This window comes from Amnibacterium setariae (genome assembly GCF_003581425.1).
GTDB classification, from domain to species: domain Bacteria; phylum Actinomycetota; class Actinomycetes; order Actinomycetales; family Microbacteriaceae; genus Amnibacterium; species Amnibacterium setariae.
The window spans coordinates 276,390-500,610 of sequence record NZ_QXTG01000001.1 but is presented as its reverse complement, the minus strand read 5'-3'; the positions used below and the strand labels follow the sequence as shown (position 1 = coordinate 500,610).

The following is a 224,221-nucleotide window of genomic DNA, read 5'->3' as shown; positions in this document are numbered from 1 at the left end:
GAGGCATGCTTCGCTACTCCTACTTGCGCTTCTTGCCGACGGTGCGACGGCGGACGATGAGCTTGTCGCTCTCCTTGTTGGGGTGCCGGGTGCGGCCCTCGGCCTGACCCCAGGGGCTGACCGGGTGGCGACCACCGGAGGTCTTGCCCTCGCCACCGCCGTGCGGGTGGTCGATCGGGTTCATCGCGACACCGCGGACCGTCGGACGCACGCCCTTCCAGCGCTTGCGGCCGGCCTTGCCCCAGTTGATGTTCGACTGCTCGGCGTTGCCGACCTCGCCGATCGTCGCGCGGCAGCGCGCGTCGACGTTGCGGACCTCGCCCGAGGGGAGGCGCAGCTGCGCGTAGGGGCCGTCCTTCGCCACGAGGCGCACGGAGGCGCCCGCGGATCGGGCCATCTTCGCGCCGCCGCCCGGCTTCAGCTCGATCGCGTGCACGACCGTGCCGACCGGGATGTTCTTCAGCGGCAGGTTGTTGCCCGGCTTGATGTCCGCGCCGGGGCCCGTCTCGACGACGTCGCCCTGCTTGATGCGGTTCGGCGCCAGGATGTAGCGCTTCTCGCCGTCCACGAAGTGCAGCAGCGCGATGCGCGCGGTGCGGTTCGGGTCGTACTCGATCTCCGCGACGCGGGCGTTCACACCGTCCTTGTCGGAGCGGCGGAAGTCGATGACGCGGTACTGGCGCTTGTGGCCGCCGCCGATGTGGCGGGTGGTGATCCGACCCTGCGCGTTGCGGCCACCGGTCTTCGGCAGCGGGCGCAGCAGGCTCTTCTCAGGGGTCGACCGGGTGATCTCGGCGAAGTCGGCGACCGAGGAGCCGCGACGACCGGGCGTGGTCGGCTTGTAGTTGCGGATTGCCATTCGTCTGTTCCTCCGTGCCTCAGCCGACAGCCGTGAAGATGTCGATGGAGCCCGACTTGAGCGACACGATGGCGCGCTTGGTGTCCTTGCGCTTGCCGGTGCCGAAGCGGGTGCGGCGGGTCTTGCCCGTGCGGTTCGCCGTCGTGACGGACTTGACCTGGACGCCGAAGATCTTCTCGATGGCGAGCTTGATCTCGGTCTTGTTGGCCCGGGGGTCGACGAGGAACGTGTACTTGCCCTCGTCGATCAGGCCGTAGCTCTTCTCGGAGACCACGGGACGCAGGATCACGTCGCGCGGGTCCTTGTAGTCGATCGCGCTCACGCGGAGACCTCCTCGACGGCCGCGCCCTTCGCCTCGATGAAGGCGTTCAGCGCGGCGGGGGTGAAGACGACGTCGTCGCTGCGGAGGACGTCGTAGGCGTTCAGCTGGTCGACGAACAGCACGTCGACGCCCTGCAGGTTGCGGACGCTCTTGATCGCGACCGTCTCGGCGCGGTCGAGGACGACGAGCTGGCGCTTGCCGTTCTTCGCCGCGGCGAGGGCCGTGACCGCCGCCTTCGTGGACGGCGTGGCACCCGCGAGCTCGACCTCGTGGATGCGGCCGGCGCGAGCGCGGTCCGAGAGGGCGCCGAGCAGGGCCGCGGCGATCATCTTCTTCGGGGTGCGCTGCGAGTAGTCGCGCGGCGTCGGGCCGTGCACGACGCCGCCGCCGCGGTGCTCCGGGGCGCGGACCGAACCCTGACGGGACCGGCCGGTGCCCTTCTGCTTGAACGGCTTGACGCCCGAGCCGGAGACCTCGCCCCGGTTCTTCGTCTTGTGCGTGCCCTGGCGAGCGGCGGCGAGCTGGGCGACGACCACCTGGTGGATCAGGGGGACGTTGGTCGGCACGTCGAAGAGCTCGATGGGCAGGTTCTTGGGAGCGGCCATGGTCAGTTCCCCTTCACGGCGTCGCGGACGAACACGAGACGGCCCTTGGCGCCGGGGACCGCGCCCTTGACGAGCAGCAGGCCCTTCTCGGCGTCGACGGCGTGGACGGTCAGGCCGAGCACGGTGACGCGCTCGTTGCCCATGCGGCCGGCCATGCGCATGCCCTTGAAGACGCGCGACGGCGTCGAGGACGCGCCGATCGAACCGGGCTTGCGGTGGTTGCGGTGCGAACCGTGGCTCGCGGACACGCCCTTGAAGTTGTGGCGCTTCATGACACCGGCGGTGCCCTTGCCCTTGCTGGTGCCGACGACGTCGACCTTCTTGCCGGCCTCGAAGACCTCGACCGAGAGCTCCTGGCCGAGCGTGTACTCGGCGGCGTTCGCGGTGCGGACCTCGGTGAGGTGGCGGCGCGGGGTGACGCCCGCGGCGGCGAAGTGGCCGGCCTCCGGCTTGTTCGCCTTGCGGGGGTCGACCGCGCCGGCGGCGATCTGGACGGCCTCGTAGCCGTCCTTCTCAGTCGTGCGGATCTGGGTGACGACGTTCGGGGTCACCTGGATGACCGTGACCGGGACGAGCTTGTTGCCCTCGCCCCAGACCTGGGTCATGCCGAGCTTCGTGCCGAGAAGCCCGGAGAACGTGCGGGTCGCGGTGGACATCCGTTCCTCTCCTAGAGCTTGATCTCGATGTTGACGTCGGCCGGCAGGTCGAGCCGCATGAGCGAGTCGACGGCCTTGGGCGTCGGGTCGATGATGTCGATGAGCCGCTTGTGGGTGCGCATCTCGAAGTGCTCGCGGCTGTCCTTGTACTTGTGCGGAGAGCGGATCACCGCGATGACGTTCTTCTCCGTGGGCAGCGGCACCGGGCCGACGACCGTGGCGCCGGCGCGGGTGACCGTGTCGACGATCTTCCGCGCGGAGCTGTCGAGCCCGGCGTGGTCGTACGACTTCAGTCGGATGCGGATCTTCTGTCCCGCCATGGATTCCTCGTTCCGTGCGCGTTCGAGACGCGCGGCTCGTGGGTGGCTTCCGGGCCGACCCGCCGCTCCCCCGCGAGGAGGCGCAGCGCGATCCGCACCGCTGTTCTGCTGTGGATGCCCGGGCTCCTGTCCGCACGTGCGCGACCCGCCCTGGCGGACCGTGTCCGCAGCGCGTCAGCGCACGCCCCCGCCACGGCCCGCAGGCCGAGGCGCCGGAGCGCCGAGGTGTTCTGCTGCCCGCGGCCCGACCCTTCGATCGTGCACTGCCTGACAGTGATCCGGAGGCGTCGGCGCACTCGGTGCACCGCTCCGCCCGGAATGTGGAACCCCGACATCTTGCCACGCCCCGGAAGAGGGTGCAACCCGGGCGTGTCGCGCTCGGCGAACGCGCGGCTGGATCCGGCGCGGTGGTCCCACCCTCTCGCGCGGTATCAGCACCTCCGCGCGGTGGGTGGACCCACCGCGCAGGGGTCGGAGCACCGCGCGTCGTGGCTCGGAGGCGGACCCGAGCGCGGATCGGGTCCTCCCCAGCCGGCGGACCGTGCGGATCTCGCAGCGAGCGGGCTCCCGCGCCGAGCAGGGGGCTGCCGATCGCCACGCTCCACGGCATGAGCGACGAGCGACTCTTCACCAGGCCCGAGATGCTGGGCTCGACCGGCGTGCGTCCCGAGCGGGATCCGGGCTCGTTCCGAGCGCGCCGGAACGTCTACCTGCCGGCGGACTCGGTGCCCGTGGACGCCGTCGACCGGTACCTGCTCCGCGTCCGTGCGGCGCACCGGACCCTCACCGGCGAGCACGTCTTCTCCCACGAGTCCGCGCTCGCCCTCCTCGGGCTGCCATCGCTGCACCGCTGGCCGGAGGTGGTCCACCTGGTCTGCGAGCGCCGCTCCGGCGGGCGGTCCCAGCTGGACGTCGTCCGCCACTGCATCGGGCTCGAGCACGTGACCCCGGTCACGGTGGAGGGGATGCTGGTCACGAGCCCGGGACGGACCGCGTTCGACATCGCGCTCAGCCGGTCCTTCGCGGAGGCGGTCGTCGTCGCCGATGCCGCGTTCCGCCTGTACCCGGAGTCGCGAGCCGAGTTCGGGACGCTGGTGGACGCGTACGGCAGGCGGCGCGGCTTCCAGCGGGCGCAGGCGGTGCTGCGCTTCGCCGACCCCCGCAGCGGGTCGGCGGGCGAGTCGCTCAGCCGGGTGGAGATGGATCGGCTCGGCTTCGTCGCGCCCGACCTGCAGGTCCGCGTCGTGACCGGCGACGTGGAGGACTTCGCGGACTTCGGCTGGCGGGCGGTCCGGGCGCTCGGCGAGTTCGACGGCGAGGTGAAGTACCGCGAGGACCGCTACCGGAGGGGCGGCTCGGTCGAGGACGTCGTCATCCGCGAGAAGACCCGCGAGAACCGGATGCGGCGGCAGTACGCGAGCTTCGCCCGATGGGACTGGTGGGACCTCCGCGGACGCCGGCTGGAAGGGATCCTCGTGCGCGCCGGCGTCCCGAAGCGCCGAGACGCGGTCACCCGCCCCGACGTCACGCAGTACTCCTCGCCGGCACGCGGCAGGTAGACCTACCGCGGGCCGGCGGGAGCACCGCGCGACGGGGTGGGAGCACCGCGCGACGCGGCGGGGTCAGCCCTTCAGGCCGCTGCCCGTCACGCCCTCCACGATCTGCCGCTGGAAGATCACGTAGAGCACCACCAGCGGCAGGGCGCCGAGCACGGCGCCGGCCTGGATGTCGGAGTAGCGCTGGCCGAAGCTGCCCTGCACCGTCGCGAGGCCCACCGGGATCGTCATCAGGTTCGGGTTCGCCACCACGAAGAGCGGCAGCAGCAGGTTGTTCCAGACGCCGACGAACGTGAGGATCGACACCGCCGCGATGACCGGCCGCGACAGCGGCATGATCACGGACCAGTAGACGCGCCAGCGGCTCGCGCCGTCGATGCGCGCCGCCTCCTCCAGGTCCTTCGGGATGCCGTCGAAGAACTGCTTGAAGATGAAGACCGCGATCACGGCGGGCACCTGCGGCAGGATCACGCCCCAGTAGGTGTTGAGCAGGTTCACGGCGCCGAGCAGCTGGAAGATCGGGACGATCAGCACCTGCGTCGGGATCATGATGCCGAGCACGATCAGCAGGAACACGATGTTGCGCCCGCGGAACACGAGCCGGGACAGCGCGAACGCCGCCATCGAGGCGAACAGCACCGTCAGGACCGTCGTGATGACGCTCGTGATGCCGCTCGCGATGTACCAGTTCCAGATGTCGCCGGCCTGGAACAGCGACGCGTAGGAGTGCAGCGTCGGCGAGAACGACGAGATGATCTGCCCCGCGCCGAGGGCGGACGTGCCGTTCTCGGTGAGCGAGGTCTTCAGCGCGAACAGGCTCGGGATCAGCCAGAGGATCGCGAGCACGATGAGGACGATCAGCGCGACGACGTTGAAGATCCGGTCGCTGCGCTTCGAGGCCTCCGCCGGCAGGGCCCGCGCCGGCGCGGCCGGCGAGACCGCGTTGCGGACGGCCGACGAGCGCCGGGTGGTCGTGGTGGGCGTCGAGGTCATCTCACGCCTCCTTCGTGCGGTCGGTGAGCTGCCGGATCACCGCGATGGCGACGATCAGGACGAAGAGGATGGTGGAGGCGGCGGAGGCCGCGCCGATGCGGTTGTCCGTGAACGCGGTGCCGGTGACGAGCTGCAGCGCGACCTGCGTCGCCGTGCCCGGTCCGCCCTGGGTCATCAGGTACACCTGGTCGAAGATCTTCAGGCTCGCGATGATCTGCAGCAGGATCACCAGCGTCGTCGTGCGGGTGAGCAGCGGCAGGGTGATGAAGCGGATCTGCTCCCACTGGCTCGCTCCGTCGACGGCCGCGGCCTCGTACAGCTCGCGCGGGATCTCCTGCAGCCCGGCGAGGTAGAGCACGAAGTTGAAGCCGAGGGTCCACCAGACCGTGGCGAGCGCGACGCCGATCATCGCGGTGCCGGGTCCTGCGAGCACGCCGGGACCGGGGGTCAGCCCGATCAGCTGCTCCCCCAGCGCCCAGAGCCCGGTGCCCGGCGTGAAGATGAACAGCCAGATCAGCGAGATGGTCGCGGACGGCAGCACGAACGGCAGGAAGAACGCGAGGCGGAAGAACCACTGCCCGCGCCGGATCCGGTTCGTGAGCACCGCGAGCACGAAGCCGAGGATCACGAGGGGCGGCGTCGTGTAGATCGTGAACTGCACGGTGTGCCACATCGCGTCCCAGAAGTCGGCGCGGCCGAACATCTCGATGTAGTTGCCGAACCCGGCGAAGGTGCCGAGGCCGGACTTGACCGTCGAGCTGTTGAAGAAGCTCACGACGAGCATCACGATCGCCGGACCGAGCAGGAACAGCAGGTAGAACAGCCCGAAGGGGGCGATGAACCCCCAGCCGGCGCGTGCGCCGCCCCGGTCGATCGGACTGCTCCGGGACGGTCGGGCGGCGACTCCCGCGGGCGGGACGGAGATGGCTTGCGTCATTGCGGTGGCCTTCCGGTGGTCGAGCGGATCAGAGCGGGGACGGGGTCTTCAGGTAGGTCTGCAGCTGATCGCTCGCCGACCTGAGCGCACCGTCCGGCGACGAGGCGCCCTGCTGCACGAGCGCGAACTGCGAGCCGACGATCGTCTCGAAGGTCGAGCCGGAGCCCGAGTACCAGGCCGTCGGGTCGTACGCGGCGTTGTCCGCGGCCTTCGCGTAGTCCGCCTGCGGCTCGAGGTCCTTGTACTTCTGGCTGTCCCGCAGCGGGAGGTAGGCGGGGACGTGGCCGCCCTGAGCCCACGTGTAGCTCTGGTCGAGCATCGACTTGATGAAGCCCATCGCCTGCTTGCGCTGCTCGGGCGTGCGGTCCTTCTTCGGCAGCACGAACGTGTGCGAGTCGGCCTGGCTGGCCGGCTTGTCGAAGAGCTGCGGCACCGGGGCCATGCCGAACTTCAGGCCCTTGATGGACTGCGCGGTCGTGATCTCCCACTCGCCCTGGAGGTAGAAGCCCGCCTTGCCGGTGAACATCGGCGTCTGGCTGCCGGCGTAGTCGAGCGCCTTGTTGAGCCAGCCCTTCTGGCTCCACCTCGCGATCGTGCCGAGCACCTCCTTCGCCGCGTCCTGGTCGACGGTCAGCGTGCGGCCGTCGTCGCCGAGGTAGGGCGGCACGTCGCTGAACTGGCTGTAGAGGGTCTGGAACAGGCGCCACGGCGTCGCGGTCTCGTTGACGTTCGCGGACGTGATCGCGACCCCGCCGGTGACCTTGCTCACCTCGGCGAGCGCGGCCTCGAAGTCCTTCAGGCCGGTGATCGCCTTCAGCTTCCCGCCCTCGAGCAGCCCCGCCTTGTCGATGACGTCCTGGTTGAAGAACATGACGAACGGGTGGGTGTCGAGCGGGATCGCGATGTTCTTCCCGTCGGTCTTCTGCGTCGCCCACGACTTCTGGTCGAGGTCGTCGGACGAGAGGCCGACGGAGGACAGGTCCTCCTCCGTGATCTCGTCCAGCACCCCGCCCTGGGCGAGCAGCTTCGCCCGCGTCAGGTGGGCGACCGCGACGTCCGGCGGCTTGTTCCCGACGGTCGCGAGCGTGAGCTTCGAGTAGTACGGGTTGCCCCAGGCGAAGACGGTCGCCTGGAGCGACGACGGCCCGCCGTGGGTCTTCTGGTAGCCCGCCTCCATCTCCTGCATGCGGCTGCCGTCGCCGCCCCCGAACAGGTTCCAGAAGACCAGCGTCCTGGGGTCCAGCTCGCTGCCCGTGAGCCCGGCGACCGCGGGCGTGGAGCACGCGGCCAGCGCCGGCACCGTCAGCGCCGCGAGCCCGGCACCGAGCAGCCCCCTCCGCGTCAGCACCGCTCGTTCGAATGATGATCCGGCCATGTGGTCGACCTCCTCGTCGTCCTCGCTGGAGTATGCGCCTGTCGGCGGTCCGCGTCAGCCCCTGGAACCCAGCCCGATCGCGGTCCACGACACCGGCGGCAGCGTCACCGTCAGGGTCGAGCCGTCGACCGACGCGGAGTCGTTCGGGGCGGGCGTCACGCGGTCCGGGTCGTCCTTCGTGTTGACCGCGTCCGGGTCCTCGTCGGCGATCGTGTGGGTCTCCGCGATCTCGAGGCCGGCGAGGCCCTCGAGGCCGACCTCGACCGTGATCGGCTCGGTGCGGTTCCGGTTCACGAGGAAGACGGCGACGGCGCCGGTCTCCGGGTCGCGCGTCACGACGCCGTCGACGGCCGGCACGTCGCCGAACTTCGCGGTGGCGATCGTCGGAGCGGACACGACCGCGTCGAGGGCCTCGCCCCGGGCGAGCCGCGAGGTGATCGCGAACGGGTGGAACGTCGTCTGCTTCCAGGCGGGGCCGCCCGGCTCCGTCATGATCGGCGCGATCACGTTCACGAGCTGGGCGAGGCTGGCGGCCTTCACCCGGTCGGCGTGCTTCAGCAGCGAGATCATCAGGCTGCCGAACACCACCGCGTCGGTGACCGTGTAGACGTCCTCGAGGAGTCGCGGCGCCTTCGGCCACTCCTCGAGCGCCGTGATGCGCTCCTCGTCCTCGTAGCGCTTCTGGTACCAGACGTTCCACTCGTCGAACGAGATGTGGATCGTCTTGTCGCTGCGCTTCTCCGCCTTCACGTGGTCGGCGGTGGCCGCGACGACCTCGATGAAGCGGTCCATGTCGACCGCGGAGGCGAGGAAGCTGTCGACGTCGCCGTCGATCGGCTGGTAGTAGGCGTGCGCCGAGATGAAGTCGACGTCGTCGTACGTGTGCTCGAGCACCACGCGCTCCCACGTGCCGAACGTCGGCATGCCGGAGCCGGAGCTGCCGCAGGCGACGAGCTCGAGGTCCGCCTGCATCTGGCGCAGGCCCTTGGCGGTGCGGCTGGCGAGCTTGCCGTAGTCGGTCGCGTCGCGGTGGCCGAGCTGCCAGGGACCGTCCATCTCGTTGCCGAGGCACCACATCTTCACGGCGAAGGGCTCGGGCGACCCGTTCGCGGCGCGCTGGTCGGACAGGGCGGAGCCGGTCGGGAGGTTCGAGTACTCGAGCAGGTCGAGCGCCTCGAGCTCGCCGCGGGTGCCGAGGTTGATGGCGAGCATCGGCTCGACCTCGGCCTTCTTCGCCCAGTGCGCGAACTCGTGCAGCCCGACCTCGTTCGTCTCCGTGGAGTGCCAGGCGAGGTCGCGGCGGACGGGGCGCTGCTCCTTCGGGCCGATCCCGTCCTCCCAGCGGTAGCCGGAGACGAAGTTGCCGCCCGGGTAGCGGATCGTCGTCGTCCCGAGCTCGCGGACCAGGGCGAGCACGTCCTCGCGGAAGCCCTGCTCGTCGGCAGCGGGGTGGCCGGGCTCGTAGATGCCGTCGTAGACGCAGCGGCCGAGGTGCTCGACGAACGAGCCGAAGACCCTGCGGTCGATGGCGCCGACGGGCGCCGAGGTGGAGACGGTGATCCGGGCGGCAGTCACGGGTTCTCAGGTTCCCTCTCGTGGACACGACGGTGTGCGGACCCACCGTTACATCGTTGGAACGGCGCGTCAAGCCTCGGGGTGAGCGCTCATGGGACTCTCGGCGTGTCGTGCGCCGGCGGCGCCCCCGCCGGGCCGTCAGGACCCGGTGCGGGCCCGCGTGCTCTCGCGCGCGACGACCTCGACGGGGATCGCGACGCGGGCCGCCGGGGCGTCGGACCCGTCGATGCGGGCGACGAGGTGCTCCAGCGCCGCGGCCGCGTAGGCGCGCTTGTCGAACCGCACCGTGGTGAGGGGCGGCGAGGCGTACGCGGCCTCGTCGACGTCGTCGAAGCCCGCGACCGACACCTCGTCCGGCACCCGGACGCCGGCCCGCCACAGCGCCGAGAGCGCGCCGAAGGCGATGGAGTCCGTCGCGCAGAACACGGCGTCGGGGCGCTCCCCCGTCGCCAGCAGCGCGGCCATCGCGTCGTGCCCGCCCCGCGCGGTCCACCGGTCGCAGGCCGTCTCGAGCGCCGGGTCCGCCGGGATCCCGGCCTCGGCGAGCGCGCGGCGGTAGCCGTCGCGGCGCAGGCCGCCCGTCACCGTGTCCTTGTCCGGGCCGGGTGCGCCGAGCATGGCGATCCGGCGGTGCCCGAGGGCGAGGAGGTGCCGGGTGATCCGGAGGGCCGCGTCGACGCTGTCGACCCAGACCTGGTCGACGTCGTCCTGCAGCACCTCGCCGAGCATGACGAGCGGCACCGCGCCCGCGCCGCCGGTGAGCACGACGTCGCGCTGCTCCACGGTGATCGGGTTCATCACGACGCCGTCGACGAGGTGCCGACGGGCGAGCGCCATCACCTCCCGGGTCCGGTCGAGGTCGTTCCACGACTGCTCGATCTGCACGGCGAGCCCGCGGGCGTGCGCGAGCTCGACGAAGTCCTGGGCGACCTCCGCGGAGAAGGGCGTGCGGAGGTCGGGCATGACGAGGGCGACGATCCCGGTGCGGCCGGAGCGGAGCCCGCGGGCGGAGAGGTTCGGCACGTAGCCGAGCCGCTCGATGGCGGACTCGACCCGGGACCTCGTGCCGGGCGCGACCACGACCGTGCCGCCGAGCACGTTCGAGACGGTCTTCGGGGAGACGTTCGCGAGCGCCGCCACGTCCTTGACCGTCGGGCGCACGCGCTCAGGCTATGCGGTCGCCGCGCCGCTCGTCCCCAGCTCGGACTCCGCCTCCGCACGGGGACTGCCCGGCTCCTGGATCGGCTCGTCGGGGCCCTCGAACAGCAGCGCCCGCACCTCCGCCTCCGCGGCGCGGGTCCGCGCCGGGTCGATGGTCTCCCCCGCGCGGTAGTGGTCGACGAGCCGCGGGTCGACGTAGCTCGCCTTCGCGACCGTCGGGGTGTTCGAGAGCTCGGCGGCGGCGGCGCGCATCGCGTCGGCGATCGCGCGCTTCTGCAGGCCCTTCTTCTCCTCGGGACCGTGCTCGGCGAGGCTGATCGCCGCCGACACCGTGCCACGCAGGGTGCGGAAGTCCTTCGCGGAGAACTTCCCGTGCAGCCGCTTGCGCACGTACGCGTTCACGTCGGACGGGGTGATCGTGCGCCACTCGCCGTCGCGGCGGTAGGCGAGCAGGCGCTCGTCGTCGCCCCGCCCCTTCAGCTCCGCCAGGAGCGCGGCGAGGTCGGGGTCGCGCATCGTCGACTCCCAGACCTTGTGGCTCTTCGCCGGGAACCGGAGGCGCACCTCGTCGCCCTCGACCTCGACGTGCTCCCCGTGCAGGGTGGTCAGGCCGTAGCTGCCGTTCTCCTCCTCGTACTCGGAGGAGCCGATCCGCAACCCGCCGAGGTCGAGCATGCGGAACGCGGCCGCGAGCACCTGCCGCTTCGGCCGCTCGGGGTCGCGGAGGTGCCGGCGCACCGTGCCGCGGGCGCCGGGCAGCGCCTCCGCGAGCAGCAGCATGCGCTCGTACTTGCGCTTGTCGTTCCGCTCGCGCCAGGTCGGGTGGTAGATGTACTGCTTCCGGTTCGCGGCGTCGTAGCCGACCGCCTGGATGTGCCCGTTCTCGTAGGGCGCGATCCACACCTCGCTCCAGGCGGGCGGGATGCCCAGCGCCTCGAACCGCGCGCGGAGCGCCCGGTCCTTGACGAGCGAGCCGTCGGGGGCGCGGTAGCTGAACCCGCTGCCCGCGCGCACGCGCTTGTAGCCCTTGCCGAGCGGGTTGCTCTTGCGCAGGCGCGTCTTCGGCGCGGTCGGGGCGTCGGTCACGGTCGGCGAGTGTATGGACGCCGGGCTGTGCATCAGGGATCGCGCAGCGGAACCGCGGCGGACATGGAGAAGGGGAGGGCCGCCGAGCCCTCCCCTTCTCACCCACCCGGTCCGAGGATCGGACCGGGCACCCGGAGTCGATCCGATTGCCCGTCGGATCGGGGTGCGAACCGGCCCGGGGAGCTCCTCGGACTGTCCGGGATCGATGATGGGCGGCGGGTCTCGGAGGAGCCCCGGCGCACGGCAAGAACCGCCTATGCGGCCGGGTCAGGACTGCAGGTCGCGGGAGGGAGCCGCCTCGTACCCGGCCTCGCGGAGCGCGGCGCGCGCCTCCCGGCGGGCGGAGTAGTCGGTCCGGACGCCGCGGATGTCGCGGTAGTTCTGGTGCCCGGGGCCGGCCCAGAGGATCGCGTCGCCCGGCTCCGCGAGCGAGACCGCGAGCCGGATCGCCTTCTCGGGCTGCCCCTCCTCGTGGAGCGGATGGTCCGGCGCCGCCTCGCGAGCCGCCGCGACGAGCACGGCGCGGATGGACGCGGGGTCCTCGAAGCGCGGGTGGTGGTCCGTGACCACGAGCACGTCGCTGCCGGCCACCGCCGCACGGGCCATGTCCGGGCGCTTCGTGGTGTCCCGGTCGCCGTCGGCGCCGAACAGCATGATCACCTTGCCCGGCGTGACCGCGCGGACCGCCGCGAGGGTCTCCTGGAAGGCGTGCGGCGAGTGGCCGAAGTCGACGTAGACGGCGGGCGCGCCGGGACCGGAGACCAGCTCGGTGCGGCCGGGGAGCGTCGCGTCCATGCCCCGCGGTCCCTCGAGCACCGTCTTCAGCCGGTCGAACGCGTAGCCCGCCTCGAGCAGCATCACGATCGCCAGGCCGGCGTTCGCCGCCATGTGGGCGCCGAGCACCGGGATTCGGGTCGCGATGCGCCGGTCCCCCGTGCCCTCGAGCACGAAGGCGGTGTGCGCCTGGGTCTCCTCGGTGACCGTGACGGTCCACTCGGCGGCCTCGCCGCCCGCGAGCGCGATGGTCGTGGTCGGGACGCCGGCGTCGGCGACGACGCGGGCGCCCCAGGCGGTGTCGAGGGAGACGACCGCCCGGCGCGACCGGTCCGGCTGGAAGAGCACCGCCTTCGCGGCGTAGTACTCCTCCATGTCGGCGTAGTCGTCGAGGTGGTCGTGGCTGAGGTTCGTGAAGCCGGCGACGTCGAAGACGATGCCGTCGAGGCGGTGGCGCGAGAGGCCCTGGGCGCTGACCTCGATCGCGGCGGCCTCGACGCCCGCTTCGACCATGCGGGCGATGAGCGCGTGCAGCTCCGTCGCCTCCGGGGTGGTGAGCCCGGCGACGCGGCGCTCGGGACCGACCCGACGCTCCGCCGTGGAGCTGAGCCCGTTCGGGACCTCGAGCAGGTCGAGCAGCCCCGCGAGCAGGTGGCTCGTGGAGGTCTTGCCGTTCGTGCCCGTGACGCCGAGGAGCAGCGGGTGGTGCTCGCGCGTGCGGTAGACCGCGGCGGCGAGCTCGCCGAGCAGCGGGCGCGGCTCCGGCGTCGTCAGCACCGGGACGCCGAGCGCGAGGTCCGCGTGCCCGGGGTCGGTGAGCACGGCGACGGCGCCGCGCGCGACCGCGTCGGCGGCGTGGTCCGCGCCGTGGCTGCGGACCCCCTGGAGGGCGATGAAGAGGTGCCCGGGCCGCACGGCGGCGGTGCCCAGGCTGATGCCGGTGACCGCGACGTCGCGGGGGTCGCCCGCGAGGTCGAAGCGGCCGGCGAGGTCGGCGAGGGCGACCGGTTCGGTCGACTCGGGCACGAACGGGGACGGGACCGGGGCAGGCATGACCGGACCACTGTAGGTGCGCGGACGCTCCCGGCGCCCCGCCCTGCCGGGGCTACGGTCGCTCCGTGGACGTCGGGGTGGACCGCAGCGACGTGATGGCGTCCCTCGGGCAGGTCGCGGTGTGGTCCCTCGACCTCGCCGCCTGGGGCGAGTGCGCGCAGGCGGAGACGGAGGCGCTCGCGCTCGAGGCCCTGCGGCGGCGCACCGGCGCGGACGGGGTCGTCGTCACCGAGACGCTGCGCGGCGAGGACCAGCTGTTCGCGGCGGATCGCGCACCGGCCACCGACGCGCACGTCACCAGGACGCTCGCGGTGCTGCGCGAGGAGCGGACGAGGACGATCGAGCAGCTGCGGACCGCCGGCCCCGAGCGGTGGGACCGGGAGGACCCGGACGTCGACCAGCCCGGGTGGATGCCGTGGCGGACGCCCGCGGCGATCGCCCGGCACGTCGTCGACACGGAGTCGCGTGGCTACGCGCGCCGGCTGGGGCTGCCCGAGCTGGAGCCCGTCGACGACCTGCTCGAGGAGCTCTCGCGGTCCGCGGCCCACGTGCGCGGCCTGCTCGCGTCGATGCCGCGCACCGGCGTGCACCGCTACCGCGACGAGCTCTGGACCCCGATGAGGCTGCTCCGCCGGCTCGCGTGGCACGAGCGGGTGGAGGGCGTGTTCCTCCGTCGGCGGGTCCGGGCGCTCGTCTGACGGAGCGCCCGGGTACGACGAAGGGGCCGGGCCCGAAGGCCCGACCCCTTGTCGATCGGTGAGGCTCAGCTCACTTGATGATCTTCGTCACCGTGCCGGCGCCGACGGTGCGGCCGCCCTCGCGGATCGCGAAGCGCAGGCCCTCCTCCATGGCGACGGGCTGGATCAGCTCGACGTTCATCTCGGTGGTGTCACCGGGCATGACCATCTCGGTGCCCTCGGGCAGCGAGATGACGCCGGTGACGTCCGTGGTGCGGAAGTAGAACTGCGGACGGTAGTTCGCGTAGAACGGGTTGTGACGGCCACCCTCGTCCTTGGACAGGATGTACGCGTTGGCCTCGAACTGCGTGTGCGGCGTGACCGAACCCGGCTTCACGACGACCTGGCCGCGCTCGACCTCCTCGCGCTTGGTGCCGCGGAGGAGCAGGCCGACGTTCTCGCCCGCGCGCGCCTCGTCGAGGAGCTTGCGGAACATCTCGACGCCGGTGACCGTGGTCTTGATGCTCGTCGGCTTGATGCCGACGATCTCGACCTCGGAGTTGACCTTGAGGACACCGCGCTCGACGCGCCCGGTGATGACGGTGCCACGACCGGTGATCGTGAAGACGTCCTCGATCGGCATCAGGAACGGACGGTCGACGTCGCGCTCGGGCTCCGGCACGAACTCGTCGACCTTGTCCATGAGGTCGGCGACCGTGTCGCCCCACTTGGCGTCGCCCTCGAGGGCCTGCAGCGCCGAGACGCGGACGATCGGGGCGTTGTCGCCGTCGAACTCCTGGCTCGAGAGCAGCTCGCGGACCTCGAGCTCGACGAGCTCCAGGATCTCCTCGTCGTCGACGACGTCGGCCTTGTTCAGCGCGACGACGATGTAGGGCACGCCGACCTGGCGGGCGAGCAGCACGTGCTCGCGCGTCTGCGGCATCGGGCCGTCGGTGGCGGAGACCACGAGGATCGCGCCGTCCATCTGCGCCGCGCCCGTGATCATGTTCTTGATGTAGTCCGCGTGGCCCGGGGCGTCCACGTGCGCGTAGTGGCGCTTCTCGGTCTGGTACTCGACGTGCGAGATGTTGATGGTGATGCCGCGCTGGCGCTCCTCGGGAGCGTTGTCGATCTGGTCGAACGCGCTCGCGGTGTTCAGCGTCGGGTACTTGTCGTGCAGCACCTTCGTGATGGCGGCGGTGAGCGTCGTCTTGCCGTGGTCGACGTGCCCGATCGTTCCGATGTTCACGTGCGGCTTGGTGCGCTCGAACTTGGCCTTGGCCACTGATGTCCTCCTCGGGACTGTTGGTCGAGGTGTCCTACCTCGGTCGTAGAGGCGCGGGTTTGCGCAGGAAACGACCGGTCGAGGATACCCGACTGGATTTCGGTTTGTTACACGCTCGTTGCGAACGACCAGGTCCGTGGACCGCTCGCGGAGAGGGCGCGGGAGCGCCCCGCCGGCTCATGCCGGCGAGCCCGTCGCACGGCGAAGCCGTGCCGCGGAGGCGCGCCGGCGCCGGAGCAGGGCGTCGGACGGGGCCGGCGAAGCCGGTCGCGCCCGACGCCCTCCCCGACTAGTCGGCCTTGTTCTTCTGGACGATCTCGTCGGCGACGTTCTTCGGGACCTCGGCGTAGCTGTCGAACTGCATCGAGTAGACGGCGCGGCCGGAGGTCTTGCTGCGGAGGTCGCCGACGTAGCCGAACATCTCGGACAGCGGCACCTTGGCGGTGACCACCTTGACGCCGGACGCGTCCTCCATCGCCTGGATCTGCCCGCGGCGGGAGTTCAGGTCGCCGATGACGTCGCCCATGTACTCCTCGGGGGTGCGGACCTCGACGGCCATGACGGGCTCGAGGAGGGCCGGGGACGCCTTGCGCGCGGCCTCCTTGAACGCCATCGAGCCGGCGATCTTGAACGCCATCTCGGAGGAGTCGACCTCGTGGTAGCCGCCGTCGAGCAGCGTCGCCTTGACGCCGACCGTCGGGTAGCCCGCGAGGACGCCGACCTGCATCGCGTCCTGGATGCCCGCGTCGACCGAGGGGATGTACTCGCGCGGGACGCGGCCACCGGTGACCTTGTTCTCGAACTCGTACGTCGTCTCGGCCGTGACCTCGAGCGGCTCGAGCGCGATCTGCACCTTCGCGAACTGGCCGGAACCACCGGTCTGCTTCTTGTGGGTGTAGTCGTAGCGCTCGATCGTCTTGCGGATCGTCTCGCGGTAGGCCACCTGGGGCTTGCCGACGTTCGCCTCGACGTTGAACTCGCGCTTCATGCGGTCGACCAGGATGTCGAGGTGGAGCTCGCCCATCCCCTTGATGATGGTCTGGCCGGTCTCGCGGTTCTGCTCGGTGCGGAAGGTCGGGTCCTCCTCGGCGAGCTTCTGGATCGCCGTGCCGAGCTTGTCCTGGTCGGCCTTGGTCTTGGGCTCGATCGCGACCTCGATGACGGGCTCCGGGAAGGTCATCGACTCGAGGACGACCTGCTCGTTCACGTCGGACAGGGTGTCGCCGGTCGTCGTGTCCTTGAGGCCGATCACCGCGTAGATGTGACCCGCGGAGACGCCGTCGACCGGGTTCTCCTTGTTGGAGTGCATCTGGAAGATCTTCCCGATGCGCTCCTTCTTGCCCTTGGTCGAGTTGATGACCTGGCTGCCGCCCTCGATGTGGCCGGAGTAGACCCGGACGTAGGTGAGGCGGCCGAAGAACGGGTGCACCGCGACCTTGAACGCGAGGGCCGAGAACGGCTCCGACGCGTCGGCGTGGCGGAGGATGACCTTCTCCTCGTCGCGCGGGTCGTGCGCCTCGATGGCGGGCACGTCGAGCGGGCTCGGCAGGTAGTCGACGACCGCGTCGAGCATCGGCTGGACGCCGCGGTTCTTGAACGCGGAGCCGCAGAGCACCGGGTACAGCTCGCTGCTGACCGTCATCTTGCGGATGGCGCCCTTGATCTCGGCGACAGTGAGCTCCTCGCCGCCGAAGAACTTCTCGAGCAGCGCGTCGTCGGACTCGGCGACCGTCTCGATGAGCTTCTCGCGGTACTCCTGCGCGCGCTCGAGCAGGTCCGCGGGGATCTCCTCGATGGCGTACTCCGCGCCCATCTTGACGTCGCCCTTGGCGTCGCCGCGCCACGTGAGGGCGCGCATCTCGACCAGGTCGACGACGCCCTCGAAGGTGCTCTCGGCGCCGATCGGCAGCTGGATCACCAGCGGCTTGGCGCCGAGGCGGCTGACGATGGTGTCGACGGTGAAGTAGAAGTCCGCGCCGAGCTTGTCCATCTTGTTGACGAAGCAGATGCGGGGGACGTTGTACTTGTCCGCCTGGCGCCACACGGTCTCGGACTGGGGCTCGACGCCCTCCTTGCCGTCGAAGACGGCGACCGCGCCGTCGAGGACGCGGAGGCTCCGCTCGACCTCGACCGTGAAGTCCACGTGGCCCGGGGTGTCGATGATGTTGATCTGGTTCTTGTTCCAGAAGCACGTCGTCGCGGCCGACGTGATGGTGATGCCGCGCTCCTGCTCCTGCGCCATCCAGTCCATCGTCGCGGCGCCGTCGTGCACCTCGCCGATCTTGTGGGTGATGCCGGTGTAGAAGAGGATGCGCTCGGTCGTCGTCGTCTTGCCGGCGTCGATGTGCGCCATGATCCCGATGTTGCGGACCTTGGTGAGGTCGGTGAGGACGTCCTGGGCGACTGCCACGGGGGAACCTTTCGAAGAGGTGGTGGGCTCTGCAGCGTTTCTGTGCCTGCTGGGGCAACGCTTCAGGGCCCCGTTTCATGCCCGAGGCCGCGGACCCCGTCCAGGTGGACGGAGCCGCGGCCGCGGTGGAGTGCTGTTCTTCTCGGACTACCAGCGGTAGTGCGCGAAGGCGCGGTTCGACTCGGCCATCTTGTGCGTGTCCTCGCGGCGCTTGACCGCGGCGCCGAGGCCGTTCGACGCGTCGAGGATCTCGTTGGTGAGGCGGTCCGTCATCGACTTCTCGCGGCGGGCCTTGGCGTAGGAGGTGAGCCAGCGCAGCGCGAGCGTGTTCGCGCGGTGCGGCTTGACCTCGACCGGGACCTGGTACGTCGAGCCGCCGACGCGGCGGCTCTTGACCTCGATGGTCGGGCGCACGTTGTCGAGCGCCTTCTTCAGCGTGGCGACGGCGTCCTGGCCGTTCTTCGCCGCGACCTCCTCGAGCGCGCCGTAGACGATGCGCTCGGCGAGGCCCTTCTTGCCGTCGACGAGGATCTTGTTGACGAGCTGGCTGACGACCGGAGCCTGGTACACCGGGTCGGCGACGACCGGGCGCTTCGGGGCGGGACCCTTACGAGGCATTACTTCTTCTTCTCCAACTTGGCGCCGTAGCGGCTGCGGGCCTGCTTGCGGTTCTTGACGGCCTGGGTGTCCAGCGCGCCGCGGACGATCTTGTAGCGCACGCCGGGCAGGTCCTTCACGCGGCCGCCGCGCACGAGCACCATCGAGTGCTCCTGGAGGTTGTGGCCCTCACCGGGGATGTAGGCGGTGACCTCGGTGCCGTTCGAGAGCTTCACGCGCGCCACCTTGCGGAGCGCGGAGTTCGGCTTCTTCGGCGTCGTGGTGTAGACGCGGGTGCAGACGCCGCGCTGCTGCGGGTTCGCCTTCAGCGCAGGCGCCTTGGTCTTGACGACCTTGGGCGTGCGGCCCTTGCGGACCAGCTGCTGGATGGTGGGCACTCTGCTGACTCCTTAGCCGCCTTGCGGGGCGGGCTGCTTTCCGGACGGCATCCCTCGCGGGATGCGGGGCGCCGGGTTCCGGCGCCGGACGGTCGAAGCGGATGACGCGCATCCGCAGCGGTCCCAACAGCGCCTACCCGCCTGGCGGCCGGAAGCGTTCCGAGGGACGAGCCGTGCGCCGGGAAGCGGCACACGTGCCCACCATGATAACCGCACTCGGGAGGTCGTGTCGAACACGCCCGGCGATCACGGGTCCCCGTCCTCCTCCCACGGCCAGCGCGGGCGCCCCGCACCGGCCGCCCGCGCGCGCACCACGAGGAGCACGACGAGCCCCGCGACCGCGGCGAGCACGGCGTCGACGAGCGTGAAGGCGGACACGGCGGCGCTGCCGAGGGTCAGGAACCCGTCGCCCGGCCCGTTCATCGCGAGGGCGACGAAGCCCGCGACGACGAGCAGGGACGCGGCGGCGAGCAGGGCGGTCTCGAGCGGCAGGAGGACGCTGCGCGATGTGGCCCGTGCGCCGCGCAGCACGATCAGGAGCGCCGCGACCGCGACGCCGAGCGGCTCGGCGAGCGGACCGGCGCCGCGCACCGGGACCACCTCGAGCCCGGTGCCCACGCTGATCAGGCCGTTCGCCGCGACGACGGCAGCGGCCCAGCCGAGCCCGGCGAGGAGCGCCGGCGCGAGGCCGGCGCGGCCGTCAGGCGCGGCCGTCGCCCAGCTCCTGCTCGTACCGGCGACGGGCCTCCTTGTCGCGGCGGCGCACGCGGGTGCCGCGCGCACCGATCGCGAACCCGGTCCAGAGCATCACCTCGCGGGCGACGAGGCCGGTGAGCACGAACACGGGGCTCAGGAAGGCCTGCACCGCGGTGTTCCGGTCCGGGGCGGACCCGCCGGCGACGAGCGGGACGAGGGAGGCGGCCAGCGCGTAGACGAGCACGCCGACGATGAGGCTCGCGACGACGTAGGCGAACCGGCCCGCGCGGTTGAACAGCAGCACGGTCAGCTCGAACAGCAGGAAGAAGAACAGGGCCGGCAGCCAGGCGAGGACGCCGCCGCCGGTCGTCGCGAACACCTGCAGCTGCGGCGCCACCGCCTGCGGGCCGGCGATGAGCAGCTCGAGCAGCGCGACCGCGGCGAAGTACACCGCGACGAAGAGGCCGGTCGCGAGCAGCACCCACGCGGTCGCCGCGAGACGGTTCCCGTGCTTCTTCGGCGCGGGCGGAGCGGTTTCCTCGGCCGGCGCGAGCACGGGCTGCTGCGGCGCGGGCGCGGGCGGCACCGGCGTCGTGCGGGCGGGCTCGGCGCTCCCCCGGTCCTCGCGCGGAGGCGTCTCGAGCGGGCGGGTCGCCTCCGGGCGCGTCCGGTCGTCGTCGCGCCCGTCGAGGCGATCGGTCGCGGCGCGCGCGTCCGCGCGCTCCTGCTCGAGGGTCCGGTCCGTCGTGGCGCGGTCGGCCGCGGGCACCGCGGTACCGGGGCGCTCCTCAGCGACCGCGGACGCCTCCCGCTCCCCGGCGGGCACGGCGGTCGCCGGGCGCTCCTCGGTGCGGTCGGCCTCGGGGTCGGCGCGGCGGCCGGGGTCCTCCGACGGCTCCTCGACGGGACGGTTCGGCTCGGCCATGTCGGGGGTTCCTCTCGTCGCGGCGCGGAGAGCCTACGGGAGCCGTCAGCGAGGGATCCGGCGGGCCGGGCTGGTCGCCGTCGCGGCGAGCGTCCCGCCCCGCACCGCCTGCACGCGCACGGCGATCCGGTGGCCGGCGTCGCGCGGGCGGAGGCGGTACGCCCGCCCGGTCGCACCCGCGACGGGCTTCCCGTCGCGCAGCCAGCGGTACCGGACCGCGGTCGGCGACGGCTTCCACGAGCCGGACGTCGCGGTCAGCCGCTTGCCGACCCGTGCCGTCCCGGTCGTCCTCGGCGCGGCGGTCTGCAGGAAGACCCGTTGCGCCCCGACCAGGTCGCCGGCGTTGACGATGCCCTCGCCGCACCGCGCCTCCGTGCAGGTGGATCCCGCCGGGAAGGGCGTCGCGGTCGCGGCGAGGCGCTGCATGACGTCGGCCGGGTCGAGGCCGGGTCGCACGGACAGCAGCAGCGCGACGGCGGCGGCGACGCGGGGCGTGGCCATGCTCGTGCCCTGGTCGGCACCGATCGCCGCGCGGTTCCCCTGGTCCGTGAACGCGCCGGCCGCGGTCCAGACGTCCCCGACGACGGGGTTCGCGTCGGACCCGCCCGGCGCCGCGATCGACGGCGTGATGCTCGCGTCGCCGCGGTTCGAGTACCCGGCCAGCATCCCTGTCCGCGTCGTCGCGACGACGCTCACGACCCCGGCGCAGTTCGCCGGCGAGGTGTCCGCCATGGTCGCGCCGTCGTTGCCGGCGGCCGCGACGACGACCGTGCCGCGGTCGATCGCGTCGTCGATCGCCGTCTGCAGGGCGTCGGAGCACTCCCCCGTGTCGGACCCCAGGGAGAGGGAGAGGACCTGCGCGGGGTTCGGGTTGGCGGGCACGCCCGGCACCCGGCCGCCGGAGGCCCACTCGATCGCGGCGATCGAGTCGCCCTCGGAGCCGCCGCAGCCGCCGAGCACCCGCACGGGCAGCACGGAGACGCGCGGCGCCGCGCCGATCACGCCCGTGCCGTTCCGCTGGGCGACGATCTCGCCGGCGACGAACGTGCCGTGCCAGGAGGAGTCGGTGCCGAGCTCGGCGCACGCGTCGCCGGGGTCGGACGGGTCGCCGTCCCAGCCGCCGCCGTCGCCCGTGTCGATCCCCTCGATGTCGGAGACGAAGTCGTAGCCCGGGAGCACGGAAGCGCCCCGCAGGTCCGGGTGGGGCGTGATGCCCGTGTCGAGCACGGCGACGACGACGTCGCGGTCGCCGCGCGTGCGCGTCCAGGCGCGCGGCGCGTCGATGCCGAACCCGCCGGCGCGCGCCTGCGACGACGCGTCCCAGAGGTCCCACTGCTCGCTGGTCCACGGGTCCGCGTCGGCGACCGGCGCGCGGGTCGAGGCGACGGTGAACCGGCGGTCGGGCGACGCCGCGTCGACGAGCGGCGAGGCGTCGAGGGCGCGCTCCTGCTGCGTCTCCGTGCCGCGACCCGTGACCTCGACCGCGGCGAGCCCCTCCCCCAGCGGACGGACGGACTCGACCTGCACCGACGGCAGGCTCGCGTCGAGCTGCGCGGCCGTCGGCAGCGCGCCGTCGACCTGCACGACGAAGCGGCTCGGGTCGCCGCCCGCGTCAGCGGCGACGGCCGCTCCTCCGAGCCCGACCGTCATGGCGACGGTCGCGACGAGCGCGGCGCATCGGCGCAGGCCGGCTCCGGCGCTGCGGTTCACGGGTGCCTCCCGGCGCGGACGAGCGGAAGGCGGGCGCACAGCGCGCCCGCCTCCCGACGTGGTGCTGATGTCAGCGCTTGAGCGTGTAGATGAAGCCGCTGAGCGTCGAGGAGACGCCCGATCCGGTGTCGCTCTTGCTGGTCTGGACGCTGTTGATCGCGAACACCCGCTCGTCGTTCTGGATGTCGTGCGTGAACTGCAGCACGGCGTCGGGCTGGCCACTGATGGCGACCGTCACGGGGACGACGGTGAAGTTCGCCGCGCTGATGGCCGGATCGGTCGTCCCGAGCGCCAGCGAGGAGGCCCCGACGCCGGAGATGCCCTCCGGTGCCGTGTAGGCCGCGGAGTCGCCCGGGCTGATCGAGACGACGTCGACGGAGTCCAGCGCCGCGACCTCGTTGATGCGCCGGATGAACGTGTTCGGCTTGAGGATGGTCGGCACCGACTTCAGCAGCTTCGCGTTCTCCGCCTCGAGCGCGTCGGACTTCGCCGCCGCCTTCGAGAGGGACGCGATCCTCGCCGTGGTCGCCGTGTTCTGCGCGTCGACGCTCGACGCCGTCTGCGCCGACTCGGTCGCGGAGGCGAGCGCGGGCTGCACCCCGACGAACCAGCCGCCCGCGAGCAGCGCGACGACGGCGGCGCCGGACGCCGCGCCCCAGATGCGGATGTCGATGCTCACTTCGTCGTCTGCTTCCCGTTGATCAGCGCCTTCGGCGACAGGTGGATCGTGAGCTGCACGGTGTAGCCCGAGTCCTGGTCGGAGAGCACGGACGCCGTCGCGTCGGCGTAGGCCGGCACCGATCGGAGCTTGCGCAACCAGGGCGGGAGCGTCGTGATGTCGGACGTGGTGAGCGACAGCTGGAGGCTGGCCGCGCGGGGCATCTCCAGCGGCGTGGATCCCTGGGGGTACGCCTGGACCGCCGACGCGGAGTCCGCCTGGATCGAGGTCACGGAGTAGCCCGCGGGCATCTCGGCCTCGATCGCGTCGATCTGCGCCTGCCAGTCGATCTCGGTCGACGAACCGACCTTCACCGCTGCCTGCCCGACGGCGATGCTCTGCTGCAGCGCCTGGACGTCCCGGAACTTGGCGAGCTGCCGGCTGAGGGTCTGCGTCCGCGAGTTCGCCGCGTCGAGCTGCGCCTGGGACGCCCCTGCGAGGGCGGTGGCACCGGCCGTCGCGCCCGCGGCCACCACGGCCGCCGCCACGACACCCACGACGAGCAGGCGTCGCACCGATCGCCCGCGAGCCGCGGCCTTCAGCTCGCGCGGGATCAGGGAGACGGTCGGGAGGCCGCCTACGACGACGACGGGCGTCCGACGGAGCTCGAGCCCACGCCTCGGAGCCGGCAGCGTGTCCGGAGCGGACACGACCGCGTCGAAGTTCGTGCTCATGCCGCGCTCCGGATGGTGAGGCCGAGGGCCACCGCGGGAGCGGCGCCTGCAGCGAGGAAGGAGGCCTCGTCGACGTGACCGCCGACGGTGAAACGGCCGGCGGGGCGGCTGATGACCACCGGCAGGCCGGTCGCGGAGGCGATGGCCTCGGTCAGCCCGCGCAGCATCGAGCCGCCGCCGGAGAGGACCACGCCGTCGACGCGGGACTCGGGATGGTTATTCTGCCAGAACGCCGCGGTCGTGCGCACCGCCTGGACGAGATCCTTCGCGGTGTCGACGCTGATGGTCGCGGTCGCCGTGGACTCGGGGTCGTCGGCGTCGCCGATGAGGCCGTGGCGCCGCTTCAGCTCGTCCGCGCGGTCCGCGCGGATCTCGAGACGCTCGGCGAGCGCCGCCGTGAGGTCGGCGCCGCCCGTCGGCAGCATGCGGATGAACTGCGGCACGCCCTGATCGGCGACGATGACGCTCGTCGAGACGGCGCCAACGTGCAGGTAGACGTTGACGCCCGACTGCTCCTGCTCGACGTGCGAGCGGACGATCGCGAACGGGATCAGGTCGACGTCGACCACCTTGAGACCAGCGGCCTCGATCGCACGCGTGTTCGCGAGCACGGACTCCCGGGTCGCGGCGACGAGCAGGCCGCGGATGTGGGCCTCGCCCTCGTGCTCGACCTCCTCGATGCCGTAGAAGTCGAGCACGGCCTGCTCGGCCGGCAGCGGCAGCAGGTCCTGGACGCGGAAGGGCAGCGTCTCGCGGATGTGCGAGAGCGGCATGCGGGGCAGGATCAGCTCGCGGATGAGCACCTGCTGGCTGCCGATGCCGGCCACGACCTTCTTCGTGCCGAAGCCGCCGACCTTCCAGAGCCAGGTCAACGCGGAGACGACGGCGTCGAGGTCGGTGACGACGCCTTCCTTGATGGCGTCGAGGGGCACCTGCACCTCGTGGTACCGGTGCAGGACCGGCTGGCGCTTGCCGTCGGCGCTGACCTCGGCGGCACGGATGACTCCGTGGCCGAAGTCGAGCCCGACGATGGTGTTCGGCATGGGGATTCGGGTCCTTCGATTCGGTGGACGAGTGCAGTGTGTCGATCAGGCGGGGGCCGCGTCAGGCCCCAGAGGGAGTGCGCCTCGCGCGGGTCACGCGAGGCCGACCAGGCGCAGGTAGGCGTCGGCGAGCGGCTTCCCGGCGAGCACGCCGACCCACGCGCCCGCGAGGATCCACGGGCCGAACGGGATCGTCGACTTGCGGCTCCTCCGCTGGAGCACGATGAGTGCGACGCCGACGAGGGCGCCGATCGCGAAACCGGCTGCGATGCCGACGGTGAGCTGTGCGACGCCGAGGAAGCCGAGGAACAGCCCGACCACGCCGGCGAGCTTGACGTCACCGAGGCCCATCCCGCCGAGCAGGTGCAGCAGCCCGAAGAACCCTGCGGCCGCTGCGGCGCCGACGCCGGCGACGGCGAGAGGCGCGAGGTCGCCGCGCAGGATCGCCGTCGCGCCGAGCAGTGCGGCGCCCACCGCGTACCCGGGGAGGACGATGCGGTCCGGCAGGCGTCTCGTGTCGAGGTCGATCACCGCGAGGACGACCGAGATCGCGGCGAGGTAGAGGAACGCGATCAGCTCGATGACCGATGCCAGCGCGATCGTCGGATCCGATGAGACCTGCAGCCCGGCGAACGGGAGCGCGGCGACGACGAAGGCGACGCCCGTGCCCGCCTCGACGAGCGGGTAGCGGACCGGGATCCGCATGTCGCAGTGCCGGCAGCGGGCGCGGAGCAGGATCCACGACAGCAGGGGGACGTTGTCGCGAGCCGTGATGGCGTTCCCGCATCCTGGGCAGGCCGACCCCGGGGACACGATCGAGAGCCCGGCGGGGACGCGGTAGGCGACGACGTTCAGGAAGGAGCCGATCAGGAGGCCGAACACGCCGGCGCTCACGAGGACGAAGGCGATCATGGCGTGCCGCCTCCCGAGGGGTTGACGGTGGCGTAGCCGATCACCGTGTAGTTGCTGTCCGTGGGGTTGAGGAACTTGGGCGGGCTGATGGTCTTCAGCACGGTGTCGTACTGGTACGCCTTGGAGTAGCCGGTGTTCACCGTCGTGTACGTGCCGTCGGCGTTCTGCACGTTGTAGCCGCCCGCGACCGTGCCGCGGAACTTCTGGGCGATCGACCCGAAGACCACGAGTGCGCCCCGCGTCGCGCCACGGTTGTAGTTCTGCACGCGGAACGTGTGCAGGACGGAGATGATCGCGGCGTCGATCTCGAAGTTCACCTGGATGCCCGTGTGCCCCGGCTTGACCATCGGCTGGTCGCTCGCCAGGGACATGGGGTTCCACACCACCACGGAGCTCTGGCCGACGAGTCCCAGCAGGTCCGCGGACTTGTTCTCGTAGGTGAGGTCGTTGGTGACCCAGACGTAGTTCTCGGACGCCGCGGTCGTCTGGATGGACGCACCCGCCGAGCCGCCCGAGAGCTGCCCGGAGATGTAGAGGTCGCCGTTCCGGCAGCCGTACGCGGGCGCTCCCGTGCTCCACTGGGCCGGCGTCGACGTGGTCATCCACGACGTCGCCGGCGCCTCGCCCGCGAGCGGGTACCGGATCTGCGACGCCCCGGAGCCCACCGACCACCCGATGCCGTTGTACGCGCTCGCGTCCGGGTCGCCGCCGGGGCCGATGCAGGTCAGCGTGCTCGGCCTCGTGGTCGACGTCCACCCGTTCGCCGGGTCTTCGGCCGGGGTGCGGACGTTCTGGACGTAGACGAGCTGTCCGTTGAACTTCGCCTGCGAGAACGTCGCCCCCTGCGGCTGCCGGAGGTCGGCGGCCGCGCCGCACGAAGCGGCGGGCCCCGGGTTGCGGGACCACGGCGACACGACGGTGACCGTGTGGGCAGGACCGTTGTAGGTGATCTGGGTGGGCCCCGTGTACAGGCACGTGGCGTCGCTGCGCATCGAGGAGTTGGTCGCCGGCATGCTCACGGTGTCCGCATGCACGAGCGGGATCTTGGGCGAGCAGTTCTTCGCGGTCGTGAACATCGGGTCGGTCGTCGGCGCGCCGGTCTCGAAGGTGCCCTCGACCGTCATCCCGCACGCGAGCACGGGCGTGTCGTTCGTGTGCACGTCCCCGTAGAGGACGTCGCTCTTCTGGAACTGGACCCGCATGTCGGTGGTCTTCGTCGTCGCCGGGTCGGTGTTCGTGTCCCGGTAGCTGCACGCCTTGGGGCGGCCCTGCCACGCGTAGACCGCGCAGGTCTTCGGGTCGAAGGTCTTCACCGCGGGGGGATTGACCCAGGTCTCGGGGTCCTTGATCTCGAGGTCGGTGAAGTAGCCGAAGTCGGTGAAGCCCTTGACGCGGAGCGTCGCGACGATGGTCCTGGTCCTGTTCCCGGCGCGGCCGGTCGACTGGAGCCGGATGATGCCGGCGGAGTCGAACTTGGACAGGTCGGCGGCGTACCGGTACTGCGACGGCGTGTCCGAGGTCGACTTGTCGCTGTCCTTCACGGTCGCCCAGGTCGCGCGCGCATCATGCGTGGCGCTGCCGTTCGGCTCGCCGAGCCCGAAGGCCTTGTTCCACGGGTCCGCCCACTCGACCTTCTTGGTCGTCGAGGTGTTGAAGGTGGACTCGGGGTTGCCCTGCAGGTAGTAGTTCGAGTCGACGTTGAGGCGTGCGACGTAGTCCTGGACGCCCGCGTAGGCGGCGTCCAGGGCGCTCGACGAGCGCTGGACACCGACCGCCTGGCTCCGGCCGGAGGTGGCGACGGTCAGGCCCGTCGCGACGAGCATCATCATCACGAAGCCGAGGATGACGACCGAGATGAGAGCGGCGCCCTCGTCAGTGCTGCTGCGGAGTCTCAATAGTCGATCACCTGCGGAGGAGTGGGCTTCTGCGTGGGCGTCTTGGTGGGCGTGGGCGTGGTCGTCGTCGTCGCGGTGGGCTTCGGGGTCGACTTCGTGGGAGCAGGCGTGCTCGTACCGCTGCCGCCGCCGGCGGTGCCGCCGGTCCCTCCCGAGCCGGCCCCGGGGCTCGAGGTGCCGGGTCCCGTCCCGCTGCCGGAACCGGTGCCGGTCCCGGTGCCGGACCCGCCTCCCGAGGTCGTGGGCGACGGGCTCGAGCTCGTCGGCGTGCTCGGAGCGGAGGTGGCGGTGGCCCTCGGGATGGTCGGCGTGGGCGTCGGCGTCTCCGTCGGGGTCGGGAGGTTCGGCACGGTCGCGGTCGGGTCGACGTCCCGCTTCACGCCCGGCATGCCGATCGCGCTGCTGACGATCACCGGCCGACCGCTGCCGCTGGTGGTCGTCGAGTCGAGCGTCGCCACGACCTGGACGAACGTGACGTTGTCGCGCCGGTCCGCGTCGGCCAGCTGCGGCGGCTGACCGCTCATCGCGATCGGGCGCGACGCCGTGTTGAGGTAGGCGAAGAAGGGAGAAGCGCCCGTCGTGGAGAACCCGGTCGCGACGACCTGCCAGTCCGAGGTCTTCGAGCAGTCGCCGGTGTAGGCGAGCGAACGGGAGGGGAAGGACCACACCTTCGTGCTCGGGTCCTGCGAGGAACCGAGCTGGCGGTTCTCGCTCAGGACGCCGTCCTGCAGGCAGTACGTCACGAGCACCGGATTGGATCCGGGGTTGGTCACGTCGGAGTACGCGATCAGCGACACGCGCGTGGCCGACCCGTACTGGATGGCCGCTCCCGCGGGCGTGTCGGACGTCTTCGCGGCCGTTCGGATCGTGGCGCGGATCGCGTCCATGGCGATCGCGGCCTGGCCCGTCGCGTTCCGATCGTTGCCCGACCAGTTGGTCAGCCGGGAGATGTTCGCGAAGAAGGTGCCCATCATGGCGAGCACGATGCCTGTGACCACCATCGTGACGAGCAGCTCGATGATCGTGAAGCCGCTGTCACGGCCTCCCGACTCCCCGGTCGCGTCGGTGAGCTTCATGGACTTCATCTCAGGGTCCTCGGGTCGAGGGTCACGGTGCCGTCGGTCGACACCCCGGGAAGTGCGGTGTTGGTGACGACCTGCTGCGCGGACGCGACCAGCGGGACGCCGTCGGCGGAGATCGTCCAGGACCCGTAGGGCAGCGCGAGCGCGACCCAGTTGCTGCCGCCCGCGCCGGAGACCGACCAGCTGAGGGTGCTCCGGACGTCGCAGCCCGGATTGCCCGCGCCCACCGGCGTGGTCTGGATCGCGGTGAGCGCCGAGCCGACGGGCGCGTTGACGAGCACGACGCCCATCGGGACCTTCACCGTGGACGAGACGTTCACGAGGGACGTGACGGTCGAGGTCACGCCGGCCTTCAACGGGACCCCGTTCACCGTCGCGGCGACCCAGGCCTGCGGGTCGACCGCGGGGCACGTCTTGGTGCCCGCCTTCGCGACTCCCGCCGTGACGGCATAGGGGGTCGAGGACGGGAAGAGGCCGGAGACGAGTGACAGGACCGACGACGTGGCGCCGTTGACCGTGTAGTTGATGGGGAGGTTCGCCGGTACCGCGGCGTTCGCGTTGTAGGGCGCGAAGTCGAGGTCGACCGCGACGCCGCCCGCCTGGTCGTAGACGAACTGGACCGAGGCGGTCTGCCCGGCTGAGACCGAGACCGTCTTCTTCGGGTTGGTGTCGCCGGACGGGTCCCGGTAGCCCTGCCGGAAGATGGAGACCGAGTAGGCGCCGGGCTTCACACCGTTGGCGTAGGTGCATCCTTCGGACGTCGTCGCCTTCGTCCCGGTCGGGGTCTCCCCCGTGCTGCCGGCGACCACGGTGATGGTCGGGATGATGCCCGCGATGGGCTGGCCGGAGTACCCGACCACCGAGACGGCGATGGCCCCGAGCGCGCTCGTCGTGCTCGAGCCGGTCGGAGCGAACAGCGTGTCGTTCTGCACGCCCTTGTCGGTGCTGATCATCCCGTCCCAGGTGACTCGGACGTTGACGTGCAGCTCGAAGAGGTTGGTCTCGCTGTTGCACGAGACGCTCGCGCCGGCCGACGAGATCCAGGACGCGGTCCGCTTGACGGAGTAGTGCCGGCCGTTCACCAGGCGGTCCTGGGCGGGCTGCGACGTGATCGAGTAGATCGCGCTCGTGTCCTTGCCGTTCGCCACGGCTCGGACGCTGTCGATGTCCTGCGCAGCGAGGTTGGCGGCGACGACGCGGGCCCGGCTGTCGTCGGTCATCCGCACGATGGTCGTGGTGCCGGCGACGATGCCGGAGCTGATGATCGCGAAGACGAGGAGCGCGACGAGGGCTTCGATGAGGGTGAAGCCGCTGTCGGGAGCGGATCGCTCGTTCACGTCGTCCTTCGAAGCCGGGGAGGTCTTGGGGAGGGGGTGCGGAGCGGGCGGCCGGGCCGAAGCCCGACCGCCCGCATCAGGGTCGGTTCAGATCACCAGGCGCCGGTCGGGCACGCGGCGGTGTTCACCGGCGTGACCTGCGTGTTGCTGGTGATGGCGAAGAACTTGCCCGTCGTGCTCGTACCGAGGACGCACCAGAGGCCGGCGTTGGTGCCGGTGCCCGGGGTGAACTTCAGGTCCTTGGAGTTGGTGCTCTTGGACCAGCCGTAGGTCGTCAGGTTGACGGTGCCGGTGGGCGTGGTCGCGGAGCCGGCGGCGGTGACGGCCGAGGGGACCGCGCCGTTGGCGTCGGTGCCGTAGGCGGCGAGCGCGGTCTTCTCGTTGACCAGGTCCGACTTGACGGCGGAGTCCTTCGCGTTGTTCTGCACACCGAGGTACACCGGGATCGCGATCGCGGCGAGGATGCCGATGATCAGGACGACGACCAGGAGCTCGATGAGCGTGAAGCCGGCCTCGCGGTCGCGCAGGGCGTCGCGTCGGGCCGAAAGGGCGGTGGTGATGGACATGACGGGTTCGTTTTCCGTTTCAGGAGGTGGAGTGGTGTTCGACCGTTCCGGATAGGCCGGAAAGGCCATGACCTGAAGATAAAGAATTGAAGAAGGCAATAGCAGACCCCGAGCGGGGGTATTTCGATATCGAAATGACCCCAAGCCGGGGTGCACTGAATTCGGTGCGTCGTTGCACGGGAGCCTTCTCGATCCCGCACCCCAAGGATGAGCGCCGGCGACGCCGGCGCACCGAGCGAAACACCCCCCGTTCTCGGGGCGGACACGCCGCGCGTCAGTGGATTCGCGGCCGGCGTCACCGCCGGCTCGGCCGCTCCGCTCGGCCTGGACACGGTCGGGTGCCCCGGCAGAGCTCGCGGCCTGACGCCGCCCTCGTCCTCCCGGACGCACGAAAGGCCCCGACCGGAGGATTCCGATCGGGGCCTTTCGAATTGCAGGACTCAGTGCACCGCCGACGCGATGCTGAAGATCGGCATGTAGAGCGCGACCACCATGCCGCCGACGACCACGCCGAGCACGCAGATCAGGAGCGGTTCGATGAGCGACGTCAACGCCGCGGACGTGGCTTCGATCTCGTCGTCGTAGAAGTCGGCCACCTTGCCGAGCATCACGTCGACGGAACCGGACTCCTCGCCGACCGCGACCATCTGGACGACCATCGCCGGGAAGATCTTCTCCTCGGCGAGCGGCTCGGCCATCGACCCGCCGAGTCGTACCGACTCGGCGACCCGGAGCGCGGTCTGCTCGATGACCCAGTTGCCGGACGCCTGACCCACGATCTGCAGGGCTCGCAGCAGCGGCACCCCCGCCTGCGTCATGTTCGCGAGGTTGCGTGCGAACCGCGAGATCGCGACCTTGCCCATGAGCGGCCCGAAGATCGGGACCTTGAGGAGCAGCGGATGGACCACTCGCCGGACGCCCTCGGTGTCCTTCTTCGCCCGCCACAGCGAGCTGAGGGCGACGATGAGCACGATCCCCGTCGGCAGCAGCCAGATCATGTTGTCCGAGATGGTGACGAGGATCTGCGTCGGCAGCGGCAACGATTTGCCGAACCCCTCGAACATCTTCTTGAACACGGGGACGATGAAGAGCAGCATCGCGATCACCGCGATCACCGCGATGCCGAGCACCGCCGCGGGATAGGTCATCGCCGACTTGATCGTCGCTTTGAGCTTGGCTTCCTTCTCGAACGTCGTCGCGACGGCGGCGAGTGCGATGTCGAGGAAGCCGCCCGCCTCGCCGGCACGGAGCATGCTCACCATGATGAGCGGGATCTCCTTGTGCTTCGCGAGCGAGTCGGAGAACGAGTTGCCGATCTCGATGTCGCGCGCCACGTCCTGCAGGAGCTCGCGGAGCTTGTCGTTCTCGGTCTGGTCGCCCACGACCGACACGGCGCGCAGCAGGGCGAGCCCGGAGTTCGTCATCGTCGCGAGCTGACGAGTGGCCACGGCGAGGTCGGTCGTCTTGATGCCCTTGGACAGGAAGCCGAGCGAGATCTCGCGGTTGAATCCCGTGCCGCCGGCCTTCTCCGAGATCGACACGGGCGAGAGGCCCATGCCGATGAGGCGCGTCGCGACGGCCGATTCGTTGGGCAGGTCGAACGAGCCGCGGACGATGCGGCCCTGCGCGTTCCGGGCCCGGTACTCGAAGTCCTTGCCGCCGTTGCGCGTGGGGGCCTTGGCGGTGGCGCCGGCCATCAGCGCACCATGCCCATCGACGAGTTCGCCGCGCCCATGGAGCCCATCCCGAAGAAGTCGTTGGTCTGCTGGAAGCGCGGGGTGGTGACGAGCTGGCGCATCGTCTCGACGTCGTGCGCCTTGCCCTCGGCGGCCTCCATGGTGATGGTGCCGTCGGAGACGAGCGCCGCGAGGTGCTGGTCCATCGTCTGCATGCCGAGGTTCGAGCCGGTCTGCATCGCGGTGACGATCTGGCTCGTCTTCGCGCCGCGGATCAGGTTGCCGACGGCCGGCGTGATCTTCAGGACCTCGACGGCGACCGTGCGGCCCTTGCCGTCCGCGGTCGGGACGAGGGTCTGGCAGACCACGCCCTGCAGCACGAGCGACAGCTGCATGCGCACCTGCTGCTGCTGGAAGGCGGGGAACACGTCGACGATGCGGTCGATCGACTGCGGCGCGTCGGAGGTGTGCAGGGTCGCGAACACGAGGTGGCCGGTCTCGGCGGCGGTCAGCGCGACCGAGATCGACTCGAGGTCGCGGAGCTCGCCGAGCAGGATGATGTCCGGGTCCTGGCGGAGGACGTGCTTGAGGGCGGACTCGAAGCTCTGCGTGTCCGCGCCGACCTCGCGCTGGTTCACGAGCGACCGCTTGCTCTGGTGCACGAACTCGATCGGGTCCTCGATCGTCATGATGTGGTCCGCGCGGGTCTCGTTCGCGCGGTCGATCAGCGCCGCGAGGGTCGTCGACTTGCCGGAGCCGGTGGGGCCGGTGACGAGCACGAGCCCGCGGGGCAGGTCGGCGAAGCCGCCGATCGACTCCGGCAGGCCGAGCTGCTCGAGGGTCTTGATCTCGGTCGGGATGAGCCGGAAGGCCGCGCCCCAGTGCTCGCGCTGCTGGTAGACGTTCACGCGGAAGCGGCTCTCGGCGGAGAGCGTGTAGGCGAAGTCGAGCTCGAGCTCCTCCACGAAGGTCGCCCGCTGCTTCTCCGTCATCGAGGCGGACAGGATGCGCTCGACGTCGTCGTGGTCCCAGACGCCGACGGCGTCGACGGGGTGCAGCTCGCCGCGGAGCCGCACGGCGGGCGTGCGGCCGGCGGCGATGTGCAGGTCGGAGCCGCCGTGCTCGACCACGAAGGCGAGCGCGCGGTTGAGCAGGCTGATCGGGTCAGCGGTGGCGGTGGCGTTCAACAGGGATCCAGTCGGTTCGGGTGGAGCGGTGGCCGGGTCGCTAGACGGCGACGCGGAGGACTTCTTCGATCGAGGTGAGGCCGGAGGCGACCTTGTTCCAGCCGTCCATGCGGAGCGAGACCATGCCCTCCTTGACGGCGGCGCGGCTGATCTCGCTCGCGCCGGAGCGGGCGACGGTGAGCCGCTCGATCTCCTCGCTGACGGACATCACCTCGTGGATCGCGATGCGGCCGCGGTAGCCGGTGTTCGCGCAGTGCGAGCAGCCGACGGGCACGTACACCTCCTCGTCCTCCTCGATGAGGAGGCCGATGCGGGCGAGGTAGTCCTCGTCGTACGTGGTGGGCTGCTTGCACTTGTCGCAGAGCCGGCGCGCGAGCCGCTGCGCGACGACGCCGACGAGCGCCGACGCGACGAGGTAGGGCTCGATGCCCATCTCGACGAGGCGCGTCACGGCGGACGGGGCGTCGTTCGTGTGCAGGGTCGACATGACGAGGTGGCCGGTGAGGGCGGCCTCGACGGCGATCTGCGCGGTCTCGTGGTCGCGGATCTCGCCGATGAGCACGACGTCGGGGTCGGAGCGGAGGATCGAGCGGAGCGCGGAGGCGAACGTCAGGCCGGCCTTCGCGTTGATCTGCACCTGGTTGATGCCCGCCATCCGGTACTCGACCGGGTCCTCGACCGTGATCACGTTGACGGTCGGCTTCGCGACCTCCTGGATCGCGGTGTAGAGCGTCGTCGACTTGCCGGAACCGGTCGGGCCGGTGACGAGGATCATGCCGTTCGGGCGCGAGTAGGCGTTCTTGAACGCCTCGAAGTTGCGGCCCATCATGTTGAGGTCCGCGATGTTCTTCGCCGAGCCGGACGAGTCCAGGATCCGCATGACGATCTTCTCGCCGTAGACGGTGGGCAGCGTCGCGACGCGGAGGTCGATCTTGCGGCCCTGGTGCATCACCGAGATGCGGCCGTCCTGCGGCTTGCGGCGCTCGGAGATGTCGAGCTCCGCCATGATCTTGAGGCGCGAGATGACGCCGTTCTGGATCGCGGTCGCGACCGACTGCGTCTCCTTGAGCACGCCGTCGATGCGGTAGCGCACGCGGAGCTGGCTCTCCCCCGGCTCGATGTGGATGTCCGAGGCCCGGTCCTGGATCGCCTGCGAGATGAGCAGGTTCACGAAGCGCACGATGGGCGCGTCGTCCTCCTCGGCGGCGTCGTCGTCGACGCTCGTGACCTCGCTCTGGTCCTGGAGCGCGTTGGACAGGTCGGTGAGCTCGTCGTCGGCGCGGTGGTAGCGGTCGATCGCGGTGGCGAGGTCCTTCGCGTCGACGAGGACCGGGCGGATGCGCATGCGCGTCGCGGCCGAGACGTCGTCGAGGGCGAGGATGTCGTTCGGGTCCGCCATCGCGACGATGAGCGTGCCGCCCTCGCGCCCGATCGGGAGCAGCCGGTGCCGGCGGCAGAGGTTCGCCGAGACGGACACCGCCGCCTCGCGATCGATCGGGTACTCGAGGATCTCGACGAAGGGCGCGCCGAAGACGTTCGCGCCGTTCGGTGTGATGATCGACATCGCCTGCTCCTTCCCTGCCGACGCCCCGCGGCGTCGCCCGGGAGGCATGGCCCGCCCGGGTGCTTCAGGCTAGGAAACGGCCTCCACGCGCCGGAACACCCAAAGGGAGGCGCCCCAGACCAGGGGTCACCCCTCGGCGAGCAGGGCGCGGTGGAAGGCGATCGCCGCGTCGAGGGCGGCGATCCGGACCCGTTCGTCGGCCCCGTGGATCGCCGCGAGCTCCTCCGCGGTGATCGCGAACGGCATGAAGCGGTAGACGTCGCCCCCGAGACCCGTGAAGTGGCGCGCGTCGCTCGCCTGCACCATCACGTAGGGCACGGGCAGCGCCTCGGGGTGGGAGGCGGCGAGCGCCGCGGTCATCCGGTCCCAGGCGGGGCCGGCGGCGCGGGACAGCGGGGACGGGTCCTCCCCCTCCGCCTCGACCGTCACGGAGGGGTCGCCGATCACGCGGGCGAGCCGCTCGGTGACGCCCTCGAGGTCGTCGCCCGGCGCGATGCGGACGTTCAGCACGGCGGTCGCCTCGGCCGCCAGCACGTTGGTCGCGGTGCCGGCGGCGAGGCGCGTGACCGCGACGGTGGTGCGCACGAGCGCGCCCGGCACGCCCCCGAGCAGGCCGAGCAGCGGCCCGAGCGCCGGGGCGGCGGCGCGGGCGCCGAGGACCGCGGCGACCGGGCGGCGCAGGCGCGGCCGCAGCGCCGCGGCCATCGCGGCCACGGCGGGGTTCGTGCGCGCGGGGAAGGGCCGCGCCTCGATGCGGGTCAGCGCCCGCGCGAGGCGCACCGTCGCCTGCCCGCGCGGCGGCACGGAGGCGTGCCCGCCCGCCGAGCGCGTCGTGAGGCGCACGGTCGCGACGCCCTTCTCGCCGAGCCCGATCATCGCGAGCGGACCGCGGACGCCCGGCACCACGCCCTCGACGACGGCGCCGCCCTCGTCGAGCACGAGCAGCGGCCGGACGCCCTCCGCCGCCAGCGCCGCCGCCACGGCGCGGGCGCCGCCGCCCCGCACCTCCTCGTCGTGCCCGGAGACGACGTGCACGTCGCCGGCGGGGACGACGCCCTCCGCGAGCAGCCGCTCGACGGCCTCGAGGACGGCGACGAGCGGCCCCTTGTCGTCGAGCGCCCCGCGGCCGTGCAGCACGCCGCCCTCGACGCGGCCGCCGAACGGGTCCTCCCGCCACGGCTGGTCCGTGACCGGCACGACGTCGTGGTGCGCGAGCAGCACGATCGGCGCGGCGGGGCCGCCGCGCCACACGAGGTGCAGGGTGCCGCCGTCGACGACCCGTCGCTCGAGCCGCTCGTGCACCAGGGGGTACAGCTCGCCGAGGCGCTCGCGGAAGGCGGCGAACGCCGCCTCGTCGCGGACCGCCGGGTCGGAGACGGTGGGGATGCGGACCAGCGCGGCGAGGCGCTCCGCGGGCGTCACGCGGTCACCGCCCGGCGCGGGAACGCGGCGGCGGGCACGACGAGCAGCACGAGCGCGCCCACGACGGCGGTACCGCCGCAGATCGCCCACGTCGTGAGGTAGCCGCCGTAGCTGCCCGCGGTGCCGCCCGCGGGCGCGCCCGTGGCGAGCGCGACGGCGAACGCGCACGAGGCGAAGGCGCCGCCGAGGCTCTTGCCCGTGTTCGTGAGCCCGGTCGCGACCGCGGTCCGCCCGATCGGCGCGACCGCGGCGGCCGCAGCGGGCAGCGCGGCGACGAGGGCGCCCGAGCCGAGCCCGGCGACCGCCATCGCGCCGATCACCTGCCCGAGCGTCGCGTGCAGCGGGATGAGCGCGAGGTAGCCGACGCCGACGACCGCGGAGCCGGCGACCAGCGTGGCGCGCGTCCCCGTGCGTCGGGAGACGGGGCCGAGCAGGAGCGCACCGACGAGCAGCGACAGCACGTAGACGCCGATGACGACCGACAGCATCCCGGAGCCCAGGCCGAGCCCGTAGCCGACCCGGGCCGGGTCGGTGCGGACGAACGTGGACAGCGGCCCCTGCGCGCCGAGCACGCTGACGCCGAACAGCAGGGCCGCGAGCTGGACGGGCCAGACCGCGGGTCGGGCGAGCACGCGCATGTCGACGAGCGGGTCGGGCGTCCGCCGCTCGACCAGCACGAACACGGCGACGAGCGCCAGGCCGGGCAGCAGGATCGCCCAGCCGATCGCCGAGCCCGGCTGGAGGCGCAGGAGGCCGAGGGCCCCGGTCAGCACGGCGAGCGCCACCCCGAGCAGCACCGCGCCGCGCGCGTCGAGCCGGCCCGGCGCCCGGTCCGGCACCTCCCGCACGCCGATCAGCACCGCGAGGAACGCCACCGCCACGAGCACGCCGGGCACGAGGAGGGCGGCACGCAGCGAGCCGAGCAGGGCCTGCGCCGAGCCGCCCGCGAGCGCCCCGGCGATCGCGCCGGCCTCGAGGGCCGCGACGACGACGCCGGCTCCGGCGCGGGTCGTCGCCTGCGGGTCGGGGCGGGTCCGCGCGCGGTGGGCGATCAGCGCGACCTCGAGCGGCAGCCACGCCGTGTACAGGCCCTGGACCGCCCAGAGGGCGAGGAAGAGGGGGAAGGAGGCGGTCGCGAAGGCGAGCCCGAGCGAGGCGAGGGCGGTGCCGGCGAGCGCGGCGAGCAGCACGCGGCGGTGCCCGAGCAGGTCGCCGAGCTTCGCGAGGATCGGCACGGCGACGACCGACAGCGCGAGCTGGCCGCCCTCCAGCCAGTTCACGTCGGCGTCCGGGATCCGCAGCGCCCGCGCGATGTCGGTGAGCTGGGGGACGTAGTAGCCCTGCAGCACGCCGGATGCGAGCTCGACCACCGCGAGGACGCCGACGACGCCGATCGCGCCGCGCGCTCCGACGCCCGCCGCGCTGCTCACGGTGTCATCCTGGCGCACGGGCGGGGGTGGTCTCGAGGCTCGCTGCGCTCGCACCTCGACCAGCGGGAACGGCCGGCGGGAGACGGCAGCGGGGCCGGCGGAGGAAGGCCGGGGGCGCGGCCGGGAGGATGGAGGCGTGATCACCGCCGAGTACACGATCCCCGGGCTGCACGTGCGCGAGCACGAGGTGGAGGTCCCCCTCGACTGGGACGCGCCCGGCCCGGAGACGCTGACGCTGTTCGCCCGCGAGGTCGTCGCGGCGCACCGGCGGCACGACGACCTGCCCCTCATGCTCTTCCTGCAGGGCGGCCCGGGCGGCAAGGCACCGCGGCCCGACGGCGCGGACGGCTGGATCGGCGCGCTGCTCGAGCGCTACCGGCTCGTGCTCATGGACCAGCGGGGCACCGGGCGCAGCAGCCGGGTCGACGCACGGCGGATCGCCGCGTTCCCCGACGGGGAGGCGGGCGCGGAGTTCCTCGCGCGGTTCCGCGCCGACTCGATCGTGCGCGACGCCGAGCACCTCCGGGCGACGGACTTCGACGGGCGGCGCTGGGCGACGATCGGGCAGAGCTACGGCGGATGGCTCACCCTCACCTACCTGTCGCTCGCGCCGGAGGCGCTGACCGCCTGCCTCGTCACCGGGGGCCTCGGCTCCCTGACGCCGTCCGCGGCCGAGGTGTACCGGCGCACCTATCCGCGGGCCCTGGCGAAGAACCGCGAGTACGAGCGCCGCTACCCGGGCGACGCCGCGACGATCGGCCGCATCGCCGACCTGCTGGCGGCGGAGGACGTCCGGCTGCCCGACGGCGACCGGTTCACGGTGGACCGCCTCCAGCTCCTCGGGTCCGGCTTCGGCATGAAGCACGGCTTCGAGGACGTGCACTGGCTCGTCGACGAGGCGTTCACGGGCTCGGGCGACGGCCTGTCGGACGGGTTCCTCGCCGAGGTGCAGGCGCGGACGGCGTTCGCGGGCGACCCGCTGTGGGCGGCGCTGCAGGAGTCCATCTACGGCGACCCGGACTCGGGTGCGACGGCGTGGGCCGCCGACGCGGAGCACGCGCGGCACCCCGAGTTTACGTCGGACGCGCGTCCGCTCCGGTTCACGGGGGAGATGATGCGGCGCTGGATGTTCGACGAGATCCGGCTGCTGCGCCCGTTCGCCCCCGCGGTGGACGCGCTCGCGCGGCGCACCGCGTGGGGCCCGCTGTTCGACCGCGAGCGGCTGGCGGCGAACGAGGTGCCGGTGGCGGCCGTCGTCTACTTCGACGACCTCTACGTCGACGCGGGGCTGTCGACCGCGACCGCGGAGCAGGTCGGGAACGTGCAGCGCTGGGTCACGAACGAGTGGGAGCACGACGGAATCCGCGACAGCGGCGACCGCGTGGTGCGGCGCCTGCTGCAGCTCGTCGACGAGCGGGGCGGGCCGCTCCCGGAGCGGTAGGCCGGCTCAGCCCCGCGGCCGGGGCGGCGTCGGCTTCGGCGCGGCGCCGGGCGAGCGCGGGGCGGGCGGCGTCGTCGGCGCCGCCGCCTCCGGAGCCGAGGGCGCCTGCGGCGCGGCCTCCGGCTTGCGCGCGCGGTTGAGCAGGCCGACGAGGAGGTCGGCGCCCTGCGCGGCGGACGCGGCGGCGCCGGTGTTCGCCTCGCGGACCGCGTTCACGACCTCGGCGCGCTGGATGCTGACGCCGCGAGGGGCGTCGAAGCCGATCCGGACGCTGTCCCCGCGGACGTCGATGACGGTGACGACGATGTCGTCCCCGATCATGACGCGCTCACCCTTCTTCCGCGTGAGCACCAGCATCGCGCCAGCCTAGCCAGCGCCGCTGTTCCGTTTTGAAGGAGTTCCTGCGCGCGAGCCGCGGGAACTCCTTCAGAACGGAGTCGGCGGGCGGGTCAGCCGGCGAGCTCCCGGTACGCCTCGGGCAGCCCGATGACCTCGAGCGCCTCGTGGCGCACGCCGCGCTGGGCGCGGAGGCTCGCGACCGCGTCGACCTGCAGGCGACCGCGCAGGCGGCCGGTCCACTCGAGGGTCTCCTCGGGCTCGCACGCGGCGTCGACCACGAGCCAGGCCTGGTCGCTGTCGATGGAGAGCAGCCCGTCGAGCTCCTCGTCCTGCATCGGCCCCCGCGGCACGCCGTAGGCGACGATGACCGGCTGGTCGCTGCGGACGCCGTAGGCGCGGGCGGCGACCGCGCCGCGCCGGTCGTCGACCCGGCGCCGCGTGTTGCCCTCGATCGTGCCGCCGTCGCAGACGTAGCCCTTCTGCATCCGGTCGCGCAGCGCCTTGGCCACGCGCATCGGGTCGTCGCCGAGCCCGACGAGCAGCAGCAGGTCGCCGGCGCGGGTGCGCTGGGGCGGCGGCGCCCCCGGGGTCGTGCGGCCCATGCGGGAGCGCGGCGTGCTCGTCGCCCACACGAACTGCTGAGCGGCCGCGATCTCCTGCGGCGTCGGCGGCGCGGGCGGCGACGGGACGACCGCGGCGGGCGGGCTGACGACGGGGCGGCGGACCGGCGCGGTCTCGATCGCCTTCAGGGGCACGGAGGCCGTGACGGCGCGCATCGCGGGCCGCGTCGCCCGCTCGGGCCGCGCGGGGCGCTGCTGCGGCACGGCGGTGAAGACCGCCGGCGTGACCGGAGGCTCCGCGGGCGGCCGCTGCGCCTCGCGGCGGCGGAGCGGGCGGGCGGGCGTGCCGCCGGCGGCCTCCCCCGGCTCGACGTCGATGCGGAGCGCGTCGAGCACGGACGCGAAGTCGCCGCCCTGCGTCGAGACCTGCTGCGGCGGGGCCGACGGCGCCGCCCACGGGTCGGGCCCGCTCGCGGACGCCGGGCCGAGATCGGCGGCGTCCGCGTCGTCGAGCAGAGCGGCGAGCCCGACGCGCGAGCGCATCGAGAACTCGTGCGCGCCCTCCGGCGCAGCCCGGTCGGGCAGCTCGACGGTCACGTCGATCACCCGTCGGCCGAAGATCCCGGCGATGCCGCCGACGATGTGCTCCTCGGTGTCGAGGATGCGGGCGTCGGGGCCGTACTGCGCCGCCACACGGGCGGCGAGCCCGTTCAGCGTCGGCTTCTCAAGCCGAAATCGGATCGAGGGCACGAACCACTCCAACGGTCTCGATGATGACGTCGGCCGACGTCACCTCCTGGTAGGACAGCACGGGCAGGCCGTTCGTCTGGGGAGCGACGAGCCGGCGGACGGCGGGCCGCAGGGCGGGCGCGCAGACGAGCACGGGCGACCACCCGCGCACCTCCGCGGTCTGCACGGCGTCGCGGAGCGACTCCACGACCCGGGCGATCAGGTCGGGCGTCATGAGGATCTGCGTGCCCTGCTCCGACGGCCGCAGGTTCTCGAGCATCCCCTGCTCGAGCTGCGGGTCGAGCATCACGACGCGCAGGGTGCGGTCGTCGAGGTGCGGCGCGACGAGCACGGGACCGAGCGCGGCGCGCGCGGCCTCGATGAGGCCCTCCGGATCGGTCGACACCTTCGCGCGCAGCGACAGCGCCTCGTAGATGCGGGGCAGGTCGTTGATCGGCACGCGCTCCGCGAGCAGCCCCTGGAGCACGCGGTGCACCTCGGCGAGGGTCAGCAGCCCGGGGACCAGCTCCTCGACGAGGGCGGGGCTCACGCGCTTGACGCCCTCGGTCAGCACGCGCACGTCCTCGCGGGACAGGAGGCGGCCGGCGTTGTCGGTGATGACGCTCGACAGGTGCGTGACGAGCACCGAGCCGCGGTCGATGACCGTCGCGCCCGTCGTCTCCGCGGCGTGCCGGAGCTCGGCCGGGATCCACTTGCCGGCGAGCTGGAACACCGGCTCGACGGTCGGGGTGCCGGGCAGCGCGTCGAGGTGGTCGCCGAGCGCGAGCACCTTGCCGACGGGCGCGATCCCGCGGCCCATCTCCACGCCGGCGACCCGGATGACGTAGGTGGAGGGCGGCAGGTCGACGCTGTCGCGGGTGCGGACCGGGGGCACGACGACGCCGTACTCCATCGCGATGCGGCGGCGGAGCGCCTTCACGCGGGCGAGGAGGTCGTCGCTGACCCCGGAGACCAGGTCGACGAGGTCCGGAGCGAGCTGCACCTCGAGCGCGTGCACCCGCATCTGCTCCATGAGCTCCTCGGGGGTGTCCGAGGGGGGCGCCTGCGACGTCGCGGCCTCGGCGAGCGCGGCCTCCTTGACCTTCGCCTCCTCCGCGCGGCGCAGGCGGACGGACACGAAGATCAGCACACCGCCGACGAGGAAGAACGGGATCTTCGGCATGCCGGGGATCAGGGCCAGCAGGCACGCGGTGACGCCCGCGATCATCAGCGCCATCCGCGACTGGGTCAGCTGCGCGCCGGCGTCCTTGCCGAGCTCGCTGTCCGAGTTGGACCGGGTGACGATCATGCCCGTCGAGACGGCCATCAGCAGCGCCGGGATCTGCGCGGTGAGGCCGTCGCCGATCGTCAGCAGCGTGTAGGTGTTGACCGCGTCGCCGATCTGCTGGCCGTGGATCACCACGCCCATGACGATGCCGCCGAGGATGTTGACGAGCACGATCACGATGCCCGCGATCGCGTCGCCCTTGACGAACTTCGAGGCGCCGTCCATCGCGCCGTAGAAGTCGGCCTCGGCGCTGACCTCCGCGCGGCGGCGACGCGCCTCGTCCTCGGTGATGAGGCCCGAGTTGAGGTCGGCGTCGATCGCCATCTGCTTGCCGGGCATCGCGTCGAGGGTGAACCGCGCGCCGACCTCGGCGACGCGCTCGGCGCCCTTCGTGACCACGACGAACTGGATGACGACGAGGATCACGAAGACGACCGCGCCGATGACCATCGAGCCGCCGACGGCGACCGACCCGAAGGCGTGGATGACGGCGCCCGCCTCCCCCTCCCCCAGCACGAGCCGGGTGGAGGCGACGTTGAGGCCGAGCCGGAAGAGCGTCGCGATGAGCAGCAGCGACGGGAAGACCGAGAAGTCGAGCGGCCGCTTCGCGAACATCGTCGTGAGCAGGATCACGAGCGCGAACAGGATGTTCACGGTGATCAGCACGTCGAGCAGCCATGCCGGGATCGGCACGACGAGCAGCATGATGATCGCCACCAGGCCGAGCGGCACGGCGACGGCCGACGCCGTCCTGCCGAACTCGAAACGTCGCACGGTTCTCCGATGCGGCCCGGTCGACCCTGCCCGGCTCCGCCGCGGTCGTCCACGTCCCCGGCTCCGCCGGGCGTCGCGCGGGGCCGCACGTCCCGTGCGACGCTCCGCGTGAGGGCCATCATCCGGGCGCAGGCCCTCCGGCCCCGCCGCGCCACGCGCGCTCCCCCCGGAAGGGGGGCACCTGGCCGGGGGTGCCGACCGGACGCGGGTGCTGTCGGGGCGGAGCGCTGTCGGGGCCCCGGCCTAGCCTCGTCGGGCCGGTCGCCGCACCCGGCGGAGCGGAGGGCACCCGATGCCGCTCCCGGACCCCCCGCGCGGGCGCCGCGCTCGCGGGCCTCGCCCTGTCGACCTTCGTGTGGATCACGGTCGAGTCGCTGCCGATCGGGCTGCTCCCGGTGATCGCCGCGGACCTCCGGGTCCCGCAGACCGCGGTCGGGCTGCTGGTCAGCGCCTACGCCCTCGTCGTCGTCGTGGCGACGGTCCCCCTCACCGCGCTGACGACGCGGGTGCCGCGGCGCCTCCTGCTCATGGCGCTGCTCGCGGTGCTCGTGCTCGGCGGCGTCGCGAGCGCCGCCGCGCCCTCGTACGGCGTCCTGCTCGCCGCGCGGGCGTTCACCGCGATCGCGCAGGCCGTCTACTGGGCGATCGCGATGCCGGTCGCCGCGACCCTGGTGCCGCCGGAGCGGCGGGGTCGGGCGGTCGGCCTCGTGTCGGCCGGCAGCTCCCTCGCCGTCCTGCTCGGGGTGCCGCTCGGCACCTGGATCGGCCAGGTCGCGGGCTGGCGGGCCTCGTTCCTCGGCACGGCCGCGCTCGGCGCCGTGGCGCTGGCGGTGATCGCCCTGACCCTCCCCCGCGTCGCCGCCGCCGGTCCGCGCGAGGCGGAGCGCGGCGCGGAGCCCGACGCCCGGCGGTTCTGGCTGCTCGTCGCGGTGACGGCGATCGCGGTCACCGGCGGGCTCGTCCCCTTCACGTACATCACGCCGTACCTGACCGAGGTGAGCGGGGTGCCCGCGGTCGCGGTCGGCGGGCTGCTGCTGGTCAGGGGCGCGGTGGGCCTCGTCGCGGTCCTCGTCGTCGGGCGCCTGATCGACGCGCGCCCGCGGGCGGCGGTGCTCGGCTCGCTCGGCATCGAGGCGGTCGGCCTCGCGCTCCAGTGGGCGGGCGCGCCGGTGCCGGTCCTGGGCGTCCTCGGCGTGGTGCTCGCGGGCGCCGGCCTCAGCGGCTTCGCGACCGCGGTCGCCGCCCGGGTGCTCGTGGTCGCGCCGGGATCGGTGGACGTCGCGAGCGGCGGCACCTCCAGCTCCTGGAACGTCGGGATCATGGCGGGCTCGGCGGCGGGCGGTGCCGCGCTGCCCCTCGTCGGCGTGGCCGGGCTGCCCCTCGTGGGCGGCGTCCTCGCGGCGGTCGGGGTGCTGCTGGTCGTCGTCGAGCCGCGGCTCGCCTCGGGCCGTGCCGCCGCTCCGGCCTGATCAGCCGAGCGCGCCCGAGGCGAAGGTGTCGCAGCGGGCGGGGTCGCCCGACTCGTACCCGGTCGTGAACCACTGGCGCCGCTGCGCCGAGCTGCCGTGCGTGAAGGACCGCTCGTCGACGGAGCCGTTCCCGAGCTCGCGCTGGATGTAGTCGTCGCCGATGCGCCCCGCGGTGTCGAGGGCGCGGTCGACGTCGTCCTGCGTGATCTCCTCGATCAGCGGCGCACCGCCGTCGTCCGGGACGGTCGTCGCGTGCTTCGCCCAGGCGCCGGCGTAGCAGTCGGCCTGCAGCTCGAGCCGCACGCTGCCGCTCGTCGGGCCGGTCTCGCCCTGCCGCACGCGCTCGTCGGTGCCGAGCAGGTCCTGCACGTGGTGGCCGTACTCGTGCGCGAGCACGTAGGCGTCGACGAACAGGCCGCCCTCGGCGCCGAACCTCGTCCGCAGCTCGTCGTAGAACGAGAGGTCGATGTACACGAGGCGGTCGGCGGGGCAGTAGAACGGGCCCACGCCGCTCGTGGCCGACCCGCAGCCGGTGTCGGTGCTGTCGCTGAAGAACACGGTGTCGGAGCGCTGGTAGCGGTCGCCGAGGCGGCCGGCCCAGTAGTCCTGGATCGACTCGATGTCGGCGACGACCGCGCACTCCGTGCTCGAGTTCGCGTCCCGGCCGGACCGGCAGGACTGCTGGAGCTGCTCGCCCGACGCCGTCCGACCGCTGCCGAGCCCGTCGAGGATCGGGCCGAGCGCGTCCGGGTCGCTCCCCGTCGTGCCGCCGCCTCCCCCGCCGCCGAGCAGCTGCAGGAGGAGCACGACCACGACCCCCACGACGCCGAGGCCGCCGCCGCCGATCGCGACCGCGCGGCCGCCCGGTCGACCCCGGCGGTCCTGCACGTCGGACGTGTCGAGGTCCGCGTCCTCCCTGTATCGCACCTGACTGTTCTTCCACCGCCGCCTGGGCGATCGCCCCGCAGGACGGCGGTCGAGGGCGGGTCAGGGGCGCGCGAGCACCAGGTGCCGCCTCGAGTGCGCGGGGTTGTCCGGCTCGAGGTCGGCCTCCGCCACGACCGCGAAGCCGTTCGCGCGCAGCACGGCCGCCGACGCCGGGTTGTCCGCGTGGACCGGCACGACGATCGGGGCCGGCCCGATCGCCGCGAGCGCGGCCCGTACCAGCGCCGTGCCGACGCCGTGCCCGCGGTGCCGAGCCGGGCCGACGAGGTGGTCGAGGCTCCAGGCGCCCTCGGGGACCGCGAGGAAGGGCACCAGCTCGGCGACGTACTCGGGCTCGTCCGCGAGGGGGTACCACTGCACGAAGCCGACCGCCTCCCCGCCCAGCTCGCCGATGCGCAGCGCCGTGCGGTCGCGGCCGTCGATCGACGCGCCGTACTGCCGCTCGAGCGCCTCCGGCGCCGGGTCGTCGTGCCACCACTCGTGCACGAGCGGCTCGCGCAGCCACTCCCCGAGCAGCGCGAGGTCGGACCGCGCCAGCGGCCGCAGCGCCACGTCCACGGCGCGATCCTCCTCCGCGGCGCCGTCGCGCGACACCGGTGGCGTCGCGCGGTCGGCATGCGGACCGCGCGACGCCGCAGCGACCGCGCGAGGTGGGCGGGTCAGGAGGCGAGGCGGTGCACGCCGAGGGCCGCGCCGCGGCGCTTCAGCGACATGACGAAGGCGAGCACGCGGGCGACCGCGCCGTACAGCTCCTCCGGGATCTCCTGCCCGATCTCGCACGCCGAGTAGAGGGCGCGCGCGAGCGGGACGTCCTGCACCATCGGCACGCGGTGCTCGGCGGCGCGCTCGCGGATGCGCGCGGCGACCTCCCCTGCGCCCTTCGCGACGACGCGCGGCGCCGACTTCCCGGGCTCGTACTTGAGCGCGACGGCGACGTGGGTCGGGTTCAGCATCACGACGTCGGCGCCGCCGATCGCGGCCATCATCCGGTTGCGCGAGATCTGCATGGCGCGGCTGCGGCGCTGGGCGCGCACGTGCGGGTCGCCCTCGGTCGACTTCGACTCGTCCTTGATCTCCTGCTTCGTCATCATCGTGTGCTGCCGGTTGCGCCGGACGACGACGAGGAGGTCGACGGCGCCGAGCACGATGCCGGCGACGATCGCGGTCTGCAGGATCGCCACGACGACGCCGGACGCGGTCGACAGCACCGCGGAGACGGGCAGGGCGCCGGAGGCGGACAGCAGCGGCAGCGCGCCCTGGATCGCCACCCACACCGCGATGCCGACCACGCCGGTCTTCAGGAGCGCCTTCGCCCCCTCCCACAGCGCCTGCCGGCCGACGAGCCGCCCCGCGCCCTTGACGAGGTCGAGCTGCTCGAAGTGCGGCTTGAACCGCTTCATGTGGATGCCGCCGGAGGCGAGCGAGCCGACGATCGCGCCGACGACGGACGCGGCGAGGATCGGGGCGAGCACGCCCGGCAGCACGCCGAACGCGCCGAGGAACATCGCCTGCGCGCGCTCCGCCGTCGGTTCCGCGATGACGTCGCGGAGGTCGAGCACGAGCGTCCGCACCGCGGCCGTCCCGTTGCCGAGCACCATCGGCAGCGTGAGCGCGGCCGCGCCCATCGACAGCCAGCTCGGCATGTCGCGGGAGCGCTGGATGCGGCCTTCGCGCCGCGACTCCTCGAGGCGCTTCGGGGTCGCCTTCTCGGTGCGTTCGCCGGAGGGCTGATCGGGCATCAGCGATCACCCCCTCGCGCCGGTTGAGAAGCGGTGGTCTCGAGGCTCGCTGCGCTCGCACCTCGACCAGCGGAAGCAGGGACGCGGGCGGGCTTCGAGACGCGAGCGGGAGCGGAGGCGGAGGCGTAGGCGTAGGCGTAGGCGTAGGCGGAGACCGTCACGTGACGGAGCCCATGAGCCGGAGGGCGTCCTCGAGCAGCGCCGAGACGATGCGGGGCAGCGCGATGAAGATCGTGCCGCCCGCGAGCAGCACGATCAGGATCTTCAGCACGAAGCCGAGCGAGAAGGCGTTCAGCGCGGGCGCGACGCGGGTCAGCACGCCGAGGCCGACGTCGGCGAGGAACAGCACGACGACGATCGGGCCCGCGATCTGCACGGCGGCCACGAACATCTGCCCGAGCCCGGGCAGCAGCCGCTCCCCCGCGTCCTGGCTGAGGAAGCCGGTGACGGGCAGCGCGCGGAAGGTGCGGAACAGGCCGCCGAGCACGAGCTCCGCACCGCCGGACACGAACAGCAGCCCGAGCGCGACCATCTGCATCAGCCGGGTCATCTGGGCGCCGTTCACGTTCATGAGCGGGTCGAACGCCTGGCTGAGCTGGAAGCCCGCGAACAGGTCGATGAGGCTGCCGGCCGACTGGATCGCGGAGAACACGAGGAAGACGAGGAACCCGAGCAGCGCGCCGACGACGAGCTGCGCGATGAGCGAGACGACGAACGCGCCGCTCTCGAGCGACCCCGTCATGCCGGAGGCGGCCTGGGGCGCCACGAGGATCGAGAGCGCGACGGCCAGCATCCCCTTGATCCGCAGGGGGACGCCGGAGAACGAGAACGGCGGCGCGAGCACGAGGAACGCGGTGATCCGCACCGCCGCCAGCATGGCCGCCTCCACGAACGTCTCGTTCAGGACGACGGACCCGAAGACGTTCACGGCGCGTCGAGGTAGCTCGGGATCATCGCGAACAGCTGCTCGGTGAAGGTGACGGCCTCGGAGATCATCCAGTGCCCGCACACGACGAGCGCGATCGCGACCGCGATCGCCTTCGGGACGAAGGAGAGCGTCGCCTCCTGGATCTGCGTGATCGACTGGAACACGCTGATCGCGAAGCCGACGACGAGCGCCGTGACGAGCAGCGGCGCGGCGAGCTCCGCAGCGAGCACGAGGGCGCGCAGCGCGAGGTCGACGACCTGGTTCTGGTTCACCCGCGCCCCTAGGTGTTGTAGCTCTGCACGAGCGACGTGATGATCAGGCTCCAGCCGTCGACGAGGACGAAGAGCAGGATCTTGAAGGGCAGCGCGATCATCGTCGGCGGCAGCATCATCATGCCCATCGCCATCAGGCCGGACGAGACGACCAGGTCGATCACGAGGAACGGCACGAAGATGACGAGCCCGATGATGAACGCGCTCCGCAGCTCGGAGAGCATGAACGCGGGCACGACGGTGAAGAACGGCGTGCTGGCGGCCGATGCCGGGTTCGGCTGGTTCGCCGCCCGGCTCATCAGCGCGATGTCGCTCTCGCGGGTGTGCTGGAGCATGAAGTGCTGCAGCGGCACGGCGGCGCGCGCGAGGGCGGTGTCGAACTGGATCTTCCCGTCGAGGAACGGCGTGAGCGCGTGCGTGTTCACGGTGTCGAGCACGGGCCACATGATGAACAGCGACAGGAAGACCGCGAGGCCGGCGAGCACCTGGTTCGGCGGGATCGTGTTCAGGCCGAGGGCGTTCCGCGTCATCGCGAGGACCACGAAGATCTTCGTGAACGACGTCATCATCAGCATCAGCGCGGGCGCCACCGAGAGCAGCGTGATCGCGATGAGCGTCGTGATCGACGTCGACGGGGCGCCGACGCTGATGTTCACGTCGCCGGAGGGGGACGGCGTCGGCTTCACCGGCGCGATCGGGTCCGCGTGGGCGATGCCGGGCACCGCCACGACGAGCCAGACCACGGCGAGCAGCGCGAAGCCGGCGAGGACCAGGCGGGGCCAGTGGTCCCTCGCGAGCCGGACCGCGCGGGTGGCGCGGCCCGGTAGGGCGACGGCGGTCACCGCAGCTTCTTCAGGGCGTCGAACGTCTGCCGCCACGTGGTCGGCGACAGCACCGAGCCCGCGAGCGGCCCCTGCGCGCCGGGGCGCTGCTGCTGGAGGGCGGCCTGCTGCTGCACGGCCGCGGCCTGCTCGGCCTCGCGGGCCGCGCGGCGGCTCGTGAAGACCGGCCGCGCGGCGGGGGCCGGCGCGAGGCCGCCGGGACGCGTGAAGGACACGGCGGGCTCGAGCCGGATCGACTCGGTCGCCGGGCCGAGGGGCCGCTGCCCGGCGGCGGGCAGGATCGCGACCGTCTGCGTGATCGGCCCGGCCGGGTCGTCGGGGTCGGTCGCGCCGTGCACGACCACCGGGACGTCGGCGGTCGCGATCGTCACCGTGCGCAGCTCCTGCTCGAACCGCGCGACCGAGATCGGCTGGGAGGCGACGAGCGCGGGCTCCCCCGTCGGCGCCTCCGCCGCCCCGAGCGTGTCGAGCACGGTCACCGCGTGCTCGGTGACGCCGAGCAGGTAGCGGCGGCCGCCGGCGTCGACGACCGCGATGCCGGCCTTCGCGCCAAGACCCTGCCGGGCGACGACGGAGATCTGCTTGTTGCGCGGCTGGCCGCCGGGTCGCCCCTTCGTGATCCAGCGGTGCGCGAACAGCAGCGCGCCGAAGACGGCGCCGAGGGCGACGACGACGCGCAGCGCGAGGAAGACGGTGTCCATGTCCACCCGGGCCTACGTCTCGTCCTGCGGGTCGAGCACCTCGGTGACCCGCACCGCGAACCGCCGGTCGACGACGACGATCTCGCCGTGCGCGATCATGCGGCCGTTCAGGAAGACGTCGGCCTCGCTGCCGACGGCGCGGTCGAGCTCGATGACGGTGCCGGGCTGGGCGTCGAGCAGCTCCTGGACCGACACGGTCGCGCGGCCGATCTCCACCGCGAGCGTCATCTGCACGGTGCTGATGCGGCCGAGGCGCGAGGAGACGTCGCGGAAGGCGCGCGGCGGCGCCGGGGTCCGCAGCGCGATCGCGAACCAGCCGGCCACGCCCTCCTCGCCGATGAGGTCGAACACGACCGCGTCGGCGGACTGGAACAGGCTCGCGGGCACGCCGTCGCCGACCTCGCCGAGCTGGCCGCCGCCGATGACGTCGGACGCGGCCTCGAGCGCGGGGCGCAGGACGTCGCCGAGGCGGACGCGCGCGTCGCCGCCGCCCGCCGCGATCAGCTCGGTGCGGTCGAGCACGATGAGGGACAGGTCCGCGGAGCGCGGGCCGACGTAGGTCGCGGAGACGCCGGTCTCGAGCGCCTGCATCGGCACGAGGTCGGAGCCGTGCGGCTGCGCCATGAGGGGCGGGCCGGGCAGGGCGGACACGAGCGCCTGCGCGACCACGAGCTCGTCCTGGCCGGTCGAGGTGCGCTGCACGCCGTCGAGGGACATGGTCATGAGGGGCCTCCGTTCGACTCGACGACGACGCAGGCGAGGCGCTCGCCGTTGCCGCCGACCGCGGCGCGCAGCACCGGCTGTCCGTCGAGCGTGATGACGAGGGGGACGTCCGCGGCGTGCGCGAGGGGGATGAGGTCGCCGGGGGCGAGGTCGAGCACGGTCTCGGGGCCGACCCGCGTCGGCGCGAAGCGGAGGGCGACCTCCACGGGCGCGAGCGCGAGGTGCCCGCTGACGCGGGAGGTCACCTCCGCGCGGTCCTGCGCCGGCGCGACGGCGCCGAGCCGCTCGAGCACGACGTCGACGTCGAGCGCGACGGCGAGCTGGCGGCGCACGCCCTTCCGCAGGGTGCCGATGACGACGACGACCGCCTGCGCGTCGCGGTCGAGCGCGGGCGAGGGCTCCGCGCCGAACGCCTCGACGACGCCCTCGGGCAGGAGGGCGTTCGTGGCGGGCGCGAGCTCGGCCAGGTGCTCGGCTGCGGCGGAGCGCGCGAGGCCCTTCTCGACCGCGGTGAGGGGGCGGTCGCCCGCCCGGTCCTCGCCGGAGGCGCCGAGCATCCGGGCGCCCCAGTAGCGCGCCTCGGCGACGGGCACGCGGTACAGCGCCCGTGCGGCGCCGAACGCAGCGGTGACCCAGACCGTCGGCTCCTCGGCGGAGGCGACGAACGCGCCGAACGACTGGATGCGCGACGGCGCGGTGGCGACGTCGACGACGGCCCGCGTCGTCGCGGTGATCTGCATCCCGACCTGGCGCCCCCACGCCTCGAGGGCGGCGTCCAGCCGGTCGCGGTCCGCGCCGGTGATCAGCTCGGGGCTCTCGAAGTCGTACGGGAGCACGTCGAGGACCTCGCCCGGTGCGTGCACGCGGGCGCGGTACGGCGTCCGTTCCGTCACGGGTGGTATCAAACACATCCGTCACCCGAACGGGGGCGCGCCACTCCGGTGAACTCTCGACCACGGGTCGAAGCCCGAGGCGGAGCGCGTCAGTGGTGCGCGGCGCCCGCGTCGGCCTCGGCCTTCTGCTCGCCGTGCCCCTCGGTCTTCGTCGCCGCACCGTGCCCGGAGGACTCCGACGATCCGGACGAGTGACCGCCCTCCGCCGTCGAGGCGGCCTCGGCCTCCGCGCCCTCGTCGATCGCGGTGCTGACCTGCACCGAGTGGAGCACGATGTCGACGCGTCGGTTGTGCTCGATCGCTTCCGAGGAGCTGCCGGGCTTCGCCTTCTCCGAGCCGAACGACACGAGCGAGATGTTCGCCGGGTCGACCGCGTGGTGGTCGGTGAGGTAGCTGAGCACGCTCTCGGCCCGGGCCGCGGCGAGCACCCAGTCCGTGCCCCACTTGCCCGCCGATCCGCGCGGGTCCGCGTGGCCCTCCACGGTCACCTCGCCGGCGTGCTTCTCGAGCGTCGGCGAGAGCGCCTTCAGCACGTGGAGCGCGTTCCCGTTCAGGTCCGCGTCGTTGCCGGCGAAGTACGTGCTGGAGCCGACGAGCGAGATCGTGATCGCGTTCGACCCGGACTTCACCGAGACCTTCCCCGTCAGCCCGGCGGTCTTCAGCTCGTCCTGGATCTCCTTCGCCACCTGCACGAGCGCGATGGTGCTCTTGGAGAAGCCCGCGCCGTTCTTGGTGACGAACTCCTTCGGCACGACGCCCTTGTTCTCGTCGACCTTCGTGCTCTTCGTCACCCCGAAGCCGGTCGCGAGCGAGTTCTTCAGCTCGTCGAACTTCTTCTGGTCGACCGTCGACATCGCGTAGAGCACGATGAAGAGCGCCATGAGCACCGTGATCATGTCCGCGTAGGACACGAGCCACCGCTCGTCGACGTGGTGCTCCTCGTGGTGGCCCTTCCCGCGGCGGCGGCCGCTCACCTCACGCCGCCGCTTCCGCGGCCTTCGGCGCCTTGCCGCTCTTGGCGGGCGCGCTCTTGGCGGCGGCCTTGGGCTGCTCGGAGGCCGGCAGCATGGCGTACAGCTTCTCGGCGAGGACCCGCGGCTGGGCCCCGGACTGCACGGCGAGGACGCCCTCCGTGATGACGGTGAAGCGCTCGGACGCGAGGTCGGTCATCTTGCCGATGCGGCCGCCGATGGGCAGCCAGATCAGGTTCGCGGTCAGCACGCCCCAGAGGGTCGCGACGAACGCGGCGGCGATGGAGTGCCCGAGGCTGGACGGGTCGTCGAGGTTCTCGAGCACGTGGGTGAGCGAGACGACGGTGCCGAGGATGCCGACGGTGGGCGCGTAGCCGCCGAGCCCGGCGTAGAACTTCGCCGCGGAGCGGCCGGACTTCTCGAGCGAGGCCGCCTCGTCCTCCATGAGCACGCGCAGCTCGTCCGCGTCCATGCCGTCGGCGACGTTCTGGAGCGCCTTCTTGAGGAAGGGGTCCTTCACCTCGCCGGCCTTCGCCTCGAGCGCGAGCAGGCCGTCCTTGCGGGCGACCTCGGCGAGCTCGACGAGGGTCTCGACGTCCTTGCCCATCTTGACGGGCTTGTAGAGCAGCGCCTTCGGGATCATCTTCAGCGACGCGATGGAGTCCTTCAGCGTCGTCGAAGCGATCGCGGCGCCGAGCGCGCCGCCGAAGACGAGGATCATCGGCGCCGGCAGCAGCAGGCTCATCGGGTTGGCGCCCTCCATGAGCGCCATGACGATGAGCGATCCGAGTGCGACGACGATGCCGCCCAGGGTCGCGGGATCCATCAGCGGCCTCCGACCGGGCGCACGGGCGACTTCGCGCCGTCGACCACGCCGAACCGGCGCGGGCCGGTGGCGGTCGCGGGCACGGGGGCCGGGGCGGACTCGAAGTGCATGGCGTGCGCGAGCGCGATCACGCGGGCGCGGTACTCCGCGATCTCCTCGATGACCTCGTCGATCGACTCGGACACGATGAACGTGGTCCCGTCGACGAGCACGACCGTGGTGTCCGGCTGCTCCTGGATCCGCTCGATGAGATCAGGGTTCACCGCGAAGGTCGAGCCGTTCAGGCGCGTCAGCAGAATCATCGTCTCCCCGTCCGTGGGGACGGCATCGGACTCCATCCGTGGAGTCCTCCCCGCCGTCACAGCAGACAATCGGCATCCTGCGCCGCGCCGTCAGTGCCCGTCTGTCCCCACTCCGGGTCCCGCATCCCGTGCACGCACGGCGGAGTCCGTTCTGAAGGAGTTCTCGCGCGATCAGCGCGAGAACTCCTTCAGAACGGAAGCGGGATCAGCGCTTGAGCTGCGTCAGCTCCTGCAGGATCTCGTCGGAGGTGGTGATGATCCGGGCGTTGGCCTGGAAGCCGCGCTGGGCGACGATCAGGTTCGTGAACTCCTGGCTGAGGTCCACGTTCGACGCCTCGAGCGCGCCGGACACGACGGCGCCGTAGCCGTCCGAGCCGGCGGTGCCGAGCCGCACGCCGCCGGAGTTCAGCGTCTCGGTGAGCATGGAGTTGCCCGCCTTCGCGAGGCCCTCCGGGTTCGTGAAGGTGCCGACGGCGAGCCGCGCGATCGCGATGGTGGCGCCGTTCGTGAACGTGCCGGAGAGCGTGCCGTCCGCGCCCATGTTGACGGTGAGCAGCGTGCCGGCCGCGTTGCCGTTCTGGCTCGCGAACCCGACGGTGGTGAGGTTCGCGAAGCCCGACATCTGCGAGAGGTCGACCGTGATGCCGTTGACGACCGGTTTCAGCGTCGAGGCGCCGCCCGAGGTGCCGGTGATCGTGCCGGAGCCGCTCGTCTGCACCGTGCCCGTGACCGGGGTCGCGCCGGAGCCGTCGCTGATCGAGTAGTTCCACTTGCCGGGCGTCGTCGCGTCCGCCGTGTAGTCGATCGAGAGGCCGCGAGCGGTGCCGTCGGGCGAGTAGACGGTGATGTCGCGCTGCAGGGTGGTGCCCGGCTTCGCGTCGGAGGGGAGGTTGCCGGTCATCACGGCCGAGGTGGTCGTGTTCGCGGGCGCGACGGTGCCGGAGGGCAGCGTCAGCGTGGTCGGCTTCCCACCCGTCGACACGACGCCGTTCACCGCGTTCCAGCCCTGGACGAGCGAGCCGTCCGCAGTGGCGAGGCGGCCTTGCGAGTCCCAGTGGAACTGGCCGTTGCGGCTGTAGAGCGTCTGCGAGCCGGTCTGGGTGACGAAGAAGCCGTCGCCCGAGATCATCGCGTCGAGGTTGTTGCCGGTGTTCGTCTGGGAGCCCTCGGTGAGGTTCGTCGTCACGCCGGCCACGCGCACGCCGAGGCCGACCTGGTTCGGGTTGGTGCCGGCCTTCGCGGAGGTCGCGAGACCCGCCGCGGAGACCATCTGGGACAGGGCGTCCTCGAACTGCACGCTCGACGACTTGAAGCCGACCGTGTTCACGTTCGCGATGTTGTTGGACGTCACGTCGAGCATGGTCTGCTCGGCGCGGAGGCCGGAGATCCCGGAGTAGAGGGAGCGGAGCATTTCGATTCCTCGTCGGTGTCGAACGGTCCGGACCGCTGAAGTGGTCCGGATCCGGAAGGAGGCCGTCCTGGCCGAAGGAGTCGCCGTCGTGGCTGCCGCTCGCGCGGCGGGTGGGGGTCTAGGAGGCGCTGACGCCGGTGATGGAGGAGAGGCCCACGGTCGTGGACCCGATGGTGAGCTGCGGGGTGTCCTTGCCGGAGAAGGCGACCGCGGTGACCTTCCCGGTCTGCGCGACGCCGTCCGCGTCGGTCCAGGTGACGGTCTTGCCGAGCATGCTGGTGCCGGTCGCCTGCATCTGCGTCTGGTAGGTGCTCGTCGTCGTCGCGTTGAGCGACGTCATCTGCTCCATCGAGGCGAGCTGCGCGGTCTGGGCCACCATCTGCCCGCTGTCCATCGGCGAGCTCGGGTCCTGGTTGGCGAGCTGGGTGACGAGCAGCTTCAGGAAGAGCTGGCTGTTGTACTCCTGGTTCGCCTTCGGCACCGCGGAGGTGCTGCCGGAGTGCAGCGACGCCCCGGCGGGGACGGTCGCGCCGGGGGCGGTCGTGCCGGTTGTGGTGGTCATCGGGAGTCCGTTCAGGCGAGCACGTCGAGCAGCGCGGTGCCGGGCGTTGGCGGTCGGAGGGCGGAGGGGGTCTCGGTGGCGGCGACCCGCGCGGCGGAGGGCGCCCACTGCGGCCGCTCGTCCCGGGCGGCGCCGCCGCCCGAGCCGCCGCCGGGGCCCGCACCGACCCACGCGGCCTGCTGACCGCGCGGGTCCTGCTGGGGCGCGTCGCCGGTGCCGAGCGACAGCGTCGTGGCCGTGCCGGCGGTGCCGGCGCCGAGGTCGCGGCGGAGGTCGGTGAGCATCGTCGAGAGCGCGTCGCGCCCGTCGCGGGTCGCGGCGAACAGCTGCACCGAGAGGTCGCCGTGGGAGACCGTCGCGTGCACGGTGACCGGGCCGAGGTGGTCGGGCGACACCCGGACCACGAGGACGTGCTCGCCCTCGGGAGCGCTCCGCAGCGAGAGCAGCGGCCCCTGGAGCTGCTGCGCGACCGTCGGGTCGTCCGTGGCGACGAGCGCCGGAGCGGCGACGGGCTGCGGCGCCGCGATCGGAGCCGGCGCCACGGGCGCCGGGGCGGGAGCCGCCGCGGTGACCGTCGTCCCCGCGTCGACCCGCGCCGGCTGGTCGGCCACGACGGGCTGCGCGGGCGCCGGTGCGCTCGCCGCCGCACCGGGATCGGCCGGCGTCGGCGGGGTCGCGGGCGCCGCCGCCGTCGGCTCGGGCTCCGCCCGGTGGGTCCGGTCCGTGGACGCCGGGAGCGCGGACGCGGCGGCGGCGACCGGTGCGGTCGGTGCGGTCGGTGCGGTCTGCGCGCCCTTCGCGGAGGGCGTCTGCTGCGCCGCGGCGGCCGCGACGGCGGGCGGCACGATCGGGGCCGGTGCGAGCACGAGGGCGGCGGGGTCCGCTGGAGCCGACGCCGCGTCCGGACCGCTCGCGTCGGGCTCGGCGCCGTCCTGCTCGGCGCGGCCGGGCCGTCCTGCGGGCTTGCTCGAGCCGGGCGCGCCCGCCTCGACCGCGAGGCCCGCGTCGATCGTGGTCGCATCGGCCGGCTGCGGGGCGGGCCCCGGCTGCGGCGGGACGGCACCGGGCGCGGTCGACGAGCCCGGGGTCGTGGGCGTGGCCGGCTGCCCCGCCGTCGCTGCGCCGGACGACGAGGCCGGTGCAGCAGCGGCCTGCGCGGCAGCCCCGGTCGCGCGGCCGAGGAGCGCGGCGAGCGCGGCCGCGGCGCCGCCGAGCAGGGCGGTCGCGGCGGGCTCGGTCGCTGGCGTCTCAGGCGCGGCGGGCGCGGCTCCGATGGTTGAGGGCTGCTGGGCGGCGCCCACCGCGGCGTCGAGCGCGGACCCGAAGGCGCCCGCGGCGCCGGGGTCGGCCTTCGCGCCGCCGGAGGCCGGGGCGGGCCCGGCGGCTACGGGTGCGGTGGTCACGGTGGTCATGCGGCACTCGATCCGAGGAGGGCCGCGCGAGCGGCGGCGATCTGCTGGGCGGCCGCGGAGTTCGCCCCGGTGCCGCCTCCCGTCCCGGAGAGGCCGAAGGAGCCGAGCAGGCCGGACAGGGACGTGCTGCCCGAGCCGCCGGACGGGTCGTAGAGCCCGACGTCGGCGCCGTAGGTGCTGAGCATGGCGGCGGCCTTCAGCGACGCGGCCTGCGACAGGCCGCTGCTGCTCCCCGTCGCCGAGAGGCCCGTGAGCGCGTCGAGCGAGGGCGCGGCGGTCGATCCCGTGCTGCCGACGACGCCCGCCGACGCGTCGCCCGTGGCGGGCACGATGCGGCGGATCGTGACGACGTCGGCGTCGTCGAACCACGCCTTCTGCACCGACACGCTGCGGCCGGGGTACGGCGCGTGGATCACGGTGTCGTTCCCCATCCACACCGCGATGTGATCGCCGCCGTTCAGCACGATCAGGTCGCCGGGCTTCGCGTCCTTCAGGGAGTCGATGGGCTGCCCGAGCACCTTCTGCTCGTGCACGGTCCGCGGCATCGTCACGCCGACCTTCGCGAACGCGGCCTGGACCAGCCCCGAGCAGTCGATGCCGCTCTTCGACTCGCCGCCGAGCACGTAGGGCACGCCCTTGTAGTCGAGCGCGGCGTCGACGACCGCGTCGCCGGTGACGCCGTTCGGCGACACCAGGCCGCCCGTGCTGGACGCCGAGCTCGACGCGGAGACGGCGGGCGTCGCGGAGGCGTCCTGCAGCGCGGAGGCGAACGACGACGCGGAGGCGCCGGAGGTCGCAGCGGGAGCCTGCAGGAACCCGAGCTGCGCGAGCTGCGTCTGGATCGCCTGCATCTGGTTCACGACGTCGGCGTAGCTCATGGCTCCCCCTCGCGGTGGAGGCGCCCGCGCGCGCGGTTCGCGAGCTCGTCGAGGATCGTCTGCTCGCCGCGGAGCTCGGCCTCGCGCTCCGCCTCGTCGTGCTTCTCCTCGAGCTTCTCGACGGTGCGCACCTCGCGGCGGGCGGCGCGGTGGCTCTCCTCCGCCTCGGCGAGCAGCCGCCGCTGCGTGAGCGCGAGCGCCTCGAGGTCGGCGAGCATCGTCGAGGTCGACGCGCGGGCGGCGGAGAGCGCGTGGATGCCGCGCACGTCCCGCGCCTCGTGGGCGTGGTCGTCGAGCTGGTCGAGCAGCTGGTGCCGCTCGGCCGCGAGCTCGGACGCCCGCGAGCGCGCGCGCACGACCTCGTACGCGGCGCGCTCCTCCTTCAACCGCCGGATGCGCAGCAGCCCGGCCAGCCCGAACACCACCACTACCGCAGCCCCATCCTCGCGACGAGGTCCGCGAGCCGCGCCCAGGCGGCGTCGGCCGGCGTGACGTCGTCCATGTCCTGCTGCAGGAACGCGTCGATCTCGGCGGCCAGCGCGACGGCGGCGTCGACCTTCGAATTCGACCCGGCGGCGTAGGCGCCGACGTCGAGCAGGTCCTGCACGTTCCGCTTCGCCGCCAGCGCGCTGCGGAGCGCGGTCGCGACGGCGCGCTGCTCGCGGCTCGTGACGCGGGAGGCCGACCGGGAGACGGAGCCGAGCACGTCGATCGACGGGAAGTGGCCGGCGGTCGCGAGCTTGCGGTCGAGCACGACGTGCCCGTCGAGGATCGACCGGGCGGTGTCCGCGATGGGCTCGTTGTGGTCGTCGCCGTCGACGAGCACCGTGTAGACGCCGGTGACCGAGCCGACCGGGCCGGTGCCGGCGCGCTCGAGCAGACGGGCGAGGAGGCCGAAGACGCTCGGCGGGTAGCCCCGGGTGGCCGGGGGCTCGCCCGCGGCGAGGCCGATCTCCCGCTGCGCCATCGCGACGCGGGTGAGCGAGTCCATCATCAGCAGCGCGTGGGCGCCGGCGTCGCGGAACGACTCGGCGATGCGCGTCGCGGTGAAGGCGGCCCGGGCGCGGGTCAGGGCGGGCTGGTCGGCGGTCGAGACGACGACGACCGACCGGGCGAGGCCCTCCTCCCCCAGGTCGTCCTCGAGGAACTCCCGGACCTCGCGGCCGCGCTCGCCGATGAGGGCGATGACGTTGACCTGCGCGTCGGTGCCGCGCGCGATCATCGACAGCAGCGACGACTTGCCGACGCCGGAGCCGGCGAAGAGGCCGATGCGCTGGCCGCGGCCGACGGTCGTGAGCGTGTCGAGCACGCGGACGCCGAGCTCGACCGGGGTGTCGATGCGGGCGCGCTCGAGGGCGGACGGCGCCTCCGCGTCGACGGGGACGCGGGCGTCGAACTGCAGCGGCCCGCGGCCGTCGATCGGACGACCGGTCGCGTCGAGCACGCGGCCGAGCAGGCCGAGCCCGGTCGGCACGGTCATCCGGCGGCCGGTCGCGCGCACGGGCGCACCGACGCGGAGGGAGTCGATGCGGTCGACCGGCATGAGGGTCAGGCCCTCGCCGCCGACCGCGACGACCTCGGCGCGAGCGCGCTGCTCGCCGACCTGCACGATCTCGCCCATCGACGCGTCGATGCCGCGGACGGTGATGCCGAGCCCGACGACGGACACGACGGTGCCGAGCCGCTCCGGGCGGGCGGCCTCCCGCAGCGCCTCGAGGCGCTCGGCGGAGACGGCGGCGGTCACTCGTCGCCGCCCTGCAGCGCGCGGCGGACGCGGTCGACCGCGTTCGCGATGCTCGCGTCAACGACGCCGTCCGGCAGGTCGACCATCGCATCGCCGCGGGCGATCCGCGGGTCGGCCTGCAGCTTCAGCCCCGGCTCGTCGGCGGAGACCATCGCGACGAGCTCGAGGTCGTCGGGGTGCATGCGCACGGTGCGGACGGGCACGGGGCCGGCCGCCTCGAGCGCGCGGCGGAGCGCGGCGACGGCGGCGCCCTCGCGGTCCTCGCTGATCGCGCGGCCGAGGATCATGCCGGCGATGTCGATCGCGGCGGCGAGCACGGCCTCCTCGGTGCCCTCGAGCGACATCGCGGTGTGCGCGTTCAGTTCGCCGGCGGCACGGTGCACCGCCTCGAGGGCGGAACGGAGCCCGTCGATCTGCACGCCGAGAGCACGGTCGGCCTCGGCGCGGAGCGCGGCGCGGTCGGTGGCGAGGGTCTCGGTGGCGGCCTTGCGACCCGCCGCGTAGCCGGCGGCGTGGCCCTGCACGCGGGCGCGCTCGCGCACCTCCGGCGTCTCGTCCTTGACGAGCTCCGGGTAGGCGAGCGGCGTCATCCGCACCGCGACGGGGCGGGTGGCGTCGTCCTCGTAGAGGCTGCCGGGGGCCACGCGCGGAAGGGGCCGCTCGGGCTGCCGCGCGGTCCCCATCTCCGGGAAGGCGATGGGCGCGAACGAGGCGTTAGTCGACATACTCTTCCTCTTCTTCGGCGGCCTGCTCCGCGGGGAGCTCCGGCTCATCGGCGTCGCCCGAGGCGGGCGACGCCGTCGTCTTCAGCTCGAGCCCGGCGGTGCCGGCGAGCGCGCGCACCGCGCGCACCAGCTCGTTCCGGGCCTCCTCGACCTGGCTCTTCTTCACGCGGCCCAGCTCGGCGGCCTCCTCGGCGAGGGCCTCGCGGTTGCGCTCGGACATGTTCGAGGTGATCGCGGTCGCGAGCTCGGGCGGCGCGCCCTTGAGCGCGAGGGCGATCGTGCCGAGCTCGATGCCGCGCAGCACCTGCTGCACGTCGCGGTCCTGCAGGCGCGCGATGTCCTCGAAGGACAGCAGCTTCGCGCGCACCTCATCGGCGAGGTGCCCGTCGCGGTCGCGGAGGCCCTCGAGCAGGGCGCCCTCGTCGGCCGGGGCCGCGTGGTTCATGATGTCGACGAGCGGCTGCACCCGGAGCGGGGCGGGCCCCTCGGTCTCGTCGTCGTCCTCGACGAACACCGTCTCGGACGCGGCCTTCCTGGCCCGCGTCTTGAGGATCCCGGCGACGATGCCGCCCGCCTCGGGCGCCGGCGACCCCATGGTCGCGATCGCCTGGGCGATGTCGACGCGGCGGTCGGCCTCGTGCTGCATGAGGATCTTCGCCGCGAGGTCGGGCCCGAGCTGCACGAGCACGAACGCGATCGTCTCCGCCGTGTCCGGCTCGAGCAGCGTGACGATGCGGCCCGGCTCGAGCTCCTCGAAGAAGGCGAACGACGCGCTCGCCTCCGGGGAGGAGATGCGCTCGAGCAGGTCGGCGGCGCGCTCGCCCTCGAACGAGGCCTCGATCAGCTGCGTGGCGACCTCGCGCCCGGTGCGCTCCTGCGGCGTCTCCGTCCGCGAGGCGACCTCGCGGAACGCCTCGAGCGCGCGCTCGGCCTCGGCCCCGGAGACGCTGCGCATGCGCGCCATCTCCGCGGTGATCTCCTCCTGCTCCTCGAGGCTGAGAGTCTTCAGCACCGCCGAAGCGCGCTCGGTGCTCATGTTCATGAGCACGAGCGCGGCCTTCTGCGTCCCCGTGAGCTCCGGGGTCAGGGTGTCCGTCACACGCCCGCCCGATCACCCATGAGCGCGCGCAGGTACCCGGCGGTCTGCTCGGGGTCGGAGCCCGCGAGCGCGTCGACGTCGGCCTGCATCGCGGCGAACGCCGGATCGCCGGAGGCGGGCAGCGCGACCGTCGGCGCGGTACCGGAGCCGCCCGCGCCGAGCACGCCCGCACCGCCCAGGCCGCCGAGCTGCGCGGTCGGCGCGTAGCCGCCGAGGGCCGGGTCGCCGCCCATCGGCAGCACCGTCATCGTGCCCGGCTCCGGCAGGGTCGGCTCAGGCCGCTTGAACAGCTTGCGGAGCAGGCCGACCACGAGGACGAAGAGGACGAGGCCGCCGACGACCTTGATCGCGGTCGTGATGATGTCCGTCATCTGGGCGCCGCTCTGCGCCGCCTGCGACTGGGCGAGGGCCGACGCCGCGGACTTCGCCGCGGAGTTGGAGAACGGCAGGCTGGTGACGGACACGGTGTCGCCGCGGCCCGCGTTGTAGCCGGACGCGTTCTGGACCATCTGCTGGACCTGGAAGGCGGAGATGCCGGTGACCTTCGCGTTCAGCGCGACCGCGATGGTCTGCCGGTTGAGCGTGCCGGGGACGATCGTCTCGTTCGTCGTCGTCTTGTTGACCGCGTTGCTCTTCGAGACCTGGGTCTGCTCGTAGCTCGGCGAGCCGCCCGAGCCGCCCGCGCCCGAGGTCGAGCTGTTGCCGCCCGTGGAGGTGTCGGTCGTGTCGTTGCCGAGCACGCCGCTCGCGCCGTTCGCACCGGAAGCGCCCGCACCGCCGCCGTTCGCGTACTTCGTGCTGTTCGAGCTCTCGGCGAGCGCGGGGGCCTGGCTCGGCGACGTGTAGGCCTCGGTCTGCTTGGTGCCGCTGGAGCTGGAGACGTCGGCCGCGACGGTGACGACCGCGTTGCCCGGGCCGAGCACCTTGTCGAGCATCGCCTGCACGGCCGTCTTGGTGGTCGCCTCGTAGTCGGCGGCCGCGTCCGAGCCGCTGCCGGCGGTGCCGCCGCCGACGGCGGACAGGGTGTCGCCCTTCTGGTCGACGACGGAGACGTTGTCGGTGGTGAGGCTCGGGTAGGCCGCGGCGACCAGGTGCACGATCGCGTTCACCTGGTCGGTGCTGAGCGGGGTCGACGCGTTCACGAACACGGAGGCGGTGGGGTCCTCCTTCTGGTCGGAGAACACGGACTGCTGCGGGATCGCGAGCTGCACCGACGCGGAGGAGACCCCGTCGATCGCCTCGATCGTCTTCGCGAGCTCGCCCTCGATGGCGCGCTTGTAGGTGACGTTCTGCTGGAACTCGCTCGCCGTCACGCCCATGTCGTCGAGCAGCGAGTAGCCGCCGGCGCCGGAGGAGAGCAGGCTCGCGGTCGCGAGGCGCTCGGAGGCGACGTTCGCCTCCGGCACGAAGATCGTGGTGCCGTCGCTGGAGAGCTGGTAGTCGACCTTGTCCTTCGCGAGCTGGGCGGTCACGCCCGACGCCTCGGAGGCGGAGATGCCCGAGTAGAGCACCTGGTAGGTCGGCTTGCCGAGCCAGTTCACGAGGGCGACGCCGCCGAGCACGAGCACGGCGACGCCGATGATCGCGATGGTGCGCTGCGCGACGGTGAACTGCTTCACCGTCTCCAGCAGGCGGGAGCCCGCGCCGTTCAGCCGCTTCATCAGGCCTGCATCCGCATGATCTCGTTGAACGCGTCGACGCCCTTGTTCCGCACGGCGGAGACGAGCTCCATCGTGACCTGGGCGCGGGTCGCCGCAAGGGTGGCCTGGTGGATGTCGGTCAGGTCACCCGTGACCGCCTTGACCGCGAGCTGGTCGGCCGAGCTCTGCAGGTTCGACAGGTTCTGGACCGCGCCGCCGAGGACGGAGGAGAAGCTCGCGCCCGACGTGCCGTCGGTCGCGGGCAGCTGCGCCTGGGTCGCCCCGGTGATCCCGGTGAGGCTGTTGATCCCGGAGAGCGCGGAGATCGAGTTCGTCATCAGCTCCTGCCGATCTGCAGCGCGGCCTCGTAGGTCGTCTTCGCGCGGTCGACGACGGCGGCGTTGGCCTGGTAGCCGCGCTGGGCCATGATCAGCGTCGACATCTGCTCGCCGAGGTCGATGTCGGGCATGCGGACGTACCCGTCCTTGTCGGCGACCGCGTTGGTCGGGTCGTAGACGAGCCGGCCCTTCGGGTCGCCGTGCACGACGCCGGTGACGGCGACGCCGTCGTTGCCCGCCTGCTCCTGCACCGCGAGGTACTCGGCCTGGAACGCGTTCCCCGAGGCGGGCTTCGCGGTGTTGACGTTCGCGATGTTGTTCGAGATCGCGTTGAGCCACGCCTGGTGGGTGTTGAGCGCCGTGGCGGCGATGTTGATCGCGTCCATCAGGCGGTCTTCAGCGCGGCCTGGGTGGCGGAGAAGTCCATGTTCACCGCGCGGGTGGCGAACTGGTACCGCAGCACCGTCTCGATGTTGTTCAGCGTCTCGGAGTCGAGGCTGACGTTGTTGCCGTCCTGCCGCGTCGGCGCCTCCGACGTCGTCGTCGTGGCGAGCGCGGTGCCGTCCCCGGCCTGCACGGACTGCGCGAGGGCGTTCTCGAACGAGACGACCTTCGCGTGGTAGTTGGGTGTGTTGACGTTCGCGATGTTCTGCGCGATCGTCCGCTGGCGGAGCGCGAGGCCGTCGAGCGCGCTCGTGAGCGCGTTCAGGGTGACCGAATCGAACACGGAGGAGTCCGTCCTTGCAGCAAGGGGGCGGCCGATCCGTGGCCTGATCACACCGAGCGATCCGTGCTCGGTTCGAGAAAAGTAAGCGGAAACCTTCGACCAGAGGTGGAACCGGCGTACCCCCCGTTCGGGTGTGTCGCGCCCCCCGTTCTGGAACCGACCTCTCCCGCCGCCCCTCTCCGAGCGCAGCGAGCCCTGAAACCACCCGCCTCGCACCCGTTCCGCTGGTCGAGGTGCGAGCGAAGCGAGCCTCGAGACCACCACCCCGTACCCGACGGAGGAGGATCCCCGCATGCCCGATCAGGTCGTCCGCCGTCTGCTCCTCGAGCAGGACCTCGACTGGGGTCCGACCGGTCGCGTGGAGACGCGCCGTATCACGATGGCGCCGAATGCCGCCGCAGGGCGGCACCGGCACAACGGCCCCGTCTTCGGCACGATCGAGCGCGGATCCGTGCTGTTCCAGCTCGAGAGCGGCGCTCCCGTGGTGCTCGGCGCGGGCGATCCGTTCGTCGAGCCGGCCGACGTGGTCGTCGAGCACTTCGACGCGACGGACGAGGGCGCGACGTTCTTCGCCGTCTTCCTCCTCCACCCGGGCGAGCCGGGCGAGCTCACGCCGCTCTGATCCCGGAGAAGCGGGGCTCAGCCCACCCGGTCGACGTAGACGGGCGGCGCGGTCGCCGGCCGGTACTGCGGCCGCCGCACCGTGCGCATGGAGGCCGCGACGACCTGCTGCTCCTCGCGGAGCCGGCCGAGCAGCGCGCGCTGCCGGTTCAGGATCCCGTTCGCCCGGTGCTGCTCCGCCGACGTCATCGGTGCGGGCTGCACGGCGGGCGGCTCCCACCCGTCGAGCGCGGCCAGGTCGCCGCTCTCGGCGGCGTCGACGCGGTGCTCGAGGTCGTCGAGGATCGGCGCCCAGGGGTCCCAAGGCTCCGCGGGAGTGTGCTCCGGGAGCGGCTCAGCCAACCGCGTCCCTCCGCAGGGCCGCCTCGTGCATCGAGACCTTGAGCGCCGCCTCGTGCCACGCGAGCCGCAGCGGCTCGAGCAGGGTGATGCACTCGCGCGTCTTCGTGACGTCGCGCTGGATGTTGGCCTGCACCATGTCGTTCAGCACGAAGTTGTAGACAGCGAGCAGGCCGGGGCCGCCGTCCCAGACCTCGGGCTTCAGCGAGTTGATCAGCTCGGTCACGATCTCCTGCGCGTGCAGCAGCTGCGCGGACGCGAGCGGCCAGTCCTCGCCGAGCTGCGCCGTCTCGGCGCGCGCGAGGTCGAGCAGCAGACGGTCGTAGAGCATGACGAGCAGCCGCGCGGGCGAGGCGCTGAGCACCGAGTCGCGGTTGTAGAGGCTGCGCGCTGCGGCGAGGTTCGAGGGAGGCATGGTCAGTTCGCACCCTGGTAGTTGGTCGTCAGACCGCCGATCTGGCTGGTCAGGTAGCTCGCCTGCGAGCTGAGGCTGTTCAGCGCCGTCTCCAGCGCGTTGAACTGGGAGGTGTACTGCGCCTGGATCGCCGCGAGGCGCGTGTCCCAGTCGCTGATCTGCTTCGTGAGGCTCGACTCGGTCGACTGCTGCGACGTGATCTTCTGCGTCAGCGTGCCGGTGTAGGAGTCGCTGGCCCCGCTCGCCGCGGCGGAGACGCGGCCGGCGATCGTCTGGAACATCGACGTCGTGCCGGCCGGGTCGGCGGCCATCGCGGCGGAGAACTTCGCCTTGTCGAAGGAGATCGTGCCGTCCTTCGTCAGGTTGATCCCGATGGACGACGGCGACCTCCCGCCGACCGGGTCGGTGGCGGCGGAGAGCAGGGAGTCGTTGACCGCGCGCACGATGCTGTCGCCGGTGAAGATGCTGCCCGACGTCGCGGAGGTGGAACCGCTCGAGCTGGTGGTCGTCGTGACCGCGCTGGCGGCCGAGATGCCCGAGAAGAGGGTGATGAGGCTCGAGGTGAGGGCCTGCGCGGAGGTCGTCGCCGCGGTCGAGTCGGCCGCGACGCTCACCGTCGCGGTCGCGGTGGACGCCGCGGAGACGGTCACGTCGACGCCCGTGAGCAGGTCGTCGAAGGTGTTGCTGCTCGACAGCACCTGCTGCTCGGCACCGGCGACGCCCTTGTAGAGGGTGATCTGGGCGCTCTGCGCCGTCTGCGTCTGCGTGGTGGCCAGCGCGGGCGACGCGGTGCTGTCGCCCTGGTACACCGCGAACCCGTTGCCGTCGCCGGTCGCGCCGCGCAGCTGCAGGCGGTACTGCGTGGCGCCGTTGCTGCTGCCGACGGCGACCTTGGTCGCGGTGACGCCGGTGCCGGAACCGTTGATCGCGGCGACGACGTCGTCGAGGTTCGTCGACGCGGCGGTCACGGTCTTCGCGGTGCCGCCACCGACCTGCAGCGTGATCGACGGCTTCGCGCTGCCGTCGGCGGGCGCGGGCCAGGCGGCGATCGTGCCGGTGACGGAGACCTGCGCCTGCGCGAGGCGGTCCACGGTGAACGAGACCGAGCCGGCGGAGGCGGAGCTCGACGCCGTGGCGGTCACGCCGGCCGCGTCCGAGGTCGCGGTGAAGGAGCTGAGGGCTCCCGCGGCGGTCGCCGACTTCGCGCTCGCGGCGATGGCGGCGACGGAGCTGTTCAGCGACTGCAGCGCGGTGCGGTACGTCGTCGTGGTGCTGAGCTGGGTCTTCAGCGCGGTCTGCGGCGCGGCCTCCACCGACATCAGCTTCGTGATGATGCCGGACGTGTCGAGCCCGCTCGAGAGGCCCGAGAGCCCCAGCCCGGTCGTGGACGTGGTGGACAGCGCGGCGGTGGCCATCGGTCAGTCCTTCCTCGTCCGTCGCGGGTGGAACAGGCGGAGCCGCGGTGGTGCGGGGGCCTGGATCGGCCCCGCACCACCGCGGCTCGGGTGGATCAGCCCAGCAGCTTCAGCGCCAGCTGCGGCAGCGAGTTCGCCTGGGCGAGCATCGCGGTACCGGCCTGCGACAGCACGTTCGCGCGGGTGTAGTTGACCATCTCCTGCGCCATGTCGACGTCGGTGATGCGGCTCTTCGCGGCGGTCAGGTTGGTGACCGACGTGGAGATCGTCGAGACGACGTTGTTGAACCGGTTCTCGATGGCGCCGATGTTCGCGCGGGCGGTCGAGACCGCCGCGATCTGAGCGTCGATCGCGATGATCGAAGCCTGCGCGGACTCCGCGCTGTCGAAGGCCAGCTTGCCGACGTTCGATGCTGCGGCGCCGGTCAGGGTCGCCTGCGTTCCGGTGGGCGTCGCAGCGCTGGTCTGCGTCACCGCACCGCCGTCCTTTGCGGTCACCGCGACGCTGTAGGTCGTGACTCCCGCTGCCGTCGTGCTGTAGACGCTCGCCGAGAAGTTGGCGCTGAACGCACTGTTCCCGTTCAGCGCGCTCACCGCATCCTGCGTCTTCTGCAGGTCGGTGTACCCGGTCGTCGTCGAGCTCGCGGGGACCGTGATCTTCGCCGACGTGTTGACGGCACCCGTGGTGTTGTTGGTCGAGGTGAAGACCAGCGTCTTCCCCGCGACATCCGTGGTGGCGAGGCTCGTGCCGGAGCCGCCGACGTTCAGCTTCGACGCGATGCTGACCAGGTTGGAGCTGCTCAGGTCAACGGCGATCTGGCTCTGCGAGTTGCCGTCCGCACCCACCTGGAACTTGAAGGTCGGCGTGGTGCCGTCGAGCAGGTTCTGACCGTTGAAGTTGACGGAGCTGCCGATACGGGCGAGCTCAGCGGTGAGGCTCGTGGCCTCGGACTGGATCGCCGTACGGGCGGCCGGGCTGTTCGAGTCGTTGCCCGCCTGGACCGCGAGGTCGCGCATGCGGTTCAGGATCGACTGCGCCTGCGTCAGCGCGCCGTCGGCCGTCTGGACGAGCGAGGTGCCGTCCTGGGCGTTCCGCGAGGCCTGCTGCAGACCGGAGACCTGCGACGCGAGCTGCGTGGAGATCGTGAGACCGGCAGCGTCGTCACCCGCCTGGTTGATCCGCAGACCGCTCGAGAGCTTCTCGAGCGACTTGCTCAAGGAGTTCTGCACGCCGGTCAGGTTGCGATACGTGTTGAGCGCATCGTTGTTGGTGTTGATTGCGAATCCCATTTGAGTTCCTCCGTGAGTCGGGATCTGGTCTGCGGTCCATCCGTGGTCCGACGCGAATGACCATCGGCCTGCAGTTCGTGGCCGTTAGCCGTTCGCCCCGAAGTAGGGGCAGAACAGGTGCAAGTGCGTTATGCGGTTCGTTCGGTGATGAATGCGGGCGCGGCCGGCTGGGCCATCCGCGCGGTCGAAGTCTCAGCGAGGCGCGCCAGGTAGGCCGCGCGGCGCGCCGGAGCGGCGGACGGCTGCTGCTCGAGCCGCGGGACCGGCCCGGTGGCGTACTGGGTCTCGAGCCCGTGCCGCATGAGCCGGATGCCCTCCGAGCGCTGCTGCGACACCGCCGAGTGGGTCAGGCCGAGCTCCGCGGCGAGGTCGCCCACCGACCGGTCGTGGAAGTAGATCTGCTCGACGATGTACCGCATCTTCGGCGGCAGGCTCGTCACCGCCGCCTGCACGTAGCGGGTGCGCTCCGTCTCGAGGACGACGTCCTCGGGCGTCGCCGCCTGCGTCGCGATCGTGTCCGCCATCGACTCGTCGAGGGAGGCGACGGAGTGGCTCGCGCCGGACAGCGCCTCGAGCGCGGCCTTCCGGTCGACGCCGAGGGACTCCGCGATCTCGTCGACGCTCGGCGCCCTGCCGAGCGCGTTCGTCAGCGACTCCTGCACGGTGAGGGAGTCCTTGATGCGACGGCGGGCCGTCCGCGACGCCCAGTCTGCCGACCGCATCTCGTCGGCGATCGCGCCGAGCACGCGGCGGCGGGCGAAGGCGCCGAACGGCACGCCCTGCGCGGGGTCGAAGCTCTCGGCGGCCAGCACCAGGCCGAGCGCGCCGGCGGAGGCCAGCTCGTCGCGCGACAGGTGCGTCGCCTTCCGCGCCACCTCGTTCACGAGGTAGCCGACGATCGCGAGATTCTCGCGGACGAGCGCGTCGCGCTCGGCTCGTGTCGCCATGGGATTCCTTGTCGTACCGGGCCGTCCGTGGCACCTCGTCCTCTGCCTGTGGACGCTATGGGCGGCGGCGTGTCCGCGCCCCCACCGCCGCGCCCCCAGTAGGGGGACCTCCGCGATCCGTGCAGCCCCTCCCCCGTTCGGGGGCGCGTGGTGCTCCCGGTGCCGGCCCCGGGCGCCGCCTACGCTCCGGCGGGAACGCGTCCCTTACATCCGTGCGGCAGTTGCCGATGGTGAAGGGGGACAGAGCCCCACGGACACGGCGGAGGAACCGATGAGCGTGAACGACCTCTCGACCCTGCTGTGGCGCGAGCGCGAGCTGCTCGACCTGCTCGTGTTCAAGCTGGAGGAGGAGCAGCTGCTGCTCACCGCCGGCCGGTCGAAGTGGCTGCACCACGCGACCCGCGAGGTCGAGCAGGTGCTCGGCCACCTGCGCACGGCCGGCATCGAGCGCACGGTCGAGGCCTCCTCGGTCGCGGTCGCCTGGGGCCTGCCCGAGGACGCGACGCTCCGCCAGCTCGCGGAGGGCGCCCCCGACGAGGTGTGGCGCGACCTGCTGCTCTCCCACCTCGGTGCGCTGACCGCGCTCACGACGCAGATCTCGAGCCTGCGCGACAGCAACCTCACCTACCTCCGCGCGGCCACCCGGGCGACGCAGGAGACGCTCGCGAACCTCGGTACGACGCCGGGCGCCGACCCCTTCGGGTACGGCTCCCGCGGCACGGCCCGCGTGCCGGTGGCCGCCGGCGCGAGCCTCTTCGACCGGCAGGGCTGACATGGCCAGCAGCTTCAGCGGGCTCAACACCGCGTACACCGGGCTCAGCGCCGCTCGCGCCGCGCTCGAGATCACCGGTCAGAACGTCGCGAACGCCAACACCGAGGGCTACACCCGGCAGCGGATCTCCCAGTCGCCGATGGCGCAGACCACGCTCGCCACCTACTCGACGCCCAGCAGCGTCGGCGACGGCGTGCTCGTCACGGGCGTGCAACGCATCAACGACGCGGTCGTCGACGCGCGCGTCAACAGCACCGCCGCCAGCGCCGCCTACTGGAACGCCGCCGCGAGCGCCGCGTCCGCCGTCGAGACGGCCCTCAACGAGCCCGGCAAGAACGGCCTGTCGCAGGTGATGAGCGACTTCTGGGCCGACTGGCAGCAGATGGCGAACAACCCGGGGAACGCCGCCATCGGGAACGCGCTGATCGGGCAGGGCAAGCTCGTCGCGTCGACGCTCTCCGCGGGGTACTCCGCGGCGGACGCGGCCTGGTCGGACGCCCGCAGCGCGGCGGTCTCCACGGTCGCCACCATCAACGCGACGGCCGCGAAGATCGCCGATCTGAACACGTCGATCCGGTCCCTCACCGCGGCGGGCGGGAACGTCAACAGCCTGCTCGACCAGCGCGACGCCGCGATTACGACGCTGGCGAAGCTGACCGGCGCGAGCTCGCGGGGCAACCCCGACGGGACGATCGACGTCATCGTCGGCGGCAACGCCCTGGTGTCGGGCAGCACGACCAGGGCCGTCGAGCTCGCGGGCAGCCCGAACATGGCCGGCGCCGCGGGTTCGCCGGTCCGGCTGGGCTGGAAGGACATGCCCGGCTCGACCGTCTCCATGGACGGCGGCGAGATGGCCGCCCGTCTCGCCTCGCTGCAGGCCGCGAACGGCGGCAACGGCGGCGTGTACGCCGAGGCCGCGCAGGCCTACAACGACGCGGCATCGAGCATCGCGGCGAAGGTGAACGCCCTGCACGAGCAGGGCACGACCTCGACCGGCCTCACCTCGACCCCCGGCGCCCCGCTCGACTTCTTCCGCTTCGACTCCCCGACCGGGCCCCCCGCGACGAACCTGCAGGTGGTCCCGACCTCCGTCGCCGGCATCGCCGCGGCGGACGGCACGAAGGGTCGGCTCGACAACTCGATCGCCGACCAGATCGCGCAGATCGGCACCGCGGCCGACTCCCCCGACCGCGCCTGGGGCACCTACGTGGCCCTGATCGGCTCGCAGTCCGCGACCGCGGACGGGCGCGCCATGACGGCGGGCACCGCCGCGACGGCGGCGACCACCGCGCAGACCTCCGTCGGCGGCGTGGACCTCGACGAGGAGACCGCGAACCTGGTGATCTACCAGCACGCGTACCAGGCGTCGGCGCGCGTCATCAGCACGATCAACGACGTGCTCGACACCCTGATCAACATGGGGACGCGATGAGCATCGGCCGCGTGACCACGTCGCAGATGTGGACGAGCTCGACCGCGAACATGCAGGCCGCGAAGGCCCGCGTCTCGCAGCTGAGCGACCAGTCCTCCTCCGGCCTCGCCGTCAGCAAGCCCTCCGACGACCCCATCGCAGCCGCGGGGATCCTCCGGGTCCTCGGCCAGCAGAACGCGAACACGCAGTACGCGACGAACATCGGCGACGGGATCGGCTGGCTCAGCACCACCGACAGCGCGATGACCGCGTCGGAGAACCTCATCCGGCAGGCGAAGGACCTCGCGATCCAGGCCGGCAACAGCGGCACCGCGACCGCCGCGTCGCGGGACGCGATCGCCAAGCAGCTCGAGGGCATCCGCGACGACCTGCTCAGCCAGGCGAACACCCGCTTCAACGGGCGGTCGATCTTCGCCGGCACGTCCGACGCCTCCGCCGCCTTCGCGACGGGCAGCTACGACTACGCGGGCGCGACCGTCCCCGCCGGCAGCCCGGCCGGCACCGCGCCGGTCAACGCGCTCGGCCCCGTCACGCGACGCATCGGCCCCTCCGCGACGGACGTCGTGACCGTCTCGGCGGACGGCATGGCCGCCTTCGGCACGGGCACCTCCTCCGTGTTCGCGCAGATCGACACCGTGATCGCGGCGCTGCGCGACCCCGGCTACGACTCGGACACCGTCGACGCGACCACCGGGAAGACCCCGAAGGAGACGGTGACCGCGGGCATCGACCGGCTCGGCTCCGCGCTCACGACCCTCTCCGCGCAGCACGGCGTCGTCGGAGCGAACTACGCTCGGATGACCAGCGCGAAGACCCAGAACGCCACGACGGCGACGGCCCTGGAGACCCAGCGGTCCGGACTGCAGGATGCGGACACGACGAAGACCCTGCTCGACCTCAAGACGCAGGAACTCGCCTACCAGACGGCACTCCAGGTGACCGCGACCGTGCTCCAACCGACCCTGATGAGCTTCCTCCGATGATCTCTGCACTCCACTCCCCCTCGGCCACCGGCCGCGACGGCCGCCTCGTCTTCACGACGCCGCCGCCCGGGTTCGCCCCGCTCACCGACTTCGACCTCGCCGCCGTCGACGGGGCTCCCGGGCTCTACACGCTGCGCGACACCGCGGGCGCGGACCTCCGGCTCTTCCTGCTCGACCCGACGTTCTACGTGCCCGAGTACCTGCCGGCGATCGCCGACGAGGACCTGGCCGCGCTCGGCGCCTCCTCACCCGCCGAGGTGGACGTCTACGTGGTCGCGAACATCGCGGACGGCACGCCCGTCGTGAACCTGCTCGCGCCGATCGTCGTCAACCCGGTCGCCGGATCCGCGACGCAGCTGATCCTCGACCAGGACTGGCCGCTGCAGGCGGAGCTCACGTCCGAGGCGGCCTGACCGCCCTACGGATGGAGAAAGGCCCCCGGTGGACTCCACCGGGGGCCTTCGTCGTGCATCGCGGGTCGGTCCTTCCGGCCACTCCTCCATCCGGACCGGCCCGCGGGTCTGTGGGACGGCCCTAGACGCCGCCGAGGTCCGCGAGCAGCAGCGCGGCCATGTGCTGCACCTTCGGCTCCACGTAGGCGTCGAGCGCCCGGAGGATGTGCGAGTGCTGGCGGTTGACCCACGCGATCGCCTCGCGGCGGAGCTGGTCGCGGAGGCCGTCGATCGCCTCGTCGGAGAGGAACGGCTGCAGGGAGACCGAGCGACGGACGTGCTCGGTGATCACCGCGTCGAGCGACGTGGTGAGGGCGTGGAGCGCGCCGTGCGGCACCTCGTCGAAGCCGAGGTCGTCGGCCCACGCGGGGCAGGTGGCGCAGGGGGACAGCCGGCGGCGAGCGGTGGCCGGGTCCCAGCGGGGCAGCCAGCCGAGCCACTGGGCGACGGCGCGGTCGAGCTCGCGCTCGAGTCGGTAGGGACGGAGCATCAGCGCGCCTCGCGATCGGCGTGCGAGGGCATGGGGAGGAGAAGGGTCACCGTGGGTCCGGTACGTGAGGGGGCAGACCGCGCGGGTACGCGGTGGCCGGCTGGGTGACCGGCGTCCTTCAAACCTATGGATCCGCGTGCATTCCCTGTATCCCCCGTCCGGGGGCTCCCTCCCTGCTCTGTCTTCTCAGACGACGGAACAGGACACCGACGGGAGCCGCCTCCCGACCCGGGACGTGCGGGTCTGACGGCAGCGGGGCCTAGTCGTCGGTGATCCGAAGCAGGTCGCTAGTACGCACTCAATCGATCGTTTCGAGGCTGCGGAGGGTTGAGCGGTGACCGCACGTCGTAGCCCATCTCACGTAGAAGATCCGCCACCGCTTCAAGATCATCAGTGGCTGCGACCCGAAGTTGCTGCACCCGGTAGCGCTTGCGCCCTTCGTCCAGCGCCGCCTGATAGCCAGGCACTCGATCCAGGCCGAATTCGACAAGCAACATCTGCAGCACGTCCTCGAGACAGGGCCTGAATCGATGACCGCCGAGGGGGATGTGAAGTTCACGCATCGAGGGAACACGGCCTTCCGCGATGGTCCGCGACCGGTCTCGGCCTCTATCGCGATCACCGGCTCGCATCATTGCGAACACCACTTCGTCTCGATGAGCGTGGACGTTCACATGGGCACTCGGAACCGACGCCGCGGGTTGCCGCAGATAGTCGAACCGCATCAACGGCACGCTTGAGCCGGCAAGAAAGACCTTGAACTGCGAGGACTCAACGGCGGTGTAGCGCTGGGTGCCGTTCCAACTGAGCCGGTAGGTGACTACCAGCCGCATCAGCGGAACGCCGTTCACGCTGAGGACGAGCCCGCTCCGCTGGTGCTGACGGAGAGCGATTCGCTCGTTGCCCCTGCCCGAACTGACCAGCACGGAAAAGCGGCCATCAACATCGGGTAGTACTGCTTCGATGGTCGCGGTCATCTGATCCGCGAACGACTCGACCTCCTGTCGCAGCAGCGCGAGCGAATCCGGGTCGTCAGCGGTCACCGTCGAGGTACTCGAGATCTTCGAGCTCATCCAATAGACCGAGCTTGTTGAAGTCCAGCAACCCCTGGTCTCTGCGGAGGCGCAACTCCTCCAGGTCGGCACCTGCTTCTCTCACCAGCGCATCCCGGCGGCGTGAGATGTCCTCCGACGTCAGAAATTGAATGATTGAGGACACGGCTTCTCGATTCTGCTGGCGCCTGCGGTGTAGCACTTCGTTGCTCCCGTGGCGACAGTATGACCGCCCACCGACAGCGTCGTCATGGCTCGTCGGGGGCACGTCTGTCCCGCGGCACCGGTCGTGCAACCGATCGCGGCTGATGCAACGCCGCTCGCGGTGACACGAGCCGCCGCGCGTCGCACGATGCGCATACGAAGCGAAGCGGCCCGCCTCCCTCTCGGGAGACGGGCCGCTTCGGTTCAGCGCCGGATCAGTTGTAGGTGCCCGGGCTGTAGTCGTCGCTCGAGAACGAGTCGAAGTCGACGAACGACAGGTCCGCGTCGTTGAACATCGAGTCGTCGCCGAAGGACCGCAGCGGGTACCGCTCGGCCTTCGCCTCCTCCGTCGGCTCCACCGTCACGTCGCGGTAGCGGGGCAGGCCCGTACCGGCCGGGATCAGCTTGCCGATGATCACGTTCTCCTTGAGGCCGAGCAGCGGGTCGGACTTGCCGTCCATCGCCGCCTGGGTCAGCACGCGGGTCGTCTCCTGGAAGGAGGCGGCGGACAGCCACGACTCCGTCGCGAGCGACGCCTTCGTGATGCCCATGACCTCCTGGCGCGCCGACGCGGTCTTGCGACCCTCGGCGAGCGCGGCCCGGTTGACGTCCTGGTAGCGCGAGCGGTCCACGAGCTCACCGGGGAGCAGGTCGGTGTCGCCGTGGTCGACGACGGTGACCTTGCGCAGCATCTGCCGCACGATGACCTCGATGTGCTTGTCGTGGATCGGCACGCCCTGGCTGCGGTAGACGCCCTGGACGCCGTCCACCAGGTGCTTCTGCACCTCGCGGACGCCCTTGACCCGCAGGACCTCCTTCGGGTCGATGGACCCGACGTGGAACTGCTGGCCGAGCTCGACGTGCTGCCCGTCCTCGACGAGGAGGGTCGCGCGGCGGAGCACCGGGTAGGCGAACGGCTCGTCGCCGTTGTCCGGCGTGAGGATGATCTTCCGCTGCCGGTCGCTGTCCTCGATGGTCACGACACCGGCCGCCTCGGCGATCGGCGACGCGCTCTTCGGGGTGCGGGCCTCGAACAGCTCCTGCACGCGGGGCAGACCCTGCGTGATGTCGTCCGCGGAGGCCACACCGCCCGTGTGGAAGGTGCGCATCGTGAGCTGGGTGCCCGGCTCGCCGATGGACTGCGCCGCGATGATGCCGACGGCCTCGCCGATGTCGACGAGCTTGCCCGTGGCGAGCGACCGGCCGTAGCAGGCCGCGCATACGCCGACGGCGGACTCGCAGGTGAGGACCGAGCGCACCTTGATGTGCTCGACACCCGCCTCGACGAGCTTCGCGATCAGCACGTCGCCCACGTCGTCGCCCGCCTCGGCGAGGACCTCGCCGGCCGCGCTGACGACGTCCGTCGCGAGCGTGCGGCCGTAGACCGCGTTCTCGACGTTCTCCTGCGTGGAGAGGTCGAGGCCGCGCGAGGTGCCGCAGTCGTCCTCACGGATGATGACGTCCTGCGAGACGTCGACCAGACGACGGGTCAGGTAGCCGGAGTCCGCGGTGCGGAGCGCCGTGTCGGCCAGACCCTTGCGGGCGCCGTGGGTCGAGATGAAGTACTCGGCCACGGTGAGGCCCTCGCGGTACGAGTGCACGATCGGGCGCGGGATGATCTCGCCCTTCGGGTTCGACACGAGGCCGCGCATGCCGGCGATCTGACGCACCTGCATCCAGTTGCCTCGAGCGCCGGAGGAGACCATCCGGTTGATGTTGTTGTCGACCGGCAGGTTGTCCTGCATGGCCGTCGCGACCTCGCTCGTGGCCTTGTTCCAGATCTCGATGAGCTCCTGGCGGCGCTCCTCGTCGGTGATCAGACCGGTGTCGTACTGCGACTGGACCTTCGCGGCCCGCGCCTCGGCGCCCTCGAGGATGGCGCCCTTCGAGGGGGGCGTCAGCACGTCGGACAGCGAGACCGTCACACCGGACCGCGTGGCCCAGTAGAAACCGGCGTCCTTGATGCGGTCCAGCGTCGCCGCGACCTCCACCTTCGGGTAGCGCTCCGCGAGGTCGTTGACGATCGCGGAGATCTGGCCCTTGTCGGCGAGCGCCTCGACGAACGGGTAGTCCGTCGGGAGCGCCTCGTTGAAGATCGCGCGGCCCAGCGTGGTCTCGAGCAGCACGGGCTGCCCGGGCCCCCAGCCCTCCGGCGTCTTGCCCTCGGGGGGCACGACGCCCGTGAGGCGCAGCGTCGCCTTCGCGTTGAGGTCCAGCGTGCCGGCGTCCTTCGCCATGATCGCCTCGGCGACCGAGGAGAAGACGCGACCCTCGCCGACCGCACCGGGCTTGACCGTGGTCAGGTGGTGCAGGCCGATGATCATGTCCTGCGAGGGCAGGGTCACCGGGCGGCCGTCGGACGGCTTCAGGATGTTGTTCGAGGCGAGCATCAGGATGCGGGCCTCGGCCTGGGCCTCGACGGACAGCGGCAGGTGGACGGCCATCTGGTCGCCGTCGAAGTCCGCGTTGAACGCGGCGCAGACGAGCGGGTGCAGCTGGATCGCCTTGCCCTCGACGAGCTGCGGCTCGAACGCCTGGATGCCGAGGCGGTGCAGGGTCGGCGCGCGGTTCAGCAGGACGGGGCGCTCGCGGATGATCTCCTCGAGCACGTCCCAGACCTGCGGACGCGAACGCTCGACCATGCGCTTGGCGGCCTTGATGTTCTGCGCGTGGCTCAGGTCGATGAGGCGCTTGATCACGAACGGCTTGAAGAGCTCCAGCGCCATCTGCTTGGGCAGACCGCACTGGTGCAGCTTCAGCTGCGGGCCGACGACGATGACCGAACGGCCGGAGTAGTCGACGCGCTTGCCGAGCAGGTTCTGGCGGAACCGGCCCTGCTTGCCCTTCAGCATGTCGGACAGGCTCTTCAGCGCCCGGTTGCCGGTGCCCGTGACCGGGCGGCCGCGGCGGCCGTTGTCGAAGAGCGCGTCGACCGCCTCCTGCAGCATCCGCTTCTCGTTGTTCACGATGATCTCCGGCGCGCCCAGGTCGAGCAGGCGGCGGAGGCGGTTGTTGCGGTTGATGACGCGGCGGTACAGGTCGTTCAGGTCGGAGGTCGCGAAGCGGCCGCCGTCCAGCTGGACCATCGGGCGCAGCTCCGGCGGGATCACCGGGACGACGTCGAGCACCATCGCGGCCGGCGAGTTGCCGGTGGCGAGGAAGGAGCTGACGACGCGGAGGCGCTTGATCGCACGGATCTTCTTCGCGCCCTTGCCCTCGGAGATCTGCTGGTGCAGCAGGTCGCTCTCGGCCTGGAGGTCGAACGCCTCGAGGCGGCGCTTGATCGCCTCGGCGCCCATGTACGCCTCGAAGTACGTGCCGTACCGGTCGACGAGCTCGTTGTAGATCGCGTCCTCGGGCTTGAGGTCGCCGACCTTCAGGTTGCGGAAGTCGTCCCAGACGCGCTCGAGCGTCGCGACCTGGTCGTCGAAGGAGCGGCGGATCTGCGCCATCTCCTTCTCGCCCACGTCGCGGGTGCGGCGCTTCTGGTCGCTCTTCGCGCCCTCCTCCTCGAGCGCGGCGAGGTCCGTCTCGAGGCGCTGGAGGCGCTCGTTGATCCGGGCGTCGCGCTGGTCGGTCAGGGCCTTGATCTCGAGCCGCAGCTCGTTCTCGAGGTCGGGGAGGTCGTCGTGGCGACCCTCCTCGTCCACCTCGATGATCATGTACGCCGCGAAGTAGATGACCTTCTCGAGGTCCTTCGGCGCCATGTCGAGGAGGTAGCCGAGCCGGCTCGGCACGCCCTTGAAGTACCAGATGTGCGTGACGGGCGCGGCGAGCTCGATGTGGCCCATGCGCTCGCGGCGGACGGAGGACTTGGTGACCTCCACGCCGCAGCGCTCGCAGACGATGCCCTTGAAGCGGACGCGCTTGTACTTGCCGCAGGAGCACTCCCAGTCGCGGGAGGGCCCGAAGATCTGCTCCCCGAAGAGGCCGTCCTTCTCCGGCTTCAGGGTGCGGTAGTTGATGGTCTCCGGCTTCTTGACCTCGCCGTAGGACCAGCGACGGATGTCGTCGCCGGTGGCGAGACCGATGCGGAGCTCATCGAACGTGGTGACGTCGAGCACTGAATCTCTTCTCTACTGATTCGTCTTTATGCGTCTGAGTGGGGGCCGGATCAGATGTCGTCGATGGAGGACGACTCGAACCGGGCGGAGATGTTGATGCCGAGCTCCTCCGCCGCGCGGAACACCTCTTCGTCGGTGTCCTTGAGGCTGACGACCTGGCCGTCGGCCGAGAGGACCTCGACGTTCAGGCAGAGCGACTGCATCTCCTTGATGAGCACCTTGAACGACTCGGGGATGCCGGGCTCCTGGATGTTCTCGCCCTTGACGATCGCCTCGTAGACCTTCACGCGGCCGAGGATGTCGTCGGACTTGATCGTCAGGAGCTCCTGCAGCGCGTAGGCCGCGCCGTAGGCCTCGAGGGCCCACACCTCCATCTCGCCGAAGCGCTGGCCGCCGAACTGCGCCTTCCCGCCCAGCGGCTGCTGGGTGATCATCGAGTAGGGGCCGGTCGAGCGGGCGTGGATCTTGTCGTCCACCAGGTGGTGCAGCTTCAGGATGTACATGTAGCCGACGCTCACCGGGTCCGGGAAGGGCTCGCCCGAACGGCCGTCGAACAGGCGGGTCTTGCCCGTCGAGTCGATCAGGCGCTCCCCGTCGCGGTTCAGCGTGGTCGAGTCGAGCAGACCGGCGATCTCCTCCTCCGCGGCGCCGTCGAAGACGGGCGTCGCGAGCTTGGAGCCGGCGGGCGCGGAGAACGCGGCCTCCGGCAGGCGGCCGGCCCACTCCGGGGTGCCCTCGACCTTCCAGCCCTGCTTGGCGATCCACCCGAGGTGGATCTCCAGCACCTGGCCGAAGTTCATGCGGCCGGGCACGCCGAGCGGGTTGAGCACGACGTCGACCGGCGTGCCGTCCGCGAGGAACGGCATGTCCTCGACGGGCAGGATCTTCGAGATGACGCCCTTGTTGCCGTGACGACCGGCGAGCTTGTCGCCCTCGGTGATCTTGCGCTTCTGGGCGATGTAGACGACCACGCGCTGGTTCACGCCGGAGCCGAGCTCGTCGTCGTTCTCCGCGGAGAACTCCTTGACCGCGATGACCGTGCCCTGCTCGCCGTGCGGCACCTTCAGGGACGTGTCGCGGACCTCGCGGCTCTTCTCGTTGAAGATCGCGCGGAGCAGGCGCTCCTCGGCCGACAGCTCGGTCTCGCCCTTCGGCGTGACCTTGCCGACGAGGATGTCGCCGGGGCTGACCTCGGCGCCGATGCGGATGATGCCGCGCTCGTCGAGGTCGGCCAGCAGGTCCGGCGCGACGTTCGGGAGGTCGCGGGTGATCTCCTCCTTGCCGAGCTTGGTGTCGCGGGCGTCGACCTCGTACTCCTCGATGTGGATCGAGGAGAGGACGTCGTCCTTCACCAGGTTCTGGCTGAGGATGATCGCGTCCTCGTAGTTGTGGCCCTCCCACGGCATGAACGCGACGAGCAGGTTCTTGCCGAGCGCGAGCTCGCCGTTCTCCGTCGCCGGGCCGTCCGCCAGCACCTGGCCGACCTCGACCCGCTGGCCGGCGTCGACGACCACGCGGTGGTTGTACGACGTGCCCTGGTTCGAGCGGTCGAACTTGCGGAGGTAGTAGGTCTCCGTCCCGCCCTCGTCGAGCTGGATGGTCACGTAGTCCGCGGCGACCTCGGCGACGACGCCCGCACCGTGCGCGGTGACGACGTCACCCGCGTCGATGGCGGCGTAGCCCTCCATGCCGGTGCCGACGACCGGGCTCTCCGAGCGCAGCAGCGGCACGGCCTGGCGCTGCATGTTCGCGCCCATGAGCGCGCGGTTCGCGTCGTCGTGCTCGAGGAACGGGATGAGGGAGGTCGCGACCGACACCATCTGGCGCGGGGAGACGTCCATGTAGTCGACGCGGCCCTTCGCGACGAGCTCCACCTCGCCGCCCTTGGGACGCACGAGGACCTGGTCCTCGGCGAAGGACATGTCCGCGTTCAGCGGGGCGTTCGCCTGCGCGACGAGGTACTCGTCCTCCTCGGACGCCGTCAGGTAGTGGATGTCGTCGGTGACGACGCCGTTCTCCACCCGGCGGTACGGGGTCTCGATGAACCCGAAGGAGTTGATCCGCGCGAACGACGCGAGCGAGCCGATCAGGCCGATGTTCGGGCCTTCCGGGGTCTCGATCGGGCACATGCGGCCGTAGTGGCTCGGGTGCACGTCGCGGACCTCGACGCCGGCGCGCTCGCGGGACAGACCGCCCGGGCCCAGCGCGGAGAGACGCCGCTTGTGCGTCAGGCCGGCCAGCGGGTTGTTCTGGTCCATGAACTGCGACAGCTGCGAGGTGCCGAAGAACTCCTTGATCGCGGCCACCACGGGGCGGACGTTGATCAGGGTCTGCGGCGTGATCGCCTCGATGTCCTGCGTGGTCATGCGCTCGCGGACGACGCGCTCCATGCGGGACAGGCCGGTGCGGACCTGGTTCTGGATCAGCTCGCCGACCGCGCGGATGCGCCGGTTGCCGAAGTGGTCGATGTCGTCCACGTCGAGCCGGATGTCGGCGGCGGCGCCGTCGCGGGTGCCCTCGAGCGCCCAGATCTTCTCGCCGACCTGCTTGACGGCCGGGGCCGCCGTGTCGTGCAGGGCGACCAGGTACTTGATCGTCGCGATGATGTCGTCGACCGTCAGCACGCTGTCCGTCAGGGGCGCGTCGATGCCGAGCTTGCGGTTGATCTTGTAGCGGCCGACCTTCGCGAGGTCGTAGCGCTTGCTGTTGAAGTAGAAGTTGTCGAGGAGCGCGCGAGCGGCCTCCGCGGCGACCTGCTCGCCCGGACGCAGCTTGCGGTAGATGTCCTTGAGCGCCTCCTCCTTGGTGAGGATGTTGTCCTTCTCGAGCGTCAGCTCGATGGACGCGAACCCCTGGAAGTGCTCGAGGATCTCCTCGCTCGTCAGGCCGAGGGCCTTGAGGAAGACCGTGACGGACTGCTTGCGCTTGCGGTCGATGCGCACGCCGACCTGGTCGCGCTTGTCGATCTCGAACTCGAGCCACGCGCCGCGGCTCGGGATGATGCGCGCCGAGTAGACGTCCTTGTCGGAGGTCTTCTCCTGCTGGCGCTCGAAGTAGACGCCGGGCGAACGGACGAGCTGCGACACGACGACGCGCTCGGTGCCGTTGATGATGAACGTGCCCTTGTCGGTCATGAGCGGGAAGTCGCCCATGAAGACCGTCTGCGTCTTGATCTCACCCGTGAGGTGGTTCATGAACTCGGCCTCGACGTACAGGGGGGCGGCGTAGGTCTTGCCGCGCTCCTTGCACTCCTCGAGCGTGTACTTCTTCTCCTCCAGGAACGGGTTCGTGAAGGAGAGCTGCATCGTCTCCGAGAGGTCCTCGATCGGGGAGATCTCCTCGAAGATCTCCTCGAGGCCGCTCTGGGCGGGCAGGTCGTTGCGACCGGCTGCCTGCGCCTCCTCGACGCGGGCGCGCCACGCGTCGGAACCCACGAGCCAGTCGAAGCTCTCCGTCTGGAGGGCCAGCAGGTCGGGGACCGTCAGCGTGTCGGTGATCTTGGCGAAGGAGAGGCGGGACGCCCCTCGACCGTTGATGGGAGTGGTGGCGTCAGGCGCGGAAACCAAGGAGATGTGACCTTTCGGCGGGACCGCGCATTCCGGGTGCGGTCCCGATTCCTGTCGTGTCGAGCAAGAGGACGTGTGGCGCGTGCCGAGCGCTCCCCCGATGGCGTACCGTCTGCTGGCAGACCGCACGCCGAGCCGCCGACCGCAATATGAGGGCGAGAGGTGTCGGTCCGGGTCCCGTTGCAGGGGTCGACCGACGAGCGCAGAGAATCAGCGTACCCCCGCTCCAGGCGTTTGTCCAGCCGGGTGCTTGACCCTGCGCGCGCTCGTCCGCTATAACCGCGCGCCGCGCGCACCTGTTCCGCTCTCTCGCGGATCCGGAGGTCCACGAGCACCCCGGCGCCGAGTCCTAGGGTCGGACCGTGGCGAAGTCGGATTCGGTGCTGCTGTCGGGCGGCCAGGTCGCCACGCTCGAGGTCGACCGGTGGAACCCGGCGCGCACCGAGCTGGTCGTGGACGGGACGCCGCAGTCGAGCGTCAACCTCGGGGACCCGACCGACCTCGCCTTCGAGTACGTCGAGCGGATCGGCCACGCGATCGACCTGATCGGCGACCCGGGCGAGCCGATCACGGCCGTCCACTTCGGCGCGGGCGCGCTCACCATCCCGCGGTACGTCGCGTGGACCCGCCCCGGCTCGCGCCAGCAGGTGGTCGAGCTCGAGCCCGCGCTCGTCGACCTCGTGCGCGAGCGCCTCCCGCTCCCGAAGGGCGCCTCGATCCGCGTGCGCTACGGCGACGCCCGCGAGGTCGCGGAGAAGCTGCCGGCCGGCCTGCAGGGCGCCGCCGACCTCGTCGTCGTCGACGTCTTCGCCGGCGCGACGATCCCGGCGCCGGTGACGACGGTCGAGTTCTACCGGCTCGCCGCCGGGCTGCTGAACGCCAGGGGCATCCTCGCCGTCAACGTCGCCGACGGCGCCGGGCTCCCCTTCGCGCGCACGCAGATGGCGACGGTCGCGGCGGTGCTGCCGCACGTCGCCGTCCTCGCCGAGGCGCAGACCATGAAGGGCCGCCGCTTCGGCAACCTGGTGCTCGTCGGCACCCGCGACGCCGCGCTGCTCGACTGGCTGCCGCGCCTCGTCGCCGCGGGCCCGCACCCCGCCCAGGCCGTGTCGGGCGACGACCTGACCTCGCTGATCCGCGGCGCGGCGGTCGTGACCGACGCGACCGCGAGCCCCTCCCCCGACCCGGGTCGCGGCATCTTCTCCCGCTGACGTCGGAGCGCGCGGCTACCCTCCCCGCCGTGCTCGCCCCCGACGTGGTCCGCCTGGCCGAGGCGCTGCTCGCGCAGCACCTGCCGGGCCGCGGATGGACGTTCGCCTTCGACCGCGCCGTGCGCCGCGCGGGCGCGTGCCACCACGTGGAGCGGCGCATCACGCTGTCGCGCCACCTCGCCGAGCGGGCGGAGGAGGACGAGGTGCGGCAGGTCCTGCTGCACGAGGTCGCGCACGCGCTCGCGGGGCACCGCGCCGCGCACGGCCCCCGCTGGCGCGCCCGCGCCGCGGCCATCGGCTACACGGGCTCGCGGCTCCACGACCGCCCGATCGCGGAGGACCGGGCGACCTGGGTCGGCACCTGCCCCGCCGGTCACGAGCACCGCCGGTTCCGGCGGCCGACCCGCGAGACGTCGTGCGGGCTCTGCTCGCGCCGCTTCAGCCGGGCGTCGCTGATCGCGTGGCGCCCCGCGGCGGTCGAGGTCCGCTGATCGACGTCCCCGCCGGTCGAGGTACGACGCGGCGGGCCTCGAGACCACGCGGCGCGGTCTCGAGGCCCGCTGCTCCGGCACCACGATCAGCAGGTGCCGACGGTCCGGGTCAGTCGGTGACCCGGACCTCCTTCCAGAACGCGACGTAGTCGCTGAAGTCCTTGCCTACGCGCTGGATGCCGCTGTCGTACGGGTGCGGGTAGCTCCAAGCGCGGTCCTGCAGGCGCTGGCCGTCCACGTCGACGGTGAAGTACTGGCACTCGCCCTTCCACGGGCAGGTGTACGGGGTGGGGCTCTTCTCGAGCAGCTCGCCCTTCACGCTCGACGGCGGGAAGTACCAGTTGCCCTCGATCGAGATGAGGTCCTCCTTCGGAGCCTCCGCGATCACGGTGTCGCCGACCACAGCCTTCATGTCGTCCTCCTCGATGGGTCTCGTCCTCGAGCGAACCCTGCCGCACGCCGCCGCATTCCGCCTGGGCCGCGAGGATGGCGGCATGCAGCGGTCCTCCCCACGGCCCGAGTGGCTCGACGTCCCGGCCCCCCTCCGCGCCGCGGTGGAGGGGCTGCTCGGGTCGCGGGTGACGGGAGCGGCGAGCCGCGCCGGCGGCTGGTCGCCGGGCACCGCGGACGTCGTCCTGCTCGAGGACGGGCGGCGGGCGTTCGTGAAGACCGCGAGCGCCGCCGTGAACGCGGTGACCGTGGACATGCACCGGCGCGAGGCCGCGGTGCTCGAGGCGCTCGCCGGCAGCGGCGTCGCGCCGCGCCTGCTCGGCCGGGTCGAGGACGACGGCTGGATCGCGGTGGCGGTGGAGCACGTCGACGGCCGCCACCCGGATCCGCGGTCGCCGACGGACACGGCGGCGGTGCTCGACGCGGTCGCCGCGCTGCCCGTGCCCGCGCCCGCCTCCGTGCCGCGGGCGGAGGAGACCGCCCGCGACGCGCTCGACGACGGCGCCGCGGACTGGACCCGGCTGCTCGACGAGGGCCGGGCCGACGCCGTGCCGGGCGGCGCGGCGGCCGTCCGCGCGCTGGCCGCCCTGGCGGCGCCCGCCGGCGACGCCGTCGCGGGCGACGGCCTGGTCCACGGCGACCTGCGGCCCGACAACGTGCTCGTCCGGCCCGACGGCACCGCGCTGCTCGTGGACTGGCCGAACGCGATCGAGGGCGCGGCGTGGTTCGACGCGCTGACCTACGCGCTCGACGTGCGCCGGCTCGGCGGCGACGCCGACCGCGCCCTCGCCCACCCGGTGCTCGCCGCGGTGGACCCGCTCGCGGTGGACGCGGCGCTCGCCGCGCTCGCGGGCTACTCCGTGCGGCGGTCGCTGCTGCCCGAACCGGTGGGCATGGCCGGGATCCGGGCGTTCCAGCGGCTGCAGGGCGGCATCGCGCTCGACTGGATCGCGGAGCGCGCCCGGCGCTGAGCACCGTCTCCTGCTCCCGCCCGGGCGCGCCCGCGATACTGGCGCCCATGCGGATGGTCGTGATGCTGAAGGAGCGGCTGGAGTGCGCCCCGGAGGCCGCGTGGCGCGCCCTGCAGTCGCCGACGGTGATGCGCGAGGTCGCGGGCCCCTGGCTCTCGTACGCGTCGAAGGAGGACGGCGGCTTCCCGCCGCGGTGGACGCCGGGCGACCACCCCGTGCAGCTGCTCGGCGCCGGGTTCGTGCCGTTCGGCGACCAGGAGATCTCGATCTCGCTCGACGAGACGACCCACGAGGGCGTGCGGATCGTGCGGGACGCGGGCCGGGGGCTCGACGGGCTGCCCGGGGTGATCCGCTCCTGGTACCACCGAATGGCGGTCGCGCCGCACCCCGACGACCCGCGGGCGACGCTCTACCGCGACCGGCTCGAGTTCGACGCCGGGCCGCTCACGCCCGGCCTGTGGGCGGGGCTGTGGCCGCTCTGGCAGTGGCGCGGCCTGCGGCTGAAGCAGCTCGCGCCGGGCTTCGACGAGGAGCGCGTGCCCGACGCCGCGTGAGCCGGGTCCTCGCGGATCCGCAGTTCCTCCCCGACACGCCGACGCGTGATGGTCCGACCGCGGCGTGTCGCCCGGATCCTGCGGATCCGCGAACGATCTGCGGATCCGCGGAGTGCGCGGGTCAGCCGACCTTGAGGAAGGCGATCACCGCGGCCGCGCCGCAGACCAGCGTGGCGACGATCGTCAGCCAGAGGATCCCGCTCTTGCGCGCCGCCTTGACGAGCAGCTCGACGAGCAGCACGACCGTCACCGCGACGGAGAGGTACAGGACGGGGATCGACGTCGACACGTACTGCTGGACCGGTCCGAACACCCGGACGAGCAGCAGCAGGCCGAGCACCAGGGCGACGATCGCGAGGATCGCGTTCCCGCCGGGCCGCCGGAACCGCAGGGCGGAGTCGACGACGGCGAGCACGCCGGCCGCGATCGTCACCGCCGAGGCGACCGAGACGGTGAAGGTCGGGGTGGCGGCAGCGGCGGTCGTGAGCACGACGGTCGACCGTAGCCGCGGCGGAGGAGCCGCTCGCGGGCGAACCGCGGCGACGCCCCCGAAGAAGGGGGACCGCTCAGACGAGGCGGCCGACGGAGGCGAGCGCGGCGCGGACGAGGCCGCCGCGGCCGCCCTCCATCTCCTGCGCCACCGACGGCGACGACGCCTCCTCCGGCGTCATCCAGGTGAGCTCGAGCGCGTCCTGCCGCGGGTCGCACGTGCCCGTGACCGGCACGACGTAGGCGAGCGCGACGGCGTGCTGCCGCTCGTCCGTGTACTGCGAGGGGCTCGGCGTCGGGAAGTACTCGGCGACCTGGAACGGCACCGGGCTCGCCGGCAGCTGCGGGAACGCCATCGGCCCGAGGTCCTTCTCGAGGTGGCGGAAGAGCGCGTCGCGCAGCGTCTCGCCGTACAGCACGCGACCGGAGACGATGGTCCGCGCGATCGTGCCGCTGGCGCCGACGCGGAGCAGCAGCCCGACCTCGGTGACCCGGCCCATGCCGTCGGTGCGCACGGGCACCGCCTCGACGTAGAGCAGCGGGAGGCGCTGCCGGATGGCGGCGAGCTCCTCCTCGCCGAGCCATCCCGGGTTCGGATCGGGCGTGCGCACGCTGCTCATGCCCCCTTTCTACCCGGCGCGTCGCCGTGCACGGGCAGGATGCGGGGATGACCGACGACCGGATCCCGCTCCACGCGGTCGCCACGCGTGCGATCGACCGCCTCGAGGGGCGCCGGCTGCTCCTCCTCCTGCACGGCTACGGCGCGGACGAGCAGGACCTGCTGGAGGTCGGGGAGGCCGTCGCCGCCGAGGGCGACGCCGTCGTCTCGCTGCGCGGGCCGGTGCCGGTCGGGCCCGGCGCGGGCTGGTTCGACGGGCCGCGCGAGGCCGTGCTCGCGGGCGCCGGCCTCGTGGACGCGGCGACCGCGGTGCTCGGGACGCTCGACGCGCTGACGGCGAGCGCGGGCGATCCGACCGCGGTTCGGCTGCTCGGCTTCTCGCAGGGCGGCGCGGTGACCCTCGCCCTGCTGCACGCGGCCCCCGAGCGGTTCGACCGCGCCGCCGTGCTCGCGGGGTTCCTGCCGGAGGACCTGCCCGCCCCGCCGCCCGGCCCGGCGCTGCTGTGGGGCCGCGGGGACGTCGACGCCGTGATCCCGCCGGAGGTCGTCGCCCGCACCGCCGCGGCGCTCGCGAACCGGCCGGGGACCGAGGTCCGGGTCTACCCCGGGCTCGGGCACGGCATCGACGCCGCCGAGCTCGCCGACGTCGCCGCCTTCCTGGCCTGAGGCGCCCTCGCCGACCGAGGGTCGACCCGGGGGCTCCGTGCGCTCGCGCCGGAGTGTCGGCGGGAGGGGGCACAATCCTTCGACCATGCCTGATGTCCTCGACGCGTTCGGCGCCGCGACCCGCGAGTGGTTCGTCGGCGCCTTCCGCGCGCCCACCGCGGCGCAGTCGGGCGCATGGGCCGCGATCGCGAAGGGGCAGCACGCCCTCGTGGTCGCGCCGACCGGCTCCGGGAAGACGCTCGCGTCCTTCCTCTGGGCGATCGACCGCCTCGCGAACCGGCCCGCCGACGCGGTGAAGGGGACGCGGGTCCTCTACGTCTCGCCGCTCAAGGCGCTCGGCGTCGACGTCGAGCGCAACCTCCGCAGCCCGCTCGTCGGCGTGACGCAGACCGCGAAGCGTCTCGGGCAGACCCCGCCGCCGATCCGCGTGGGCGTGCGCTCCGGCGACACGAGCCAGGCGGAGCGGCGCGCGCTGTCGAACGACCCGCCCGAGATCCTGATCACGACGCCCGAGTCGCTGTTCCTCATGCTCACCTCCGCGGCGCGCGAGACGCTCGCGACGGTCGACACGGTGATCGTCGACGAGGTGCACGCGGTCGCGGCGACGAAGCGCGGCTCGCACCTCGCGCTGTCGCTCGAGCGCCTCGACGCGATGCTCGAGCGGCCGGCGCAGCGCATCGGCCTGTCGGCGACGGTGAAGCCGGTGGAGGAGGTCGCCCGGTTCCTCGGCGGGCGCTCGCCCGTCACGATCGTGGCGCCGAAGGCGCAGAAGACGTTCGACCTCACCGTCGTCGTGCCGGTCGACGACATGTCGGACCCCGATCTCGGCAGCGGATGGCCTGGGCCCACGGACGCCGGTTCCGACGCGCCGCGAAGCGGTGTGGCGGCCGTGCGGATGGTGAAGGAGGACGACGCGCAACCGCACGAGGGCTCGGCGGCGCAGGACGTGTTCGATCCCGACGACCCGCTGCCGCAGCGCACCGGGTCGATCTGGCCGTACGTCGAGTCGACCATCACGGACCTCGTGCTCGAGCACCGGTCGTCGATCGTCTTCACGAACTCGCGGCGGCAGGCCGAGCGCCTCACCGCGCGGCTCAACGAGGAGTACCAGGAGCGCGTCGAGGCGAAGGAGGCCCGCGAGGCGGTGGAGGCGGAGCAGCCCGTGCTCGCCACCGCGCTGGCCGGCCGCGGGACGCCCGCCCCCGCCGCGGTGATGGCGCAGTCCGGGTCCACCCGCGGCGCCACCGAGGTCCTCGCCCGGGCGCACCACGGCTCCGTGTCGAAGGAGCAGCGCGGCATCATCGAGGACGACCTGAAGTCGGGCCGGCTCCGGTGCGTCGTCGCGACGTCGAGCCTCGAGCTCGGCATCGACATGGGCGCGGTCGACCTCGTCGTGCAGGTCGGCGCTCCGCCCTCGGTCGCGAGCGGCCTGCAGCGCGTCGGCCGCGCCGGCCACCAGGTCGGCGAGATCAGCACCGGTGTCGTCTTCCCCGTGCACCAGGCCGACCTGATCCACGCCGCGGTCGCGACCGACCGCATGCTGCGCGGCGAGATCGAGGCGCTGCGCATCCCCGCGAACCCGCTCGACGTGCTCGCGCAGCAGACGGTGGCCGCCTGCGCGATCGACGAGCTCGAGGTGGAGGCCTGGTTCGACACGGTGCGCCGCAGCGCGCCCTTCGCGGCGCTGCCCCGGTCCGCGTACGAGGCCGTGCTCGACCTGCTCGCGGGCCGCTACCCCTCGGACGAGTTCGCCGAGCTGCGCCCGCGCATCGTCTGGGACCGCGACGCCGGCACGATCACGGGGCGCCCGGGCGCGCAGCGCCTCGCGGTCACCTCCGGCGGCACGATCCCGGACCGCGGCCTGTTCGGCGTGTTCCTGGTGTCGGGCGGAGACGGCGGCGGCAACCGCGTCGGCGAGCTCGACGAGGAGATGGTCTACGAGTCGCGGGTCGGGGACGTCTTCAGCCTCGGTGCGACGAGCTGGCGGATCCAGGAGATCACCCACGACCGCGTCCTCGTGCTGCCCGCGTTCGGCGAGCCGGGCCGCGTGCCGTTCTGGAAAGGCGACGGCCTCGGCCGCCCCGCGGAGCTGGGTCGTGCCGTCGGCGCGTTCCAGCGCACGCTCGCCGGCGCGAAGGACGACGAGACCGCGGCGATCACCGAGCGGATCGGGCTCGACGAGCGCGCCGCCACCAACCTCGTGCGATTCATCCGCGATCAGGCGGAGGCGACGGGCTCGGTGCCCTCGGACCGCACGCTCGTCCTCGAGCGCTTCCGGGACGAGCTCGGCGACTGGCGCATCGTGCTCCATTCCCCCTTCGGCATGCAGGTGCACGCGCCCTGGGCGCTCGCCGTCGGTGCGCGGCTGTCCGAGCGCTTCGGGATCGAGAACGGCGCGATGGCCGCGGACGACGGCATCGTGCTGCGCGTGCCGGACACGGACGCGGAGCCGCCGGGCGCCGACCTGTTCCTCTTCGAGCCCGACGAGCTCGACCAGGTCGTCACGACCGAGGTCACGTCGTCCGCGATCTTCGCCTCGCGCTTCCGCGAGTGCGCCGCCCGCGCGCTGCTCCTCCCCCGCTACAACCCGGGCCGCCGCTCGCCGCTCTGGCAGCAGCGCCAGCGGGCGAGCCAGCTCCTCGACGTCGCGAAGAAGTTCCCGACCTTCCCGATCATCTTCGAGACGATCCGCGAGGTGCTGCAGGACGTCTACGACCTGCCCGCGCTGAAGGAGCTCGCGGCGGGGCTCGAGTCGCGGGCCGTCCGCGTCGTGGAGGTCGAGACGCCGACCGCCTCGCCCTTCGCCCGCAGCCTGCTGTTCAGCTATGTCGGCGCGTTCCTCTACGAGGGCGACAGCCCGCTCGCCGAGCGCAAGGCGCAGGCGCTCGCCCTCGACTCCACGCTGCTGTCCGAGCTGCTCGGCCGGGTGGAGCTGCGGGAGCTGCTCGACCCCGGCGTCGTCGAGCAGACGGAACGCGAGCTGCAGCGCCTCGCCGCCGACCGGCGCCTGTCGGGCGTCGAGGGCGCGGCGGACCTCCTCCGACTCCTCGGCCCCCTCACGGTCGACGAGCTGGCCGCCCGCCTTCACGTCGCCGTCCCTGCCGGCACGGCCGCCACGTCGCTTCGCGACGCGTCGGAACCGGCTGACAGGGGCCCAGTCCCCGCGACGAGCGAGCAGGCGGCGGCCTGGGTGGCCGAGCTGGTGAGCACGCGGCGCGCGATCGAGGCGGGCTGGGCGGGCGAGCAGTGGGTGGCCGCGATCGAGGACGCGAGCCGCCTCCGCGACGCGCTCGGCGTCCCGCTGCCCATCGGCGTGCCGATCGCGTTCGTCGAGCCCGTCGCCGACCCGCTCGGCGACCTCGTCGGTCGCTACGCCCGCACGCACGGCCCGTTCACCGCCGCGGCCGCCGCGCTGCGCCTGGGCCTCGGAGTCGCCGTCGTCACCGACACCCTGCGTCGCCTCGCGGACGAGCGCCGCGTCAGCGAGGGCGAGTTCCGCCCGGGCGGCACGGGCACGGAGTGGTGCGACGTCGAGGTGCTCCGCCGGCTCCGCCGCCGCTCGCTGGCCGCGCTCCGCAAGGAGGTCGAGCCGGTCGAGCAGCCGGCGTTCGCCCGCTTCCTGCCCGAGTGGCAGCACGTCGGGCAGAAGGCGCTGCGCGGGGTCGACGGCGTCGCGACGGTGATCGAGCAGCTCGCCGGGGTGCCCGTGCCGGCCTCCGCGTGGGAGTCGCTGATCCTGCCCGCCCGCGTCCGCGACTACTCCCCCGCCATGCTCGACGAGCTGACCGCGACCGGCGAGGTCGTCTGGTCCGGCACCGGGCGGCTCGCGGGCAACGACGGCTGGATCGCGCTGCACCTCGCCGACGCGCTGCCGGTCACGCTGCCCGACCTCGAGGAGGGCGATCGCACGCCGCTCGAGCAGGAGGTGCTCGCGACCCTCGGCGGCGGGGGCGCCTACTTCTTCCGTCAGCTCGCGGACACCGTCGGCGCGACGAACGACGACACGCTCACGACGGCGCTCTGGAACCTCGTCTGGGACGGGCTCGTCACGAACGACACGTTCGCCCCGGTCCGGGCCCTGACGGGCGCCGGCCACACCAGCCATCGCACGCAGCGACGAGCGCCGCGCGCCCGCTCCTACCGGGGGCGGGGCCGCCCGGCGATGCCGGTCCGGTCCGGACCGCCGACGGCCGCGGGCCGGTGGGCGATCCTCCCGCTGCCCGAGTCCGACGCGACGGTGCGGGCCGCCGCGACCGCGGAGGTGCTGCTCGACCGGTACGGCGTGGTGACGCGCGGTGCGGTCCAGGCCGAGCAGGTGCCCGGCGGCTTCGCGCTCGTCTACAAGACGCTCGCGGCGCTCGAGGAGGCGGGCCGCGCCCGCCGCGGCTACTTCGTGGAGCACCTCGGCGCCGCCCAGTTCTCGACGGCCGGCACGGTGGACCGCCTCCGGAAGCACAGCCGCGAGGCCGGTGCCGAGGTGGACGACCCCGCCGTGCTCGCGCTGGCCGCGACCGACCCGGCGAACCCGTACGGCGCCGCGCTGCCGTGGCCCGAGAACGACGGCGGTCACCGCCCGGGCCGGAAGGCGGGTGCGCTGGTCGTGCTCGTCGACGGCGCGCTGACCGCGTACGTCGAGCGGGGCGGCCGGACGGTCCTGCTGTTCGACGCGGACGAGACGAACCGCAGGCGCGCCGCGGAGGGCCTCGCGGCCGTCGTGCACGCGGGCGGCGTGCCGCAGCTCGTGGTCGAGAAGGTCGACGGCGAGTTCGCGCTCGGCAGCCCGTTCGGCAGGCTGCTCGAGGGCGCCGGGTTCGCCGCGACCCCGAAGGGGCTCCGGCTCCGTGCCTGATGCATAAGCGCAGCGGGACACCGTCCGGCGAGAGGAACGAGTGCCGCCGTGCCTGAGGGCGACACCGTCTACCGCACGGCCCGCAACCTCCACACGGCGCTCGCGGGCGAGGTGCTGACCTCCTGCGACGTGCGGGTGCCGAAGTACGCGACCGTCGACCTCACCGGCGAGCGCATCGAGTCGGTCGGCAGCCGTGGGAAGCACCTCCTCCTCCGCACCGAGACGGCCGTCATCCACTCCCATCTCAAGATGGAGGGGACCTGGCACCTCTACCGGCCGGGCAGCCGCTGGCGCCGACCGGCGTTCGAGGCGCGCATCGTGCTCGGGACCGAGCCGTGGCAGGCGGTCGGCTTCGCGCTCGGCGTGCTCGAGGTGCTGCCCCGCGACCAGGAGGAGGACGTGGTCGGCTACCTCGGCCCCGACCTGCTCGGCCCCGACTGGGACGCCGAGGAGGCGCGTCGCCGCATCGAGGCCGAACCCGACCGCGCGATCGGGCTGGCGCTCCTCGACCAGCGGAACCTCGCCGGGGTCGGCAACGTCTACCGAAACGAGCTCTGCTTCCTGCGCGGCGTCCTCCCGACGCGGCCCGTCGCCGAGGTCGCGGACCTGCCCCGCATGATCGACCTCGCGAAGCGGACGCTCGAGGCGAACAAGAACCGGGTCGAGCGCACCCTCACGGGCGACACCCGCCGCGGGAAGCAGGACTGGGTGTACGGGCGGACCGGCCAGCCGTGCCGCCGGTGCGGCACCCGCATCCTCGGCGGCACGCTCGGCGACCCCGTGCAGCCGGGGCGCGGGGCGATGGACCGCGAGATCTACTGGTGCCCCCGCTGCCAGTCGTGACCCCAGGTGCGACCGGGGATGATCGGCGGATGACGAAGAAGCCGCCGACCACCGCGGCGACGCAGGCGCTCGACCGCCTGGGCCTCGCCTACGTCCCGCACCCGTACGCGCACGACGCGGCGGTCGAGGGGTACGGCATGGAGGCCGCGCGCGAGCTCGGCGTCCCGCCCGAGCGCGTGTTCAAGACCCTGGTCGTCGACGCGGACGGCCGCCTGGTGGTCGCCGTGGTGCCGGTCTCGTCGATGCTCGACCTGAAGGCGCTGGCTCCGGCCGTCGGCGCGAAGCGGGCCGCGCTGGCCGCGCCGGACCTCGCCGAGCGGAAGACCGGCTACGTGGTCGGCGGCATCAGCCCGCTCGGGCAGCGGACCCGGCTGCCGCTCGTCCTGGACGCGACGGCGGAGGCGTTCGACACCGTCTTCGTCTCGGGCGGGCGCCGCGGCTTCGACATCGAGGTCGCCCCCCGCGACCTCCTGACGGCGACCAGCGGCACGGTCGCACCGATCGGGGTGCGGACGTGAGGCCGTCCGCCGCCGTCGGCGCGGTCGCCGCGGCGGGACTGGCGGGCTACCTCGTCTGGCTCGCCCGGCACCGCTCGGCGTGGACCGTCCTGCTGACGAACCGCATCCCCGACCACCACGTGTACTGGGGCGAGCGCGGGAAGGCCGACCCGGAGTCGGTGCTCTACGTGGCGCTCGGCGACTCGGCCGCGCTCGGCCTGGGTGCGTCGAAGCCGGGGCGCGGCTACGTCGGCATCGTCGCGGAGGAGATCGCGCGGATCACCGGCAAGCGGGTACGCGTGCGGAACCTCTCGATCGACGGCGCCACCTGCGCGGTCGTGCTCGCCGACGAGCTGCACCGCATCCCGAAGGCACCGGCGATCGTCGTCACGCTCGACGTCGGCGCGAACGACGTCTGGTCGTTCGCGCCGGAGCGGTTCCGCGACGAGTTCGACCGCATCTGCGCCGCGCTGCCGCCGGGCTCGATCGTCGCCGACCTCCCGAGCTTCAGCTTCCTGCCGGTCGCCGGGAGGGTGCGCACCGCGAACCGGATCGTCCACGAGGTCGTCGCCGCGCACGGCCACGTGCTGGCGCCGCTGAACGCCGTGACGCGTCGCGGCGGACCCGTGATCGCGATCCGCAACGCGGCCGGCGACCTGTTCCACCCGAACGACCGGGGTCACCGCGTGTGGGCGGAGGCGTTCCTGCCGGCGGTGCGGTCGCGGCTGGCCGAGGTCTCCGCCTCCGCCTGATCAGAGCATCGAGGGCGCCGCGGGCCCGTCGGACGACCCTCGGCGGGCGCCCGCGGCGAGCGTGCGCACCGCGGCGACGAGCAGCCAGACCGCCGCGCCGATCAGGGCGCCGAGCGCGACGTCGAGGGCCGGGTTCGGCGACGACGGAGCGGAGGGCGGCGATGCGGCGTCGACGATGGTCACGCGCTCCGGTCCGTCCCGGTCGGCTCCCGTCGGCATGAGCCTGTCGGCGACGCGGACGAGCTGCTGAGCGAGGGCGTTCGCGATCGCCGCGGCCCGCGTCGGCGACGGATCCGCGACGGCGATCTCGAGCACGACCGAGTCCTGCGCGACCCGGGCGTCGACCCGCTTCGCCAGCGCGGACGGCGAGGCGCCGAGGCCGAGCTCGGCGATGACCGGCTCCAGCACGACCGGTCGCGTCACGACCTCCGCGAACGACCGGGCGACCTGCTGGACGTACGGACCCTGGTCCGCGAGCAGGGTCGCTCTACTGCCGGTGCTGGACACGAAGGTCTTCGTGACCGCGGTGTAGACCGGCCGCGCGACCAGCCCGGCCGCGAGGCCGACGAGCGCACCGACGACGACGAGCACCACGAGGGTTCGCAGGCCTCGGCGGGCCATCGGCGTCGAAGCCGTCTCGGACATGCGGCGAGAGTACGACTCGGGGCGCTCCCCCGGCACCCCGGTTCCCGCTCGGGGATCAGCGGGCGCGGACCACCCGGTCGAGCCACTCGGCGAGCAGCTGCCGCTCGGGCGCCGTCAAGCCCGGCAGCTCCGGCGCGGCGGCGCGCAGCGCCACCGCGGCGGCGACCGTCGGATCGTCCGCTGCGGGCTCGCCGCCGTGGAGGATCTGCGCGAGGACGGCGTCGAGCATCGCCTCGCTGAGGCCGCGGTCGCGGTCCCCTTCCTCGTGCGCGAGCAGGTTCTGGATGACGCCGATCCCGGCGGCCTGCATGAGATCGGCGGCGCGCTCCTCGTCGACGCGGAGCCGGCCTGCGGCGGCGATGCGGTGGATCCGGGCGTCGAGCACCTCGCGGCCCGCTCGGGCCGCAGCGGAGTGGCGGACGCGCTCCGGGTCGCTGAGCAGCCGGAACAGGGCGGGGTTCTCGAGACCGAACTCGATCTGCGCCGCCCAGGCCTCGCGCACGTCCTCGACGGGTTCGACGCCCTTCGACGCGGTCGTCTCCGCGTACCGGGCCTTCGCCTCGACCTGCGCCGCCATCGTGTGCTCGGCGACCGCCTCGAGCAGGCCGTCCTTGTCGCCGAAGAGGCGGTAGATGGTCGGTGCCTGCACGCCGGCCGCCTCGGCGACGCCGCGGGTCGTGACCGCGCCCGGCCCGCCGTGCGCGAGCAGCGCCCCCGCCTCACGCGTGATGCGCTCCCGCAGGGCGTCCCTGCTCTCCACTGCCACGGATCAACGATAACGAAACTTCGCTAGCGACGGTGTTATCGTTGGAAGCGCAATTAAACTTCCAGCGGAAACGGACGAACCATGATCGTGATCACCGGCGCCACGGGCGCCCTCAACGGCGCCACCGCCGACCACCTCCTCGAGACCGGATCCGCGAGCGACCTCGTCGTCGTCGCGCGCGACCCCGCTGCCGCGCAGCGCTTCGCCGACCGGGGCGTCGAGGTCCGCCGCGGCGACTACGCGGACCCGGGCTCGCTCGCCGCCGCCTTCGCAGGTGCGGACCAGCTGCTGCTCGTCTCGACCAGCGACCCGGCCGCGGACGCCGTCGCGCTGCACGGGGCGGCCGTCGCCGCGGCGGTCGACGCGGGCGTCGGCCGGATCCTCTACACGAGCCATCAGGGCGCGGCCGCGGACACCCCGTTCGGACCGGGGCGCGACCACGCCGCGACCGAACGGCTGCTCGCCGAGTCGGGGGTCCCGTGGACGGCGCTGCGCAACGGCTTCTACGCGCACAGCCTCGCGTGGCTGACGGGGCCGTGGCAGCAGACCGGCGAGATCGTCGTCCCCGCCGATGGCCCGGTGTCGTGGACGTCCCGCGCGGACGCCGCGGAGGCGGCTGCCGCGATCCTCCGCTCGGAGGGCGCGTACGACGGCCCGATCACCCTCACGGCGCCGTCGGCGCCGACCTTCGAGGAGGTCGCGGCGGTCGCCTCGGAGGTCGGCGGTCGACCGATCGGGTTCCGCGTCGTCGACGCGGACGAGTGGCTCGCCGCCCAGGTCGCGGCCGGCCGGCCGGAGTTCGTCGCCCGCTTCACGCTCGGCATGTACCGGGCCGCGGCCGGAGGGTTCTTCGCCGGCACCGATCCGCTGCTCGGCCAGCTGCTCGGCCGCGCCCCGCGGAGCGTGCGCGACGAGCTCGCCTCCCCCGAGGCGCACTGAGCCGGTCGACGGGAGGGGCCCTCGCTACGAGGACCCCTCCCGTCGACCGACCTGCTGGCGTGCCGCCCGTGCGCTCTCTCACCGCGTGGCGGATGGTGCTCGCGCAGCGGGCCCTGCGCGATCCCGAGGTCCGCATCGGGCGCCTCGCCTTCGAGCTCGGCTTCGGCTCCGAGAGCGCGTTCAGCACCGCGTTCAAGCGGGAGGTCGGCGTGGCCCCGTCCGACTACCGCCGTCGTCTCGCGATCGGCGCCTGAGCCCCTGCTGGTCGGGGAGCCGGCGACTTCCGCGATCCGCGTGGATCCCCTACTCGCTGCCGTCGCCCGTCATGGCGCGGCTCCACGCCGAGATCGCCTGGACCTGATCCGGCGCCAGGCGATCCAGCACGAGCCGCCGGATCACGCGTCCGTGGCCGAGGACGGCCCGATCGACCCGCTCGGCTCCCACGGCCGTGAGGGTGATCCCGGTGCGACGCCCTGCAGCGCCGGCCTCCTCCCGCTCGAGGAAGCCGCGCGCCTCCATCCGGGTCAGCAGGTGCGCGACGCGCCCCTTCTCCCACCCGAGGGACTCCGCCAGCTCGGTGACCCGCATCGCCCCGCCGGGAGCGGCCCGCAGGGTGACGAGGATCCCGAACTCGGACTTCGAGATGTCGAAGTCCTGCTGCAGCGCCCGGTCGACCTCGCGCTCCATCCGGCGCTGCGCCCGCATCCACGAGTCCCAGAAGGCCCAGTCGGCGTCGGACATCGGCTGCGGCTCCGGCACCCGGGAACCGTAGCAGGAGTTGACAACGCAACTCTCGACTCTTAAGTTGCAGCATCAACTCTAGGAGGCATCATGACTGGACGAGTGATCGTGGTCGGCGGCGGGTACGCGGGGACGATGATCGCGAAGGAGCTCGATCGAGACGCCGACGTCACGCTGATCGACCCGCGCGACGCGTTCGTCAACGTCTCGAGCTCCATGCGGGCGATGGTGCGGGGCGACTGGGCGGACCGCCCGTTCTTCCCGCTCGCCGGTCTGCTCGAGCACGGCCGGATCGTCCGCGGCCTCGTGACGTCCGTCGACCCCGGCGGCGTCGTGCTCGAGTCCGGCGATCGCATCGAGGGCGAACACATCGTGCTCGCCACCGGCTCGAGCCATCCGTACCCCGCTCGGCCGCGCTCGATCAGCGCCGACGCCGCGGTCGCCGCGGCCGCGCTCCGACAGTCCGGCGAGCAGCTCGCGCAGGCGCGGCACGCCCTCATCCTCGGAGCCGGACCCGTCGGGCTGGAGCTGGCGGGCGAGATCCGCGAGGCCTGGCCGGCCACGCGCATCACGGTCGTGGCCCCGTCCGCCGAGGTCCTGCCCGGCTACCTGCCGGAGGTCCGCGCCGACCTGCGCCGCCAGCTCGACGACCTCGGCATCGATCTGCGACTGCGCACCTCCCTGCTCGCCCCGCCGCCCGTCCCCGACGGCGTCCACGCCCCGTTCACGGTGCGGACGAGCAGCGGCGAGGAGATCAGCGCCGACATCTGGTTCCGGACCTTCGGAGCCCGGCTGCACACCGCCTACCTCGAGGACGGAGCGCTCACCGCGCTCACCGAGCGGGGCGCCGTCCCGGTCGACGCCCACCTCAACGTCGTCGGCTTCGACCACGTCTCCGCGGTCGGGGACATCGCCGATCTCGCCGACGCGAAGATGGCGACCTGGGCGCAGACCCAGGCGCCGGTCGTGGTCGAGAACGTCCGCGCCCGCCTCCACGGGGAGCCGGCGACCGCCGAGTACCGCTCGAGCGCGGCCGCGCGAATCCTGCTCCCCCTCGGCACCCGGCACGGCGTCGGGCAGCTCCCGACCCCCGACGGAGGCGTCACCGCGGCGCCGCTCGACGCCGTCATCGCGCGGAAGGGCGCGGACCTGTTCACCAGCCGCTTCGCGGAGCGGTTCGGCGTCGTGCCGGTCTGACCCGATCCGCTCCTTCGCTCCGCGCCTCGCCGCATGCGAGAGGACGACCGGCCGGCTCGCCCGGATGCGCGCGGACCGGCGTCCCGGGCGGACGACGAACCCCCTCGACCCGCATCAGCGGATCGAGGGAGTTCGTCACACGCGGTGGCGGTGGGATTTGAACCCACGGATGGCTTGCACCATCACATGTTTTCGAGACATGCTCCTTCGGCCGCTCGGACACGCCACCGCGGACGAGTGTACGGGACGCCTGGCGGCGCGGACGAACGGCGGGATGCGGCGATCCCCGGCGGTGGGAGCGGGCGCCGCTCAGACGTCGGAGCGGGTGCCGTGCTGCGGGTCGACGTGCTGCAGGACGCGCTGCCAGGCGGGCGCGATCACCAGGTGACCGGCCCGCGGCACGACCGTGAGGTGCGTGCTCGCCCCGTGCAGGTGCCGGCGGTACCAGCGGCCGTGCGCGCTCGGGACGACGCGGTCCTTCGCGCCGTAGACGAGCAGGGTCGGCGCCTTCACGTCGTCGAGGTCGAAGCCCCAGTCGTCCCGCGCCGAGGAGAGCAGGTCGTCGGCCTCGCCGACCGTGCCCTGGTCGTAGGCGTGCTGCAGCATCCGCTCCAGGCGCCCGCGGAGGCCGGGCGCGTCGAGGAGCGCGAGGTCGGCCTCGCCGCTGGCGAGCAGCTCGACGCCCGGGCGGCCGCCCGGCAGCCGGCCGCTCAGCAGCTCGCGCAGCCGCCGCTTGGCCTCCGGGACGGGCAGGCGGAGCAGCTCCTCGATCACCGTCCGCTGCTCCTCCGGGACCCACGGGACCGCCGAGTCGGGGGCCGGGGTCGCGACGACGGCCACGCGGTCCACGAGGCCCGGGTGCCGCGCGGCCATCGCGAGCGCCACGCGGCCGCCCGCGTCCCAGCCGACGACGCCGATCTTGTCGAGCGGGGTCCTGCCGGTCTCGCGGGCCTGCTCGATGACGAGCGTCACGTAGGCGGCCAGGTCGTCCGCCCAGGTGCCGATGCCGGGGCGGACCTCCTCGTCGAGCGGGGTCGACGACCCGTAGCCGGGACGGTCCACGGAGATGACGTGGACGCCCCAGTGAGAGGTGACGGGCGGGTCGGGGTCGAAGCCGCCCGCTCCCGGCGCCGGGTGGCAGAGCACGACGACGCGCTCCATCGCCGGGTCGCCGAACGCCGTCAGCCCGAGGCGTCGACCGTCTCGCAGCGTGACCAGGCGATCCGCCATGCCGGGCTCCTTCCTCCAGGGCCCCTGATCCTCCCGCACCCTTTCCGTGTGCGCCTCGCGAGGATGTCGGTGCCCGCACATATCTTCGAGGCATGGCCAGCACCCGTCCCCGCCCGACGCCCGCCGGGTACCGCTGCGCGGAGTGCGGGTGGCGCACGGCGAAGTGGGTCGGTCGCTGCCCGGAGTGCCAGGGCTGGGGCACGGTGCAGGAGGCGGAGCCCGCGGCCGCGGGCCGCGTCCAGGCCGCGACGGTCACGCCCGGCCGGCAGGCGAAGCCGATCACCGAGGTCCCGACCGACCCGGTGCAGCGCCGGCGCACGGGCGAGAGCGAGTTCGACCGGGTGCTCGGCGGCGGCGTCGTCCCGGGCTCGGTGATCCTCCTCTCCGGCGAGCCGGGCGTGGGCAAGAGCACGCTGCTGCTCGCCGTCGCCTCCCACGTCGCGGCGATGGGCGCCCGCGTGCTCTACGTCAGCGCGGAGGAGTCGCTCGGGCAGGTGCGGATGCGCGCCGAGCGCACCGGCAGCCTCAGCCCGAACCTGCTGCTCTCCGCCGAGACCGACCTCGCCGTCGTGCTCGGCCAGATCGACCAGGTGCAGCCGCAGCTGATCATCGTCGACTCGGTGCAGACCGTGTCGACGGCGGACGCGACCGGCATCGCCGGCGGTCCCGGCCAGGTCCGCGAGGTCGCGGCCTCGCTCACCCGGGTGGCGAAGGAGCGGAACATCCCCGTCCTGCTCGTGGGCCACGTCACGAAGGACGGGCAGATCGCCGGGCCGCGCGTGCTCGAGCACCTCGTCGACGTCGTGTGCCACTTCGATGGCGACCGCTCGACGGCCCTCCGCTTCGTGCGCGCGGTCAAGAACCGGTTCGGCCCCACGGACGAGGTCGGCTGCTTCGAGATGACGGGCGAGGGCATCGCCGGCGTCCCCGACCCCAGCGGCCTCTTCCTCTCCCGCTCGATCGGCACCGAGCCGGGCACGTGCGTCACCCTCGCGCTCGAGGGGCGCCGCGCGATCCCCGTGGAGGTGCAGGCGCTCGTCGTCGACTCGCACGCGCCGAACCCCCGGCTCGTGGTGAACGGCGTCGACAGCGCACGGGTCGCGATGCTGATCGCCGTGCTCATCAAGCACGCCCACATCCAGCTCGCCGGCAAGGACGTCTACGTCTCGACCGTCGGCGGGGTGCGGCTGACCGAGCCGGCCGTCGACCTCGCGATCGCGCTCGCCCTCGCATCGGCGGTCACGGACCGCCCGCTGCGCCCCGACCTCGCCGTGTGCGGCGAGATCAGCCTCGCCGGCGAGATCCGCCCGGTGCTGCAGGCGGCGCGCCGGGAGGCGGAGGCGAAGCGCCTCGGCTTCGGCACGATGCTCGGCCCGGATCTCGCGAAGCTCCGCGACGCGATCCTCGAGGCCGTCACCTCCTGACGCGCGAGGCGCCTCCGCTCAGCGGGGCACCCGACTCAGCTCTGGCCGTCGACGTCGGGCACGTCCCAGTCCGGCACCGTCGGGATGCTCGCGGTGAGCAGCGACCCGTCGTCGCGACGCGTCTTCGCCCACTGCTGCACCGTCGGCCGCCCCTGCAGGAGCGGGCCCTGGCCGAGCAGCCGGACGCGCAGCACGGACCCCTCGCGCGCCGTGTACTTCTCCCCGCGCACGGACAGGTCGACGTCACCGCCCGACTGCACCGCGATCGTGAGCTCGGTCCGGCTCAGCGTCACGAGCAGCCGGCTGCCCTGCCACCGCAGCCGGAACCTCAGCGAGGTCCAGTCCGCCGGGAGGCGCGGGTCGAAGGTGAGGTGACCGCCGGAGTCGCGCATGCCGCCGAAGCCGTAGACGAGCGCGCTCCAGACACCGCCCGTCGAGGCGACGTGCACGCCGTCGCTCGCGTTGTTGTGCAGGTCGTCGAGGTCGACGAACAGCGCGTGCTCGAAGTACTCCATCGCGAGGTCGCGGTAGCCGATCTCCGCCGCGATGATCGACTGCACGACCGCGGAGAGCGTCGAGTCGCCCGTCGTCAGCGGGTCGTAGTAGTCGAAGTCGGCGCGCTTCATCTCGTCGGTGAACTCGTCCGCGAGCAGGAACAGCGCCAGCACGACGTCCGCCTGCTTCAGCACCTGGAAGCGGTAGATGACGAGCGGGTGGTAGTGCAGCAGCAGCGGCAGCTTGTCCGCCGGCGTGTTCTCCAGGTCCCACACCTCGCGGTCGAGGAAGTGGGCGTCCTGCGGGTGGATCGTGAACGCCTTCGAGTAGGGGATCACCATCGCCTCGGCGGCGCGCTCCCACTCCCCGATCTCGGACTCGTCGAAGCCGACGCGCTCGACCATCCGGGCGTACGCCTCCGGGAACTGGTCCGCCACGACACGCACGCTCTCCGCCGCGTACCGGAGGTTGAAGCGGGCCATCACGTTCGTGAAGAGGTTGTCGTTCACGACCGTCGTGTACTCGTCCGGACCGGTCACGCCGTGGATGTGGAACGAGCTGCCCTCGGTGTGCCGCCAGAACCCGAGCGTCGTCCAGAGCCGCGCGGTCTCCACGACCATGTCGATCGCGCCGCGGGCGAGGAAGTCCGCGTCGCCGGTAGCGCGCACGTACTTCGCGACGGCGTAGGTCACGTCGGCGTTGATGTGGTACTGCGCGGTGCCGGCGGCGTAGTAGGCGGAGGCCTCCTCGCCGCTGATCGTGCGCCACGGGAAGAGGGCGCCGCCCTCGTTCAGCTGCCGCGCCCGCTTCCGGGCCGCGGGCAGCATCCGCTCACGCATCTTCAGGGCGTTCCGGGCGAACAGCGGGCTCGTGTACGTGAGGAACGGCATCACGTAGATCTCGGTGTCCCAGAAGTAGTGGCCGCTGTAGCCGCTGCCGGTGAGCCCCTTCGCCGGCACGCCGCTCGAGTCCGCGCGGGCCGCGGCCTGCGCGAGCATGAAGAGGTTCCAGCGCGTCGCCTGCTGGATCTCCGGCTGGCCCTCGATCTCGACGTCGCTGCGCTCCCAGAACGCGTCGAGCCACTCGCGCTGCAGCTGCCGCTGCTCGTCCGCGCCCGACTCGAGGGCGCGGTCGAGCAGCCGCTCGCCGCGGTCGATCAGCTCGCGCGGCGGCACGCTGCGCGAGCTGTGGTACGCCGCGAACTTCGTGAGCTTGATGGGCACGCCGGCCTTCGCGCGCACCTGGTAGACGTTCTTCGCGATGTCCGGCGCGATCGAGGGGCGCATCCGCACCTCGTTCTCCGTCTCGATCACGTGGTCCGTCGCGACGGAGAGCGTCATGTGCGAGTGGGTGACCCGGTAGCTGAGCACGCTGCGGTCGCCCTGCTGCCAGTGCTCGACGGGCTGCAGCACCCGCTCCGCGAGCCGCTCCGCACGGCGCGGGTCGAAGGCGCCGGTCGCCTGGGCGGCCGGGATCGTGCGGCCGAACTCGTCCTCGCCGTCCTGCCGGTTGAGGATCTGGCTCGACAGCACGACGGTCGCGTCCGCGTTCTCGACCGTGACCTCGAACGACATCACCGCGAGGTGGCGCTCGACGAACGAGACCATGCGGTCCGACCGCACCCGGACGCGCTTGCCCGACGGCGTCAGCCACAGCAGGTCGCGGCGCAGGACGCCGTCGCGGAAGTCGAGGGAGCGCTCGTAGCTGAGCAGCTCGGCCACGTCGAGCACGAGCGGCTCGTCGTCGACGTACAGCCGGATGATCTTCGTGTCCGGCACGTTGACGATCGTCTGCCCGACCTCGGCGAAGCCGTACGCCTGCTCGGCGTGCCGGATCGGCCAGACCTCGTGGAAGCCGTTGATGAACGTGCCGTGCTCGTGGGCGTCGCGGCCCTCCGAGCTGTTGCCGCGCATGCCGAGGTAGCCGTTGGCGACGGTGAAGATCGTCTCGCCGAGGCCCATCCGGTCCTCCGACCAGATGCGCTCGACGAGTCGCCACTCGTCGACGGGGAAGCGGTCGCGATCGATCACCGGGATGCACCCTCCTGGCCGGCCAGCAGATCGGCGAGGTCGCCGACCACGACGTCGGCGCCCGCATCGCGGAGCGCCGTCGAACCCACGCCGCGGTCGACGCCGACCACGAGCCCGAAGCGGCCGGCGCGGCCCGCGGCGACGCCGGAGACGGCGTCCTCCACGACGACCGCGTTCGCCGGATCGACCTGCAGGCGCGCGGCGCCCGCGAGGAAGATGTCCGGCTGCGGCTTGCCCGGCAGGCCCTCGCTCGCGGCGACGACGCCGTCGACGACGACCGGGAAGCGGTCGGCCAGGTGCGCGGCGGCCAGCACCGGGCCCGCGTTCTTCGAGCTGGAGACGACCGCGGCCGGGATCCCGAGGGCACCGAGGCGGTCGAGCACGGCGAGCGAGCCCGGATAGGCGGCGATGCCCTCGGCCTCGAGCAGGGCGGAGAAGACGGTGTTCTTGCGGTTGCCGATGCCGCAGACGGTGTCCGCGTCGTCGGGGTCGGCCGGGTCGCCCCACGGCACCTCGACGCCGCGGGAGGCCAGCAGGCTCGCGACGCCGTCGTAGCGGGGGCGTCCGTCGAGGTGCCGGAAGTAGTCGACGTCGGAGTAGGGCGGCTGCACGCCGCGCTCGGCGAAGAGCCGGTCGAACATCGTCGCCCACGCGCGCATGTGCACCTCGGCGGTCGGCGTCAGCACCCCGTCGAGGTCGAAGAGCACCGCTGCGGCGTCGAAGAACTCGAGGCGTTCGGTGGTCAACGCGCTCCCTGGGCGAGGCGCGGCTCATCGGCGATCGCCGCGACCCGTCCGCGCTCCGCGCCGCGCTCCACAGACTAGGGCGTGCGGGCCGCGCGGACGGTCAGTCCGCGCTGGGCAGCACCTTGAGCATGCGCGTATTGCCGAGGGTGTTCGGCTTCACCCGCGCGAGGTCCAGGAACTCCGCCACGCCCTCGTCGCCGGAGCGCGCGAGCTCGATCACCACGTCGGGCCCGACGATGCCCTCGCCGACCGGCGCGTAGCCGTGCGCGGAGAAGAAGTCGACCTCGAAGGTCAGGCAGAAGAGCTTGTTCACCCCGAGGTCGCGGGCGTCGTCCTCCAGCCGCTCGACCAGCGCGTGGCCGACGTGCCGCCGCCGCCAGGCGGCGTCCACGGCGACCGTGCGGATCTCCGCGAGGTCGTCCCACATCACGTGGAGGGCGCCGCAGCCGACGACGGCCCCGGTCGCCGCGTCCTCCGCGATCCGGAACTCCTGGACGGCCGCGTAGAGCACGGCGGCGTCCTTGCCGAGCAGGATGCGCTGCTCGACGAGCGGCGCGACGAGCGCCTGGATCTGCGGCACGTCCTTCACGCGGGCCCGGCGGACGCGGAACGACGGCTCGGGCATCCGTCCATCCTTCCACCCCGTCGCGCAGGCGACGCCTGCCGACGGAACGACGAAGGGCGCCCCACCCTTCCGGTGGAGCGCCCTTCGATCGAGCGGGCGGAGCTACTCGCCCGCGGTCTCGCTGCCGTCGGTGATCGCACCGGCGGTCGCGCCGACCAGCTCGCCGCGCTTGCTCGTCGTGAACACGAACTGCCCGTCGGCGAAGTCGACGTGCACGTGGTCGCCGGGGTTCAGCTCGCCGTGCAGGATCTTCTCGCTCAGCTTGTCCTCGACCTCGTGCTGGACGGCACGACGCAGCGGACGGGCGCCGAGGGCCGGGTCGAACCCGACCTCGATCAGCCGCTCCTTCGCCGGGACGGTCAGCTCGACGGTCATGTCGCGGTCCAGCAGCCGGTCGCTGAGGCGCTTCACGAACAGGTCGACGATCTGCAGCAGCTCGGGCTTGGTGAGCTGCGGGAAGACGATCATCTCGTCGACGCGGTTCAGGAACTCCGGCTTGAAGTGGCGCTTCAGCTCCTCGTTGACCTTCGCCCGCATGCGGTCGTAGTCGGTCGAGGTGTCACCCGCGGCGACGAAGCCGACCGGACCGCCCGAGATCTGAGCCGTGCCGAGGTTCGTCGTCATGATGATGACGGTGTTCTTGAAGTCGACGACGCGGCCCTGACCGTCCGTCAGACGCCCCTCCTCCAGGATCTGGAGCAGCGAGTTGAAGATGTCCGGGTGGGCCTTCTCGATCTCGTCGAAGAGGACCACGGAGAACGGCTTGCGGCGCACCTTCTCGGTGAGCTGGCCGCCCTCCTCGAACCCGACGAAGCCCGGAGGGGCACCGAACAGGCGCGAGACGGTGTGCTTCTCGCCGTACTCCGACATGTCGAGGGAGATCAGCGCGTTCTCGTCGTCGAACAGGAACTCGGCGAGCGCCTTGGCCAGCTCCGTCTTCCCGACGCCGGTGGGGCCGGCGAAGATGAACGAGCCGGAGGGGCGCTTCGGGTCCTTCAGACCGGCGCGGGTGCGGCGGATGGTCTTGGCGAGGACCGAGATGGCCTCCTCCTGACCCACGACGCGCTCGTGCAGCGCCTTCTCCATGAAGATGAGCCGGCTCGACTCCTCCTCCGTGAGCTTGAACACCGGGATGCCGGTCGCCTGGGCGAGCACCTCGGCGATCAGGCCCTCGTCGACCTCGGCGGTCGTCTTGACGTCGCCCGAGCGCCACTGCTTCTCGAGGCGCAGGCGCTCGCCGAGGAGGTTCTTCTCCTCGTCGCGCAGGCCGGCGGCCTTCTCGAAGTCCTGGTCCTCGATCGCGGCCTCCTTGGCCGCGCGGACCAGCGCGATCTTCTCGTCGAACTCCCGCAGCTCCGGCGGCGCCGACAGGATCGACAGGCGCAGGCGGGCGCCGGCCTCGTCGATCAGGTCGATGGCCTTGTCCGGGAGGAAGCGGTCGGAGATGTACCGGTCGGCGAGGTTCGCCGCGGCGACGATCGCGCCGTCCGTGATCGACACCTTGTGGTGCGCCTCGTAGCGGTCGCGCAGCCCCTTCAGGATGTTGATCGCGTGGGGCAGCGACGGCTCCTGCACCTGGATCGGCTGGAAGCGGCGCTCGAGCGCGGCGTCCTTCTCGAAGTGCTTGCGGTACTCGTCGAGCGTCGTGGCGCCGATGGTCTGCAGCTCACCGCGGGCGAGCAGCGGCTTGAGGATCGACGCGGCGTCGATCGCGCCCTCCGCGGCACCGGCCCCGACGAGGGTGTGGATCTCGTCGATGAAGGTGATGATGTCGCCGCGGGTGCGGATCTCCTTCGTCACCTTCTTGAGGCGCTCCTCGAAGTCGCCGCGGTAGCGGGACCCGGCGATGAGGGAGCCGAGGTCGAGCGTGTAGAGCTGCTTGTCCTTCAGCGTCTCCGGCACGTCGCCGCGGACGATCGCCTGCGCGAGGCCCTCGACGACGGCGGTCTTGCCGACGCCGGGCTCGCCGATCAGCACGGGGTTGTTCTTCGAGCGGCGCGACAGGATCTGCATCACGCGCTCGATCTCCTTCTCGCGCCCGATGACCGGGTCGAGCTTGCCGTCGCGCGCGGCCTGCGTGAGGTTGCGCCCGAACTGGTCGAGGATCTGCGACCCCTGCGCCTGCTGCTGCTGCTCGCCGCCCACGGCGACCTGCTCCTTGCCCTGGTAGCCGGAGAGCAGCTGGATGACCTGCTGGCGGACCCGGTTGAGGTCGGCGCCGAGCTTCACGAGCACCTGGGCCGCGACGCCCTCGCCCTCGCGGATGAGGCCGAGCAGGATGTGCTCGGTCCCGATGTAGTTGTGGCCGAGCTGCAGCGCCTCGCGCAGGGACAGCTCGAGGACCTTCTTCGCCCGCGGCGTGAAGGGGATGTGGCCGGTCGGCTGCTGCTGGCCCTGGCCGATGATGTCCTGGACCTGCTCGCGGACGGCGTCGAGGGAGATGCCGAGCGACTCGAGCGCCTTCGCGGCGACGCCCTCCCCCTCGTGGATCAGGCCGAGCAGGATGTGCTCGGTCCCGATGTAGTTGTGGTTGAGCATCTTGGCCTCTTCCTGGGCCAGGACGACGACTCGGCGGGCTCGATCGGTGAAGCGCTCGAACATGCTGTGGCTCCTCGCTTGCCCGGCACGGACCGGGCGACGTCTGGACGGTCGACGGGATGCCCGTCGGCGTCGCATCGAGGCTACGGCGCGCCCCGGGGCCACCAGGGCCCTGTTCGCCCGGGGCTTATCCCGCGTCGCCCCGGCTCAGAGGATCGGGTGCCGCAGCGTGAGCCGCGCGTTGTCGATCCAGCCGACCTTCCCGCGGATGCGGACCAGGTAGCGCGTGCGCATGCTGTCGATCACCTCCACCTTCGTGCCCGCCCGGTAGCGGCCGAGCACGCGGGAGTGGCGCGACACCGCGGCGGTGAGCACGAGGGCGCCCGTCGCGCGCATCTGCTGCCGGTCGTAGACGAACGAGGGGCCGCCCCGGCCCTGCAGCTCGCGGTACACGACCCGCGAGATGCGCGTGATCGCGCCGGTGGTGGCGCCGTTCGAGCCCATGACCACGAGCACGTACCGGGACCGAGGACCCCAGACGATCGCCGAGTCGGTCTCGACCAGCCCCGTGCTCGTCCAGAGCGTGCCGGGCTTCGACGCCTGGCGGACGCCGTCGGGCAGCCCCGGCGGGATCGCCTCGCGCCAGACCTGGGTCTCGAGCAGACGGATGAAGCGCTTCGACGACGTGGACGACACGAGCTGCCCCCGTGCCAGGCGTGTCAGCACGGCGGCGACGTCGGCGGTGGTGGTCGTCTTCGTCCGGTGGCCGTCGTACCAGAAGGTCGTCCCGGTGAGCCCGTGCTCGTGCAGCAGGCGGTTGAGCCACTTCGTGCCGATCCGCTGCCGCAGGTCCGTCGCGCAGTAGTTGTCGGACGGCTCGATCATCGCGCGGAGGCAGGTGCGCACCGTGAGCCCGGACGCGAGGCGGTCGTCGTAGGAGAGCGTGCCGCGGTCGATGCGGGTGAACACCCCGTAGGCGACGAAGAGCTTGAAGATCGAGGCCGGCTCGCGGTGCTTGGAGGCGGCCACCCGCACCAGCCGCCTGCCGCCGTCGAGCTCGCGCGCCTCCACGGTGTACCGACCGGGCAGGGCCTTGAGCAGCGCCGCGAGGCTCGTGCGCAGCCGCTGCTCCGACGTGGTGCCGGGCTGGACCGCGTGCGGTGCCGACTTCGCGACGACCGGCTGCTCGGCGACGACGGCGGTCGCCCGCGCGGTGACGCGGTGCCCCACGTCGGCGGCGCGGAGGCGCAGCGTCCCGCCGGTCGCGCCGGCGATCGGCGCGTCGTCGCGCAGCCACTGCACCGCGGTCCCCGTCGGCGCGCCGCCCCAGGCGACCGAGCCGACCGCGGCCGTCAGCACGCTCCCGTCGCGGTACGCGCCGCGGACCGCGAGCGGGACGGGCGCCGTACCGCCCGTCCCGTCCGCGAACGCCGGGACCACCCCGCCGAGCGTCAACGCTGCGGCGAGGAACCCGGCCATGAGCGTTCTGCGCATGGTGTCCCCCCATCGGCGGCGGATCCCCCGATCCCGCTGCCGTGAAGGAGCATGCCCGGTGCGGCATGTCGCACACGGCTGCGACAGAGGCCCAGTCCGGGGGCTCCCCGAGCGGGTGCCGCGGAGCGCCCGGGCGGGTCAGGCCGTGCGGCGGAGCAGCGGCGTGGAGCCGCCGAAGACCAGCAGCCAGGCCAGGTACAGCTCGAAGACCGTCTTGCGCATGTCGTCCCCCTCGATCCCGCCCGCCCCGGGCGCGCTTGCGACTGGGACGAGCCTCGCGGACGGCCGCGGGGGCCGCACGATCCCAGTCGGAGTGCGACGCGAGGGGGTGCGACGCGAGGGGGTGCGACGAGTTCGGGGATCCGCCGAACGGGGGGGGTCCGGCGCGCTGCGACACGCCTCGCGGTCACCGGCGCGTGCTGCAGCGGATGCAGGTGTCCGCAGCCGGCGCGACGGGCGGGCCGAGGAGCGGATCGGCAGAGCCGGCCCGACGGGTCAGGCGGAGCGGTCGGCCTCGCGGCGCTGCGCGTCGGCGAGCAGCCGCGCGTCCTCGTCCGCCTCGATGCGGGCCTGCGCCTCGCGCTCGGTGCGATCGGCGCGGAGGATCGCGCGCAGGGCGAACCAGAAGATGGCGAGCACCGCGATGGTGGGCACGATCGCCCACAGGCCCTCGTCCCAGCCGCCGATCGCTCCCACGGGTCCAGCCTACGTCGGGCCTCCGGTCTCAAGGCGCCCGCGGGGTGGATCGCGAAGAGCGGCGCCGCGGGCTCGTGGTCTCGAGGCTCGCTGCCCTCGCACCTCGACCAGCGGAAGAAGCGGGCGGGGCGGATCACCCGCGGGGACGACGAAGGGGCCCGCGCCGGTGGCGCGGACCCCTTCGACCGGGTCGGTCAGCGACCGAGCAGCACGTTCCGCAGCACGGTGTGCACGTGGGTGTTCTGGTACGAGCCGACGAGACCGCTCGCGCCGTAGCCGGCGGCGGTGACGGGGGTCGGGACGCCGGTGTGGCCGCTCGTGGTCCAGTCCAGGTCGAACGTGTACTTGCTGCCGGCCACCGTGAAGGGGCCGTCCTCGGCGGAGATGCCGTCGCCGGACTCGTCCGTGGTGCCCGTGTCCTCGACGGTCAGGCCGCCGCAGTCGTGGTCGCCCGTGACGACGAGCAGCGTGTCCGGGTGCTTCGCGACGTATTTGCGCAGCATCCCGACCGTCTGGTCCAGGGCGGCCATCGCCTTCAGCATCTTCTCGCCGTTGTTCTCGTGCGAGAACTCGTCGACGCCCTCCTCCTCGACGAACAGGAAGAAGCCCTTCTTGTTCTTCGAGACGGTGCTGAGCGCCTTCTCCGTCATCGCCTGCAGCGTCGGCTTCGGCGCGTAGAGGTCGCCCTCGCCCTCCGGGCGCTGCTCGAACATCTCCTCGTTCGAGAACAGGCCGAGCAGCTTGCCGCTCTTCGCCTTCGCGAGCTGCTCAGGGCTCGAGACGTACTGGTAGCCCTTCGACTTCGCCTTCGCGACGAGGTCGCCCGCCGTGCTCTTGCTCTGCTCGGTCGGGTCCTTGGCCGGGTTGTCCTGGAACTCCCCGGGGTTCCCGGCCGGGTACCACCAGTCCTCGCCGCCGCCCAGGATCACGTCGGGCTTGCTCACCTCGAGGTACTGGCGCGCGATCTCGCTCTGCTGGCTGCGCTGCGCCGTGCTGGAGAAGAACGCCGCCGGGGAGGCGTCCGTCACCTGGGCGGTCGTGACGAGGCCGGTCGCCTTGCCCGCCTTCTTCGCCTCGGCGCCGAGGTAGGTGAGCGCCTTGCCGGACGGGTCGACGCTGATCGCGCCGTTGTAGGTCTTCTTCCCGGTCGCCCACGCCGTCGCTGCCGCGGCGGAGTCGGTGATGACGGTGCTCGGGTCGTCGGGCGTGGTCGCCTCGAAGCCGGCGGCGGGCAGCTTGTTCATCTCCAGCTGGCCGAAGCGTCCCTTGAGGTTCAGGCGCGCGGCCTCGCGGTGCGCAGCGCTCATGCCGTCGCCGTTGACGAAGATGACGCTGCGGTGGTTGCCGTGGTGGCGACCGGCCTCGTCGGCGGTCGCGAGCGGGGCGGCGGCGAGGGCGACGCCGGCGGCGGTGGCGCCGGCGATGCCGGCCACCAGGAGGCGGCGGGATCGGGTCTTCATGCGAGCTCCTTCGTTCACGCGCGCCGGACCGGCGCGCTGCACCGCTTCTCTTGGAAGCGGCCAGGAGCAGCACATGGTTCGAACATGAACGCCCGGTGACGCCGGGGCGGCATCGGGTGGAACTCCGCCGGGGTCGGCGGCCGCCCGCTACTTGACGAGCGGGAAGAGGATCGTCTCCCGGATGCCCTCGCCGGTCAGGGCCATGAGCAGCCGGTCGATGCCCATGCCGAGACCGCCGGTCGGCGGCATGCCGAACTCGAGCGCGCGGAGGAACTCCTCGTCGACCCGCATCGCGTCCGGGTCGCCGCCCGCCGCGAGCACGGCCTGCTCGACGAAGCGCTGCCGCTGCACGATCGGGTCCGTCAGCTCGGAGTAGCCCGTGGCGAGCTCGAAGCCGCGCACGTACAGGTCGAACTTCTCGACGACGCCGGGGATCGAGCGGTGGTCGCGCACGAGCGGCGAGGTGTCGACCGGGAAGTCCATGACGAACGTCGGCTTGACGAGCCCCGGCTTCACGAAGTGCTCCCAGAGCTCCTCGACGTACTTGCCGCGGATCGGGTGCGCGACCTCGATCTCGAGCCGATCGGCGAGCGCGACGAGCTCCTCGAGCGGCGTCTCCGGCGTGATCTCGACGCCGGCCGCCGCGGACAGCGACGGGTACATCGAGATGCGGTCCCACTCGCCGCCGAGGTCGAACTCGGTGCCGTCCGTCCAGGTGACGGTCGTGGAGCCGCCGACCGCGACGGCCGACCGCTGCACGAGGTCCTGCACGAGGTCGGCGATGCCGTTGTAGTCCGAGTACGTCTCGTAGGACTCGAGCATCGCGAACTCGGGCGAGTGCGTGGAGTCGGCGCCCTCGTTGCGGAAGTTCCGGTTGATCTCGAACACCCGCTCGAGGCCGCCGACGACGGCGCGCTTGAGGAACAGCTCCGGCGCGATGCGGAGGAACAGCTCGGTGTCGAACGCGTTCGAGTGCGTCACGAAGGGGCGGGCAGAGGCACCACCGTGCTGCGTCTGCAGCATCGGGGTCTCGAGCTCGATGTAGCCGCGCTCGGCGAAGGTGGCGCGGAGGGAGGCGACGGCGGTCGCGCGGGTGCGCACCATCGTCCGCGCCGCGGGCCGCGCGATGAGGTCGAGGTAGCGGTTGCGGACCCGCGTCTCTTCCGACAGCTCGGAGTGCAGGTTCGGCAGCGGCAGCAGCGCCTTCGCCGCGATCCGCCACTCGTGCACGAGCACGGAGAGCTCGCCGCGACGGGAGGTGATGACCTCGCCGCGGACGAAGAGCTGGTCCCCGAGGTCGACGACCGCCTTCCAGTCGACGAGGGACTCCTCCCCCACCTGGTCGAGGCTCACCATCGCCTGGATGCGGCTGCCGTCGCCCGACTGCAGCGCGGCGAAGCAGAGCTTGCCGGTGTTCCGGAGGTGCACCACGCGGCCGGCGAGCCCGACGACGTCGCCCGTCGCCGTGTCGGTGGCGAGGTCGGCGTACCGCTCGCGGACGGCCGGGATCGTGTCCGTCACGGGGACCGCGACGGGGTAGGCCTCCTCGCCGCGGTCGAGCAGCCGGGCGCGCTTACCGAGCCGGACCTCGCGCTGCTCGTTGGTGTCGTCGGCGGCGACGTCCGTCACGCGGTGCTCCTGATCGGCTCGGTCGGCGCGTCGTCGCTCAGCCGAGGTGGACGAACCGGTTGTCGATCAGCCGGGTTCCGCCGACCCGGGCGGCGACGAGCACGAGGGCACGGCCACGATACCCGTCGTCCACGGGCCGGAACGTGGCCGGGTCGACGACCGCCAGGTAGTCGAGGTCGGCGCCGTCCTCCCCCGCGAGCGCGCCCTGCGCCGCGGCGACCATCGCGTCGACGCCCCGGTCGGCGGCGGACCCGGCGGCGTCGAGCGCGGCGGGCACCGCGCGAGCGAGGGCGCGGCCGTGCGCGTCGAGGTAGGCGTTACGGCTGGAGCGGGCGAGCCCGTCCTCCTCGCGGACGGTGCCGACGACCTCGAGGGCGACGGGCACGTCGAGCTCCGCGATCATCCGGCCGACGAGGAAGACCTGCTGCGCGTCCTTCTGCCCGAACACGGCGACCTCCGGGCCGACGACGTGCAGCAGCTTCAGCACGATCGTCAGCACGCCGTCGAAGTGGCCCGGCCGGATGCGGCCCTCGAGCACGTCGCCGATCGGCCCCGCCGCGACGCGGATCCCGGTGCCGCCGACCGGCAGCAGCTCGGCGGCGTCCGGCGCGAACAGCACGTCGGCGCCCGCGGTCTCGAGCAGCGCGGTGTCCGCGGCGAGGTCGCGGGGGTAGCGCGCGAAGTCCTCCTTCGGCCCGAACTGCAGCGGGTTCACGAACACGGAGACCACGACGACGTCCGCGACCTCGCGCGCCCGGGCGACGAGCGCGAGGTGGCCGGCGTGGAGGGCGCCCATGGTCGGCACCAGCGCGACCCGCGCGCCACGGCCGTGCGCCGCCGCCACCTCGGCGCGCACCGCCGCGATCGTCGTGGCCGTCGTCGTCATGCCCCGTCGTCCTCCCTGCCCGCTCGCCGCGCGGACAGCAGCGCCCGCTCCAGCGCCGAGCGCGCGACGGGCCCCAGCACCGCGTCCGGCTCGTCGATCCCCAGCCGCGCGAGCGCGGCCGAGGCCGCACGGAGCGCCTGCTCGAGCGGTCGCACGGCCTCGTCGAGCGCCGTCGCCCAGGCGGCGCGGTCCTCCTCGGCGACGACCACCGGCTCGCAGCCCATCTCGACCGCGAGGGCCTGCCCGATCGGCAGCACAGGGGCGGGGGCGGTCACGGCGCAGCGCGCCTCGCGGAGGCGTGCCAGGTCGACGCTCGTCCCCGTGAACGCCATCGCGGGCGCGAGCGCCACCGGGATCGCGCCGCGGCGCACCGCGGGCAGCAGCACGTCCGTGCCGTACCGCGGGGACGTGTGCACGACGAGCTGGCCGCCGACCCAGACGCCCGCCTCCGCGAGCCCGTCGACGAGCCCGGGCAACTCGTCGTCGGGCACCGCGAGCAGCACGAGCTCGCTGCGCTCCACCACCTCCGGCACGGTCAGCACGGGGACGCCGGGCAGCATCGCGTCGGCGCGGTCGCGGCTCTGCTGCGAGACCGCCGCGATGCCGATGAGCGCGTGCCCCGCACCCGCGAGGGCGGCGCCGAGCACCGGACCCACCCGCCCTGCGCCGACGACACCGACCCCGAGCCGTCCGGCGGGCCTCACGGGGCCGTCCCCCCGTCGCCCCAGCGGTGCGAGACGTCGGAGCGGCGGGCGCCCGCGCCGATCTCCTCGAGCTCGAGGAAGAGCCGCTGCGCGCGGTCGACGTCGACGAGCCGCAGCCGCGTGCTCACCGGCCCGCCCACGACGTGCGGGTGCACGGTCGCGACGCGCAGCAGCCGTTCGACCGGGCCCTGCTTGAGCGACACGCTCTGCATCCGCGCGTCGGGGACGACGACGAGCTCCCGGTGGAGGAGCCCGCCGCGCGCCAGCACCGAGTGGCGGGTGAGGCGGAAGCCGGTCCGTCGCCAGGCGAGCGGGCGCAGCCACGCCGCACGCCGCGGTGCGGGCGTGAAGTCCTGGCCGTCGCCGCGCCCGACGAGGCCGGCCATCAGCACCTCGGGGTCGTCCGCGAGGTCCGGGACGAGCAGCGGCAGGAGCTCCAGCACCTCGGCGGTCGTCGCGACGGGCGCCAGCGAGCGCTCCGAGTCCGCGTTCCGGCGGCCGGCCGCGTGGCCGGCGCGGTTCACCGAGACGCGCCACCAGCCGAGGGGGCGCCAGAGCAGCGGCTGCTCGATGCGCAGCGCGTGCACGCGGCCGGGCGGGAGCGCCTCCGTGCTCGTGCTGACGACGCCGGACGCGACGCGCACGCCGTCGGCGGTGGACTCGACGGAGAAGCGCAGGTTGCGCCCGACCCGGCGGATCAGGACCGTGATCGAGCCGATCACGAGCGGCACGAACGACACGGTCGCGACGGCGGCCATCCCGAACGCCCCGAGCACCGGGATCACGACGCCCGCGACGATCACGAGCACGACCAGGGTCTCGGAGAGCACCACCGAGCCGATCGCCCGCCCGGGCGTGACGCGCACGACGGGGCGCCCCGGCTCCGCGAGCACCGCCGCCTCGACGCCCTCCTCCGGTGCGCGCTGCTCCTCGCGACGTCCGGACGCGAGCACGAGCACATCGCGCCGCAGGTCCTCGGCCGCGGGGTTCGACAGGTACTCGAGCCGGACGTTCGCGTTCTGCCCGGCGACGTCGAGCTCGACGCGGGCGGCGCCGACGATGCGCGCGAGCAGGGGCCGCTGGATCGTGACGCCCTGGATCCGGTCGAGCTTCGCGGTGCGGGTGCGGCGGAGGAGCACGCCGTAGCGCACCGTGACGGCGTCGCCGTCGATCCGGAACTCGCTGTTGCGCCACGACACGTAGAACAGGCCGATGCCCACGACGATCACCCCGAGCACGACGAGGCTCGCCTGGCCGACGAGGTGGTGGCGCCCGATCTCGTCGACCGGGTCGCCGCTGACGTCCGGCAGGCCGAAGACCCAGGCGACGAGCCGCTCGCGGAGGTTGCCCGCCACGTAGATCAGGACGGCGACGAGGCCGATGCCGCCGCGCAGCAGGGGCGTCGCCGGGTGGAGGCGGTGCCAGAGGCCGTCGACGTACCGGCTCCTCGGCGGCGCTGCCGGGGTCGTCATGGCCCTACAGTCCCACGCGCCGCTCCTCCGCCCGCTCCACGAGCGCGTCGCGGAGCTCGGCCGCCTCCTGCTCGGGCAGGCCGGGGAGCGTGACGTCGGACGTGGCGGCGGCGGTGACGAGCCGCAGCTCGGCGAGCCCCAGCAGGCGCGCGACCGGCCCGCGGTTCACGTCGACGAGCTGCATGCGGCCGTAGGGGACGGCGACGAGGCGGGAGAGCAGGATGCCGCGGCGCACGACGAGGTCGTCGTCGCGCAGGATCCAGCCGATCGCGCGCACGCGGCGCGGCGCGATCACGAGCCGGATCACCGTCACGACCGCGACGGCGGCGAGCACGACCGGGCCGATCCAGCCGTCCGGGAAGACGAGCAGGAGCAGCGCCAGGCCCACGAACGCGCCGAAGACCGCGGACATGAGGATCGCGGCGACGTCGACCCAGACGAGCCGGTTCGAGACGCCACGCCACCCGGCGATGCCCGCGTCGAGGGCGCGGGGAGGAAGGACGGTCATCGCTGCTCCGGGATCTGGTCGGGCCGTCCCGGGCCGTCGGCGCGGTCCTCGGGCGGGATGCGGCACCACCACTCGACCACCAGCCCGGCGATCAGCAGCGCGAGCGCGCCGATCGCGGTGAGCACGTCGGGCCAGAACGCGGGCGTCGCCGTGCTGCCGGCACGGGAGACGGCGTAGGCCGCGAGCGCCGCGGCGACGCCGACGAGCAGCGCGCCGGTGAGGCTCGACGCCTTGGCCAGCACGAGGACGCGCATCGCGAAGAACGGATCCACCGGCCGCCGGGCCTTGCCCCGGACGAGCCGGCGGACCGGACGGCCGAGCAGGATCAGGCCGAAGGCGAGGATGAAGAGGACCGAGTAGAGGGTCGCCGGGGGGATGAACGACGGGGCGCCGCCGGTCGTCAGACCGACCTGCAGCAGCCAGCCGATCACCGCTCCGGCGATCGCGATCCCCACGAGCGCCGCGGGACTCGTGCGCCGCACGGCCGATCAGCCTCCGGAGCCGGGGGACCGCACCGCCGCCCCCGCCATCAGGCGGTGGCGGGGCGCGGCTTGATCCGCGGAGCGCGCTTGCGGGCCGGGGCGCCGCCGTCCGAGTCGACGCCGCCGTCCACGGCACCGGCGTCGACCGGGGCCTTCGGCGTCGGGATCGCCACGGCCGGCAGGTCGGAGACCGGTCGACGGTCGCTCGACAGCCACTGGGGGCGCGGCGGCAGCTTCTTCACGTCCTTGAAGATCTCCGCGAGCTCGTTCTGGTCGAGCGTCTCCTTCTCGAGGAGCGCCGTCGCGAGGCGGTCGAGCACCGCGCGGTTCTCGAGGACGAGCTTGTAGGCCTCGTCGTGCGCCGCCTCGATGAGGTTGCGCACCTCCTTGTCGACCTGCTCCGCGAGCTCCTCCGAGTACTCCCGGCTGTGGCCCATGTCGCGACCGAGGAACATCTCGCCCGACGCGGCGCCGAGCTTCACCGAACCGATGACGGAGCTCATGCCGAACTCGGTCACCATCCGCTTCGCGGTACCGGTCGCCTTCTCGATGTCGTTCGAGGCGCCGGAGGTCGGGTCGTGGAACACGACCTCCTCCGCCACCCGGCCGCCCATCGCGTAGGCGAGCTGATCGAGCAGCTCGTTGCGGGTGACCGAGTACTTGTCCTCGAGCGGCAGCACCATCGTGTAGCCGAGGGCGCGGCCGCGGGGAAGGATCGTCACCTTCGTCACCGGGTCGGTGTGGTTGAGGCTCGCCGCGACGAGGGCGTGGCCGCCCTCGTGGTACGCGGTGATGAGCTTCTCCTGGTCCTTCATCACGCGGCTGCGGCGCTGCGGGCCCGCGATGACGCGGTCGACCGCCTCGTCGAGGGCGCGGTTGTCGATCAGCTGCGCGTTGCTGCGCGCGGTGAGCAGCGCGGCCTCGTTCAGCACGTTCGCGAGATCCGCTCCGGTGAAGCCCGGCGTCTTCCGCGCGAGCACCTCGAGGTCCACGCCAGCGGCGAGCGGCTTGCCCTTCGAGTGCACCTCGAGGATGCGGCGGCGGCCGTTCAGGTCCGGCGCGTCGACGCCGATCTGGCGGTCGAAGCGGCCCGGGCGCAGCAGCGCGGGGTCGAGGATGTCGGGCCGGTTGGTCGCGGCGATCAGGATGACGTTCGTCTTGACGTCGAAGCCGTCCATCTCGACGAGCAGCTGGTTCAGCGTCTGCTCCCGCTCGTCGTGCCCGCCGCCGAGGCCGGCACCGCGGTGACGGCCAACCGCGTCGATCTCGTCGACGAAGATGATGGCCGGCGCGTTCTGCTTCGCCTGGTCGAACAGGTCGCGGACGCGGGAGGCGCCGACGCCGACGAACATCTCGACGAAGTCCGAGCCGGAGATCGAGTAGAACGGCACGCCCGCCTCACCCGCGACGGCGCGGGCGAGCAGCGTCTTGCCGGTCCCCGGAGGGCCGTACAGCAGCACGCCCTTCGGGATGCGGGCGCCGACGGCCTGGAACTTGGCGGGCTCCTTGAGGAAGTCCTTGATCTCGCCGAGCTCCTCGATGGCCTCGTCGGACCCGGCGACGTCGTTGAACGTGACCTTCGGGGTCTCCTTCGAGACGAGCTTCGCGCGGGACTTGCCGAACTGCATCACCCGGTTGCCGCCGCCCTGCATGGAGGACATGAGGAACCAGAAGATGACGCCGATGATGAGGAACGGCAGCAGGATCGAGCCGATCGAGAGCAGCCAGTTCGGCTGCGGGACCTCGTCGGTGTACGTCAGCTTCGAGTCCTTCGCCGCCGCATCGTCCACGGCCTGCACGATGTCCTCGCCGCGGGCGGTCACGAAGTTGAACTGGACGTTCTTCCCGTTGGTGCCGTCGGCCTGCTTCAGCACGAGGTCGACCCGGTTGTCGGTGTCGACGATCTTCGCGGACTGGACCTGCCCGTTCGCGAGGTACTGGAGGCCCTGCTCCGTCGAGACGGAACGGAAACCGCTGCCGGTCAGCAGGCTGCTGCCCACCCACACGACCACGATCGCGATGACGATGTAGACGAGGGGACCGCGGAAGATGCGCTTGAGGTCCATAGTCCGCACAGGCTAACGCCCGGCGGAGCCACGCCGAGCGGCTGTTCGCCCTGGGGGGACGCCTGCGCGGCCTCCCTCAGGGATCTCTTGGTCGCCGCTCAGACCTCGGGGGCTACTGGTAGACGTGCGGAGCGAGCACCGCGACGTCGCGCAGGTTGCGGTAGCGCTCCGCGTAGTCGAGGCCGTAGCCGATGACGAACGCGTTCGGGATGTCGAACCCGCAGTACTGCACGTCGACCCGGATCTTCACGGCCTCGGGCTTGCGGAGCAGGGTGCAGACTTCGACGCTGGCGGGCCCGCGGGACCGCAGGTTCTCCACCAGCCAGGAGAGCGTGAGGCCGGAGTCGAGGATGTCCTCCACGATGAGCACGCGGCGCCCGGCGAGCTCGGTGTCGAGGTCCTTGAGGATCCGCACGACGCCGGAGGAGCGGGTGCTCGAGCCGTAGGAGCTGACGGCCATCCAGTCCATCTGGACCGGGATCCGCAGCTCGCGCGCGAGGTCGGCCATGACCATGACCGCGCCCTTCAGCACGCCGACGAGCAGCAGCGGCGTGCCGTCGGACGCCTCCGCGTCGCGCGCCTCGATCTCACGGCACAGCTCGGCGATCCGCTCGTGGATGCGCTGCTCGGTCAGCAGCACCTCGGCGAGGTCGCCCCGGACGTCGTCGGAATCCACGCGCTCGTTCCCCCTCAGGCGCCGGTGAACTCCAACCGGCCGCCGGCGCGGACCACCCTAATGCCGGGCAGGTCGACGCCCTCCTGCCCGTGCCAGGCGAAGACGAGTCGCGCGACCGCCAGCGTCTGCGCGCGGGAGAGGGTGCGGCCGAACTCGTCCTCGACGGCGAGGCGGATGAGCCGGTGCACGATCGCGGGCGGGTTCGCGGCGAGCGCGACGACCGGCAGCGCGATGCCGCCCTCGGCGAGCTCCGCCAGGTCGGGCGCGAGCTCCTCGGCGATCGCGTCGAGCGCGGTCGCGTCCTCCTGCACCTGCGCGGCGGTGCGGGCGAGCGCCTCCGCGACGCCCGGGCCGATCGCCTCCTCGAGCGCCGGCAGGGCGGTGCGCCGCAGCCGGACGCGGGGATGCGCGAGGGCCGCGTTCATCGGGTCGTGCCACGGGTCGAGCCCCTGGTCGGCGCAGGCGGCCTCGGTGGCGCTGCGCCGCAGGCCGAGGAGCGGCCGGAGGTACGGCGGCGCGGCGACGCGCATGCCGGCGAGGGCGTCCGGTCCCGAGCCGCGGGCGAGGCCGAGCAGCACGGTCTCCGCCTGGTCCTCGAGCGTGTGCCCGAGCAGCACGCGGGCGCGGCCCGTCTCCGCCATCGCGCCCTCGAACGCGGCGTACCGCGCGACGCGCGCCGCCGCCTCCGGGCCGCCGTCGCGCCCGACCGCCACGCGCCGGACCAGGACCGGGGCGAGCCCCAGCGCCGTCGCGGCGGCCGCTGCGCGCTCGGCGGCCTCGGCGGACCCGGGCTGCATGCCGTGGTCGACGACCACCGCGCCCATCGGCACGCCCGCCCGCGGCGCCTCGAAGGCGGCGGCGGCCGCGAGCGCGAGGGAGTCGGGGCCGCCGGACAGCGCGACGAGCCCGCCGGAGGAGCCGACCTCCGGCAGCACCTCCCGCACCGCGCTCCGGGTCTGCGCGACCGCGGGCGTCAGGCGGGGCCGATCGGGCATTCGCTAACGTTATGGCCGCTTCAGCCAGGAGAGGACGGACCGCCGTGGCCGCGTACGACGTGATCATCGAGATCCCCAAGGGGAGCCGCAACAAGTACGAGGTCGACCACGTGACCGGTCGCGTCACGCTCGACCGCGTGCTCTTCACCTCGTTCGTCTACCCGACGGACTACGGCTTCTTCGAGAACACCCTCGGCCTCGACGGCGACCCGGTCGACGCCCTCGTGCTGCTCGAGTACCCGGCGTTCCCGGGCGTCGCGGTGAAGGTGCGCCCCGTCGGCGTGCTGAACATGAGCGACGAGGCCGGCTCCGACGCCAAGGTCGTCGTGGTGCCGCACAAGGACCCGCGCTGGCAGCACATCCAGGACCTCGCCGACGTGCCGGAGCAGACCCGGAACGAGATCGAGCACTTCTTCCGCCGCTACAAGGACCTCGAGCCCGGCAAGTTCGTGAACATCGAGGGCTGGGGCGACGCCTCGGAGGCCGAGAAGATCGTGCAGGACGGCTTCACCCGCCTGTCCGAGGCCGGCGCCGACCACAGCTGATCCTTCGCGGATCCGCACTTCCTCCGCGGATCCGCGATTCCGACGCGACACGCCGTTCCGCGGAGGTCGGATCCCGGCGTGTCGCCGAAGAACTGCGGATCCGCGATCAGGAGGCGGAGGCGGTGGGCCGCGCGACCTGTCCGACCCGCTGGTAGGACCGCACCGGCACCTCGCGCACCTTGACGCCCGGGTAGGGCGCCTCGATCATCATCCCGCTGCCCGAGTAGACGGCGACGTGGTACATGTCGCCGCCGCCGTCCGTGTAGAAGATCAGGTCGCCGACCTGCACACGGCTGTACGGGACGAGCTGCCCCTGCGCGCGGGCGAGGTCGTACTGCGCCGTCGCGGAGTGCCCGCCGATGCCGATCCCGACGGAGCCGTAGGCGCGAATCGTCAGGCCCGAGCAGTCCCACCCGTTCGGCCCGGCGCCGCCGAACACGTAGGCGTCGCCGATCTGGTCGCGCGCGTAGGCGACCGCGCTCGCGGCCTGCGCGGAGTTCGGCGGTCCCGCGGACGGCGGCTGCACAGGCGGCCGCGAGGGCTCGACGGGGGACGGCGCGGAGGGCGCCGACGGCGCCGGGTCGGACGGGGCGGAGGACCCGCCGCCGGACGAGCCGCCGCTCGGCACGCCGCCGGCCGCCCCGCTCCCGGACGAGGACCCGCCCGAGGAGGACCCGCTCGACGGCGTCCCGCCGCCCGCGGACGCCGCTCCCCCGCCGCCCTGCGCGGGCGCTCCGCTCGACCCGCCGCCGGACGAGGGAGCCGGCTCGGCCGCCTCCTGCCGGGCGATGACGCCCGCCGCGTACTGGGCGGCGACGCGGGTGGACGTGCCGCGCAGCTCGGCGAGCTGGGCGACCAGGCGGTCGGCGTGCTGCTGCTCCGCCTCGACCGCGCGGCCCGCCTCGCTCGCCGCGGCCTGCGCCGCGGCGAGCGCCTCCTGCGCGGCGGCGGCGCGGTCCGCGAGCTCGGTCGCCGCGGAGTCGGCCTGAGCGCCGAGGGCCGCCGCCTCGTTCTGGTCGGTGAGCGCCTGACGGGTGATCTGCTGCGACTGCGCGGAGAGCTGCGTGACCGTGGCGAGGCGCTGCAGGAAGTCGTCCGCACCCGAGGCGTCGAGCATCAGCTGGAGCCCGCCCGCGCTGCCCCGCGCGACCGACGCGGCGAGGAGGCCCGCGCGCATCCGCGAGGTGCGGGCCCTGGCGCCGGCCGCGTCCGCCTGCTGCGCGAGCGCGGCGTGCCGGTCGCGCGCCGAGTCCTCGGCGAGCTTCGCGCGGTGGAAGCGCTCCGCGGCGATCGCCGCGGTCCGGCCCGCCGCGTCGGCCTTCGCCTGCAGCGTGCCGAGCAGACCGGTGATCCGCGCGCCCTCGGCCTCCGCCGCGGCCCTGTCCGCCTTCGCCCGCTGCACGTCGTTCCAGGTCGGGTACTGCGGGTCGTCCGCCAGCGCGGCCGGCGCGACGAACGTCGCCGTGACCGCGCCGATCGTCACCGCACCGACGACGCCGAGGGCGCCGTCGCGCCGGCGACGCGGCGGGTCACCAGCCAAGGGAGATGCCCCTCGCGGCCATGAACGGCACCGCGTTCACGGCGACCTCGTTCAGACGCACCTCGAAGTGGAGGTGCGGGCCGGTCGCCGCGCCCGTGGAGCCGACTGAGGCGATGTTCTGGCCCGCGGACACCCGCTGCCCGACGCGCACGAAGATGCCGCCCGGGCGGATGTGCGCGTAGCCGGTCTGCACGCCGTCGCCGTCGTCGATCTCGATCCAGTACCCGTAGGTGCCGAACCAGCCCGCGTAGGTGACCGTGCCGGCGTGCGCGGCGTAGATCGGGCTGCCGTAGGCGACCCCGATGTCGGTGCCCCGGTGGAAGAAGTTCGCGCCGGCGGGCTGGTCGGGCCGGGGGCCGAACCCTCCGGTGATCGGGCCGCCGACCGTGGGGCGGGCCCAGCCACCCGAGCCGACGGCGCCGCCCGCGCCGGCGCCCTGCGCGGCCTGCGCCGCGCGCACGCCCGCCTGGTACTGGCGCGCGACGGACTCCGACTTGGCCTGCAGCGCCTTCAGCTGCGCCTGCAGCTCGACCTGGCGCTTCTGCTCCTCCTGGACCTTCGCGTTCGCGGCCTCGCTCGCGCGGATGGCGGCCTGGAGGGCGAGCCGCGCCTTCTCCTTCAGCGCGGTCAGCTCCTCCTTGACCTGCTGCATCTGCGCCTGCGTGGCGGCGGCGGCGTTCTTCGCCGCGGCGGCCTCGTCGGCGATCGCGCCGTTCGACTCCGTGAGCTTCGAGAGGCTGCCGAGGCGCTTCAGGAAGTCGGTGGCGCTCGCGTCGGTGCCGGAGAGCAGCAGCGTCGTCTCGACGTCGGCGCCGCCCGTGCGGCTCAGCTGCGCGGCGAGCTGGCCCGCGCGCTGCTTCGCCTGCGCGGCGCGCTTCTCGTCGGCCTCGACCTGCTTCTCGATCGTCTTCAGGCGTTCGTTCGCCGCGTCGACACGGGCCTGCGCGGTCTGGTACTCGGTGCCGCGCTGCTCGGCGACCTTCTGCGCCGCGTCCGCGACCTGCTGGGACCTCTGGAGGAGCCCCTCGATCTTCCGGACCTCGGCCTGCTGGTCCTTGACGTTCGACCGCGCCTTGAGCACGTCCTTCCAGGACGGGTACTCGTCCGCCTGCGCGGACAGCGGCACCGCGACGAGGCCGGCGACGCCCGCGGCACCGAGCGCGAGCATCCCGCGGCGGGTGTAGACGCGGCGCTGCCGTCGGGAGAGGCCGGACATGGTCGGGACCTCCCTCGAGCCGTGAGCACGCCGCGGCGGACCGAGGACCCGCGGCCGAGCGGAGAGGCTAACCCGGTGCCCGCGGATCCCCGGGCAGGCGCTCCGCGTGGCGCGGCGCGTCGCCGCTCCGCACCGTCCGCAGCGTCGTGATCGTCCGCTGATGCGCGCGCCGGTCCCAGATGCGCGCGAGCGCTCACGCGCATCTGGGACTGCGGCGCGCACTGACGCCGGAGGCGCCGAGGCGGTGGAACCTGCCCCTGCCGACCGCCGCGCGGCGCGCGGTTTCGCCTTCCTCCGCGGATCGCGTATGCTCGTCCCCCGGTGAGCCCGGCAACGGGGGAATCCGGCCCCATCGTTTAGCGGCCTAGGACGTCGCCCTTTCACGGCGGTAGCACGGGTTCGAATCCCGTTGGGGTCACGACCCCGGCGGGGGAGCTCACCACAGCAAGGCCCTGTAGCGCAGTTGGTTAGCGTGCCGCCCTGTCACGGCGGAGGTCGCGGGTTCAAGTCCCGTCAGGGTCGCGAAGGTGCGACGAGAGTCGGACCTCTCGGCTCTGTAGCTCAGTTGGTAGAGCGTTCGACTGAAAATCGAAAGGTCACCGGATCGACGCCGGTCGGAGCCACATCTGAAACCCCCGGTCAGCCGGGGGTTTTTCTTTGTCCACGTTCACGCGTGATACCTGGCAAGGGCCCTGCTGCCCACGAAATGCCCACAACTTCTGCATGAGTGTGGTCATCGAGCGCTGCTGCAACCGCGTCCAGATCGTCATCGAAGAGGTCGGCGTACACGTCGAGGGTCATCGCAGCGGAAGCGTGCCCGAGCATCCGCTGGACGGCCTTGACGTTCGCGCCGGCACTGACCGCGAGGCTGGCGGCGGTGTGACGGAGGTCGTGCGGCGTGATCCTCGGGAAGTCCGTGTCTCGTTCCCGCACCCGCTGCACTGCCGCAGCGAAGAATCGCGCGCGAAAGTTGCTCCCGCGGAGCACGCCGCCATCTGCTCCGGAGAACACGAGGTCGTCGCGCGACTTGCCAGCACACCGCTGCGCCAGCGGGTCAACGAGCAGGGCGGGGAACGGCACTGATCGACGCTCATGGGTCTTCGGAGTGCCCCACACCAGCGATCCTCGTGGTTCCGAGACGGCCTCGTCGACGCTGAGGCGACGGCGGGCCAGATCGACACGGCCGACTCGAAGGGCGGCCATCTCACCCCAGCGCAGACCCGTGTAGGCAAGAAACCGCACGACGTCGCCGTTCTCCCCAAGCTCCGACGAGAGCTCGGCCACCTGAAGGTGGGACAGATAGCCCCGTCGGTGCTTGGTCAGTCGCGGCAACCGCACGTCCTCGCACGGGTTTCGAGGCAACCGCCCATCACGAACCGCGAACTTCAGCACGCCGGAGAGCACGAGGTAGGTCTGGCGCGTTGCCGACGGCCCGAGCGTCGTCGAGAGCCCGGTGACCCAGGCCTGCACGTCGGCGTGCGTCACGTCGAGCAGCCTGACGCGCCCCCACCTGGGGAGCACATGCTTGTCGAGGGCGTGTCGATACCCAGACAGCGTCGTCGGCTTCAACTGCACCTGCGCGCTAAACCAGGCGACCGACCACTCCTCGACTGTGACCTTGGACCGGGTCGGATCGACCCACTCTCCGCGCATCTTTGCGACCTCCACCGTCGCGAGAAAGTCCTCCGCTTCCCGCTTCGTTCGGAAGCCGCGCTTGTCGGTCTGGCGTCGATCCGGGGTGCGGTAACGCACTCGCCAAAGCTTCACGACCCGCGAGGGTCGACCGCTCGCCGCCGGCGCCCTGCCTTCCGGGTAGGTGAGGTACGAGCTGACCGACCCCATCAGCGACCACCGTTCGTCTGCTGGACCACCACGCGAGCGTGGCATTCGCTGCGACCACTGCCGGCGCCTTGTATGCGGACAAGGCGGGAGGTCACGTCGACGCTCCTGTGGATGAAAGCCAGGCGGGCAGAACGTCGTCGCCCCAATGAGCGGTGCGGGGGTCAAATACCTCCCGGACATCAACTAGGTCGGCGACGCGCTTCGCGCTCGGCTGCCGCAACGCTGCTCGAACGGTGTACGCGCTGTCGGGGTTGCAGAGGAAGACGACCCTGTCCGCGGCGCCCGCTTCGATCCGGAGCCGGAACCTCGCAAGGATCATCGCGTACCGGTCGGCCCGCTTCGGCGTCAGCTCGACCTCGATCAACGTCAGCTGGTCGCCCTTGATCGCGACGCCGTCCGCTACATGGCTGCGAACTCGCGGAGGGCGCTCGTCCCTTGCCCACGAATACCCCGCGGCGAGATACCGGGTGGACGCCGCGGACACCGCGATCTCATGCCGCGTCGTCTGCGCGAACAGATTGGGGCGCCGCGATCCAGTCACCGCCGGTGTCGCCCAGACGGCCGACCCGTCCGGGCCACCGAGGTTCGTCCGATCCACTTACCCGACGCGCGTCATGCGGGACACCCACCGCTGCGCCTGCCGGAGCGCGACCGGTCGGTCAAGCGAAGGCCAAGTACGCCCAGCGTCAACCTCGACCGCGACCGGCTCCGGACCGTCCGTTCGACCGTGACAGACGAAGACTCGGACTGGGGGAGGTGGGAGCGGTGCCCGCTGGAGCCGCTTCCCAGATGACTCCAGCGGACAGACCGGCTCGCTCGCGGGGCGAGCAGCGCTGGTCCTGGCAAAGCTACCCGCGCCGATGATGCAACGGGTAGCCCGGCATCGCTGCCAGACGGGGATGCGTCACCGGCGGATCCTGCGCCGCCGCTCCTCCTCCTTGGCGCCGACATATTCGACAGCGAACATGGCCGCCCCGGTCTGACCAACAGCAGCAACAATTGGATCCGGATCGCGGGCGAGGACGTCCATCTGTCCTGACAGCGATGCCAGGTATACCGCTCGCAACCCCGCCTACCTGCTTGACCGTGCCGGGCCGGCCCCGGAAGCGCTGGAGCAGCAACTCGAGTTCCTCCGGCAAGTCCGGATGCGCGAAGTTCGGCTCTACGCCACCCGCAAATTCGGCAACGTCTCCCCCGAGGCGCTGCAGGAGATCACGCGGATCCTCGGCAAGACCGAGGAGGGACGAATCGGGGCAGGCACCCGATCACGACCGCTTACGGCTGGGACGACCGGCATCGCGATCTCGGCCAGCGCGATGTCGGCCCCGCGCGAGTCGCCTCGGCGCATCAGCAGCCTCGGCCGCCCGTGCGGCAGGATCGCCTGGATCGGTCGAGGGCGGGGAGCGGGCATGGCGTCGCGACGCGGCCTCGTGGCCGCCACCGTCTTCTTCGCGCTGACGGCGGTCCTCAGCGTCGTGCTGTTCCGGCCGCTCGGTCCGACGGGATGGGCGGTCCTCGTGGCGAGCATCGCCTTCGTCGCGGCCGGCTGCGTCGCGCTCTGGAAGGGCGAGGCGCTCGCAGCGTCGGGAACCCGGCGGCGAAAGGAACGGTCGGTGCGGGCCCCCGCCGCGGCGACCGGCCGAGCGGCTCCCGGTCCCGTCCTCGTGGGCGAGCAGCCGTCCATCGACCTGCACGCGGAGGTCGGCGAGCCGTCGGCCGAGGAGCGCGAGGTGCTCGCCACGACGCTCACCGCACTCCAGGACGTCGAGCTGCTCCGGGCCGGCGAGGTCGACGTCCCGCAGATGTGGCGGGCCGCCCACGCCTCCGATCCCGGACGCCCCGTGGACGTCTACGGCGCGCTCGGCTCGCTCGCCGTGCTGCAGGAGCTCGGGGTCCTCGCGCTGCGCCGACTCGTCTTCGTACCGGTGCACGTCGAGTACGACGTCGACCTCCTCGCCGAGGTCGCCGCAGCCCTCCTCGCCGCCCTCGGGCACGAGGTCGACCCGGAGGACGTCGTGGTCACGCTGGCGGCGGACGACCGCGGGACCGCCTCCACGATCGCCGTCCCGCTCGAGGGCCGCACCGAGACCGTCCCGTTCGCCTTCCTCCCGAAGGACCCGCCGCCCGACCTGCTCGAGGCGCTCGCGCGGTTCCCTCGGGCGGACGACCCGCGGGAGCTCGTGGTCGCGGTGGTCGACCAGTACCTGCTCCACGCCGCGATCCGCCCGGGCCGCCTGGCCGCGCTCAACCGCCGCTTCGACGCGGCGAACCGCGGCATCCCGCCGGAGTACGCCTTCTCCTTCGACCCGCTCTGACCCCGGTCCCGCCCAGGCCTGCTGCGAGCCGAGAATCGCCACGACTGTCCTCGTCGGGCGTCCTCGTCCGTCGTAGGGGTGACGCGACAGAAGGAGCACGCGATGAAGTACATGATCCTGATCTCGACGGACGAGGACGCCCGGAAGCAGTGGGAGGCGGACGGGTCCGTGTTCGACGACGCGCACCGGGCGGTCTTCGCCGAGCTGCGGCGGACCGGCGAGCTGGTCGACGGCAACGAGCTCGATCCCGAGGACGCGACGGTGATCGGGACGCACCGGGGCGAGGCCCTCTCCATGCGGGGCCGTTCACGGAGGGCGTCGAGGTCGTCGGCGGCTACTACGTCGTCGATGTGGCATCGAAGGACCGCGCGATCGAGATCGCCGGCATGCTCGCCGAGACGCGCTTCTCCCCCGTCGAGATCCGGCGCCTCATGCACTGAGGCGCTCGAGCGCTGCATCGACGCGGTCGCCCTAACCTGACCGCGTGCGCGCACCCGTGCTGGACCTCACGTCGTTGACCGAGCCGGTCACGGCCGAGGAGGTGTCGGTGCACCGGCGGGACGCGGTCGCTCGCGGCGAGGCGCCCTCCACAGGCGCGCTGCTGCGCCGGGTCGGCGTACCGGCGGTGACCGCGCTCGTCGCGCTGGTCGCGCTGGTCGTCGTCGCGGCCACCGGCCGTCCCGCGTGGACGGTCGTCGTCGCGCTGCTGGTCGCCCTCGTCGGCACGCTCTCGGCCGTCCGCACCGCGGCCGCGAGCCGTCGCTCGTGGCGCACCTGGGCGGTGCTCGACCGGTTCGCGACGCGCAACGGACTCCGGCTCGTCCCCGAGTACGCGGCGCCGGCCGACCTCGCCGTCCAGCTGCGCCGCGGGAAGCAGCGCCGGCGCACGGAGTGGATCCGTTTCCCCGGCGACCGGATCCAGGTCGCCAACCACCGGTACTCGGTCACCAGCGGAGGCGGCGACGCCCGCAGCACGTCGGTGTACCGCGTCGGCCTCGTCGTCGTGCGCCTCGACCGTGCCGGCCCGCGGCTCGTGATCGACGCGATGGAGCACGACCGCCACCGCCGCGCGACCGGCTCGCACGCGCCGCGCGGCGCGCTCGACCAGGTGGTGCTGCAGCGGCCCGACTTCGACCGCTCCTACCGGCTCTACCTGCAGGCCGGGACCGGGCAGGAGGCGATGGCCGCGCTGTCGACGCGGCTCGTCGACGCGCTGGCCGCCGCGGCGGCGACGGGCACGCCGTGGGACCTCGAGGTCGTGGAGGGCACGGCGTACTTCATGCAGCCCCGGTTCCTCGACCTGACCGATCCGGCGACCTGGCGACGCATCACCGACCTGGTCGCCGCGGTCGGCTGATCCGCGCCCACGACCGCCGGCCGGCCGTCACGGCCCGCGGACGCTCGGGTGCGAGGACCCGTCTCCGGGACGTCGACCCCTCGACTCAGGTGCCGCGTCCCTGATCCGGCGCGGACTCGTCGCTTCCGCCGGCCAGCACGGCCGCAGCCCGTGCGGCCGCATCGGGATCGGCGCGCGCCGCCTCGAGCGAGGCGTAGCGGATCGACCGCCGCCCCGCGGCCTGCGCCAACAGCTCGTGGAGCCCGGAGACGGGGAGGCCTCCGTCGGACCCGTCCGTCATCGGACCAGAGCAGGAGGAGCCGGTGACGGGGGCGCCGTCCCGGGCACGGGCGCCGGTCGGGGCGGTCAGGGCGCTCCGGCCCACCCCAGCGGAGCGGCGCCGCGCGGGTCCTCGGGCAGGGGTTCGAGACCGGCGATCACGTCGACGGCCCGCCCCACGCCGTCCTCGGTCCGCATCGCGGCGGCGACGACGGCCGCCCTCGATCGGCGACCGAGCGCGTCGGTGATCGCCGGCACGAGGGTGCCGACGCGCAGCCGCCGCGGCGGCACCGGCGCGGCCGAGATGCCGAGCCGGTGGAGGCGACCGGCCCAGAACGGCTGGTCCGCGGCGAACGGCACGACCACGGAGGGCACGCCCGCGCGCGCGACCGCGTGCGTCGTCCCGGCGCCGCCGTGGTGCAGCACGACGTCCGCCGCGGCGAGCAGCGGGCGGAGCGGCGCCGACCGCAGAGCGAGCACGTCCGGGGCCCGCAGCGCCTCCGGCAGCGCCATGCCGCCCCAGCCCGTCAGCAGCACCGCTCGCAGCCCGTGCGCCCGCGCCGCTGCGACGACCACCTGCGCCCTGCGCGCCGCGTCGCCGCCGGCCATGGACCCGAACGACGCGACGAGGTGGCGTCCGTCCCGCAGGAACGCCGCCACGTCGGGCGCGAGGGCCTCGCTCGAGGCGTCGTCGAACCAGGCGCCGGTGAGGTGCACCCGCTCCGGCCAGTCCGCGGGCCGGGGCAGCAGCTGCGGGCTCACCGCCATCAGGACCGCCCGGGACGAGGAGCGGGCAGCGGGCGCGGTCCCGCCCGGCAGCAGCGCCGCGGCGCGGGCGGCGTCGGGCTGCAGCAGGCGCGCGCCGGCCCTCGGCACGGCGTAGGTCCACCGGTTCGCGCGACCCAGGTCCCGGGTCGCGGTGGGCCCGCCCGCCGCCGGGAACGCGGCGGTCGGGGTGGCGACCGGCGACAGCTCGACGAGCACGCGCGGGATCCCGAGGGCGTCGGCGACCAGCGGCGCGCTCAGGAGGAGCGGGTGGTGCACCACCACGTCGGGCGCGAACGCGAGCGTCTCGCGCACGCCGGCCGCGAAGAGGCGGCGCAGGCCGGGCCGCGCGTCGCGCAGCGCTCGGACCACCGCCCACGGCCGCGTCGACGGTCCCGGGACGAGGCCCTGGAACCGCAGGTCGAGGCTCACCGCGTCGATCCCGGCCAGCTCCGCGCCGGAGTCGTCCGGGACGCCGAGACGGACCTCGTGGCCGGAAGCGGCGGCACGCCGGGCGAGGGCCGCGAACGGCTCGACGTCCCCCCGGGTGCCGGCCGTCAGCAGCATCATCCGCACCCCCGCAGTCTGTGGCCCGACCTCGAAGGACCGCCGTGCGCCTGGGAACCGGGCGTCCACTCGGACGGCAGGCGCCAGGCTGAGGTGCCGGCGGAGCCCGATCCCGGCCGATCCTCGAGGAGCTGGCCGTGACGCCCTACCGGATGCCGCCCCAGTGGACCACGTCGACGGCGCCGCACCCGCCGTGCCGGTCGCGATGACGGCGGCGGCGGCGTCGGCCGCGCCGGTGATGCGGCTCGTGCGGCTGATCCACATCTCGCGCCCCGTGCTCTGGATCAACACGATCGGCACCGGCCTGGTCGGCATCTGGTTGACCGGGCGGCTCTTCGACCTGCAGGCCCTGCCGGTGATCCTCTGGCTGACGCTGCCCTTCAACCTGCTGATCTACGGCGTCAACGACGTGTACGACCAGGAGACCGACGCGCTGAACCCGCGCAAGGGCTCCATCGAGGGCGCGCGCATCGAGCCGCGCGAGGTGCGCACGATCGCCTGGTCGGTCGCGGTCGTCAACCTGCCGTTCCTCGTCTACTTCCTCGTCGCGCTCCCGCCTGCCGCGGTCGCCGTGATGCTGCTCTACGCGGGGGTGTTCGTCTTCTACTCGGCCCCGCCGCTGCGGTTCAAGACCCGCCCCTTCCTCGACTCGCTGAGCAACGCGGCCTACGCGCTCCCCCTCCTCTTCGTGCCGCTCGCCCTCGGCGCGACCCCGGTCTGGCCGGCGCTCGCCGGGCTGCTCGCATGGAGCGTCGCCAAGCACGCCTTCGACGCGGTGCAGGACGTGGAGGAGGACCGCGAGGCGGGCATCGCGACGACGGCGGTGCGCCTCGGCCCGCGCGGCACCGCGGTGTGGAGCGGTGCGTGGTGGCTGGTCTCGACGGGGCTCTTCGCGGTCGTCAGCCTGCCGGTGGCGGCGGTGAACCTCGCGATCGCGGGCGCGCTCGTGGTCCGGCTGCTGCGCCGTCCGACGCCCGCGACCGGGCATCGGCTCTACCCCCTGTCGGTCGCCTTCCCCTACATCGCGGGCTCCGTCGCCGGCGCCCCGCTGACCTTCGGGATCGTCATGGGGCTCTACCCGTGAGCGGCCGCAGCGCCGTGATCGCCGGAGGTCGCCCGTGAGCCGGGTCGTCGTCGTCGGCGGCGGGATCGGCGGCCTCGCCGCGTCCGCACTGCTCGCCCGGGCCGGTCACCGCGTCGTCCTGCTCGAGGCCGCCGAGGTCCTCGGCGGCAAGAGCCGCCGGCTGGAGCTCGACGGGGAGCGGATCGACAGCGGGCCGTCCCTCGTCACCTTCCCTGCGGTGTGGGACGAGCTGCTGCGCCGGCTCGACGCCGGACGGCGCCCGATCGCCGCTGCGGGGCGGCTCGACCTGATCCGGCTGCCCGAGGTGAGCCGCTACTACTTCGCGGGCGAGCAGGTCTCCCTCCCCGTGCCCGAGGACCACCCCTGGTACCCGGCCTGGCGCCGCTTCAGCGACGAGCACGCCCCGCTCGCGGACGACGTCACCGCGCTGCTGCTCGCCGACCCGCTGTCCCGCTCGGCGCTGCCGGCCGTCCGCCGCCTGCTCCGCACCTACGGCAGCCGCCTGACGACCCGCGCCTACCTCGACTCGCTGCAGTGGCTGCCCGACGGCCTGCGCGAGATCCTCGCGATCCACACGCTGAACGCGGGCGTCGCTCCCGAGCGCACGCCCGCGCTCTACGCGAGCATGCCGGCGATCATGGCGGCCACCGGCGCCTGGGTCCCCCGCGGCGGCGTGTACGAGATCGTGCTCGCGCTGCAGCGGCTCGCGGAGGCGGCAGGCGTCGAGGTGCGCACCGGCGAGGAGGTGACGCGCATCGAGCGAGGGCGCGTGCGGAGCACGACCGGCGAGCACCCGGCCGACCTGGTCGTCAGCGGGCTCGACGCCGACCGTCTGGACGGGCTGCTCGACCGGCCGGCACCGCGCAGGCCGCGCACCCTCTCCTGCTCCGCGATCGCGATCCACGGGGTGCTGCAGCAGGACCTGCCGGCCGAGATCGCGTCGCACAGCGTCGTGCTGCCGCGGCGCCCCGCGGCGCTGCACCGCAGTCTCGCGGCCGGCGACGAACCGGCCGACACGATGGCGTTCGTCACCACCTACCGCGCGGGCGAGGTCTACCCGAACGATCGGAGCACCCTCGCCGTCCTGCTGACCGCGCCGGCGAACGACGAGGAGTACACGCTCGAGCACCCGTTCGTCCGCCGCGAGGTCGAGCGCATCTCGGCCGCGATGGGCCTCGCGCGACCGCTCACGGACGGCCTCGCCGAGGCGGTCGTGCTCGACCCTCGCCACTACGGCTCGTTCGGCGAACCGCACGGTGCGCTGTACGGCGCGGCACGACCGCCCTGGCTGAGCGGCCCCTTCCACCGTCCGGCCTACTCGGACCGCCGGCGGCCGTGGCTGTGGCGCGTGGGCGCGTCCGTCCACCCCGGGGGCGGCGTCCCCGCCGTCCTGGGCGGGGCGATGATCGCCGTCGCCCGGCTGCTCGCGCAGCATCCGCCCACGGCGGATGCGCGAGCGTCAGGGCATGGGCCGCGGCTCGAGCGCTGAGCTCGGGCGGCAGCCGTGCCCATGGCGGGTGGCGCTCAGCGGTCCGGACGCGCCGGCGCCTCCTCAGCACCGGCCGCGGCGCCCAACCGGCCGCCCAACGAGGCCGTCTGCGGCACGAGCGTCCGGGATGCGATGCGCCACCCGGCGGCGGTGCGCCGCAGGACGTCGTGGTGCGAGACGCTGCGCACCGCGCCTTCGACGGTCAGCATGAAGCCCTTCGACTCGACGACCGCTTCGTCCTCGTCGGCCTCGAGGACCACGACGTCGGTCGTGTGATGGGCGACGGGGTTCTGCGGACCGAGCCGCATCGCGCCGTCCGCCAGCGCCTGCACGCCGATCATCACCGGCAGCCCGACCGCGCTCATGTCGTAGCGCACGTCGAGCGTGAAGACCGTGTCCAGCCGGTCGAGGTCGCCGCGGTCGACCACGTGCCCGTATCGCGCCAGGGTCTCGACGATCTGGTCCCGCTCGTGGGTGCTCATCTGCTGCTCCTTCGTCGGCTCCATCTGAGCCTGCGTTCCGAACGGTACTCCGTACCGCGCGGAACGCAAGCCCTGCCCAACGTCGTTCTGGCCTACCCTCCTCATGTGCCCGAGGACCTCTCCCTGATCGAGCGGAAGCGGCGACAGGCTCGTCGGCGCATCGTCGCCGCGGCCGACGAGCTGTTCGCCGCTCGCGGGTTCGACGCCGTGTCGGTGAACGACATCGCCGAGCGCGCCGAGGTCGGGCGGACGACCTTCTTCCGCCACTTCGGGGACAAGCAGGAGGTGGTGTTCGCCCGCGAGCAGGAGCTGCTCGACCTCATCGCCGCGGAACGGGTGGAACCCGCCGCGGCCGGTCTCGGCACGCTCCTCGATGCGGTTCGCGCGCTCGAGCCGGTCCTGCTGCGCCTCCTGGACCGCATGACCGCGGACCTCGCCGGCTACCGACGTCACCTGCAGCTCATCGAGCAGCACGCCGAGCTCGCGGCGCGCGACGCCGTCAAGATGCAGGGCGTGGCGCTCCGGCTCCGCGACCTGCTGACCGCGCAGGACTGCCCGGACGGCACCGCCACGCTCGCGGCGGAGATCGCGATGGCCTGCTACTGGACGGCCCGTCGCACCGCGCCCGACCCTGCGGACCTGGTCGGAGCGACCCGGCGCGCGCTCCGGCAGGTGCTCGAACCCGGCACGGCCGGCTGACCCGGCACCCCACGGGCCGAGGAGCCCGAGCGCCGCCTACTGCGAGAGCTGCTCCTCGATGGTCTTCGTGCCCTCGACGACCACCGACCCCGTGTGCGCGGTCGTCACCGTCTCGACGAGCACGATGTGCACCTCCTCGTCCGCGATCGGGTTGTGCCGGACACCGCGCGGGACGACGAAGAACTCCCCCGGGCCGAGCCGCACCTCGTCCCGCCCCTCGAGCTCGATGCGGAGGCGCCCGGAGACCACGAGGAACAGCTCGTCCTCGTCGTCGTGCGCGTGCCATACCAGCTGACCGAGCAGCTTCGCGACCTTCACGTACTGGTCGTTGACCCGGCCCACCACCTTCGGGGACCAGTGCTCGACGACGCCCTCGAGCGCCGCCGCGATGCCGACCACGTCCTGCTGCATGCCGGGCAGTGTCGCACCGCTCACGGAAAGCAGGGCCCGTCGTCGAAGCGGACGTGCATCAGCGCGCTGCCGTCGAGCCACGCCTCGAGCGGATCGACCGGCTGCGCGATGTACGCGCGGTGCCGCGGCTGGTCCAGGTCGTCGACGATCGACGCGAAGACCCGCCGTCGCCGGTCCGCGTCCAGCACGGGCGTCCCGACCGCGGGCAGGTCGGCGCTACGCGGACTGCGGACCGTGCGCCTTCAGGACGAGCCCCAGCAGACCGACCAGCTGCTCCTGCTGCTCGCTCGTCAGGCCCGCGAGGAGCGCCTCCTGCACGGCGGCCGCATGGGCCTGGAGGCCGCCGAGATGCGCCCGACCGGAGGGGGTCAACGTGAGGACCTTCCGTCGCCGGTCCGCCGGATCCGTCCGCCGATCGACGTGCCGGGCCCCGTCGAGTCGAGTCGCGACCGCGTTGACGTCGTTGCGATCGAGGCCGAGGCGGCGCCCGATCTCCGCCTGACTGAGGTCGCCGAACTCGTCGAGCGCGGCCAGGACCGCATAGTCCCCGCGCTCCGCAGCCGTCATGCGCTGCAGCGTGAGGCGCGAGCCGATCGTTCCCACCTTGTTCGCCTGCCAGCTCACCAGCTGCCGAAGACGCCGTGGCGGGCCCGCTTCGGCACCGGTCTCGGACATCGACACACCATAACGGTTGGTCGCGCCAACGAACGTGTATGTTGGTCGTGCCAACGTTGGTGAAGCCAACATTTTCTGCACGAGGAGTGAACATGGAGCCGAACCCGCTGCCCGACCTGATGGGCCGTCGCGTCGTCGTCCCCGGCGGCACCGGTGCCGTCGGGGAGGGCGTGGTGCGCCGCTACCTGGCGGCCGGTGCCGATGTCGTGGTGCCGACGCGTTCGGAGCGGCGCTCGAGCGAGTTCCGAGCACTGCTCGGGACCGCCGAGGCGGAGCGCCTGCACGTGGTGGTCCACGACTACACGACCTTCGCCGGCGCGGAGGACCTCATGGATCAGACGGCGCACCACCTCGGCGGGGTCGACGACGTCGTGGCCCCGATCGGCGGCTGGTGGGCCGGCGGCCCGCTGTCGGCCATCACCGAGCAGGACTGGGGCGACGCCTTCGTCGGTCTGGCATCGACGCACATCGCAGTCCTGCGGGCCGCTCTGCCGCGGATGAACCGCACCGGCGCGTACTCGGTCGTCGTCGGCGACTCGGCGAGCTTCCCGGTCCCGGGCAGCGGGCTGGTCAGCATGGAGCAGGCCGCCGTGCTGATGATGCAGCGGGTGGCGGCTGTCGAGTCCGGCGACAGCAGGCGGATCTTCGCCCTGACGCTGGGACCGGTTCGCACGCGCGACGTCGAGGGCGACCCGACATGGATCAGCAGCGACCAGGTCGGGGCGGCCGCCGTGGCGCTCTCCGCCTCGACGGCGCAGAGCGACATCGTGCCGCTGCACGGCGCGGACGAGGTGACCGACCTCCTGCGGACCATCCGCGCCGCCGAGCGGAGCTGACCCGGGCGGTGGTCACCGCGACCGGGGAGCCGATCGCAGTGCCGCGACGATCAGCTCGAGCAGGCGATCGGTCTGCGCGTCGGCGGCGGTCGACGCGTCGCCGAGGCCGTGCTTGCTCCTGGCCTGCGCGGCCAGCTGCCGAGCCCCGGCACGGCGCTGCGCTGAGCCGGGCCCGACCATCGCGGCGATACCGGACCGCAGAGGCGGGCCGCGCTCGAGATCGACTCGCGCGCGGCCCGCCTCGGGCGCTTGATCAGACCGCGGCGTGCTCGGGCTCCGCGGGCGCCGGCTCCTCGGTCGCGCGGGAGTCGGTCAGGGTCAGGGCCCCGATCGTTCCGATCGTCGCGACGAGCACGGCGACGACCAGGAACACGACCCGCTCGCCGGTGAAGAAGGACTGCACCAGGGAGGCGCTCCAGGCGCCGACGGGCAGGGCGTTCGTCACGAGCGCCGCGATGAGCGTGCCGACCACGGCCGTGCCGAGGCTGGTGCCGATCTCCTGCGCCGTGTCGTTGAGCGCGGCGCCGATCGAGGTGCGGTTGGCCGGCATCGCCGCGACGAGCGCGACCGCGCAGATGGTGAGGATCGTGCGCAGGCCGATCGTGAGGACGACCATCATCACGGCGATCGCGAGGTAGCCGCGGTCCACGGCCCACGCCATCCCGAGCATCGCGCCGACGAGCAGCCCGACGCCGACCAGGCAGGCGAGGCGGTGCCCGAGACGGGCCGCCAGCTGCTCCGCGACCGGGGTCGCCGCGATCATCGTGACGATCAGCGGCAGGTTGGCGAGGCCCGCGACCATGGGGCTCCAGCCGTAGGCGTACTGGAAGTGCAGGGTCAGCGCGAAGAGCACGCCGGCCATCGCGACGTTCGACGCGAGCTGGGTGAGCGCGGCTCCACGGACGGGTCCGGTCCGGAACAGCGCGAGATCGATCATCGGCGCGGCGGCGCGACGCTCGCGGACCATGAAGCCGATCACGGCCGCGACGGCACCGAGGGCGGAGGCGACGGTCGCGGGGGCGAGCCACCCGAACTCGACGCCGCTGGTCAGCGTGTAGCAGCCGAGCCCGATCGCCGCGACCGTCAGGGCCGCGCCGATCAGGTCGAGGCGCCCGGTGGTGAGGTCCGCGCGCCGGTCGGCGGGGACGCCGGCGCGGACGCCGAGCCAGGCGATCAGCGCGACCGGCGCGTTGACGACCAGCAGCCACTGCCAGCTGAAGCTCGCGAGCACGGAGCCGCCGAGGACCGGGCCGAGGACGAAGCCGGACATGCCGACGACCATCACGATCGTGATGGCACGCATGCGCAGCTTCTCGTCGTCGAAGAGCCGGAAGATCAGCGACATCGTCACGGGCGCCATCGCGGCGGCGGCGCATCCCAGCGCGGCGCGCAGCGCGACGAGCTGGCCGATGTCGGTCACGAGGACGACGGCCAGGCTGATCAGGCCGAAGGCGGCGAGACCGACGAGCAGCACCCGGCGCCGGCCGAACCGGTCCGCCGAGGAGCCGGCAGTCAGCAGCAGGCCGCCGAAGGTCAGGGAGTAGGCGCCGGTGACCCACTGCAGCCCGGTCGTGCCGCTCTGCAGCGCGCGACCGATCGTGGGCAGGGCGACCTGCAGCAGCGTGTTGTCGATCATCTCGACGAAGAAGGCCAGGCAGAGGGCCGCCAGCGGGATCGCCGCGGCGCGGAGCGAGGCGTAGGTGCGCGGGGCGGTGGCAGCGGTGTCCGGTGCGCTCATCGGTGCACCTCCTTTCTCGAACGCCGTTCGAGTCTCGAACGACGTTCGAGAAGATAGAACAACGTTCGATAAGATGCAAGACGTGGCGACGGATCGATCGACGGAGGCGGAGACGGCGAGCCCGGCCGCCCGCGCTCGAGGACGTCAGCGGGCGTCGCACTCGCTCGACACCGTGCTGCGCGAGGCGATCGCGATCCTCGACGAGTCGGGCGAGCCCGCCCTGACGTTCCGTGCCCTGGCCTCGCGGCTCGGTGGCGGCGTGGGGAGCATCTACTGGTACGTCGGCAGCCGGGACGAGCTGCTCGACCTGGCGGTCGAGGAGGTCATGGGGCAGGTCGTCGCCGGCAGCGAGCCGCTGACGCACGGCCCGGATCCGATCGCGAACGTGCGGGCGATCGCCCTGGCGCTGTTCGACGAGTTCGTCCGGCGCCCGTGGTTCGGCCAGCTCATGCTCCGCAACAACGGCATGCAGCCGAACTCCATGGCGATGCTCGAACGGCTCGGTCAGCAGCTCATGCGGCTCGACCTGACGCCGCGCCAGCAGTTCCACGCGGTCTCCTCGATCATCAGCTACGTCGTCGGCGTCGCCATCGACCTCGCGGAGCCGCCGCCGAAGGAGTACCTGGAGAGCGGGATGGCCCCGGCCGAGTTCCTCCGCGTGCTCGGCGACCGCTGGCGGGCGCTCGATCCGGACGAGTTCCCGTTCGCCCACGAGGTCGCCGACGAGATGGCGACGCACGACGACATCGACGTCTTCCGATCGGGGCTCGACCTGCTGCTGGACGGCCTGCGTCTGCAGGCGGGGCTCCGGGCCGAACCGTCGCAGGACCGCCGAGCGGTCCTGCCGCAGGGCGACCGACCGGCGTAGGGGGCCGTTCGCCCAGCGAGCCGATCCGATCCGAGCCGATCAGAGCGGGAAGCGCACCCCCGTCAGCTGCTCCGACACGGTCCAGAGCCGGGCGGCGAGCGCGGGGTCCTTCGCCTGCTTGGACGTCCCGATGACCTCCGCGCCGCCGCGCATGTGCACCAGGTGCTCCGGTCCGGTCATGGATCCGCCGGGCACATCCCCGATCGCGGCGAGGAGCACGGGCAGCGCGCCGTCGTCCGGCGACTGCGCGAACGCGCGGGTGACGAGCTGCGCGAGCCCGGTCGAGCCGCCCGTCATGTCCGTGGCGACCAGGCCGGGGTGGGCGGCGACCGCCGTGACCGCGGAGCCCGCGGCCGTCAGCCTGCGCTGCAGCTCGACGATGAACAGGAGGTCGGCGAGCTTCGAGGCCGCGTAGGCCGTGGACTCCTTGTAGGCGCGACGCTCCATCTGCAGGTCGTCGAAGTCGAGCCGGCCCATCCGCTCGACCTGCGACGCGAGCGAGACGACGCGGCCGGTGACCTGCGGCAGCAGCAGGTTCGTCAGGGCGAAGGGGCCGAGGTGGTTGGTCCCGAGCTGCAGCTCGAAGCCGTCCTTCGTCAGGCGTCGGGTCGGCACCGAGACGCCGGCGTTGTTCACGAGCACCTCGATCGGCCCCTCCCACGCCTCGGCGAAGCGGCGGACGGAGGCGAGGTCCGCGAGGTCGAGGGCGCGCACCTCGGTCCGCCCCGGCATCGCGGACGCCACCCGGCGGCCCTTCTCGGCGTCGCGGACGGCCAGGACGACGCGGGCGTTCGCGGTCGCCAGCGCCCGCGCCGTGGCGAGGCCGATGCCGCCGGTCGCGCCGGTCACGATCACCGTCCTGCCGGCGAGGTCGGGGAGGTCGGATGCGGACTGCAGCGTGGAGGTCATGCCGGAGACACTAGACACTGTCTAGAAAGTTGGCAACGTCTAGTTCCCGCTAGTCTGTCCGTGTGACGTCGCAGCCGTTCCACCACGGCAACCTGCGCGCGGTGCTGCTCGAACGCGCGGAGGCGGTCGTGCGCGAGCGCGGCGCGGACGCCCTGTCCCTCCGAGAGCTCGCCCGCGAGGCCGGCGTGAGTCACGGGGCGCCCCGCAGCCACTTCATCGACCGGCAGGCGCTGCTCGATGCGCTCGCGGTGCAGGGCTTCGACCGCCTCACCGAGCGCCTCCGTGCCGCGCGGGAGGCGGGGCGGTCGTTCGAGGACCGGTTCCACCGGCTCGCGCGCGCCTACGTCGGCTTCGCGGTCGACGACGCGGCGCTGATGGAGCTGATGTTCTCCATGAAGACGACCGGGTCGACCCCCGCCGTGGCCGACGCGGCGGGCCGGATGTTCGACGTCCTCGGCGACGCGCTGGCCAAGGGGTCCACGACCCCTCCCCACCCCGTCGACGGCGAGCGCTTCGGACTCGTCTTCGCGGCGGCCGTCCAGGGCGCGGCCGCGCTCGTCACGACCGGTCGCGTCAGCCGTGAGCAGGGCGAGCGCATCGTGGACGACGCGGCGTCGATGCTGCTGCGGTCCGAGCTCGGCGCCCGAGTGCTGGGCGGCCGGAGCGACGCGCGCTGATCCGAGCGGCGCGCCGGAGCACGCGCGACCCGAACGCCCCCGGCCGGTTCCTCGCCGAGGGCGCCCTTCGGGTCAGCAGCAGCCGGTGCCGCCGCAGCAGGTCTGGTCGTCCACGGGTCACCTCCTCCCGTCGATCGGGGTCGTCAGCCGCGGAGGCCCTCCAGCAGGGCCTCGACGCGGCCGCGGATCTCGTCGCGGATCGGCCGGACCTGCTCGAGCGGCCGCCCGGCCGGGTCGGTCAGCTCCCAGTCCTCGTAGCGCTTGCCCGGGAAGACGGGGCAGGCGTCGCCGCATCCCATGGTGATGACGACGTCGGAGGCGCGCACGTCGTCGACCGCGAGCACCCGCGGCTGCGTCCCGGTGATGTCGATCCCGACCTCCGCCATGGCCTCGACGGCGACGGGATTGATCCGGTCCGCGGGCTCGCTCCCTGCGGACAGCACCTGCACCCGTTCGCCCCCGAGCTCGCGGGCGAACCCGGCCGCCATCTGGGACCTGCCGGCGTTGTGCACGCAGACGAACAGGATCGACGGACGCTCGTCGTTCATGGCTCTCCTCCATCGATGGATGTCGATGAACCATAGACATAGACGTTCATCGATGTCTATGGTCGGACCATGCCGCTGATGGAGCTGCCGATCACCGCGTCGACCAGCGCGGCGTGCTGCATCGGCGACAGCTGCGCCTCGTTGACCCGGGAGGCGATCGACGAGCGCGGAGCACGCGACCTCGCCCTGGTGCTGAAGGCGCTCGCCGATCCCGTGCGCCTCCGACTCGTCTCGATGATCGCCGCGCACGACGGCGGGGAGGCGTGCGTCTGCGACCTCACGGAACCGCTCGGCCTCGCGCAGCCGACGGTGAGCCACCACCTCAAGGTGCTCGTCGACGCCGGCTTCCTGACGCGCTCCAAGCGCGGCACCTGGGCGTACTACGCGCTCGTCCCGGGAGCGCTGGACGCCGTCGCCGCCACGCTCGTCACGGTCTGACCGAGCCGCGGCTCAGATCGTGCGGCTGCGCAGCGCCTCGTTCCACAGGTGCTGCTCGACCCGCGCCGCGGCGTCGCGCAGCCCTTCGAGCTCGCTCGGCCGGAACGTCCGGGGGTTCGTGCCGTAGATGCAGACCATGCCGATCCGGTACCCGTCGGGCGAGTGCACCGGGTAGCCCGCGTAGAACCGGATGCCGGCCGGCCCCTGCACGAGCGGGGCGTTCCTCGTCCTGCCGTCCAGCAGGGTGTCGTTGACGAGCGTCAGCTCGTCGGTGCCGACGGCGATGTGGCAGAGGCCCGCCTCGCGCGGGATCACGAGCAGCTCGTCCCGGGTCGAGGCCTTCGACCACTGCGCGGCGCCGTCGATCACGGTGAAGGCCGCGCCGCGGACGCGGTACCGGCTGCGGACGGCCTCGACCTCCTTGTCGAGCACGAGGTCGCGCTCCCCGCGGCGGAGGCGGAGGGCGTCGACGGCGCGCTGCCGGAACGCCTCGTGCTGCGGGCGGTTCCGGAACGCGCGCGGCGACTCGTCGCCGGCGCCGTCGACCGCGGCGAACGCGGGCTCGAGGCGGCCCGCGACGAAGTCGGCCCAGTCGTCCCAGGCGGTGTCCGAGAAACGGCCGGCCGGCTGCTGCGCCCCGAGGATCGGGCGGAGCTCCGCGAACCGCACGCGACCGGTCAGGGAGCAGACCTCCTCCGTCACCTCGACCCGACGCGCGGCGTGGCCGACGGACCGCGCGGCGCGGTAGGCCGCGACGGGGTCCGCCACCGCCCGACCGGACTCGTAGACGAAGAGACCGGCGGTCGGGCAGGTCTCGGTGACGAGGAGGCGGGTGAGCCCGACGACGGCGCCGCGCCACTGGTCGAGGGGCTGCTGGCCCCCGTCGTCGCCGAGCACGATCACGACGGCGTCGTAGCGACGGAGCCGGAGCCCGGCCAGCCCCGCGAGGGCGGCGGGCTTCGTCGGCTCGGACTCGACGACCACGTCGAGCTGGACGGCGCGGCCCGTGCGCGCCGTCACCCGGTCCGCGAGCCGACCGGGCAGGCCCGACTCGTGGTCCCGCAGCCCGGCTCCCCGGAGGACGCCGCCGCCGAAGCAGAGGACCCGGTAGGGATTCGCCCCCGAGCGCCGGATCGTCGCGACCGGGTCGGGTCGCACCTCGAGCACCACCCGCGCCTCGTCGGTCGAGAGGGCGTCGAAGGTGCGCCGCACGATCCCGCCGATCCGAGCTCGCGGTGCGGAGGACGCCGCGTCGGTCCAGCCGGTGGTCGTCATGCCGTCCCCCTCCCCGGACCCGGGCGCCCCGTCAGTGCGTGCGAACGATTCCAGGCCCGAGGAAACCCCTCGTGAAGCCCGTCTTCGGGGGATCCGAGCACCTTTTCCTGCCGGACAGACGGGCGGTCCGGCCCGTGCGCAACCGGGCACCGGCGCGGCGGGACGGATCCACAGCCGATTCCCGGCGAGCGGCGCCGCCGAGGCCCCTGGTCGGGGACTGTCGCGAGCGCGCCGCATCCGAGCGTCCGCAGCCGGGCCCGACGCGCAGCCGGCCCGCCTACAGTGCAGCGGTGCCTGCCCAGTTGCTCGAGGACGCCGCCGTGCAGCAGCGGCCCATGGCCCCGCCGACGCCCCGGGGACCCGCCGGCGAGGCCGTCCTCGCCGCGCTCACGGACCCCGCGGCCGAGGCCGGCGTGGTCGCGGCGGTCGACGAGGCCCTCGCCGCCACCCCGGACGTCCTGCTCGACGAGGACCTGCAGCTCGCGCTCTTCTGCCTCTACGAGCTCCACTTCGGCGGCATCGAGGGCGTCGCGGAGGACCTCGAGTGGTCGCCGGAGCTGAACGCCGCGCGCATCCGGATCGAGCGGCCCTTCGAGGCCGCGATCCGCGCGGCGGTGCCGATGCCCGAGCGGCCCGCCTCGACGTCCGCCGGCGACGTCGCCGCGACCCTCTTCGCGCTGACGAGCGCGGACTCGGGCCCCAGCCTGTCCCGCTGGCTCGCGCGCAAGGCGACCCTCGAGCAGGCCCGCGAGTTCCTGGTGCAGCGCTCGATCTACACGCTGAAGGAGGCGGACCCGCACTCCTGGGGCATCCCGCGGCTCACGGGCCGGGCCAAGGCGGCGCTGGTCGAGATCCAGTCCGACGAGTACGGCGGCGGCCGGCCCGGCCGCGTGCACTCGAGCATCTACGCGCGCACCCTGCGGTCGCTCGGCCTCGACGACGCGTACGGGGCCTACATCGACCTCGTGCCGGCCGTGACCCTGACCTCGGTCAACATGATGTCGTTGTTCGCGATCAACCGGCGGCTGCGCGGCGCCCTCGTCGGGCACCTCGCCGCCTATGAGATGACGTCGGCCGTGCCGAGCCGCCTGTACGGCAACGGGTTCCGCCGGCTCGGCTTCGGCGAGGAGACCACCTGGTACTTCGACGAGCACGTGGAGGCGGACGCGGTGCACGAGCAGATCGCCGCGCGCGACCTCGCCGGCGGCCTGGTCGAGGGCGAGCCCGCCCTGCTCGACGACGTCCTGTTCGGCGCCGCCGCCTCGCTCACCGTCGACGGCTGGCCGGCCGCGCACATGCTCGAGCGGTGGGGCGCGGGCGCGTCCTCCCTCCGCAGCCCGCTGCCCGACGCCGGGAGCACCGATGCCTGAGCGGGAGGAGCCCGTACGGATCGTCGCCTACCCGAACGGCCCGCTGCTCGTCCGCGGCCCCGTCGAGATCGTCGGGCCCGACGGCGCCCCGCTGCCCCGGCGGCGCCGCACCGTCGCGCTGTGCCGCTGCGGCAAGTCGACGATCAAGCCCTACTGCGACGGCACGCACAAGGTCATCGGCTTCGTCACCGAGCCGGAGGAGCCCGCCGAGGACTGACCGCTAGCGGCGGGGCCGACGGTGGTCGAAGACGGCCCGCGGGTCGAAGAACGCGTCGAGCACGGACCGGCGCCGGGCCACGGCCTCGCGGAGGCGGATGCCGTCAACGTCGATCCGCGCCTGGCGGAGCGACGAGCCGTGCAGCTGCTGCCAGTGCGTGGTGGTCGCGTCGATCGGGAAGAAGTACCGGAACCCGTGCTGCTCGAGCAGGCGGTACTTCGGTCCCGAGTAGGGCGCGACGCCGCCGATGTCCGCGCCGAACGGGTAGACGTAGAGGTCGGTCCTCCCGACGATCGGCCGCACCTCCGCGTCCCATCGGGCGCTGTCCCGCTGCAGGGACCCGACCGACGCCGTCGTGTCGTCGATGTGGCCCCAGCTGTGGGAGGCGAACTCCCACCCCTCCGCCTTCAGGGCCGTCGCCACGCGGGACGCCGCCGCGCGGTCGCGGGCGCGATGCGGGTTCCGCGCGTCGGCGGTCGGCGAGGTGCGGTACCCGAGCACGCCCTCGTAGCCGGTGACCGCGAGCACGCCCTTGTGGCCGTGGTACGCGAAGTCCGGGTGCTGCTCGACGAAGGCGTCGACGACCGGGGCGACGTCGTAGGCGCCGTGGTGGACGCCCGTGCCGTCGCGGTAGGTGCTGACGACCCGGCCGTTCCGCAGGGTGAGGTCCTCGGCCAGGCCGTCGCCGCGCTCGTAGCGGTAGTAGTCCACGTCGTCCTGCGAGAGGACGATCGGCGTCCTCCCGCGCGGCAGCAGGATCGGCCGGTACCGCATCCGCCCGCGGTCGTCGACGGCGGCGACGTCGTGCGGGCTGACGAGGACGAACCCCCGCGCGTGCAGGGAGCGCAGGATCCGGTCGAACTCGACGGCCGTGACCATGTAGTCGTCGTACCCGGCGGCGTCCGCGTCGCCGTCGAACGCGCGACGCGGGTCGACGATCAGGCTGTGGAAGAAGAGGTGGCTGATCCGGGAGTCGTCGTGCCATCGCACGGCCGTCGCCTCGCGGGTCCGCACCTCGGCCGCCAGCCGGCCGGCCTCGGCCGATCGCAGCGGGGCGAGCAGCTCGCCCGCTCGGCCGTAGTCGTACTGCTCGAGGGCGAGCCGGGCCTCGGCGACGACCGGGCGCTCCGCGGCGAGGGGGTCCGGCGTCGCGCTCCGGGTCGGGCTCGGCGCAGGCGGCAGCGCGGGCGGACCGCTGCAGGCGGTCAGGGCGAGCACGCCGACGACCGCGAGCGCGGCGACGAGGTGCGCCGCCGTCCGCCGCCCGTCCCGCATGGTCGTCCTCCGTCCCCGCCGTCGCGGCACACTCTGCTCCGGCGCCGGCCGCGAACGGCACTCCCCGAAGCGGTGCCAGGGGCTCCGGTGTGCGGACGCGGCCTCCCGCGCCGGAGCGCGCCGGTGCGGGAGGGTCCGCGGTGCCGGGGTCAGTCCTGTCGGGCCTCGACGCGGAGCAGGGCGTCGCACGAGCTCGCGCGAGCCTGCGCGACCCTCGGGTCCGAGGCCTTCAGCCCGGCCCAGCGCACCTCCTTCGAGTCCTTCCGCTGCACGGCGGTGCGGCCGTCGGCGCTGACGTCGACGAGCGTCCATGAGACGTCGAAGCGGCCGCCGCTGCGGGCGCGCAGGCCGGCCCGCACGAGGAGCGTGCCGCCGTTCCGGTCGTTGCACGCGACGCCCGTGCCGGACCCCGTCCTCGCACCGATCGTGAACGCGTAGGCGCCGCCGTCGCGATGCGTCGTGGCGACGAAGCGGCAGCCCCGGAACGCGTAGAGCCTCGCGGTGCGCTGATCGTCGAGCACGGTGATGGTGCCGCCCGCGCTGTCGAGGTTCGCGGTCCAGCCGCCGTGCACGCCGACCCCGCGCAGCGGGTCGGTGACGGTGACGACGCCGCCCGCGCCCGTGCGGACGCCATAGACCCGGCGGTCGCCCACCGCAGCGGTGAACTGCGTGTCCTGGAGCCCGTCGCGGTCGACGTCCACCGTCGCACCGACGACCGCGCCGGCCGGCACGGTCCGGCTGTTGACGCACCCGCGGGTGCCGTTCGCCTCGCCCACCGGATTCGTGTCGACGTAGCCGGCGACGCCCCAGTGCACCGACGAGGCGCACGCCCACTGCGGCGCCGCGACGAAGACGGCGCGGAAGGAGTGCGGCGGGGAGATGCGGTAGCCGTCGGCGCGCTCCGCCCGGCAGGCGCGGTCGAACGGGCCGCCGCCCTCGTCGACCGCGGTGTACTGCAGGTCGGCGCGGGCCGCGTCGCCGGGACGCAGCATCACCTGCACCGGCACGCCCTGCTGCCGACGGTCCGCGGGTTCACCGATCCGCGTCCCGTCCCCGCCGCTCACGAGGCTGACGCCGGGCGCGCCGGCCAGCCGGCACACGGACCGGCCCGTGTTCTCGAAGACGATGTGCGCCAGCCGCTGCCCCGCGCCGGACCCCTCGGGATCGGCCAGCACCGTCGTCGCGATCGCCGAGTCCGCGCACTGCCGGTACGGCGCATCCGGGTCCACGCGCGCCGCGGCCTCCGCGCCGCTCGCGGCGCCCACGAGCAGGCCCGTCACGAGCGTCGCGGTCGTGAGGACGGCCCCCGCGCCCCGGGCGGCGCGCCCGCCTCCGTCGATCCGTCGGCTCCACATGGTGCATCCCCTCCGTCGCGGTCCGGCGCCCGAAGAGGAGCCGTCGATCGGGGATGTCCGCCGGGCGCCGCGGTGTCACGCCGACCGGCGCGCCCGGCGGGGTTCCGCCTCAGGCGGCGGCGCCGGCCCGATCGACCCGGCGGTGGTACCGCATGCCGGCGAGGCCGCCGAGCAGGGCGCCGATCAGCGTGACGACGAGCACGGCGAGCGCGCTCACGATGCCGCCCACGGTGAGCTGCGAGGAGGAGAACGGCAGCTGCGCGACGCTGCCGAGCTGGTTCACGACGCCGGACTGCGCACCGGCGATCGCGCCGACGACGCCGAGGACGACCGCGACGATCACCGCCCACAGCCACACGGCGATCCCCTGCTTGAGGCCGCTGAAGCGCGCCATGCGGCCGGCGACGTAGCCGCCGCAGAAGTAGGCGATCAGCAGCACCACGAGCAGCACGATCGCGCCGCCGATCCCGACCGCGGACGGCTGCGAACCGGCGGCGTCCTGCACGCCCGCCAGCGCGGCGATCGCGCTGACGACCGCGAGCAGCAGCACCGTGAGGCCGGTCGCGGTGAGCCAGCCGAAGAAGCCGAGGAAGAAGCGCATGCCGGAGAACTGCTCGCGCTCGCGCGCCAGGGCGCGGTCGCGCTCCACCGCGGCGTCGGTCCGCGGCGAGGACAGGCGAGCGTCCCCTCCCGCTGCCACCGCGGTCGTCCGCTCGCTCGGGCGGTCGTCGTGCTCGTCGCTCATGGCCGGACCGTACGACCGGAGCACCCGCCGCCGCGGTCTCCGCGGCGCTTTCGGAGCCGACGACCGGGCCGGGCCCAGTCTCGAGCGACCGATCGCGCACGCCCAGGCGGTGCACCCCGGACGCCCAGCAGACGTGCGGCCGCGACTGGGTCAGTGGACCGAAGAGCGGCCCGCCCGGATGAGGCCTGACCGCGGCACGACCCGAGGAACGAAGGAGACCCCCATGGTCGACATCAACGACATCGACGCCCTGTACCACTCGACCGCCGTGGACCGCGACGGCGACCGGCTCGGCCGCATCGGCCAGGTGTACGTCTCGGACGACGGCCGCCAGCCGCTGTTCGTGACCGTGCACACCGGCCTGTTCGGCACGAAGCAGTCGTTCGTCCCGCTCCAGGGCGCCGCCCTCGAGGGCGACACCCTGCGCGTGCAGTACGACAAGGACACCATCAAGGGCGCGCCGAACATCGACGACGACGGGCACCTGGCGGACGAGGAGCAGGCGAGCCTGTTCGACTACTACGACGGCCGCGCGGGCGGTGCCGCGGCCGGCGTCGGAGGCACCCCGTCCGGCATCGGCACGGACCGCGGCGCCGGCTTCGACACGACGACCGACCGCGGCACGGTCGGGCACGACACCTCCGGCCCGACGACGGACGACGCGATGACGCGCTCGGAGGAGCGGCTCAACGTCGGCACCCAGAAGGTCGAGACCGGCCGCGCCCGCCTCCGCAAGCACGTCGTGACCGAGCAGCAGAGCGTCACCGTGCCGGTGCAGCACGAGGAGGTGCGGCTCGAGCGCGAGCCGATCACCGATGCGAACCGCGGCGAGGCGCTCGCCGGCCCGGACCTGTCGGAGGAGGAGCACGAGGTCGTCCTGACCGAGGAGCGCCCCGTGGTCCAGAAGGAGACCGTGCCGGTCGAGCGCGTGCGCCTCGACAAGGAGACGGTGACCGACCAGCAGCAGGTCACCGAGGACGTCCGCCACGAGGAGATCACGACGGACGACGACGGCCGGACCACCCGCGAGACCCGCTAGCCCGGAGGACCGAGGAGGGGCGTCGCGCCGCGGCGCCCCTCCTGTCCACCGCAGGAGCGGTCTCCCGCGCTCCCGCTAAGGTCCGACGATGATCGACAGCCTCCTCCGGCTCACCTACACCGCGACGGACGCGAGCGCGGCGACGACGGCCGCTCGCGCGGTGCTCGGCTCCGCCGAGGTCACCATGCGCGGCGCCGAGATGGCGTGGAAGCAGGCCTCGATCGTCGACGACGGGATCTCCGTCTCCCGCATCCAGATCGCCGGGGACGCCGTGCACCTCGGCATCGCCCGCGCGACCGAGCTGCTGGTCGTCCACGTCCGCGAGGGCCGCGTGCAGCTGCGCAACGGCGACTTCGACGCCGAGCTCGGCGCGGGCGGGCTCGGCCTCGTGCCGATCGACGCGAACGCCCAGCTGCGGACGAACCGCGCGGACATCGAGGTCTTCTCGTTCCCGCCGGCTCCCCTCGCCCGCCTGCTCGGGGTGCCGAAGCACCGGGTGCAGCTGCACGCGCCGCGGATCGAGCCGCGCTCCCCGGAGCTCGCGGAGTACTTCCGCCGCGCGGCGCACCTGCTCACCGCCGACGTCTTCGGGGTCCCAGAGGTGTACGACCGCGACCTCGTCCGCACGCACGCCATCGACCTGCTGAGCGCCGTCACCGTCGAGGCGTTCGAGCTCACGAACCGCAGCGAGGACGCGGAGGACCGCGACGCCGCCGTGCTGCGCCGCGCGCTCGCCGAGCTGCGCGCGCACCTCGCCGACCCGATCTCGATCCCCGAGGTCGCAGCGACCGCCGGCGTCTCGGTGCGGGGGCTGCAGATGGTCTTCCGCCGCCAGCTCGGCGTCTCCCCGCTGCTGCACCTGCGCGCGCTGCGGCTGGAGGCGGCGCGGCAGGCGCTGCAGGACGAGGCCGCCTCCGGGACCACCGTCGCCGAGGTCGCCCGCCGGTTCGGGTACTCGAACGGCGGCCGGTTCTCCACGCACTACCGCGACGAGTTCGGCGAGTCCCCGGCCGAGAGCCTCCAGCGGATCCGTCGGTCCGGAGCGACCGCGTCGCCGACGTCGGAGGCGGGCGTGGTCGGGCACGCGAGCGAGCCGGAGGACGCGCCGCGGCGCTGATCCGCGATCAGTCGCGGAAGAGCTCCCGGTCCTCGGTGTACCGGGAGCCGTCCTCCACCCACAGGCGGTCCGCCTCCGGCTGGCGCGGACGGCGCTCGGTGGTGGGCGACGCCTCCTCGTCCGCGCGCGAGCGCAGCACCGCGGTGCGGTGGACGAGCGACCCGAAGCCGACCTTCGCGATCACGTCCGCCACGCTGAGCGCGACAGCGCCGGTGACCGCCCAGCCGCCGCCGCTCGTCGTGCCCTGCAGGCCGTAGACGATCGGGTAGACGAACCACACGACGAGCAGCAGCACGACCGAGGCGCGGTACGCCGGGCGTGCGTGCGGCGCGAGCCGTGGCAGCGTGAACAGCGCCGTCCGCACGATGAGGATCGCGAGCCCCAGGAAGCAGAGCGCGCTGAGCCCGCCGAACACCGCGAGCGCGGTGAAGCTGCGGCCGTCCTCGACGACGAAGCCGCCGACGAAGCCGAGCAGGATCATCGTGAACGCGAGCGCCATGCCGGCGGCGCGGATGCGCATCTGCCGCTCGGCCGAGACCATCACGCTCACGGCGATCAGCTCGAGCACGAGCAGCGGCACCGTGATCGCCCAGTCGGCGTAGCGGAAGGCCCAGCCGAAGGACGCCCACTCGTTCGGCCGCCAGCCGCCGCCGACGCGGTCGTAGCCGATGATCAGCGACACGAGCACGAGCACGTAGGAGGCGAGGGCGATCGCGACGACCGCGTTCGCCGTCAGGCTCGCCGTCCGGTACTCGCCCTGGACCTCGCCGGACGCGAAGCGGATGCGCACGAGGGTCGCGAGCAGCGCGAGGGCGGCTGCGACGACCGCGAAGAGCAGCAGCGTGTGCTCCCCGTCGGCCAGGACCGCCGTCCACGGCGGCCGCACGTCCATCCCGTTCATCGCATCGATTCTCCCGGCTCGCCGAGGGGCGTGCGCTCCGTGCGGTCCAGATCACGCAGCGCGCGGCCCACGAGGCGCACGTCCGCGTCGGAGTCCAGCCGCCGGATCGCCTCGATCAGCAGCAGCTCGAACTGGAGCACGGCCGCGTGCAGGGAGTCGTCGCCGGGCAGCCGGAGGATCGAGTAGTCGAGGTGCGTCGCCGACCGCCCCCGGCGCGCGACGATCATCGCCCGGAAGCCGCGCCGGATCTCCGAGCGCGATCCGACCTCGAGCGCCTCGTCGCCGACCTGCCGGAGGTACATCTGCCCGTAGGCGGCATCGCCGGGGCTGCCCACGAGGGCGAGGGAGCGGGTGAGGCCGATCAGCGCCTGCTCGACACCCGTGTGCACCTCGGCGCGCACGCGCAGCGTGCCCTGGGTGAGATCCGGCGCGCCGGCGGCCTGCCGCCCGGCCCGGACCACGAGCACGACGGCGACCCCGGCGCCGATGGCACCGAGGAGCAGGGCGATCAGGGCGACGTCGATGGTCCGAATGTATCCATCGCCGACCTGACGTGCGCCGAGCAGCGCCGCCGGTTCACGCGGAGGCGAGGATCAGGGTGGTGTTCTGGCCCCCGAACCCGAAGGAGTTGCTGAGCGCGGTACGGACGGCCTGCCGCCTCGGCTCCCCCGTCACGACGTCGAGCCCGACGGCCGGGTCGAGCGCCTCCAGGTTGCGGGTCGGCGGCACCAGGCCGGTCTCGATGGTCCGGATGGCGACGATCGCCTCGACCGCGCCGGCGGCGCCGAGCAGGTGCCCGATGGCGCCCTTCGGCGCGGTGACGGACGGCGCACCGCCGAGCGCGGTGCCGATCGCGGCCGCCTCGATCACGTCGCCGACCGTCGTGCCCGTGGCGTGGGCGTTCACGTGGTCGATCGCCTCGGGCCTGACGCCGGCCATCGCGAGCGCGTTCCGGATCGCGCGGACCTGGCCCTGCCCCTCGGGGGCGGGCGCGGTGATGTGGAACGCGTCGGAGGTGACGCTCCAGCCGGTGAGGACGGCTCGGACGCGGGCGCCGCGCCGCGCCGCGTGCTCCTCGCTCTCGAGCACGAGCATCCCCGCGCCCTCGCCGAGGACGAAGCCGCGCCGGCCGGCGTCGAAGGGGCGCGAGAGCGCGTCGACCGGGCCGTCGTCGGGCTTCGCCGCCGCCTGCGCCTGCGCGAACGCGGCCAGGGTCAGCGGAGCGATGGACGCCTCCACCCCGCCCGCGAACACGACGTCCGCCTCCCCCGTCGCGATCAGGCGCGCCGCGTCCGCGATCGCCTCCGCGCCGGAGGCGCAGGCGGACGCGGTCGTGTAGACGCCGGCGCCCGCGCCGTACGCGATGCTGATCTGCGCGGCGGCGCCGTTCGGCATGAGCATGGGCACGGCTCGGGGCGACACCCGGCGCGCGCCGGAGGCCTCGAGCACGTCGTCTTGGCCGAGCAGGGTCTCGAGCCCGCCGATGCCGGTGCCGACGACGACGGCGAACCGCTCGCCCTCGACCTCGGGCACGCCCGCGTCCGCCCACGCCTCGGCGGCGGCGATGAGCGCGAGCTGCTGGCTCCGGTCGAGCCGACGGGCGTCCACCCGGCCGAGCCGGCCCTCGACGTCGACGTCGGCGGGTGCGGCTACCGGGATCGGCAGCGCCGCCCACGCCTCCCCGAGCGGCGAGAGGTCGCGCACGCCGCTGCGGCCTGCGAGCAGCCCCTGCCAGAGCGCCTCCACGCCGTCCCCGAGCGGCGAGACCGCGCCGAGCCCCGTGATCGCGATCCGCATGACGCTCCAGACTTGTACGACGAACAAACTGCCGCAGACAGTTGTATCACGTACAATTCGGCTCGTGGCGCTGACCGGTACCCCGCGCGGCGCCGCGACCCGGTCCCGCATCCGCGCCGCGACGATGCGGCTGCTGCAGACGCATGACGGCGCCCCGACGGTCGCCGAGATCGCGGCGGCCGCCGAGGTGTACCCGAACCAGATCACGCACCACTTCGGGTCCAAGGACCGCCTGTTCGTGGAGGCGGCGTTCGTCCTGCTCCTGCGGGACACCGACCGGCTGCAGGCGGCCGGGCGCCGGATGCGCACCGCGGAGTCGTTCCGCTCCGCGATCGCCCGCACGGCGCTGGCGATGCCCTCCCTCCCCCGGGTCGTCGCCGCGGTCGCCCTCGCCCGCGAGCGGAGCGACGCGCAGGAGGAGGTGCGCCGCGCGGTCGGCATCCTGTTCCGGCAGTCCGAGCGCTACCTCGACCGCGTCCTGCGGGAGCGCGGCTGGATCAGCGACCACGGCACGGCCCGCGACGTCACGACCTTCTGGAGCGCGGTGTTCGGCGCGGTGCTGCTCTCCTCGGGCGGCATCCCCGGCGGCCCCTCGGTCGTCGACCTCGCGGCCACGCTCACGATCCGGGCGGATCCCGCCGCCCGCTAGCGCGGCGATCCCGTCCGGCCGGCATCCCGGCGTCCCCAGTCCTGGGGGAAGACGGCGCCTGCACGCACCGCCTCACGACGATCCGTGCACGGATCGACCCGTGCGCGGGTGCGCAGCGCGATGCTCCTGCCAGCCGGACCGGGGGGAACGGCGGAGGGGGTCCACCGATGACCGAGCAGGGGAAGCGGCAGCGCATCGCACGACTGACCGCGGTGTGCGTCGCCGTGGCGGCGATCGCCGGCGGCGTGCTCACGGGCGCACCCGCCCAGGCGGCCACCGCGAGCAGCGGCTGCGGCCTCGGCGGCGTCGCGCTCGGCAGCGCCGGTCTCGTCGTCGCTCCGATCGGCTGCACGACGGGCTCGACCACGGACGGCCCCGCGCCGATGCAGACCCCTCCGACGCCGAGCGCCCCGAGCGCCCCGACCGTCGCCGAGCCGGGCGTGCCGCCGACGACGGAGCCCGTCGCCGCCCCCGTCGCCGCCGCACCGGCGCCCGAGCCCTCCGCACCGACCGCGGGCGGGATCGGCACCCGCGGCACGGCCGCGCCCGCCGCCGCGCCCGTCGCCGACCTCGACGTCGTGCGGAGCAGCCCCGCCGTCTATCCGGTGCGGGACGGGTTCCGCGACGACGTGCGCTTCGCCGTGCACGCCCTCGACGCGGACGGGCACCTGGTCCCAGTGACCGGCACCGCCGCGCTGACCCGTGCCGGCAGGACGGTGCGGACGTGGACGCTCACCGGCGCCACCAGCGTGCTGACCTGGGACGGCCGGTCGCACGGCCGGATCCGGGCGGGCGTCTACACGCTGCACGTGTCGGCGTGGTCGGCGGACGGCAGCCGCGAGACCGCGGTGAGCCGCATCCGCGTGGTCGGCAAGCAGCTGCGGCACCGGCAGATGATGGTGCGGCAGAACGTCGGCTCCGGCAGTACGACGGCCGCGCTGCCGAAGCGCGTCGCCGCGGCGTTCGCCGTCGGTCCGGTATCCGTCCAGGTCCGCACCGACGCGTCGGTCAGCGGCCCGGCCGCCCTCACCTTCTCGAACGACGGCGTCACGCGCTCGATCCGCCTGCGCGACGGCGTCCACACCACGAAGCGGTTCGCGCTCTTCAAGGGCTTCGAGAAGGTCGCGATCGGTCACCGCTGGGCGAAGGGGGCCGCGAAGCTGCGCTCGGTCAAGGCCGTCTGGTCCTACTCCGAGCTGCGCTAGCGCCGCCGCTCGCCTGCGCTCGCCCCGGGTCTCCCGGGCCGGACCGCGTAGGGTCGACCGCCGCCCCCGACCCGGGCGGACAGGGGGACGGCATGCGGTTCGAGGACGTGATCCTCTGGCACGTGTACCCGCTCGGGTTCACCGGGGCGGAGCGCGAGAACCCGCCCGGAGCGCCCGTCCGGCACCGCCTGCCGCGGATCGAGGGGTGGCTCGACCACCTGGTCGGGCTCGGCGCGAACGGCCTGCAGCTCGGGCCCGTCTTCGACTCCGAGACCCACGGGTACGACACCCGCGACCACTTCCGCGTCGATCCCCGCCTCGGGGACGAGGACGACCTCCGGCACCTGATCGCCGCCGCACACGACCGCGGCGTGAAGGTGGTGCTCGACGGCGTCTTCAACCACGTCGGCCGCAGCTTCGAGCGCTTCGTGCGGGCGGAGGAGGGCGACCCCGGAGCCGCTGCCTGGTTCCACCGCACCGCCGACGGCTGGGCGGACTTCGAGGGCCACTCCGCGCTCGTCGCCCTCGACCACGGGAACCCCGCGGTGCGCGACCACGTCATCGCGGTGATGCGGCACTGGCTCGACCTCGGCGTCGACGGCTGGCGGCTCGACGCCGCGTACGCCGTCCCGACGGCGTTCTGGCACGAGGTGGCCGACGCGGTGCACGCCTCCCACCCCCACGCGTGGCTGCTCGGCGAGGTCATCCACGGCGACTACGCGCGGTTCGTCGCCGAGTCCGGTCTCGACTCCGTGACGCAGTACGAGCTGTGGAAGGCGATCTGGAGCGGGCTCAACGAGCGCAACCTCTGGGAGCTGGCCTGGTCGCTCGGGCGCCACCGCGACATGGTCGAGTCGTTCCTGCCCGCCGTCTTCCTCGGCAACCATGACACGACGCGCATCGCGAGCCGGCTCGTCGACGAGCGGCACCTCGCTCACGCCGTCGTCGTGCTGCTGACGATCGCCGGCACACCGGTGGTCTACTCCGGGGACGAGGAGGGCTTCCGCGGCGTGAAGGAGGACCGCGCCGGCGGCGACGACGCCGTTCGGCCCGCGTTCCCGGACTCCCCCGACGAGCTGTCCCCGCTCGGGGAGCCGGTCCTCCGCCTCCACCAGCGCCTGATCGCGCTCCGCCGGCGCAAGCCGTGGCTGGCGCACGGGCGCTACGAGCAGGTCCGCGTCGAGAACGACGTGCTGGTCTACCGGATGACCGCGCCGGACGGCGCCGACGCGATCACGGTCGCGCTCAACGTCGGGGACGCACCGCTCGACCTCGCACCCGGTGCCGGCGAGCGCGTCCTCGAGGGCGGGCTCGGCCCGCACGAGGCCGCGGTGATCGGGCGGGACTGAGTCAGCCGAGCGCGCGGCGCACGAGGGCCGCGATGCGCGCCTCGACCTCGGGCGTCAGCGCGGTGATCGCGTAGGCGTTCGGCCAGAGGTCGCCGTCGTCGAGCCGCGCCAGGTCGCTGAAGCCGAGCGTCGCGTAGCGGGTCCTGAACTTCGTCGCGCTCTGGAAGAACAGCAGGTTCTTCCCGCCCTTCGCCCAGCCCGGCATGCCGTACCAGAGCTTCGGCTGCAGCTCGGGGGCGGTCCGGGACACGATGGCGTGGATGCGCAGCGCGGTCGTGCGCTCCGGCTCGGGCAGCTCGTCGATCTTCGCGAGGAGGTCCCGCAGGTCGTCCTCCGGCGACGCCTTCCCGCGGCGGGCGCGTCGGACCTCCTGCGCGCGGTCCTTCATCGCGGCGCGCTCCTCCGCCGTGAACGCGCCCTCCGTGTCGGCCATGACACCTCCTCCACGCCGACGGTACGGGGCCTGCGTCGCCGCCGCTTCTCCGGTCCTGCTCCATCGGCGGTCCGCCGATGCGCGCACGCCGTCCCGAGACCGCATGCGCCGCGGCGCATGCGGTCGTCCGGAGGCGCGCAGCCGGCTCAGGCGCCGGTGGGCGCCGCCGCGTGGTGCCGACCGATCGGCAGGACCATCGGCGCGCCCGAGACCGGATCGGGCACGACCCGGCTCTCGAGCCCGAACACCTCGCGGACCGCGTCGGCCGTCAGCACCTCGCCCGGAGCGCCCGCGGCGTGCACCCGTCCGCCGGCGACGGTGACGAGGTGGTCCGCGTAGCGCGCCGCGAGGTTGAGGTCGTGCAGCACCATCACGACGGTCGTCCCGCGGGCCCGGTTGAGGTCCGTGAGCAGGTCGAGCACCTCCACCTGGTGGGTGATGTCGAGGAACGTCGTCGGCTCGTCGAGCAGCAGCACGTCCGTCTGCTGCGCGAGCGCCATCGCGATCCACGCCCGCTGCCGCTGCCCGCCCGAGAGCTCGTCGACGGCGCGGTCCGCGAGCTCCGCGATGTCCGTCATCCGCAGCGCCTCGGCGACGGCCTCGTCGTCCTCCGCCGTCCAGCGCGTCAGGAACCCCTGGTGCGGGTGCCGGCCCCGGGCGACGAGGTCCGCGACCGCGATGCCCTCCGGCGCGCTCGGCGACTGCGGCAGCAGCCCGAGGATGCGCGCCACCTGCTTCGTCGGGAGGCGGTGCAGGTCCTTCCCGTCGAGCACGACGCGGCCCGCCCGCGGCTGGAGCAGGCGGGACATGGCGCGCAGCAGCGTCGACTTGCCGCAGGCGTTGGCGCCGACGATCGCGGTGATCCTGCCGGGCGGCACGGCGAGGTCGATCCCGTCGGCGACGACGCGGTCGCCGTAGGCGAGGACGACCCCGTCGACCTCGAGGGCGTGCGACTCGGTCACAGGGAGCCTCCTGCGCGATTGGTTCGGACGAGGAGGTAGACGAGGTAGGGCGCACCGAGCACGCCCGTCACGACGCCGACCGGGTAGCGGTTGCCGAACGCGAACTGCCCGATCAGGTCGGCGCCGAGCACGAGCGCCGCGCCCACGAGGGCGGACGGCATCATCAGCCCGCCCCCTCCGCCGACCAGGCGCGCGGCGATCGGACCGGAGAGGAAGGCCACGAAGGCGATCGGGCCGGCCGCGGAGGTGGCGAACGCGATGAGCAGCACGGCGGCGACGATCACGACGATCCGGGTGCGCTCGACCCGGACGCCGAGCCCGGCGGCCGACTCGTCGCCGAGCTGCAGCAGGCCCAGGTCGTGCTCGCGGGAGAGCAGCACGAGACCGAGCACGAGCACGGCGAGGGCCAGCGGCAGCAGCTGGTCCCAGGTCGCCCCGTTGAGGCTGCCGGTGAGCCATCGCATCGCGGTCTGCAGGTCCCAGGTCGCCGCGTGGAGCAGCACGTAGGACACGACGCTCTCGAGCATGGCCGAGACGCCGATGCCGATCAGGATCAGCCGCGTGCCCGCGACGCCGTCGCGGTAGGCGAGGAGGTAGATCAGGGCCGCGGTGAGCAGCGCGGCGACGATCGCGACGAGCGAGGTGGCCGCCTCGTCGAACCCGAGCAGCACGATCGAGACGACGGCCGCCGCGCTGGCGCCCGAGCTGATGCCGATCACGTCCGGCGCGGCGAGCGGGTTCCGGAGCATGGTCTGGAAGGCCACGCCGGCCGCACCGAACGCGAGACCGGCGAGCGCGCCCATGCTCGCGCGCGGCAGCCGCAGCTCACCGACGGTGAAGGAGGCGCCGGGCACGGTCTGGCCGAGGACCGTGCGGAGCACCTCGGACGGCGTGTAGAAGGTGTCCCCCACCATGAGGCTCACGGCGAAGAGCACGAGGACCAGCGCGGCGAGCGCGGCGGCGATGCCGCGACGGCGCAGCGCCCGCCGCCGGCGCCCGGTGGCGACCCGCCGGCCGAGGCCGGGCGCGGACGCGACGACGCCGGTCACAGCGCCCGCACCTTCTGGCGACGGACGATCCAGATGAAGATCGGCGCGCCGAGGATCGCCGTGACGATCCCGACGTCGACCTCCGCGGGGCGCGCGACGAGTCGGCCGAGCACGTCCGCCGCGGTGAGCAGCACGGCTCCGACGACCGCGGAGAACGGCAGCAGCCAGCGGTGGTCCACGCCGACGAGCAGGCGGCAGAGGTGCGGGACGGCGAGCCCGACGAAGCCGATCGGGCCGGCGACGGCCGTCGCGGCGCCGCACAGGAGGATCGCGCCGAGCGCGGCCAGCACCCGGGTCCTGGTGACGTGCTCGCCGAGCCCGGCGGCGACGTCGTCCCCGAGCGCGAGCGAGTTCAGCCCTCGCGCGGTGAGGACGCAGATCGCGGCGCCCACCACCAGGAACGGCAGCACCTGCGCGATCCGCGGGAATGCGGCGCCGCCGACCCCGCCGATCTGCCAGAACCGGAAGTCGGTGAGCGCGTCGACGCGGGGCAGCAGCACGGCGCTGATCAGCGAGCTGAACGCGGCGGAGGTCGCGGCGCCGGCGAGGGCGAGCTTGAGCGGCGTCGCCCCGCCCCGCCCGAGGGAGCCGATCGCGTAGACGAGCACGGCGGAGGCCGCCGCGCCGGCGATCGCGACCCAGATCACGGTGGTCGGCGCGGCGAGCCCGAAGAAGGCGAAGCCCGTGACGACCGCGAGCGAGGCGCCCGTGGTGACGCCGAGGATGCCCGGGTCCGCGAGCGGGTTGCGCGTCACGCCCTGCATGACCGCGCCGGCGAGCCCCAGCGCCACCCCGACCAGCATCGCGAGGACGGTGCGCGGCACCCGCTTGAGCACCGCGGCCTCCGCGAGCGTGTCCGACGACCCGGTCACCCCGGCGACGACGTCCGACCAGGTCACCGCGCGGACGCCGAACGCGACCGACGCGGCCGCGACCAGGGCGAGCGCGAGCACCGCGACGACGAGCCAGGTGACGCGGACGGGGACCGGGCGCCGCGCGCTCGCGGCGTCCGCCCCCGACCGCCGCCCGACCGCGGTCGTCACCCGGCCTTCGCCGCGGCCGCCGCGACGGTGTCGATGTACGTGTCGTCCTCGCCGCCCGAGATGGAGAGCGGGGTCGGGTTCGCCTCGGCCGCCTGCGGCGTGCTGTCCGGCAGCAGCACGACCGAGCCGCGCGCGACGGCGGGGATCTTGCCGATCAGCGGATCCGCCTGCAGCTTCTTCAGCAGCGCCTCGTCCCCGTAGGTGACGATCACGTCGACGTCGTCCAGGCGGTCGGCGTCCTCCGCGCTGAGCGTCAGGTAGAACTCGGTGGACTTCGCGGAGGCCTCCTCGACGGCCTTCGGCGCGGTCATCCCGAGCTGCTCGAAGAACCGCGCGCGCTGGTCGAGGGTCGAGTAGAACCCGACCTTGCTGAGGTCGCTCGGGTCGAAGTACCCGAACATCGCCGTCTTCCCCTGCAGCTGCGGGTGCTTCGCGACGGCGTCGGCGACGTCGGTCCGCAGCCGCGACTCCAGCTGCTTCCCCTCGGCGCCGAGGCCGATGGCCTCGCTGTCCATCTCGATCATCTCTTCGAGCGTCGTGCCCCACGCGGTCTTCGGGTAGGCGATCGTCGGTGCGATCTTCGAGAGGGTCTCGTAGTCGCTCTTCGACAGGCCGGAGTAGGCGGCGAGGATCACGTCCGGCCGGGTGTCGGCGACGGCCTCGAAGTCGATGCCGTCCGTCTCGTCGAACAGCACGGGGGCCTTCGCGCCGAGCTCCGTGATCCGGTCCTCGACCCAGGGCAGCACGCCGTCGCCGTCGTCGTCGCCCCAGGACGCCTTGCTCATCCCGACCGGCACGACGCCGAGCGCGAGCGGCACCTCGTGGTTCGCCCACGCCACGGTCGCGACGCGCTTCGGCTTCGCCGTGATCGTCGTCTCGCCGAACGCGTGGTCGATCGTGACGGGGAAGGCGTCCGAGGACCCGGCGGACGCGGCCGTGCCGCTCCCGCCGGCGGTGTCGGACGACTGCGCGCAGCCGGCCAGGGCGACGAGCAGGGCCGCGGAGGCGGCGATGGACATCAGGCGCGAGGCTCGCACTGCGGCTCTCCTATCGGTAAAGGTTAGGAGAGCCTAACCTTCATTCAGGTCCGATTCACCATCGGGACAGAACACGACGGCGCCTCCCGGTCCGTTCCGGGAGGCGCCGTCGTGATGCGGGACGAGCCGCGAGGATCAGCGGAAGACGTCCTTGACGTCCTCGCCGACCTTCTTGGCCTGGGCCTTGGTCTGGTCGCCCTGCCCCTCCGCCTCGAGCCGCTCGTCGCCCTTCGCCTTGCCGGTGGCCTCCTTGGCCTTGCCCGCGAGGTCCTCCGCCGCGTTCGAGATCTTGTCGCCGAGTGCCATGACGGTCTCCTTCCGTTCGGTCCCTCGACCGTGGCAGCCGCACCTCGGAGTCGGGTGCGAGTTCCGTACGGAGTCGTCGCCCGGTCGGGAACAGCTGCTTGCGCTCTGATGTTTACCGATATATCGTGATGCTTCACGACAACGACTACTTGAAGGAGACCACCATGGAGCACATCCACGACCACCACCCCCACCACGGCGGCATGCGCGGCCGGTTCGACGGCCCGTTCGGCCACCGCGGACCCCGCGGCGGCTTCGGCGGCCCCTGGGACGGCCCGGCGGAGGCGCTGCGCGCCTTCAAGGGCTTCGGTCCCGGCCCCGGCTTCGGCCCGCACGGCCCCCGCGCCCGCCGCGGCGACGTCCGCAGCGCCATCCTCGGCCTGCTGTCCGACGGCCCGTCCAACGGATACGGCCTGATCAAGGCCATCGGCGAGAAGACGGAGGGCGCCTGGACGCCGAGCCCCGGCTCGGTCTACCCGACGCTCGCCCAGCTCGTCGACGAGGGCCTCATCAGCCAGGAGGGCGGCCCCCGCGGCGCCTACGAGCTGACCGAGGCCGGCCGCACCTACGTGGCCGCCCACCAGGAGGAGATCGACGCCGCCTTCCGCAGCGCCGGTGACCGCTTCCAGGGCGGCGACGCCCTCATGACGGCGTTCGGCAAGCTCGCCGGCGCGGCCATGCAGTTCCGCGGCGGCGTCACCGCCGAGCAGCGCGCCCGGGCGACCGAGAAGGTCGACGAGCTGCGCCGGGAGCTCTACCGCATCCTCGGCGAGTGATCCCTCGCCTCCGTCCCGGAGGACGCGACGTCCTCCTGGACGGAGACGCCTGCGCGGACGGGCCCTGACCGGCGACGGTCCGGGCCCGTCTGCTTGCATGGGCCCGTGGACTCCGCGACCTACATCGACGACCTCGCCGACTTCGTCAGCGCCTCCCCCGGCTCGTTCCACGCCGCGGCGGAGGTCGCGCGCCGGCTCGAGGCCGCCGGTCACGTGCGCATCGACGAGACCGAGGACTGGGCCGACGTCGTCGTGCCCGGCGCGCGCGTCGTCGTCGTGCGGGAGGGGGCGGTCGTCGCCGTCGCGATCCCGGAGGACGCGACCGCGGCGACGCCCTACCGCGTGCTCGGCGCCCACACCGACTCCCCCGGCTTCAAGCTCAAGCCGCGACCGACGATCGGCGGCAACGGCTTCCTCCAGGCCGGGGTCGAGGTCTACGGCGGCCCGATCCTCGCCTCCTGGTTCGACCGGGAGCTCGAGCTCGCGGGCCGCGTCGTCGACGTCGACGGGGTGGAGCACCTCGTCCGCACCGGCTCGTGGGCGCACATCCCGCACCTCGCCATCCACCTCGACCGCGAGCTGAACAGCGGGTTCGCCCCGGACCGGCAGCGCGACCTGCAGCCGGTGCTCGGCGCGATCGGCCCCGCCGACGACGTGGTGGGCGCGGTCGCGGCCATCGCCGGCATCGCTCCGGAGGCGGTCGCCGGGTACGACCTCGTCACCTGCGACACCCAGCCGCCCAGGACGTTCGGGATCGCCGGCGACCTGTTCGCCTCCCCCCGGCTCGACAACCTCAGCTCCGTGCACGCGGGCGTCCGCGCCATGGAGGCGCTGCAGCCCGTCGGTGCGATCGCGGTGCTCGCCGCCTTCGACCACGAGGAGGTCGGGTCGGAGAGCCGGTCCGGCGCCGCCGGCCCCCTCCTCGCCGACGTGCTCGAGCGGGTGACCGCCGCGCTCGGCGGCGGCCGCGCCGAGCTGGCGCGCGCCATCGCCGGCTCGTGGTGCTGCTCCGCCGACGCCGGGCACGCCGTCCACCCCAACCGGCCGGAGAAGCACGACCCGGCGAACCGGCCCGTCGCCGGCGGCGGGCCCCTGCTGAAGATCAACGCCAACCAGCGGTACACGACCGACGCCGGCGGCGCCGCGCTCTGGAGCCGCGTCTGCGGCACCGCCGGGGTGCCGTACCAGGAGTTCGTGTCGAACAACGACGTGCCCTGCGGCTCGACGATCGGGCCCATCACCGCGACCCGGCTCGGCATCCGCACCTTCGACGTCGGCACACCGCTGCTGTCGATGCACTCCGCGCGGGAGCTGTGCCACGTCGACGACCCGGGCCGCCTCGCCGACGCCGCCGGCGTCTTCCTCGCCGCGGCCGAGTGAGAACACAGGAGGCCCGCCGACGCGCGACGTAGCGTCGGCGGCATGTCCGCTCTGACCGACACCTTCACCATCGCCGGCGACGTCGCCATCCCGAAGATCGGGTTCGGCACCTGGCAGATCCCCGACGGGCCCGAGGCCTACGACTCCGTGCGCACCGCCCTCGACGCCGGCTACCGGCACATCGACACCGCGCTCGCCTACGGCAACGAGGAGAGCGTCGGCCGCGCGGTCCGCGACAGCGGCGTCGACCGCGACACGGTCTTCATCACCACGAAGCTGCCGGCCGAGATCAAGGACGCCGACGGCGCGCGCCGGGCGTTCGAGAAGTCGCAGCGGAGCCTCGACCTCGGCGTCGTCGACCTCTACCTGATCCACGCGCCCTGGCCGTGGAACGCGATCGGCACCGACCACCGCGAGAGCAACATCGAGGTCTGGAAGGTCTTCGAGGAGCTGTACGGCGACGGTCGCGCCCGCTCCATCGGCGTCTCGAACTTCTCCGTCGAGGACCTCGAGCACCTGACCGCCGCGACCGACGTGGTGCCGCACGCGAACCAGATCCGCTGGTTCGTCGGCAGCACGCAGGACGACGTGACCGCGTGGTGCCAGCAGCGCGGGGTGCTCGTCGAGGGCTACTCGCCGCTCGCGACCGGGCAGCTGCTCGAGGGCGGCGCGCTCGACGACATCGCGAAGCGCGTCGGCCGCACGCCCGCGCAGGTCGCGATCCGCTACCTGCTCGAGAAGGACGTGCTCCCGCTGCCGAAGTCGGTGACGCCGGAGCGCATCCGCGAGAACGCGGACGTCGACTTCACCCTCGACGCGGACGCGATCGCGGAGCTCGACGCCATCCGCGACTGAGGAACGGCCCCGCTGGTCGAGGTGCGAGCGCAGCGAGCCTCGAGACCACACCCCGGCGATCGCTCGGCATGGTCTCGACACGGGCGCGGAGCGCCCGGCTCAACCACCGCGGACGGCCTCCCCGCCGGTCGAGGTGCGAGCGCAGCGAGCCTCGAGACCACCCCGGACCCCGCGATCGCTCGGGGCGGTCAGGCGGCGGGGTTGCGGAGGCGGTAGAGGACGTGGCGGCGGAGGCGGCTGCCCTCGGCCAGGTTCGGGTGGTCGAAGTCCTCCGCGGGGTCGCGGGTCATGCCGATGCGGCGCATCACCGCCTGCGAGCGCTCGTTCGTCGTCGCGGTGAAGGAGACGACCTCGTCGAGGCCCAGGTCCTCGAAGGCGAAGGCCAGCACGCCGCGGGCGGCCTCGCTCGCGATCCCGCGGCCCCAGGCCTGCGTCGCGAGGCGCCACCCGATCTCCACGGCGGGCGTGAAGTGCGCGTCGAAGCCCGGCACGTTCAGGCCGACGAAGCCGAGGAAGCCCGGCGACCCGAGCTCCTCCACCGCCCACAGGCCCCAGCCGCGGCGCTCCAGGTCGGCGCCGACGCGGTCGACCATGCCGTCGGACTCGGTGCGCGTCAGCTGTGCGGGGAAGTGCTCCATGACGCGCGGGTCGGCGCCCATCGCGGCGAACGGCGCCTTGTCCTCCTCCCGCCAGTGCCGGAGCAGGACGCGGGACGTGCAGAACTCGGTCACTTCGCCAGTATGGCCAGCACGTCCTCGCCGTAGCGCTCGAGCTTCGCCGCGCCGATGCCGCTGATGCCCGAGAGCGCGGTCTCCGTCTGCGGCCGCTCGGTCGCGAGCGCGCGGAGGGTCGCGTCGCCGAACACGACGTAGGCGGGCACGCCCTGCTCCTTCGCCTGGTCCGCCCGCCAGGCGCGCAGCTCCTCGAACAGCTCGCGCGCACCCGCGTCGAGGTCCGCGGCGACCGGCGTCGCCCGCTTCGAGCCGGCGCCCGACGACGACCGCTCGAGGTCGTGCCGCAGCCGGACCGGGTGCTCCCCCTTCAGCACGGCCGGCCCGAGCGGGCCCAGCCCGAGGGTGCCGTAGTCGTCGGCGACCTGCGCGACCTCCTGGGCGATGAGCTGGCGGAGGACGCTGCGCCACGCGCGGTCGGAGAGGTCCGCGCCGATGCCGAACACGCTGAGCTCGTCGTGCCGGTGCTGCTCGACGCGCGGCGTGCGCTTGCCGCGGAGGATGTCGACGATCTGCCCGGCGCCGAACCGCTGGTTCCGCTCCCGCTGCAGCCGCACGATCGTGGACAGCAGCTTCTGCGCGGGCACGAGCCCGTCCCAGGTCTCGACCGGGTTGAGGCAGGTGTCGCAGTTGCCGCAGTCCTGGTCGGTCGGCTGGCCGAAGTACGCCAGGAGCATCCGGCGCCGGCAGCCGACGGTCTCGCAGAGCGCGAGCATCGCGTCGAGGTTCGCCGACTGCTTCCGCTTGTGGGCGGCGTCGCCGACGCTCTGGTCGATGAAGCGGCGCTGCTGCACGACGTCCTGCAGGCCGTAGGCGAGCCAGGCGGTCGAGGGCAGGCCGTCGCGGCCCGCGCGACCCGTCTCCTGGTAGTAGCCCTCCACCGACTTCGGCACGTCGATGTGCGCGACGAAGCGCACGTCGGGCTTGTCGATGCCCATGCCGAACGCGATCGTCGCGACGACGACCACGCCGTCGTCGCGGAGGAACCGCGACTGGTTGGCGGCCCGGATCCGCGGGTCGAGGCCCGCGTGGTACGGGATCGCGTCGACGCCGTGCTCGGCGAGCCAGGTCGCGGTCTGCTCGACCGAGTTGCGCGACAGCGCGTAGACGATTCCGGCGTCGCCGCGGTGCTCCTCCCGGATCAGCTTCAGCAGCTGCTGCTTCGGGTCGTCCTTCGGCACGATCCGGTACTGGATGTTGGGCCGGTCGAAGCTGGCGACGACGTGGGTCGCGCCCTCGAGGTGGAGGCGGGCGGTCAGCTCGCGGTGGGTCGCCTCGGTGGCCGTCGCCGTGAGCGCCATCGTCGGCACCCCCTGCCAGCGCCCGACGAGGTCCGCGAGCGCCAGGTAGTCGGGCCGGAAGTCGTGGCCCCACTGGGAGACGCAGTGGGCCTCGTCGATCGCGAAGACCGAGATGCCCGGCCCGGCGGCCACGCGGTCGAGCAGCGACCGCACCGAGCCGCCGGACAGGCGCTCCGGCGCGATGTAGACGAGGTCGACGTCGCCCGCGAGCAGCGCGCGCTCGACCTCGGCGCGCTCGTCCGGGCTCTGGGTCGAGTTCAGGAACTCCGCCCGCACGCCGACCGCGCGCAGGGCGTCGACCTGGTCGTGCATGAGCGCGATGAGCGGGGAGACGACGAGCCCCACGCCGCGGCGCACGAGGGCGGGCACCTGGTAGCAGAGCGACTTGCCCGCGCCGGTCGGCATGAGCACGACGGCGTCGCCGCCCGCCACGACCGCGTCGACGACTTCCTGCTGCCGGCCGCGGAACGACTCGTAGCCGAAGACGCGGTGGAGGACCTCGAGCGCGCTGCTCGTGCCCGCGGGCGAGGGCAGCACGTCGGTCACGGCGGGGAGGCTAGTCGTTCCCTCGGACATCCCCGCTCCTCCCGCCACACCCCGCTTCCGTTTCGAAGGAGTTCTCGCCGATCGCGGACGAGAACTCCTTCAAAAGGGAAGTCAGGGCTCGTCGTGGAAGGTGCGCTCGCCCGCCGGGACCGGGACGCGGAGGGTGTTGCCGGCCGGGGCGAGCGGGCACGCCCACTCCGGGTCGTAGGCGCAGGAGGGGTTGTACGCGAAGTTGAGGTCGAGGACGAACCGCGACCCGACGCGACCGAGGTCGGCGCCCTTCACCGTGTCGAGCAGGTAGCGGCCGCCGCCGTACGTGCCGCCGGGGCGACCCGCGGACGCGTCCTTGACGGGCACGAAGAACCCGCCGCCGTAGGAGCCGAGCCACCAGACGTCGAGCGAGCCGACGCCGTCGAGCCGGACGACGCCGACCCGGTCGAACGGCACGACGCCGTCGGTGCCGGTCGGCACGTCGAGGTGCGCGGGCTCCGCGTCCTCGAGCTCCGCCTCGAACGCCCAGTCCGGGTCGTAGGCGGGGACGTCGAGGCCGGTGAACCCGTCCCGGTCCTCCGGCAGCAGCGCGGTCGCGGGGTGGTGGCGGAACAGCGCGTCGCGGCCGGCCACCCACGTGCGGTGCGCGAGGGCGCGGTCGCGCGCGTACTCGGCGCGCACCTCCGCGTAGAGGTCGTGGGTGCGCTGCCGCCAGTCGGCGACGGCGAGCGCGCTCTCCCCGCTCACCGGTCGCCGCCGATCGCGGTCACCGGGTCGTCGCCCGGCTTCAGCACGACGAACGCCGCCTCGATGCCGGCGCGCTCGAGCAGCTCGGTGAAGCGGCGACGACGGCGCGCGGTGATGAGGGTGACGACCGTGCCGGAGGCGCCGGCCCGGCCGGTGCGGCCCGACCGGTGCAGGTACGTCTTGTAGTCCTCCGCGGAGTCGGCGTGCACGACGAGGCGCACGTCGTCGACGTGGATGCCGCGCGCGGCCACGTCGGTCGCGACGAGCGCGGACACCTTCCCCTCGCTGAAGCGGGCGAGGTTCCGGGTGCGGCGGCCCTGGTTCAGGTCGCCGTGCAGGCTCTCGGTCCGCACGCCCTGCGCGTCGAGCTCGTCCGCGAGCTCCTCCGCGAAGGCGCGGGTCCGCGCGAAGACGAGCGAGCGGTCGACGGAGGCGAGCAGCGCGGTCAGCACCGGCACCTTCTCCCCCTGCTCGATCACGAGCACGCGGTGGTCGGCCGTCGTCGAGCCCTCCGGGTCCGCGACCTCGTGCACGTCGGGGTCCGGGAGGAACTCGTCGACGAGCTGCGAGACGGCGGCGTCGAGCGTCGCCGAGAACAGCAGGCGCTGGCCGCCGGCGGGCACCCGGCGCAGGAGGCGCTGCATCGGCTCGAGGAAGCCGAGGTCCGCCATGTGGTCCGCCTCGTCGAGCACCGAGATCTCCACGGCCGACAGGTCGAGGCGGCCCTGCTCGAGCAGGTCCTCGATGCGGCCGGGGGTGCCGATCACGATGTCGACGCCCTTCGCGAGCGCGCCGACCTGGCGACCCTGCGGCACGCCGCCGACGATCTGCGTCGTGTAGAGGCCGACCGCCCGGGCGATGGGCTGCACCGTCCGGTCGATCTGCAGCGCGAGCTCCCGGGTCGGCGCGAGCACGAGCGCGCGCGGCGGGCGGCCCTGGCGGCGGCCCGTGCCGGTGCGGCCGGACTCGGCCCAGTTGCGGAGCAGGCGCTCGACGAGGGCCGCGCCGAACGCGATGGTCTTGCCGGAGCCGGTCCGCCCGCGGCCGAGCACGTTGCGCCCGCGGAGCGCCGCGGGGATCGTCGCGGCCTGGATCGGGAACGGCTCGGTGGCGCCGAGCTCCGCGAGCGCCTCGGTGATCCGCTCGCCGAGGCCGAGGTCGGCGAAGGTGCGGCCGGCGACCTGCTCCGCCGTCACGACCTCGCCCTGGAGGCGGTCGAGCACGACGTCCTCCGGGGCCTCGAAGCGCGGGGCGCGGTCGTCGCGGCCGCGCTGCGCCTGGCCGCGCTCGAACCGGCCGTCGCGGTCTTCACGGCGCGGCCGGTCGGGCCGATCGCCGCGCTGCGGACGCTCGAACCGGTCGTCGCGGCGCTGCGGACGCTCGAAGCGGTCCTCGCGATCCGGCCGCTCGAAGCGGTCGTCACGGCGCTGCGGACGCTCCTGCCGGTCGGCGCGGCGCGGTCGCTCGAAGCGGTCCTCGCGAGCCGGCCGCTCGTCGCGGGGGCTGCGGGCGGGGCGTCCGCCTCGGTCGTCGCGGGTCGGACGCCCGGCGCCTGCGCGGTCCGAGCGGAAGCCGCGGTCCTGGCGGTCCGGACGGGAGTCGCGGTCGGGGCGGAAGCCGCGGTCCTGCCGGTCGGCGCGGTCCTGGCGATCCGCGCGGTCGTACCGGTCGCCGCGGTCGCTCCGCTCACCGCGCTCGGGCCGACCGCCGCGCTCGGGGCGGTCGAAGCGCCGGTCGCCGGCCGGCTTGCCGTTCCGCGGGCCGGGGTACCAGTCGATCCCGCGCTTCTGGCGGCCGCCCTCCCGCGCCTCCTCGGCGCCGAAGCGCTCGGAGCGGCGGTCGGCTCGCGCGCCGCCCGAGCGGGCGGGCGCGGCTCCGCCGCGGGCGGACGAGCGCGTGGCGCGCTCCTCCGGGGTCCAGCGGCGCTTGGCGCCGTCGGGCGTGCGGTTGTTCCTGGGGCGTGCGGGCATGCGGAGGATCCGTTCGATCTGGGCGCTGCGCGCGTCGTGCGTCCGCAGCCGGCCGATGGAGCGCGTCGGATGCGACGCGCGGACGGCCGATGGACTCCACGAGAACGGTCCGGGCCGACCCTCCATGGTACCGCCGGGGATCAGTCCGGGCGGCCCGCGGTCCTCGCGGCCTCCACGGCCGCGACGGCGCCGCCTCGCCACGGGTCGCCGTGGCCCGGCAGCAGCACCCCGGCGCCGGTGGCCGCGAGGGCGTCGAGGGAGGCGAGCGCGAGCGGGATGTCCGCCGTCGCGGCGCCCGCCACGACCCGCGGGCCCGTGCGGGCGTTGTACGGGTCGAGGGTCACGAGCGCGTCGCCCGTGATCAGGGCGTCGCGGTCCGGCAGGTGGAGGGCGCAGTGCCCCCAGGTGTGGCCGGGGCTGAAGACGACGACCGGGGAGCCCGGCACGTCGAGCACGTCGCCCGGCGCGATCGACCGCACCCCCTCGACGCCGGGCACCGCGAGCGCGCCGGCGAGCAGCATCGAGCCGAGCAGCGGCAGGCCCGCCGGATGCGTGAGCGGGTAGGGCAGGCGCGGATCCTCGTGCGCGTAGTCGTACGGGTGGGCGGCGAGGTGGTGCTCGAGCGGGTGGCCGAGCACCGGGACGCCCCACTCCTCCTGCACCCGCCGCGCGACGCCGACGTGGTCGAAGTGGGCGTGGGTCAGCACGAGCGCCCGCACGTCGGCCGGTCGGCGGCCGATCGCGGCGAGCGCCCGCTGCAGCGGCTGCCACATCCGCGGCAGCCCGGCGTCGACGAGCGTCACCGCGTCGCCGTCCTCGATCAGGTACGCGCTCACCTCCGCGTGGGCGAGGCGGTGCACCCCCGGGGCCACGGAGCGGGTCAGGGTCGCGCGGGGCGGTCTGGACATCCCTCGACCGTATGGACGGCCCCTGCGAGCGCTCGGCATGCCGCCTCCACGTCGCGTGGGGGCGCCCTCGCCGAGCGATCGAGCAGGACCTCCTCGCTCGAGCAGGACCAGACAGCCCCTGAGGTCCTGCTGGAGCGTCCTCGTCCTGCTCGATCGCTCCCCGGTCGGGCGACGGCGCGGCGGCTAGGAGGCGGAGGCGGCGGCGCGGGCGGCCTTCGCCGGCTTCCCGCGGCGGGCCCGGCGGGCGTCGCGGCGCTCCCGCCGGCCCTCGATCAGGTAGTAGAGCGTCGGCAGCACGATCAGCGTCAGCACCGTGGAGGACACGAGGCCGCCGATCACCACGATCGCGAGCGGCTGCGAGATGAACCCGCCGTGCCCGGTGAGCCCGGAGGCCAGCGGGACGAGGGCGAAGATCGTCGCGAGCGCGGTCATGAGGATCGGGCGGAGGCGCCGGCTCGCGCCGTCGAGCACCGCGTCGCGCACGGACTCGCCCTTCTCCCGGTACTGCCGCACGAGGTCGATGAGCACGATCGCGTTCGTCACCACGACGCCGACGAGCATGATCAGGCCGATCACGGACGCGACGCCGAGCGGGATGCCGGAGACGAGCTGCAGCAGGATCGCGCCGGTCGCCGCGAACGGCACGGAGACGAGCAGCTCGAGCGGCTGCCGCAGGCTGCGGAACGTCGCGACCATGATCGTGTAGACGATCAGGATCGCGGCGAGCAGCGCGAGGAACAGCTGCGAGAACGCGTTCGTCTGGTCCGACGCGAGGCCGCCGATGGTCGCGGAGGCGCCCGCGGGCAGGCGCAGGCCGTCGACCGCCCGCTGCACCTCGGCGATCGCGGCACCCGTGTTCGTGCCGGCGGGGGTCGCGGTGACCGTGGCGCTGCGGGCGCCGTCGGTGCTCGTGACCGTCGCGGGCTCCCGGTCGAGCGCGACCGTCGCGAGCGAGGACAGCCGCTTCGTGCCGGTCGCCGTGCGGACCTCGAGGTCCTTCAGGTCCTGCAGCGTCGCCGGCCGGTCCTGCTGCTGCAGGTAGACGGTGATGCTGTCGTCGCCCACGGTGATCGAGCCGATGTCGGTCGGCTGCGTGCGCCCGGCGACGAGCTGCGCGAGCGCGGCCTCCGTCAGCCCCGCCTTCGCGGCCTTCTCCGCGTCGATCCGGACCGCGAGGTACTGCGACGTGGCGGACAGGTTGCTGGTCGCCTGCGCGACGGAGTCGAGGCTCCGCACCCGCTCGAGGATCCGGTCCGCCGCGGTCTGCAGCGCGTCCGTGTTCCCCGCCGTGATGTCGACCTCGATGTCGCTGGAGGCGCCGAAGCCCTGGCCGGAGCCGATCTGGAACTCGCCCTCCGAGCCGCCGAGCCGCGTGCGGATCGTCTTCTGCAGGGCGTCCTGGTCGACGTCCTCGGCCGTGGTCACGTTGTAGGTGATCTGCGACCCGGCGCCGCCGACGAAGGCGTCGCGGGCCGCGTTGCCGCTCGTGCCGATCGAGGCGCTGACGATCGCGACGCCGTCGATGCCCCGCAGCGTGCGGTCGACCCGACGGGCCTCGTCGGTCTGGTCGTCGAGGCTCGTGCCGTCCGCGACGGTCTGCGTGACGCTGAGCGTGTTCTGCCCGGTCGAGCCGAGGTAGTTCGTCTGCAGCCGCGGCACGAGCGCCACGGTGCCGCCGAGCACGAGCACCGCGACGAGCACCGTGATCCACGGGTGCGCGAGGGTGCCTGAGAGGATCGGGCGGTAGCCGCGCTGCAGCGGCGGGAGGCGCTTCGCGGACTCGCGCCGGCTGCGCCCGGGCCGGAGGAACCAGTAGGCGAGCACCGGCACGATCGTCAGCGCGACGAAGAGGCTGGCGGCGAGCGCGATCGTCACCGTGACGGCGAAGGGCCGGAACAGCTCGCCCGCGGTGTCGCCGACGAAGGCGATCGGCAGGAAGACGGCGACGGTCGTGGCGGTGGAGGCGGTGACCGCGCCGGCGACCTCCCTGACCGCCTCGAACACGCTCTTCCGCCGCGCGTCCGGCGTGATCCGCCGCCGGTCCTCGCGGTCGTTCGCGAAGCCGGGGAAGTCCTCCCGGAAGTGCCGCGCGATGTTCTCGGTGACGACGATCGAGTCGTCGACGACGCGGCCGACCGCGATCGTGATGGCGCCGAGCGTGAGGATGTTCAGCGAGTAGCCGGCCGCCTGCATCCCGATGAGCGTGATGAGCACGGAGGTCGGGATGCTGATCGCGGTGACCAGCGTCGCGCGGATGCTGAGCAGGAACAGCAGGATCACGACGACCGCGAAGAGGAGGCCGAGCCCGCCCTCCTGCAGCAGCGAGTCGATCGACTGCGTGATGAACGGCGCCTGGTCGAAGACGGGCGTGAAGGCGCCGCCCGACCCGAGTGCCGACCGCAGGCTCGGCAGCAGGTCGCCCACCTCCCGCGACACCTGCACCGTGTTCGCGTCCGGCAGCTTCGTGACGGAGATCGTGAGCGCCGGCTTGCCGTTCACGAGGGCGACCGTGGTGACGGGGTCCTTGCCCTCCGCCACCGTCGCGACGTCGCTGATCCGCGGCGGCCGGTTCAGCGTGCTCTTCCCGGTCGCGAGGCTCCGCGCGTTCCACTGCTGCTGCGTCACGCCGGAGAGGGGCAGGGCGCGGATGTCGGCGACGGAGCCGAGCTCCGAGCCGATCTCGATGGACCGCGTGCGGCCGTCCTGCGTGACGGTGCCGCCCGGCACGAGCGCCCCGGAGGCGCGGAGCGTGTCGGAGAGCACCGTGGGCTGCAGGCCGTGGTCCTCGAGCGCGTCCTTCGGGGTGATCGTGATGCGGTCGCCGGGCTCGCCCGCGAGGGTCGCGGCGCGGACCCCGTCGAGCTTCTCGATCTTCGGCAGCACGGAGTCGTTCACGCTGCGCGCGAGCTCGGTGGTGGAGGCGTCGCCGGTCACCGACAGCGCGACGATCGGCAGGTCGTCGAGGCTGCCGGCCACGACCTGCGGCTCGACGCCGTCCGGCAGCGAGGAGGAGAGGCCGTTGATCGCGGCGCTGATCTTCTGCTCGGCGTTGTCGAGGTCCGTCCCGTAGGCGAACCCGATGCTCACCGTCGAGCTGCCGGTGCTCGAGGTCGAGGAGGTGTCCTCGACGCCGCGGATGCCGCGCACGGCCTGCTCGATCGGGCGGCTGACCCGCTCGCTCACGATCTCCGGGGACGCGCCCCGGTAGGTGGACACGACGGCCAGCTGAGGCAGCGTGATCGAGGGGATCAGCTCCTGCCGCAGGCCCGTCGTGGCGAGCACGCCGAAGAACGCGGCGACCACGGTGATCAGCGCGATCAGCGCCCGGTTGCGGAGGCTGAAGGCGGCGAAGAGCTGCACGCCCCGATTATCGCTGACCGATCGGTCAAGGAGGGGCGCTGCGGCGCGCCGTGCACCGCGGGGACGGACCCGTTTGACACGCCCGGCGCTCCGAGTACTCTGCCGACTCGTGACTTCGGCGCCCGAGGACGACGGCCGCGGCATGAAACGCCTGATCCTGGGCGAAAAGCTGCCGTCGCACAAGCTGGACGACCAGCTGCTCCCGAAGCACCTCGCGCTGCCGATCTTCGCCTCGGACCCGCTCTCCTCGGTCGCCTACGCGCCGCAGGAGCTGTTGCTGATCCTGCTGCTCGGCGGCACCGCGTTCCTCGCATTCGCCCCCTGGGTGGCGGCGGTCGTCGTGCTGCTGCTCGCGGTCGTCGTGCTGTCCTACCGCCAGCTGATCAAGGCGTACCCCTCCGGCGGCGGCGACTACGAGGTCGCGCAGAAGAACCTCGGCGAGCGGCCCGCGCTGGTCGTCGCCTCCGCGCTCCTCGTCGACTACATCCTCACCGTGTCGGTGTCCGTCGCCTCCGGCGTCGACAACATCATCTCGGCGCTGCCGCAGCTCGCGGGCGTGCGGGTGGAGATGGCGCTCGCGATCGTGGTGCTGCTGGCGGGCGTGAACCTGCGCGGGGTGCGGGAGTCGAGCAAGGCGTTCGCGCTGCCCACCTACGTCTTCATCGCGGGCGTCGCGCTCATGGTCGTCGTGGCGCTCGTCCGCACGGCGCTCGGGCAGCCGCCGGTCGCGGAGAGCGCCGCCTACTCCGTGCAGGCGGACCAGGTGACGCAGGCGGGGCTCGTGCTGCTCGTGCTGCGGGCGTTCGCCAGCGGCTGCTCGGCGCTCACCGGCGTCGAGGCGATCGCGAACGGCGTGCCCGCCTTCCGCCGCCCGAAGGTGCGGAACGCGCAGAAGACCCTGACCGCGATGGGGCTCATCGCGATCTGCCTGTTCGTCGGCCTCCTCGCCGTCGCGCTCATCGCGCGGGTGCACTACGCGGAGGACCCCTGCTCGCTGATCGGCCTCGAGGCCTGCGCGAGCTCGCCGCAGCCGAGCCTGATGGCGCAGGTCGCCGGCGCCACCTTCGGCGCGACGTCGCCCCTCTTCTACCTCGTGCAGGCGGCGACGGCCCTCGTCCTGCTGCTCGCCGCGAACACCGCCTTCAACGGCTTCCCGCTGCTCGGCAGCGTGCTCGCGCGGGACGGCTACGCGCCGAAGTCGCTGTCGACCCGCGGCGACCGCCTCATCTTCAGCAACGGCGTCATCGTGCTGTCGCTGGTCGCCGGGCTGCTGCTGCTCGTCTACCAGGCGAGCGTCACGAACCTGATCCAGCTGTACATCATCGGCGTCTTCGTCTCGTTCACCCTCGGGCAGACGGGGATGGTGCGGCACTGGATCCGGCTGCTGCGCCGCGGCGCCCCCGGCCGGGCCGGCACGGTTCGCAGCCTCGTCATCAACCTCGTCGGCGCGACGATGACCGCGACGGTGCTCGTGATCGTCACGATCACGAAGTTCACCCACGGCGCATGGCTGGTCTTCGTGATCATGCCGATCCTCTGGTTCCTGATGCTCGGCGTGAACCGGTACTACCGCGACGTCGAGAAGGAGATCGAGGTCGACCCGCACACGACCTTCGGCGCGAAGGGCGACCACGCGATCGTGCTGGTCGGCCGGATGCAGAAGCCCGCGCTGAAGGCGCTCGACTACGCGATCGCCGCGAAGCACGACTCGCTCGAGGCCGTGCACGTCTCGATCGACGACGCGGCGACGAAGAAGCTCGAGGACGAGTGGGCGCTGATGAACATCTCGGTGCCGCTGACCGTCGTCCCCTCCCCCTACCGCGACATCTCCGTGCCGCTCATCAAGTACGTGAAGGCGCACCGCGCGACCCACGGCTCGGAGGTCGTGACGATCTACACGCCCGTCTACGTCGTCGGGCACTGGTGGGAGCAGCTGCTGCACAACCACAAGGCGCGGCGGATCCGGCAGAAGCTGATGCTCGTGCACGGCGTGACCCTGGCGCTCGTGCCGTGGCTGCTCGACTCCTCGCAGCTGATCTACGGCCGCCGCTCCCGCCCGATCCCCGGCCAGGACCGCCGCGGCGAGCCGGTCCGCCCGCGGATGCCCGTCCGCCGGCACGTGAAGGACGGCGCCCCCGCCGCCCTCCCGACGGAGCCGATCGAGCGCGAGCCCGACCTCACCCCCCGCTGACCCTTCGCGGATCCGCAATTCCTCCGCGACACGCCGTGCTCACGCAGCCTGGACGCGGCGTGTCGCCCCGGTTCTGCGGATCCGCGGCAGCAGTGCGGATCCGCGAAGGGGTCAGGCGTCGGTGAAGAAGCGGGCCATCAGCTGGGCGACGTGGTCCTCCGGCTCGGGCGGCGGCACCTCGAGGACCTGCGTCGTCGGGCCCGGCACCGCGTCGATCGGCGCGGTCGTGGTGTCGCCGAGCGCCGCGAAGACCTGCCGTGCGAGGGTGCGGCCGGCGCGGTTCGCCCCGATCGTGCTCGCGGTCGGGCCGTAGCCGGCGAAGAAGATCCGCGGGTCGCGCTCCGCCGCGCCGCTCGTCACCTGCACGCCGCCCGCCTTCTCGTGGAGGCGGAGGGGGCTGAGGTGGCGGATGTCGGGCCGGAAGCCGGTCGCCCACACGATCGCGTCGATGCGCTCGCGCGACCCGTCCGGCCAGACGACCGCCTCCCGCTCGAGGTGGTCGAACATCGGCCGGGGCGACAGCACGCCGCGCTCGATCGCCGCCGCGATGCGCCGCGTCTTCGGCACGCCGGTGCCCGACACGATCGACGGCAGGGCCCGGCCCTGCTTCGCCGCGTCGTCCTGCTGGTTCACGGCGGTGACCGCGGCCTCGAGGTCGAGGGTCCCCTGGTCGAGGTAGTCGACCGGGCGCCGCGTCGCCCAGAACGTCTTCGCGGCGACGCCCTCGAGCTCGAGGAGGAAGCCGATGGCGGAGGTGCCGCCGCCGACCACGAGCACCCGGAGGCCCGCGAAGTCCGCGGCGTCCCGGTAGGTCGCGGTGTGCACCTGGCGGCCCGAGAACTCGCGGACGCCCGGGTAGTACGGCACGAAGGGCGCGCCCCACGTGCCGGTCGCGTTGACGACGGTCCGCGTGACGATCTCGCCGACCGTGGTCCGCACGACGAGCTCGGCCCCGCGGTCGAACACCGCGGCGACCGTGACCGGCCGCCGCACGTCGAGCCCGTAGAAGCGCTCGTAGTGGCCGTAGTACTCGCCGACGACGTCCCGAGCCGGGCGGCTCCGGTCGGCGGTCTCGAAGGTGATGCCGGCGCGACGCATGCCGGGGAGGTCATGCACGCGGTGCGCGGAGCCGAGGCGCAGGGCCGCCCATCGCTGCTGCCAGGCGCCGCCCGGGCCGGGTCCCCGGTCGACGACGACCTGGTCCACGCCGCTGCGGACGCCGAGCCGCTGCAGGTAGTAGGCGACGGAGAGCCCCGCCTGACCTGCCCCGATGACGACCACGTCGGTGCGAGCGGGCACTGCGACCACGGCGATCCCCCTCCCCTGGCGCGAGCGCCGGGCACCATCCTGCCAGGGAGGCGCGTGTTACGATGAGCGCCAGTTTTCGCATTTCCGCCGCGACATCCACCCGATGCGGCGATGACTACGTGAGGGGGTCACGCATGGGGCGAGGCCGTCAGAAGGCGAAGCACACGAAGATCGCCCGGGAGCTGAAGTACTTCAGCCCGGACACGAACTACAACGCGCTCGAGGCCGAGATCGGATCCCACTCCACCGAGGCGCACGCCGGCTGGTCCGAGGAGGACTTCGCCGAGGAGGACTCGCACCGCTGAACCGCGCCGGTCGCTCCCGCGAGGAGGCGGCCGGTCGTCCGTGCTCACGGGCGGTTCCGCATGCCGCGGAGCGGGGTCAGCGCGCGTAGGCCCCCACGAGCCGCACGGCACCGCCGTCGACGCCCTTCGCCCCCTGCACCGAGCCCTCCGGCGCGTCGCCCGTCGCGACCGCGCCGGCCCGCCAGGTGCGGATGCCCGCGGCGGTGAGGGCGGAGGCGATGCGGTCCGCCGCGGCGTCCTCGACGACGGCGAACATGCCGACCCCGAGGTTCCAGGCGCCCTCGACCTCCTCGAGCGGGAAGCCGCCGAGCTCCGCGAGCACGGTGAAGACCGGCGCGGGCGTCCACGTCGAGCGGTCCACGTCGACGGTGCTGCCCCGCGGCAGCACGCGCGCGAGGTTCGCCGCGAGCCCGCCGCCCGTCACGTGGCCGAGCGCGTGCACGGCGTCGCCGTCCGGACCGTCGAGCACGTCGAGCAGCGCAGCCGTGTAGAGCCGCGTCGGCTCGAGCAGCGCCTCGCCGAGCGAGGTGCCGTAGTCCGCGATGCGGGTGTCGTACCGGAGGCCGGCGTCGCGGACGATCCGCCGGACCAGGGAGTACCCGTTGCTGTGCAGGCCCGAGGACGCGAGCGCGAGCACGGCGTCGCCCTGCCGCACCCGGTCCGCACCGAGCAGGCGGTCCGCCTCGACCACGCCCACGGCCGCACCGGCCACGTCGTAGTCGTCCGGCGCCATCAGGTCGGGGTGCTCCGCGGTCTCGCCGCCGACGAGCGCGGTCCGCGTGGCCGCGCAGGCGCGGGCGACGCCGTCGACGATCGCGGCGATGCGCTCGGGCACGACCCGCCCGCAGGCGATGTAGTCCGTCATGAAGAGCGGCGCCGCGCCGACCACGACGATGTCGTCGACCACCATCCCGACGAGGTCCTGACCGATCGTGTCGTGCTTGCCGAGCGCCTGCGCGATGGCGATCTTCGTGCCGACGCCGTCGGTCGACGTCGCGAGGACCGGCTTCCGGTAGCGGGTGAGCGCGGACGCGTCCCACAGCCCGGCGAAGCCGCCGACGCCGCCGAGGACCTGCGGCCCGTGCGTCGCCGCGACCGAGCGCTTCATCAGCTCGACGGCCGTGTCGCCGGCCACGGTGTCGACGCCCGAGGCCGCGTACCGGTCCACCGGACCCGCCGCGTTCCGACCGGCCGTCGCCGGATGGGAGGATGGCGGCTGCACCACTCGAGCCTAGGCCAGGGGGATCTCCACCCGAATGTGCGGCATCGTCGGCGTCTCCGCCGCCCAGCCGGTCAACCAGCTCATCTACGACAGCCTGCTGCTGCTGCAGCACCGCGGTCAGGATTCGACTGGGATCACGACCGATGAGAACGGCTCCTTCCACATGGTGAAGGTGAAGGGTCAGGTCCGGGAGGCCTACCGCACCCGCGACATGCGGACGCTGCTCGGCAGCACGGGCCTCGGCCACGTGCGGTATGCGACCCGCGGGTCCGCGGCCAGCGAGCAGGAGGCGCAGCCCTTCTACGTGAACGCGCCGTACGGCATCGTGCTCGTGCACAACGGCAACCTCACGAACACCCGCGAGCTGACGGCGGACCTGTTCCACGTCGACCGCCGGCACCTCAACACGGACTCGGACACCGAGCTGCTCGTGAACGTGCTCGCGAACGAGCTGCAGGCGCAGGTCTCCGGCCCCGAGCTCGACCCGGACCACGTGTTCACGGCGGTCCGCCGCGTGCACGAGCGGGTGGAGGGCTCCTACGCCGCGATCGCACTGATCGCCGGCCGCGGCCTGCTCGCCTTCCGCGACCCGTTCGGGATCCGCCCCCTCACCCTCGGCCGCCGCACCGCGGACCACCTGCCCGGCGTGCAGCGAGACGAGTGGATGGTCGCCTCCGAGTCACTCGTGCTCGAGGCGAACGGCTACGAGGTCGTGCGCGACATCGCCCCCGGCGAGGCCGCGTTCATCACCCCCGACGGCGAGCTGCACCTGCAGCAGTGCGCCGAGGACCCGCGTCTCGTGCCGTGCTCGTTCGAGTACGTCTACCTCGCGCGGCCGGACTCGACGATGTCGGGCATTTCCGTCTACGAGGCGCGGCTGCGCCTCGGCGACCGCCTCGCCGACACCGTCGCGAAGTACACGCCGTTCGGCGACGTCGACGTCGTGATGCCGATCCCGGACTCCGCCCGCCCCTCGGCGATGCAGCTCGCGCAGCGGCTGGGCGTCACGTACCGCGAGGGGTTCTACAAGAACCGCTACGTCGGCCGGACGTTCATCATGCCGGGGCAGGCGGTGCGCCAGAAGAGCGTGCGCCAGAAGCTGAACGCCCTCGGCTCGGAGTTCAAGGGCAAGAACATCCTCATCGTCGACGACTCGATCGTGCGGGGCACCACCAGCGCGCAGATCGTCGAGATGGCCCGTGCGGCCGGCGCGAACAAGGTGACGTTCGCGTCCGCGGCCCCGCCCGTCCGCTTCCCGCACGTCTACGGGATCAACATGCCGACGCGCCGCGAGCTCGTCGCCGCCGGGCGCAAGATCCCGGAGATCGCCCGCGAGATCGGTGCCGACCACCTCATCTACCAGGAGGTCGACGACATGCGGGACGCGATCCTGCAGGGCTCCGACGTCACCGAGCTCGAGATGAGCTGCTTCACCGGCGACTACGTCACGGGGACCGTCAGCGACGAGTACCTGCAGTGGGTGGAGGCCAACCAGCTGTCCTGAGGCGGATCCGCTCCTCGCTGTCACCCGTTCTGGGGACGAGAAAGACGGGGACAGACAGGTCGTTCTGTCCTCGTCCGGTGGTATGGTGATCTCGGCGGCACCCACCGCCGAACTACCCGAACGACCGACTCGGTCCCGATCGCCCTTCCCCCGGGGCGGCGGGAACGGCAGGACCGGACTTCCCCCGCGAGGTCCTGCACGGTCTCCCGGATGACGACGCCGGGCAGCGACTCCCCCGCACTGGCTGCCCGGCGTCGGTCCTGCCGCTGTGGTCTCGAGGCTCGCTCCGCTCGCACCTCGACCAGCGGAGCGGGGCACCTCCTCCCCGATGATCGAGGTGCGAGCGCCGGCGAGCCTCGAGATCACCACCGGCGCGCTCGAGATCACCCGCTCCTGCAGCGCCCCCGGGGGCGGATCTGGCGCAGACTGGGGGCATGCACGAGCACGGGCACGACCACGCGCACGGCGCGGGCGCGCCCGCTCGCGTGCTCGCCGTCGTGTTCGGCATCACCGTCGCGCTGCTCGTCGTCGAGGTCGTCGGCGCCGTCGTCACCGGCAGCCTCGCGCTGCTCGTCGACGCGGCCCACGTGCTCACCGACGTCGTCGGCCTCGGGCTCGCCCTCGTCGCCGCACGGCTCGCCACCCGCAGCGCCACCGCCCGCCGCACCTACGGGTGGGCGCGCGCGGAGGTGCTCGGCGCCGCCGCGCAGGCCGCCGTCCTGCTCGGGGTCGGCGTCTTCGTCGTGATCGAGGCGATCCGCCGCTTCGCCGAGCCGACCGAGGTGCCCGGACCCGCGCTGCTCGTGTTCGGCGGGCTCGGGCTCGTCGGCAACCTCGTCTCCCTCGCGCTCCTGCGCCGGGCCGGGGGTGCGGACCTCAACAGCCGCGCCGCGCTGCTCGAGGTCCTGAACGACGCGCTCGGCTCGGTCGGCGTCCTCGTCGCGGGCCTCGTCATCGCGCTCGCCGGCTGGACGCGCGCCGACGCGGTCGCGGCGCTGCTCGTCGGCGCGCTGATCGTGCCCCGCACCCTCCTGCTGCTCCGCGACGCGCTCGAGGTGCTGCTCGAGTCCGTGCCCCGCGGGCTGGACCTGGAGGACGTCCGCCGCCACCTGCTGCAGCAGGAGCACGTGCTCGCGGTGCACGACCTGCACGCCACCCGCGTCTCCTCCTCCCTGCCCGTGCTCTCCGCGCACGTGGTCGTCGACGCCGCCTGCTTCCGCAACGGCACCGCGCCGGCCGTCCTCGACGCGCTGCAGCACTGCGTTGCCGGCCACTTCCCGGTCTCGCTGACCCACTCGACGTTCCAGCTCGAGCCCCCCGCGCACACGGCGCACGAGGCGGGCACGCACGCCTGACGGGTGCGGGAGGATCGCGGGGTGAGCCTGCTGCCGCCCGCCGCCGACCCGAAGCGGGTGATGGCGCCGGACGGCGTGCCGCTCGCGACCTACGACCTCGGCGACCCCGACGCCCCCGTCGTCGTCGCGGTCCACGGGTTCGCCTCCTCCGCGTACGCGAACTGGGTCGCGACCGGCTGGGTGCGGGAGCTGAACCGCGCCGGGTTCCGGGTGCTCGCCCTCGACCAGCGCGGGCACGGGAGCAGCGGCAAGCCGCACGACCCCGCCGCGTACTCGATGGCGACGCTGGTCGACGACGTGCGGACCGTGCTCGACACGTACCTCGTCGACGAGGCCGCGTACGTCGGGTACTCGCTCGGCGCCCGCGTCGGCTGGCACGCGCTGCTCGGCGGCGCCCACGTGATCCCCCGCGCGGTGCTCGGCGGCATCCCCGACGGCGACCCGCTCACCCGCTTCCGGGTCGACGCGGCCCGGGCCTACATCGCGGACGGCACGCCGGTCGGCGACCGGCTCACCGAGGCGTACCTGTCGATGGCGGAGGGGATCCCCGGCAACGACCTCGCCGCGCTCGTCGCGCTGGTGGAGGGGATGCGCGGCGGCGAGCAGCCCGACCCGGCGGACCCGCCGCAGCAGCCGGTGCTCTTCGCCGCCGGCGGCGAGGACCCCATCGCGCCCGCGTCCCAGCGCCTCGCCGCCGCCGCGCCGCACGGGGAGTTCCTGCTCATCGAGGGACGGAACCACTTCAACGCCCCGACGGCGCGGGCGTTCCGGACCGGCGCCCTCGCCTTCCTCGAGCGGACCTGAGGGCGTCAGTCACCGATCGGGCGGTCGCTCTCGGAGGGACCGTCCAGCACCGCCTCGTCCTGCGCCGGCCCGTCCTGCATCGCACCGTCCTGCGCGGCGACGGGCGCGGGCGGCTCGATGCGCTCGGCCTCGACGGTCCGCGCACGGCGCTCCGCGATCCGGTCGAGCACGATCGCGACGACGCCGGCGAGCAGCGCGCCGAGCGGCGCGAGCAGCAGCGAGAGGAAGCCGATCGCCTGCCCGGTCGAGATGTCGCCGCTGTCGGGGGTGACGTTCACCGCGACGATCGCGCCGAGCACACCGAGGGCCGCGCCGAGCAGCAGGAAGACGCCGATCCGGGGGCTGCGGCGCACGCGGACGGTGCGGCGCTGCGGGTCGCTCATCGCGTCACCTGCGGGCGCCACACGGGCAGGCGGCCCGTCAGGTCCGCGCGCGAGCCGGACGCCTGCACCGAGCCGGCCTCCACGGCATCGCTCCAGCCGCGCCGGCCGGTCGCGAGCGGCAGCCAGACGTCCGCCGCCATCTCGACGACGTTCGGCGGGGTCCCCCGGGTGTGCTTCAGCCCCTCGATGCACTGCACCGCGCCGAACGGCGGCACCCGCACCTCGACGGCGCCGCCGGGGTAGCGCTCGGCGAGCAGCTGCAGCAGGTAGCGGACGGCGGTCGCGGTCACCGGGCGGTCCGCGTCGCCCGCGAGCGCCGCGGCGACCGCCTGGTCGCCCTCGCCGTCCGGGATCCGCGCTCTCGCCACGGACGGAAACGGTACGCGGCCGCGCCGATAGATTGGCGCGGTGCGGATCCTGATCGTCGGCTCCGGCGCCCGCGAGCACGCGATCGTCCGAGCGCTCGCCGCGGAGGACGCCGGTCACGACCTCGTGGCGGCCCCGGGCAACGCGGGCATCGGCGCCCTCGCCCGGCTCGAACCGGTCGAGGCGACCGACCCCGGCGCCGTCGTCGCCCTCGCCGACGCGGTCGGCGCCGAGCTCGTGGTGATCGGCCCGGAGGCGCCGCTCGTCGCCGGCGTCGCGGACGCGCTGCGCGAGCGAGGCGTGCCGGTCTTCGGCCCCGGTCGCGAGGCGGCCGCGCTCGAGGGCAGCAAGGCCTTCGCGAAGCGGATCATGGCCGCCGCGGGCGTGCCCACCGGCCGCGCGGTCGACGTGCTCACCGCGGACGGGCTCGACGCCGCGCTCGACGCGACCGGCTCCCCGTACGTCGTCAAGGCGGACGGGCTCGCGGCCGGCAAGGGCGTGCTCGTGACGGAGGACCGCGACGCCGCCCGGTCCCACGCGCTCCGCTGGCTCGAGGCCGGCCCCGTGCTGGTCGAGGAGTTCCTCACCGGCCGCGAGGTCTCCCTCTTCTTCGTCAGCGACGGCACGACGGTGCTGCCGCTCAGCCCCGCGCAGGACTTCAAGCGCCTGCTGGACGGCGACGCCGGCCCGAACACCGGCGGCATGGGCGCCTACTCCCCGCTGCCCTGGCTCGCCGAGGCGTTCGGCGGCGAGGACGCGTTCGTCGCCCAGGTGCAGGAGACGGTGGCGCAGCCCGTCGTCTCGCGGCTCGCGCAGGAGGGCACGCCCTTCGTCGGTCTGCTCTACTGCGGTCTCGTCGTCGACGGCACGAGCGTGCGGGTGATCGAGTTCAACGCGCGCTTCGGCGACCCCGAGACGCAGGTGGTCCTGCCGCGGCTCGCCTCCCCGCTCAGCGCGCTGCTGCACGGCGCGGCCGCCGGCTCCCTCGAGGGCGTCGCGGAGCCGGCGTTCCGGCCCGACGCCGCGGTCGGCGTGGTCGTCGCCGCGGCCGGCTACCCGGAGGCGCCCCGCACCGGGGACCCGCTGACCGGCATCGACGACGCGGACGCCCTGCCCGCCGTGCACGTGGACCACGCCGCGACCGCGCGGCAGGGCGGGGACCTCGTCGCGACCGGCGGGCGGGTGCTGACCGTCGTCGGCCTCGGCGCGGACGTCGCCACGGCCCGCGCCGCCGCCTACGAGGGCGTCGACCGCATCGACCTGCCCGGCGGGCAGCACCGCACCGACATCGCGAGGGACGCATGAGCGACGAGCTGCCCGGCTTCACCTTCCTCACCGCGGGCAAGGTCCGCGACCTCTACGCGCCGGAGGGGCACGACGACCTGCTCCTGCTCGTCGCGAACGACCGGGTGAGCGCGTTCGACCAGGTGCTGTCCCGGCCGATCCCCGGCCGGGCCGCGCTGCTCACCCGGCTCACCCGCTGGTGGTTCGCGCAGCTGGCGGACGTCCCGAACCACCTCGCGGACGCGGACGTCGCTGTGCCGGAGGCGGTCGCCGACCGCGCCATGCTCGTCCGGCGCCTCCGCATGCATCCCGTGGAATGCGTCGTCCGCGGGTACGTGACGGGCAGCGGCTACGCCGAGTACCGGCGCACCGGCTCGATCAGCGGCCTGCCGCTGCCGGAAGGGCTGCAGGACGGCGACCGCCTGCCCGAGCCGATCTTCACCCCCGCCTACAAGGCCGAGCTCGGCGCGCACGACGAGAACATCCCGTTCGAGACGGTGGTCGACCTCGTCGGCGCGGAGACGGCGGAGGCGCTGCGGAGCACCTCGCTGCGGATCTTCGCCGAGGCGAGCGCGATCGCCGACGCGAAGGGCGTGATCCTCGCCGACACGAAGTTCGAGTTCGGCGACGACGCCGAGGGCGGGCTCGTGCTGGCGGACGAGGTGCTGACCCCCGACTCCAGCCGCTTCTGGGACGCCGCCGCGTACGCGTCCGGCCGTCGCGGCGTCGGCTTCGACAAGCAGATCGTGCGCGACTGGCTCGCCGCGCACTGGGACGGCGAGGGCGCCGCGCCGGACCTGCCCGACGAGGTCGTGCAGCGGACCGCGGACCGCTACCGCGAGCTGGTGGAGCTCCTCACCGCCTGAGGCACGGCTCCCTTGGTTGACGCGTCATACTTCTCGCATGACCGACGTGCTCGCCCCCGCGACGCTCATGGGCGCCGTCACGCTCGACGTCGCCGACCTCGATGCGACGACCCGCTACTACGTGGACGGGATCGGGCTCGACGTGCTCGCGACCGCGCCCGGCGAGGTGACCGTCGGCCGCGGCCGCACCGCGTCCCTCGTGCTGCGGCACGCGCCGGCGCTGAGGGCCGCGTCGAGCTCCGCGGCCGGGCTCTTCCACACCGCCGTCCTGTTCGACTCGCAGGCCGCGCTGGCCGCGGCCGTGCTCTCCGTGGCGACCCGGTACCCGGGCTCGTTCACCGGGTCGAGCGACCACCTCGTGTCCCAGGCGTTCTACTTCGACGACCCGGAGGGCAACGGCGTCGAGCTCTACTGGGACCGGCCCCGCGCGGGCTGGCGGTGGGACGGCGCGACCGTCCGGATGGGGACGCTGCCGCTCGACCCGGACGCCTTCCTCCGCGAGCACGTGCAGGACGGCCCAGCGCCCCTCGGCCGCGCCGAGGTGGGGCACGTGCACCTCAAGGTCGGGGACGTCGAGACGGCCCGCGCGTTCTACGTCGACGTCGTGGGCTTCGAGACGACCGCGCGGTTCGGCGAGCAGGCGCTGTTCGTCTCCGCCGGCGGCTACCACCACCACGTCGGGATGAACACGTGGCGCAGCCGCGGTGCGGGGCCGCGGACCCCGGCGCTCGGTCTCGGCCAGGTGACGCTCCGCCTGCCGGACGCGGACGCGATCGGCGCCCTCGGCGATCGCCTCCGCGTCGCGCGGGTGCCCGTGCAGGACGACGGCCGCGAGGTCGTCTTCGCCGACCCCTGGGGCAACGTGGTCCGCGCCGCCGTGGAGGCCGAGCGGGATCGGTAGGCTTCCGGGGTGCCCGTGATCGTCGTCGAGGTGATGCCGAAGGCCGAGCTGCTGGACCCGCAGGGGAAGGCCGTGGCCGGAGCGCTGCACCGGCTCGGCCGGACCGCGTTCAGCGGCGTCCGCGTCGGGAAGCGGTTCGAGCTCCATGTGGACGGCCCGGTGACCGACGCGGTCCTCGCCGACGCCCGCGAGATCGCCGAGTCCCTGCTCGCGAACCTCGTCATCGAGGACGTCGTGAGCGTGCGCGAGCTCACGACGGCCGAGCTCGAGGACCGGCTGGACGCCGAGGTCGGCGCGTGACCCGCGTCGGCGTCGTCACCTTCCCCGGCTCGCTCGACGACGGCGACGCCCGCCGCGCCGTTCGCCTCGCCGGCGCCGAGCCGGTGCGGCTCTGGCACGGCGACCACGACCTGCAGGGCGTCGATGCGATCGTGCTGCCCGGCGGCTTCAGCTACGGCGACTACCTGCGCTGCGGCGCCATCGCGGCGCTGTCGCCCGTGATGACGGAGGTCGTCGCGGCGGCCGAGCGGGGCGTGCCCGTGCTCGGCATCTGCAACGGCTTCCAGATGCTCACCGAGGCGCACCTGCTGCCCGGCGGCCTGGTCCGCAACGACCACGGCGCCTTCGTCTGCCGCGACCAGCGCCTCCGCGTCGAGCAGACGTCGACCGCGTGGACGAGCGCGTTCGAGGTCGGCGAGGAGATCGTCATCCCGCTGAAGAACGGCGAGGGCGGCTTCGTGGCGGACGCCGACACGGTGGCGCGCCTCGAGGGCGAGGGCCGCGTGGTCTTCCGCTACCTCGGCGTCGACCCGAACGGCTCCGTCGAGCACATCGCCGGCATCGCGAACGAGCGCGGCAACGTCGTCGGCCTCATGCCCCACCCGGAGCACGCGGTCGAGCCCGGATTCGGCCCGGACACGGCGGCCGCGATGCGGTCGGGCGTCGACGGCCTCCGCGTCTTCCGCTCGGCGCTCGAGGCGCTGCTGGCCGCCTGACCCGCCGCTCGCCGGGGCCCTCCGTCCTGCAGCACGCGGCGTCCTGCAGAACGGAGATCCAGCGGTCAGCCGCGGGGCTCGAGGCGCAGGACCGGGATGATCCGGGGCGCCGCGTCGTGCTCGTACTGCCGGAAGGCGGGCGAGCGGTCGACGAAGCGCGCGAACGCCGCGTCCCGCTCGGCGCCCTCGAGTTCGACGGCGTGCACGTCGACGGAGCCGTGCGGCGTCTCGACCGCGGCGTCGGGATGGGCGAGCAGGTTGAAGTACCACCCTGGCGAGCGCTTCGCGCCGGCGGCGGACGCGCAGACCAGCCACGAGCCGCCCTCCTGGACCGCCGCCACCGGAGACACGCGTCGCTCGCCGGACCGCGCCCCGGTCGAGTGGAGCAGCACCAGCCCGCTGCCGAAGCCGCGCACCCCGCCGCCGTTCGCACGGAACTCGGCGACGACGCGGTCGTCCCAGGCGCTCATCGCAGCGGGAACCAGACGGCCGCAGCGGCTCGCGCGTCCTCCGTCAGCACCGTGAACGGCACCGGCTGCTTGCCCGCCGCGTGCACGAGCACCACGAGCCGGTCGCGGAGCAGCCAGACGTCCTCGGGCCGGGAGCGCGGGCCGACGTGCATCGCCTCGCGGAACTCGTGCTCGTCGAGGTCGGTGTCGGCGCGGAGGTGCGACTCCGTCACCGCCGCGAGCACGAGGTTGGCGTGCAGCTCCTCGGCGGTGCGGCGGCGCTGCCCGGCGGTCAACCACACGAGTGCCTCCCTCGGCGGAGTCTCGCACCCTTCGCGCCCCACCGGCGCGGCGACCCGCGATCCGCTGCGGCCGTATCGTTGGGGAACGTGACGAGCCAGGCGCCCGCGGTCCACGTCGACTCCGTCGAGCGAGCGGCGGCGACGCCGGAACGGCAGCAGCCGTACGCCGCGCTCGGCCTGACCGACGACGAGTACGCGCGCATCCGGGAGCTGCTCGGCCGGCGCCCCACCTCCGGCGAGCTGGCCATGTACTCGGTCATGTGGAGCGAGCACTGCTCCTACAAGTCCAGCAAGCAGTACCTCCGCCGCTTCGGCGACAAGGTCACGCCGAAGATGCGCGAGCACCTGATGGTCGGCATGGGCCAGAACGCCGGCGTCGTCGACATCGGCCGCGGCTGGGCGGTGACCTTCAAGGTGGAGAGCCACAACCACCCCTCCTACATCGAGCCGTTCCAGGGCGCCGCGACCGGTGTCGGCGGCATCGTGCGCGACATCATCGCGATGGGCGCGCGGCCGGTCGCCGTCATGGACCAGCTGCGCTTCGGCGACATCGAGCAGGCGGACACCCTCCGCGTCGTGCACGGCGTCGTGGCGGGCATCGCCCACTACGGCAACTGCCTCGGCCTGCCGAACATCGGCGGCGAGACGGTCTTCGACCCGGTGTACCAGGGCAACCCGCTCGTCAACGCGCTCGCCGTCGGCGTCCTCCGCCACGAGGACCTCCGGCTCGCCAACGCGACCGGCGCCGGCAACAAGGTCGTGCTCTTCGGCGCCCGCACGGGCGGCGACGGCATCGGCGGCGCCTCGATCCTCGCCTCCGACACGTTCTCCGCGGGCGGCCCGACCAAGCGGCCCGCCGTGCAGGTCGGCGACCCGTTCGCCGAGAAGGTGCTCATCGAGTGCTGCCTCGAGCTGTTCCACGGCGGCTACGTCGAGGCGATCCAGGACCTCGGCGCCGCCGGCATCAGCTGCGCGACGAGCGAGCTCGCGGCGAACGGCGACGGCGGCATGCAGGTCGACCTCGACGCGGTGCTGCTGCGCGACCCCTCGCTCACGGCGGAGGAGATCCTCATGTCCGAGAGCCAGGAGCGGATGATGGCCGTCGTCCGGCCGGACCAGCTCGAGGGCTTCCTCGCCGTGACCGCGCGCTGGGACGTGGAGACGAGCGTGCTCGGCGAGGTCACCGACACCGGCCGGCTCGTCATCACCTGGCACGGCGAGACCATCGTCGACGTCGACCCCACGACGGTCGCCGTCGACGGGCCCGTCTACGACCGGCCCGTCGCGCGGCCCGCCGGGCTCGACGCGCTGCAGGCGGACACGGCCGCGGTCCTCCCCCGGCCGACCGAGGGCGCTGCGCTGAAGGCGCAGGCGCTCGCGGTGCTCGCCTCCCCCTCCCTCGCCTCCGCCGGCTGGATCACGGACCAGTACGACCGCTACGTGCTCGGCAACACCGCCCTCTCCTTCCCGGACGACGGCGGCATGATCCGCGTCGACGAGGAGTCGGGCCTCGGCGTCGCCATCGCGACGGACGCGAACGGGCGGTACTGCGCCCTCGACCCGCGCGCAGGCGCGCAGCTCGCGCTGTCCGAGGCGTACCGGAACGTCGCCGTGACCGGCGCCACCCCGCTCGCCGTCACCGACTGCCTGAACTTCGGCGCCCCGACCAACCCCGAGGTCATGTGGCAGCTGTCGGAGGCCGTCGACGGCCTCGCCGACGCCTGCCTCGCGCTCGAGGTCCCGGTCACCGGCGGCAACGTGTCGCTGTACAACCAGACCGGCACGACCGCCATCCACCCGACGCCCGTCGTCGGCGTGCTGGGCGTGATCGACGACGTCGCGAAGCGCGTGCCCTCCGGCTGGCAGGACGACGGCCTGAACCTCTACCTGCTCGGCACGACGGCGCTCGAGCTCGACGGCTCCGCGTGGGCGGGCGTCGTGCACGGGCACCTCGGCGGCCGCCCGCCGGCCGCACGGCTCGAGGCCGAGCGCGACCTCGCCGGGCTGCTCGCCGCCGCCGCGGAGGAGGGCCTCGTGTCCGCAGCCCACGACCTCGGCGAGGGCGGGCTCGCCCAGACGCTGGCCGAGGCCGTGCTCCGGTTCGGCGTCGGCGCGCGGGTCTGGCTCGGCGACGTCGAGGAGCGGGACGGCGTCGACACCGCGACCGCGCTGTTCAGCGAGTCGACGGCGCGCGTGCTCGTCGCCGTGCCGCGGGAGGAGGACGTGAAGTTCGTCGGCCTCTGCGCCGGCCGCCGCGTCCCCGCGCTGCGCGTCGGCGTCACCGACGCCGAGAGCGGCACCCTCGAGGTGCAGGACCTGTTCGAGGTCGCGATCGACGAGCTCCGCACCGCCTACGAGGGCACGCTCCCGGCGCACCTCGGCCCCCGCGTCGGCGGCTGACCCCTCCGCCTCCCTTCGCGGATCCGCAGTTCTTCCGCCGATCCGCAGTTCTGGGGCGACACGCCGCTTCGAGGGGCGAGTCGGGCGGCGTGTCGCCGAGGAACTGCGGATCCGCGGACCTCAGCGCGGGCGGAGGCCGTCCAGGAGCAGGTCCAGGAGGCGCCCGGTCTGGGCCTCCTGGTCCGGGTCGGGCGTGGCGAGGAACGCGCCGAGCAGGGCGACGACGACGTCGTCCGCCTCGACGTCCCCGCGGAGGACGCCCGCCCGCGCCCCGGCCTCGAGCATCGCGGCGACCGCGGCGGCGATGCGCGGGCGCGTGCCCGCGCCGGCTCCCGCGGCCAGGATCGCGCGGAACGCGTCCGCCATGCCGCGCTTCGTGCGCACGAAGTCGCCGTAGCGGTCCATCCACCGCCGCAGCGCGACGTCCGGCGGCGACTCCGCGAGCAGCTGCCGGGCGGAGGCGCTGACGGCCTCGAGCTCGCTCCGATAGACCGCCTCGACCAGCGCCTCGCGCGTCGGGAAGTGCCGGTAGAGCGTGCCGATGCCGACGCCCGCCTCCCGCGCGATGGCGTCGAGCGTCGGCGCCTCCCCCTCGAGGAACGCCGCTCGGGCGATCTCGACGAGGCGGTCGCGGTTGCGCTGCGCGTCGGCGCGGAGGCGCGGGGCGGTGGCGTTGGACAAGCGGAGGCTCCTCCGGTAAGACTCTCAGGAGGAATCGGAGGTTCCTCCGGTTCCAGTGTCCCACGGGAGGAACGACATGACCACGACGACGGTGCGGCTCGACGGGCGGGACGTCCCGCGGATCGGCTACGGCGCGATGCAGCTGCGCGACGTGCCGGAGGAGACGGCGATCGCCGTGCTGCGCCGCGCGGTGGAGCTCGGCGTGCGGCTGATCGACACGGCCGCCTTCTACGGCCCCGGCCTCGTGAACGAGCGGGTCCGCTCCGCGCTCGCGCCCTTCCCGGACGACCTCGTCATCGCGACGAAGGTCGGCGCGACCTCCGCGGCCCCGCCCGCCGAGCTGGTCCTCGCGCAGCGACCGGAGGAGCTCCGCGCCGAGGTCGAACGGAACCTCCGCACGCTCGGCGTCGAGCGCCTCGACGTCGTGCACCTGCGGCGGGCCGACGTGCCGCCGGGGCTGATCGCGGAGGGCGACCAGCTCGTGCCGGTGGAGGACCAGCTCGCCGAGCTGCTCGCCCTGCGGGACGCGGGGACGATCGGCGCGATCGGGCTGAGCTCGGCGTCGGCCGAGGTCCTCCGCGCCCTGCTGCCCGCCGGCGTCGCGAGCGTCCAGGACGCGCACAACCTGCTCCACCGCGAGACCGAGGACCGGTTCGCGATCTGCCGGGAGCACGAGATCGTGTGGATGCCCTTCTTCCCGCTCGGGTCGGCGTTCGACGGGCTGCCGTCGGTCGCAGCGGCCCCGGCGGTGCGCGCCGTCGCGGCGGAGGTCGGCGCGACGCCCGGGCAGGTCGGCCTCGCCTGGCTGCTCGCGCAGGGGCCGGAGGTCGCGCTCATCCCGGGCACCCGGTCCGTCGCGCACCTCGAGGAGAACGTCGCCGCCGCCGACGTGCGGCTCACCCCGGCGCAGCTCGGCGCGCTGGACGCGGCCGCCCCCGCCGCGTGACGCTCCGGGTCAGGCGCCCGCGACGTCCTCCGCGATGCGCTCGTGGTGGTGGATGACCTCCGCGACGATGAAGGCGAGGAACGCCTCCGCGAAGGCCGGGTCGAGGTGCGACTCCTCGGCGAGCGCGCGGAGGCGCGCGATCTGGGCGCGCTCCCGCTCCGGGTCCGCGGGCGGCATGCCGGCGGTCGCCTTGAGGTGGCCGACCCGCTGCGTGCACTTGAAGCGCTCGGCGAGGAGGTGCACGAGCGCGGCGTCGATGTTGTCGATGCTGCTGCGCAGCGACTGCAGCTCAGCGGCCTCGTCCTCGGTCATGCTCCGACCCTAGGACCCGCGAAGTGCTCACGCTTCTGGACGCCGCCGCGGCGCTCCGGCGTCCAGAAGCGTGAGCACTTCGGAGTTCAGGCGCGGAAGTACGCGTCCGTCGCGAGGTCCTCGAGCAGCGTCGGACCGGTCGGGATCCAGCCGAGGGTCCCGCGCGTGGCGTCGCTCGAGGCGCGGAGGTCCATGCCGAGCACGTGGCCGATGAAGCCCAGGCGCTCGGAGGCCTCCTCCGGGCTCACGGACCGGGTCGGGAGTCCGAGCCCGCGGCCGATCGCCTCGGCGATCTCGCGCGTGGGGATGCCCTCCTCCGCCACGGCGTGGACGGCGGTGCCGCCGTGCGCCCGCTCGACCGCCCGTGCGACGGCGTCGCCCGCGTCCGAGACGTGGACGGCCGACCAGGCGTTCGCGCCGTCCCCGACGTAGAGCGCCGCGCCCGCCTGCCGCGCCGCCTGGACCAGGAACGCGATGAAGCCGTGGTCGCCCGCGCCGTGCACGGTCGGCGCGAAGCGGAGGCTCACGCCGTGCAGACCGCCGTCCGCGGCGGCGTCGAGCACGAGGTTCTCCGTGCCGCCGCGCATCGCCTCCGGCCCTCGGGCGTCGATGCGGTCCGTCTCCGCGATCGGCCGCCCCAGGCGGTAGCCCGCGAGCCCGGACGCGAGGAGGAGGGGCTTGTCCGTACCGGTGAGGGCGTCGACGAAGGTCTGCACCGCATCCCGCTCGGCGCGATTCGTCGCGACCGGGTCGCTGAAGTCGTGCTTGTTGGCGAGGTGCACGACCGCGTCGGCGTCGAGGGCGCCGGCGCGCAGGCCGTCGAGATCGTCGAGGTCGGTGCGGCGCACCTCGGCGCCCAGCCGCTCGAGCCGGTCGGCGGACGCGTCGGACCGCGCCGCACCGACCACCTGGTGGCCGCGGGCGAGCAGGGAGGCGGTGGTGGCGGAACCGATCCAGCCCGATGCCCCCGTGATGAACACGCGCATGTCTTCTCCTTCGATCGAAGTCAGCAACTGACATCACCGTACACCCGGATGTCAGTCGCTGTCATGGGTACCCTTGAGCCATGGTGCGCTGGGAGCCGGGGGCGAAGGACCGCCTCCAGACCGCCGCCATCGCGCTGTTCCTCGAGCGCGGCTACGAGGAGACGACCGTCCAGGACATCGCCGCCGAGGCCGGCCTCACGGAACGCACCTTCTTCCGGCACTACGCCGACAAGCGCGAGGTCCTGTTCAACGGGGGCGATTCGTACCGCGCGGTCTTCGTGGACGCGATCCGCGCCGCGCCGGCGGGCCGGACGCCGTTCGAGCTCGTCACCGCCGCGCTCGTCGCCGCGGAGGACTTCTTCTCGCCAGAGCGGCGGCCCTGGTCCCGCAAGCGGCAGCGGGTGATCGACGCGAACCCCGCCCTGCAGGAGCGGGAGGCCCGCAAGCGGGCGACGCTCGGCGACGCGCTCGACGCAGCGCTCGTCGAGCGCGGCGTGCCCGAGCCGGAGGCCCGGCTGACGGCGGAGGTCGGCGCCGCCGTCTTCACGACCGCCTTCCGGCAGTGGCTGGCGGAGGACGAGCAGCGTCCCCTGGACGAGATCGAGCTCGAGCTGCTCGCGCGGCTCCGGGCGCTCATGCCCGTCGGCGCACCCGCCTGATGTCCATTCCCGTCCCGGTATCCTCGACCGGGATGGAGCACGCCGCGGAGCTGGACTTCGGCGTGATCGAGGTCGTCGGCGTCATCGGCATCGTCGTGATCGTGCTGGTCGCGGCGTTCTCCCGCCGGCTCGGCATCGCCGCCCCGATCCTGCTCGTGATCATCGGCGTCGGGCTGTCCTACGCCCCCGGGGTCCCCGAGCTCGAGGTCCCGCCGGAGTTCGTGCTCGACGTGCTGCTGCCGCCGATCCTCTACGCGGCCGCGATCCGGCTGTCGTTCGTCGACTTCCGGCGCAACCTCGGCACGATCGTCAGCCTCTCCGTCGTCCTCGTCGTCGTGACGGCCTTCGGCACGGGTTTCGTGCTCTTCGACCGGCTCGACCGGCTCGATCTCGCCGCGGGGATCGCGCTCGGCGCGGTGCTGAGCCCGCCCGACGCCGTCGCGGCGACCGCCGTCGGGCGACGCCTCGGGCTCCCGCCGCGCCTGCTCGTCGTGCTCGAGGGCGAGGGCCTCGTGAACGACGCGACGGCGCTCGTGCTGTTCGGCTCCGCGGTCGCGCTGGTCGGCGCCAGGAGCGAGGTGAACCTGCTGCTCACCGGCGAGCAGTTCGCGTACGCCGTCGTCGTCGCCGTGGTGATCGGCCTGATCGTCGGCATGGTCACCGTCGCCGTCCGGTCGCGGCTGGACGACCCCGTGCTCGCGACCGCGATCTCCATCACGGTGCCCTTCCTCGCCTTCGCGCCCACGACCGCGATCGGCGCCTCCGGCGTGCTCGCCGTCGTCGTGGCCGGGCTCTACACGGGGTACGCGAACCCCGGCTCCGTCTCGGTGCTGACCCGCACGAGCGACCGCATCAACTGGAGCACCATCCAGTTCCTGCTCGAGAACGCCGTCTTCCTGCTCATCGGCCTGCAGATCCGCGGGCTCGTCGAGCGGGTCGACGCGAACTCGTCCGAGCTGTCGCTCCAGGCGACGATCGGGCTCGGCCTGCTCGCGACCGTGATCCTGATCGCGCTGCGCTTCCTCTGGGTCGGCCCGCTGGTGCTGCTGCTGAAGCTGCGCGAGCAGCACGCGGAGGCCCGGACGCTCCGGTCGCTCCAGTTCCTGCAGGCGCGCCTGCGGGAACCGGCGTCCGGCTTCCGCAGGAAGCGCATCACCGCGCTCCGTCGCCGGTACGCGCGGCAGCGGGCCGACCTGGAGCAGCTCCGCAGCCAGTCGATCGACTGGCGCGGCGGCGTCGTGCTCGGGTGGAGCGGCATGCGCGGCGTGGTCACGCTCGCCGCGGCGCAGTCGCTGCCGCAGGAACTCCCCTACCGGTCGCAGCTCGTGCTGATCGCCTTCATCGTCGCCGTGGTGACGCTGCTGCTGCAGGGCGGCACCCTGCCCGCCCTGATCCGGGCGCTGCGCATCAGCGGCATCGACGAGGAGGAGGACCAGCGGCAGCTCGCCGCCCTGCTCGACGAGCTGAGCTTCACCGGCCTGGCGGTGCTCGACGACCCGCAGGGGGTCGTCGACAGCGGGACCGACGTCGACCCGGAGGTGATCGAGCGGGTCCGGCAGGCCTCCTACCTCCGCGCCGAGGCGGCGTGGGAGCGGAGCCACAGCGGCGACCTGCCGCTCGAGGCGACGCCGCACCGGCTCTTCCGCCGGCTCCGCCTCGCGGTCGTGGAGGCCGAGCGCGAGCACCTGCTCGAGCTGCGGCGGCAGGGCGTGTACCCGGCGCGCATCGAGGACCGGGCGCAGGCGCTGCTCGACCTCGAGGAGGCGCGCCTCCGCCCCGCCCGCACCGACCACTGATCCCGCTCCCGGTGGTCGGACCGGGCCGAAACCCTCCGAGCCGTCGGAGTGGTCTCGAGGCTCGCTGCGCTCGCACCTCGACCAGCGGGGACAGCGAGCGCCCCCCTCTCCGCTCTCGCTGGTTGAGCCGAGCGCCCCGCGCCCGCGCCGAAACCACCCCGAGCCGTCGGAGCGGTCTCGAGTCCCTAGCCCGGGAACACCGGCCGTGGGGCCCACCGCTTCGCTCGCACCTCGACCAGCGAAGTGCGGGTGCGGCGCTAGCCCAGGAGGTCGCGGCGGACGATCACGCCGTCGCGGGCCGGGCCGACGCCGATGACCGAGATCGGGGCGCGGCTCATCTCCTCGAGCGCGAGCACGTACTCCTGCGCCGCCTTCGGCAGGTCCTCGAAGGAGCGGGCGCCCGTGATGTCCTCGTCCCAGCCCGGGAACTCCTCGTAGACCGGAACCGCGTGGTGGAAGTCGGTCTGGCTGACCGGCACCTCGTCCACGCGCCGGCCGTCGATCTCGTAGGCGACGCAGACCGGAATGCGCTCGAGCCCGGTGAGCACGTCGAGCTTCGTGAGCACGAAGTCGGTGACGCCGTTGATGCGCTGCGCGTACCGCGCGATCGGGGCGTCGAACCAGCCGGTGCGGCGCGGCCGGCCGGTCGTGGTGCCGAACTCGAAGCCGCGCGAGCGGAGGAACTCCCCGGACGCGTCGAACAGCTCCGTCGGGAACGGGCCGGCGCCGACGCGGGTGGCGTAGGCCTTGGCGACGGCGATGACGCGCTCCATCCGGTTCGGCGCGACGCCGGATCCCGTCGCGGCGCCGCCGCTCGTCGCGTTCGAGGAGGTCACGAACGGGTAGGTGCCGTGGTCGACGTCGAGCATGGTCGCCTGGCCGCCCTCGAACAGCACGGTCCGCCCCTCGTCGAGGGCCGTGTTCAGCTCGAGCGCCGTGTCCGCGACCATCGGGCGCAGGCGCTCGACGTACTGCAGCAGGTCCTGCACGACCTCGTCCGCGCCGATCGCCCGGCGGTTGTAGACCTTGAGCAGCAGGTGGTTCTTCTGGTCGAGCGCGCCCTCGACCTTCTGCCGCAGGATCCCCTCGTCGAAGAGGTCCTGGATGCGGATGCCGACCCGGTTGATCTTGTCGGCGTAGGTCGGGCCGATGCCGCGCCCGGTCGTGCCGATCTGCCGCTTGCCGAGGAAGCGCTCCGTGACCCGGTCGATCGTCCGGTGGTACTGCGTGATGACGTGCGCGTTCGCCGAGATGCGCAGCCGCGAGACGTCGACGCCGCGCGCCGTGAGCGCCTCCAGCTCGGAGAACAGGACCTCGAGGTCGACGACGGTGCCGTTCGCGATCACGGGCACGACGCCGGGGCTCAGGATGCCGGACGGCAGCAGGTGCAGGGCGAACTTCTTGTCGCCGATCACGACGGTGTGACCGGCGTTGTTGCCGCCGTTGAACTTGACGACGTAGTCGACGCGGCCGGCGAGCAGGTCGGTCGCCTTGCCCTTGCCCTCATCGCCCCATTGGGCGCCGATCAGCACGACAGCGGGCATGGAGGATCTCCGTTCCTCTTGGGATGCAAGCCTATCGAGCGTCGACGATCCCCGTTCAAGTTGCACAGCGCTGTGCAACTTCGGCGTATCCTGGGGTCATGTCCTCGACGACCTCGGCGCGCGCCCCGCGCAGCGACGCCGCGAAGAACCGCGCCGCGCTGCTCGACGCGGCCCGCGCGGAGCTGAACCGCGACCCCGACGCGTCCCTCGACGTCATCGCCGCGGCGGCCGGCCTCACCCGCCGCGCGGTCTACGGCCACTTCCCCTCGCGCGACGCGCTGATCGCCGAGCTCGCCGAGCTGGGCGCCGCACGGGTCGCGGCGGCCGTCGACGCGATCCACGACGCCGACCCCGTGCTCGACCTCGCGCTCGTGGGTCGGCTCGTCTGGGACGACGTCGAGCACGTCCGCGCGATGACCCGCACCGTGGTCCGCGGCCCCCTCCGCGAGCAGGTGCTGAGCGGCGCGCTCGGCCCGCTGCACGAGCGCATCGTCGCCGACGTGCGGCTCGCCGCGAGCACCGGGGCCGGCCGCACCGACCTCGACCCGGAGGTCGTCGCCCGGCTCGTCGAGGGCGCCGCGTTCGCGGTGCTCGACGAGAGCGTCCGCAGCCCGCTCGGCCGCGCGGAGGGGCGCCGGCTGGTCGTGCTCGCCGGGCTCGGCGCGCTCGGGCTCTCGTGGCGCGAGGCGCAGCAGGTGCTCACCGCCCACGCGGCCCGGCTGACCGAGGAGGCGGAGGCGTGACCCTGCTCGAGATCGTCGGCGCCGGGGTCGGCGAGGAGCGGACCCCCGCGCTGCCGCCCTTCAGCGCCCGCCTCGACGCGGAGCGGCCCGGGATCGCCGTCGCCGAGGGCGACCGCGGCCCGATGCTCGCGTCGCTCATCGCCGGCGGCCGCCTCGTGCCCGACCGCGGCGAGGTGCTCCTCGACGGCGCCGCCGACGCGGCCGCGCTCCGCCGCGCCGTCGCGCTCGTCGACACCCCCGTCGTCGCCGAGCCCGCCCCCTCCCTCCCGGTGCGCAGCGTCGTGCGCGAGGAGCTCCGGTTCGCCGGCCGCCCGTCCCGCGGTCGGGACGCGGAGGCGCTGCTCGCCTCGCTCGACCTCGACCGCTGGAGCCGGGCGCCGATCCTCGACCTGCCGCCGACCGACCGCATCCGGCTGCTGCTCGAGCTCGCGGCGCTCCGCGAGGGCGTCCGCGCCCTCGTCCTCACCTCCCCCGAGCGCCACGGCGGGCACGCCGCCGGCTGGCGCCGCGTGGCGGAGGACCTCACCTCCCGCGGCCTGCCCGTGCTCGTGATCGGCGGCGCCGCCGCCCGCGAGTCCCTCCCCGCCGCCGTCTCCCCCGGAGCCACCGACCGATGACGATCCTCACCCTGCTGCGCAGCGAGCTGCGCCGCCTCACCTCCACGAAGCTCGGCGTGCTCGCGTTCGTCGCGCTGATGACCGTGCCGCTGCTCTACGGCGGCATGTACCTGTGGGGCAACCTCGACCCGTACGGGAGGTTCGCGAACGTGCCGGCCGGCATCGTGGTGGCGGACGCCGGCAGCACGAGCGGCGGCACGACCGTGAACCGCGGCCGGCAGGCCGCCGACGACCTCGTGCAGGACGGATCCTTCGACTGGCACGTGCTGAGCGCCGACGAGGCGCAGCGCGAGCTGGCGAACGGCGGCGTCGACTTCGTCGTCACCTTCCCCCGCGACTTCTCGCGCGACCTCGCGTCGGCCGGCACGACCGACCCGACGAAGGCGCAGCTGCGGCTCACGACGAACGACGCGAACAGCTACCTCTCCTCCACCATCGCGAAGCAGGTGACGACGGAGGTGCGCGACCGCATCGCCTCGCAGGTCGGCACGACCGCCGCGAAGCGCTTCCTCGTCTCCCTCTCCACCATCCGCGGGAGGCTCACCGACGCCGCCGACGGCGCCTCCGACCTCGCCTCGGGCGCCGGCACCGCCGAGTCCGGCGCGAAGCGGCTCGCCGACGGAACCGCGACCCTCGCCTCCGGCGCCCGCTCCGCGGCGTCCGGCGCCGCGAGCGCGGCCTCCGGCGCCGACCGGCTCGCCGACGGCGCCGCCTCGGCCGCCTCCGGCGCCGCCGACCTGGCCTCCGGCGCGAAGCGCACCGCGAGCGGAGCGTCCTCCCTCGCCTCCGGCCTGCGCGATCTCTCCTCCGGCGCGGCCGCGCTGCCCTCCGGCGCGAGGTCGCTCGCGAGCGGCGCGTCGCAGGTCGCGTCGGGGAACGCCGCCCTCGCCACGGCGCTGCGGCAGGCCGCGTCCTCGACCGCGACGGGCCAGGCCCTCGCGCGGCAGCTCGCCGCGGACGGCCTCACCCCCGCCCAGATCCAGCAGGCGCTGGCCGTGCTGCAGCCGGGGCAGCAGGCGCTGACCCGCGCAGCGGCCTCCGCCGACTCGCTCGCGCAGGGCGCGTCGTCGCTGTCCTCGGGCGCGAGCCGCCTGCGCAGCGGCGCCGCGCAGGTCGCCTCGGGGGCCGCGAGCGCGGCGTCCGGCGCCGATCGGGTCGCCTCGGGCACCCGCGCGGTCGCCTCCGGCGCCTCGTCCCTCGCCTCGGGCACCCGCACCGTGGCCTCCGGCGCCTCCTCGCTCGCCTCGGGCACCGAGACGCTCGCGTCCGGCACGCGGCGGCTCGCGTCCGGCGCCGCCACCGCCGCGAGCGGCAGCAGCTCCCTCGCGAGCGGCACGGCGAAGCTCTCCTCCGGCGCCGAGTCCCTGCGGGACGGCCTGGCGAAGGGCGCGGACGCGATCCCCGCGACCACCGCGCAGCAGCGCACCGCCCAGGCGGCCGCGCTCGGCGACCCCGTCGGGGTGCGTTCGAAGGACGTCGCGAGCGCCGGCACCTACGGCGCGGGCCTCGCCCCGCTGTTCCTCAGCCTCTCGGCCTGGATCGGCTCCTACGCGCTGTTCCTCATCCTCCGGCCGCTGTCGCGCCGCGCGATCACGGCCGTGCGGCAGCCGATCCGCGTCGCGCTCGCCGGCTGGCTGACCCCCGCGCTGCTCGGCGCCGCGCAGATGGTCGCGCTGTTCCTCATCGCGACGGGTCCGCTCGGGATCTCGATCGTCCACCCCGTCGCGACGATCGGCGTCCTGCTGCTGACCGCGGGGACGTTCGCGGCGATCCTGCTGCTGCTGAACGCGGCGCTCGGCAGCGTCGGCCAGTTCCTCGGCCTGATCCTGATGCTCGTGCAGCTCGTCACCGCGGGCGGCACCTTCCCGTGGCAGACGCTGCCCGGTCCGCTCGCCGCGATCCACCACGCGCTGCCGATGTCCTACGCCGTCGACGCGCTGCGGCAGGTGATGTACGGCGGCGACCTGTCGCTCGCCCGGGGCGACGCGGGCGTGCTCGCGATCTGGCTCGTCGCGGCGGTGGCCCTCACCTCCGCGGTGGCGGCCCGGATGACGCGCCACCGCACGCTCCGCGACCTCCAGCCCAGCCTCATCGGCGGCTGACGCGGGGTGATCTCGAGGCTCGCTGGCACTCGCACCTCGATCGACGAGGCGGGTGCGAGCGCCGGCGGGCCTCGAGACCAGGCGGGTCAGGCGGCGTCGAGCGCGTCGACCAGGGAGCCCTGCAGCCAGGTGAGCCAGGCGTAGACGAGGCCCTGCGGGGACGACGCCTTCTGCACGTTCTCGATGCCGACGCGCGTCGCCAGGGCGATCCGCAGGTCGCCGAGCGCCTTCACCCAGACGACCGCCGCCTCCTCGTCGAGCCGCACGACACCGCCCGGCGCGGCCTCGAGGTCGGCGACCACGCGGTTCGCGCCCTCCGTCTTCGCGGCCGCGAGGCGCTCCCGGGTGGCGTCCGCGAACTCGGCCGACGCCTCCGGGTCCTCCGGCACGGCCACGGGGAGCAGCCGGAGCAGCACGGCGTCCTCCGCCGCCTCCGGGTCCTCCGCCGTCGCCATCGTCTCGGCCAGCCCGGTCGCCAGGTTGCCGATCATCTTCCGCTCCGCACCGGTGAAGCGGCGCTCGATCGCGCCGCCCTTCCAGTGGAACTCGCCCAGGATCCTCATCCGTCCACCCGCTGCATCGTGGCCTGGAGCCCGTAGCCGTGCATGGCCTCCAGGTGCCGTTCGATCTCCTCGCGCGTCCCCTCGGCGACGGCGGCCCTGCCCTCCGTGTGCACCTGCAGCATCAGCCGCTCCGCCTTCTCCCTCGGGAACCCGAAGTAGCTCGTGAACACCCACGTGACGTAGGTCATGAGGTTCACGGGGTCGTCCCAGACCACCAGCGTCCACGGCTTGCCGAGCAGCAGGCGCTCGTCGAGGCGGAGGTCCTCGAGCACGTCGGTCACGCCTCAAGGGTGCCACCGCGGGAGGCGCCCGTGGTCGCACGGGAGCGCGGCGCCCTCCTCCCTGGGGAGTACGGCGCGGCACCGTCGTGTGGCTACGGTCGGACGGTGACCCCCGCCTCCGCCGCGCCGAGGAGCCGACTCCGCGTGCCGCTGGCGCTGCTGGTGTCGGCCCTGCTCATCGCGGTGGTCGCGGTCGTCCGGACGCGGGGCGACCTCGTCGCGGGCGAGGGGCCGCTCCGCGGGATCGCCTACGGCGCCCTCGGCTGGGCCGCCGTGCTCGCGGTCGGCCTGCTCCGGCGCCGGTCGCCGCGCTGGACCGTGGTCGTCGCCGCCGTGCTCGCCATGGCGGCGGACCTGCTGCAGCCCGTGCCGCCGTTCGCGCTGTTCCCGTTCGGGATCGCGCTCGCCCTCGCCGTGGTCCGGGACGCGTGGCGGTGGGCCATCGGCACGATCGGCGTCGCCTACCTCGTGTCCCTCACCGCGGTGTTCGTCAGCGACGACCCCCTCACCGCGGCGCGCGGCTTCGGCAGCATGGTCGTGCTCCTCGTGGCGCTCGGTGCCGGCGCGTTCCTGCGGGCGCGGCGCCTGCAGCGGCAGGAGGAGGAACGCGTCCAGGCCGAGCGCCAGCGGACCGCGATCGAGGAGGAGCGGCTCCGGATCGCCCGCGAGCTGCACGACGTGCTCGCGCACTCGCTGTCGTCCATCACCGTGCAGGCCGGGGTCGGCCTCCACCTCGCGCAGGACCGCCCCGCCGCGGCCGTCGAGGCGCTCGAGACCATCCGCGGGGCGAGCAAGGAGGCGCTCGACGAGGTGCGCGGCGTGCTCGGGCAGCTGCGCGGCGCGGAGTCGGCACCCCTCGTGCCCGGCCCGGACCTCGACGCCCTCCTCCCCCTGGTGGAGGAGGCCCGGCGGACGGGCGCGCGCGTGCACCTCGACGACCGCCTGCTCCCCCGGCCCGGCCGCCCCGTGCAGCTCGCCGTCTACCGGGTGGTGCAGGAGGCGCTCACGAACGCGCGCCGCCACGCGCCGGGCGCGGAGGTCGACATCGTGCTCGCACGCGACGGCGACGCGGCCCTCGCGACCGTCCGCGACCGGCTGCCCGGCGCGGACCCGGGCACGCCCGTGCCCGGCAACGGCATCACCGGGATGCGCGAGCGCGCGGCCGCGCTCGGCGGCGCGCTCGACGTGCGCCCGCACCCGGACGGCCTCGAGGTGGCGCTGCGCGTCCCGATCCCGGAGGTGGTGGCATGATCCGAGTCGCCCTCGCGGACGACCAGGCGTTGATCCGGGCGGGCTTCGGCGCGCTCGTCGACGCCGAGTCCGACATGACAGTGGTCGGCCAGGCCGCGACCGGGCGCGACGCCGTCGCGCTCGTGCGGCGCACCCGGCCGGACGTCGTGCTCATGGACATCCGCATGCCCGACGGCGACGGGCTGTGGGCGACGCGGGAGATCGTCGGCACGCCGGGGCTCGAGCACTGCCACGTCGTGGTCGTGACGACGTTCGAGCTCGACGAGTACGTCGCCGACGCGGTCCGCGCCGGCGCCAGCGGCTTCCTCGTGAAGGACACCGAGCCCGCGGAGCTGCTGCGCGCGGTGCGGGTCGCGGCGGCGGGCGACGCCCTGCTGAGCCCCGGGCCGACCCGGCGGCTGCTCGAGCGCGTCGCCGGCGGGCTGCGGCGGACGGAGGCGCCGGAGCGGCTCGCGGTGCTGACCGACCGCGAGCGCGAGGTGCTCGTGCTCGTCGCGGCGGGCCTCACGAACGAGGAGATCGCCGAGCGGCTGTTCCTGAGCCCGCTCACCGCGAAGACCCACGTCTCCCGGGTGATGGGCAAGCTCGGCGCCCGTGATCGCGTGCAGCTCGTCGTCACGGCCTACGAGACCGGTCTCGTCGCGCCGGGCTGGCAGCCCTAGACCTGCTCCCGCGGGAGCACGCGAGGTGCCGCCCTCCGGCGGACGACGCGGTGCCCGCCGGCGAGGAGGGTGGGAGCACGGTCCGACCGGACCCGTCCACCCCTCGCATCGGAGGCATCGTGCTCACCGCACTCGTCCCCTCGGCCGCGCTCGCCGCGGCGCCCTGGCACCCCTACGGGCCGGGACCGTTCTACCCCTTCTTCCTCCTCGGCCCGCTCGTCTGGCTGCTCGTGATCGTCGCGGTCGCGCTGCTGCTCCGCCGCGGCGCCCGGCGCCGGTGGGAGGCGTACGGCGGCCCCGCGTTCGGCCCGAACCGCTCCCCGGAGGCGACGCTCTCCGAGCGCTTCGCGAACGGCGAGATCGACGAGGTCGAGTACCGCGCCCGCCTCGAGGTGCTGCGGGCGAACCGGCCGCAGCGGCGGTAGGAGCGCGGCGCGTGGTCTCGAGGCTCTGGTATCGAGGCTCGCTCCGCTCGCACCTCGACCAGCGGGGAAGGCGGGACCGGCCGGAGCGGGCGGGATGCGGCCCGGACCTCAGGCGGGGTCGTGGCGGCGGATCCACTCGTGCATCACGATCGCCGCGGCCGCCGAGGCGTTGATGGACCGGGTCGAGCCGAACTGGCGGATCGCCACGACGGCGTCGGCCGCGGCGAGCGCCTCGGCGGTCAGCCCCGGGCCCTCCTGGCCGAACAGCAGCACGCAGCGCTCGGGCAGCGCGAACGTCTCCACGGGGACGGACCGCGCCACGTTGTCCACCGCGACGACGGGCACGCCCCGCTCCCGCGCCCAGGCGAGCAGGCCGCCGACGTCGTCGTGGTGGACCACGTGCTGGTACCGGTCCGTCACCATCGCGCCGCGCTTGTTCCAGCGCCGGCGGCCCACGATGTGGACCGTCTCGGCGAGGAACGCGTTGGCCGTCCGGACGATCGACCCGATGTTGAGGTCGTGCTGCCAGTTCTCGATCGCGACGGAGAACGGGTGCCGGCGCCGGTCGAGGTCCGCGACGATCGCCTCCATCCGCCAGTAGCGGTAGCCGTCGACGACGTTGCGGGCGTCCCCCGCCGCCAGCAGCTCGGGGTCGTACCGGTCGTCGTCGGGCCACTCCCCCTCCCACGGCCCCACGCCGACCGCGGGCCGGTCGACCGGCGCGGTCCCCCGCGGCGTCGGCTCGTGGTCCGGCGGCGGCGGGGCGACGATGTAGCCGCCGGCGAGGTCGCCGTACACGGTCAGCGACTCCCGCCGCTCGGCCCACCGCCACGCGAGGTGGGCGCAGAAGACGGCGTCGATCTCGTCCTCGAGCACGTCGAGGTCCACGAGGCGCGTCGCGGCGGCGAACCGCGCGCGGATCGACGCCCAGGCCGCGCTCGCGTCGAGCCGCAGGACGTCGACCGACTCGAGCAGCGCCAGCAGCCGCTCGAACCCGGCCCGCCGGTCGCCGAACGCGCCCTTCTTGTACGCGACGACGCGGCCGAGCCGGAACAGGCCGACCATGCCCGGATGGGGATACACCTCGATGCACACCGGGGCATCGACCGTCGCGGGATGCGCCGGGTCGACGGACCAGCCCCGCCGCTCCGCCAGGCGGAGGCCGCGCGGCGGGTCCATCCACGGGCGCGAGCGGTTCGTCGGGTGCGCCCCGGCGTCGAACCGCGCGTAGGACTGCCCGAGCAGCCGCTCGGCGTCGCGCCGCCCGGTCGCGTTCGGGACGATCAGCGGCGCGTCGACCCCGATGACGACCGGCGACGGATGCGCGTCGAGCCAGGCGTCGATCTCCTCGTCGGTGCGCACGCTCGCGGAGTCGAGCAGCGCGCCCGTCGCGTCGACGGCGGCGAGCCCCGTCCGACCGTTCGCGCCCCACGCGAGGTCGATCCCGAGGTGCACGGGCGCGGGGTGCGCGGTCCGAGGGGTGGTCTCGAGGCTCGCTGCGCTCGCACCTCGACCGGCGGGGAGGGCGGCGGCAGCGGAGGCGGGGGCGGGGGAAGCAGCGGACGTGGAGTCGGAGGTCACTGCACCGCCGAGGTGAGGCGGGCGATGCCGTCGATGAACGCGTGGAACGGGCTGCGGCCCGCCCACGCCTCGAGCGCGATCCGCTTCGAGCGGGACCGGTACTCGTCCTCGACGCGGCGCAGGGCGTCGGTGAACGCGACGCCCTCGACCAGCATCATCAGCTCGAGGTCGAGCTGGAACGAGCGGATGTCCATGTTCGACGAGCCGACCACCGCGACCCGGTCGTCGACCGACATGTGCTTCGCGTGGAGGATCGTCGGCGCCGCGTACTCGTAGATCCGCACGCCCGCCTCGAGCAGGTCCCGGTAGTACGAGTGCTGCGCGTGGAACACGAAGAACTGGTCGCCGATCTCGCCGACGAACAGCTCGACGTCGACGCCGCGCCGAGCGGCGGTCAGGATCGCGCCGAGCAGCGACTCGTCGGGCACGAAGTAGGGGCTCGTGATCGAGATGCGGTGCTCGGCGGCGTAGATCAGCGAGTTGAAGAGCGCGAGGTTGTTCTCGGACTCGAAGGCGGGGCCGGACGGCGCGATCTGGGCGAGCAGCGTGTTCGGGTCGTCGTCGTTCGCGACCGCGTCGACCGTCGTCGTCGCGGGGATCTGGTCGGTCTCGCTGAACCAGTCGGTCGCGAAGATCGCCTCGACCTCCTGCACGATCGGGCCCCGGACCTCGACCATCAGGTCGCGCCACCGGAGGCGCCTGCGCCGGTTGCTCCACGTCTCGTACCCCGGGTCGATCACGTTCATCGAGCCGACGAAGGCGACGGTCCCGTCCACGACCATGAGCTTGCGGTGGTTCCTGAGGTCCGGCCGCTGGTAGCGGCCGCGGAACGGCTGCACCGGCAGCATCAGGCGCCACTCGACCCCGATGCGGGTCAGCTCCTTGCGCGCCCGACGGAACCCGGGGTACTTGAACGAGCCGAGGTGGTCGACGAGCAGGCGGACCTCCACCCCCCGGGCGACGGCGCGCTCGAGGGCGGCGAAGAAGGGGCGCGTCGTGTCGTCGAGGGCGACGATGTAGAACTCGACGTGCGCGTACCGCTCCGCCGCGTCGAGCGCCTGGATGAGCGCCGCGAGCTGCTCCTCGAAGTGCGGCAGCAGCTCGGCCGCGTTCCCGTCGATCAGCGGCATCGCGCCGACCGAGCGGTTCAGGCGGGCGATCGGCGCCAGCCAGCGCGGCGCGGCGTGCGTGTCCGCGACGGCCTCGACCGCGCGCGACCGCTCCTCGATGCGCTCGTTCATCGTGCGCTGCTTGTCCCTGCGGGCCTTCGGCAGCTTCGGCGACCCGATCAGGCCGAACAGCGCGAGGCCGACGAGCGGCAGCACGACGATGAGCAGGATCCAGGCGAGCGCCGACGACGGCCGCCGGCCCCGCGGGGCCACGGCCAGGGCGATGAGCAGCAGCGCGCCCTCGATCGCGAGCAGCACCGCACCCGGCAGGGCGCCCGCGATCCAGTCCAGCACAGGGCCGATTCTTCCGGTTGCCGCACCTCGGCGCCGACCGCGGCGCCTAGCCTCCCGAGCATGGACGTGCGGTTCGCGGGGATCGACGCGGCACGCGGCCTCGCCATCGTGGGGATGCTGTGGGCGCACACGGCCGCGGACGGCACCCGGCAGTCCCTCGCGGACGGTCGCTCCGCGGTGCTCTTCGCGACGCTCGCCGGCTGCTCGATCGGCCTGCTGACCGGCGGCGGGCGGCCCCGGACCGGCCGGGGCCGGCGGGACGCGCTCGTCTCGGTCGCCGTGCGGGGCGTCGTCCTCGTCGCGCTCGGGCTCGGCCTGTGGACCCTCGGCACGCCCGTCGCCGTCGTGCTCGACACGTACGGCGTGCTGTTCCTCCTGCTGCTGCCCCTCGTCTTCGCCCCGGTCCCGGTGGTCGCGGCCGTCGGTGCCCTCGCCGCCGTCGCCGGACCGCTCCTCGTCGACGCCGTCGGCGAGGACCTGCAGACGCCGTTCACCCCGGAGCGGCTGCTCCACCTGCCCGCCGAGTGGCTGGTGACCGGCTACTACCCGGGCGTGGTGTTCGCGGCGTACCTCTGCGCCGGCCTGGTCGTGGCACGGGCCGACCTCGCACGACGCCGCACGCTGCTCGCGATGGTCGTCGGCGGCGCCGGCACGAGTGCGGTCGGCTACGGCGGCGCGCTCGTCGCCGGCTTCGACGCCTCCGCCCACGCGAACACGACGGCGGAGGTGCTCGGGTCCGGCGGGCTCGCCGTCGCGGTCGTCGGGGCGCTCGAGCTGCTCTGCTCCTCCCCTGCGACCGGTGCGGCGGCGCGGACGGTGCTCGCGCCCCTCGTCGCGGCCGGGCGGATGCCGCTCACCATCTACACGGGGCAGCTCTTCGTGCTCGCGATCTGGCTGCTCACCCCCGCCGCGGGCACACCACCGTGGATCGAGTCCTGGCCGCTGCTCGTCGGCCTGACCACCGCCTCCCTGCTCTTCGCGCTGGTCTGGCAGCGGTTCGTCGGCCGCGGGCCGCTGGAGGGGATGCTCGGCGCGCTCGCGAAGCCGCGGCAGCGCGCGCGGGCGTGACCCCTCCCGGGGCCTGCGCGCCGCGGAGCGCGGCCGATAGCCTCGGCGCGTGGCGGGGACTCGGGCGGACATCGACTGCTGGTTGACCGACATGGACGGCGTGCTCGTCCATGAGAACCAGGCGATCCGCGGTGCCGCGGAGCTGATCCAGCAGTGGACGGACCAGCGCAAGCCGTTCCTGGTGCTCACGAACAACTCGATCTTCACGCCGCGCGACCTCGCCGCCCGGCTGCGCGCCTCCGGGCTGTCGGTGCCGGAGGAGTCGATCTGGACCTCCGCGCTCGCGACGGCGGACTTCCTCGCCTCCCAGATCCCGGGCGGCAGCGCGTACGTGATCGGCGAGGCCGGGCTCACGACCGCGCTGCACGAGGCGGGCTACATCCTCACGGACACCGCGCCGGACTACGTGGTGGTCGGCGAGACGCGGAACTACTCGTTCGAGGCGATCACGAAGGCGATCCGGCTGATTGGCGCCGGCGCCCGCTTCATCGTCACGAACCCGGACGCGACCGGCCCGTCGAACGAGGGACCGCTGCCGGCGACGGGCGCCGTCGCCGCGCTGATCGAGCGCGCGACCGGCAGGACCCCGTACGTCGTCGGCAAGCCGAACCCGATGATGTTCCGCTCCGCGATGAACCGCATCGGCGCCCACAGCGAGAACACCGGCATGATCGGCGACCGCATGGACACGGACGTGGTCGCGGGCATCGAGGCGGGGCTGCACACGGTGCTCGTCATGACCGGCATCAGCGACCGCGCCGAGATCGAGCGCTACCCGTTCCGGCCGGACGAGGTGCTCGACTCCGTCGCCGACCTGCTCGACCCGGACCCCGTGCTGTCGGAGGGCCCGGAGGCCTAGCCCGCTTGTAGAACGAAAACCGTGGCCGCGCCGAGCGGCGCCGGTCGACCCGGCAGGAGCAGAATCGCAGGAAGCTGCCCGAGCAGCAGCAGAGAGAACCCGCCTGGTGATCGACGACATCTTCCACGCCGCTTGGCGTCAGGGGCGTGCGAACTCGCGTGCATACGAGCGCAAGTACGGCGTCCGCTCCCTCGAGGAAGCACGGAACTGGTGGTGGGCTGCGTTCCTCGTGGTGTTCCTCAACGCCGCGAGCGTCTACAGCATCGTCCACGTCCGGGAAGCCGGCCTCTGGGTGCTTGCAGGCGCGGCATTCCTTCTCCTCGAGGTCGCCGGCGCAGCAGCGTGGCTGTGGGAGAAGTTCGAACCCTTGAGGGCGGCTCAGATCGACCACAAGCTCGGCCACCGTGAGCCGGAACCTGACACGACGAGCCCGCGCATCATTCGCATGCAGGCGGAGCGGAAGCGCGCCGACATACTCGCGGAGTACCGGCGCAGCGCGTTCCGCGTCGACTCGCACGGAACGATTACGAAGTAGGAGCCCGGGTCAGACCAGGACGCGGACCCGGCCGACCTCGGCCCCGCCGCCCGTGATCGCGAGCGCCGGATCGGCCAGGAAGCGGTCGGCCGCCCCGCCGTCGATGGCGCCGGCTCCGGCGAGCAGCGCGACCGCGACCGCGGCAGCCGCGCGATGGGCGCCGTCCAGCACCTTGACCGCGACCGCGGTGCCGTCCGGCGCGACGGCGCACCAGACGCCCTCCGCCCCGGACTTCGCGACGACGCCCAGCCCGGCGACCGCACGCGTGGTCGCGGTGCCCTCCCCCTCGATGAGGACGGGCTCCGCGCGGATCGCGGCCGCGAGCGCGGGCTGCGCGGCGAAGAGGGTCGCGTAGCCGCGGGCGAGCGCGCGGAGCGGCACGGCCCAGACGGGGCCGCCGCAGCCGTCCGTCCCGGGCCGGACGGGCTCGGCGCCGGTGTGCTCCTCGATCACGGCGGCCGCGAGTCCGTGCACCGCGTTCGCCGGGTCGAGGTACGTCGCGACCGGGACGCCGAGCGCGATCGCCGCGCCGATCATCCCGGCGTGGTTGCCCGAGCAGTTCATGGCGATCCGGCTCGGCCCGAGGCCGGCGCGGACCAGGTCCTCGGTCGCGCGCCGCGACGACGGCCACGCCTCGGGCGTCCGGAGGTCGCCCTCCGCTGCGCCGACCGCCGCGAGCAGCGCCCGGACGGCCTCGACGTGCCGCGGGCTCCCGACGTGGCTGGAGGTCGCGATGACGAGCCCCTGCGGGTCGAGCTCGACCCCGGCGCGCAGCGCGGCGACGGTCTGGAACGGCTTCAGCGCGCTGCGCGGGTAGACGAGCGCCTCGACGTCGCCGAGCGCCGTGCGCTGCGCGCCGTCCGGGCCGACCACGACGGCGGCGCCGACGTGCTGCGACTCCGGGAACCCGCTCCGCTCCACGACCGCCAGCGGGACGGCGCCGGCGGCGTCGAGCGGCCTCACGACGCGGGCCGCGCGATCACGCGAGGCCGAGGTCGGCGAGGTCGAGCGCCGCCAGGTACGGGTATCCCGCGGCCTCGATGACCTCGCGCGCGCCCGTGCTCCGGTCGACGACGACCGCGACGCCGACGATCCGCGCGCCGGCCTTCTCGAGCGCGGCCGCGGCCTTCAGCGGCGAGCCGCCCGTGGTGGAGGTGTCCTCGACCACGATCACGCGCTTGCCCGCGACCTCGGGGCCCTCGACCTGGCGGCCGCGGCCGTGGTCCTTCGGCTCCTTGCGCACGACGAACGCGTCGATCGCGGCACCGCGTGCGGCGCCCTGGTGCAGGATCGCCGTCGCGATCGGGTCGGCGCCCATGGTGAGGCCGCCGACGGCGTCGACGTCCGGCACGTCCGCGATCAGATCGAGCATCACCTGCCCGATGAGGGGTGCGACCCGGTGGTCGAGGCTCACCTTGCGCAGGTCGACGTAGAAGGAGGCCTTCTTGCCGGAGGTGAGGGTGAAGTCGCCGTGGAACACGGCGTCGGCCTTGATGTGGTCGATCAGCTGATCGCGGGCGCTGGGCACGGTCCCCGATCGTATCGAGGGCCGCTCCGGCGTCGGGCGCTCGGAGGCCGGGCGGCTCAGCGGAGGGCGTCGACGAACGCGCGCCGCGCCGCCCGCGCCTCGGGGATCGGCAGCAGCGGCCAGTTGTGCAGCAGGCCCCTGCCGACCAGCAGGCGGACGGGGTCCGGGCAGCGCTCCTCGAGGCGGAGGGCGTCGCGATGCAGCACGTCCCGGGTGCCGCTCGCGACGGTGATCGGCCCGAGGCCGGCGAGGTCGCCGAGCAGCGGGCTGACGAAGGGGTGGTCGATCGGCAGGTCGCCCCGGTAGTGCTCCGCGGCGCGGCGCAGCCCGGGGGCGGCGAGCCACGGATCGCGCTCCATGCGCCACGGCTCGGTCATCGATCCGTCGAGCCAGGGCGCGCTGAGCAGGAGCGGGGGCCGGAGCCCCTCCTCCGCGAGGAGCTGCGCGGCCGCGAGCGCGATGCCGCCGCCCGCGGAGTCGCCGAGGAGCGCGAGCGGCCCCTCGGCGGCGAGCCCGCGGGCGATGGCGGCGACCCGGGGCACCGTGTCGGCCGCGGCGCCCTCGGGGGCGGGGCGGAAGAGCGGAGCGACCAGGGTGCGGCCGCTCGCGGCGGCGAGCGCCCGCCAGAAGGTCCAGTGCTGCGCCTCCGGACCGAAGACGTAGCCGCCGCCGTGGAGCGCGAGGACCGTGCCGGTGGAGGCGGTCGCCCCGCGGGGCACGAGCCGGACGAGCGGCCAGTCGCCCTCCTGCCGGAGCGCGACGTCGACCCCCTGCACGGGTCGCGGGGGCCGCGCGGGCCACGGGCGCCGTCGCGCGATCGCGCGGTCGAGCGCCTCCCCGGACCGCCAGGTCCTCCCCCGGCCGGCGACGGCGAGGAACGCCCGGACCGCCTCGTGCTGCACGCTCATCCGCCCGCCCCTCCCGCAGCCGACCTCCCCGGCTCGGTGGGTAGCGTTGCATCCCGTGCGGATCGCCACCTGGAACGTCAACTCGATCCGGGCCCGCGTCGGCCGCGTCACGGACTGGCTGCAGCGCGCCGACGTCGACGTGCTCGCGATGCAGGAGATCAAGTGCCGCGACGTGCAGTTCCCCCACGAGGCGTTCGAGGAGGCGGGGTACGAGGTCGCCACGCACGGCCTCTCCCAGTGGAACGGCGTCGCCTTCGCGAGCCGGATCGGCCTGACCGACGTCGAGCTCGACTTCCCCGGCATGCCCGGGTTCGGCAAGCCGCTGCCCGACGGCTCGCTGCCGCTCGAGGCGCGGGCCATGGCGGTCACGGTGGGCGACGGCGTGCGGCTCTGGAGCCTCTACGTGCCGAACGGCCGCGACCTCGACAACCCGCACTACCCGTACAAGCTCGAGTGGCTCGCGCGTCTCGCCGACGTCGCCCGGGGCTGGCTCGCCGAGCACGAGGGCGAGCCCCTCGCGATGACGGGCGACTGGAACATCGCGCCGCTCGATGCCGACGTCTGGGACACCGCGGTGTTCGAGGGCGCGACGCACGTCTCGCCGCCGGAGCGCGCCGCGTTCCGGCACTTCGAGGAGCTCGGCCTCGCCGACGTCGTCCGGCCGCTCGTGCCCACCGGGTACACGTACTGGGACTACAAGCAGCTGCGCTTCCCGCGCAACGAGGGCATGCGCATCGACTTCGTGCTCGGGTCGCCGGCGTTCCAGGAGCTCGTCACGGGCGCCTCGATCGAGCGCGACGAGCGCAAGGGCGACGCCCCCAGCGACCACGTGCCGGTGGTCGTGGACCTCGACGCGGACTCGCCGCTCGACGACGACCGCCCGATGATCTTCTGACCGTGGCCGAGCCGTACCGCGTGATGACGGTCTGCACCGGCAACATCTGCCGGTCGCCGATGGCCGAGGTCGTGCTGCGCGACCGCTTCGAGGCCGCCGGGCTGGGCGACCGCGTCGTCGTCGACTCCGGCGGGATCTCCTCCGAGGAGCTCGGCAACCCGATCGACCCGCGTGCGGCCCAGGTGCTGCGGGAGGCGGGCTACCCGGTCCCGCGGCGCACCGCGCACCAGGTCTCCGCCCGCGACATCGCCGAGCGCGACCTGCTGCTGCCGATGACGGCGCAGCACGCCCGGCGGCTGCGCACCCAGGCGCCCACCGACGCGGACGCCGGGAAGGTGCGGATGTGGCGCTCCTTCGACCCGGCCGCGCCGTCGCTCGACGCGGTCGACGAGTCCGCGCTCGACGTCGAGGACCCCTGGTACGGCGGCCACGACGACTTCCTGGCGACGCTCGAGCAGGTCGAGGCCGCCGCGGACGCGATCGTCGACCACGTGCGCGCACGGCTCCGCGACTGATCGCGATCCGCAGGTGATCCGGTCGACCGGACCACCTGCGGCAGGCCGGGTCAGCGGACGCTGCGGGCGATGTCGCTGAGGCGGTCGAACGCCGGGCCGGAGGTCGGGACGTCGACCTGGAAGACCTCCTTGACGGCCTGCAGCCAGCCGTGCACGAAGTAGGTCCAGCCGTCCTCCACGCGGATCGACCGCTCCCCCGCCTGCCGCAGCGCGGTGTCGAGGAAGCGGAGGTCGCCGCGGTAGTTGAGGTCCCACGCGGTGGCGCCCTCGGGCAGCAGCGCGTCCTCGCCGATCGGCGAGCCGGGCAGGTCCTTGCCGAGCCCGGTCGCGTTGACGACGAGCGAGCCCGCCGGCTGGGCGGCGAGCACGGCGTCCGTGTCGTCGGTCGAGCCCACCTGGACGAGCTCGAGCGGCACGTCGGGACCGACCTGCCGGGCGATGGACGCGAGGTGGTCGAGGCGCTCCCGGCTGCGGTCGGTCACGACCAGGGTCGCGGGCCGGTCCTCGCCCCGCTCCTGGCGAACCAGGCACCAGGTGAGGGCCGTCCCCGCACCGCCGGCACCGAGCACGACGGCGTTCGCGCGCCGCTCGGCCCACGCGCCCGGGGGCACGATCGCGTCGAGCGCCAGCGCGCCTGCGACCGGGTCCTTCGCGAAGCCGTGCAGGCCGTCCGGCCCCTTCGTGACGCAGCTCACCTCGCCCATGAGCGTGGCGAGCGGGCGGAGCTGCGCGAACAGGTCGCGCGCGGCGGTGCCGACGCTGATCTTGTGGCTCGTGATCTGCATCCCGACGCCGAGGGCGTCCTGGCGCAGGAACTCGACGATGCGGCGCGTGTGCTCGGCCGGCGCGCCGACCGGCAGGTCGATGCCCCGCAGCACGGCGTCGTCGAGCCCGAGCTCCGCGGCCCAGGCGGGGAAGACCCGCTGGATCGACGAGGAGCCGGTGGAGACGCCGAGGAAGTAGAGCGTGGGCTGCTCCGCGGGCACCAGGGTGTCGGCGGTGAGGACGGGCAGCGGTGCGGGGGTGACGGCGGGCACGTCGATGGCGGTCATGGGGATCTCCCTCCTTCGACCGGGAACCGGCCGGAGCGTCAGGGTATGCCGTCTCAGTGGCCGCTCAGTGAACTTCCAAGTCGAGGGGGTTCACGCATCGCCGATGGTCAGGGCACGAGCAGGAGGGAGACGACGAGCAGCACGGGCACCGCGGCGACGGTGGTGATGAGCCCGGCGTCGCGGGCGATCGGCGTGCCCGTGCCGTAGCGGCTCGCGAAGTTCAGCACGTTCTGCGCCGTCGGCAGGCCGGCGAGCACCACGGACGCGTGCAGCTGCTCGGGGGGCATCCGGAACACGAACGACCCGACCGTCCACGCGAGGATCGGCATGCCGATCGACTTCAGCGCGGAGGCGAGCAGCACGTCGGCGCGCCCCTCCCCCGCCGCGAGCGGCCGGGCGCCGAAGAGCGACAGCCCGAACGCCGTGAGCATGAGCGGGACGGAGGCGCCGCTGAGCAGCTTCAGCGGCTCGAGCACGAGCGACGGCACCTCGAACCGGGTCAGCGCGACGACCGTGCCGAGCACCGAGGCGATGATCAGCGGGTTCTTCAGCGAGGTCAGGACCGTGCCGAGCACGGTCCTCCGGCCCTCGTGCGTCGCCGCGTCGAGCAGCACCAGACCGGTGGGCGCCAGCACCATCAGCTGCAGCAGGATGATCGGCGCGGTGTACGCCGCGTTCCCGAGCAGGTAGACGGCGACCGGCAGGCCGATGTTGTTGGCGTTGACGTAGCCGGAGCTCATCGCGCCGACCGTGATCGGCCCGAGCGACCGGTGCCAGACGAACCGCGCGACGAGCACGTAGACGAGCGCCACCCCGAGCGCGGAGACCGCCGCGACGAGCAGGATCGGCGAGAACAGCACGGCGGTGTCGGCCGTGGCGATCACCGTGAACAGCAGCGCCGGGGCGGCGACGAAGAAGACGTAGCGGTTGAGCACCAGGCGGGCGCCGGAGCCGAGCACGTCGAACCGGCCGAGCAGGTACCCGACGAGGACCACGACCGCGATGACCGCGAACCCCTCGAGCACCCCCGTCATCCCGCCATCCTCCCGGACGACGGCGGGGCCCCGGCGGCGCGCGGCGCCGACGAGACCCCTGGGGGCGGCGGTCAGACCGCGATCGGCTCCGCCACCGCGAGCCGCGCCTCGGGCGTGGCCGCAGCGGCGCGCACCCGGCCGGAGGGGAGCAGCAGGGCGAGCACCGCGCCCGCCGCGACGACGCCCGCGCCCACGAGCACCGCCGGCTGGGCCGCGTCCGCGAACCCGGCGGGGGTGAGCGTGCCGCCCGCACCCGTGAACACGGCCGTCAGGACGGCGATGCCGAGCGCCACGCCGATCTCCCGCAGCGTCGAGTTCGCGCCGTTCGCCTTTGCGTGGTCGGCGGGTGCGACGCCGGCGAGCACCGCGTTCGACAGCGGCGAGAAGACCAGCCCCATGCCCAGGCCGGCGGCGACGTACCCGGGCAGCTGCACGCCGTAGGAGGGATCGCCGCCGAGCACGACGCCGAGCCAGCCGATCCCCGCCGCGAGCAGCACGAGGCCGGTGACGATCAGCTGCCGGGTGCCGACCCGCGGCGCGACCAGGCCGCTGAGCGGCGCGATCACGAGCGGCATCGCCGTCCACGGCAGCGTCATGAGCCCGGCCTCGAACGGCGTGCGCCCCTGCACGATCTGCAGGAACTGGGCCAGGAGGAAGACCGCGCCGAACGCGCCGAGGCTGAAGATCAGCGCGACGACGTTCGCGACCGCGAACCCGCGGTCGCGGAAGAGGCGCAGCGGCAGCAGCGGCGCGGCGGCGCGCGACTCCCGGACGACGAAGGCGATCAGCCCGGCGACGCCGAGGGCGAGCGCGCCGAGCACCTCCGCGCTGCCCCAGCCCGCGTCGTTGCCGCGCACGATGCCGAATACCAGGGCGACGACGCCGAGCGAGGCGAGCACGACGCCGGCGACGTCGAAGCGCACCCGGACGCCGGCGGCGCGGGGCAGTGCGACGAGGGCGAGCGGCACCGCGACGACCGCGACCGGGACGTTGAGCCAGAAGATCCCGGACCAGCTCCAGCCGTCGACGACCGCGCCGCCGATGACCGGGCCGAGGGCGACGCCGAGCCCGGCGATGCCGCCCCAGATGCCGATGGCGACCGCGCGGAGGCGGTCGGGCACCGCGCTGACGAGGAGCGGGAGCGAGAGCGGCATCGTCAGCGCCGCGCCGGCGCCCTGGACCGTCCGCGCCGCGATGAGCACCGACTCGTCCCCCGCGAGCGCGCAGGCGGCGGAGGCGAGGGCGAAGACGCCGATGCCGAGCACGAAGACCCGGCGGCGGCCGAAGCGGTCGCCGAGCCCCACCGCGAACAGCATCAGGGAGGCGAACGCCAGCGTGTACGCGTTGGTGATCCACTGCAGGCCCTCGATGTCCGCCCCGAGGTCGGCGTGGATGGCTGGCAGGGCGGTGGTGACGACGAGGTTGTCGAGCGTGGCCATGAACATGGGCACGCCGGCGGCCAGGACGGCCAGCCAGAGCGGGGTGCGGCGCATCTCGGTCCTTCCGTTGTAATCGAATGATTACAACAGACAGTAGTAATCAACTGATAACATGTCAACATGGTCCAGCACGACGACGGCCGGCGCACCGCGGACGAGCGGCGCGAGTCGATCCTGCGTGCCGCGGCACAGGTGTTCGGGCGGCGCGGCTACGCCGGCGCGACCACGGATCAGGTCGCTCGCGCCGCCGGCATCAGCCAGCCCTACGTCGTGCGCCTGTTCGGGTCGAAGGAGGCGCTCTTCCTCGCCGTCCTCGACCAGGCGAAGACCGAGCTGCTGGCCGCGTTCCGGGCCGCGATCGCCGAGGACCGGGCGTCGGACTCCCCCGCTGAGCACCTCTTCGTCGTCCTCGGCGACCGCTACGTCGACCTGGCCCGCGAGCGCGGCGTGCACCTCTCGCTGCTGCAGGGCTTCGTGCAGGGCGCCGAGCCGGTCATCGGCGCCGCTGCGCGCGAGGGCTACCTCGAGATCTGGCGCTTCCTCCGCGAGGAGGCGGGCTTCGACGTGGACCGGGCGCGCGACTTCCTCGGGCGCGGGATGCTGCTCAGCGTGCTCCTCGCGGTCGACCTGCCCGTGCTCGACGCCACCTCGCCCGAGGCGCACGAGCTGCTCGTCGCGGCCTGCGGCCCGAAGCTGCCCCTGGTCCTCGACGCCGCCTCCTAGCCCGCCGCCCCTCCGCCCCTTCGTTCTGCAGGCGAAGGGTGCCGACGAGACGAAGGGGCGGGCAGCGCGTCCGGCTCAGCGGACCAGGGCGAAGCCGCCCTTCGGCAGCGCGACGCGGCCGGATCGCGCGACGACCGCGCCCGCGGACGACCCGTCGGCCCGGTACCGCTCGACCCGGTCGCCGCGGGCGACCGCTGCCGCGCCGCCGTGCCCGGCGTCCACGAGCAGCGTCGGGCCGCCCGAGAAGGCGATCCGCTGCACCTCGGGCCGGACGAGCAGGGCGTCGATCCGCACCGCGCCGGTCACGGCGCGCACCGTGAGCACGTCGCCGCGCACGGTGCCGATCGTCTGCGGCGCGAGCGCCCCGGACGTCGCGGTGATCCCCTGCGCGCCGACCGTCGAGGTGAGGGTGCGCCGGACCCCGCCGCCGCTCCACCGCGAGACCGGCGCCGTCCCGGTGCCGCGCTCGACCTGCTGCACGACGGCCTCGACCTCGTGGACGCCGCGTCCGAGGCGGAACGTCGCCGTCTCGCCCGGGTCGAGCCGCAGACCGGTGCCGCTCCACGCCGACTCCGCGGTGGAGGCGGGGTCCGGCGTGAACACCGAGCCGGTCGTCGCGGCGGTCTCCGCCTCGACGACGCGGAGGCCGTCGCGGGCGCCGAGCCCGTGGACGGCGACGGCCGCCTTCCGGACCGCAGGGTGCGCGTCGAGCGCGAGCATCGTGAGCAGGCCGTGGATCGTGCTCTCCGCGCCGCTGTTCCGGTTGATGGTCCCGTCCGCCTGCACGCCGTCGAAGGTGACGCCGGTCGCGCGGTCGTAGACCGGGGCGCCGCTCGCGTTCGCGCCGAAGAACCAGGCGGCCTGGAGCGCGGCGAGGTCGCGCACACCGCGGGACCCGGTGCGGTCGGCGACCGCGAGGAGCCCCTGGACGCGGGAGTCGACGCCGTAGGCGATCTGGGTGCGGTCGCTCGGCGTCGGACCGAGCAGGTTGTCGGCGCCGCCCGCGGCGAGCAGGTCGGGCTCGAACCCGGCGGTGTCGCGCACGGCCGGCCGCAGCAGCGCGGGGCGGTGCATCGCGGAGGCGGCGGCGGCGAGCGCGGCGCTCGTCTGCGACGCCCACGCGTGCCAGCTCGTCCGCGACGCCGCGGACGGCAGGATCGCGCCGTACGGCCAGGAGGCGGTCTGCGGCGTGGTGGCCGCGAGCCGCTCGATCGACCCGGCGAGCGCGGTGAGCGCCCGACGGGGAGCGGCGTCGCGCGGTGCCGCCGCCGTGTAGGCGGCGAGGCCCAGCACGGCCTCCGCGCTCGCACCCGCGTCGTCGACGATCAGCCGGCCGGGCACCCGGACGCCGTCGGCGGTCTCGGTCGCTGCCCCCGTGCGCAGGGTCTCGCGGTCGAGCGCGCGGACGGCGAGACGGAGCCGCCCCTGGAGGAAGCGGGCGAAGCCCGGATCGCTGTGCCGGAAGGCCGCGTAGCCCTCGCCGTACGCCCAGATCGTGCGGGCGAGCCAGTAGCTCGGGCCGGAGTCGCTCGGGTCGGGCAGCTCGACCGGGTCCGCGCTCGGGTTCAGCGTGCCGTCCGGCTGCATCCACAGCACGGGGTTCCCGGCGTGCGGGCCGGTCGTCGTCTGGAAGACGGCGAGCCCGCGGAGCACGGCCTCGGCGTGCTCGCGGCTCGCCGCGCTGCCCGTCTGCCGCCAGTCGCGCAGGTAGACGACCGCCGCGCGGGCGACGTCGTCGGTGTTGAACGCGCCCTGCCCGTAGGTGTTCGTCGCGGCGTCGTAGGTGCCGCCGCCGACGCGGCGGTAGGACCCGTCGTCGTTCCGGTCGGCGTAGGTCCAGGGCAGCTCGACGGCGGCCGAGCCGTAGGTCGAGTGCCCGGCGGCCGCGGGCGGCCGGACCTCCTGGAGCAGGAGGTCGAGGTGGGCGGTGTTCGTGAGCCGGGCGCCCGCGGCGGGAGCCGGTTCGGCCTCGGCGGGCGCGGCGACGAGCGCCGACAGGACCAGGGCGCCGGCGGCGACGGGCGCGAGTAGATGCTTCAACACGCATGAACTCCTTCGTTCGGTTCCGTTTTGAAGGAACTTCCGCGCCGGATGCCCGGAAGTTCCTTCAAGACGGATCAGGCCTTGAGCAGCTTCGCGGCGCCGATCTTCGTGTCGGCCATGCCGTAGAAGACGAACGGTTGCCCGTCGATCTCCTCGATCGCGGTGGGGAACACGACGTTCGGGACGATGCCCGACTTCTCCCACTCCGTCTCCGCGGTCAGCACGGGCACGGGCGTCCGGGCGAGCACGCGGGAGGGGTCGTCGCCGTCGAGCAGCATCATCCCGGCGGCGTAGTTGACGTGCTTCTGCTGCGCGAAGGCGGAGTCGATCCGCCCGGTGACGCCGTGGTGCAGCAGCAGCCACCCCTCCGGCACCCGGTACGGCGCGGGACCGCCGCCGATCTTCAGCTCCTCGTACGGGAACTCGGGGCCGGCGAGGAACCGGTTGCGCGTCCAGCGCGTCAGCTGCGACAGGTCGCGGGCGACGTCGTCGACGGGCACGTAGCCGATCCAGATGCTCTCGCGGGCGTCCGGCAGCCCGGCGGGCACCTGGGGCGCCTCCCCGGGCACGGTCTCCCCCACGTTCCACATCGGCCGGTGCAGCACCGCGTAGCAGCGGACGCCGTCCGGCGACGTCACGGGCTCGGGGAAGAACACCGTGTCCTTGTTGAACACGAGGCCGAGGTCCGCGTCGAGCGCGTCGTCGTAGGCGAAGGTCACGGGCCCGAGCCGCTCCCACGACCGCAGGTCCTCCGACACCGCGATCGCGGTGCGCGGGCCGAGGGGGCCGTAGGCGACGTAGGTCATCACGTGCAGGCCGAGGTCGGCGAACCACGTGGTCCGCGGGTCCTCGACGCCGGCGTGGGTCGCGCCGCGCTCCCACTGCCGGTCGGGCTCGAGCACCACGCCCTGCCGCTCGACGCCGACGGGCACGCCGCCCTCGACGAGCACGCGGGCCAGCCCGATCCGGGACACGTTGCCCGCGGCGACGACGCGCGGCAGCAGGTAGAGCTCGCCGTCGGAGCCGCGGCCCGACGCCGGGTTCAGCACGCCCTCGAACTCGAGGTCGTTGCCGGGCTCGGGCTCCATGACGAGCCCGACGCGCTCGAGGCGGTAGCCGACGTCGGTGCGGGTGGTGGAGGAGGTCACGGGGCTCATCCCTTCACGCCCGAGCCGAGGTCGCTCGAGACGAAGTAGCGCTGGAACACGATGAACAGGACGACGACGGGCACGGCGAGCACGAGCGCGCCGGCGGTGACGGCGCCGAACGGGTTGGCGGTCGACGAGGCGACCGAGGTGATGTAGTTCGCGAGGGAGACGGCCAGCGGCTGCCGGTCCGCCTGCTTCGTGATCAGGAACGGCCAGAGGAACTCGTTCCACGGGCCGATGAAGGTGAGCAGCACGCCGGTCACGAGCGCCGGCCGCACGAGCGGGATCGCGACGCTCCACAGCAGCCGCAGCTCGCGCGCGCCGTCGATGCGGGCGGCCTCGAACAGCTCGCGCGGCACCTGCAGGAAGTACTGCCGGAACAGGATGACGGCGGTCGAGTTGATCGCGAACGGCAGGATCATGCCGAGCACGTTGTCCGCCAGGCCGTAGTTCCGCGCGACGAGGACGTACAGCGGGATCTGGAGCAGCTGGAACGGGATCACCTGCACCAGCAGCACGATCGCGAAGGTGACGCCGCGGCCGCGCCACTCGAGGACGGCGAGCGCGTACCCGACGAGCACCCCGAACACGAGGGTGCACAGCAGCACCCCGCCCGTGAACAGCCCCGAGTTGAGGAGGCCGGACAGCAGGCTGATGCGACTGTTCACCGCGCCGAAGTTGTCGAGCGTGAGGTTCGACGGATCGGGGATCAGCCCGGACAGCGTCTGGTTCGGCTTCTTCTGCAGCGAGCCGATGACCATGTAGTAGAAGGGGAAGAGGAAGGCCACGGCACCGATGCCGAGCACCACCCCGCGGAGCACGGACTGCGTCCGCGTCCACCCCTTCGACCGCCGCCCGGCCGGGCGGCTCGTGGTGCGCGCGCCCTCCGCGGGCGCGGCCTCCTGGGCCTGCTGGATCGTCATCAGTCCCTCCCTCCGGCGAACCGGTTCTGCAGCCAGGCGATGATCAGGACGCCGATGACGAGCACGATGCCGATCGCGCTCGCGACGTCCGGGAGCCCCTGCTCCACGCCGAGCTGGTACATCAGGTACACGGGGGTGTTCGACGCCCCGTTCGGGCCGCCGCCGGTGAGCAGGTACGGCTCGGTGAAGAGGTTCGCCCCGGTCACGGTCGAGACGAGCAGCACGAGCAGCGTCGCGGGCCGCACGCCCGGCACGGTGACGGACCAGAACTGCCGGACCGCGCCGGCGCCGTCCGTCGACGCCTGCTCGTAGAGCTCCCGCGGCACGTTCTGCAGCGCGGCGAGGTACAGCAGGATGTAGAACCCGAGCTGCTTCCAGGTCACGTAGACCGCGATGACGGGCATCGCGAGCGACTGGTTCACGAGCCACGACGGGTTCGGCGCGAGCGGCCCGAGCAGGTTGTTCACGAGCCCGTCGCCGCCGAACAGGAACAGCCACACGCCGACCAGCGCCACCGACGCGGTGATGTACGGCACGTAGAAGCTGATCCGCAGGAACACCCGCAGGTGGATCACCCGGTTCAGCGCCGCCGCGAGCAGCAGCGAGAGCACCACGGTGAGCGGCACGTTGATCAGCAGGAACACCCCGACGTTGCCGAACGACTGGATCACCTGCGCGTTCGAGAACGCGTAGACGAAGTTCGCGAACCCGACGAAGGGGTACGAGACGTCCGCGCCGGGGGCGGCGAAGAAGAAGTCGTGGAACGCGATCCACACCGCGTAGATCACCGGGGAGGCGAAGACCGCCACGACGAAGACGAGGTACGGGGCGCTGAACAGGAGCCCGAGCGGGTTCCGGCCGAGGATCCGGTGCCGGAGGCGGTCGTTCGGGTTGCGCCGGTCGATCTGCTCGACCGGGGTCGGTGCGGCGGGCGTCGTCACGGCGGTCACGGCTGCTGCTCCAGGGTGTCGATGGTGGCTGCGGCGTCGTCGAGGGCCTGCGCCGGGTCCTTCCCGCCGAAGATCACGGACGACGTCCACGCGTTCCGGAACGTCTGCATCTCCTGCACGGTGTTGGGCCCCGCGGGCACCTCCACCGTCCGGGTCGCGAGCGACCCGAAGAGCTCGTACTGCGGGTGCTTCGCGAAGTAGTCGCGGTAGGTCGACGCGAGGTCGGGGCGGATGGGCATCTGACCGGTCGTGTCGAGGAACTTCGCGTCCTGGTCCTCGCTCGTCGCGAACTTCAGGACGTCCCACGCCGTGCCCTTGTGCTGGCAGGCCGTGTACATGCCGATGTTCTTCGCGTCGCTGAAGGTGTGGATCTCGTCGGCCGGCGTCCCGTTCGGCGTCGGCACCGTGACCGCGCCCCAGTCGACGTCCTTGTAGTAGCTGACCGCCCACGGGCCGACGATCGCCATGGCCGCGTAGCCGTCCGCGAAGGCGTCGCCCTGGTACTGCTCGGGGCTCGACAGCCCCTCCCGGTAGAGCGTCCGCCAGAAGTTCGCGACCTCGTCGCCGGTCTTGTCGTTGAAGGTCGCCTTGCCGTCCTGGACCAGCGGGGTCCCGCCGCTCGCCGCGACGTAGAGCGGGTAGAAGTCCGTGTCCATCTGGAAGAACTCGCTGGTCGGCGCGGGCTGGATCGCGACCTTCGCCGCGCCGGTCTTCACGACCTTCCGCGCGGCGGCGAGGAACCCGGCGTAGGTGCCGAGGCCCGGGTCCTTCGTGTCGATGCCCGCCTTCGCGAAGACCTTCTTGTTGTAGAAGATCACGACGGGGTTCGACTTCCAGGGCAGCTGGTAGTAGTCGCCGTCGACGCTCGAGCGGTACTGCTTCGCGAGGTCGCCGCTGCGTCCCTCGATGTAGGAGTTCCCGTCCGGGAACTTCGACAGGTCGACGAGACCACCCTGCTTCTCGAACTGGCCGGCCGCGAACGGCGCGGTGTTCAGCACGAGGCACGGGGCGTTCCCCGCCGTGATGGCCGCGGAGATGACCGACTCGCTGGTGCGGCCGGCGGGGATCTCCTGCGCGGTCACCTTCTCGTCCGGGTGGTCGCGGTTCCAGGCGGCGACCATCTGCTTGCCCCAGGCCACCTCCTGCTCGTTGTTCGAGTACCAGATGGTGATCGGGCCCTTGGACGTCAGGCTCGGGTTCGCGGCTCCGCCCTGACCGCAGGCCGAGAGGCCCACGGCGAGCGCGGCCGCGACGACGGCAGCACCGATGCTGCGCGCCCTGCGGGGATGGTGCACGGGTATTCCTTCCTCATCGCGGGTCCCGCTGCGGCGCGTCCTGCCCGGCGGGCGCGGGGCCCGTCGACGAGCGGACGACGAGCCGAGCGGGCCCGAGGTCGATGTCCTCGACCTGCTCGCCGGCGAGCAGGTCGAGGAGCGCGGTCGCGGCCGCCGCACCCCAGCGGGCGGGGTCGGTGGTCACGGAGGTGAGCGCCGGGACGGTCCAGCGGGCCAGCTCGGCGTCGTCGAAGCCGCAGATCGCGACGTCCCGGGGGACGTCGAGCCCGCGCTCGCGGATGACGCTGATGCCCGCTGCCGCCGCGACGTCGTTGCCGTAGACGATCGCGGTGGGCGGATCGGCGTCCAGCAGCCCGCGCGTGGCCGTCGCGGCCGCGAGCGGGGTGAAGTCGGTCTCGATCACGGCGGCCGGGGCGAGCCCCGACTCGGCGAGCGCCGCGCGGAACGCGTCGGCGCGGCGGGCGCCGTGCACCAGGTCCC

221 protein-coding genes and 4 tRNA genes (2 of these 225 only partly in view) are annotated in these 224,221 nt (G+C 73.3%); 71 read left to right on the top strand and 154 right to left on the bottom strand.

The window, feature by feature from the left end; translation table 11 throughout:
- The 6 genes in view from rpsS to rpsJ are tightly spaced (at most 19 nt apart) and all read right to left on the bottom strand, a layout consistent with a single transcriptional unit that may run on beyond the window.
- Positions 1–7 carry the start of a 30S ribosomal protein S19 gene (gene rpsS, locus D1781_RS02545; RefSeq protein WP_119480696.1) on the bottom strand. The gene continues 275 nt to the left of window position 1, outside the view, so 7 of the gene's 282 nt are visible here — the first part of the coding sequence; it begins with the start codon at positions 5–7; the stop codon falls past the left edge of the window.
- A gap of 12 nt (positions 8–19) precedes the next feature.
- The gene (rplB, locus tag D1781_RS02540) at positions 20–859 is read right to left on the bottom strand and encodes a 50S ribosomal protein L2 (protein ID WP_119480695.1); all 840 of its coding nucleotides are present in this window, start codon (positions 857–859) and stop codon (positions 20–22) included.
- 19 nt (positions 860–878) lie between these two features.
- Positions 879–1,172 carry a 50S ribosomal protein L23 gene (gene rplW / locus D1781_RS02535; RefSeq protein WP_407641660.1) on the bottom strand — a complete coding sequence of 98 codons (294 nt, stop codon included), beginning with the start codon at positions 1,170–1,172 and terminating at the stop codon, positions 879–881.
- 5 nt (positions 1,173–1,177) lie between these two features.
- Positions 1,178–1,786 (bottom strand): 50S ribosomal protein L4, encoded by a 609-nt coding sequence (gene rplD / locus D1781_RS02530; protein WP_119480693.1) that lies wholly within the window; start codon positions 1,784–1,786, stop codon positions 1,178–1,180.
- A gap of 2 nt (positions 1,787–1,788) precedes the next feature.
- Entirely contained in the window at positions 1,789–2,442 is a 654-nt protein-coding gene (gene rplC / locus D1781_RS02525; RefSeq protein WP_119480692.1) for a 50S ribosomal protein L3, read from the bottom strand.
- 11 nt (positions 2,443–2,453) lie between these two features.
- Positions 2,454–2,762 (bottom strand): 30S ribosomal protein S10, encoded by a 309-nt coding sequence (rpsJ, locus tag D1781_RS02520; protein ID WP_116648288.1) that lies wholly within the window; start codon positions 2,760–2,762, stop codon positions 2,454–2,456.
- A 608-nt stretch (positions 2,763–3,370) separates the two neighbouring features.
- On the opposite strand from rpsJ, the gene D1781_RS02515 reads away from it, so the two are divergent.
- A complete protein-coding gene (locus D1781_RS02515; RefSeq protein WP_119480691.1) occupies positions 3,371–4,321 on the top strand; it encodes a hypothetical protein in 951 nt (316 codons plus the stop codon).
- A 63-nt stretch (positions 4,322–4,384) separates the two neighbouring features.
- On the opposite strand, the gene D1781_RS02510 is transcribed toward D1781_RS02515, so the two are convergent.
- From D1781_RS02510 to D1781_RS02480, 7 genes are all read right to left on the bottom strand, one after another.
- Positions 4,385–5,311 carry a carbohydrate ABC transporter permease gene (locus D1781_RS02510; RefSeq protein ID WP_119480690.1) on the bottom strand — a complete coding sequence of 309 codons (927 nt, stop codon included), beginning with the start codon at positions 5,309–5,311 and terminating at the stop codon, positions 4,385–4,387.
- Between the two features lies 1 nt (position 5,312).
- Entirely contained in the window at positions 5,313–6,248 is a 936-nt protein-coding gene (locus D1781_RS02505; protein ID WP_119480689.1) for a carbohydrate ABC transporter permease, read from the bottom strand.
- Between the two features lie 28 nt (positions 6,249–6,276).
- Positions 6,277–7,623, bottom strand: a complete 1,347-nt coding sequence (locus tag D1781_RS02500; protein ID WP_119480688.1) for an extracellular solute-binding protein — start codon at positions 7,621–7,623, stop codon at positions 6,277–6,279.
- Positions 7,624–7,677: 54 nt separating this feature from the next.
- A complete protein-coding gene (arfA, locus tag D1781_RS02495; protein WP_119480687.1) occupies positions 7,678–9,198 on the bottom strand; it encodes an arabinosylfuranosidase ArfA in 1,521 nt (506 codons plus the stop codon).
- A 138-nt stretch (positions 9,199–9,336) separates the two neighbouring features.
- A complete protein-coding gene (locus D1781_RS02490) occupies positions 9,337–10,359 on the bottom strand; it encodes a LacI family DNA-binding transcriptional regulator (protein WP_119480686.1) in 1,023 nt (340 codons plus the stop codon).
- A gap of 9 nt (positions 10,360–10,368) precedes the next feature.
- Positions 10,369–11,445: a DNA topoisomerase IB gene (locus tag D1781_RS02485; RefSeq protein ID WP_233550935.1), complete on the bottom strand. Its 1,077-nt coding sequence runs from the start codon at positions 11,443–11,445 to the stop codon at positions 10,369–10,371.
- Between the two features lie 267 nt (positions 11,446–11,712).
- Entirely contained in the window at positions 11,713–13,272 is a 1,560-nt protein-coding gene (locus tag D1781_RS02480; RefSeq protein WP_119480684.1) for a Mur ligase family protein, read from the bottom strand.
- 65 nt (positions 13,273–13,337) lie between these two features.
- Between D1781_RS02480 and D1781_RS02475 the strand changes: the two genes are divergently transcribed.
- On the top strand, positions 13,338–13,970 hold the full coding sequence (locus D1781_RS02475) for a hypothetical protein (RefSeq protein WP_147392016.1): 633 nt from the start codon (positions 13,338–13,340) through the stop codon (positions 13,968–13,970).
- Between the two features lie 70 nt (positions 13,971–14,040).
- On the opposite strand, the gene tuf is transcribed toward D1781_RS02475, so the two are convergent.
- From tuf to D1781_RS02375, 20 genes are all read right to left on the bottom strand, one after another.
- Positions 14,041–15,234, bottom strand: a complete 1,194-nt coding sequence (gene tuf / locus D1781_RS02470; protein ID WP_119480682.1) for an elongation factor Tu — start codon at positions 15,232–15,234, stop codon at positions 14,041–14,043.
- Positions 15,235–15,523: 289 nt separating this feature from the next.
- On the bottom strand, positions 15,524–17,644 hold the full coding sequence (gene fusA, locus D1781_RS02465) for an elongation factor G (protein ID WP_267899778.1): 2,121 nt from the start codon (positions 17,642–17,644) through the stop codon (positions 15,524–15,526).
- A 147-nt stretch (positions 17,645–17,791) separates the two neighbouring features.
- Positions 17,792–18,262, bottom strand: coding sequence for a 30S ribosomal protein S7 (rpsG, locus tag D1781_RS02460; protein WP_119480681.1), 471 nt, complete (start codon positions 18,260–18,262; stop codon positions 17,792–17,794).
- Positions 18,262–18,639 carry a 30S ribosomal protein S12 gene (gene rpsL / locus D1781_RS02455; protein WP_119480680.1) on the bottom strand — a complete coding sequence of 126 codons (378 nt, stop codon included), beginning with the start codon at positions 18,637–18,639 and terminating at the stop codon, positions 18,262–18,264. The genes rpsG and rpsL overlap by 1 nt, the downstream gene beginning before the upstream one ends.
- A 246-nt stretch (positions 18,640–18,885) precedes the next feature.
- Positions 18,886–19,257: a hypothetical protein gene (locus tag D1781_RS02450; protein ID WP_147392015.1), complete on the bottom strand. Its 372-nt coding sequence runs from the start codon at positions 19,255–19,257 to the stop codon at positions 18,886–18,888.
- 82 nt (positions 19,258–19,339) lie between these two features.
- Entirely contained in the window at positions 19,340–20,260 is a 921-nt protein-coding gene (locus D1781_RS02445; protein ID WP_119480678.1) for a hypothetical protein, read from the bottom strand.
- A 45-nt stretch (positions 20,261–20,305) separates the two neighbouring features.
- A complete protein-coding gene (locus D1781_RS02440; RefSeq protein WP_119480677.1) occupies positions 20,306–21,970 on the bottom strand; it encodes a S8 family serine peptidase in 1,665 nt (554 codons plus the stop codon).
- 70 nt (positions 21,971–22,040) lie between these two features.
- A complete protein-coding gene (locus tag D1781_RS02435) occupies positions 22,041–22,649 on the bottom strand; it encodes a hypothetical protein (protein ID WP_119480676.1) in 609 nt (202 codons plus the stop codon).
- On the bottom strand, positions 22,646–23,362 hold the full coding sequence (locus D1781_RS02430) for a hypothetical protein (protein ID WP_119480675.1): 717 nt from the start codon (positions 23,360–23,362) through the stop codon (positions 22,646–22,648). The genes D1781_RS02435 and D1781_RS02430 overlap by 4 nt, the downstream gene beginning before the upstream one ends.
- Entirely contained in the window at positions 23,359–24,405 is a 1,047-nt protein-coding gene (gene pilM, locus D1781_RS02425; protein WP_119480674.1) for a type IV pilus assembly protein PilM, read from the bottom strand. The genes D1781_RS02430 and pilM overlap by 4 nt, the downstream gene beginning before the upstream one ends.
- A 93-nt stretch (positions 24,406–24,498) precedes the next feature.
- Positions 24,499–25,317, bottom strand: coding sequence for a prepilin peptidase (locus D1781_RS02420; RefSeq protein WP_199706350.1), 819 nt, complete (start codon positions 25,315–25,317; stop codon positions 24,499–24,501).
- Positions 25,314–27,212, bottom strand: coding sequence for a hypothetical protein (locus D1781_RS02415; protein WP_119480673.1), 1,899 nt, complete (start codon positions 27,210–27,212; stop codon positions 25,314–25,316). Before D1781_RS02415 ends, D1781_RS02420 begins: the two co-directional genes overlap by 4 nt.
- Positions 27,209–28,297 (bottom strand): PulJ/GspJ family protein, encoded by a 1,089-nt coding sequence (locus tag D1781_RS17315; protein WP_147392014.1) that lies wholly within the window; start codon positions 28,295–28,297, stop codon positions 27,209–27,211. Before D1781_RS17315 ends, D1781_RS02415 begins: the two co-directional genes overlap by 4 nt.
- On the bottom strand, positions 28,294–29,631 hold the full coding sequence (locus D1781_RS02405; protein WP_119480671.1) for a prepilin-type N-terminal cleavage/methylation domain-containing protein: 1,338 nt from the start codon (positions 29,629–29,631) through the stop codon (positions 28,294–28,296). Before D1781_RS02405 ends, D1781_RS17315 begins: the two co-directional genes overlap by 4 nt.
- A gap of 92 nt (positions 29,632–29,723) precedes the next feature.
- Entirely contained in the window at positions 29,724–30,197 is a 474-nt protein-coding gene (locus D1781_RS17725; protein ID WP_199706348.1) for a type II secretion system protein, read from the bottom strand.
- A 440-nt stretch (positions 30,198–30,637) separates the two neighbouring features.
- A complete protein-coding gene (locus tag D1781_RS02395) occupies positions 30,638–31,894 on the bottom strand; it encodes a type II secretion system F family protein (protein WP_119480670.1) in 1,257 nt (418 codons plus the stop codon).
- Positions 31,894–33,060: a type IV pilus twitching motility protein PilT gene (locus D1781_RS02390; protein ID WP_325048774.1), complete on the bottom strand. Its 1,167-nt coding sequence runs from the start codon at positions 33,058–33,060 to the stop codon at positions 31,894–31,896. The genes D1781_RS02395 and D1781_RS02390 overlap by 1 nt, the downstream gene beginning before the upstream one ends.
- Before the next feature lie 40 nt (positions 33,061–33,100).
- Complete coding sequence (locus tag D1781_RS02385; protein ID WP_233550933.1) at positions 33,101–34,624, bottom strand: GspE/PulE family protein; 1,524 nt, start codon at positions 34,622–34,624, stop codon at positions 33,101–33,103.
- Between the two features lie 126 nt (positions 34,625–34,750).
- On the bottom strand, positions 34,751–36,046 hold the full coding sequence (locus D1781_RS02380; protein WP_119480668.1) for a M20/M25/M40 family metallo-hydrolase: 1,296 nt from the start codon (positions 36,044–36,046) through the stop codon (positions 34,751–34,753).
- Positions 36,043–37,476 (bottom strand): MFS transporter, encoded by a 1,434-nt coding sequence (locus tag D1781_RS02375; RefSeq protein ID WP_119480667.1) that lies wholly within the window; start codon positions 37,474–37,476, stop codon positions 36,043–36,045. The genes D1781_RS02380 and D1781_RS02375 overlap by 4 nt, the downstream gene beginning before the upstream one ends.
- 136 nt (positions 37,477–37,612) lie before the next feature.
- Between D1781_RS02375 and D1781_RS02370 the strand changes: the two genes are divergently transcribed.
- Entirely contained in the window at positions 37,613–38,917 is a 1,305-nt protein-coding gene (locus D1781_RS02370) for an alpha/beta fold hydrolase (protein ID WP_199706346.1), read from the top strand.
- Between the two features lie 6 nt (positions 38,918–38,923).
- Here D1781_RS02370 and csrA read toward each other — a convergent pair whose 3' ends face one another.
- The 3 genes from csrA to D1781_RS02355 all read right to left on the bottom strand — a co-directional run bounded on the left by csrA (position 38,924) and on the right by D1781_RS02355 (position 42,538).
- Positions 38,924–39,274 (bottom strand): carbon storage regulator CsrA, encoded by a 351-nt coding sequence (gene csrA / locus D1781_RS18025; RefSeq protein ID WP_119480666.1) that lies wholly within the window; start codon positions 39,272–39,274, stop codon positions 38,924–38,926.
- A 92-nt stretch (positions 39,275–39,366) separates the two neighbouring features.
- A complete protein-coding gene (locus tag D1781_RS02360; RefSeq protein WP_147392013.1) occupies positions 39,367–40,566 on the bottom strand; it encodes a hypothetical protein in 1,200 nt (399 codons plus the stop codon).
- Complete coding sequence (locus tag D1781_RS02355) at positions 40,541–42,538, bottom strand: flagellar biosynthesis protein FlhA (RefSeq protein ID WP_119481690.1); 1,998 nt, start codon at positions 42,536–42,538, stop codon at positions 40,541–40,543. The genes D1781_RS02360 and D1781_RS02355 overlap by 26 nt, the downstream gene beginning before the upstream one ends.
- A gap of 260 nt (positions 42,539–42,798) precedes the next feature.
- Between D1781_RS02355 and D1781_RS02350 the strand changes: the two genes are divergently transcribed.
- The gene (locus D1781_RS02350; protein ID WP_267899776.1) at positions 42,799–44,076 is read left to right on the top strand and encodes an MFS transporter; all 1,278 of its coding nucleotides are present in this window, start codon (positions 42,799–42,801) and stop codon (positions 44,074–44,076) included.
- Here the strand turns inward: D1781_RS02350 and ypfJ are convergent, their stop codons facing one another.
- The 24 genes from ypfJ to D1781_RS02230 all read right to left on the bottom strand — a co-directional run bounded on the left by ypfJ (position 44,077) and on the right by D1781_RS02230 (position 63,754).
- Complete coding sequence (gene ypfJ / locus D1781_RS02345; RefSeq protein WP_119480663.1) at positions 44,077–45,003, bottom strand: KPN_02809 family neutral zinc metallopeptidase; 927 nt, start codon at positions 45,001–45,003, stop codon at positions 44,077–44,079.
- 60 nt (positions 45,004–45,063) lie between these two features.
- On the bottom strand, positions 45,064–45,579 hold the full coding sequence (locus D1781_RS02340) for a GNAT family N-acetyltransferase (protein WP_158589970.1): 516 nt from the start codon (positions 45,577–45,579) through the stop codon (positions 45,064–45,066).
- Between the two features lie 101 nt (positions 45,580–45,680).
- Entirely contained in the window at positions 45,681–46,760 is a 1,080-nt protein-coding gene (locus tag D1781_RS02335) for an EscU/YscU/HrcU family type III secretion system export apparatus switch protein (RefSeq protein ID WP_119480661.1), read from the bottom strand.
- A 157-nt stretch (positions 46,761–46,917) separates the two neighbouring features.
- Positions 46,918–47,688, bottom strand: coding sequence for a flagellar biosynthetic protein FliR (locus tag D1781_RS02330; RefSeq protein WP_325048773.1), 771 nt, complete (start codon positions 47,686–47,688; stop codon positions 46,918–46,920).
- Positions 47,685–47,960: a flagellar biosynthesis protein FliQ gene (gene fliQ / locus D1781_RS02325; protein ID WP_119480660.1), complete on the bottom strand. Its 276-nt coding sequence runs from the start codon at positions 47,958–47,960 to the stop codon at positions 47,685–47,687. The genes D1781_RS02330 and fliQ overlap by 4 nt, the downstream gene beginning before the upstream one ends.
- Positions 47,961–47,968: 8 nt before the next feature.
- Positions 47,969–48,802, bottom strand: coding sequence for a flagellar type III secretion system pore protein FliP (gene fliP, locus D1781_RS02320; RefSeq protein ID WP_119480659.1), 834 nt, complete (start codon positions 48,800–48,802; stop codon positions 47,969–47,971).
- Positions 48,799–49,503 (bottom strand): FliO/MopB family protein, encoded by a 705-nt coding sequence (locus D1781_RS02315; RefSeq protein WP_119480658.1) that lies wholly within the window; start codon positions 49,501–49,503, stop codon positions 48,799–48,801. Before D1781_RS02315 ends, fliP begins: the two co-directional genes overlap by 4 nt.
- A 12-nt stretch (positions 49,504–49,515) precedes the next feature.
- Positions 49,516–50,226 carry a FliM/FliN family flagellar motor switch protein gene (locus tag D1781_RS02310; protein ID WP_147392012.1) on the bottom strand — a complete coding sequence of 237 codons (711 nt, stop codon included), beginning with the start codon at positions 50,224–50,226 and terminating at the stop codon, positions 49,516–49,518.
- Complete coding sequence (locus tag D1781_RS02305) at positions 50,223–51,119, bottom strand: FliM/FliN family flagellar motor switch protein (RefSeq protein ID WP_158589969.1); 897 nt, start codon at positions 51,117–51,119, stop codon at positions 50,223–50,225. Before D1781_RS02305 ends, D1781_RS02310 begins: the two co-directional genes overlap by 4 nt.
- A gap of 89 nt (positions 51,120–51,208) precedes the next feature.
- A complete protein-coding gene (locus D1781_RS02300) occupies positions 51,209–52,093 on the bottom strand; it encodes an OmpA/MotB family protein (RefSeq protein WP_119480655.1) in 885 nt (294 codons plus the stop codon).
- Position 52,094: 1 nt separating this feature from the next.
- Entirely contained in the window at positions 52,095–52,916 is an 822-nt protein-coding gene (locus D1781_RS02295) for a motility protein A (protein WP_119480654.1), read from the bottom strand.
- On the bottom strand, positions 52,916–53,254 hold the full coding sequence (locus tag D1781_RS02290; RefSeq protein ID WP_325048772.1) for a flagellar FlbD family protein: 339 nt from the start codon (positions 53,252–53,254) through the stop codon (positions 52,916–52,918). The genes D1781_RS02295 and D1781_RS02290 overlap by 1 nt, the downstream gene beginning before the upstream one ends.
- Positions 53,255–53,423: 169 nt before the next feature.
- Complete coding sequence (locus D1781_RS02285) at positions 53,424–54,629, bottom strand: flagellar hook protein FlgE (RefSeq protein WP_119480653.1); 1,206 nt, start codon at positions 54,627–54,629, stop codon at positions 53,424–53,426.
- A 118-nt stretch (positions 54,630–54,747) separates the two neighbouring features.
- Entirely contained in the window at positions 54,748–55,191 is a 444-nt protein-coding gene (locus D1781_RS02280) for a flagellar hook capping FlgD N-terminal domain-containing protein (RefSeq protein ID WP_119480652.1), read from the bottom strand.
- 11 nt (positions 55,192–55,202) lie between these two features.
- The gene (locus tag D1781_RS02275) at positions 55,203–56,603 is read right to left on the bottom strand and encodes a flagellar hook-length control protein FliK (RefSeq protein WP_119480651.1); all 1,401 of its coding nucleotides are present in this window, start codon (positions 56,601–56,603) and stop codon (positions 55,203–55,205) included.
- Positions 56,600–57,481, bottom strand: a complete 882-nt coding sequence (locus D1781_RS02270) for a C40 family peptidase (protein WP_119480650.1) — start codon at positions 57,479–57,481, stop codon at positions 56,600–56,602. The genes D1781_RS02275 and D1781_RS02270 overlap by 4 nt, the downstream gene beginning before the upstream one ends.
- Complete coding sequence (locus D1781_RS02265) at positions 57,478–57,909, bottom strand: flagellar FliJ family protein (protein WP_158589968.1); 432 nt, start codon at positions 57,907–57,909, stop codon at positions 57,478–57,480. Before D1781_RS02265 ends, D1781_RS02270 begins: the two co-directional genes overlap by 4 nt.
- The gene (locus D1781_RS02260; protein ID WP_119480649.1) at positions 57,909–59,225 is read right to left on the bottom strand and encodes a FliI/YscN family ATPase; all 1,317 of its coding nucleotides are present in this window, start codon (positions 59,223–59,225) and stop codon (positions 57,909–57,911) included. The genes D1781_RS02265 and D1781_RS02260 overlap by 1 nt, the downstream gene beginning before the upstream one ends.
- Positions 59,222–59,950, bottom strand: a complete 729-nt coding sequence (locus D1781_RS02255; RefSeq protein WP_158589967.1) for a FliH/SctL family protein — start codon at positions 59,948–59,950, stop codon at positions 59,222–59,224. The genes D1781_RS02260 and D1781_RS02255 overlap by 4 nt, the downstream gene beginning before the upstream one ends.
- Positions 59,940–61,049, bottom strand: a complete 1,110-nt coding sequence (locus D1781_RS02250; protein ID WP_119480647.1) for a flagellar motor switch protein FliG — start codon at positions 61,047–61,049, stop codon at positions 59,940–59,942. Before D1781_RS02250 ends, D1781_RS02255 begins: the two co-directional genes overlap by 11 nt.
- Positions 61,046–62,710 (bottom strand): flagellar basal-body MS-ring/collar protein FliF, encoded by a 1,665-nt coding sequence (gene fliF / locus D1781_RS02245; protein WP_119480646.1) that lies wholly within the window; start codon positions 62,708–62,710, stop codon positions 61,046–61,048. The genes D1781_RS02250 and fliF overlap by 4 nt, the downstream gene beginning before the upstream one ends.
- On the bottom strand, positions 62,710–63,027 hold the full coding sequence (fliE, locus tag D1781_RS02240) for a flagellar hook-basal body complex protein FliE (protein ID WP_199706344.1): 318 nt from the start codon (positions 63,025–63,027) through the stop codon (positions 62,710–62,712). Before fliE ends, fliF begins: the two co-directional genes overlap by 1 nt.
- Positions 63,027–63,413, bottom strand: coding sequence for a flagellar basal body rod protein FlgC (locus D1781_RS02235; RefSeq protein ID WP_119480645.1), 387 nt, complete (start codon positions 63,411–63,413; stop codon positions 63,027–63,029). The genes fliE and D1781_RS02235 overlap by 1 nt, the downstream gene beginning before the upstream one ends.
- Complete coding sequence (locus D1781_RS02230; protein WP_119480644.1) at positions 63,413–63,754, bottom strand: flagellar basal body rod protein FlgB; 342 nt, start codon at positions 63,752–63,754, stop codon at positions 63,413–63,415. Before D1781_RS02230 ends, D1781_RS02235 begins: the two co-directional genes overlap by 1 nt.
- A gap of 292 nt (positions 63,755–64,046) precedes the next feature.
- Between D1781_RS02230 and D1781_RS02225 the strand changes: the two genes are divergently transcribed.
- Positions 64,047–64,376 carry a cupin domain-containing protein gene (locus D1781_RS02225; protein ID WP_119480643.1) on the top strand — a complete coding sequence of 110 codons (330 nt, stop codon included), beginning with the start codon at positions 64,047–64,049 and terminating at the stop codon, positions 64,374–64,376.
- Positions 64,377–64,393: 17 nt separating this feature from the next.
- On the opposite strand, the gene D1781_RS02220 is transcribed toward D1781_RS02225, so the two are convergent.
- The 5 genes from D1781_RS02220 to D1781_RS02200 form a co-directional block, all read right to left on the bottom strand.
- Complete coding sequence (locus D1781_RS02220) at positions 64,394–64,717, bottom strand: hypothetical protein (protein WP_119480642.1); 324 nt, start codon at positions 64,715–64,717, stop codon at positions 64,394–64,396.
- Positions 64,710–65,129, bottom strand: coding sequence for a flagellar export chaperone FliS (gene fliS / locus D1781_RS02215; RefSeq protein WP_119480641.1), 420 nt, complete (start codon positions 65,127–65,129; stop codon positions 64,710–64,712). The genes D1781_RS02220 and fliS overlap by 8 nt, the downstream gene beginning before the upstream one ends.
- Positions 65,130–65,131: 2 nt before the next feature.
- A complete protein-coding gene (gene fliD, locus D1781_RS02210) occupies positions 65,132–66,544 on the bottom strand; it encodes a flagellar filament capping protein FliD (RefSeq protein WP_119480640.1) in 1,413 nt (470 codons plus the stop codon).
- A gap of 95 nt (positions 66,545–66,639) precedes the next feature.
- Positions 66,640–67,833, bottom strand: a complete 1,194-nt coding sequence (locus D1781_RS02205) for a flagellin N-terminal helical domain-containing protein (protein ID WP_119480639.1) — start codon at positions 67,831–67,833, stop codon at positions 66,640–66,642.
- A 128-nt stretch (positions 67,834–67,961) separates the two neighbouring features.
- Positions 67,962–68,780 carry a sigma-70 family RNA polymerase sigma factor gene (locus D1781_RS02200; RefSeq protein WP_119480638.1) on the bottom strand — a complete coding sequence of 273 codons (819 nt, stop codon included), beginning with the start codon at positions 68,778–68,780 and terminating at the stop codon, positions 67,962–67,964.
- 271 nt (positions 68,781–69,051) lie between these two features.
- Here D1781_RS02200 and D1781_RS02195 point away from each other — a divergent pair, with 271 nt between their 5' ends.
- Genes D1781_RS02195 through D1781_RS02180 form a run of 4 tightly spaced genes read left to right on the top strand, consistent with a single transcriptional unit; the run spans position 69,052 to position 72,380 of the window.
- Entirely contained in the window at positions 69,052–69,552 is a 501-nt protein-coding gene (locus tag D1781_RS02195) for a flagellar protein FlgN (protein ID WP_119480637.1), read from the top strand.
- A gap of 1 nt (position 69,553) precedes the next feature.
- On the top strand, positions 69,554–70,984 hold the full coding sequence (gene flgK, locus D1781_RS02190) for a flagellar hook-associated protein FlgK (protein ID WP_119480636.1): 1,431 nt from the start codon (positions 69,554–69,556) through the stop codon (positions 70,982–70,984).
- Positions 70,985–70,995: 11 nt separating this feature from the next.
- Positions 70,996–71,967 carry a flagellar hook-associated protein FlgL gene (gene flgL, locus D1781_RS02185; RefSeq protein ID WP_158589966.1) on the top strand — a complete coding sequence of 324 codons (972 nt, stop codon included), beginning with the start codon at positions 70,996–70,998 and terminating at the stop codon, positions 71,965–71,967.
- On the top strand, positions 71,964–72,380 hold the full coding sequence (locus D1781_RS02180; RefSeq protein ID WP_119480634.1) for a flagellar assembly protein FliW: 417 nt from the start codon (positions 71,964–71,966) through the stop codon (positions 72,378–72,380). Before flgL ends, D1781_RS02180 begins: the two co-directional genes overlap by 4 nt.
- Positions 72,381–72,501: 121 nt before the next feature.
- Here D1781_RS02180 and D1781_RS02175 read toward each other — a convergent pair whose 3' ends face one another.
- The 5 genes from D1781_RS02175 to rpoB form a co-directional block, all read right to left on the bottom strand.
- Positions 72,502–72,909 carry a hypothetical protein gene (locus tag D1781_RS02175; protein ID WP_119480633.1) on the bottom strand — a complete coding sequence of 136 codons (408 nt, stop codon included), beginning with the start codon at positions 72,907–72,909 and terminating at the stop codon, positions 72,502–72,504.
- Positions 72,910–73,196: 287 nt separating this feature from the next.
- Complete coding sequence (locus D1781_RS02170; RefSeq protein ID WP_119480632.1) at positions 73,197–73,952, bottom strand: hypothetical protein; 756 nt, start codon at positions 73,950–73,952, stop codon at positions 73,197–73,199.
- Positions 73,942–74,127, bottom strand: a complete 186-nt coding sequence (locus D1781_RS02165) for a hypothetical protein (protein WP_119480631.1) — start codon at positions 74,125–74,127, stop codon at positions 73,942–73,944. Before D1781_RS02165 ends, D1781_RS02170 begins: the two co-directional genes overlap by 11 nt.
- A gap of 253 nt (positions 74,128–74,380) precedes the next feature.
- Positions 74,381–78,229 carry a DNA-directed RNA polymerase subunit beta' gene (locus D1781_RS02160; RefSeq protein WP_119480630.1) on the bottom strand — a complete coding sequence of 1,283 codons (3,849 nt, stop codon included), beginning with the start codon at positions 78,227–78,229 and terminating at the stop codon, positions 74,381–74,383.
- A gap of 50 nt (positions 78,230–78,279) precedes the next feature.
- Positions 78,280–81,795 carry a DNA-directed RNA polymerase subunit beta gene (gene rpoB / locus D1781_RS02155; RefSeq protein WP_119480629.1) on the bottom strand — a complete coding sequence of 1,172 codons (3,516 nt, stop codon included), beginning with the start codon at positions 81,793–81,795 and terminating at the stop codon, positions 78,280–78,282.
- Positions 81,796–82,157: 362 nt separating this feature from the next.
- On the opposite strand from rpoB, the gene D1781_RS02150 reads away from it, so the two are divergent.
- Together D1781_RS02150 and D1781_RS02145 are read left to right on the top strand one after the other, a co-directional pair.
- The gene (locus D1781_RS02150) at positions 82,158–83,006 is read left to right on the top strand and encodes a spermidine synthase (protein ID WP_119480628.1); all 849 of its coding nucleotides are present in this window, start codon (positions 82,158–82,160) and stop codon (positions 83,004–83,006) included.
- 29 nt (positions 83,007–83,035) lie between these two features.
- A complete protein-coding gene (locus D1781_RS02145; RefSeq protein WP_119480627.1) occupies positions 83,036–83,497 on the top strand; it encodes a SprT-like domain-containing protein in 462 nt (153 codons plus the stop codon).
- 109 nt (positions 83,498–83,606) lie between these two features.
- On the opposite strand, the gene D1781_RS02140 is transcribed toward D1781_RS02145, so the two are convergent.
- Positions 83,607–83,909 (bottom strand): DUF427 domain-containing protein, encoded by a 303-nt coding sequence (locus D1781_RS02140; protein WP_119480626.1) that lies wholly within the window; start codon positions 83,907–83,909, stop codon positions 83,607–83,609.
- Between the two features lie 82 nt (positions 83,910–83,991).
- On the opposite strand from D1781_RS02140, the gene D1781_RS02135 reads away from it, so the two are divergent.
- Together D1781_RS02135 and D1781_RS02130 are read left to right on the top strand one after the other, a co-directional pair.
- A complete protein-coding gene (locus tag D1781_RS02135; protein ID WP_158589965.1) occupies positions 83,992–84,918 on the top strand; it encodes a phosphotransferase family protein in 927 nt (308 codons plus the stop codon).
- Positions 84,919–84,965: 47 nt separating this feature from the next.
- On the top strand, positions 84,966–85,472 hold the full coding sequence (locus D1781_RS02130; protein WP_233550931.1) for a hypothetical protein: 507 nt from the start codon (positions 84,966–84,968) through the stop codon (positions 85,470–85,472).
- A gap of 121 nt (positions 85,473–85,593) precedes the next feature.
- Here the strand turns inward: D1781_RS02130 and D1781_RS02125 are convergent, their stop codons facing one another.
- Together D1781_RS02125 and D1781_RS02120 are read right to left on the bottom strand one after the other, a co-directional pair.
- Positions 85,594–85,962, bottom strand: coding sequence for a hypothetical protein (locus D1781_RS02125; RefSeq protein ID WP_119480624.1), 369 nt, complete (start codon positions 85,960–85,962; stop codon positions 85,594–85,596).
- 76 nt (positions 85,963–86,038) lie between these two features.
- Positions 86,039–86,581, bottom strand: coding sequence for an NUDIX hydrolase family protein (locus tag D1781_RS02120; RefSeq protein ID WP_119480623.1), 543 nt, complete (start codon positions 86,579–86,581; stop codon positions 86,039–86,041).
- A 47-nt stretch (positions 86,582–86,628) separates the two neighbouring features.
- Here D1781_RS02120 and D1781_RS02115 point away from each other — a divergent pair, with 47 nt between their 5' ends.
- The 5 genes from D1781_RS02115 (at position 86,629) to D1781_RS02095 (ending at position 94,187) form a co-directional block, all read left to right on the top strand.
- Positions 86,629–87,246, top strand: a complete 618-nt coding sequence (locus tag D1781_RS02115) for an alpha/beta hydrolase (RefSeq protein ID WP_119480622.1) — start codon at positions 86,629–86,631, stop codon at positions 87,244–87,246.
- A gap of 85 nt (positions 87,247–87,331) precedes the next feature.
- The gene (locus tag D1781_RS02110) at positions 87,332–92,095 is read left to right on the top strand and encodes an Lhr family ATP-dependent helicase (RefSeq protein WP_119480621.1); all 4,764 of its coding nucleotides are present in this window, start codon (positions 87,332–87,334) and stop codon (positions 92,093–92,095) included.
- A gap of 48 nt (positions 92,096–92,143) precedes the next feature.
- Entirely contained in the window at positions 92,144–92,938 is a 795-nt protein-coding gene (locus tag D1781_RS02105) for a DNA-formamidopyrimidine glycosylase family protein (RefSeq protein ID WP_119480620.1), read from the top strand.
- 29 nt (positions 92,939–92,967) lie between these two features.
- On the top strand, positions 92,968–93,456 hold the full coding sequence (ybaK, locus tag D1781_RS02100; RefSeq protein ID WP_119480619.1) for a Cys-tRNA(Pro) deacylase: 489 nt from the start codon (positions 92,968–92,970) through the stop codon (positions 93,454–93,456).
- Positions 93,453–94,187 (top strand): SGNH/GDSL hydrolase family protein, encoded by a 735-nt coding sequence (locus tag D1781_RS02095; protein ID WP_119480618.1) that lies wholly within the window; start codon positions 93,453–93,455, stop codon positions 94,185–94,187. Before ybaK ends, D1781_RS02095 begins: the two co-directional genes overlap by 4 nt.
- On the opposite strand, the gene D1781_RS02090 is transcribed toward D1781_RS02095, so the two are convergent.
- Both D1781_RS02090 and D1781_RS02085 read right to left on the bottom strand, forming a co-directional pair.
- Positions 94,188–94,832: a Wzz/FepE/Etk N-terminal domain-containing protein gene (locus D1781_RS02090; protein WP_119480617.1), complete on the bottom strand. Its 645-nt coding sequence runs from the start codon at positions 94,830–94,832 to the stop codon at positions 94,188–94,190.
- Between the two features lie 55 nt (positions 94,833–94,887).
- The gene (locus tag D1781_RS02085) at positions 94,888–95,598 is read right to left on the bottom strand and encodes a TetR/AcrR family transcriptional regulator (protein WP_119480616.1); all 711 of its coding nucleotides are present in this window, start codon (positions 95,596–95,598) and stop codon (positions 94,888–94,890) included.
- 81 nt (positions 95,599–95,679) lie between these two features.
- Here D1781_RS02085 and D1781_RS02080 point away from each other — a divergent pair, with 81 nt between their 5' ends.
- Complete coding sequence (locus tag D1781_RS02080) at positions 95,680–96,537, top strand: NAD(P)H-binding protein (RefSeq protein ID WP_119480615.1); 858 nt, start codon at positions 95,680–95,682, stop codon at positions 96,535–96,537.
- 59 nt (positions 96,538–96,596) lie between these two features.
- Positions 96,597–96,791 (top strand): helix-turn-helix domain-containing protein, encoded by a 195-nt coding sequence (locus D1781_RS02075; RefSeq protein WP_267899775.1) that lies wholly within the window; start codon positions 96,597–96,599, stop codon positions 96,789–96,791.
- Positions 96,792–96,840: 49 nt separating this feature from the next.
- Here the strand turns inward: D1781_RS02075 and D1781_RS02070 are convergent, their stop codons facing one another.
- Positions 96,841–97,296, bottom strand: coding sequence for a MarR family winged helix-turn-helix transcriptional regulator (locus D1781_RS02070; protein ID WP_233550929.1), 456 nt, complete (start codon positions 97,294–97,296; stop codon positions 96,841–96,843).
- Positions 97,297–97,368: 72 nt separating this feature from the next.
- On the opposite strand from D1781_RS02070, the gene D1781_RS02065 reads away from it, so the two are divergent.
- The gene (locus D1781_RS02065; RefSeq protein WP_119480614.1) at positions 97,369–98,475 is read left to right on the top strand and encodes an NAD(P)/FAD-dependent oxidoreductase; all 1,107 of its coding nucleotides are present in this window, start codon (positions 97,369–97,371) and stop codon (positions 98,473–98,475) included.
- A 142-nt stretch (positions 98,476–98,617) separates the two neighbouring features.
- Here D1781_RS02065 and D1781_RS02060 read toward each other — a convergent pair.
- Positions 98,618–98,704 (bottom strand) — tRNA-Ser (locus tag D1781_RS02060).
- 80 nt (positions 98,705–98,784) lie between these two features.
- Entirely contained in the window at positions 98,785–99,705 is a 921-nt protein-coding gene (locus D1781_RS02055; RefSeq protein ID WP_158589964.1) for an alpha/beta fold hydrolase, read from the bottom strand.
- Between the two features lie 92 nt (positions 99,706–99,797).
- Here D1781_RS02055 and radA point away from each other — a divergent pair, with 92 nt between their 5' ends.
- A complete protein-coding gene (gene radA / locus D1781_RS02050) occupies positions 99,798–101,129 on the top strand; it encodes a DNA repair protein RadA (protein WP_119480612.1) in 1,332 nt (443 codons plus the stop codon).
- Positions 101,130–101,164: 35 nt separating this feature from the next.
- On the opposite strand, the gene D1781_RS02045 is transcribed toward radA, so the two are convergent.
- The 17 genes from D1781_RS02045 to tilS form a co-directional block, all read right to left on the bottom strand.
- Positions 101,165–103,654, bottom strand: a complete 2,490-nt coding sequence (locus tag D1781_RS02045) for a glycoside hydrolase family 65 protein (protein ID WP_119480611.1) — start codon at positions 103,652–103,654, stop codon at positions 101,165–101,167.
- Complete coding sequence (locus tag D1781_RS02040; RefSeq protein ID WP_119480610.1) at positions 103,651–104,400, bottom strand: HAD family hydrolase; 750 nt, start codon at positions 104,398–104,400, stop codon at positions 103,651–103,653. The genes D1781_RS02045 and D1781_RS02040 overlap by 4 nt, the downstream gene beginning before the upstream one ends.
- Positions 104,401–104,500: 100 nt before the next feature.
- The gene (locus tag D1781_RS02035) at positions 104,501–105,025 is read right to left on the bottom strand and encodes an amino-acid N-acetyltransferase (RefSeq protein ID WP_119480609.1); all 525 of its coding nucleotides are present in this window, start codon (positions 105,023–105,025) and stop codon (positions 104,501–104,503) included.
- Between the two features lie 102 nt (positions 105,026–105,127).
- On the bottom strand, positions 105,128–107,626 hold the full coding sequence (locus D1781_RS02030) for an ATP-dependent Clp protease ATP-binding subunit (RefSeq protein ID WP_119480608.1): 2,499 nt from the start codon (positions 107,624–107,626) through the stop codon (positions 105,128–105,130).
- A 144-nt stretch (positions 107,627–107,770) separates the two neighbouring features.
- Positions 107,771–109,057 (bottom strand): serine hydrolase, encoded by a 1,287-nt coding sequence (locus tag D1781_RS02025; protein WP_147392011.1) that lies wholly within the window; start codon positions 109,055–109,057, stop codon positions 107,771–107,773.
- 138 nt (positions 109,058–109,195) lie between these two features.
- Positions 109,196–109,357 (bottom strand): hypothetical protein, encoded by a 162-nt coding sequence (locus D1781_RS17410; RefSeq protein WP_158589963.1) that lies wholly within the window; start codon positions 109,355–109,357, stop codon positions 109,196–109,198.
- A 195-nt stretch (positions 109,358–109,552) separates the two neighbouring features.
- Positions 109,553–109,753 carry a hypothetical protein gene (locus D1781_RS02020; protein WP_233550924.1) on the bottom strand — a complete coding sequence of 67 codons (201 nt, stop codon included), beginning with the start codon at positions 109,751–109,753 and terminating at the stop codon, positions 109,553–109,555.
- Positions 109,754–109,947: 194 nt separating this feature from the next.
- A complete protein-coding gene (locus D1781_RS02015) occupies positions 109,948–111,213 on the bottom strand; it encodes an alkaline phosphatase (RefSeq protein ID WP_119480606.1) in 1,266 nt (421 codons plus the stop codon).
- Between the two features lie 147 nt (positions 111,214–111,360).
- Positions 111,361–112,842, bottom strand: coding sequence for a lysine--tRNA ligase (gene lysS, locus D1781_RS02010; RefSeq protein ID WP_119480605.1), 1,482 nt, complete (start codon positions 112,840–112,842; stop codon positions 111,361–111,363).
- Positions 112,843–112,879: 37 nt separating this feature from the next.
- Positions 112,880–113,728: a pantoate--beta-alanine ligase gene (panC, locus tag D1781_RS02005; RefSeq protein ID WP_119480604.1), complete on the bottom strand. Its 849-nt coding sequence runs from the start codon at positions 113,726–113,728 to the stop codon at positions 112,880–112,882.
- Complete coding sequence (locus D1781_RS02000) at positions 113,725–114,432, bottom strand: DUF2520 domain-containing protein (protein ID WP_119480603.1); 708 nt, start codon at positions 114,430–114,432, stop codon at positions 113,725–113,727. The genes panC and D1781_RS02000 overlap by 4 nt, the downstream gene beginning before the upstream one ends.
- Positions 114,429–115,904, bottom strand: a complete 1,476-nt coding sequence (locus tag D1781_RS01995; protein ID WP_119480602.1) for a PH domain-containing protein — start codon at positions 115,902–115,904, stop codon at positions 114,429–114,431. The genes D1781_RS02000 and D1781_RS01995 overlap by 4 nt, the downstream gene beginning before the upstream one ends.
- Positions 115,905–115,908: 4 nt before the next feature.
- A complete protein-coding gene (locus tag D1781_RS01990) occupies positions 115,909–116,412 on the bottom strand; it encodes a PH domain-containing protein (RefSeq protein WP_119480601.1) in 504 nt (167 codons plus the stop codon).
- Positions 116,409–116,894, bottom strand: a complete 486-nt coding sequence (locus D1781_RS01985; protein WP_119480600.1) for a DUF3180 domain-containing protein — start codon at positions 116,892–116,894, stop codon at positions 116,409–116,411. The genes D1781_RS01990 and D1781_RS01985 overlap by 4 nt, the downstream gene beginning before the upstream one ends.
- Positions 116,895–116,941: 47 nt before the next feature.
- Positions 116,942–118,960: an ATP-dependent zinc metalloprotease FtsH gene (gene ftsH / locus D1781_RS01980; protein WP_119480599.1), complete on the bottom strand. Its 2,019-nt coding sequence runs from the start codon at positions 118,958–118,960 to the stop codon at positions 116,942–116,944.
- Between the two features lie 112 nt (positions 118,961–119,072).
- Positions 119,073–119,636: a hypoxanthine phosphoribosyltransferase gene (gene hpt / locus D1781_RS01975; RefSeq protein ID WP_119480598.1), complete on the bottom strand. Its 564-nt coding sequence runs from the start codon at positions 119,634–119,636 to the stop codon at positions 119,073–119,075.
- A 14-nt stretch (positions 119,637–119,650) separates the two neighbouring features.
- On the bottom strand, positions 119,651–120,631 hold the full coding sequence (gene tilS / locus D1781_RS01970; protein WP_119480597.1) for a tRNA lysidine(34) synthetase TilS: 981 nt from the start codon (positions 120,629–120,631) through the stop codon (positions 119,651–119,653).
- 44 nt (positions 120,632–120,675) lie between these two features.
- On the opposite strand from tilS, the gene D1781_RS01965 reads away from it, so the two are divergent.
- On the top strand, positions 120,676–121,176 hold the full coding sequence (locus D1781_RS01965) for an inorganic diphosphatase (protein ID WP_119480596.1): 501 nt from the start codon (positions 120,676–120,678) through the stop codon (positions 121,174–121,176).
- Between the two features lie 106 nt (positions 121,177–121,282).
- Here the strand turns inward: D1781_RS01965 and D1781_RS01960 are convergent, their stop codons facing one another.
- A complete protein-coding gene (locus D1781_RS01960) occupies positions 121,283–122,716 on the bottom strand; it encodes a C40 family peptidase (protein ID WP_119480595.1) in 1,434 nt (477 codons plus the stop codon).
- Positions 122,706–123,932 carry a M23 family metallopeptidase gene (locus tag D1781_RS01955; RefSeq protein ID WP_119480594.1) on the bottom strand — a complete coding sequence of 409 codons (1,227 nt, stop codon included), beginning with the start codon at positions 123,930–123,932 and terminating at the stop codon, positions 122,706–122,708. The genes D1781_RS01960 and D1781_RS01955 overlap by 11 nt, the downstream gene beginning before the upstream one ends.
- Before the next feature lie 345 nt (positions 123,933–124,277).
- On the opposite strand from D1781_RS01955, the gene D1781_RS01950 reads away from it, so the two are divergent.
- The 3 genes from D1781_RS01950 (at position 124,278) to D1781_RS01940 (ending at position 124,555) form a co-directional block, all read left to right on the top strand.
- A tRNA-Glu gene (locus tag D1781_RS01950) sits at positions 124,278–124,350 on the top strand.
- A gap of 30 nt (positions 124,351–124,380) precedes the next feature.
- Positions 124,381–124,454 (top strand) — tRNA-Asp (locus tag D1781_RS01945).
- 28 nt (positions 124,455–124,482) lie between these two features.
- A tRNA-Phe gene (locus D1781_RS01940) sits at positions 124,483–124,555 on the top strand.
- A gap of 16 nt (positions 124,556–124,571) precedes the next feature.
- Here D1781_RS01940 and D1781_RS01935 read toward each other — a convergent pair.
- The 3 genes from D1781_RS01935 to D1781_RS18020 all read right to left on the bottom strand — a co-directional run bounded on the left by D1781_RS01935 (position 124,572) and on the right by D1781_RS18020 (position 126,804).
- Positions 124,572–125,699, bottom strand: a complete 1,128-nt coding sequence (locus D1781_RS01935; protein WP_233550922.1) for a tyrosine-type recombinase/integrase — start codon at positions 125,697–125,699, stop codon at positions 124,572–124,574.
- A 166-nt stretch (positions 125,700–125,865) separates the two neighbouring features.
- Positions 125,866–126,372 (bottom strand): hypothetical protein, encoded by a 507-nt coding sequence (locus D1781_RS01930; protein ID WP_147392010.1) that lies wholly within the window; start codon positions 126,370–126,372, stop codon positions 125,866–125,868.
- Between the two features lie 306 nt (positions 126,373–126,678).
- Positions 126,679–126,804: a hypothetical protein gene (locus D1781_RS18020; protein ID WP_267899774.1), complete on the bottom strand. Its 126-nt coding sequence runs from the start codon at positions 126,802–126,804 to the stop codon at positions 126,679–126,681.
- Positions 126,805–127,183: 379 nt separating this feature from the next.
- Here D1781_RS18020 and D1781_RS01925 point away from each other — a divergent pair, with 379 nt between their 5' ends.
- The gene (locus D1781_RS01925; protein ID WP_119480591.1) at positions 127,184–128,089 is read left to right on the top strand and encodes a hypothetical protein; all 906 of its coding nucleotides are present in this window, start codon (positions 127,184–127,186) and stop codon (positions 128,087–128,089) included.
- A 484-nt stretch (positions 128,090–128,573) separates the two neighbouring features.
- On the top strand, positions 128,574–129,446 hold the full coding sequence (locus tag D1781_RS01915) for a hypothetical protein (protein WP_119480590.1): 873 nt from the start codon (positions 128,574–128,576) through the stop codon (positions 129,444–129,446).
- Between the two features lie 85 nt (positions 129,447–129,531).
- Here the strand turns inward: D1781_RS01915 and D1781_RS01910 are convergent, their stop codons facing one another.
- Together D1781_RS01910 and D1781_RS01905 are read right to left on the bottom strand one after the other, a co-directional pair.
- Positions 129,532–129,726, bottom strand: a complete 195-nt coding sequence (locus D1781_RS01910) for a hypothetical protein (RefSeq protein WP_147392009.1) — start codon at positions 129,724–129,726, stop codon at positions 129,532–129,534.
- Positions 129,727–129,791: 65 nt separating this feature from the next.
- Positions 129,792–131,039: a glycosyltransferase gene (locus D1781_RS01905; protein WP_199706454.1), complete on the bottom strand. Its 1,248-nt coding sequence runs from the start codon at positions 131,037–131,039 to the stop codon at positions 129,792–129,794.
- A gap of 160 nt (positions 131,040–131,199) precedes the next feature.
- On the opposite strand from D1781_RS01905, the gene D1781_RS01900 reads away from it, so the two are divergent.
- Both D1781_RS01900 and D1781_RS01895 read left to right on the top strand, forming a co-directional pair.
- Positions 131,200–132,120 carry a UbiA family prenyltransferase gene (locus D1781_RS01900; RefSeq protein WP_407641652.1) on the top strand — a complete coding sequence of 307 codons (921 nt, stop codon included), beginning with the start codon at positions 131,200–131,202 and terminating at the stop codon, positions 132,118–132,120.
- A gap of 34 nt (positions 132,121–132,154) precedes the next feature.
- Positions 132,155–133,609 (top strand): phytoene desaturase family protein, encoded by a 1,455-nt coding sequence (locus D1781_RS01895; protein ID WP_119480587.1) that lies wholly within the window; start codon positions 132,155–132,157, stop codon positions 133,607–133,609.
- A 35-nt stretch (positions 133,610–133,644) separates the two neighbouring features.
- On the opposite strand, the gene D1781_RS01890 is transcribed toward D1781_RS01895, so the two are convergent.
- Positions 133,645–134,091: a nuclear transport factor 2 family protein gene (locus tag D1781_RS01890; RefSeq protein ID WP_158589961.1), complete on the bottom strand. Its 447-nt coding sequence runs from the start codon at positions 134,089–134,091 to the stop codon at positions 133,645–133,647.
- 105 nt (positions 134,092–134,196) lie between these two features.
- Here D1781_RS01890 and D1781_RS01885 point away from each other — a divergent pair, with 105 nt between their 5' ends.
- On the top strand, positions 134,197–134,790 hold the full coding sequence (locus D1781_RS01885; protein WP_119480585.1) for a TetR/AcrR family transcriptional regulator: 594 nt from the start codon (positions 134,197–134,199) through the stop codon (positions 134,788–134,790).
- Between the two features lie 36 nt (positions 134,791–134,826).
- On the opposite strand, the gene D1781_RS01880 is transcribed toward D1781_RS01885, so the two are convergent.
- Genes D1781_RS01880 through D1781_RS01875 form a run of 3 tightly spaced genes read right to left on the bottom strand, consistent with a single transcriptional unit; the run spans position 134,827 to position 135,948 of the window.
- Positions 134,827–135,201 (bottom strand): cupin domain-containing protein, encoded by a 375-nt coding sequence (locus D1781_RS01880; protein ID WP_119481679.1) that lies wholly within the window; start codon positions 135,199–135,201, stop codon positions 134,827–134,829.
- 20 nt (positions 135,202–135,221) lie between these two features.
- Positions 135,222–135,389 (bottom strand): hypothetical protein, encoded by a 168-nt coding sequence (locus D1781_RS17405; protein WP_158589960.1) that lies wholly within the window; start codon positions 135,387–135,389, stop codon positions 135,222–135,224.
- A 28-nt stretch (positions 135,390–135,417) separates the two neighbouring features.
- On the bottom strand, positions 135,418–135,948 hold the full coding sequence (locus D1781_RS01875; protein ID WP_119480584.1) for a MarR family transcriptional regulator: 531 nt from the start codon (positions 135,946–135,948) through the stop codon (positions 135,418–135,420).
- A 20-nt stretch (positions 135,949–135,968) separates the two neighbouring features.
- Here D1781_RS01875 and D1781_RS01870 point away from each other — a divergent pair, with 20 nt between their 5' ends.
- Positions 135,969–136,712, top strand: coding sequence for an SDR family oxidoreductase (locus tag D1781_RS01870; protein WP_158589959.1), 744 nt, complete (start codon positions 135,969–135,971; stop codon positions 136,710–136,712).
- A gap of 253 nt (positions 136,713–136,965) precedes the next feature.
- Here D1781_RS01870 and D1781_RS01865 read toward each other — a convergent pair whose 3' ends face one another.
- Entirely contained in the window at positions 136,966–138,450 is a 1,485-nt protein-coding gene (locus D1781_RS01865; protein WP_119480582.1) for an MFS transporter, read from the bottom strand.
- Positions 138,451–138,532: 82 nt separating this feature from the next.
- On the opposite strand from D1781_RS01865, the gene D1781_RS01860 reads away from it, so the two are divergent.
- On the top strand, positions 138,533–139,318 hold the full coding sequence (locus D1781_RS01860; RefSeq protein WP_119480581.1) for a TetR/AcrR family transcriptional regulator: 786 nt from the start codon (positions 138,533–138,535) through the stop codon (positions 139,316–139,318).
- A gap of 39 nt (positions 139,319–139,357) precedes the next feature.
- Here the strand turns inward: D1781_RS01860 and D1781_RS01855 are convergent, their stop codons facing one another.
- Positions 139,358–140,227 carry an oxidoreductase gene (locus tag D1781_RS01855; RefSeq protein ID WP_119480580.1) on the bottom strand — a complete coding sequence of 290 codons (870 nt, stop codon included), beginning with the start codon at positions 140,225–140,227 and terminating at the stop codon, positions 139,358–139,360.
- A gap of 62 nt (positions 140,228–140,289) precedes the next feature.
- On the opposite strand from D1781_RS01855, the gene D1781_RS01850 reads away from it, so the two are divergent.
- On the top strand, positions 140,290–140,904 hold the full coding sequence (locus D1781_RS01850; RefSeq protein WP_119480579.1) for a TetR/AcrR family transcriptional regulator: 615 nt from the start codon (positions 140,290–140,292) through the stop codon (positions 140,902–140,904).
- A 143-nt stretch (positions 140,905–141,047) separates the two neighbouring features.
- On the opposite strand, the gene D1781_RS01845 is transcribed toward D1781_RS01850, so the two are convergent.
- On the bottom strand, positions 141,048–141,452 hold the full coding sequence (locus tag D1781_RS01845) for an arsenate reductase ArsC (RefSeq protein WP_119480578.1): 405 nt from the start codon (positions 141,450–141,452) through the stop codon (positions 141,048–141,050).
- Positions 141,453–141,530: 78 nt separating this feature from the next.
- On the opposite strand from D1781_RS01845, the gene D1781_RS01840 reads away from it, so the two are divergent.
- Positions 141,531–141,890, top strand: coding sequence for an ArsR/SmtB family transcription factor (locus tag D1781_RS01840; RefSeq protein ID WP_119481678.1), 360 nt, complete (start codon positions 141,531–141,533; stop codon positions 141,888–141,890).
- A 12-nt stretch (positions 141,891–141,902) separates the two neighbouring features.
- Here the strand turns inward: D1781_RS01840 and D1781_RS01835 are convergent, their stop codons facing one another.
- Positions 141,903–143,165, bottom strand: coding sequence for a hypothetical protein (locus D1781_RS01835; RefSeq protein WP_158589958.1), 1,263 nt, complete (start codon positions 143,163–143,165; stop codon positions 141,903–141,905).
- 335 nt (positions 143,166–143,500) lie between these two features.
- Between D1781_RS01835 and D1781_RS01830 the strand changes: the two genes are divergently transcribed.
- Both D1781_RS01830 and D1781_RS01825 read left to right on the top strand, forming a co-directional pair.
- Positions 143,501–144,535 (top strand): iron-containing redox enzyme family protein, encoded by a 1,035-nt coding sequence (locus tag D1781_RS01830; RefSeq protein ID WP_119481677.1) that lies wholly within the window; start codon positions 143,501–143,503, stop codon positions 144,533–144,535.
- On the top strand, positions 144,528–144,752 hold the full coding sequence (locus D1781_RS01825) for a CDGSH iron-sulfur domain-containing protein (protein ID WP_119480576.1): 225 nt from the start codon (positions 144,528–144,530) through the stop codon (positions 144,750–144,752). Before D1781_RS01830 ends, D1781_RS01825 begins: the two co-directional genes overlap by 8 nt.
- A 3-nt stretch (positions 144,753–144,755) precedes the next feature.
- Here the strand turns inward: D1781_RS01825 and D1781_RS01820 are convergent, their stop codons facing one another.
- The 3 genes from D1781_RS01820 to D1781_RS01810 all read right to left on the bottom strand — a co-directional run bounded on the left by D1781_RS01820 (position 144,756) and on the right by D1781_RS01810 (position 148,127).
- On the bottom strand, positions 144,756–146,027 hold the full coding sequence (locus D1781_RS01820; protein WP_119480575.1) for a polysaccharide deacetylase family protein: 1,272 nt from the start codon (positions 146,025–146,027) through the stop codon (positions 144,756–144,758).
- Between the two features lie 149 nt (positions 146,028–146,176).
- Complete coding sequence (locus tag D1781_RS01815; RefSeq protein ID WP_119480574.1) at positions 146,177–147,382, bottom strand: DUF4232 domain-containing protein; 1,206 nt, start codon at positions 147,380–147,382, stop codon at positions 146,177–146,179.
- Positions 147,383–147,491: 109 nt separating this feature from the next.
- Positions 147,492–148,127 (bottom strand): hypothetical protein, encoded by a 636-nt coding sequence (locus D1781_RS01810; RefSeq protein ID WP_119481676.1) that lies wholly within the window; start codon positions 148,125–148,127, stop codon positions 147,492–147,494.
- A 223-nt stretch (positions 148,128–148,350) separates the two neighbouring features.
- Between D1781_RS01810 and D1781_RS01805 the strand changes: the two genes are divergently transcribed.
- Both D1781_RS01805 and D1781_RS01800 read left to right on the top strand, forming a co-directional pair.
- Positions 148,351–149,166: a DUF2382 domain-containing protein gene (locus tag D1781_RS01805; RefSeq protein WP_119480573.1), complete on the top strand. Its 816-nt coding sequence runs from the start codon at positions 148,351–148,353 to the stop codon at positions 149,164–149,166.
- Between the two features lie 88 nt (positions 149,167–149,254).
- Complete coding sequence (locus D1781_RS01800; RefSeq protein WP_119480572.1) at positions 149,255–150,283, top strand: helix-turn-helix domain-containing protein; 1,029 nt, start codon at positions 149,255–149,257, stop codon at positions 150,281–150,283.
- A gap of 7 nt (positions 150,284–150,290) precedes the next feature.
- Here the strand turns inward: D1781_RS01800 and D1781_RS01795 are convergent, their stop codons facing one another.
- From D1781_RS01795 to D1781_RS01785, 3 genes are all read right to left on the bottom strand, one after another.
- Positions 150,291–151,184, bottom strand: coding sequence for a bacteriorhodopsin (locus D1781_RS01795; protein ID WP_119480571.1), 894 nt, complete (start codon positions 151,182–151,184; stop codon positions 150,291–150,293).
- Entirely contained in the window at positions 151,181–151,651 is a 471-nt protein-coding gene (locus tag D1781_RS01790) for a hypothetical protein (RefSeq protein WP_119480570.1), read from the bottom strand. The genes D1781_RS01795 and D1781_RS01790 overlap by 4 nt, the downstream gene beginning before the upstream one ends.
- 109 nt (positions 151,652–151,760) lie before the next feature.
- Positions 151,761–152,981: a beta-ketoacyl-[acyl-carrier-protein] synthase family protein gene (locus tag D1781_RS01785; protein ID WP_119480569.1), complete on the bottom strand. Its 1,221-nt coding sequence runs from the start codon at positions 152,979–152,981 to the stop codon at positions 151,761–151,763.
- Between the two features lie 64 nt (positions 152,982–153,045).
- On the opposite strand from D1781_RS01785, the gene D1781_RS01780 reads away from it, so the two are divergent.
- From D1781_RS01780 to D1781_RS01770, 3 genes are all read left to right on the top strand, one after another.
- A complete protein-coding gene (locus tag D1781_RS01780) occupies positions 153,046–153,630 on the top strand; it encodes a TetR/AcrR family transcriptional regulator C-terminal domain-containing protein (RefSeq protein ID WP_233550921.1) in 585 nt (194 codons plus the stop codon).
- Between the two features lie 167 nt (positions 153,631–153,797).
- Positions 153,798–154,835, top strand: a complete 1,038-nt coding sequence (locus tag D1781_RS01775; protein WP_119480567.1) for a hypothetical protein — start codon at positions 153,798–153,800, stop codon at positions 154,833–154,835.
- 92 nt (positions 154,836–154,927) lie between these two features.
- The gene (locus tag D1781_RS01770; protein ID WP_119480566.1) at positions 154,928–156,184 is read left to right on the top strand and encodes an alpha-amylase family glycosyl hydrolase; all 1,257 of its coding nucleotides are present in this window, start codon (positions 154,928–154,930) and stop codon (positions 156,182–156,184) included.
- Position 156,185: 1 nt separating this feature from the next.
- On the opposite strand, the gene D1781_RS01765 is transcribed toward D1781_RS01770, so the two are convergent.
- From D1781_RS01765 to D1781_RS01740, 6 genes are all read right to left on the bottom strand, one after another.
- Entirely contained in the window at positions 156,186–156,617 is a 432-nt protein-coding gene (locus tag D1781_RS01765) for an iron chaperone (RefSeq protein WP_119480565.1), read from the bottom strand.
- A 146-nt stretch (positions 156,618–156,763) separates the two neighbouring features.
- The gene (locus D1781_RS01760; protein ID WP_119480564.1) at positions 156,764–157,579 is read right to left on the bottom strand and encodes an ABC transporter ATP-binding protein; all 816 of its coding nucleotides are present in this window, start codon (positions 157,577–157,579) and stop codon (positions 156,764–156,766) included.
- Positions 157,576–158,628 carry a FecCD family ABC transporter permease gene (locus tag D1781_RS01755; protein WP_119480563.1) on the bottom strand — a complete coding sequence of 351 codons (1,053 nt, stop codon included), beginning with the start codon at positions 158,626–158,628 and terminating at the stop codon, positions 157,576–157,578. The genes D1781_RS01760 and D1781_RS01755 overlap by 4 nt, the downstream gene beginning before the upstream one ends.
- The gene (locus D1781_RS01750) at positions 158,625–159,671 is read right to left on the bottom strand and encodes a FecCD family ABC transporter permease (RefSeq protein ID WP_119480562.1); all 1,047 of its coding nucleotides are present in this window, start codon (positions 159,669–159,671) and stop codon (positions 158,625–158,627) included. The genes D1781_RS01755 and D1781_RS01750 overlap by 4 nt, the downstream gene beginning before the upstream one ends.
- On the bottom strand, positions 159,668–160,708 hold the full coding sequence (locus tag D1781_RS01745; RefSeq protein ID WP_233550919.1) for an iron-siderophore ABC transporter substrate-binding protein: 1,041 nt from the start codon (positions 160,706–160,708) through the stop codon (positions 159,668–159,670). The genes D1781_RS01750 and D1781_RS01745 overlap by 4 nt, the downstream gene beginning before the upstream one ends.
- Positions 160,709–160,843: 135 nt before the next feature.
- Positions 160,844–161,014: a CsbD family protein gene (locus D1781_RS01740; protein ID WP_119480560.1), complete on the bottom strand. Its 171-nt coding sequence runs from the start codon at positions 161,012–161,014 to the stop codon at positions 160,844–160,846.
- Between the two features lie 128 nt (positions 161,015–161,142).
- Here D1781_RS01740 and D1781_RS01735 point away from each other — a divergent pair, with 128 nt between their 5' ends.
- The 3 genes from D1781_RS01735 (at position 161,143) to D1781_RS01725 (ending at position 164,025) form a co-directional block, all read left to right on the top strand.
- On the top strand, positions 161,143–161,790 hold the full coding sequence (locus D1781_RS01735; RefSeq protein WP_233551108.1) for a PadR family transcriptional regulator: 648 nt from the start codon (positions 161,143–161,145) through the stop codon (positions 161,788–161,790).
- A gap of 105 nt (positions 161,791–161,895) precedes the next feature.
- Positions 161,896–163,170 carry a M18 family aminopeptidase gene (locus D1781_RS01730; protein ID WP_119480558.1) on the top strand — a complete coding sequence of 425 codons (1,275 nt, stop codon included), beginning with the start codon at positions 161,896–161,898 and terminating at the stop codon, positions 163,168–163,170.
- A 42-nt stretch (positions 163,171–163,212) separates the two neighbouring features.
- Entirely contained in the window at positions 163,213–164,025 is an 813-nt protein-coding gene (locus tag D1781_RS01725; RefSeq protein ID WP_119480557.1) for an aldo/keto reductase, read from the top strand.
- Between the two features lie 188 nt (positions 164,026–164,213).
- Here the strand turns inward: D1781_RS01725 and D1781_RS01720 are convergent, their stop codons facing one another.
- The 6 genes from D1781_RS01720 to D1781_RS01695 form a co-directional block, all read right to left on the bottom strand.
- Complete coding sequence (locus tag D1781_RS01720; RefSeq protein ID WP_119480556.1) at positions 164,214–164,756, bottom strand: GNAT family N-acetyltransferase; 543 nt, start codon at positions 164,754–164,756, stop codon at positions 164,214–164,216.
- Positions 164,753–166,633, bottom strand: a complete 1,881-nt coding sequence (gene recQ / locus D1781_RS01715; RefSeq protein ID WP_119480555.1) for a DNA helicase RecQ — start codon at positions 166,631–166,633, stop codon at positions 164,753–164,755. The genes D1781_RS01720 and recQ overlap by 4 nt, the downstream gene beginning before the upstream one ends.
- A gap of 81 nt (positions 166,634–166,714) precedes the next feature.
- Positions 166,715–167,341, bottom strand: coding sequence for a DUF1684 domain-containing protein (locus tag D1781_RS01710; protein WP_119480554.1), 627 nt, complete (start codon positions 167,339–167,341; stop codon positions 166,715–166,717).
- Complete coding sequence (locus tag D1781_RS01705) at positions 167,338–169,311, bottom strand: DEAD/DEAH box helicase (protein ID WP_119481675.1); 1,974 nt, start codon at positions 169,309–169,311, stop codon at positions 167,338–167,340. Before D1781_RS01705 ends, D1781_RS01710 begins: the two co-directional genes overlap by 4 nt.
- Positions 169,312–169,451: 140 nt before the next feature.
- A complete protein-coding gene (locus tag D1781_RS01700; RefSeq protein WP_119480553.1) occupies positions 169,452–170,219 on the bottom strand; it encodes an MBL fold metallo-hydrolase in 768 nt (255 codons plus the stop codon).
- Between the two features lie 183 nt (positions 170,220–170,402).
- Entirely contained in the window at positions 170,403–173,579 is a 3,177-nt protein-coding gene (locus tag D1781_RS01695) for an efflux RND transporter permease subunit (protein ID WP_158589957.1), read from the bottom strand.
- Between the two features lie 142 nt (positions 173,580–173,721).
- Between D1781_RS01695 and D1781_RS01690 the strand changes: the two genes are divergently transcribed.
- Positions 173,722–175,770 carry an APC family permease gene (locus D1781_RS01690; protein ID WP_119480551.1) on the top strand — a complete coding sequence of 683 codons (2,049 nt, stop codon included), beginning with the start codon at positions 173,722–173,724 and terminating at the stop codon, positions 175,768–175,770.
- Positions 175,771–175,881: 111 nt separating this feature from the next.
- On the opposite strand, the gene D1781_RS01685 is transcribed toward D1781_RS01690, so the two are convergent.
- Entirely contained in the window at positions 175,882–177,078 is a 1,197-nt protein-coding gene (locus tag D1781_RS01685; RefSeq protein ID WP_119480550.1) for an FAD-dependent oxidoreductase, read from the bottom strand.
- Positions 177,079–177,212: 134 nt separating this feature from the next.
- Between D1781_RS01685 and D1781_RS01680 the strand changes: the two genes are divergently transcribed.
- On the top strand, positions 177,213–177,383 hold the full coding sequence (locus D1781_RS01680; RefSeq protein ID WP_119480549.1) for a DUF3073 domain-containing protein: 171 nt from the start codon (positions 177,213–177,215) through the stop codon (positions 177,381–177,383).
- 76 nt (positions 177,384–177,459) lie between these two features.
- Here D1781_RS01680 and purM read toward each other — a convergent pair whose 3' ends face one another.
- Positions 177,460–178,551: a phosphoribosylformylglycinamidine cyclo-ligase gene (gene purM / locus D1781_RS01675; protein ID WP_119480548.1), complete on the bottom strand. Its 1,092-nt coding sequence runs from the start codon at positions 178,549–178,551 to the stop codon at positions 177,460–177,462.
- 88 nt (positions 178,552–178,639) lie between these two features.
- On the opposite strand from purM, the gene purF reads away from it, so the two are divergent.
- The 3 genes from purF (at position 178,640) to D1781_RS01660 (ending at position 182,268) form a co-directional block, all read left to right on the top strand.
- Positions 178,640–180,109 (top strand): amidophosphoribosyltransferase, encoded by a 1,470-nt coding sequence (gene purF, locus D1781_RS01670; RefSeq protein WP_119480547.1) that lies wholly within the window; start codon positions 178,640–178,642, stop codon positions 180,107–180,109.
- Between the two features lie 434 nt (positions 180,110–180,543).
- Positions 180,544–181,464, top strand: a complete 921-nt coding sequence (locus D1781_RS01665; protein WP_119480546.1) for a cation diffusion facilitator family transporter — start codon at positions 180,544–180,546, stop codon at positions 181,462–181,464.
- Between the two features lie 60 nt (positions 181,465–181,524).
- Complete coding sequence (locus tag D1781_RS01660) at positions 181,525–182,268, top strand: alpha/beta fold hydrolase (protein WP_119481674.1); 744 nt, start codon at positions 181,525–181,527, stop codon at positions 182,266–182,268.
- A 5-nt stretch (positions 182,269–182,273) separates the two neighbouring features.
- Here the strand turns inward: D1781_RS01660 and D1781_RS01655 are convergent, their stop codons facing one another.
- A complete protein-coding gene (locus D1781_RS01655) occupies positions 182,274–182,651 on the bottom strand; it encodes a hypothetical protein (protein WP_119480545.1) in 378 nt (125 codons plus the stop codon).
- Entirely contained in the window at positions 182,648–183,019 is a 372-nt protein-coding gene (locus tag D1781_RS01650; RefSeq protein WP_119480544.1) for a sterol carrier family protein, read from the bottom strand. The genes D1781_RS01655 and D1781_RS01650 overlap by 4 nt, the downstream gene beginning before the upstream one ends.
- A gap of 40 nt (positions 183,020–183,059) precedes the next feature.
- On the opposite strand from D1781_RS01650, the gene purD reads away from it, so the two are divergent.
- Genes purD through purQ form a run of 5 tightly spaced genes read left to right on the top strand, consistent with a single transcriptional unit; the run spans position 183,060 to position 187,063 of the window.
- Entirely contained in the window at positions 183,060–184,322 is a 1,263-nt protein-coding gene (purD, locus tag D1781_RS01645; RefSeq protein ID WP_119480543.1) for a phosphoribosylamine--glycine ligase, read from the top strand.
- Positions 184,319–185,167, top strand: a complete 849-nt coding sequence (locus D1781_RS01640) for a phosphoribosylaminoimidazolesuccinocarboxamide synthase (protein ID WP_119480542.1) — start codon at positions 184,319–184,321, stop codon at positions 185,165–185,167. Before purD ends, D1781_RS01640 begins: the two co-directional genes overlap by 4 nt.
- 37 nt (positions 185,168–185,204) lie before the next feature.
- Entirely contained in the window at positions 185,205–186,068 is an 864-nt protein-coding gene (locus D1781_RS01635; RefSeq protein ID WP_233550917.1) for a VOC family protein, read from the top strand.
- 9 nt (positions 186,069–186,077) lie between these two features.
- The gene (purS, locus tag D1781_RS01630; protein ID WP_119480541.1) at positions 186,078–186,368 is read left to right on the top strand and encodes a phosphoribosylformylglycinamidine synthase subunit PurS; all 291 of its coding nucleotides are present in this window, start codon (positions 186,078–186,080) and stop codon (positions 186,366–186,368) included.
- Positions 186,365–187,063, top strand: coding sequence for a phosphoribosylformylglycinamidine synthase subunit PurQ (gene purQ, locus D1781_RS01625; RefSeq protein ID WP_119480540.1), 699 nt, complete (start codon positions 186,365–186,367; stop codon positions 187,061–187,063). The genes purS and purQ overlap by 4 nt, the downstream gene beginning before the upstream one ends.
- 65 nt (positions 187,064–187,128) lie before the next feature.
- Here the strand turns inward: purQ and D1781_RS01620 are convergent, their stop codons facing one another.
- Together D1781_RS01620 and D1781_RS17400 are read right to left on the bottom strand one after the other, a co-directional pair.
- Positions 187,129–187,533 (bottom strand): nitroreductase/quinone reductase family protein, encoded by a 405-nt coding sequence (locus D1781_RS01620; protein WP_119480539.1) that lies wholly within the window; start codon positions 187,531–187,533, stop codon positions 187,129–187,131.
- Complete coding sequence (locus D1781_RS17400; RefSeq protein ID WP_158589956.1) at positions 187,530–187,814, bottom strand: DUF2316 family protein; 285 nt, start codon at positions 187,812–187,814, stop codon at positions 187,530–187,532. Before D1781_RS17400 ends, D1781_RS01620 begins: the two co-directional genes overlap by 4 nt.
- A gap of 87 nt (positions 187,815–187,901) precedes the next feature.
- Here D1781_RS17400 and purL point away from each other — a divergent pair, with 87 nt between their 5' ends.
- Positions 187,902–190,214, top strand: a complete 2,313-nt coding sequence (gene purL, locus D1781_RS01610; protein WP_119480538.1) for a phosphoribosylformylglycinamidine synthase subunit PurL — start codon at positions 187,902–187,904, stop codon at positions 190,212–190,214.
- A 120-nt stretch (positions 190,215–190,334) separates the two neighbouring features.
- On the opposite strand, the gene D1781_RS01605 is transcribed toward purL, so the two are convergent.
- On the bottom strand, positions 190,335–190,895 hold the full coding sequence (locus tag D1781_RS01605) for a TetR/AcrR family transcriptional regulator (protein WP_119480537.1): 561 nt from the start codon (positions 190,893–190,895) through the stop codon (positions 190,335–190,337).
- Between the two features lie 76 nt (positions 190,896–190,971).
- On the opposite strand from D1781_RS01605, the gene D1781_RS01600 reads away from it, so the two are divergent.
- Entirely contained in the window at positions 190,972–191,841 is an 870-nt protein-coding gene (locus tag D1781_RS01600) for an aldo/keto reductase (protein ID WP_119480536.1), read from the top strand.
- Between the two features lie 9 nt (positions 191,842–191,850).
- On the opposite strand, the gene D1781_RS01595 is transcribed toward D1781_RS01600, so the two are convergent.
- Together D1781_RS01595 and D1781_RS01590 are read right to left on the bottom strand one after the other, a co-directional pair.
- Positions 191,851–192,153 (bottom strand): chorismate mutase, encoded by a 303-nt coding sequence (locus D1781_RS01595; RefSeq protein ID WP_119480535.1) that lies wholly within the window; start codon positions 192,151–192,153, stop codon positions 191,851–191,853.
- Positions 192,154–192,239: 86 nt separating this feature from the next.
- The gene (locus tag D1781_RS01590; RefSeq protein ID WP_119480534.1) at positions 192,240–193,139 is read right to left on the bottom strand and encodes an NAD-dependent epimerase/dehydratase family protein; all 900 of its coding nucleotides are present in this window, start codon (positions 193,137–193,139) and stop codon (positions 192,240–192,242) included.
- A gap of 80 nt (positions 193,140–193,219) precedes the next feature.
- Here D1781_RS01590 and D1781_RS01585 point away from each other — a divergent pair, with 80 nt between their 5' ends.
- Positions 193,220–193,798, top strand: a complete 579-nt coding sequence (locus tag D1781_RS01585; protein WP_119480533.1) for a TetR/AcrR family transcriptional regulator — start codon at positions 193,220–193,222, stop codon at positions 193,796–193,798.
- A 32-nt stretch (positions 193,799–193,830) separates the two neighbouring features.
- A complete protein-coding gene (locus D1781_RS01580; RefSeq protein ID WP_119480532.1) occupies positions 193,831–195,594 on the top strand; it encodes a cation:proton antiporter in 1,764 nt (587 codons plus the stop codon).
- Positions 195,595–195,851: 257 nt separating this feature from the next.
- Here the strand turns inward: D1781_RS01580 and D1781_RS01575 are convergent, their stop codons facing one another.
- Complete coding sequence (locus D1781_RS01575) at positions 195,852–197,138, bottom strand: adenylosuccinate synthase (RefSeq protein WP_119480531.1); 1,287 nt, start codon at positions 197,136–197,138, stop codon at positions 195,852–195,854.
- 98 nt (positions 197,139–197,236) lie between these two features.
- Between D1781_RS01575 and D1781_RS01570 the strand changes: the two genes are divergently transcribed.
- The 3 genes from D1781_RS01570 to D1781_RS01560 are packed head-to-tail and all read left to right on the top strand — an operon-like array spanning position 197,237 to position 200,600.
- Positions 197,237–197,881, top strand: coding sequence for a TetR/AcrR family transcriptional regulator (locus tag D1781_RS01570; RefSeq protein WP_119480530.1), 645 nt, complete (start codon positions 197,237–197,239; stop codon positions 197,879–197,881).
- Entirely contained in the window at positions 197,878–198,498 is a 621-nt protein-coding gene (locus D1781_RS01565) for a hypothetical protein (RefSeq protein WP_119480529.1), read from the top strand. Before D1781_RS01570 ends, D1781_RS01565 begins: the two co-directional genes overlap by 4 nt.
- Positions 198,495–200,600, top strand: a complete 2,106-nt coding sequence (locus D1781_RS01560) for a YhgE/Pip family protein (protein ID WP_119480528.1) — start codon at positions 198,495–198,497, stop codon at positions 200,598–200,600. The genes D1781_RS01565 and D1781_RS01560 overlap by 4 nt, the downstream gene beginning before the upstream one ends.
- 86 nt (positions 200,601–200,686) lie before the next feature.
- On the opposite strand, the gene D1781_RS01555 is transcribed toward D1781_RS01560, so the two are convergent.
- Together D1781_RS01555 and clpS are read right to left on the bottom strand one after the other, a co-directional pair.
- Positions 200,687–201,163 carry a DUF2017 family protein gene (locus D1781_RS01555; RefSeq protein ID WP_119480527.1) on the bottom strand — a complete coding sequence of 159 codons (477 nt, stop codon included), beginning with the start codon at positions 201,161–201,163 and terminating at the stop codon, positions 200,687–200,689.
- Complete coding sequence (gene clpS / locus D1781_RS01550) at positions 201,160–201,444, bottom strand: ATP-dependent Clp protease adapter ClpS (protein ID WP_119480526.1); 285 nt, start codon at positions 201,442–201,444, stop codon at positions 201,160–201,162. The genes D1781_RS01555 and clpS overlap by 4 nt, the downstream gene beginning before the upstream one ends.
- A 105-nt stretch (positions 201,445–201,549) precedes the next feature.
- Between clpS and D1781_RS01545 the strand changes: the two genes are divergently transcribed.
- The 3 genes from D1781_RS01545 to D1781_RS01535 all read left to right on the top strand — a co-directional run bounded on the left by D1781_RS01545 (position 201,550) and on the right by D1781_RS01535 (position 203,782).
- Complete coding sequence (locus D1781_RS01545) at positions 201,550–202,695, top strand: sensor histidine kinase (RefSeq protein ID WP_147392006.1); 1,146 nt, start codon at positions 201,550–201,552, stop codon at positions 202,693–202,695.
- A complete protein-coding gene (locus tag D1781_RS01540) occupies positions 202,692–203,357 on the top strand; it encodes a response regulator transcription factor (RefSeq protein WP_119480524.1) in 666 nt (221 codons plus the stop codon). The genes D1781_RS01545 and D1781_RS01540 overlap by 4 nt, the downstream gene beginning before the upstream one ends.
- Positions 203,358–203,476: 119 nt before the next feature.
- Positions 203,477–203,782, top strand: coding sequence for an SHOCT domain-containing protein (locus D1781_RS01535; RefSeq protein ID WP_119481671.1), 306 nt, complete (start codon positions 203,477–203,479; stop codon positions 203,780–203,782).
- Between the two features lie 108 nt (positions 203,783–203,890).
- Here D1781_RS01535 and D1781_RS17840 read toward each other — a convergent pair whose 3' ends face one another.
- Positions 203,891–204,478 (bottom strand): TrmH family RNA methyltransferase, encoded by a 588-nt coding sequence (locus tag D1781_RS17840; protein ID WP_233551103.1) that lies wholly within the window; start codon positions 204,476–204,478, stop codon positions 203,891–203,893.
- 881 nt (positions 204,479–205,359) lie between these two features.
- Positions 205,360–206,826 (bottom strand): cardiolipin synthase, encoded by a 1,467-nt coding sequence (gene cls, locus D1781_RS01525; RefSeq protein WP_119480522.1) that lies wholly within the window; start codon positions 206,824–206,826, stop codon positions 205,360–205,362.
- Positions 206,827–206,886: 60 nt separating this feature from the next.
- On the opposite strand from cls, the gene D1781_RS01520 reads away from it, so the two are divergent.
- The 3 genes from D1781_RS01520 (at position 206,887) to D1781_RS01510 (ending at position 209,288) form a co-directional block, all read left to right on the top strand.
- Complete coding sequence (locus tag D1781_RS01520; protein ID WP_119480521.1) at positions 206,887–207,894, top strand: DUF418 domain-containing protein; 1,008 nt, start codon at positions 206,887–206,889, stop codon at positions 207,892–207,894.
- Between the two features lie 49 nt (positions 207,895–207,943).
- Positions 207,944–208,753 (top strand): HAD-IIA family hydrolase, encoded by an 810-nt coding sequence (locus tag D1781_RS01515; protein WP_119480520.1) that lies wholly within the window; start codon positions 207,944–207,946, stop codon positions 208,751–208,753.
- Between the two features lie 106 nt (positions 208,754–208,859).
- On the top strand, positions 208,860–209,288 hold the full coding sequence (locus D1781_RS01510) for a hypothetical protein (protein ID WP_119480519.1): 429 nt from the start codon (positions 208,860–208,862) through the stop codon (positions 209,286–209,288).
- A gap of 9 nt (positions 209,289–209,297) precedes the next feature.
- Here the strand turns inward: D1781_RS01510 and D1781_RS01505 are convergent, their stop codons facing one another.
- Genes D1781_RS01505 through D1781_RS01495 form a run of 3 tightly spaced genes read right to left on the bottom strand, consistent with a single transcriptional unit; the run spans position 209,298 to position 211,724 of the window.
- Positions 209,298–210,251: an asparaginase gene (locus D1781_RS01505; protein WP_119480518.1), complete on the bottom strand. Its 954-nt coding sequence runs from the start codon at positions 210,249–210,251 to the stop codon at positions 209,298–209,300.
- Between the two features lie 16 nt (positions 210,252–210,267).
- Entirely contained in the window at positions 210,268–210,816 is a 549-nt protein-coding gene (gene pyrE / locus D1781_RS01500; RefSeq protein WP_119480517.1) for an orotate phosphoribosyltransferase, read from the bottom strand.
- Positions 210,817–210,872: 56 nt separating this feature from the next.
- Positions 210,873–211,724: an alpha/beta hydrolase fold domain-containing protein gene (locus D1781_RS01495; RefSeq protein WP_119480516.1), complete on the bottom strand. Its 852-nt coding sequence runs from the start codon at positions 211,722–211,724 to the stop codon at positions 210,873–210,875.
- A gap of 55 nt (positions 211,725–211,779) precedes the next feature.
- Here D1781_RS01495 and D1781_RS01490 point away from each other — a divergent pair, with 55 nt between their 5' ends.
- Together D1781_RS01490 and D1781_RS01485 are read left to right on the top strand one after the other, a co-directional pair.
- Positions 211,780–212,619, top strand: a complete 840-nt coding sequence (locus tag D1781_RS01490; protein ID WP_119480515.1) for an exodeoxyribonuclease III — start codon at positions 211,780–211,782, stop codon at positions 212,617–212,619.
- A 2-nt stretch (positions 212,620–212,621) separates the two neighbouring features.
- Entirely contained in the window at positions 212,622–213,134 is a 513-nt protein-coding gene (locus D1781_RS01485) for a low molecular weight protein-tyrosine-phosphatase (RefSeq protein WP_233550909.1), read from the top strand.
- A gap of 50 nt (positions 213,135–213,184) precedes the next feature.
- Here D1781_RS01485 and D1781_RS01480 read toward each other — a convergent pair whose 3' ends face one another.
- From D1781_RS01480 to D1781_RS01470, 3 genes are all read right to left on the bottom strand, one after another.
- On the bottom strand, positions 213,185–214,186 hold the full coding sequence (locus tag D1781_RS01480) for a shikimate dehydrogenase family protein (RefSeq protein ID WP_199706338.1): 1,002 nt from the start codon (positions 214,184–214,186) through the stop codon (positions 213,185–213,187).
- 107 nt (positions 214,187–214,293) lie between these two features.
- On the bottom strand, positions 214,294–215,220 hold the full coding sequence (locus D1781_RS01475) for an AEC family transporter (protein ID WP_119480514.1): 927 nt from the start codon (positions 215,218–215,220) through the stop codon (positions 214,294–214,296).
- Between the two features lie 71 nt (positions 215,221–215,291).
- A complete protein-coding gene (locus tag D1781_RS01470) occupies positions 215,292–216,713 on the bottom strand; it encodes a DHA2 family efflux MFS transporter permease subunit (RefSeq protein ID WP_119480513.1) in 1,422 nt (473 codons plus the stop codon).
- A gap of 66 nt (positions 216,714–216,779) precedes the next feature.
- Here D1781_RS01470 and D1781_RS01465 point away from each other — a divergent pair, with 66 nt between their 5' ends.
- Positions 216,780–217,382: a TetR/AcrR family transcriptional regulator gene (locus D1781_RS01465; protein ID WP_119480512.1), complete on the top strand. Its 603-nt coding sequence runs from the start codon at positions 216,780–216,782 to the stop codon at positions 217,380–217,382.
- A 75-nt stretch (positions 217,383–217,457) separates the two neighbouring features.
- Here the strand turns inward: D1781_RS01465 and D1781_RS01460 are convergent, their stop codons facing one another.
- The 6 genes from D1781_RS01460 to D1781_RS01435 form a co-directional block, all read right to left on the bottom strand.
- Positions 217,458–219,425, bottom strand: coding sequence for a hypothetical protein (locus D1781_RS01460; RefSeq protein WP_199706336.1), 1,968 nt, complete (start codon positions 219,423–219,425; stop codon positions 217,458–217,460).
- Positions 219,426–219,499: 74 nt separating this feature from the next.
- Positions 219,500–220,582 carry a glycoside hydrolase family 130 protein gene (locus D1781_RS01455; RefSeq protein ID WP_119480511.1) on the bottom strand — a complete coding sequence of 361 codons (1,083 nt, stop codon included), beginning with the start codon at positions 220,580–220,582 and terminating at the stop codon, positions 219,500–219,502.
- Positions 220,579–221,496: a carbohydrate ABC transporter permease gene (locus D1781_RS01450; protein ID WP_119480510.1), complete on the bottom strand. Its 918-nt coding sequence runs from the start codon at positions 221,494–221,496 to the stop codon at positions 220,579–220,581. The genes D1781_RS01455 and D1781_RS01450 overlap by 4 nt, the downstream gene beginning before the upstream one ends.
- Positions 221,496–222,401, bottom strand: a complete 906-nt coding sequence (locus tag D1781_RS01445) for a carbohydrate ABC transporter permease (RefSeq protein WP_233551099.1) — start codon at positions 222,399–222,401, stop codon at positions 221,496–221,498. Before D1781_RS01445 ends, D1781_RS01450 begins: the two co-directional genes overlap by 1 nt.
- Positions 222,402–222,442: 41 nt before the next feature.
- Positions 222,443–223,741: an extracellular solute-binding protein gene (locus tag D1781_RS01440; protein ID WP_233550907.1), complete on the bottom strand. Its 1,299-nt coding sequence runs from the start codon at positions 223,739–223,741 to the stop codon at positions 222,443–222,445.
- Between the two features lie 13 nt (positions 223,742–223,754).
- Positions 223,755–224,221: the final stretch of a LacI family DNA-binding transcriptional regulator gene (locus tag D1781_RS01435; RefSeq protein WP_119480508.1), read on the bottom strand. Its footprint extends 577 nt past the window's final position; 467 of the gene's 1,044 nt are visible here — the last part of the coding sequence; its start codon lies beyond the right edge, outside the window — the gene reads right to left on this strand; its stop codon occupies positions 223,755–223,757.

Excerpts from the sequence above, each read along its gene's own strand:
- rplB (WP_119480695.1), bottom strand. The coding sequence starts at position 859 with ATGGCAATCCGCAACTACAAGCCGACCACGCCCGGTCGTCGCGGCTCC.
- rplD (WP_119480693.1), bottom strand. The coding sequence starts at position 1,786 with ATGGCCGCTCCCAAGAACCTGCCCATCGAGCTCTTCGACGTGCCGACC.
- rplC (WP_119480692.1), bottom strand. The coding sequence starts at position 2,442 with ATGTCCACCGCGACCCGCACGTTCTCCGGGCTTCTCGGCACGAAGCTC.
- rpsJ (WP_116648288.1), bottom strand. The coding sequence starts at position 2,762 with ATGGCGGGACAGAAGATCCGCATCCGACTGAAGTCGTACGACCACGCC.
- D1781_RS02515 (WP_119480691.1), top strand. The coding sequence starts at position 3,371 with ATGAGCGACGAGCGACTCTTCACCAGGCCCGAGATGCTGGGCTCGACC.
- D1781_RS02510 (WP_119480690.1), bottom strand. The coding sequence starts at position 5,311 with ATGACCTCGACGCCCACCACGACCACCCGGCGCTCGTCGGCCGTCCGC.
- D1781_RS02505 (WP_119480689.1), bottom strand. The coding sequence starts at position 6,248 with ATGACGCAAGCCATCTCCGTCCCGCCCGCGGGAGTCGCCGCCCGACCG.
- D1781_RS02500 (WP_119480688.1), bottom strand. The coding sequence starts at position 7,623 with ATGGCCGGATCATCATTCGAACGAGCGGTGCTGACGCGGAGGGGGCTG.
- D1781_RS02480 (WP_119480684.1), bottom strand. The coding sequence starts at position 13,272 with ATGCCTGCCCCGGTCCCGTCCCCGTTCGTGCCCGAGTCGACCGAACCG.
- rpsG (WP_119480681.1), bottom strand. The coding sequence starts at position 18,262 with ATGCCTCGTAAGGGTCCCGCCCCGAAGCGCCCGGTCGTCGCCGACCCG.
- D1781_RS02445 (WP_119480678.1), bottom strand. The coding sequence starts at position 20,260 with ATGGCCGAGCCGAACCGTCCCGTCGAGGAGCCGTCGGAGGACCCCGGC.
- D1781_RS02430 (WP_119480675.1), bottom strand. The coding sequence starts at position 23,362 with ATGAGCACGAACTTCGACGCGGTCGTGTCCGCTCCGGACACGCTGCCG.
- pilM (WP_119480674.1), bottom strand. The coding sequence starts at position 24,405 with ATGCCGAACACCATCGTCGGGCTCGACTTCGGCCACGGAGTCATCCGT.
- D1781_RS02420 (WP_199706350.1), bottom strand. The coding sequence starts at position 25,317 with ATGATCGCCTTCGTCCTCGTGAGCGCCGGCGTGTTCGGCCTCCTGATC.
- D1781_RS17315 (WP_147392014.1), bottom strand. The coding sequence starts at position 28,297 with ATGAAGTCCATGAAGCTCACCGACGCGACCGGGGAGTCGGGAGGCCGT.
- D1781_RS17725 (WP_199706348.1), bottom strand. The coding sequence starts at position 30,197 with ATGTCCATCACCACCGCCCTTTCGGCCCGACGCGACGCCCTGCGCGAC.
- D1781_RS02395 (WP_119480670.1), bottom strand. The coding sequence starts at position 31,894 with ATGGCCGGCGCCACCGCCAAGGCCCCCACGCGCAACGGCGGCAAGGAC.
- D1781_RS02385 (WP_233550933.1), bottom strand. The coding sequence starts at position 34,624 with ATGTCGATCATCACACCGAACGGCGCGAACGTCTTCGGCGCGCCCTTC.
- csrA (WP_119480666.1), bottom strand. The coding sequence starts at position 39,274 with ATGCTGGTGCTCACGCGGAAGAAGGGTGAGCGCGTCATGATCGGGGAC.
- D1781_RS02355 (WP_119481690.1), bottom strand. The coding sequence starts at position 42,538 with ATGCTGCTCGTCGTGCCGATCCCGGCATGGCTGCTCGACGTGCTGATC.
- D1781_RS02335 (WP_119480661.1), bottom strand. The coding sequence starts at position 46,760 with ATGCCCGATCAGCCCTCCGGCGAACGCACCGAGAAGGCGACCCCGAAG.
- D1781_RS02315 (WP_119480658.1), bottom strand. The coding sequence starts at position 49,503 with ATGGACACCGTCTTCCTCGCGCTGCGCGTCGTCGTCGCCCTCGGCGCC.
- D1781_RS02310 (WP_147392012.1), bottom strand. The coding sequence starts at position 50,226 with ATGACCATGTCCCTCGACGGCGTGCAGCGCACCTCGACCGGCCAGGAC.
- D1781_RS02295 (WP_119480654.1), bottom strand. The coding sequence starts at position 52,916 with ATGGATCCCGCGACCCTGGGCGGCATCGTCGTCGCACTCGGATCGCTC.
- D1781_RS02290 (WP_325048772.1), bottom strand. The coding sequence starts at position 53,254 with ATGGAGTCCGATGCCGTCCCCACGGACGGGGAGACGATGATTCTGCTG.
- D1781_RS02285 (WP_119480653.1), bottom strand. The coding sequence starts at position 54,629 with ATGCTCCGCTCCCTCTACTCCGGGATCTCCGGCCTCCGCGCCGAGCAG.
- D1781_RS02280 (WP_119480652.1), bottom strand. The coding sequence starts at position 55,191 with ATGACCACCACAACCGGCACGACCGCCCCCGGCGCGACCGTCCCCGCC.
- D1781_RS02275 (WP_119480651.1), bottom strand. The coding sequence starts at position 56,603 with ATGACCACCGTGACCACCGCACCCGTAGCCGCCGGGCCCGCCCCGGCC.
- D1781_RS02270 (WP_119480650.1), bottom strand. The coding sequence starts at position 57,481 with ATGAGCTACGCCGACGTCGTGAACCAGATGCAGGCGATCCAGACGCAG.
- D1781_RS02255 (WP_158589967.1), bottom strand. The coding sequence starts at position 59,950 with ATGTCGACTAACGCCTCGTTCGCGCCCATCGCCTTCCCGGAGATGGGG.
- fliF (WP_119480646.1), bottom strand. The coding sequence starts at position 62,710 with ATGAAGCGGCTGAACGGCGCGGGCTCCCGCCTGCTGGAGACGGTGAAG.
- fliE (WP_199706344.1), bottom strand. The coding sequence starts at position 63,027 with ATGACGAACTCGATCTCCGCGCTCTCCGGGATCAACAGCCTCACCGGG.
- D1781_RS02235 (WP_119480645.1), bottom strand. The coding sequence starts at position 63,413 with ATGGACGCGATCAACATCGCCGCCACGGCGCTCAACACCCACCAGGCG.
- D1781_RS02225 (WP_119480643.1), top strand. The coding sequence starts at position 64,047 with ATGCCCGATCAGGTCGTCCGCCGTCTGCTCCTCGAGCAGGACCTCGAC.
- fliS (WP_119480641.1), bottom strand. The coding sequence starts at position 65,129 with ATGCCTCCCTCGAACCTCGCCGCAGCGCGCAGCCTCTACAACCGCGAC.
- fliD (WP_119480640.1), bottom strand. The coding sequence starts at position 66,544 with ATGGCCACCGCCGCGCTGTCCACCACGTCCACGACCGGGCTGGGGCTC.
- D1781_RS02205 (WP_119480639.1), bottom strand. The coding sequence starts at position 67,833 with ATGGGATTCGCAATCAACACCAACAACGATGCGCTCAACACGTATCGC.
- D1781_RS02200 (WP_119480638.1), bottom strand. The coding sequence starts at position 68,780 with ATGGCGACACGAGCCGAGCGCGACGCGCTCGTCCGCGAGAATCTCGCG.
- D1781_RS02195 (WP_119480637.1), top strand. The coding sequence starts at position 69,052 with ATGAGCGTGAACGACCTCTCGACCCTGCTGTGGCGCGAGCGCGAGCTG.
- flgK (WP_119480636.1), top strand. The coding sequence starts at position 69,554 with ATGGCCAGCAGCTTCAGCGGGCTCAACACCGCGTACACCGGGCTCAGC.
- D1781_RS02180 (WP_119480634.1), top strand. The coding sequence starts at position 71,964 with ATGATCTCTGCACTCCACTCCCCCTCGGCCACCGGCCGCGACGGCCGC.
- D1781_RS02175 (WP_119480633.1), bottom strand. The coding sequence starts at position 72,909 with ATGCTCCGTCCCTACCGACTCGAGCGCGAGCTCGACCGCGCCGTCGCC.
- D1781_RS02140 (WP_119480626.1), bottom strand. The coding sequence starts at position 83,909 with ATGAAGGCTGTGGTCGGCGACACCGTGATCGCGGAGGCTCCGAAGGAG.
- D1781_RS02135 (WP_158589965.1), top strand. The coding sequence starts at position 83,992 with ATGCAGCGGTCCTCCCCACGGCCCGAGTGGCTCGACGTCCCGGCCCCC.
- D1781_RS02130 (WP_233550931.1), top strand. The coding sequence starts at position 84,966 with ATGCGGATGGTCGTGATGCTGAAGGAGCGGCTGGAGTGCGCCCCGGAG.
- D1781_RS02120 (WP_119480623.1), bottom strand. The coding sequence starts at position 86,581 with ATGAGCAGCGTGCGCACGCCCGATCCGAACCCGGGATGGCTCGGCGAG.
- D1781_RS02115 (WP_119480622.1), top strand. The coding sequence starts at position 86,629 with ATGACCGACGACCGGATCCCGCTCCACGCGGTCGCCACGCGTGCGATC.
- D1781_RS02110 (WP_119480621.1), top strand. The coding sequence starts at position 87,332 with ATGCCTGATGTCCTCGACGCGTTCGGCGCCGCGACCCGCGAGTGGTTC.
- ybaK (WP_119480619.1), top strand. The coding sequence starts at position 92,968 with ATGACGAAGAAGCCGCCGACCACCGCGGCGACGCAGGCGCTCGACCGC.
- D1781_RS02090 (WP_119480617.1), bottom strand. The coding sequence starts at position 94,832 with ATGTCCGAGACGGCTTCGACGCCGATGGCCCGCCGAGGCCTGCGAACC.
- D1781_RS02080 (WP_119480615.1), top strand. The coding sequence starts at position 95,680 with ATGATCGTGATCACCGGCGCCACGGGCGCCCTCAACGGCGCCACCGCC.
- D1781_RS02065 (WP_119480614.1), top strand. The coding sequence starts at position 97,369 with ATGACTGGACGAGTGATCGTGGTCGGCGGCGGGTACGCGGGGACGATG.
- D1781_RS02055 (WP_158589964.1), bottom strand. The coding sequence starts at position 99,705 with ATGGCGGATCGCCTGGTCACGCTGCGAGACGGTCGACGCCTCGGGCTG.
- radA (WP_119480612.1), top strand. The coding sequence starts at position 99,798 with ATGGCCAGCACCCGTCCCCGCCCGACGCCCGCCGGGTACCGCTGCGCG.
- D1781_RS02035 (WP_119480609.1), bottom strand. The coding sequence starts at position 105,025 with ATGCCCGAGCCGTCGTTCCGCGTCCGCCGGGCCCGCGTGAAGGACGTG.
- D1781_RS02030 (WP_119480608.1), bottom strand. The coding sequence starts at position 107,626 with ATGTTCGAGCGCTTCACCGATCGAGCCCGCCGAGTCGTCGTCCTGGCC.
- D1781_RS02025 (WP_147392011.1), bottom strand. The coding sequence starts at position 109,057 with ATGCGCAGAACGCTCATGGCCGGGTTCCTCGCCGCAGCGTTGACGCTC.
- D1781_RS02015 (WP_119480606.1), bottom strand. The coding sequence starts at position 111,213 with ATGAAGACCCGATCCCGCCGCCTCCTGGTGGCCGGCATCGCCGGCGCC.
- panC (WP_119480604.1), bottom strand. The coding sequence starts at position 113,728 with ATGACGACGACGGCCACGACGATCGCGGCGGTGCGCGCCGAGGTGGCG.
- D1781_RS01995 (WP_119480602.1), bottom strand. The coding sequence starts at position 115,904 with ATGACGACCCCGGCAGCGCCGCCGAGGAGCCGGTACGTCGACGGCCTC.
- D1781_RS01990 (WP_119480601.1), bottom strand. The coding sequence starts at position 116,412 with ATGACCGTCCTTCCTCCCCGCGCCCTCGACGCGGGCATCGCCGGGTGG.
- ftsH (WP_119480599.1), bottom strand. The coding sequence starts at position 118,960 with ATGGACCTCAAGCGCATCTTCCGCGGTCCCCTCGTCTACATCGTCATC.
- tilS (WP_119480597.1), bottom strand. The coding sequence starts at position 120,631 with ATGCCCGATCGGCCCCGCCTGACGCCCGCGGTCGCGCAGACCCGGAGC.
- D1781_RS01955 (WP_119480594.1), bottom strand. The coding sequence starts at position 123,932 with ATGTCCGGCCTCTCCCGACGGCAGCGCCGCGTCTACACCCGCCGCGGG.
- D1781_RS18020 (WP_267899774.1), bottom strand. The coding sequence starts at position 126,804 with ATGGACGTCCTCGCCCGCGATCCGGATCCAATTGTTGCTGCTGTTGGT.
- D1781_RS01925 (WP_119480591.1), top strand. The coding sequence starts at position 127,184 with ATGGCGTCGCGACGCGGCCTCGTGGCCGCCACCGTCTTCTTCGCGCTG.
- D1781_RS01910 (WP_147392009.1), bottom strand. The coding sequence starts at position 129,726 with ATGACGGACGGGTCCGACGGAGGCCTCCCCGTCTCCGGGCTCCACGAG.
- D1781_RS01905 (WP_199706454.1), bottom strand. The coding sequence starts at position 131,039 with ATGATGCTGCTGACGGCCGGCACCCGGGGGGACGTCGAGCCGTTCGCG.
- D1781_RS01890 (WP_158589961.1), bottom strand. The coding sequence starts at position 134,091 with ATGAGCACCCACGAGCGGGACCAGATCGTCGAGACCCTGGCGCGATAC.
- D1781_RS01880 (WP_119481679.1), bottom strand. The coding sequence starts at position 135,201 with ATGCAGCAGGACGTGGTCGGCATCGCGGCGGCGCTCGAGGGCGTCGTC.
- D1781_RS01875 (WP_119480584.1), bottom strand. The coding sequence starts at position 135,948 with ATGTTGGCTTCACCAACGTTGGCACGACCAACATACACGTTCGTTGGC.
- D1781_RS01870 (WP_158589959.1), top strand. The coding sequence starts at position 135,969 with ATGGAGCCGAACCCGCTGCCCGACCTGATGGGCCGTCGCGTCGTCGTC.
- D1781_RS01865 (WP_119480582.1), bottom strand. The coding sequence starts at position 138,450 with ATGAGCGCACCGGACACCGCTGCCACCGCCCCGCGCACCTACGCCTCG.
- D1781_RS01855 (WP_119480580.1), bottom strand. The coding sequence starts at position 140,227 with ATGACCTCCACGCTGCAGTCCGCATCCGACCTCCCCGACCTCGCCGGC.
- D1781_RS01845 (WP_119480578.1), bottom strand. The coding sequence starts at position 141,452 with ATGAACGACGAGCGTCCGTCGATCCTGTTCGTCTGCGTGCACAACGCC.
- D1781_RS01840 (WP_119481678.1), top strand. The coding sequence starts at position 141,531 with ATGGAGCTGCCGATCACCGCGTCGACCAGCGCGGCGTGCTGCATCGGC.
- D1781_RS01835 (WP_158589958.1), bottom strand. The coding sequence starts at position 143,165 with ATGACGACCACCGGCTGGACCGACGCGGCGTCCTCCGCACCGCGAGCT.
- D1781_RS01830 (WP_119481677.1), top strand. The coding sequence starts at position 143,501 with ATGGCCCCGCCGACGCCCCGGGGACCCGCCGGCGAGGCCGTCCTCGCC.
- D1781_RS01825 (WP_119480576.1), top strand. The coding sequence starts at position 144,528 with ATGCCTGAGCGGGAGGAGCCCGTACGGATCGTCGCCTACCCGAACGGC.
- D1781_RS01820 (WP_119480575.1), bottom strand. The coding sequence starts at position 146,027 with ATGCGGGACGGGCGGCGGACGGCGGCGCACCTCGTCGCCGCGCTCGCG.
- D1781_RS01815 (WP_119480574.1), bottom strand. The coding sequence starts at position 147,382 with ATGTGGAGCCGACGGATCGACGGAGGCGGGCGCGCCGCCCGGGGCGCG.
- D1781_RS01810 (WP_119481676.1), bottom strand. The coding sequence starts at position 148,127 with ATGAGCGACGAGCACGACGACCGCCCGAGCGAGCGGACGACCGCGGTG.
- D1781_RS01805 (WP_119480573.1), top strand. The coding sequence starts at position 148,351 with ATGGTCGACATCAACGACATCGACGCCCTGTACCACTCGACCGCCGTG.
- D1781_RS01800 (WP_119480572.1), top strand. The coding sequence starts at position 149,255 with ATGATCGACAGCCTCCTCCGGCTCACCTACACCGCGACGGACGCGAGC.
- D1781_RS01795 (WP_119480571.1), bottom strand. The coding sequence starts at position 151,184 with ATGAACGGGATGGACGTGCGGCCGCCGTGGACGGCGGTCCTGGCCGAC.
- D1781_RS01785 (WP_119480569.1), bottom strand. The coding sequence starts at position 152,981 with ATGCGGATCGCGATCACGGGGCTCGGCGCGGTCTCGCCGCTCGGGGAC.
- D1781_RS01775 (WP_119480567.1), top strand. The coding sequence starts at position 153,798 with ATGACCGAGCAGGGGAAGCGGCAGCGCATCGCACGACTGACCGCGGTG.
- D1781_RS01770 (WP_119480566.1), top strand. The coding sequence starts at position 154,928 with ATGCGGTTCGAGGACGTGATCCTCTGGCACGTGTACCCGCTCGGGTTC.
- D1781_RS01765 (WP_119480565.1), bottom strand. The coding sequence starts at position 156,617 with ATGGCCGACACGGAGGGCGCGTTCACGGCGGAGGAGCGCGCCGCGATG.
- D1781_RS01740 (WP_119480560.1), bottom strand. The coding sequence starts at position 161,014 with ATGGCACTCGGCGACAAGATCTCGAACGCGGCGGAGGACCTCGCGGGC.
- D1781_RS01735 (WP_233551108.1), top strand. The coding sequence starts at position 161,143 with ATGCTTCACGACAACGACTACTTGAAGGAGACCACCATGGAGCACATC.
- D1781_RS01725 (WP_119480557.1), top strand. The coding sequence starts at position 163,213 with ATGTCCGCTCTGACCGACACCTTCACCATCGCCGGCGACGTCGCCATC.
- recQ (WP_119480555.1), bottom strand. The coding sequence starts at position 166,633 with ATGTCCGAGGGAACGACTAGCCTCCCCGCCGTGACCGACGTGCTGCCC.
- D1781_RS01705 (WP_119481675.1), bottom strand. The coding sequence starts at position 169,311 with ATGCCCGCACGCCCCAGGAACAACCGCACGCCCGACGGCGCCAAGCGC.
- D1781_RS01700 (WP_119480553.1), bottom strand. The coding sequence starts at position 170,219 with ATGTCCAGACCGCCCCGCGCGACCCTGACCCGCTCCGTGGCCCCGGGG.
- D1781_RS01690 (WP_119480551.1), top strand. The coding sequence starts at position 173,722 with ATGAAACGCCTGATCCTGGGCGAAAAGCTGCCGTCGCACAAGCTGGAC.
- D1781_RS01680 (WP_119480549.1), top strand. The coding sequence starts at position 177,213 with ATGGGGCGAGGCCGTCAGAAGGCGAAGCACACGAAGATCGCCCGGGAG.
- purF (WP_119480547.1), top strand. The coding sequence starts at position 178,640 with ATGTGCGGCATCGTCGGCGTCTCCGCCGCCCAGCCGGTCAACCAGCTC.
- D1781_RS01665 (WP_119480546.1), top strand. The coding sequence starts at position 180,544 with ATGCACGAGCACGGGCACGACCACGCGCACGGCGCGGGCGCGCCCGCT.
- D1781_RS01660 (WP_119481674.1), top strand. The coding sequence starts at position 181,525 with ATGGCGCCGGACGGCGTGCCGCTCGCGACCTACGACCTCGGCGACCCC.
- D1781_RS01655 (WP_119480545.1), bottom strand. The coding sequence starts at position 182,651 with ATGAGCGACCCGCAGCGCCGCACCGTCCGCGTGCGCCGCAGCCCCCGG.
- D1781_RS01640 (WP_119480542.1), top strand. The coding sequence starts at position 184,319 with ATGAGCGACGAGCTGCCCGGCTTCACCTTCCTCACCGCGGGCAAGGTC.
- D1781_RS01635 (WP_233550917.1), top strand. The coding sequence starts at position 185,205 with ATGACCGACGTGCTCGCCCCCGCGACGCTCATGGGCGCCGTCACGCTC.
- D1781_RS01620 (WP_119480539.1), bottom strand. The coding sequence starts at position 187,533 with ATGAGCGCCTGGGACGACCGCGTCGTCGCCGAGTTCCGTGCGAACGGC.
- D1781_RS01600 (WP_119480536.1), top strand. The coding sequence starts at position 190,972 with ATGACCACGACGACGGTGCGGCTCGACGGGCGGGACGTCCCGCGGATC.
- D1781_RS01595 (WP_119480535.1), bottom strand. The coding sequence starts at position 192,153 with ATGACCGAGGACGAGGCCGCTGAGCTGCAGTCGCTGCGCAGCAGCATC.
- D1781_RS01590 (WP_119480534.1), bottom strand. The coding sequence starts at position 193,139 with ATGCGCGTGTTCATCACGGGGGCATCGGGCTGGATCGGTTCCGCCACC.
- D1781_RS01585 (WP_119480533.1), top strand. The coding sequence starts at position 193,220 with ATGGTGCGCTGGGAGCCGGGGGCGAAGGACCGCCTCCAGACCGCCGCC.
- D1781_RS01580 (WP_119480532.1), top strand. The coding sequence starts at position 193,831 with ATGGAGCACGCCGCGGAGCTGGACTTCGGCGTGATCGAGGTCGTCGGC.
- D1781_RS01575 (WP_119480531.1), bottom strand. The coding sequence starts at position 197,138 with ATGCCCGCTGTCGTGCTGATCGGCGCCCAATGGGGCGATGAGGGCAAG.
- D1781_RS01570 (WP_119480530.1), top strand. The coding sequence starts at position 197,237 with ATGTCCTCGACGACCTCGGCGCGCGCCCCGCGCAGCGACGCCGCGAAG.
- D1781_RS01560 (WP_119480528.1), top strand. The coding sequence starts at position 198,495 with ATGACGATCCTCACCCTGCTGCGCAGCGAGCTGCGCCGCCTCACCTCC.
- D1781_RS01555 (WP_119480527.1), bottom strand. The coding sequence starts at position 201,163 with ATGAGGATCCTGGGCGAGTTCCACTGGAAGGGCGGCGCGATCGAGCGC.
- D1781_RS01540 (WP_119480524.1), top strand. The coding sequence starts at position 202,692 with ATGATCCGAGTCGCCCTCGCGGACGACCAGGCGTTGATCCGGGCGGGC.
- D1781_RS01520 (WP_119480521.1), top strand. The coding sequence starts at position 206,887 with ATGGACGTGCGGTTCGCGGGGATCGACGCGGCACGCGGCCTCGCCATC.
- D1781_RS01495 (WP_119480516.1), bottom strand. The coding sequence starts at position 211,724 with ATGAGCGTGCAGCACGAGGCGGTCCGGGCGTTCCTCGCCGTCGCCGGC.
- D1781_RS01480 (WP_199706338.1), bottom strand. The coding sequence starts at position 214,186 with ATGACCGCCATCGACGTGCCCGCCGTCACCCCCGCACCGCTGCCCGTC.
- D1781_RS01475 (WP_119480514.1), bottom strand. The coding sequence starts at position 215,220 with ATGACGGGGGTGCTCGAGGGGTTCGCGGTCATCGCGGTCGTGGTCCTC.
- D1781_RS01470 (WP_119480513.1), bottom strand. The coding sequence starts at position 216,713 with ATGCGCCGCACCCCGCTCTGGCTGGCCGTCCTGGCCGCCGGCGTGCCC.
- D1781_RS01465 (WP_119480512.1), top strand. The coding sequence starts at position 216,780 with ATGGTCCAGCACGACGACGGCCGGCGCACCGCGGACGAGCGGCGCGAG.
- D1781_RS01455 (WP_119480511.1), bottom strand. The coding sequence starts at position 220,582 with ATGAGCCCCGTGACCTCCTCCACCACCCGCACCGACGTCGGCTACCGC.
- D1781_RS01450 (WP_119480510.1), bottom strand. The coding sequence starts at position 221,496 with ATGACGATCCAGCAGGCCCAGGAGGCCGCGCCCGCGGAGGGCGCGCGC.